Source organism: Rhodococcus sp. BH4 (genome assembly GCF_002079265.1).
In the GTDB taxonomy this organism is placed as follows: Bacteria; Actinomycetota; Actinomycetes; order Mycobacteriales; family Mycobacteriaceae; genus Rhodococcus_F; species Rhodococcus_F qingshengii.
Window position 1 is genome coordinate 57,192 of record NZ_CP014941.1, and the last position, 230,686, is coordinate 287,877.

205 protein-coding genes (2 of these 205 only partly in view) are annotated in these 230,686 nt (G+C 63.2%); 112 read left to right on the forward strand and 93 right to left on the reverse strand.

The genetic code is table 11. The features are described from left to right. The 4 genes from A0W34_RS00310 to A0W34_RS33045 form a co-directional block, all read left to right on the forward strand. Nucleotides 1-210, forward strand: the 3' portion of a protein-coding gene (locus A0W34_RS00310) for a hypothetical protein (protein WP_058036960.1). 177 nt of this gene lie to the left of the window's left edge; only the last 210 of its 387 coding nucleotides appear in the window; the start codon falls outside the window, past its left edge; the stop codon is at nt 208-210. A gap of 320 nt (nt 211-530) precedes the next feature. After that, nucleotides 531-794: a hypothetical protein gene (locus A0W34_RS00315; RefSeq protein ID WP_054781739.1), complete on the forward strand. Its 264-nt coding sequence runs from the start codon at nt 531-533 to the stop codon at nt 792-794. A gap of 60 nt (nt 795-854) precedes the next feature. Then, on the forward strand, nt 855-1,019 hold the full coding sequence (locus A0W34_RS32670) for a hypothetical protein (protein ID WP_156423042.1): 165 nt from the start codon (nt 855-857) through the stop codon (nt 1,017-1,019). Between the two features lie 263 nt (nt 1,020-1,282). Next, on the forward strand, nt 1,283-1,426 hold the full coding sequence (locus tag A0W34_RS33045; RefSeq protein WP_164490684.1) for a hypothetical protein: 144 nt from the start codon (nt 1,283-1,285) through the stop codon (nt 1,424-1,426). Nucleotides 1,427-1,494: 68 nt separating this feature from the next. Here the strand turns inward: A0W34_RS33045 and A0W34_RS33600 are convergent, their stop codons facing one another. Then, a complete protein-coding gene (locus A0W34_RS33600) occupies nt 1,495-1,620 on the reverse strand; it encodes a hypothetical protein (protein ID WP_256082775.1) in 126 nt (41 codons plus the stop codon). 538 nt (nt 1,621-2,158) lie between these two features. On the opposite strand from A0W34_RS33600, the gene A0W34_RS00325 reads away from it, so the two are divergent. Beyond that, on the forward strand, nt 2,159-2,398 hold the full coding sequence (locus A0W34_RS00325) for a hypothetical protein (protein WP_042445260.1): 240 nt from the start codon (nt 2,159-2,161) through the stop codon (nt 2,396-2,398). 508 nt (nt 2,399-2,906) lie between these two features. On the opposite strand, the gene A0W34_RS00330 is transcribed toward A0W34_RS00325, so the two are convergent. Beyond that, entirely contained in the window at nt 2,907-3,530 is a 624-nt protein-coding gene (locus A0W34_RS00330) for a DUF6328 family protein (protein ID WP_223304630.1), read from the reverse strand. A 415-nt stretch (nt 3,531-3,945) separates the two neighbouring features. Between A0W34_RS00330 and A0W34_RS32675 the strand changes: the two genes are divergently transcribed. The 5 genes from A0W34_RS32675 to A0W34_RS33060 all read left to right on the forward strand — a co-directional run bounded on the left by A0W34_RS32675 (nt 3,946) and on the right by A0W34_RS33060 (nt 9,462). Beyond that, complete coding sequence (locus A0W34_RS32675) at nt 3,946-4,113, forward strand: hypothetical protein (protein ID WP_156888899.1); 168 nt, start codon at nt 3,946-3,948, stop codon at nt 4,111-4,113. Between the two features lie 479 nt (nt 4,114-4,592). After that, on the forward strand, nt 4,593-4,835 hold the full coding sequence (locus tag A0W34_RS33050; protein WP_198035678.1) for a hypothetical protein: 243 nt from the start codon (nt 4,593-4,595) through the stop codon (nt 4,833-4,835). A gap of 847 nt (nt 4,836-5,682) precedes the next feature. After that, entirely contained in the window at nt 5,683-7,482 is a 1,800-nt protein-coding gene (locus A0W34_RS00345; RefSeq protein ID WP_063315320.1) for an alkyl/aryl-sulfatase, read from the forward strand. 787 nt (nt 7,483-8,269) lie between these two features. After that, entirely contained in the window at nt 8,270-8,662 is a 393-nt protein-coding gene (locus A0W34_RS33330) for a hypothetical protein (RefSeq protein WP_054781538.1), read from the forward strand. 422 nt (nt 8,663-9,084) lie between these two features. Then, on the forward strand, nt 9,085-9,462 hold the full coding sequence (locus A0W34_RS33060; protein ID WP_064688044.1) for a DUF4192 family protein: 378 nt from the start codon (nt 9,085-9,087) through the stop codon (nt 9,460-9,462). 154 nt (nt 9,463-9,616) lie between these two features. On the opposite strand, the gene A0W34_RS00365 is transcribed toward A0W34_RS33060, so the two are convergent. Further along, the gene (locus A0W34_RS00365) at nt 9,617-11,056 is read right to left on the reverse strand and encodes a phytoene desaturase family protein (protein ID WP_081557161.1); all 1,440 of its coding nucleotides are present in this window, start codon (nt 11,054-11,056) and stop codon (nt 9,617-9,619) included. 556 nt (nt 11,057-11,612) lie between these two features. Here A0W34_RS00365 and gltB point away from each other — a divergent pair. The 3 genes from gltB to A0W34_RS00380 all read left to right on the forward strand — a co-directional run bounded on the left by gltB (nt 11,613) and on the right by A0W34_RS00380 (nt 18,736). Continuing rightward, on the forward strand, nt 11,613-16,211 hold the full coding sequence (gene gltB, locus A0W34_RS00370) for a glutamate synthase large subunit (RefSeq protein WP_042453347.1): 4,599 nt from the start codon (nt 11,613-11,615) through the stop codon (nt 16,209-16,211). Further along, the gene (locus A0W34_RS00375) at nt 16,204-17,655 is read left to right on the forward strand and encodes a glutamate synthase subunit beta (protein WP_003943594.1); all 1,452 of its coding nucleotides are present in this window, start codon (nt 16,204-16,206) and stop codon (nt 17,653-17,655) included. Before gltB ends, A0W34_RS00375 begins: the two co-directional genes overlap by 8 nt. Before the next feature lie 184 nt (nt 17,656-17,839). Then, a complete protein-coding gene (locus tag A0W34_RS00380; protein WP_007735797.1) occupies nt 17,840-18,736 on the forward strand; it encodes a cutinase family protein in 897 nt (298 codons plus the stop codon). Here A0W34_RS00380 and A0W34_RS00385 read toward each other — a convergent pair whose 3' ends face one another. Next, nucleotides 18,737-19,288: a DUF732 domain-containing protein gene (locus A0W34_RS00385; protein ID WP_081557162.1), complete on the reverse strand. Its 552-nt coding sequence runs from the start codon at nt 19,286-19,288 to the stop codon at nt 18,737-18,739. A 213-nt stretch (nt 19,289-19,501) separates the two neighbouring features. On the opposite strand from A0W34_RS00385, the gene A0W34_RS00390 reads away from it, so the two are divergent. Continuing rightward, entirely contained in the window at nt 19,502-20,374 is an 873-nt protein-coding gene (locus A0W34_RS00390; RefSeq protein ID WP_003943530.1) for a hypothetical protein, read from the forward strand. A gap of 149 nt (nt 20,375-20,523) precedes the next feature. Continuing rightward, nucleotides 20,524-21,249 (forward strand): hypothetical protein, encoded by a 726-nt coding sequence (locus A0W34_RS00395; RefSeq protein WP_054781541.1) that lies wholly within the window; start codon nt 20,524-20,526, stop codon nt 21,247-21,249. A 1-nt stretch (nt 21,250) separates the two neighbouring features. Here A0W34_RS00395 and A0W34_RS00400 read toward each other — a convergent pair whose 3' ends face one another. Next, nucleotides 21,251-22,153: an SDR family NAD(P)-dependent oxidoreductase gene (locus A0W34_RS00400; RefSeq protein ID WP_003943614.1), complete on the reverse strand. Its 903-nt coding sequence runs from the start codon at nt 22,151-22,153 to the stop codon at nt 21,251-21,253. Between the two features lie 71 nt (nt 22,154-22,224). On the opposite strand from A0W34_RS00400, the gene A0W34_RS00405 reads away from it, so the two are divergent. Both A0W34_RS00405 and A0W34_RS00410 read left to right on the forward strand, forming a co-directional pair. Beyond that, nucleotides 22,225-22,515: a putative quinol monooxygenase gene (locus A0W34_RS00405; RefSeq protein ID WP_003943546.1), complete on the forward strand. Its 291-nt coding sequence runs from the start codon at nt 22,225-22,227 to the stop codon at nt 22,513-22,515. 174 nt (nt 22,516-22,689) lie between these two features. Continuing rightward, entirely contained in the window at nt 22,690-24,309 is a 1,620-nt protein-coding gene (locus tag A0W34_RS00410; RefSeq protein ID WP_042453342.1) for an ABC transporter substrate-binding protein, read from the forward strand. Between the two features lie 73 nt (nt 24,310-24,382). On the opposite strand, the gene A0W34_RS00415 is transcribed toward A0W34_RS00410, so the two are convergent. Next, nucleotides 24,383-26,695 (reverse strand): transketolase-like TK C-terminal-containing protein, encoded by a 2,313-nt coding sequence (locus A0W34_RS00415; RefSeq protein ID WP_081557163.1) that lies wholly within the window; start codon nt 26,693-26,695, stop codon nt 24,383-24,385. A gap of 292 nt (nt 26,696-26,987) precedes the next feature. Beyond that, on the reverse strand, nt 26,988-27,308 hold the full coding sequence (locus tag A0W34_RS00420) for a UBP-type zinc finger domain-containing protein (protein ID WP_081557164.1): 321 nt from the start codon (nt 27,306-27,308) through the stop codon (nt 26,988-26,990). A gap of 26 nt (nt 27,309-27,334) precedes the next feature. On the opposite strand from A0W34_RS00420, the gene A0W34_RS00425 reads away from it, so the two are divergent. The 6 genes from A0W34_RS00425 to A0W34_RS00450 all read left to right on the forward strand — a co-directional run bounded on the left by A0W34_RS00425 (nt 27,335) and on the right by A0W34_RS00450 (nt 34,986). Further along, entirely contained in the window at nt 27,335-28,930 is a 1,596-nt protein-coding gene (locus tag A0W34_RS00425; RefSeq protein WP_030536674.1) for a Na+/H+ antiporter, read from the forward strand. A gap of 182 nt (nt 28,931-29,112) precedes the next feature. Beyond that, nucleotides 29,113-30,732 (forward strand): ABC transporter substrate-binding protein, encoded by a 1,620-nt coding sequence (locus tag A0W34_RS00430; RefSeq protein ID WP_003943605.1) that lies wholly within the window; start codon nt 29,113-29,115, stop codon nt 30,730-30,732. Nucleotides 30,733-30,859: 127 nt separating this feature from the next. Beyond that, entirely contained in the window at nt 30,860-31,816 is a 957-nt protein-coding gene (locus A0W34_RS00435) for an ABC transporter permease (protein ID WP_003943571.1), read from the forward strand. Beyond that, nucleotides 31,809-32,903 carry an ABC transporter permease gene (locus tag A0W34_RS00440; RefSeq protein ID WP_007735813.1) on the forward strand — a complete coding sequence of 365 codons (1,095 nt, stop codon included), beginning with the start codon at nt 31,809-31,811 and terminating at the stop codon, nt 32,901-32,903. The genes A0W34_RS00435 and A0W34_RS00440 overlap by 8 nt, the downstream gene beginning before the upstream one ends. After that, a complete protein-coding gene (locus tag A0W34_RS00445; RefSeq protein ID WP_021342346.1) occupies nt 32,900-33,997 on the forward strand; it encodes an ABC transporter ATP-binding protein in 1,098 nt (365 codons plus the stop codon). Before A0W34_RS00440 ends, A0W34_RS00445 begins: the two co-directional genes overlap by 4 nt. Then, nucleotides 33,997-34,986, forward strand: a complete 990-nt coding sequence (locus A0W34_RS00450) for an ABC transporter ATP-binding protein (protein ID WP_058227385.1) — start codon at nt 33,997-33,999, stop codon at nt 34,984-34,986. Before A0W34_RS00445 ends, A0W34_RS00450 begins: the two co-directional genes overlap by 1 nt. On the opposite strand, the gene A0W34_RS00455 is transcribed toward A0W34_RS00450, so the two are convergent. The 4 genes from A0W34_RS00455 to lysX all read right to left on the reverse strand — a co-directional run bounded on the left by A0W34_RS00455 (nt 34,987) and on the right by lysX (nt 41,340). Further along, nucleotides 34,987-35,586 carry a histidine phosphatase family protein gene (locus tag A0W34_RS00455; RefSeq protein WP_003943544.1) on the reverse strand — a complete coding sequence of 200 codons (600 nt, stop codon included), beginning with the start codon at nt 35,584-35,586 and terminating at the stop codon, nt 34,987-34,989. It abuts the gene before it with no gap. Nucleotides 35,587-35,591: 5 nt separating this feature from the next. Continuing rightward, nucleotides 35,592-37,001 (reverse strand): GGDEF domain-containing protein, encoded by a 1,410-nt coding sequence (locus A0W34_RS00460; protein WP_003943555.1) that lies wholly within the window; start codon nt 36,999-37,001, stop codon nt 35,592-35,594. A 78-nt stretch (nt 37,002-37,079) separates the two neighbouring features. After that, nucleotides 37,080-37,970: an alpha/beta fold hydrolase gene (locus tag A0W34_RS00465; protein WP_007735816.1), complete on the reverse strand. Its 891-nt coding sequence runs from the start codon at nt 37,968-37,970 to the stop codon at nt 37,080-37,082. A gap of 13 nt (nt 37,971-37,983) precedes the next feature. After that, nucleotides 37,984-41,340, reverse strand: a complete 3,357-nt coding sequence (gene lysX, locus A0W34_RS00470; protein WP_003943575.1) for a bifunctional lysylphosphatidylglycerol synthetase/lysine--tRNA ligase LysX — start codon at nt 41,338-41,340, stop codon at nt 37,984-37,986. Between the two features lie 88 nt (nt 41,341-41,428). Between lysX and A0W34_RS00475 the strand changes: the two genes are divergently transcribed. Further along, nucleotides 41,429-41,656: an RNA-binding S4 domain-containing protein gene (locus tag A0W34_RS00475; protein ID WP_003943569.1), complete on the forward strand. Its 228-nt coding sequence runs from the start codon at nt 41,429-41,431 to the stop codon at nt 41,654-41,656. A gap of 15 nt (nt 41,657-41,671) precedes the next feature. Here the strand turns inward: A0W34_RS00475 and rraA are convergent, their stop codons facing one another. Beyond that, on the reverse strand, nt 41,672-42,148 hold the full coding sequence (rraA, locus tag A0W34_RS00480) for a ribonuclease E activity regulator RraA (protein ID WP_003943552.1): 477 nt from the start codon (nt 42,146-42,148) through the stop codon (nt 41,672-41,674). A gap of 30 nt (nt 42,149-42,178) precedes the next feature. Then, entirely contained in the window at nt 42,179-42,802 is a 624-nt protein-coding gene (locus A0W34_RS00485) for a TetR/AcrR family transcriptional regulator (protein WP_003943532.1), read from the reverse strand. A 124-nt stretch (nt 42,803-42,926) separates the two neighbouring features. Between A0W34_RS00485 and A0W34_RS00490 the strand changes: the two genes are divergently transcribed. Genes A0W34_RS00490 through A0W34_RS00500 form a run of 3 tightly spaced genes read left to right on the forward strand, consistent with a single transcriptional unit; the run spans nt 42,927 to nt 46,291 of the window. After that, entirely contained in the window at nt 42,927-44,135 is a 1,209-nt protein-coding gene (locus A0W34_RS00490) for a phosphotransferase family protein (RefSeq protein WP_081558731.1), read from the forward strand. Beyond that, entirely contained in the window at nt 44,132-45,295 is a 1,164-nt protein-coding gene (locus tag A0W34_RS00495; protein ID WP_047272689.1) for a hypothetical protein, read from the forward strand. Before A0W34_RS00490 ends, A0W34_RS00495 begins: the two co-directional genes overlap by 4 nt. A 51-nt stretch (nt 45,296-45,346) precedes the next feature. Beyond that, the gene (locus A0W34_RS00500; protein WP_047272690.1) at nt 45,347-46,291 is read left to right on the forward strand and encodes a tyrosine-protein phosphatase; all 945 of its coding nucleotides are present in this window, start codon (nt 45,347-45,349) and stop codon (nt 46,289-46,291) included. A gap of 10 nt (nt 46,292-46,301) precedes the next feature. On the opposite strand, the gene A0W34_RS00505 is transcribed toward A0W34_RS00500, so the two are convergent. After that, nucleotides 46,302-46,877 (reverse strand): hypothetical protein, encoded by a 576-nt coding sequence (locus A0W34_RS00505; protein WP_232329960.1) that lies wholly within the window; start codon nt 46,875-46,877, stop codon nt 46,302-46,304. 148 nt (nt 46,878-47,025) lie between these two features. On the opposite strand from A0W34_RS00505, the gene A0W34_RS00510 reads away from it, so the two are divergent. Next, entirely contained in the window at nt 47,026-47,484 is a 459-nt protein-coding gene (locus A0W34_RS00510; protein ID WP_042920782.1) for a GNAT family N-acetyltransferase, read from the forward strand. 62 nt (nt 47,485-47,546) lie between these two features. On the opposite strand, the gene A0W34_RS00515 is transcribed toward A0W34_RS00510, so the two are convergent. Continuing rightward, nucleotides 47,547-48,443 carry an oxygenase MpaB family protein gene (locus tag A0W34_RS00515; RefSeq protein ID WP_054780980.1) on the reverse strand — a complete coding sequence of 299 codons (897 nt, stop codon included), beginning with the start codon at nt 48,441-48,443 and terminating at the stop codon, nt 47,547-47,549. A gap of 171 nt (nt 48,444-48,614) precedes the next feature. Here A0W34_RS00515 and A0W34_RS00520 point away from each other — a divergent pair, with 171 nt between their 5' ends. Together A0W34_RS00520 and A0W34_RS00525 are read left to right on the forward strand one after the other, a co-directional pair. Continuing rightward, nucleotides 48,615-49,073: a hypothetical protein gene (locus A0W34_RS00520; protein WP_003943607.1), complete on the forward strand. Its 459-nt coding sequence runs from the start codon at nt 48,615-48,617 to the stop codon at nt 49,071-49,073. Nucleotides 49,074-49,225: 152 nt separating this feature from the next. Continuing rightward, the gene (locus A0W34_RS00525) at nt 49,226-49,609 is read left to right on the forward strand and encodes a helix-turn-helix domain-containing protein (RefSeq protein WP_058227381.1); all 384 of its coding nucleotides are present in this window, start codon (nt 49,226-49,228) and stop codon (nt 49,607-49,609) included. Here A0W34_RS00525 and A0W34_RS00530 read toward each other — a convergent pair. The 3 genes from A0W34_RS00530 to A0W34_RS00540 form a co-directional block, all read right to left on the reverse strand. Further along, a complete protein-coding gene (locus tag A0W34_RS00530; RefSeq protein WP_047272693.1) occupies nt 49,555-51,003 on the reverse strand; it encodes a histidine-type phosphatase in 1,449 nt (482 codons plus the stop codon). The two genes, A0W34_RS00525 and A0W34_RS00530, sit on opposite strands and share 55 nt — an antisense overlap. A 378-nt stretch (nt 51,004-51,381) precedes the next feature. Next, on the reverse strand, nt 51,382-53,031 hold the full coding sequence (locus tag A0W34_RS00535; RefSeq protein ID WP_081557165.1) for a class I adenylate-forming enzyme family protein: 1,650 nt from the start codon (nt 53,029-53,031) through the stop codon (nt 51,382-51,384). Further along, nucleotides 53,028-53,981 carry a cyclase family protein gene (locus A0W34_RS00540; protein ID WP_003943547.1) on the reverse strand — a complete coding sequence of 318 codons (954 nt, stop codon included), beginning with the start codon at nt 53,979-53,981 and terminating at the stop codon, nt 53,028-53,030. Before A0W34_RS00540 ends, A0W34_RS00535 begins: the two co-directional genes overlap by 4 nt. A gap of 163 nt (nt 53,982-54,144) precedes the next feature. Here A0W34_RS00540 and A0W34_RS00545 point away from each other — a divergent pair, with 163 nt between their 5' ends. Both A0W34_RS00545 and A0W34_RS00550 read left to right on the forward strand, forming a co-directional pair. Then, nucleotides 54,145-55,023, forward strand: coding sequence for a TetR family transcriptional regulator (locus A0W34_RS00545; RefSeq protein ID WP_231782780.1), 879 nt, complete (start codon nt 54,145-54,147; stop codon nt 55,021-55,023). Between the two features lie 46 nt (nt 55,024-55,069). Next, nucleotides 55,070-56,797, forward strand: coding sequence for an oleate hydratase (locus A0W34_RS00550; protein WP_081557166.1), 1,728 nt, complete (start codon nt 55,070-55,072; stop codon nt 56,795-56,797). Nucleotides 56,798-56,804: 7 nt separating this feature from the next. Here A0W34_RS00550 and A0W34_RS00555 read toward each other — a convergent pair whose 3' ends face one another. Together A0W34_RS00555 and A0W34_RS00560 are read right to left on the reverse strand one after the other, a co-directional pair. Next, a complete protein-coding gene (locus A0W34_RS00555; protein WP_003943558.1) occupies nt 56,805-57,182 on the reverse strand; it encodes a DUF5313 family protein in 378 nt (125 codons plus the stop codon). A 30-nt stretch (nt 57,183-57,212) separates the two neighbouring features. After that, nucleotides 57,213-58,184, reverse strand: coding sequence for a GlxA family transcriptional regulator (locus A0W34_RS00560; protein ID WP_054827480.1), 972 nt, complete (start codon nt 58,182-58,184; stop codon nt 57,213-57,215). A gap of 71 nt (nt 58,185-58,255) precedes the next feature. On the opposite strand from A0W34_RS00560, the gene A0W34_RS00565 reads away from it, so the two are divergent. The 3 genes from A0W34_RS00565 to A0W34_RS00575 all read left to right on the forward strand — a co-directional run bounded on the left by A0W34_RS00565 (nt 58,256) and on the right by A0W34_RS00575 (nt 61,651). Further along, nucleotides 58,256-59,572 (forward strand): MFS transporter, encoded by a 1,317-nt coding sequence (locus tag A0W34_RS00565; protein ID WP_030536659.1) that lies wholly within the window; start codon nt 58,256-58,258, stop codon nt 59,570-59,572. Between the two features lie 78 nt (nt 59,573-59,650). After that, the gene (locus tag A0W34_RS00570) at nt 59,651-61,204 is read left to right on the forward strand and encodes a succinic semialdehyde dehydrogenase (protein WP_063315301.1); all 1,554 of its coding nucleotides are present in this window, start codon (nt 59,651-59,653) and stop codon (nt 61,202-61,204) included. Between the two features lie 3 nt (nt 61,205-61,207). Further along, nucleotides 61,208-61,651 carry an SRPBCC family protein gene (locus tag A0W34_RS00575; RefSeq protein ID WP_003943564.1) on the forward strand — a complete coding sequence of 148 codons (444 nt, stop codon included), beginning with the start codon at nt 61,208-61,210 and terminating at the stop codon, nt 61,649-61,651. 61 nt (nt 61,652-61,712) lie between these two features. Here the strand turns inward: A0W34_RS00575 and A0W34_RS00580 are convergent, their stop codons facing one another. Further along, entirely contained in the window at nt 61,713-62,669 is a 957-nt protein-coding gene (locus tag A0W34_RS00580) for a proline dehydrogenase family protein (protein WP_054827482.1), read from the reverse strand. Between the two features lie 115 nt (nt 62,670-62,784). Between A0W34_RS00580 and A0W34_RS33335 the strand changes: the two genes are divergently transcribed. Then, complete coding sequence (locus A0W34_RS33335) at nt 62,785-63,189, forward strand: hypothetical protein (RefSeq protein ID WP_232329962.1); 405 nt, start codon at nt 62,785-62,787, stop codon at nt 63,187-63,189. Between the two features lie 9 nt (nt 63,190-63,198). Here the strand turns inward: A0W34_RS33335 and A0W34_RS00595 are convergent, their stop codons facing one another. The 4 genes from A0W34_RS00595 to A0W34_RS00610 form a co-directional block, all read right to left on the reverse strand. Beyond that, nucleotides 63,199-64,014: a siderophore-interacting protein gene (locus A0W34_RS00595; protein WP_064113849.1), complete on the reverse strand. Its 816-nt coding sequence runs from the start codon at nt 64,012-64,014 to the stop codon at nt 63,199-63,201. Nucleotides 64,015-64,158: 144 nt separating this feature from the next. Continuing rightward, complete coding sequence (locus A0W34_RS00600) at nt 64,159-65,397, reverse strand: HNH endonuclease signature motif containing protein (protein WP_081557168.1); 1,239 nt, start codon at nt 65,395-65,397, stop codon at nt 64,159-64,161. Nucleotides 65,398-65,489: 92 nt separating this feature from the next. Further along, entirely contained in the window at nt 65,490-66,107 is a 618-nt protein-coding gene (locus A0W34_RS00605; protein WP_081557169.1) for a LuxR C-terminal-related transcriptional regulator, read from the reverse strand. Next, on the reverse strand, nt 66,104-67,306 hold the full coding sequence (locus A0W34_RS00610; RefSeq protein ID WP_081557170.1) for a sensor histidine kinase: 1,203 nt from the start codon (nt 67,304-67,306) through the stop codon (nt 66,104-66,106). The genes A0W34_RS00605 and A0W34_RS00610 overlap by 4 nt, the downstream gene beginning before the upstream one ends. A gap of 114 nt (nt 67,307-67,420) precedes the next feature. On the opposite strand from A0W34_RS00610, the gene A0W34_RS00615 reads away from it, so the two are divergent. From A0W34_RS00615 to A0W34_RS00625, 3 genes are all read left to right on the forward strand, one after another. Next, nucleotides 67,421-68,467, forward strand: a complete 1,047-nt coding sequence (locus A0W34_RS00615; protein ID WP_039973533.1) for an ABC transporter permease — start codon at nt 67,421-67,423, stop codon at nt 68,465-68,467. Next, entirely contained in the window at nt 68,464-69,204 is a 741-nt protein-coding gene (locus tag A0W34_RS00620; RefSeq protein ID WP_003943539.1) for an ABC transporter ATP-binding protein, read from the forward strand. Before A0W34_RS00615 ends, A0W34_RS00620 begins: the two co-directional genes overlap by 4 nt. A gap of 111 nt (nt 69,205-69,315) precedes the next feature. Beyond that, nucleotides 69,316-69,756: a PAS domain S-box protein gene (locus A0W34_RS00625; RefSeq protein WP_003943598.1), complete on the forward strand. Its 441-nt coding sequence runs from the start codon at nt 69,316-69,318 to the stop codon at nt 69,754-69,756. Between the two features lie 6 nt (nt 69,757-69,762). Here the strand turns inward: A0W34_RS00625 and A0W34_RS00630 are convergent, their stop codons facing one another. After that, the gene (locus A0W34_RS00630) at nt 69,763-70,389 is read right to left on the reverse strand and encodes a TetR/AcrR family transcriptional regulator (protein ID WP_003943606.1); all 627 of its coding nucleotides are present in this window, start codon (nt 70,387-70,389) and stop codon (nt 69,763-69,765) included. A 51-nt stretch (nt 70,390-70,440) separates the two neighbouring features. Here A0W34_RS00630 and A0W34_RS00635 point away from each other — a divergent pair, with 51 nt between their 5' ends. Beyond that, nucleotides 70,441-71,412: a hypothetical protein gene (locus A0W34_RS00635; protein WP_042453287.1), complete on the forward strand. Its 972-nt coding sequence runs from the start codon at nt 70,441-70,443 to the stop codon at nt 71,410-71,412. Here the strand turns inward: A0W34_RS00635 and A0W34_RS00640 are convergent. The 6 genes from A0W34_RS00640 to A0W34_RS00660 all read right to left on the reverse strand — a co-directional run bounded on the left by A0W34_RS00640 (nt 71,359) and on the right by A0W34_RS00660 (nt 76,504). Then, nucleotides 71,359-72,651: a YcaO-like family protein gene (locus A0W34_RS00640; RefSeq protein WP_081557171.1), complete on the reverse strand. Its 1,293-nt coding sequence runs from the start codon at nt 72,649-72,651 to the stop codon at nt 71,359-71,361. The two genes, A0W34_RS00635 and A0W34_RS00640, sit on opposite strands and share 54 nt — an antisense overlap. Beyond that, nucleotides 72,648-73,331, reverse strand: a complete 684-nt coding sequence (locus A0W34_RS33340) for a YcaO-like family protein (protein WP_232330068.1) — start codon at nt 73,329-73,331, stop codon at nt 72,648-72,650. Before A0W34_RS33340 ends, A0W34_RS00640 begins: the two co-directional genes overlap by 4 nt. Beyond that, nucleotides 73,222-73,989, reverse strand: coding sequence for a YcaO-like family protein (locus tag A0W34_RS33345; protein WP_232329963.1), 768 nt, complete (start codon nt 73,987-73,989; stop codon nt 73,222-73,224). Before A0W34_RS33345 ends, A0W34_RS33340 begins: the two co-directional genes overlap by 110 nt. Beyond that, nucleotides 73,982-75,412: a CocE/NonD family hydrolase gene (locus tag A0W34_RS00650; protein WP_081557172.1), complete on the reverse strand. Its 1,431-nt coding sequence runs from the start codon at nt 75,410-75,412 to the stop codon at nt 73,982-73,984. The genes A0W34_RS33345 and A0W34_RS00650 overlap by 8 nt, the downstream gene beginning before the upstream one ends. Further along, entirely contained in the window at nt 75,409-76,221 is an 813-nt protein-coding gene (locus tag A0W34_RS00655) for a hypothetical protein (RefSeq protein WP_081557173.1), read from the reverse strand. Before A0W34_RS00655 ends, A0W34_RS00650 begins: the two co-directional genes overlap by 4 nt. 94 nt (nt 76,222-76,315) lie before the next feature. Continuing rightward, on the reverse strand, nt 76,316-76,504 hold the full coding sequence (locus tag A0W34_RS00660) for a streptamidine-related RiPP repeat protein (protein ID WP_003943543.1): 189 nt from the start codon (nt 76,502-76,504) through the stop codon (nt 76,316-76,318). A 92-nt stretch (nt 76,505-76,596) separates the two neighbouring features. Here A0W34_RS00660 and A0W34_RS00665 point away from each other — a divergent pair, with 92 nt between their 5' ends. The 5 genes from A0W34_RS00665 (at nt 76,597) to A0W34_RS00685 (ending at nt 81,456) form a co-directional block, all read left to right on the forward strand. Continuing rightward, nucleotides 76,597-77,856, forward strand: coding sequence for an MFS transporter (locus A0W34_RS00665; RefSeq protein WP_054827487.1), 1,260 nt, complete (start codon nt 76,597-76,599; stop codon nt 77,854-77,856). 84 nt (nt 77,857-77,940) lie between these two features. Then, on the forward strand, nt 77,941-79,008 hold the full coding sequence (locus A0W34_RS00670) for a FecCD family ABC transporter permease (RefSeq protein ID WP_047272720.1): 1,068 nt from the start codon (nt 77,941-77,943) through the stop codon (nt 79,006-79,008). Continuing rightward, complete coding sequence (locus A0W34_RS00675; RefSeq protein WP_064688022.1) at nt 79,005-79,799, forward strand: ABC transporter ATP-binding protein; 795 nt, start codon at nt 79,005-79,007, stop codon at nt 79,797-79,799. The genes A0W34_RS00670 and A0W34_RS00675 overlap by 4 nt, the downstream gene beginning before the upstream one ends. Then, nucleotides 79,796-80,776 carry an ABC transporter substrate-binding protein gene (locus A0W34_RS00680; RefSeq protein ID WP_081557174.1) on the forward strand — a complete coding sequence of 327 codons (981 nt, stop codon included), beginning with the start codon at nt 79,796-79,798 and terminating at the stop codon, nt 80,774-80,776. The genes A0W34_RS00675 and A0W34_RS00680 overlap by 4 nt, the downstream gene beginning before the upstream one ends. Beyond that, entirely contained in the window at nt 80,773-81,456 is a 684-nt protein-coding gene (locus tag A0W34_RS00685; protein ID WP_081557175.1) for a SagB family peptide dehydrogenase, read from the forward strand. Before A0W34_RS00680 ends, A0W34_RS00685 begins: the two co-directional genes overlap by 4 nt. Before the next feature lies 1 nt (nt 81,457). Here A0W34_RS00685 and A0W34_RS00690 read toward each other — a convergent pair whose 3' ends face one another. The 4 genes from A0W34_RS00690 to A0W34_RS00705 form a co-directional block, all read right to left on the reverse strand. Further along, complete coding sequence (locus A0W34_RS00690; protein WP_007735909.1) at nt 81,458-81,742, reverse strand: SHOCT domain-containing protein; 285 nt, start codon at nt 81,740-81,742, stop codon at nt 81,458-81,460. Next, a complete protein-coding gene (locus A0W34_RS00695; protein ID WP_007735911.1) occupies nt 81,739-82,191 on the reverse strand; it encodes a DUF6325 family protein in 453 nt (150 codons plus the stop codon). Before A0W34_RS00695 ends, A0W34_RS00690 begins: the two co-directional genes overlap by 4 nt. 3 nt (nt 82,192-82,194) lie before the next feature. Beyond that, a complete protein-coding gene (locus tag A0W34_RS00700; protein WP_050657053.1) occupies nt 82,195-83,841 on the reverse strand; it encodes an MFS transporter in 1,647 nt (548 codons plus the stop codon). Between the two features lie 68 nt (nt 83,842-83,909). Next, nucleotides 83,910-85,157, reverse strand: a complete 1,248-nt coding sequence (locus tag A0W34_RS00705) for a hypothetical protein (RefSeq protein WP_042453265.1) — start codon at nt 85,155-85,157, stop codon at nt 83,910-83,912. An 18-nt stretch (nt 85,158-85,175) separates the two neighbouring features. Between A0W34_RS00705 and A0W34_RS00710 the strand changes: the two genes are divergently transcribed. Continuing rightward, nucleotides 85,176-85,763 carry a DinB family protein gene (locus tag A0W34_RS00710; protein WP_003944177.1) on the forward strand — a complete coding sequence of 196 codons (588 nt, stop codon included), beginning with the start codon at nt 85,176-85,178 and terminating at the stop codon, nt 85,761-85,763. A gap of 1 nt (nt 85,764) precedes the next feature. On the opposite strand, the gene A0W34_RS00715 is transcribed toward A0W34_RS00710, so the two are convergent. After that, nucleotides 85,765-87,327, reverse strand: coding sequence for a YfcC family protein (locus A0W34_RS00715; RefSeq protein ID WP_064688019.1), 1,563 nt, complete (start codon nt 87,325-87,327; stop codon nt 85,765-85,767). After that, complete coding sequence (locus A0W34_RS00720; RefSeq protein ID WP_080726737.1) at nt 87,324-88,700, reverse strand: M20/M25/M40 family metallo-hydrolase; 1,377 nt, start codon at nt 88,698-88,700, stop codon at nt 87,324-87,326. Before A0W34_RS00720 ends, A0W34_RS00715 begins: the two co-directional genes overlap by 4 nt. Before the next feature lie 150 nt (nt 88,701-88,850). On the opposite strand from A0W34_RS00720, the gene A0W34_RS00725 reads away from it, so the two are divergent. From A0W34_RS00725 to A0W34_RS00740, 4 genes are read left to right on the forward strand one after another with little or no spacing between them, the layout of a single operon-like run. Further along, nucleotides 88,851-89,486 carry a TetR/AcrR family transcriptional regulator gene (locus A0W34_RS00725; protein WP_054828442.1) on the forward strand — a complete coding sequence of 212 codons (636 nt, stop codon included), beginning with the start codon at nt 88,851-88,853 and terminating at the stop codon, nt 89,484-89,486. A 25-nt stretch (nt 89,487-89,511) separates the two neighbouring features. After that, entirely contained in the window at nt 89,512-91,209 is a 1,698-nt protein-coding gene (locus tag A0W34_RS00730; protein ID WP_081557176.1) for an AMP-binding protein, read from the forward strand. After that, a complete protein-coding gene (locus tag A0W34_RS00735) occupies nt 91,206-94,403 on the forward strand; it encodes a carboxyl transferase domain-containing protein (protein ID WP_081557177.1) in 3,198 nt (1,065 codons plus the stop codon). The genes A0W34_RS00730 and A0W34_RS00735 overlap by 4 nt, the downstream gene beginning before the upstream one ends. A 56-nt stretch (nt 94,404-94,459) precedes the next feature. Beyond that, entirely contained in the window at nt 94,460-95,830 is a 1,371-nt protein-coding gene (locus A0W34_RS00740) for a sulfatase family protein (protein WP_003944134.1), read from the forward strand. Here A0W34_RS00740 and cysC read toward each other — a convergent pair. The 8 genes from cysC to A0W34_RS00780 form a co-directional block, all read right to left on the reverse strand. Continuing rightward, a complete protein-coding gene (cysC, locus tag A0W34_RS00745) occupies nt 95,827-97,707 on the reverse strand; it encodes an adenylyl-sulfate kinase (RefSeq protein WP_073513186.1) in 1,881 nt (626 codons plus the stop codon). The genes A0W34_RS00740 and cysC overlap by 4 nt on opposite strands. After that, nucleotides 97,707-98,621: a sulfate adenylyltransferase subunit CysD gene (cysD, locus tag A0W34_RS00750; protein WP_081557178.1), complete on the reverse strand. Its 915-nt coding sequence runs from the start codon at nt 98,619-98,621 to the stop codon at nt 97,707-97,709. Before cysD ends, cysC begins: the two co-directional genes overlap by 1 nt. Continuing rightward, nucleotides 98,618-99,427: a trehalose 2-sulfotransferase gene (gene stf0, locus A0W34_RS00755; protein ID WP_007735934.1), complete on the reverse strand. Its 810-nt coding sequence runs from the start codon at nt 99,425-99,427 to the stop codon at nt 98,618-98,620. Before stf0 ends, cysD begins: the two co-directional genes overlap by 4 nt. Before the next feature lie 122 nt (nt 99,428-99,549). Next, nucleotides 99,550-100,491: a copper resistance D family protein gene (locus tag A0W34_RS00760; protein ID WP_003944164.1), complete on the reverse strand. Its 942-nt coding sequence runs from the start codon at nt 100,489-100,491 to the stop codon at nt 99,550-99,552. 4 nt (nt 100,492-100,495) lie between these two features. Beyond that, nucleotides 100,496-101,014 (reverse strand): copper resistance CopC family protein, encoded by a 519-nt coding sequence (locus A0W34_RS00765; protein WP_064073620.1) that lies wholly within the window; start codon nt 101,012-101,014, stop codon nt 100,496-100,498. Further along, nucleotides 101,014-101,688 (reverse strand): YcnI family copper-binding membrane protein, encoded by a 675-nt coding sequence (locus tag A0W34_RS00770; protein WP_003944147.1) that lies wholly within the window; start codon nt 101,686-101,688, stop codon nt 101,014-101,016. Before A0W34_RS00770 ends, A0W34_RS00765 begins: the two co-directional genes overlap by 1 nt. Nucleotides 101,689-101,737: 49 nt before the next feature. After that, entirely contained in the window at nt 101,738-102,253 is a 516-nt protein-coding gene (locus A0W34_RS00775; protein WP_030535865.1) for a hypothetical protein, read from the reverse strand. A 14-nt stretch (nt 102,254-102,267) separates the two neighbouring features. Beyond that, nucleotides 102,268-102,921 carry a DUF6474 family protein gene (locus tag A0W34_RS00780; RefSeq protein ID WP_003944178.1) on the reverse strand — a complete coding sequence of 218 codons (654 nt, stop codon included), beginning with the start codon at nt 102,919-102,921 and terminating at the stop codon, nt 102,268-102,270. 124 nt (nt 102,922-103,045) lie between these two features. Between A0W34_RS00780 and A0W34_RS00785 the strand changes: the two genes are divergently transcribed. Together A0W34_RS00785 and A0W34_RS00790 are read left to right on the forward strand one after the other, a co-directional pair. Beyond that, nucleotides 103,046-104,602, forward strand: coding sequence for a TM0106 family RecB-like putative nuclease (locus A0W34_RS00785; RefSeq protein ID WP_081558732.1), 1,557 nt, complete (start codon nt 103,046-103,048; stop codon nt 104,600-104,602). A gap of 138 nt (nt 104,603-104,740) precedes the next feature. Next, a complete protein-coding gene (locus A0W34_RS00790) occupies nt 104,741-107,068 on the forward strand; it encodes a putative bifunctional diguanylate cyclase/phosphodiesterase (protein WP_081557179.1) in 2,328 nt (775 codons plus the stop codon). A 55-nt stretch (nt 107,069-107,123) separates the two neighbouring features. On the opposite strand, the gene A0W34_RS00795 is transcribed toward A0W34_RS00790, so the two are convergent. After that, nucleotides 107,124-107,891 (reverse strand): SDR family NAD(P)-dependent oxidoreductase, encoded by a 768-nt coding sequence (locus A0W34_RS00795; protein ID WP_003944195.1) that lies wholly within the window; start codon nt 107,889-107,891, stop codon nt 107,124-107,126. 158 nt (nt 107,892-108,049) lie between these two features. Here A0W34_RS00795 and A0W34_RS00800 point away from each other — a divergent pair, with 158 nt between their 5' ends. Genes A0W34_RS00800 through A0W34_RS00810 form a run of 3 tightly spaced genes read left to right on the forward strand, consistent with a single transcriptional unit; the run spans nt 108,050 to nt 110,776 of the window. Next, nucleotides 108,050-108,640 (forward strand): hypothetical protein, encoded by a 591-nt coding sequence (locus A0W34_RS00800; RefSeq protein ID WP_054188683.1) that lies wholly within the window; start codon nt 108,050-108,052, stop codon nt 108,638-108,640. Continuing rightward, entirely contained in the window at nt 108,633-109,283 is a 651-nt protein-coding gene (locus A0W34_RS00805; protein WP_054188682.1) for a DUF6308 family protein, read from the forward strand. Before A0W34_RS00800 ends, A0W34_RS00805 begins: the two co-directional genes overlap by 8 nt. A gap of 35 nt (nt 109,284-109,318) precedes the next feature. Beyond that, the gene (locus A0W34_RS00810; protein WP_081557180.1) at nt 109,319-110,776 is read left to right on the forward strand and encodes an HNH endonuclease signature motif containing protein; all 1,458 of its coding nucleotides are present in this window, start codon (nt 109,319-109,321) and stop codon (nt 110,774-110,776) included. Here A0W34_RS00810 and A0W34_RS00815 read toward each other — a convergent pair. Beyond that, nucleotides 110,754-111,305 carry a GNAT family N-acetyltransferase gene (locus A0W34_RS00815; protein WP_081557181.1) on the reverse strand — a complete coding sequence of 184 codons (552 nt, stop codon included), beginning with the start codon at nt 111,303-111,305 and terminating at the stop codon, nt 110,754-110,756. The genes A0W34_RS00810 and A0W34_RS00815 overlap by 23 nt on opposite strands. After that, nucleotides 111,302-111,985, reverse strand: coding sequence for a TetR/AcrR family transcriptional regulator (locus tag A0W34_RS00820; protein WP_081557182.1), 684 nt, complete (start codon nt 111,983-111,985; stop codon nt 111,302-111,304). Before A0W34_RS00820 ends, A0W34_RS00815 begins: the two co-directional genes overlap by 4 nt. A gap of 102 nt (nt 111,986-112,087) precedes the next feature. On the opposite strand from A0W34_RS00820, the gene A0W34_RS00825 reads away from it, so the two are divergent. Genes A0W34_RS00825 through A0W34_RS00845 form a run of 5 tightly spaced genes read left to right on the forward strand, consistent with a single transcriptional unit; the run spans nt 112,088 to nt 117,746 of the window. Further along, on the forward strand, nt 112,088-113,278 hold the full coding sequence (locus A0W34_RS00825; protein ID WP_054825852.1) for a lipid-transfer protein: 1,191 nt from the start codon (nt 112,088-112,090) through the stop codon (nt 113,276-113,278). 42 nt (nt 113,279-113,320) lie between these two features. Continuing rightward, nucleotides 113,321-113,752: a type II toxin-antitoxin system Rv0910 family toxin gene (locus A0W34_RS00830; protein ID WP_030535858.1), complete on the forward strand. Its 432-nt coding sequence runs from the start codon at nt 113,321-113,323 to the stop codon at nt 113,750-113,752. A 7-nt stretch (nt 113,753-113,759) separates the two neighbouring features. Beyond that, on the forward strand, nt 113,760-114,635 hold the full coding sequence (locus A0W34_RS00835; RefSeq protein ID WP_058038075.1) for a MaoC/PaaZ C-terminal domain-containing protein: 876 nt from the start codon (nt 113,760-113,762) through the stop codon (nt 114,633-114,635). A 41-nt stretch (nt 114,636-114,676) separates the two neighbouring features. Next, nucleotides 114,677-115,543 (forward strand): SDR family oxidoreductase, encoded by an 867-nt coding sequence (locus tag A0W34_RS00840; RefSeq protein WP_007735961.1) that lies wholly within the window; start codon nt 114,677-114,679, stop codon nt 115,541-115,543. 4 nt (nt 115,544-115,547) lie between these two features. After that, complete coding sequence (locus A0W34_RS00845) at nt 115,548-117,746, forward strand: acyl-CoA dehydrogenase (protein WP_054781282.1); 2,199 nt, start codon at nt 115,548-115,550, stop codon at nt 117,744-117,746. 19 nt (nt 117,747-117,765) lie between these two features. Here the strand turns inward: A0W34_RS00845 and A0W34_RS00850 are convergent, their stop codons facing one another. The 4 genes from A0W34_RS00850 to A0W34_RS00860 form a co-directional block, all read right to left on the reverse strand. Continuing rightward, the gene (locus A0W34_RS00850) at nt 117,766-119,178 is read right to left on the reverse strand and encodes an amidase (protein WP_042453230.1); all 1,413 of its coding nucleotides are present in this window, start codon (nt 119,176-119,178) and stop codon (nt 117,766-117,768) included. Nucleotides 119,179-119,268: 90 nt separating this feature from the next. Next, nucleotides 119,269-119,427, reverse strand: coding sequence for a hypothetical protein (locus A0W34_RS33065; RefSeq protein WP_003944172.1), 159 nt, complete (start codon nt 119,425-119,427; stop codon nt 119,269-119,271). 144 nt (nt 119,428-119,571) lie between these two features. Continuing rightward, nucleotides 119,572-120,222: a sterol desaturase family protein gene (locus A0W34_RS00855; protein WP_081557183.1), complete on the reverse strand. Its 651-nt coding sequence runs from the start codon at nt 120,220-120,222 to the stop codon at nt 119,572-119,574. Then, nucleotides 120,219-120,941, reverse strand: a complete 723-nt coding sequence (locus tag A0W34_RS00860; protein WP_007735969.1) for a FadR/GntR family transcriptional regulator — start codon at nt 120,939-120,941, stop codon at nt 120,219-120,221. The genes A0W34_RS00855 and A0W34_RS00860 overlap by 4 nt, the downstream gene beginning before the upstream one ends. Before the next feature lie 156 nt (nt 120,942-121,097). Between A0W34_RS00860 and A0W34_RS00865 the strand changes: the two genes are divergently transcribed. Together A0W34_RS00865 and A0W34_RS00870 are read left to right on the forward strand one after the other, a co-directional pair. Beyond that, entirely contained in the window at nt 121,098-122,120 is a 1,023-nt protein-coding gene (locus A0W34_RS00865) for an ABC transporter substrate-binding protein (protein ID WP_081557184.1), read from the forward strand. Further along, nucleotides 122,117-123,130 carry an ABC transporter substrate-binding protein gene (locus A0W34_RS00870; protein WP_081557185.1) on the forward strand — a complete coding sequence of 338 codons (1,014 nt, stop codon included), beginning with the start codon at nt 122,117-122,119 and terminating at the stop codon, nt 123,128-123,130. Before A0W34_RS00865 ends, A0W34_RS00870 begins: the two co-directional genes overlap by 4 nt. Nucleotides 123,131-123,142: 12 nt before the next feature. Here A0W34_RS00870 and A0W34_RS00875 read toward each other — a convergent pair whose 3' ends face one another. Genes A0W34_RS00875 through A0W34_RS00885 form a run of 3 tightly spaced genes read right to left on the reverse strand, consistent with a single transcriptional unit; the run spans nt 123,143 to nt 127,112 of the window. Continuing rightward, complete coding sequence (locus tag A0W34_RS00875) at nt 123,143-124,594, reverse strand: amidase (protein ID WP_081557186.1); 1,452 nt, start codon at nt 124,592-124,594, stop codon at nt 123,143-123,145. A gap of 33 nt (nt 124,595-124,627) precedes the next feature. Next, the gene (locus A0W34_RS00880) at nt 124,628-125,890 is read right to left on the reverse strand and encodes an amidohydrolase (RefSeq protein WP_081557187.1); all 1,263 of its coding nucleotides are present in this window, start codon (nt 125,888-125,890) and stop codon (nt 124,628-124,630) included. Between the two features lie 13 nt (nt 125,891-125,903). After that, on the reverse strand, nt 125,904-127,112 hold the full coding sequence (locus A0W34_RS00885; RefSeq protein WP_081557188.1) for an MFS transporter: 1,209 nt from the start codon (nt 127,110-127,112) through the stop codon (nt 125,904-125,906). A gap of 99 nt (nt 127,113-127,211) precedes the next feature. On the opposite strand from A0W34_RS00885, the gene A0W34_RS00890 reads away from it, so the two are divergent. Further along, entirely contained in the window at nt 127,212-128,246 is a 1,035-nt protein-coding gene (locus A0W34_RS00890; RefSeq protein WP_081557189.1) for an Lrp/AsnC family transcriptional regulator, read from the forward strand. A 3-nt stretch (nt 128,247-128,249) separates the two neighbouring features. Here the strand turns inward: A0W34_RS00890 and A0W34_RS00895 are convergent, their stop codons facing one another. Then, nucleotides 128,250-128,963, reverse strand: coding sequence for a TMEM165/GDT1 family protein (locus tag A0W34_RS00895; protein ID WP_019746358.1), 714 nt, complete (start codon nt 128,961-128,963; stop codon nt 128,250-128,252). Nucleotides 128,964-129,257: 294 nt separating this feature from the next. Next, a complete protein-coding gene (locus A0W34_RS00900) occupies nt 129,258-129,785 on the reverse strand; it encodes a hypothetical protein (protein ID WP_003944138.1) in 528 nt (175 codons plus the stop codon). A gap of 165 nt (nt 129,786-129,950) precedes the next feature. Between A0W34_RS00900 and A0W34_RS00905 the strand changes: the two genes are divergently transcribed. From A0W34_RS00905 to A0W34_RS00920, 4 genes are all read left to right on the forward strand, one after another. Continuing rightward, on the forward strand, nt 129,951-131,300 hold the full coding sequence (locus tag A0W34_RS00905) for a DUF1254 domain-containing protein (protein ID WP_073513201.1): 1,350 nt from the start codon (nt 129,951-129,953) through the stop codon (nt 131,298-131,300). A gap of 156 nt (nt 131,301-131,456) precedes the next feature. Beyond that, complete coding sequence (locus A0W34_RS00910; RefSeq protein WP_081557190.1) at nt 131,457-132,029, forward strand: HdeD family acid-resistance protein; 573 nt, start codon at nt 131,457-131,459, stop codon at nt 132,027-132,029. Further along, nucleotides 132,019-133,167, forward strand: a complete 1,149-nt coding sequence (locus tag A0W34_RS00915; protein WP_081557191.1) for an AI-2E family transporter — start codon at nt 132,019-132,021, stop codon at nt 133,165-133,167. The genes A0W34_RS00910 and A0W34_RS00915 overlap by 11 nt, the downstream gene beginning before the upstream one ends. 43 nt (nt 133,168-133,210) lie before the next feature. Beyond that, nucleotides 133,211-134,560 (forward strand): hypothetical protein, encoded by a 1,350-nt coding sequence (locus A0W34_RS00920; protein WP_081557192.1) that lies wholly within the window; start codon nt 133,211-133,213, stop codon nt 134,558-134,560. Here the strand turns inward: A0W34_RS00920 and A0W34_RS00925 are convergent. Continuing rightward, nucleotides 134,557-135,180, reverse strand: coding sequence for a superoxide dismutase (locus tag A0W34_RS00925; protein WP_003944189.1), 624 nt, complete (start codon nt 135,178-135,180; stop codon nt 134,557-134,559). The genes A0W34_RS00920 and A0W34_RS00925 overlap by 4 nt on opposite strands. Before the next feature lie 260 nt (nt 135,181-135,440). Between A0W34_RS00925 and A0W34_RS00930 the strand changes: the two genes are divergently transcribed. The 3 genes from A0W34_RS00930 to A0W34_RS00940 all read left to right on the forward strand — a co-directional run bounded on the left by A0W34_RS00930 (nt 135,441) and on the right by A0W34_RS00940 (nt 137,979). Then, nucleotides 135,441-136,619, forward strand: a complete 1,179-nt coding sequence (locus A0W34_RS00930; RefSeq protein ID WP_165638703.1) for an acyltransferase family protein — start codon at nt 135,441-135,443, stop codon at nt 136,617-136,619. Beyond that, entirely contained in the window at nt 136,558-137,271 is a 714-nt protein-coding gene (gene msrA / locus A0W34_RS00935; protein ID WP_020905733.1) for a peptide-methionine (S)-S-oxide reductase MsrA, read from the forward strand. Before A0W34_RS00930 ends, msrA begins: the two co-directional genes overlap by 62 nt. Nucleotides 137,272-137,382: 111 nt before the next feature. Then, nucleotides 137,383-137,979 (forward strand): Rv1733c family protein, encoded by a 597-nt coding sequence (locus A0W34_RS00940; RefSeq protein ID WP_442971941.1) that lies wholly within the window; start codon nt 137,383-137,385, stop codon nt 137,977-137,979. Between the two features lie 15 nt (nt 137,980-137,994). Here the strand turns inward: A0W34_RS00940 and A0W34_RS00945 are convergent, their stop codons facing one another. Both A0W34_RS00945 and A0W34_RS00950 read right to left on the reverse strand, forming a co-directional pair. After that, nucleotides 137,995-138,924 carry an LLM class F420-dependent oxidoreductase gene (locus A0W34_RS00945; RefSeq protein WP_081557194.1) on the reverse strand — a complete coding sequence of 310 codons (930 nt, stop codon included), beginning with the start codon at nt 138,922-138,924 and terminating at the stop codon, nt 137,995-137,997. A 21-nt stretch (nt 138,925-138,945) separates the two neighbouring features. Continuing rightward, nucleotides 138,946-140,721 (reverse strand): hypothetical protein, encoded by a 1,776-nt coding sequence (locus A0W34_RS00950; RefSeq protein ID WP_081557195.1) that lies wholly within the window; start codon nt 140,719-140,721, stop codon nt 138,946-138,948. Between the two features lie 415 nt (nt 140,722-141,136). Between A0W34_RS00950 and A0W34_RS00955 the strand changes: the two genes are divergently transcribed. The 4 genes from A0W34_RS00955 to A0W34_RS00970 are packed head-to-tail and all read left to right on the forward strand — an operon-like array spanning nt 141,137 to nt 144,673. Continuing rightward, nucleotides 141,137-142,114: a DUF4328 domain-containing protein gene (locus tag A0W34_RS00955; protein WP_081557196.1), complete on the forward strand. Its 978-nt coding sequence runs from the start codon at nt 141,137-141,139 to the stop codon at nt 142,112-142,114. Beyond that, complete coding sequence (locus A0W34_RS00960; protein ID WP_042920594.1) at nt 142,111-142,875, forward strand: glycerophosphodiester phosphodiesterase; 765 nt, start codon at nt 142,111-142,113, stop codon at nt 142,873-142,875. The genes A0W34_RS00955 and A0W34_RS00960 overlap by 4 nt, the downstream gene beginning before the upstream one ends. Before the next feature lie 11 nt (nt 142,876-142,886). Continuing rightward, a complete protein-coding gene (locus A0W34_RS00965) occupies nt 142,887-143,801 on the forward strand; it encodes a DUF5926 family protein (RefSeq protein ID WP_003944127.1) in 915 nt (304 codons plus the stop codon). A gap of 53 nt (nt 143,802-143,854) precedes the next feature. After that, on the forward strand, nt 143,855-144,673 hold the full coding sequence (locus A0W34_RS00970) for an alpha/beta fold hydrolase (protein ID WP_003944129.1): 819 nt from the start codon (nt 143,855-143,857) through the stop codon (nt 144,671-144,673). Here A0W34_RS00970 and A0W34_RS00975 read toward each other — a convergent pair. Together A0W34_RS00975 and A0W34_RS00980 are read right to left on the reverse strand one after the other, a co-directional pair. Continuing rightward, nucleotides 144,670-145,215, reverse strand: coding sequence for a ferritin (locus tag A0W34_RS00975; RefSeq protein ID WP_030535839.1), 546 nt, complete (start codon nt 145,213-145,215; stop codon nt 144,670-144,672). The genes A0W34_RS00970 and A0W34_RS00975 overlap by 4 nt on opposite strands. Nucleotides 145,216-145,369: 154 nt before the next feature. Then, nucleotides 145,370-146,296: a cation diffusion facilitator family transporter gene (locus A0W34_RS00980; protein ID WP_081557197.1), complete on the reverse strand. Its 927-nt coding sequence runs from the start codon at nt 146,294-146,296 to the stop codon at nt 145,370-145,372. Nucleotides 146,297-146,475: 179 nt separating this feature from the next. Between A0W34_RS00980 and A0W34_RS00985 the strand changes: the two genes are divergently transcribed. From A0W34_RS00985 to A0W34_RS00995, 3 genes are read left to right on the forward strand one after another with little or no spacing between them, the layout of a single operon-like run. After that, nucleotides 146,476-147,105, forward strand: a complete 630-nt coding sequence (locus A0W34_RS00985) for a M23 family metallopeptidase (RefSeq protein WP_063315269.1) — start codon at nt 146,476-146,478, stop codon at nt 147,103-147,105. A gap of 28 nt (nt 147,106-147,133) precedes the next feature. Further along, nucleotides 147,134-147,493: a BlaI/MecI/CopY family transcriptional regulator gene (locus tag A0W34_RS00990; protein ID WP_063315268.1), complete on the forward strand. Its 360-nt coding sequence runs from the start codon at nt 147,134-147,136 to the stop codon at nt 147,491-147,493. Continuing rightward, nucleotides 147,490-148,437 carry a M56 family metallopeptidase gene (locus A0W34_RS00995; RefSeq protein WP_003944128.1) on the forward strand — a complete coding sequence of 316 codons (948 nt, stop codon included), beginning with the start codon at nt 147,490-147,492 and terminating at the stop codon, nt 148,435-148,437. The genes A0W34_RS00990 and A0W34_RS00995 overlap by 4 nt, the downstream gene beginning before the upstream one ends. Here the strand turns inward: A0W34_RS00995 and A0W34_RS01000 are convergent, their stop codons facing one another. Then, complete coding sequence (locus tag A0W34_RS01000; protein WP_054188666.1) at nt 148,438-149,082, reverse strand: DsbA family protein; 645 nt, start codon at nt 149,080-149,082, stop codon at nt 148,438-148,440. It lies immediately after the preceding gene. Between the two features lie 126 nt (nt 149,083-149,208). Between A0W34_RS01000 and A0W34_RS01005 the strand changes: the two genes are divergently transcribed. Continuing rightward, nucleotides 149,209-150,150 (forward strand): cytochrome c oxidase assembly protein, encoded by a 942-nt coding sequence (locus A0W34_RS01005; protein ID WP_063315267.1) that lies wholly within the window; start codon nt 149,209-149,211, stop codon nt 150,148-150,150. A gap of 11 nt (nt 150,151-150,161) precedes the next feature. Here A0W34_RS01005 and A0W34_RS01010 read toward each other — a convergent pair whose 3' ends face one another. The 5 genes from A0W34_RS01010 to A0W34_RS01035 form a co-directional block, all read right to left on the reverse strand. Further along, nucleotides 150,162-150,707, reverse strand: a complete 546-nt coding sequence (locus A0W34_RS01010; RefSeq protein WP_050657084.1) for a ferritin — start codon at nt 150,705-150,707, stop codon at nt 150,162-150,164. A gap of 37 nt (nt 150,708-150,744) precedes the next feature. Next, nucleotides 150,745-151,215 (reverse strand): hypothetical protein, encoded by a 471-nt coding sequence (locus A0W34_RS01015; RefSeq protein ID WP_042453189.1) that lies wholly within the window; start codon nt 151,213-151,215, stop codon nt 150,745-150,747. 98 nt (nt 151,216-151,313) lie between these two features. Further along, nucleotides 151,314-152,549, reverse strand: a complete 1,236-nt coding sequence (locus A0W34_RS01020) for an LCP family protein (RefSeq protein ID WP_007736010.1) — start codon at nt 152,547-152,549, stop codon at nt 151,314-151,316. A gap of 160 nt (nt 152,550-152,709) precedes the next feature. Beyond that, nucleotides 152,710-153,531, reverse strand: coding sequence for a CPBP family intramembrane glutamic endopeptidase (locus tag A0W34_RS01030; RefSeq protein WP_003945405.1), 822 nt, complete (start codon nt 153,529-153,531; stop codon nt 152,710-152,712). Between the two features lie 10 nt (nt 153,532-153,541). Then, the gene (locus tag A0W34_RS01035; RefSeq protein ID WP_058227345.1) at nt 153,542-154,321 is read right to left on the reverse strand and encodes a DUF2470 domain-containing protein; all 780 of its coding nucleotides are present in this window, start codon (nt 154,319-154,321) and stop codon (nt 153,542-153,544) included. Between the two features lie 139 nt (nt 154,322-154,460). On the opposite strand from A0W34_RS01035, the gene A0W34_RS01040 reads away from it, so the two are divergent. The 3 genes from A0W34_RS01040 to A0W34_RS01050 are packed head-to-tail and all read left to right on the forward strand — an operon-like array spanning nt 154,461 to nt 156,710. Then, the gene (locus A0W34_RS01040; protein WP_003945395.1) at nt 154,461-155,099 is read left to right on the forward strand and encodes a hypothetical protein; all 639 of its coding nucleotides are present in this window, start codon (nt 154,461-154,463) and stop codon (nt 155,097-155,099) included. A 31-nt stretch (nt 155,100-155,130) separates the two neighbouring features. Further along, nucleotides 155,131-156,045 (forward strand): prephenate dehydratase, encoded by a 915-nt coding sequence (pheA, locus tag A0W34_RS01045; RefSeq protein WP_007736017.1) that lies wholly within the window; start codon nt 155,131-155,133, stop codon nt 156,043-156,045. Beyond that, nucleotides 156,042-156,710, forward strand: a complete 669-nt coding sequence (locus tag A0W34_RS01050; protein ID WP_007736019.1) for a histidine phosphatase family protein — start codon at nt 156,042-156,044, stop codon at nt 156,708-156,710. Before pheA ends, A0W34_RS01050 begins: the two co-directional genes overlap by 4 nt. A gap of 9 nt (nt 156,711-156,719) precedes the next feature. Here the strand turns inward: A0W34_RS01050 and A0W34_RS01055 are convergent, their stop codons facing one another. The 6 genes from A0W34_RS01055 to A0W34_RS01080 all read right to left on the reverse strand — a co-directional run bounded on the left by A0W34_RS01055 (nt 156,720) and on the right by A0W34_RS01080 (nt 162,891). Then, nucleotides 156,720-158,822, reverse strand: coding sequence for an acyltransferase family protein (locus A0W34_RS01055; RefSeq protein ID WP_063315266.1), 2,103 nt, complete (start codon nt 158,820-158,822; stop codon nt 156,720-156,722). A gap of 40 nt (nt 158,823-158,862) precedes the next feature. Continuing rightward, nucleotides 158,863-159,681, reverse strand: coding sequence for an ESX secretion-associated protein EspG (locus A0W34_RS01060; protein ID WP_081557199.1), 819 nt, complete (start codon nt 159,679-159,681; stop codon nt 158,863-158,865). Then, nucleotides 159,681-160,934, reverse strand: a complete 1,254-nt coding sequence (locus A0W34_RS01065; protein ID WP_063315264.1) for a PPE domain-containing protein — start codon at nt 160,932-160,934, stop codon at nt 159,681-159,683. The genes A0W34_RS01060 and A0W34_RS01065 overlap by 1 nt, the downstream gene beginning before the upstream one ends. Before the next feature lie 60 nt (nt 160,935-160,994). Further along, nucleotides 160,995-161,294, reverse strand: coding sequence for a PE domain-containing protein (locus A0W34_RS01070; protein ID WP_063315263.1), 300 nt, complete (start codon nt 161,292-161,294; stop codon nt 160,995-160,997). A 136-nt stretch (nt 161,295-161,430) separates the two neighbouring features. Next, on the reverse strand, nt 161,431-161,781 hold the full coding sequence (locus tag A0W34_RS01075; protein WP_007736028.1) for a metallopeptidase family protein: 351 nt from the start codon (nt 161,779-161,781) through the stop codon (nt 161,431-161,433). A gap of 3 nt (nt 161,782-161,784) precedes the next feature. After that, nucleotides 161,785-162,891 (reverse strand): septum formation family protein, encoded by a 1,107-nt coding sequence (locus A0W34_RS01080; protein WP_081557200.1) that lies wholly within the window; start codon nt 162,889-162,891, stop codon nt 161,785-161,787. 70 nt (nt 162,892-162,961) lie between these two features. Between A0W34_RS01080 and A0W34_RS01085 the strand changes: the two genes are divergently transcribed. From A0W34_RS01085 to A0W34_RS01100, 4 genes are all read left to right on the forward strand, one after another. Then, complete coding sequence (locus A0W34_RS01085) at nt 162,962-163,357, forward strand: ankyrin repeat domain-containing protein (RefSeq protein ID WP_003945404.1); 396 nt, start codon at nt 162,962-162,964, stop codon at nt 163,355-163,357. Between the two features lie 65 nt (nt 163,358-163,422). Beyond that, nucleotides 163,423-164,676 carry a serine--tRNA ligase gene (serS, locus tag A0W34_RS01090; protein WP_007736032.1) on the forward strand — a complete coding sequence of 418 codons (1,254 nt, stop codon included), beginning with the start codon at nt 163,423-163,425 and terminating at the stop codon, nt 164,674-164,676. Between the two features lie 363 nt (nt 164,677-165,039). Next, complete coding sequence (locus A0W34_RS01095; RefSeq protein ID WP_198035679.1) at nt 165,040-167,964, forward strand: beta strand repeat-containing protein; 2,925 nt, start codon at nt 165,040-165,042, stop codon at nt 167,962-167,964. Between the two features lie 252 nt (nt 167,965-168,216). After that, a complete protein-coding gene (locus A0W34_RS01100; protein WP_081558733.1) occupies nt 168,217-171,408 on the forward strand; it encodes a beta strand repeat-containing protein in 3,192 nt (1,063 codons plus the stop codon). Nucleotides 171,409-171,418: 10 nt separating this feature from the next. On the opposite strand, the gene A0W34_RS01105 is transcribed toward A0W34_RS01100, so the two are convergent. Beyond that, entirely contained in the window at nt 171,419-172,258 is an 840-nt protein-coding gene (locus A0W34_RS01105) for a hypothetical protein (protein ID WP_075831794.1), read from the reverse strand. A 93-nt stretch (nt 172,259-172,351) separates the two neighbouring features. On the opposite strand from A0W34_RS01105, the gene A0W34_RS01110 reads away from it, so the two are divergent. From A0W34_RS01110 to A0W34_RS01120, 3 genes are read left to right on the forward strand one after another with little or no spacing between them, the layout of a single operon-like run. Beyond that, complete coding sequence (locus A0W34_RS01110; RefSeq protein WP_003943903.1) at nt 172,352-173,107, forward strand: lysophospholipid acyltransferase family protein; 756 nt, start codon at nt 172,352-172,354, stop codon at nt 173,105-173,107. A 3-nt stretch (nt 173,108-173,110) separates the two neighbouring features. After that, complete coding sequence (locus A0W34_RS01115) at nt 173,111-173,845, forward strand: lysophospholipid acyltransferase family protein (RefSeq protein ID WP_058038054.1); 735 nt, start codon at nt 173,111-173,113, stop codon at nt 173,843-173,845. Nucleotides 173,846-173,898: 53 nt separating this feature from the next. After that, entirely contained in the window at nt 173,899-174,720 is an 822-nt protein-coding gene (locus A0W34_RS01120; RefSeq protein WP_037131235.1) for a Cof-type HAD-IIB family hydrolase, read from the forward strand. Between the two features lie 37 nt (nt 174,721-174,757). On the opposite strand, the gene A0W34_RS01125 is transcribed toward A0W34_RS01120, so the two are convergent. Then, nucleotides 174,758-176,731, reverse strand: coding sequence for an N-acetylmuramoyl-L-alanine amidase (locus A0W34_RS01125; protein WP_081557202.1), 1,974 nt, complete (start codon nt 176,729-176,731; stop codon nt 174,758-174,760). A 331-nt stretch (nt 176,732-177,062) separates the two neighbouring features. Here A0W34_RS01125 and A0W34_RS01130 point away from each other — a divergent pair, with 331 nt between their 5' ends. Further along, on the forward strand, nt 177,063-178,625 hold the full coding sequence (locus A0W34_RS01130; protein ID WP_030535824.1) for a SpoIID/LytB domain-containing protein: 1,563 nt from the start codon (nt 177,063-177,065) through the stop codon (nt 178,623-178,625). Between the two features lie 102 nt (nt 178,626-178,727). Here A0W34_RS01130 and A0W34_RS01135 read toward each other — a convergent pair whose 3' ends face one another. Beyond that, the gene (locus A0W34_RS01135; RefSeq protein WP_003943944.1) at nt 178,728-180,221 is read right to left on the reverse strand and encodes a PucR family transcriptional regulator; all 1,494 of its coding nucleotides are present in this window, start codon (nt 180,219-180,221) and stop codon (nt 178,728-178,730) included. A gap of 171 nt (nt 180,222-180,392) precedes the next feature. Between A0W34_RS01135 and A0W34_RS01140 the strand changes: the two genes are divergently transcribed. From A0W34_RS01140 to A0W34_RS01220, 17 genes are all read left to right on the forward strand, one after another. After that, nucleotides 180,393-181,796, forward strand: a complete 1,404-nt coding sequence (locus tag A0W34_RS01140; RefSeq protein WP_007731826.1) for an amino acid permease — start codon at nt 180,393-180,395, stop codon at nt 181,794-181,796. A 90-nt stretch (nt 181,797-181,886) separates the two neighbouring features. Beyond that, the gene (locus A0W34_RS01145) at nt 181,887-183,068 is read left to right on the forward strand and encodes a thiolase family protein (protein ID WP_081558734.1); all 1,182 of its coding nucleotides are present in this window, start codon (nt 181,887-181,889) and stop codon (nt 183,066-183,068) included. 2 nt (nt 183,069-183,070) lie between these two features. Next, nucleotides 183,071-184,222 (forward strand): acyl-CoA dehydrogenase family protein, encoded by a 1,152-nt coding sequence (locus A0W34_RS01150; protein ID WP_081557203.1) that lies wholly within the window; start codon nt 183,071-183,073, stop codon nt 184,220-184,222. 110 nt (nt 184,223-184,332) lie between these two features. Continuing rightward, a complete protein-coding gene (locus A0W34_RS01155; protein WP_064687987.1) occupies nt 184,333-185,256 on the forward strand; it encodes an MBL fold metallo-hydrolase in 924 nt (307 codons plus the stop codon). Between the two features lie 69 nt (nt 185,257-185,325). Then, nucleotides 185,326-186,540: a UDP-galactopyranose mutase gene (gene glf / locus A0W34_RS01160; protein ID WP_063315967.1), complete on the forward strand. Its 1,215-nt coding sequence runs from the start codon at nt 185,326-185,328 to the stop codon at nt 186,538-186,540. After that, nucleotides 186,537-188,450, forward strand: coding sequence for a glycosyltransferase (locus tag A0W34_RS01165; protein ID WP_007731821.1), 1,914 nt, complete (start codon nt 186,537-186,539; stop codon nt 188,448-188,450). Before glf ends, A0W34_RS01165 begins: the two co-directional genes overlap by 4 nt. Continuing rightward, the gene (locus tag A0W34_RS01170) at nt 188,431-188,964 is read left to right on the forward strand and encodes a phosphatase PAP2 family protein (protein WP_003943893.1); all 534 of its coding nucleotides are present in this window, start codon (nt 188,431-188,433) and stop codon (nt 188,962-188,964) included. Before A0W34_RS01165 ends, A0W34_RS01170 begins: the two co-directional genes overlap by 20 nt. Continuing rightward, complete coding sequence (locus tag A0W34_RS01175; RefSeq protein ID WP_003943808.1) at nt 188,961-189,866, forward strand: decaprenyl-phosphate phosphoribosyltransferase; 906 nt, start codon at nt 188,961-188,963, stop codon at nt 189,864-189,866. The genes A0W34_RS01170 and A0W34_RS01175 overlap by 4 nt, the downstream gene beginning before the upstream one ends. Beyond that, nucleotides 189,844-191,763: a flagellar motor control protein ZomB gene (gene zomB, locus A0W34_RS01180; RefSeq protein WP_081557204.1), complete on the forward strand. Its 1,920-nt coding sequence runs from the start codon at nt 189,844-189,846 to the stop codon at nt 191,761-191,763. Before A0W34_RS01175 ends, zomB begins: the two co-directional genes overlap by 23 nt. Nucleotides 191,764-192,094: 331 nt before the next feature. Beyond that, nucleotides 192,095-193,105 (forward strand): alpha/beta hydrolase, encoded by a 1,011-nt coding sequence (locus A0W34_RS01185; RefSeq protein ID WP_007731818.1) that lies wholly within the window; start codon nt 192,095-192,097, stop codon nt 193,103-193,105. Between the two features lie 252 nt (nt 193,106-193,357). Further along, nucleotides 193,358-195,241: an alpha/beta hydrolase-fold protein gene (locus tag A0W34_RS01190; protein WP_003943922.1), complete on the forward strand. Its 1,884-nt coding sequence runs from the start codon at nt 193,358-193,360 to the stop codon at nt 195,239-195,241. A 106-nt stretch (nt 195,242-195,347) separates the two neighbouring features. After that, entirely contained in the window at nt 195,348-195,899 is a 552-nt protein-coding gene (locus A0W34_RS01195; RefSeq protein ID WP_003943980.1) for a DUF732 domain-containing protein, read from the forward strand. Between the two features lie 9 nt (nt 195,900-195,908). After that, nucleotides 195,909-196,862: a cutinase family protein gene (locus A0W34_RS01200; RefSeq protein ID WP_081557205.1), complete on the forward strand. Its 954-nt coding sequence runs from the start codon at nt 195,909-195,911 to the stop codon at nt 196,860-196,862. Nucleotides 196,863-197,067: 205 nt separating this feature from the next. After that, nucleotides 197,068-198,063 (forward strand): LLM class F420-dependent oxidoreductase, encoded by a 996-nt coding sequence (locus tag A0W34_RS01205; protein WP_007731815.1) that lies wholly within the window; start codon nt 197,068-197,070, stop codon nt 198,061-198,063. Between the two features lie 182 nt (nt 198,064-198,245). After that, a complete protein-coding gene (gene fadD32, locus A0W34_RS01210) occupies nt 198,246-200,135 on the forward strand; it encodes a long-chain-fatty-acid--AMP ligase FadD32 (RefSeq protein ID WP_003943899.1) in 1,890 nt (629 codons plus the stop codon). Between the two features lie 37 nt (nt 200,136-200,172). Beyond that, complete coding sequence (pks13, locus tag A0W34_RS01215; protein ID WP_081557206.1) at nt 200,173-205,098, forward strand: polyketide synthase Pks13; 4,926 nt, start codon at nt 200,173-200,175, stop codon at nt 205,096-205,098. Then, the gene (locus tag A0W34_RS01220; protein ID WP_003943957.1) at nt 205,095-206,636 is read left to right on the forward strand and encodes an acyl-CoA carboxylase subunit beta; all 1,542 of its coding nucleotides are present in this window, start codon (nt 205,095-205,097) and stop codon (nt 206,634-206,636) included. The genes pks13 and A0W34_RS01220 overlap by 4 nt, the downstream gene beginning before the upstream one ends. On the opposite strand, the gene A0W34_RS01225 is transcribed toward A0W34_RS01220, so the two are convergent. After that, entirely contained in the window at nt 206,633-207,544 is a 912-nt protein-coding gene (locus A0W34_RS01225) for a LysR family transcriptional regulator (RefSeq protein WP_030535818.1), read from the reverse strand. The two genes, A0W34_RS01220 and A0W34_RS01225, sit on opposite strands and share 4 nt — an antisense overlap. Before the next feature lie 73 nt (nt 207,545-207,617). Here A0W34_RS01225 and A0W34_RS01230 point away from each other — a divergent pair, with 73 nt between their 5' ends. Next, the gene (locus tag A0W34_RS01230; RefSeq protein WP_081557207.1) at nt 207,618-208,568 is read left to right on the forward strand and encodes a DMT family transporter; all 951 of its coding nucleotides are present in this window, start codon (nt 207,618-207,620) and stop codon (nt 208,566-208,568) included. Here the strand turns inward: A0W34_RS01230 and A0W34_RS01235 are convergent. The 3 genes from A0W34_RS01235 to A0W34_RS01245 all read right to left on the reverse strand — a co-directional run bounded on the left by A0W34_RS01235 (nt 208,565) and on the right by A0W34_RS01245 (nt 215,547). Further along, complete coding sequence (locus A0W34_RS01235; protein ID WP_030535817.1) at nt 208,565-211,867, reverse strand: arabinosyltransferase domain-containing protein; 3,303 nt, start codon at nt 211,865-211,867, stop codon at nt 208,565-208,567. The two genes, A0W34_RS01230 and A0W34_RS01235, sit on opposite strands and share 4 nt — an antisense overlap. A gap of 73 nt (nt 211,868-211,940) precedes the next feature. Beyond that, nucleotides 211,941-215,195: an arabinosyltransferase domain-containing protein gene (locus A0W34_RS01240; protein WP_081557208.1), complete on the reverse strand. Its 3,255-nt coding sequence runs from the start codon at nt 215,193-215,195 to the stop codon at nt 211,941-211,943. 82 nt (nt 215,196-215,277) lie between these two features. Further along, on the reverse strand, nt 215,278-215,547 hold the full coding sequence (locus tag A0W34_RS01245; protein WP_003943854.1) for a helix-turn-helix domain-containing protein: 270 nt from the start codon (nt 215,545-215,547) through the stop codon (nt 215,278-215,280). Between the two features lie 49 nt (nt 215,548-215,596). Between A0W34_RS01245 and map the strand changes: the two genes are divergently transcribed. After that, nucleotides 215,597-216,361 carry a type I methionyl aminopeptidase gene (map, locus tag A0W34_RS01250; protein ID WP_054831533.1) on the forward strand — a complete coding sequence of 255 codons (765 nt, stop codon included), beginning with the start codon at nt 215,597-215,599 and terminating at the stop codon, nt 216,359-216,361. Nucleotides 216,362-216,370: 9 nt separating this feature from the next. Here map and A0W34_RS01255 read toward each other — a convergent pair whose 3' ends face one another. Further along, nucleotides 216,371-218,203: a glycosyl transferase gene (locus A0W34_RS01255; protein ID WP_081557209.1), complete on the reverse strand. Its 1,833-nt coding sequence runs from the start codon at nt 218,201-218,203 to the stop codon at nt 216,371-216,373. Nucleotides 218,204-218,537: 334 nt separating this feature from the next. On the opposite strand from A0W34_RS01255, the gene A0W34_RS01260 reads away from it, so the two are divergent. After that, nucleotides 218,538-219,209: an MspA family porin gene (locus A0W34_RS01260; protein ID WP_003943954.1), complete on the forward strand. Its 672-nt coding sequence runs from the start codon at nt 218,538-218,540 to the stop codon at nt 219,207-219,209. A 21-nt stretch (nt 219,210-219,230) separates the two neighbouring features. On the opposite strand, the gene A0W34_RS01265 is transcribed toward A0W34_RS01260, so the two are convergent. The 5 genes from A0W34_RS01265 to A0W34_RS01285 form a co-directional block, all read right to left on the reverse strand. Beyond that, complete coding sequence (locus A0W34_RS01265; protein WP_232329965.1) at nt 219,231-219,863, reverse strand: hypothetical protein; 633 nt, start codon at nt 219,861-219,863, stop codon at nt 219,231-219,233. A 99-nt stretch (nt 219,864-219,962) separates the two neighbouring features. After that, the gene (locus A0W34_RS01270) at nt 219,963-220,571 is read right to left on the reverse strand and encodes a TetR/AcrR family transcriptional regulator (RefSeq protein ID WP_232329966.1); all 609 of its coding nucleotides are present in this window, start codon (nt 220,569-220,571) and stop codon (nt 219,963-219,965) included. A 73-nt stretch (nt 220,572-220,644) separates the two neighbouring features. Beyond that, the gene (locus A0W34_RS01275; RefSeq protein WP_081558736.1) at nt 220,645-222,498 is read right to left on the reverse strand and encodes a galactan 5-O-arabinofuranosyltransferase; all 1,854 of its coding nucleotides are present in this window, start codon (nt 222,496-222,498) and stop codon (nt 220,645-220,647) included. Nucleotides 222,499-222,588: 90 nt separating this feature from the next. Then, nucleotides 222,589-223,350 carry a decaprenylphospho-beta-D-erythro-pentofuranosid-2-ulose 2-reductase gene (locus A0W34_RS01280; RefSeq protein WP_007731800.1) on the reverse strand — a complete coding sequence of 254 codons (762 nt, stop codon included), beginning with the start codon at nt 223,348-223,350 and terminating at the stop codon, nt 222,589-222,591. Further along, nucleotides 223,347-224,780 carry an FAD-binding oxidoreductase gene (locus A0W34_RS01285; protein WP_003943934.1) on the reverse strand — a complete coding sequence of 478 codons (1,434 nt, stop codon included), beginning with the start codon at nt 224,778-224,780 and terminating at the stop codon, nt 223,347-223,349. Before A0W34_RS01285 ends, A0W34_RS01280 begins: the two co-directional genes overlap by 4 nt. A 63-nt stretch (nt 224,781-224,843) precedes the next feature. Here A0W34_RS01285 and A0W34_RS01290 point away from each other — a divergent pair, with 63 nt between their 5' ends. The 3 genes from A0W34_RS01290 to A0W34_RS01300 are packed head-to-tail and all read left to right on the forward strand — an operon-like array spanning nt 224,844 to nt 227,274. After that, complete coding sequence (locus A0W34_RS01290) at nt 224,844-225,320, forward strand: GtrA family protein (RefSeq protein ID WP_073513418.1); 477 nt, start codon at nt 224,844-224,846, stop codon at nt 225,318-225,320. Between the two features lie 54 nt (nt 225,321-225,374). Beyond that, nucleotides 225,375-226,283, forward strand: a complete 909-nt coding sequence (locus A0W34_RS01295) for a PIN domain-containing protein (RefSeq protein WP_081557211.1) — start codon at nt 225,375-225,377, stop codon at nt 226,281-226,283. Between the two features lie 19 nt (nt 226,284-226,302). After that, nucleotides 226,303-227,274 carry an alpha/beta hydrolase gene (locus A0W34_RS01300; protein ID WP_050655618.1) on the forward strand — a complete coding sequence of 324 codons (972 nt, stop codon included), beginning with the start codon at nt 226,303-226,305 and terminating at the stop codon, nt 227,272-227,274. On the opposite strand, the gene A0W34_RS01305 is transcribed toward A0W34_RS01300, so the two are convergent. The 5 genes from A0W34_RS01305 to A0W34_RS01325 all read right to left on the reverse strand — a co-directional run. Beyond that, nucleotides 227,260-228,120 carry an ATP-grasp domain-containing protein gene (locus A0W34_RS01305; protein WP_081557212.1) on the reverse strand — a complete coding sequence of 287 codons (861 nt, stop codon included), beginning with the start codon at nt 228,118-228,120 and terminating at the stop codon, nt 227,260-227,262. The two genes, A0W34_RS01300 and A0W34_RS01305, sit on opposite strands and share 15 nt — an antisense overlap. Nucleotides 228,121-228,154: 34 nt before the next feature. Then, nucleotides 228,155-229,246: a S1C family serine protease gene (locus A0W34_RS01310; RefSeq protein WP_081557213.1), complete on the reverse strand. Its 1,092-nt coding sequence runs from the start codon at nt 229,244-229,246 to the stop codon at nt 228,155-228,157. Between the two features lie 69 nt (nt 229,247-229,315). Further along, nucleotides 229,316-230,146 carry a glycosyltransferase family 2 protein gene (locus tag A0W34_RS01315; protein WP_050655616.1) on the reverse strand — a complete coding sequence of 277 codons (831 nt, stop codon included), beginning with the start codon at nt 230,144-230,146 and terminating at the stop codon, nt 229,316-229,318. Beyond that, nucleotides 230,143-230,613, reverse strand: coding sequence for a GtrA family protein (locus A0W34_RS01320; protein ID WP_020905791.1), 471 nt, complete (start codon nt 230,611-230,613; stop codon nt 230,143-230,145). Before A0W34_RS01320 ends, A0W34_RS01315 begins: the two co-directional genes overlap by 4 nt. After that, nucleotides 230,613-230,686 carry the 3' end of a dTDP-4-dehydrorhamnose 3,5-epimerase family protein gene (locus A0W34_RS01325; RefSeq protein ID WP_223257871.1) on the reverse strand. The gene runs 538 nt beyond the window's last position, so 74 of the gene's 612 nt are visible here — the last part of the coding sequence; its start codon lies beyond the right edge, outside the window — the gene reads right to left on this strand; its stop codon occupies nt 230,613-230,615. Before A0W34_RS01325 ends, A0W34_RS01320 begins: the two co-directional genes overlap by 1 nt.

Sequence of the window (230,686 nt, forward strand, 5' to 3'; positions counted from 1 at the left end):
CACGAACTGGAATATGCTGCCGTGGTGGAGGATTCGGATCGGATTCTCGCCGATGCGCTCACTCCGGCGGCGTGGGTGTTGCTCACCCGGATTGCCGGCTGCACCCTCGACCCCGGCTTGGTGGCCCCGCCGATCATGATGTCCCGGTATACGTATCGGGTTCCGGTGATGCGGCCTCGGGCGACCCAACGCTCCCCTCCACAGGGTTAGGGGCGTGGGCGGGTTTCTCGTTGCCCGGCCCTCGACGGCGCAGCGGGGGACCCTCGGGTGTGAGGACTTGCGGGCAGGGTCCGTGGGTTCTTGCGCGGTGGTTGCCGAGACGCTCACACACTGTGACGTCTTTTGCGAGTACCGAGCAGCAGCGGGTACAGGCCTTGGACGGTAGAAAGTGCGAGAGGTGTGACCGGCTCGGCAATCATCTTTTCCGGCGCGCAGCGTGAACGCATACCGTGCAGAGTTTCGTCCGAACACAATGTCTACGAGTTATTTTCGGTCTACCAGCTTCTTTCGACAGACGGCGAGGTTGCGTGATGGAACGGTACAGGTTCACGTTCGCGGACGGATCGACCGCCGAGGAGTTCTTCGATTCGGACAACGAGGCGATCGTGGCGGCGACGGCGGCCAACGGCGGTAGTAGTGGGGGATTGCATGTCCAGCGCTACGACCACCTCGGGGCGTTGTTGCCCACGAAACTGCCTCCCGGCGGGCACCGCGGCACATGGTGCCCGAAGATCGGCATGCCGAGCCCGGCGCTGGTGGCGGAGTCGACGGTCGATCCGACGTCGAAGCTGTGAAGGGTTTACAGGACCGTAGGCGGGGTAACAGGTGGTCAGAGGACATGAAGGAGTACTCGCATGGATGTCGATGACCTCGATGTGGTGGTGTGGCCGGAATCCGAGGAACGTGAAGCGTGGTGGCGTCAGGTCGTCACAGGGGGCAGCGCGGGTGCCGCGACGTCGACGATGACACCGAATCGGAGTATCGAGGACGCCTCTTCTCGGATTCTGCACGCTGCGTAGATTCGTCGAGAGCGCAATCCCACCCGCCATGGGCGGTGGCGTGTGTCCGCCGGTGGGGGTCGATAGTTCCCCGTCTGGAATCTATCGACGCCGTTGGCGGAGTGCAGTTGTGCGTCCTTCCCGTCGGCAAGGGCGTGCAGGGTCCGTCTGGTCGTTACTGACGAACGATCAGACGGACCTACCCGGCTCATGTCGTGTGGTCTGACGCCGTTCGGCCGAACCGCTTCTAATCTTCAATCCTCAATGTGTGAAGGACCTTTCAGATGAACGTTCAGACTTCGAGATCGAACTCGTGGCCGGCTGTGCACAGCGGTTCGATGAGTACTGCCGAGATCAAGGCTCGTATCGAGTCGATGTACGCCGACCGAGGCGCTCTCGTTCCGAAAGGCACCGGAACAAAGTCCTGAGTATCGGCTGGGACCGAGTTGGGAGCGGCAGTAGGTCGATCCGTGGCCGAGCCCCGGGAGTTCGCGGGTCAGGGTGCGGTGGGGAAACCGTAGCGGCGGCGCATGTGGGCGACGTCGTCGTCGGTGCACGCGGTGGCGGCGATCCATCGGCAGGCCTGCTGAGAGTCGGCGTGCGTCCCGGGCTCGGCTCTCACCGGCGATGCCGAGGTAGGGGCAGTGTTCTGCGGGTGCTGCGTACGAGGATGTTATCCAATCGCAGCTGCTGATTATCCGCGAGGCGAATTTTGTCGTAGAGCACAGTGTGCGGAGTTCCGGTCAGCGAGGTGTGACCGGTTGCGGGCGACCTTTTCGGGGGTTTCGCTGGGTGTGGGCGATTCGCCGGCTGCTGGTGACGGCAGCCGACGAATCGGGCGTATCCCGTTGGCTCGCGTCGTGTGGGATGCGCGCGGGCCGTTACCGGTTGGTGCTTGCCGGGAAGGGCCCTGTTCGGCGACTCGTTGCCTGGGCAGCGTTCCGCCGTCAGGGCGGATTACCCGGCAAGGCGGATGGTGAAACCGGTGCAGCGTCAGGACTGATGCGCGTACACGTCAGTTCTGTCGGCGGCCGCGGATTCTCCCGGGAGTGGGGGGCGGTGTTCGTTGACGATTGCCGATGCGCCGCGTGGACGTCGTCTGTGCGGGGTATGGCCATGGACAGGGGAAAGTCGGCGGGAATAGAGAAGGAGAGAGGGCCATGAGTGGGCTGGAATCCGGTGCGGCGACGGGTACACGGGACAAGGACTACAACTTGATCTGGTTCGTCGAAGCGTCGTTGAGTAATGCGTTGCGTATGCAGACCTACATCGACGATGCCGAGCGTGACGGGGACGGCGAAGTGGCCGATCTGTTCCGTAAAGCCCAGAGCGAGAGCCCCAAGGGTGCGGAGATCGGGAAGAAGTTGCTTCTCGACAGGCTCGCCCAGACTGCCGTATGAGTCTGGTTCACCGTGCGTTGGGACTGACTGACCCCACACGGTTGCCAGAGGGGAGATCGTGATGATCAATGTTGCAGTGCTGGTGATCGTGTTGTGTATAGGGTTGGCTGTCGTTGCGCGCCTGGACTTCCGGGAGCGCTGATCGGCTGGGTGTGGCGGATCCGAACTTCCGGTATGCGGTGGTGACGGTCGGGTCTTCGGGGGATGCAGCATCGCACTCGACTCGCAGCCGAACAACCTTTCGCCGGTTGAGGGATGCCTGTCGCAGCGTTCGGGGATAGGAGGCGCGGCGGTGCGTCGCCCGTTTCGGTGCGGTTGGCGACACCAAAAAGTGTTGGAGTGCGGTTTGTTCGGGTCAGGTGTCCACCGTCGTGAGTGACAGAGTGCGGGTGAGGGCCTGTGTGCGACTCACCGAACCGTTCGCCGCGTGGGGTAGTTACCGAGGGGCCGGCGGGCTGAAACATCGGCGGTGGTGTATTCGGATGCGTGATGCGTCAGCATCCGCGGTCTAATGGTGGTTGCGTGGGTGCTGTGGTTCGTCGGGTTGTTTCTCGGGGCGGCCGAGATGCAGTTGGTGTGCGAAGAGAAGTGGGTAGCAGCACCACAATGTGATTGCCAGAAGTACGGCGCAGCCGCCGGCGATCAGGCCTGTGCTTTTGTTGACGACTACATCGAAAGTCAGGGTGAGAACGCCAGTCAGTGCGCCGCCGAGTAGGAGAAGGCCGGTGACGGCGAATCGTTGACCCTGCTCGACGAGGACGGGGAGGGCGTGACGCCTGAAGAGTAGGCGGTGCATGGCGACAGGTGATACGAGCACGATCGTCGCTGCCGTAGACATTGCCAGCGTGATCAGATACAAGTCCTTCTCGAAAGCTTGTAGATCCGAGAAGCGTTGTTGGAAGGGCAATGTCAGGAGGAAGCCGGTGAGGATCTGCATGCCGGTCTGGACTACCCGGAGCTCTTGGAGGATGTGGGACCAGTTGCGGTCGAGACGTTGGGTGGGTGTCTCGTGGCGGACGCGATAGTTCCATTCTGAATCGGCGCGTGGCGGTGCAGTGGCCTCGGGACGCGGTTCGGGGCGTGGGCGTTGCGGCCGGGCTCCGTCGCCGGTTGGTGCGTGTCCGGTGCTCATCTGGGTGAGCTACCCGCTCAGTGCGTGCGGAAAACAGGCTTCCCCGTGCCACGCGCAGGGCTGGGCACCTGCCACGTGAAGGGTAGGCAGTGATTCCTGTGGTGAGTTGTTCGTTGGGATCGTCGTGTGGTTGAGGTAGCGGGTTTTCGCAAGCTGCCCGTATGGGGGCGTTGCTCTGGTAGTCCTATGGGAGAGCCCCCAGGTGATGGGTGTGCGCAGAGCCGAAGGAAGTCATCATGACGCTGCCTTCGCAGGACCCAATTCGTATGGTCCAGACCCGCATCAGCCTTACGGGCAATCGCCTCAACAGCCCTACGGTTCAGCAGCCAATGTGCCCGACTCCCTGACTTGATTACGGGATCACCGACCTGGGGTACGCCGATACGAAACAACGAGTTCGGGAGGCGCTCAACGGATGAAGGATGTCAGAAAGGCGATGACGGAGACAGAGTTGGTCGAGGAGCTGCATCGACTCGAGAATCTCACGAAACGAAACCGATGTGAGCAGATCCGGCTAGAGATCGTGCACGACGAATTGGTCGGTCGCCAGACCGACTATCGCCGAATGGCCAACAACCATTAGTACGGAGTTCGATAATCCGAAAGTACTAGCGCACAGACTATTTCATTTGTCGGCGGCGTACAGCTTTGCCTGATTACCCGAAAGGATTCAGGCAATGCATACCGATTGTGCGGTTTGTAATGGAAGGTGCGGGGCGGATAACTGGCCGCGCATCGAAAGAGGGTCATCTGAGTTGTGTGCTCAACGCAGATGGCGTTTCACTGCCCCGGCTCTGATGTGCAGAGCCGGGGTTACGGTTGCGGCACTGTCGAGCCGCCACAGCTGACCGTCCCTGCCGAGTGGTCCGTTCGGGGGCAGATCTGTTGCAGCTCGACAGAATCCCAGCCGTATCGTTCACCGATAACTTATATTATGTCATTCTATATATGAAAGTCGATGCACTGCAATGAAATACATCCACGGTGAACGTAAATCGTCAGTATCGAGTGTTGGCGCTACCAGAGTGAGAGCGGACGTCCCGCAGCCTCGGCCGCAGCGATATGCTCTTCGATGACATCGCTTCTTACGTGCTGTTCGATCCCGGTACGGATCGCGGTGGCGATGGCGCGAGTGCGACCCGCGGGTCCTCGAACGTCGGCGAGTGGGCTCGCGATGTTGCGTCGTCCTCGCCGACCCCAGGGAAGAAACGGCAGGCGACCAAAATGAAGGGCGACGGCGTATCCATGACCGAGATCGCCGAAGTGCTGAACACCGCCCGCAGTACTCTGTGCCGAAACCTGTAGTGGGAAACAACAGTCACGTTGCAATCGATCGGGCTACGACAATCGCCACCGCGATCCGCTCGGTGCCATCCCAAACCTGATACAAGCCAAACCCGGATATCGGACTTTCAAGCGCGAAGTCGCGTGAGCAATCAGTCGCTGCTCCTCTTCCGCATCCATACCCAAATCCTTCTCCGTCCAGGACAGAACCTCAATGGATCAGCGGTCACGAGCTACTGAGGCGGGGTTTGCGTAACGACGGAATTGGCTATCATTTCTTTGCTGCGGCGATTCTGAGTGGTCAGTTCAGTCGCGCACGGCCTGCCTTCCGGCTGTCGACTCGCCGGGGGTGGGCCCTTCCTCTGTACATCGAAATCGGACCCTGATCTCACCCTGAGGGCGGGGTCACCTTCGTTCGTTTGGTGGATTTCTGTCCAATTTGCGAGTTTGCCTGATGCTTGCCGAATACGTTCGATGAGTCGGATTCGATCGAGGGGTCGGAACCGACATGTAGTTGGTCATTCGTGTTGTGTGCTCAGCACGGGTGGCGTTCGATGGGAACCGGTCACAACTTGGCCAGGCCGGGTCCCCAACCTAGCGCCGGTCTGACCTGATCCCAGCCGTTGTATGGGGCACTGAGGATCCAGCCCTCGGTGGCGTACGGGTTCATCCACTTCGGGTGATGTCCGCTGGCGGTGTTGTCGCGACGATGGGGCGAAGAGTTCGCATTCTGAAGGTAAGGGATGGAGTCGGCCTGTGATTCATTCGTGCACATTGCCAATCTTGAACTCCGACCTGCGTTCTTGAATTCCGGCCTACGTTTTGTGTTCTCGATTCGGAACCGCCGACCGTCTCTTGAGGAGTCCTGATGCCCGCTGATTTCGCCGACCGCACCGATTTCGACAATGCCGGCCGTGGACTGGTTGCAACCCTCGAGCCCGCGCAGGTTCGCGCCGGCGACGGTCGGATTGTGTACGACGCAGCAGGATTCGCCCAGGCGACATCAGGAGATTGTCCTGACACAGTGAACCCCAGCTTGTGGCGTCAAGCGCAGCTGACTGCGATCCACGGATTATTCGAGGTCACCGGCGGCATTTACCAGATCCGCGGTTACGACCTGTCCAACATGACTCTCGTGGAGGGCGACACCGGCGTGATCGTGATCGATCCGCTCGTCTCCGCCGAATGCGCATCGGCCGGTCTGGCACTGTATCGAGAGCACCGTGGCGACCGCCCGGTCACCGCAGTCATCTATACCCATTCACACATAGACCACTTCGGTGGGGTGCTCGGCGTTGTCGATGCTGACACGACGGTGCCGATCATCGCTCCTGAACATTTCCTCGAACACGCGGTCTCCGAGAACGTCTATGCGGGCGGAGCGATGTTGCGGCGCGGGATGTTCCACACCGGCATCGTGCTTCCGGTAGGGGCGGACGGAACACTGGGCGCGGGCCTGGGGCCCAGTACGTCGACTGGAACCGTCGGACTCCTTGCACCGACGTTGGACATCACGCACACCGGCCAGGAAGAAACATTCGACGGCGTGCGCATGATTTTCCAAGTCACTCCCGGTACCGAGGCTCCCTCGGAAATGAACTTCTTTTTCCCCGACCACCGTGCATTGTGCCTGGCGGAGAACGCAACTCACAATTTGCATAACCTCCTGACGTTGCGTGGTGCGGAGGTGCGCGACGCCCGTAACTGGTCGCGCTACCTTGCCGAGGCAATCGAGATGTTCGGCTACGATTCAGACGTCGCCTTCGCCTCGCATCATTGGCCTACCTGGGGCACCGACAATCTGATCGGATACTTGACCGAGCAGCGTGATCTCTACGCCTACCTCCACGATCAGACGTTGCGCCAGCTCAATCAAGGTCTCGTCGGCAGCGAGATCGCCGAAGACTTCGAAATGCCGCCGGCCCTCGACGCGGCGTGGCACACCCATGGGTACTACGGATCAGTCAGCCACAATGTGAAAGCGATCTACCAGCGCTACCTCGGGTGGTACGACGGCAACCCCGCGCACCTCTGGCAGCACCCGCCGGAAGGAGCCGGTGCACGCTACGTCCGCGCGATCGGAGGCATCGAGGCGGCCGTCGCGCGGGCCCGCGAGTTCGCCGATGAAGGGGACTTACGCTTTGCCGCTGAGCTGGCAAGCCACGCGGTGTTCGCCGATCCGGGCCATGCCGGCGCGAAAGCGGTTCTGGCCGAAGCGTTGACACGTCTTGGTTACGGTTCCGAGTGCGCAACGTGGCGAAACAACTATCTCGTCGGGGCCAGCGAAGTCGATGGTCCGCCGCACCCCGCTGAAGTCAGCGCCGCCGGGATGGCGTCCGCGCTCACCATCACCCAAGTCTTCGACAGTGTTGCCATCCGGATCAACGGTCCGAAGGCGTGGGACACGACAGCGACGATCCGCTGGCACTTCACCGACGTCGACCAGTCGTATCGAATGGAGCTTTCGAATGGCGTACTGATCCATTACCCCACGGGGCGGTCCGATCCGGCTGATCTCGTAGTGACACTGACGAAGTCGCAGCTGCTCGGTCTGCTGTCCGGCTCTGGTAGCGACGGTATCGCGATGGACGGGGACGCTACGACGATCAGCAGAATTGTTGCCCTGACCGACCGACCAGATCCTGCATTCCCGATCGTCACGCCATAACGCACGAACATTACGAGCCGGATTTCTTTTGGCGAATACGCCAACCACCCCGCTTACTATCTCGCCTACCGAACTGCTTTGGGCGCGCCGCGAAGTACGGGCCCCGAATCGGCGTGGCTCGCGAGAGCTATCGCAGGAACGTGGTGCTAGCGGCGTGCATCAGCCATGCCCTCGCCACCGAAATCACAGCGACACCTGCTGGCGGCGGTCAGCGCATCCGTGGGCGTCGATTCTGCGGGTCGCTCGATGTCCACAACAGTTCCGATTGCGGGCAACGGCTTAGCCGAAGTAACTTTCGGTGACTAGACGGCTCCCGAATGGGTAGACATCAGTACGGGGATAACGCAACACCATGTCCAGCTCGGCGCTAGTGCGGCATTCGAGGCCCAAAGGAAGGCAAAATAGCCACTCCAGCCGTCGAATTAGCATTCGAAAACCCGGCGTAGATGACGCTCTGGCGCCAAATGAGCAGGGGCATAGCGACTGTCGATCACGGTCTTCATCCGCGCCGTCGCGAGGATTTCTATTTTGAGGTGAGAGTTGACGGCATGCATCAAAATCGTCCGGCGCGTTTCGACGGCGTGTTTGCGCTGTCAGCGGGAAGCCTCTCCGGTGTGGTTGTCGGCGCCATGAGTAGCAGCCTTTGGGAGGGGATCTCCACCGGTTCCGCGATTGCCGCAGCCTTTGTACTGGCACGCCTGCTCATACGGAGTTTACCCTGGCCATCGTTGACAGCGGGGGCGTAATCTTCGACCGTTCATCGGTACCGTTTGTCGGATTGGGAGGGATGCAAGCCGAAATCGGGTGGCTCACCCTCGCGCACGAAGTGACCGCCCGCGAAGCTGTCGCCCATGCTCGCCGTCGCGACCCGCCGCGCCTAGGACGCCGGACAGATCGCACCCTCACGGGTGAATCGGGTTTACGGCCGAGTCGAGCGCGCCGCCGCACTGCACGGAATCCGATTCCGATGGTGAACGCGCCGAGGGCAGAGACGATGGTGGATCCGCAGATGTTCACCGGATGCGTTCTCGCGGGATGCCCGAATATCGTGGCCGAGGACGGAGAAATCTGCTCGCAGTGCCGCCGCATCTTCGGCGACATGATCAGGCCCGTATCCGAGCGAGAGTGCACCGAGACCACCGAACCCCACGGCCCGCCGCGACCGGAGCGCAGTTGTTGACCCGACGCAATCAACGGTGCTGGTTGTGCGAGCAACGCCGCACCTGTACCCGGGTCGGTGGGCAGTGGGAGTGCTGCGACTGCACGCGGCCGGTGGAAAGGTGACGCCTGCCCGGCGGCCGGCCACCTTCGGTGTCCCCCGACATGAACTCCGCTGCGCTCCGTTCTGTGAAAAAGCATTGATTTGTTTCTCCTTCTGGCCTTCCGATTCTCGTCGGCGGTGACCTGCGCGCAACCCCTGGCGGCGCAAGCGCCGGCCGATGGCTCCGAGAAATTTTCGCCACTCGCAAGCTCCCGTCAAAATTTTCTCGGCCCAGGGGTGGCACTCCAGCCCCCTCATGCCGACGCGATTCTCCTTTGCCAGAAGGCGAAAAAAATTGGCGGGGCACGAGGCCCGGTCACTTTCACAGCAAGGGGAACGACATGCAGAACATCCGTTTGAGGACCGCCACCGACGTCTTGGCCGCAATCCCGGCGTTGCTCGGATTCGTCCCCGTCAGTTCCGTCGTGATGATCGCTCTCACCGGATCACCGGCCATGCTCGCGTTCGCTGCGCGCACCGATGTCATCGGTGCCGATGCGGCAGCCGACTACAGCACCGCACTCGAGCAAGCCGCAGCCACGTCGGTTATCTGGGTTGTCGTCGGCGCCGGTCCGGTGGCAGCCGCCGGACTCGATCAGATCGAGGCAGCTCAGCGCGAGCTCGACAGCAGGGGAATCCGCAGCGTCCGCACCCTTTTCTCGGAGTCTCTTGAGGTCGGAGCGGGGTGGTTCGACACCAACGGCGAGGTGCCTGATTAGCACTGCATGTCCTGCGTCTCATGCCATTAGTTGCCCTTTCGTGGGTTCGCTTCGGCCATGGGCCGGGCATCTTCGTTTCGTCCGTGTTGGCTGACTGGGTTAGGTGACCATTCAGAAGTCGTTTGTCCGAAATGTCGTCCCCATCGGGGACGCCTCAACCCCGAGACTTCAGCGCCGCCCGCGCGGCATTGAACCCACCCATCCCGTGAACCCCGCCGCCCGGCGGAGTTGCGGACGAGCAGAGGTAGACGCCCGGGGCGCCGGTGGCATAGGGGTCCAGTCCGAACCGGGGGCGCGCGATGATCTGCCGCGCAGTGTTCGCCCCCGCGGAGATGTCGCCGCCCACATAGTTGGGGTTGTACGCCTGCATCTGCGGCACATTGCGCACGTGGACGCCCACGATCCGCTCCCGGAACCCCGGCGCAAAACGCTCGATCTGACTCGTGATCGCATCGGTGGCGTCACCCGGATAGCCATGCGGCACATGCGCATACGCCCAGACCGGGTGGATGTCTCCCACAGATCGGGAGGGGTCGGCCAAGAACTGCTGGCCCAACAGAATGAAGGGCTTGTCCGGCATCTGACCCCGCACGGTCTGACATTCGACAGCAGCAGTTTGCGAAATCGTCCCGGACAGGTGCAGGGTGCCGGCCTTGCGGGCATGCGGATTCGTCCACGGCACGACGCTTCCGTCGGAATCACCACGCACGGCGTAGTCGACCTTGTAGGCGGCGGTGCCGTAGCGGAATTTGCGGTAGGCCCGGGCGATGCGGTCGGGCTGCCGGCCGTCGAGCAGGCGCCCGGCCGCATCGGGGGCGATGTCGAGCATGACGATGTCGTAACCGGCGATCTGGGAGTAGTTGGTCACCCAGTTCCCGGTTTCGATGGTGCCACCGAGGCTGCGCAGGATCGAGGCGAGCGCCTCCGCAATTGATCCTGAACCCCCTTGCGCCACAGGCCAACCGTGAGCATGGGCTCCAGCAGTGAGCATCGAGCCGACAGCGCTGGCCAGGGGAAGGGTGAGCGTCCCGAACATGTGCGCCGCGACGCCACCGAACAGTGCCCGGGCTTGTGGGGTCTTGAACATCCGAGCGAAACCCGTCGCGGGAAGCAGAGCGCCCGTCCCGAAACGGGCGAGCATCAGCGGGTGCTTCGGGACGTGGACGATCGGCTGGAAGACGTCCTGCACCAACTCGTCGAAGTTCTCGGAGAGGTATCCGAAGACGTCGAGCCACCTCTTACCGTCGACACCCAGTCCCTCAGCGGTCCGGTTGATATCGCGCCACAGAACCCCGGCGGTGCCGTCGTCGAGTGGATGGACCAGTTGGATCTCGGGCCACAGCCACGTCAGGCCGTGCTTGGCGAGCCCGAATTCGCGGTCGAGGGCCTTGAAGTAGGGAGACGCCAAAGCTGTGGGATGGAAGGCGGAGCAATCGTCGTGGACGAGTCCGTCGACTATGTATTCGCTGCTGCGGGTACCGCCACCGATCTTGTCCGCACCCTCGATGACATGGACGTCGATTCCGGCGCGGGCGAGTTCGATCGCCGCCGCGAGACCGTTGGGGCCACTGCCCACCACTACTGCTGTTGTCATTTGCGCTTCGCCACCCGTCTTCTCAAGGGTGAGCCTACGGAAATTACAGCGATGGCATTCTGCGAGCGAACAATTCAGGCCTAGACCTTGGTTGATCGATCAACTTTTGTTACAGTTCGAGGCGCACTGGCCGCAGCTGATTCTTATCGCTGCGGCCAGTTGTTGCATTCATCGCCCATCGCGCCTGTTTCCTGCGGATTCGGTATCCTGTGAATCGGAACTTCTCTGCACAGACGCAGCTCCGAAATCTGTCGAGGGGCCTTCTGGCTCCCTGCATCGCCGCAGTTCAGAGCAATTATAGGGCTACCTTAGTTGCGCCCGTGCCGGGGTTCTGAATTATCGTTTTCGTTACACGGTTGACTCACAAAAGTTTCAACCGACCGAAGACTCACGTCGCCGGGTGCCAGAACGCACACCATCGCGTCTGCGCAGGGCGGCTACTTCGGTGGTACCGAACACATCGTCGTGTCGGTGCTTTGAAGGACTTGCATTGCAAGTTGATGGCCATCAGCGCTGCTGGTCGTCGGTGCATCTTTATGGCATACGAAGGCTGGGTATGAAGCAACTTCCAGGCCCCCAGGGCCTCTATCACCCGTCCAATGAGCACGACTCCTGTGGAGTCGCATTTGTTGTCGACATGCATGGTCGCCGCAGCAGGGACATCGTCGAAAAGGCGATCACCGCTCTGGTCAACCTCGAGCATCGCGGCGCTGCCGGATCCGAACCCAACACGGGTGACGGTGCGGGCATTCTGCTGCAGGTTCCCGACAAGTTCTTCCGAGCTGTCGTGGACTTCGCGCTGCCCGCCGAAGGCGCGTACGCAACCGGTATCGCATTCCTCCCGCAGGGCGATGCCGATGCACACGAGGCTGCTGCTGCAGTCGAGAAGATCGTCGTCGAAGAGGGCCTGAAGGTTCTCGGCTGGCGCGAGGTCGGAACCGACGACTCCTCGCTGGGCGCACTGGCGCGCGACGCGATGCCGACGTTCCGTCAGATCTTCATCGGCTCCGAGGGTGACAAGTACACCGGCATGGATCTCGAGCGTCGTGCATACGTGGTGCGTAAGCGCACCGAGCACGAACTCGGCTCCGAAGGCGCCGGCAAGGGTGGCCCGGGTAGCGAGACCGTGTACTTCCCCAGCCTGTCCGGCCAGACGTTCGTCTACAAGGGCATGCTCACCACCCCGCAGCTCAAGGGTTTCTACCTCGACCTGCAGGACGATCGTGTCGAGAGCGCACTGGGCTTGGTCCACTCGCGCTTCTCCACCAACACGTTCCCGTCGTGGCCGCTGGCGCACCCGTTCCGCCGGGTCGCTCACAACGGTGAGATCAACACCGTCACCGGCAACGAGAACTGGATGCGCGCTCGCGAGTCCCTGATCGACAGCGACGTCTTCGGTGGCCGCGAGAACCTGGACAAGATCTTCCCGATCTGCACCCAGGGCGCCAGTGACACCGCTCGTTTCGACGAGGTGCTCGAGATGCTGCACCTCGCCGGCCGCAGCCTGCCGCACGCAGTTCTCATGATGATCCCGGAAGCCTGGGAGAAGCACGAGAGCATGGACCCCGCTCGTCGGGCGTTCTACGAGTACCACTCGGCTCTCATGGAGCCCTGGGACGGACCGGCGTCGGTGTGCTTCACCGACGGCACCGTCATCGGCGCCGTGCTGGACCGCAACGGTCTGCGTCCGTCGCGTCTGTGGATCACCGAAGACGGCCTCGTCGTCATGGCGTCGGAGGTCGGCGTTCTGCCGATCGATCCGTCCACCGTTGTCCGCAAGGTCCGCCTCCAGCCCGGCCGCATGTTCCTCGTGGACACCGCGCAGGGCCGGGTCATCAGCGACGAGGAACTGAAGAACGAACTCGCTGCCGAGCACCCGTACCAGCAGTGGATCGACGAAGGTCTGATCCACATGGACGACCTGCCGGACCGTCCGTACACGTACATGTCGCACGAGCGCGTCGTGCTGCGTCAGCAGCTCTTCGGTTTCACCAACGAAGAGGTCAACCTGCTGGTCAAGCCGATGGCACTCTCCGGTGCCGAGGCACTGGGCTCGATGGGTACCGACACTCCGATCGCCGTGCTCTCGTCACGTCCGCGGATGCTGTTCGACTACTTCTCGCAACTCTTCGCCCAGGTCACCAACCCGCCTCTCGACGCGATCCGTGAAGAGGTCGTCACCAGCCTCGGCGCGACCATCGGACCCGAGGGCGACCTGCTGCACCCGAATGCGGACTCCTGCAAGCAGATTGCGCTCCCGCAGCCGATCCTGCACAACGACGATCTGTCGAAGCTCGTTCACGTCAACGACGACGGCGAATTCCCGGGCTTCCGCAGTGTCGTGATCCGCGGCCTGTACCCGGTCAAGGAAGGCGGCGACGGTATCCGTCGTGCGCTCGAGGGCATCAAGTACCAGGTCTCGCAGGCAATCGAGGGCGGCGCACGCATCGTCGTGCTCTCGGACCGTGAGTCCACCGAGGACTACGCACCGATCCCGTCGCTGCTCCTCACCTCGGCTGTGCACCACCACCTGGTTCGTGAGAAGTCGCGCACCAAGGTCGGCCTCATCGTCGAGGCCGGCGACGCCCGCGAGGTGCACCACATGGCGCTCCTCATCGGCTTCGGTGCCGCAGCGGTCAACCCGTACATGGCTTTCGAGACCATCGACGAGTTCCTGCAGAATGGCGAGCTCGAGGGTCTGACCCTCGAGAAGGGCATCGCGAACTACATCAAGGCCGCCGGCAAGGGTGTCCTGAAGGTGATGTCCAAGATGGGCATCTCGACGCTCGCGTCGTACACCGGTGCTCAGCTGTTCCAGGTCATCGGCCTCTCGCAGGAGCTGACGGACGAGTACTTCACCGGTCTGCAGTCGCAGCTCGGTGGCATCGGCCTCGACCAGATCGCAGCCGACGTCCAGGCACGTCACGCCGTCGCATACCTCGATCGCCCCGAAGAGCGCGCTCACCGCGAGCTCGAGGTCGGCGGCGAGTACCAGTGGCGTCGTGAAGGCGAGTACCACCTGTTCAACCCGGACACCGTCTTCAAGCTCCAGCACGCAACTCGCACAGGTCAGTACGAGGTGTTCAAGGAGTACACGACCATGGTCAACGACCAGTCGGAGCGCCTTGCCGCTCTGCGTGGTCTGTTCGACTTCAACATCGGCAAGCGGCCGTCGATCTCGATCGACGAGGTCGAGCCGGCCAGCGAGATCGTCAAGCGTTTCTCGACGGGCGCGATGAGCTACGGCTCCATCTCCGCCGAGGCTCACGAGACTCTCGCCATCGCGATGAACCGTCTGGGCGCCCGCTCCAATTCCGGTGAGGGCGGCGAACATCCGTCGCGCTTCACGCCGGACGAGAACGGCGATCTGCGTCGCAGTGCCATCAAGCAGGTCGCGTCGGGACGCTTCGGTGTCACCTCGCACTACCTGAGCAACTGCACCGACATCCAGATCAAGATGGCGCAGGGAGCCAAGCCCGGTGAGGGCGGCCAGCTTCCGGCTCACAAGGTGTACCCGTGGGTGGCCGAGGTTCGGCACTCCACGCCTGGCGTCGGCCTGATTTCGCCGCCGCCGCACCACGACATCTACTCGATCGAGGATCTCGCTCAGCTGATCCACGACCTGAAGAACGCCAACCCGCAGGCCCGCATCCACGTGAAGCTGGTCTCCGAGGTCGGCGTCGGAACGGTCGCGGCCGGTGTCTCCAAGGCACATGCCGACGTCGTTCTGATCTCCGGTCACGACGGTGGCACCGGTGCCACCCCGCTGACCTCCGTCAAGCATGCGGGCGCACCGTGGGAACTCGGCCTCGCCGAGACCCAGCAGACGTTGCTGCTCAACGGTCTCCGTGACCGCATCGTCGTGCAGGTCGACGGCCAGCTCAAGACGGGTCGCGACGTCGTCGTCGCTGCCCTGCTCGGCGGCGAGGAGTTCGGTTTCGCCACCGCACCGCTGGTTGTCTCGGGCTGCATCATGATGCGCGTCTGCCACCTCGACACCTGCCCCGTCGGTGTCGCGACGCAGAACCCGTTGCTGCGTCAGCGTTTCAGTGGCAAGCCGGAATTCGTCGAGAACTTCTTCATGTTCATCGCCGAAGAGGTTCGCGAGCTTCTCGCGGAACTCGGCTTCCGCACGCTGCTCGAAGCCGTCGGCCAGGTCGACATGCTGGACACCACGCGCGCTCTCGATCACTGGAAGGGAAGCAAGGCAGGCAATCTCGATCTGTCGCCGATCCTCACCCAGGTCGAGTCCGCGTTCATGGACCAGGACGTCCACTGCACCGGCACGCAGGATCACGGTCTCGACAAGGCACTCGATCAGCAGTTGATCGTCTCGGCCCGCAACGCACTCGACAAGGGTGAGGCGGTCTCCTTCGAGTCCGCGATCACCAACGTCAACCGCACGGTCGGCACCATGCTCGGCCACGAGGTCACCAAGGCGTTCGGTGGAGAGGGCTTGCCCGAGGGCACCATCGACATCACGTTCACCGGTTCCGCCGGTAACAGCTTCGGTGCTTTCGTGCCCAGCGGTATGACCCTGCGCCTGCACGGCGACGCCAACGACTTCGTCGGCAAGGGCCTTTCGGGTGGACGCATCGTCGTACGCCCGCCGCTGGATGCAGCGGAAGGCTTTGTCGCCGAGGACAACATCATCGGTGGCAACGTCATCCTGTTCGGCGCCACCAGCGGCGAGGCTCTGCTTCGCGGTGTCGTCGGCGAACGCTTCGCAGTCCGTAACTCCGGCGCCACTGCCGTCGTCGAGGGTGTGGGCGATCATGGTTGCGAGTACATGACGGGTGGAAAGGTGGTCATCCTCGGAGCCACCGGACGTAACTTCGGCGCCGGCATGTCCGGTGGCGTCGCGTACATCTACAACCCCGACAAGGCATTCGAGAAGAACCTCAACACCGAACTGGTGGACCTCGAGGATCTTTCGGGCGACGACTTCACCTGGTTGAAGGGCGCCATCGAACGTCATCGCGACGAAACCGGCTCCGAGGTTGCCACGCGCATCCTCGCTGACTGGTCGCAGCAGGTGGGTCACTTCGCAAAGGTGATGCCCCGCGACTACAAGAAGGTTCTTTTGGCCATCGCGGCCGCAGAGAAGGATGGCAAGAACGTGGACGAGGCAGTTATGGAGGCAGCTCGTGGGTGATCCAAGCGGCTTCCTGAAGCACACGTCGCGCGAACTTCCGGTTCGCCGGCCGGTGCCGTTGCGCCTGCTCGACTGGAAAGAGGTCTACGAGGAGTTCCCGAAGGAAACCCTCAAGACCCAGGCCAGCCGTTGCATGGACTGCGGAATTCCTTTCTGCCACAACGGTTGCCCTCTCGGAAACTTGATTCCCGAGTGGAACGACCTGGTCTACAAGGACCACTGGCACGACGCCATCGAGCGTCTGCACGCGACCAACAACTTCCCGGAGTTCACCGGTCGTCTGTGCCCCGCACCCTGTGAGGCGTCCTGTGTCCTGGGCATCAACCAGGATCCGGTCACCATCAAGCAGGTCGAGGTCGAGATCATCGACAAGGCCTTCGACGAAGGGTGGGTCAAGCCGGTTCGCGCCGCGCACGCCACCAACAAGAAGGTTGCGGTTGTCGGCAGTGGTCCGGCCGGTCTGGCTGCAGCGCAGCAGCTGACCCGCGCCGGTCACGCAGTGACGGTCTTCGAGCGGGCAGACCGCATCGGCGGCCTGCTGCGCTACGGCATCCCCGAGTTCAAGATGGAGAAGCGGCACATCGACCGCCGTCTCGAGCAGATGGAAGCCGAAGGCACCGTCTTCAAGACCAACGTCAATGTCGGTGTGGACATCACCGCGGACGAGCTGCGTGAGCAGTTCGACGCAGTGGTTCTGGCCGGCGGCGCCACGGCAGCTCGCGATCTTCCGATCCCGGGCCGCGAACTGGACGGCATCCACCAGGCGATGGAGTTCCTGCCGATCGCCAACCGCGTGCAGTTGGGTGACCTCGACGCTCCCACCATCACCGCTGAGGGCAAGAAGGTTGTCATCATCGGCGGCGGCGACACCGGAGCGGACTGCCTCGGCACCTCGCACCGTCAGGGTGCGGCCAGCGTCCACCAGTTCGAGATCATGCCGCGTCCGCCGGAGACTCGCGCCGAGCAGACTCCGTGGCCGACGTACCCGCTCATGTTCCGCGTGGCTTCGGCTCACGAGGAGGGCGGCGAGCGTCTGTTCTCCGTCAACACCGAGAACTTCGTCGGTGAAAACGGCAAGGTCACCGGACTCAAGGCTCACGAGGTCGAGATGAAGTCGGGTCGCTTCGAGAAGGTCGAGGGCTCGGACTTCGAGCTCGAAGCCGATCTCGTGCTCCTGGCCATGGGCTTCGTCGGTCCCGAGAAGCCGGGTCTGCTCACCGATCTCGGTGTCGACTTGAACGAGCGTGGCAACGTCGCCCGCACGTCGAAGTGGAACACCAACGTCGACGGCGTGTTCGTGGCCGGCGACATGGGCCGCGGTCAGTCCCTGATCGTCTGGGCCATCGCCGAGGGACGTTCCGCAGCAGCCGCTGTGGACACCTACCTCGAGGGTGTCACGGCCCTTCCGTCACCGATCCACCCGACAGCGGCTCCGCAGCGCTAGAGGCTCTCACCAAGCCGCACCCCACCGCATTCGGTGGGGTGCGGCTTTGTTTCTGCAAGCAATTCGCACGATCTGTAACAAACCTTCATCAATCGTGCATCGGACAGACACAACGCCCAGACAGTATGATTCCGGAGCACCGATAGTGGTGTATGGGTTGCTGAAGGTAAAACAGGGGAGTTTCATGCGTGCGAGGCGTCTCGTTGCGGTGTTGTCGGCACTTGCTGCGGCAGTAGTGGTACCGGTTGTCAGTGCTCCCGTGGCGTCGGCTGATCCCTGCCCCAGCCTGTACGTCGTGGCCATCCCGGGAACCTGGGAGCCCTCGGGCACCAGGCCCGGCGCCGGCATGCTCGCCCCGGTGACCAACGGGCTTCCGGGCTCCGTACGCACCGATTACGTCACCTACTCGGCGACGGCCTTTCCTTGGGAATCCAACGTCTACGCCAAGTCGAAGCAGCAGGCTGTCGACAATGCCCGCGGCATGATCGGCGCCATGGCCGCCTCGTGCGGTGACACTCGCTTCGCCATCGTCGGATACAGCCAGGGCGCCGACGCGGCAGGCGATCTCGCTGCAGAGATCGGAACCGGCATCGGCGTTGTCCCCCCGACTCGCGTCGAGGGCGTCGGCTTGCTGTCCGATCCCCGTCGTTCCGAGTCCGACGTCCTGATCGGCCCCGCTGTCGGAGGCAACGGTGCCAGCGGCCCTCGCATCGGTGGATTCGGTTGGCTGTCAGGCAAAACGGTGACGCTGTGCGCGGTCGGTGACCTGTACTGCTCGACGCCGAAGGACGATTTCGTGATGCGTCTGGCCGGATTCATGGCTCAGGCGTCCGATCCCACTCCGGCCAGTGCGCTCGCGCTGCGCGACGAGGCCGCCGTGATCGTCAATGATCTGATCACCGCAGGCGGTCTCCCCGCTTTGATGGCCCAGCTCGATCCGGGCGCGAACTCGCGGCGCATCGATCAACTGGTCGACTTCTACGGCTCGCAGGTCCACACCGACTACACGCGTTACGTCGTTGACGGCGCAGGCAATTCGGCTACATCCTGGCTGCACGGCTGGTTGGCCGGCAAGGCCTGATCAGCAGTACGTCTGCTCCGCCGTGTCGACGTAGATCTCGGCAACGCGCTGCGAGGACATCGGCGTGATCTGTGAGTACACCTCGCCGACGGAGTTGAACTCCGCCAGCACTTCGGACCGAGGCATACCGTCAGCGAGAGCCTTGCAGGTGCCGTCGGCGTAGAGGATCTCTGCGGAATCCATTCCGGCGGGCGGGATCCCGGCCAGACGCAGCGCGGCGATATACCGCTGTCCCTTCTCGCCTGCGTTCGCGACGATCTCTTCCGGTGAGCGTGCATCGATTGGTGCGTTCGCCGGTGGCGCTACCGGTAGTGATACCGCCGGTGGCGTCGATTCGACGACGCTCGGCGCGGCTTCCGGTGTTGTTGCGGCGAGCGGGCTGGTCGGCAGCTCGGAAAGCGTACTGGGGGCAGTCGAACTCGACGTCGCCGCGACCGACGTGCTGGTGGCAGCAGAAGTGGATTCCGATGCGTCGCTGTCGGATTGGCTGCTGCAGCCGCTGAGGAGTAGGCCCGCTGCCGCGACGCAGAGGACCAGTCTGTTCGTGTTCATCACCCGTGAGTGTTACACACCGTACCGCTTATTTTGTCCGTTTTAAGGAAACTCCCTTTTGCCCTGTTTTTAAGTCGAAGTCCTGTGATATACATCTGTTCAGTTGTTACTTGTGAGTAGGAGCACACCGCAAAGACCTTGTCGGCGGCGGTCGAAACACAAGCAATGACTGCGAGTTTCGTCCCCCATCACATAAACGGCAGGGAGAAATCAGTGCAGAAATCTCACAAGAACGGCAACAGACGTCTCGGCACGCGCGTGGCCGTCATTGCAGGTACCGCAGGTGCGGTCCTCGCGTTCGCGGCGCCGATGGCCTCGGCTCAGGATCCGGTCGACAATTCGATACCCGGTGCCGCAGTGTGTCCGGCTACTGCCGAATCCTGTGTGTCGGTTGTGGTTCAGAGCGGAACCTTCGACAACAACGGCTTCAACCTCCCGATCGGAAAAGGCGACATGATCATCGCCGCCGAGGCCGGCTCCGGTGAAGGTGAGTCCACCGTTCTTCTCCCGCGCGACGACGGACACCACGGTGTCTACTCCAAGCCGTTGACCGTTCCGGGTGGAGTCCTCGGAATCGACCTGCCGTTCGGCAATCTGTTCGGCCTCGCCGCAGTCACCGCCGAGGTGGAGGCGACCGCTGCCCCGACCCTCAACGGCATCATCACCGACATGGATCTGAGCATCCCGGTGCGGATGAAGATCAACAACGCGTTCCTCGGCGACAACTGCTACCTGGGCTCCGCGGCTGCGCCGGTGAATCTTCGTCTCGCGCCTGACCCGTCGGTGGTACCGACCTACACGGTGCTCCCGGACAATGCACTGAAGGTGAGCCCGGTCGGGAACCAGGCCACCGGCTTCGCGCTGCCCGCCGCCAGTGGTTGCGGACCGTTCGGAGTGCTGAACCCGATCGTCAACTGGCGAGCAAAGGTACCGGCCACGTCGGGAACCTCGCTCAGCACGATCTCCGACGCCTACCTGTACCCGGGCGGCCTCACCGGTAGCGATCCTCTCGACGATCTCGGTGGCGGAACAGGATCCAGCGGTTCCAGTGGCTCGAGCGGTTCGTCCGGAAGCTCCGGTTCCTGAAAACTCGGATGCCTTGAAGCAGCGGTGGTGGCGGAATGTCACCACCGCTGCGGCGTCCGACCTGTAATAACCTGTGCCTCAGGGTGGGCGAAGGCGGACTCCATCAGGAGCACCTGCGCGGCCACGAAATCACAGGGGAGTCCTCAAACATGTTTCGAGACAGCGTTCTTGCGAGTCCGGTCCTGCGCCGGGGTGTGACGGCACTGGCAGTTGCGGCTGCAGCCACCATGTTTGTCGGTACTGCAGCGACGGCGGAGCCGGCAGCAGTTGTCGGTGAGGTGTCCGCGGACTCCATCGCGGCAGCCCGTGCGCAGGCCATCGGAACGACGGTCACCGTCGTGGGAACCGCGACTACGCCGTCTGGAGTGTTCGAATCCAGCTTCTACGACAAGGGCTTTGGTCTCCAGAGCGGCAATTCGGGCATTTACATCAGCGATCCGAACAATTCCGGGGTTGTTCTCGGCGATCGGGTTCAGGTCACCGGAGTCCTCGCGGATCAGGAAGGCCTGCTCGTCGTCCGCCCGACTGCCGTCGAGGTAATCGGCACGACTACCCAGATCAGCCCGGCGCGACTGCCCCTCAATGCAATCGGTGAGGGCAGTGAAGGTCGTCTCGTGACGGTGTCCGGAATCGTGAGCGGACCCGTCGTCGACGATCTGCCGTACGGCCACAAGATCCTGGTCTCGGGCGCCGAGGGAAACACCGTCATCTTCGTCAACACACAGACCGGAATCGACCTCGATGCCGTCGCCGTCGGACGCCCGATCACCGTCACCGGTTTCAGTGGCCAGTACGCCAGCACCTACGAGGTTCTTCCCCGCTCGGAAGCCGATGTGCAGCAGGGTTTCACGGGCAGCCTGAGTTTCGGAAGCTGACCTAGATCTCGAACCGAGCTCCGACGCGCATCGACCCGGGAGACAACCGGCTGATCGTGCGTCCGAGCTTGGCTTCGACGGTCACGGGTACGACGGCCTTGTTCGTGCGAACCGCTTTCACGATGGCACTGGCGACTCGGTCAGGCGTGAAGTTGCGCTTGCGGTAGAAGTTGTCGACCTTGGTCTGGTTCTCGAGCTGCTCCTCGGCGGTGGTCCCGGCGAACTCGGTGGTCTTGAGGATGTTCGTGTGAACGAGGCCGGGGCAGATGGTGCTGACGCCGATGCCGTGTGGAAGCAGCTCTGCCCGTAGGCAATCCGAGAGCATGAATACCGCTGCTTTGCTTGTCGAATACGCGGTGAGGGCCTTCTGTGGTGTGTACGCGGCGGCCGAGGACAGATTGACGACGTGCCCTCCTGTTCCCCGGTCGATCATCATCGGGGTAAATGCCCGGCAGCCGTAGACAACTCCCCAGAAGTTGATGTCCATGACGCGCTCGAACTGGCGCTGCTCGGTGTCGGCGAATGTCCCGGAGAACCCGATTCCAGCGTTGTTGACGACGATGTCCGGTACGCCGTGATGTGCCGCGACGGTCTCCGCGAACCGAATCACGGCCTGTTCGTCGGACACGTCCACCTGATAGGCGTGGGCACCGCCACCGAACACTGCTTCGGCGCCGCCCGCTTGCGAAGGGATGTTTACAAGTGCCGCAGTGTCCTGCGCGCTTTCAAGATTGATGTCGGAGACCACGACGATAGCTCCCTGGGCGGCGAAGGCGAGGGCCGTTTCACGCCCGATGCCGCTGCCCGCACCGGTGATCACCACCAGCGTGCCGGTGAGATCGCGCAGTCGACGCTGCAACTTCGTTCCGCGTCGCCAGCCGGTGACGTCCTTCAGTAGCCCCATTGGTTGCCCTTTTCGTGTGTACGTTTGTGGCGTGTGTCTCTAGCTGACTTCCCCTCTGCGAAAGGTATCCGATGAGCGAGCTTCGTGTAGTTGCAACCATCCCGGCCAAGTCCGGTTCCGAGGACGACGTCCGATCGGCTCTGACAACTCTCGCGGAGGCGAGTCGGTCCGAGGACGGCTGTGTGTCGTACGAGTTGTTCGAGTCAGCGGCTGCGCCCGGCACGTTCGTCACGATCGAAACTTGGCGCGGGCAGGAGGAGTTGGACGCTCACATGCAGTCCCCGCATCTACAGGCCGCGCTGGCCGCTGCCGGACCACTTCTCGACGGCGCTCCGGCGATTCATCCGTTGAAAGGCGCCTGAATCAGAATGAATTCCTGACCTTCGCTAAGGGTCTGACCTGCGAATGTCGCTCGAAAACTGACCAATCGTCGCGCTTCATTCCACTGAGCGGGACCTGCGACTAATACCTGTGCCTTAAGTCACAAACTGTCTCGACAATGCTTCACATCACAGTTTCTGACCTGGAGGTTTTGAATGAGTCGCAGTTCTCGGCGCGGTCACCGCAAGGTTGCCGCCGTCGCGCTGGCAGTCTCCGCCGGCCTGTTCGTCTCGTCGTGCGCTGACAGCGGGAACGGGGGTGGGAGCGGCGACGCACCGGACTCCGGTTCGGGATTGTCCATCGGCCCGGTCAACGAGCAGTCCGGCGAGGGCGATCCGGTCAAGGGCGGCACCCTCACGTTCAGCGGGTACTCCGCCGTCACCAATCTCGATCCGGCGAAGACTCAGATCGCCGGTTCGGTCGCCGGTTCGGAGTTGGGCGCGATCTACGACACGCTCCTGCGGTACGACCCGGCGTCCAAGGAATTCGTTCCGAAGCTCGCAGAGTCGATGGAGCCGAGTTCCGACTTCAAGACGTGGACCCTCGAACTGCGTGACGGTGTGAAGTTCAGCGACGGGACGCCGGTGGATTCGGCGGCCGTCTCGGCGAGCCTCAATCGCTACGTCACCAACAAGGGACCGCAGTCGAGTCTGTACGCGTCGAAGGTCGCGTCGGTAGACACTCCGGATCCGTCGACGGTCGTCTTCAATCTCGTCGACCCGTGGACCGGTATCGAGTCACTGCTCTCGACGGGCCCCGGCATGATCGTCGCGCCGAGCGCCCAGCAAGGTGATCAGTTCACCCCGATCGGCGCGGGTGCCTTCACCCTCGAGAAGTTCGCTCCCAACGAGGAATTGATCCTCGACGCTCGGGAGGACTACTTCGACGGTGCCCCGAACGTGGACAAGCTGCGGTTGATCAGCATTGTCGGTTCGCAGTCCACCACCGAATCGCTCAAGAGCGGCGGCACGGACGTCGCATACATGCGTTCGCTACCGAACGTGCTGGATCTGATCGACTCCGGCTACCCGGGCTTCGTCGACATTCCGTCGCTGTCGTACCTCTCGCTCGTCAACACGGCACCCGGTCGTCCCGGTGCCGACGTGCGCATCCGTCAGGCATTGGCGCTCGCAACCGATCCCGTCGCACTCGACAACCGACTCAACGAGGGCAAGGGTCTGCCCGGACAGGTCATCTTCCAGGACACCTCCCGCTGGCATAACGACGTCGCTCCGATCGGCGTCGACACCGCCAAGGCGAAGCAGCTTCTCGACGAGGCCAAGGCTGACGGTTACGACGGCAAGATCACATACCTGACGCTGCAGGAGAATTCGGCGCAGGCGATGGCTCTCGCACTGCAGTCGATGGCCAACGCCGTCGGATTCGATTTCCAGATCGAGTACGTCAACTCGGTTGCCGACGTCGTCAAGCGTTTGTACGCCGACCGCGACTTCGACATGGCAACAGGTTCCGCCAGCCTCGCGGAAGCCGATCCTTTCGAGCGTCTGTACTCCAATCTCAAGTCGGGTGGACGAAACAACGCCACGAGCTTCTCCGACCCCGAGATGGATACGCTGCTCGATCAATTGGGTGTCGCGACGTCGACCGACTCGAAGATCGAGGTGCTCGCCAAGATCCAGGAGCGCGCCAATGAGGTTGTGCCGTGGCAGGTTTACGGCAACACCCCGTGGCTCGGTGTGTGGGGACAGAACGTCCACGGCATTCAGCAGAGCCTGGACGGAATCATGTTCTTCGACAAGGCCTGGAAGAACTAGACACCTGAATGACTGAATGGACCCGAGAAGCGTCCCTGCGGGGACGCTTCTCGGCATCAGAGAGTGGGATAGATCAAGAAGTGAGATCGAGGGCAGCGCGGACGATGCTGTCGGAGTCGAGGCCGTGGTTTCGGTAGACGTCCTCGAGCGAACCGACCTGACCGAACCGGCTCACTCCGAGCGCAGCACCCGGAACGTTGTTGATTCCCGTCAGGAACGCGAGGGTGTGCGGGTGCCCGTCGAGAACGGTCACCATCGGCGCGGACCGGCTACTCGGAAAGACCTGATCCAGGATCCACGACGGACCGTCCGCGAGACCGCGCCGAGACTGGAGTGCTTCGAAGAGCAAGCCGGGGCTGGTCACGCAGACGACGTCGGCGGAAATGCCCTGCTCGCCCAGTCTTTCGGCTGCGACCAGTGTTTCGGTGACAGTGGCACCCATGCCGACCAGGGTGACGGCCGGATCAGGGTTGTGCCGCAGTGTGTACGCGCCGGCCACCACCTGACGTCGACGGCGTTCTCGCGCAGCCGGATCGGTCGGTACCGCGGCCAGGGCCTGATCGACCGGACGGGTCGACAGGCGCAGGTACGACGAGCTGCCGTCTGGTCGGCCCAGGCGTCCGATGCTGTCGAGGAGCGTCCACTCCACGTCGACGGCGAATGCCGGTTCGAAACTGGTGCAACCCGGCTGTTCCAGTCCGATGGACGGGGTCTTGATCGACTGGTGCGCACCACCTTCGGCGGCCAAGGTGACGCCCGACGGAGTGCCGACCATGATCGACTGTCCACCGGCGTAGATGCCGTACGACCACGGTTCGAGAGCCCGCTCGATGAAGGGGTCGTACATCACGCCGATAGGGAAGAGTGGCTGGCCCCAACGACTCCAGGTTGCACCGAGTTCGCCCATCAGTCCGACCAGGTTGGTCTCGGCGATACCGAGTTCCATGTGCTGACCGGTGGGCTTCTCACGCCAGTGCATGATCGTTTCGGCGTCGTCGGCAAACCAGTTGTGCCGCTCGTCGGGGGACCAGACCCCGACCTTGTTCAGCCAGCCTGCGAGGTTGGTGGTGGAACTGACGTCCGGGCTCAGTGTGACAACACGTTTCGCGGCGTCCGGCGCTTCGCGGCTCAGGTCGAGTAGTACCCGGCCGAGAGCTGCCTGAGTGGTGGACGTGCCGGAGGGCGTACGGCCGATGTCTTTCGGAACTGCCGGGGGCACCAGATGCTCCACCTTCGGGCGAGTCAGGCGCCCAGCGGTTTCGGCGCAGATGCGGCCGGACGGGCTGTCGGTCTCGAACTGTTCCCAGGGCTTCGACGGATCCATGCCGAGTTCCGCCGCCAGGTGCTCGAACTGCTCGGCGGTGAGCAGCGACGAGTGGTTCTGCGGATGACCCTGCGTCGGCAGACCCCGACCCTTGATCGTGTACGCGATGATCACGGTGGGACGGGTGTCGTCGATCTGTGCGTACGCCTCTCGCAGAGCGTCGAGGTCGTGGCCACCGAGATTGCGGATGGCCTCGAGCACCGTGGCGTCGTCGAGGTCGTCGATCAGCGCCGTGATCGCGTCGGCGTCCGCCGCGTCGCCGGGCAGTCTCAGACGTACCTCGTCGGCCGTGCATCGCAGCAGGCGCTGGTACTCCGGATTCGGCATGTCCAGGATTCGTTCGCGCAACGCGGTGCCGCCCGGCCGGGTGAACAGTGATTCCAGCAGCGCACCGAACTTCACGGTGATGACCTGCCAGCCGGCACCCGAGAACATGCGCTCCAGGCGGGTTGCCGCGATGTTCGGCACCACCCGGTCGAGTGATTGGCGGTTGAGGTCGACTATCCACACGATCTCACCCAGTTCGGCAACCGAATGATCGAGAACTGCTTCCCACACCGCGCCCTCGTCGAGTTCGGCGTCACCGACCAGGGAGTACTGACGCCCGGTTCCGGCGCCGCCGAGGGAGGCGTCGACGTATCGGCGAGCGATGGCGCCCCAGATGGGAGCCGTCGCGCCGATGCCCACCGAACCGGTCGAATAATCCACCGGATCAGGATCTTTCGATCGACTCGGGTAGCTCTGCAGGCCCCCGAATTCGCGCAGAGTCGTCAGGTAGGACTCGTCGAGTTCACCGAGGAGATAGTTGATGCCGTGGAGCACCGGCGCCGCATGCGGCTTGACGGAAACCCGGTCGCCGGAACGAAGTTGGCCGAACCACAGGGACGTCATGATCGAGACCATCGACGCGCACGAGGCCTGATGGCCGCCGACCTTGAGCCCGCTGGGATTCGGACGGACACGGTTGGCGTGATGGATCATCGCGGTCGACAACCACAGAACGCGCTTCTCGATCTCCGCCAGTGACTCGGGAGCGTTCTGGTCGATGTTGGGGCTGTTCACGGCCGGTCCTGCCTTCAGTAGTGGACATCGATCACCGCACCGCCTGTACCCCAGATCGTGGGGCCGACGATGTGGTTGTGATGTTTGGCAGGACTTCCTGAGGCCGAACCGTTCGGTGCGGCAAAGTCCAGCCGCACCTGTCGATCTGTTGTGCAGATTCTGCGTCAAAGTCCATCATCGGCATACAGATTGAGCAATAGCTACCCGGTGGATTGAGCAATGTGCGCAACACCGAGGGCTGTGCGCCGTGACAGGTGGGCACTATGCGCAGTGCACCGCCAGTCGCGCGCGGTCAGTCCATCAGGTCGTGGACGTAGCACCAGCGCCAGGATTCGCCGGGCTCGTGTGAGCGCATGACCGGGTGCCCGGTTTCGCGGTAGTGGTTGGTGGCGTGCTGATGAGGGCTGGAATCGCAGCATCCGACGTGGCCGCAGGACAGGCACATGCGCAGGTGAGACCAGTTATCCTCGCCCAACTCGGCGCACTCCTGGCAGACGCCGGGCGTCAGCGCCGCCGGGTCTGTTTCGGGCGCATTGGTTAGTTCCTCGCAACCGGTGGGAGCGGGTGCGGGCCGCTGTGTGCGAGCTGCTGCTCGCTTCAGGATTTTCTTCATCGCCTTCCATACTGCATGCTGCCAGGGTGAACGGCATATTACTGGGGGTTGTAGTAGCGGCGTTGCTGGTGGCGGCGGTCGCGCGAAGGTTCGGGCTGTCTTCGCCGCTGATCCTCGTCCTGGTCGGTTTGATCGCCTGTCAGATACCGGGTGTTCCGGAATTGGAACTCGATCCCGACCTCGTCCTGTTCGTCGTGTTGCCTCCACTTCTGTACTCGGCAGCACTGGACAGTTCATACCTGGCTTTGCGCTCGAATCTGCGTCCGATCGGATTTCTCGCGGTGGGGCTTCCCCTGGCGACGACGGCTGCGGTGGGCTTTGTCGCCTACCTGATCGTGCCGGAGTTCTCGATAGCGGCTGCTCTGGTTCTCGGCGCCATCGTGGCGCCGCCGGACGCGGTGTCCGCGAGCGCAATCGGACGCAAGCTCGGCCTGCCGCGCCGAATCATGACCCTGCTGGGCGGGGAGAGCCTGCTCAACGACGCCACCGCTCTGACGGCGTACAAGGTCGCTCTCGCGGCTGCCGTCGGTACGGGTGCGACGCTGATCGGCGGCTTCGAGACCTTCCTCGTCGCGGCGGTCGGTGGAACGGTGATCGGCCTCGCGGTGGGGTTCGTCATCTCGAAGGTTCGCGGCAAGCTCCAGGATCCGGTGATGGAGAGCGGAATCGGATTGGTGGTGCCGTTCTTCACCTACCTGGCTGCGGAAGAGGTCCACGCGTCGGGCGTCATCGCGGTCGTCGTAGCCGGATTGTTCCTCGGCCAGCGCTCCACCCGTGCGAGTTATGCGACGCGTTTGCAGGACACGGCAGTGTGGAGGGCCGTCGACCTGATCCTGGAGTCGTTCGTCTTCCTGTTGATCGGTCTCCAATTGCCCAGTGTCGTCAACGGATTGCAGGGGTACAGCACTTCGATCGTCGTCTGGGCGTCGGTTGCCGTTCTCGTGACCGTCGTGGTGGTGCGGATCGCCTGGGTGTTCCCGTTCACGTACGTACCGCGCTGGCTGTCGCCGCGTATTCGAGCGAGGGAGCCGGAGATTTCGGCGCGGGCGGTGTTCGTCGTGTCGTGGGCCGGTATGCGAGGGGTCGTGTCGCTGGCAGCTGCCTTCGCCATTCCGCTGACGGTCAACAGTGGGGAGGACTTCCCGGGGCGGTCGCTGATCCTGTTCCTGACGTTTGTCGTCGTGGTCGGCACGCTGTTGCTGCACGGCCTGACGTTGCCGTGGGTGATCCGTGTCCTCGGCGTGCAGGGGGACGAAGAGCAGTCCGACGCCCGCGCCGAGGCGGCCGCTCAGGACAAGGCTGCACGGGCCGCTGCGGCGCGGCTGGACGAGTTGGTCGGAGCCGACGCCGACGACGTCCCTCAGGTCCGCAATCGTGCCGCGGACATCTTGCGAAGCTGGAACACCCACCGCGCGAACTCGGCGTGGGAGCGACTGGGACGCAGCGACGAGGATCTGGGGGAGAGCCCGTCGAACGCCTTCCGCTCGCTGCGCCTCGAGATGATCGATGCCGAGCGAGGCGTCTTCATCGCCGAACGCGATGCCGGCCGGATCGACGACGAGGTCCTCCGGAAGGTACTTCGCGAGCTCGATCTCGAGGAAGCGACGCTCGACCGGGACTAGACCGGCTGGTCTGCTGTCCACGAAGGTAACCGCTGGCCAGGGTCGGTTTACCTGACTGTTGAGGCCTGCAACTTAACCGATTCCACTGAGCGAGACTCGATCCAATTTTCTGTGCCTCCCATCACAGACTGTTTCGTGTTCAACATCACGTCACGGTCTTACCCCGCCTTGGAGGCATTCGAATGAGTCGTAGTTCCCGCCGCGGAAGTCGCAGATTGGCTGCGGCTGCGCTGGCGATCACCGCAAGTATGTTCCTGGCGTCGTGCGCCGACAACGGCTCGAGCAATGGCGGCGGCGAATCCGCTGATTCCGGTTCCTCGCTGAAGATCGGCATGGTCAACGAGCAGGCTGATCCCGGCACTCCCACCAAGGGCGGCACGCTGACGTTCAGCGGTTACTCGGCGGTCACGACTCTCGATCCCGCGAAGGCTCAGGTTGCCGGCGCCACCGGTGGCAGCGAGCTCAGCGCCATCTACGACGTGCTCATGCGTTACGACCCCATCGGGCAGAAGTTCGAGCCCAAGCTCGCTCAGTCGCTCGAAGCGAGTTCGGACAGCAAGACCTGGACGCTGAAGCTCCGCGACGGTGTGAAGTTCAGCGATGGTACAGCTCTCGACTCGAAGGCCGTCGCCGACAGCATCAACCGCTACGTCACCAACAAGGGACCTCAGTCGAGCCTGTGGGCTTCCAAGGTTGCCTCGATCGACACCCCAGACGCGACGACCGTAGTCTTCAACCTCGTTGATCCGTGGACAGGCATCCAGTCGATGCTCGCCACCGGACCCGGCATGATCGTCGCCCCGAGCGCCCAGCAGGGTGACCAGTTCACCCCGATCGGCGCCGGCGCCTTCACCCTCGAGAAGTTCGCTCCCAACGAGGAACTGCTGTTGGCTGCTCGCCCCGACTACTACGACGGCGCACCGAACATCGACAAGCTCAAGCTGATCAGCATCGTCGGCGCTCAGCCCACCGCCGAAGCACTCAAGACGGGCGGCATCGACGCCGCGTACATGCGTACGCTCACCCCGATCCTGGATCTGATCGAGTCGGGTTACCCCGGCTTCGTCGACATCCCGTCGCTCGGTTACATCGCCAACGTGAACATGGCCCCGGGCCGCCCGGGCTCGGATGTCCGTGTCCGCCAGGCGATGGCGCTGGCCGTCGATCCGGAGACGCTCAACACCCGCGTCAACAACGGCAAGGGACTGCCCGGCCAGGAGATCTTCCAGGACACCTCGCGCTGGCACAACGACGTCGCACCGATCGGCGTCGATCCCGCCAAGGCGAAGGAACTGCTCGATCAGGCCAAGGCCGACGGCTACGACGGAAAGATCACCTTCCTCTCCATCCAGGAACCGTCCGCACAGGCGACGGCTCTGGCCATCCAGGCGATGCTCAACGCAGTCGGCTTCGACGCTCAGATCGAATACGTCACCGGTGCAGGTGATCTGGTCAAGCGGATGTACGCCGATCACGACTACGACATGAGCACCGCAGCACTGAGCCTCGCCGAGGCCGATCCCTACGAGCGTCTGTACACGGGCATCAAGTCCGGTGGCCGTAACAACGCGACCGGCTACTCCGACGCCGAAATGGATGCTCTCCTGGACAAGTTGGGCGTCGCAACCACCGACGAGGACAAGAAGGCAGTCCTGGCCCAGATCCAGGAACGCGCCAACGAGACCGTCCCGTGGCAGGTGTGGGGCAACGTCGCCGCACTCGACGTGTGGAACCAGAACGTTCACGGACTCGAGCAGAGCCTCGACGGAATCGTGCTCTTCGACGGAGCTTGGAAGTCCTAGAGAGCCTGAAGTTCACAGCCGGCCCCGCGCCCGTATTGCAGCGGATCGGGGCCGGCTGCGAACGAAGAAATGAAATCAGAGGAACTGCTGTGTATTGCGAGCTCGCTGTCCGAAGGAGACGAAATCGATGAACATCGGCGCAATAGGTAAGAAATTGGGCCAGCTCGTCATTGTGATCCTGATCGTCAGCTTCGGAACCTTCGTGCTGGCATCACTGATCCCCGGCGATCCCGCTGTCTCCGTTCTCGGTGAAGGCCGAACGCCTGCCGAGTACGAGGAAGTTCGGCAGCAGCTCGGACTCAACGATCCACTCCTGGTTCGCTATTGGGACTGGCTGACCAGCGCTCTCCAGGGCGACCTCGGCAACTCGCTCGTTCCCCCGCAGCAGGACGTCCTCACCGCGATCAGTTCCGCTCTCCCCGTCAGCGTTCAGTTGGCAGTGATGGGTCTGGTCATCGCACTCGTCGTCGCAGTTCCGCTCGCACTCTGGTCGGCGCACCACGAAGGCGGCGTCATCGACCGCGTCATCAGCGCCGCGACATTCGGTGTTCTTTCCGTCCCGAGCTTCCTCGCCGGTCTGTTGCTGATCATGGTCACCGTCAACTGGCTCGGCTGGTTCCCGCGATCACAGTGGGTGCGCATCGGCGACAGCCTCTCCGGAAACCTCTCACACGCAATACTTCCCGCGATCACCATCAGCCTCCTCGAGATGGCGATGTTCACTCGCGTTCTCCGATCCGACCTGGTGACGACGCTCCGTGAGGATTACATCCTCGCGTCGAAGGCCAAGGGAATGCCCACGCTGCGAGTGCTTTTCAGTGACGCGCTCCGCCCGTCGTCGTTCTCGCTCATCACGATGATGGGTCTGGCTCTCGGCGGCATGATCGGCAGCACCGTGATCGTCGAGACGCTGTTCTCGCTGCCCGGAATGGGCACGCTCATCGTCCGCGCAGCGCAGCAGGGTGATTCGCCGATGCTGCTCGGCGCGGTGGTCGTGATCGCGGTCATCTACGTCCTCGTCAACAGTGCGATCGATGTTCTGTACACCTATCTTGACCCGAGGAGTCGTCGTGTCCATGTCTGAAGTGACGCCAGACGGAGCGGCCCCGTCGCCGGCCCCGTCCGAGGTGATGACATACCGGCAGCAGACAGTCCTGCTGGCTCCCGGTCCCGTCGAAACGCTGGAACAGCCCAAGAATCTGGTCCTGATCGGATCGATTCTCACAGTGGTCGGCGTTGCGCTGCTCGGCACCGCACTCTTCGGTTCAGCGATCATGATGACCGTCCGCATCGTGCTCGCGCTCGTTGCCCTGGTTTTCCTCTTCAAGGGTCTCGGCAAACTCGGTACGTCCAAGTGGGGCAGTCAGTTCGATCTCTCGTACTGGTTGGCGTGCATCTGGCTGGTCGCGCTGATCCTGGCCGCGATCTTCGCGCCGCTGCTGCCGCTCGGTGAGTACAAGGACACGGTCAAGACCTTGGCCGAGCCGGGCTTCGCCTCGCCGAGCCTGCTCTCCGATCATCCGTTGGGTACCAACAACTTCGGTCTCGACCTCCTCGCCCGCGCCCTGTTCGGTGCGCGCGCTTCCTTGACTGTCGCCATCTGCGCCGTGCTGATCGGCATGATCATCGGTGGCACCATCGGCGTCATGGCCGGTTACTTCCGCGGCAAGGTCGACGCAGTCGTCGGAATCCTGACCAACTCGCTGCTGGCCATTCCTTCTCTGGTGCTGCTCATCGCACTGGCCGCGGTGCTCACGTCGAACCTGCGCAACATCACCCTCGCACTGTCGATTCTCTGCATTCCCAGCATGGTTCGAATCGCCAGGGCAAACACCATCGTCGTCGCCCAACGCGAGTTCGTGCTTGCCGCGAGAGCCATGGGCGCCACCAAATGGCGCGTCATCTGGCGCGAGCTGGTTCCCAACGTCCTCGTTCCCGTCGCCGCGCTCGGACTGGTGGCCGTCTCCGGCCTGATCGTCGCGGAAGCATCACTGAGCTTCCTCGGACTCGGTATCGCACAACCTGATCCGACCTGGGGCAACATGATTGCGGAAGGTCAGGGCGGGATCGTGGAGAAGCATCCGTTCATCGTCCTGGTACCAGGCGTCTTCCTCTTCCTGACGGTGTTCTCCTTCAACCTCATCGGCGAGAAGTATCGGAGTAAGCTGTGACCACTTCAGCTCAGCACGGCGTTCCGCTGCTGCAGGCGGACAACATCAGAACCGTATTCGCCACTCCCCGTGGCCAGTTGCGAGCAGTCGACGGTGTCTCGATCCACGTCTCCGCCGGCGAAACTCTCGGCATCGTGGGTGAATCCGGTTCCGGCAAGTCGGTTCTCGGGCGCACCATCATGGGACTGCTCCAGAAGGGTCCGGCTCTCGACATCAGCGGGACGGTGACGTTTGCCGGCCGCGACATGTCGACGATGAAGAAGTCGGAGATGAAGCACTTCTGGGGACCCGAGATCGCCATGGTCTTCCAGGATCCGATGACCTCGCTCAATCCGTTCAAGCGCATCGGTACCCACATCACCGAATCCTTGAAGTTCCACCTGGGTCTGAAGAAGGACGCGGCCCGCGATCGCGCAGCGGAACTCTTGTCGATGGTGGGTATCCCCGAGCCCAAGCGTCGGCTCGACCAGTACCCCCACGAACTTTCGGGCGGTATGCGACAGCGCGTGGTCATCGCGATGGCCCTGGCCTGCGAGCCGAAACTGCTGATCGCGGACGAGCCGACCACCGCTCTCGACGTGACGGTGCAGAAGCAGATTCTCGATCTGCTCGCCTCACTCAACGACAAGCTCAACATGGCCGTCATCCTGATCAGCCACGACCTCGGTGTGGTCTCGGGTCGATCGGATCGCGTCGCTGTCATGTACGCCGGTTCCGTCGTGGAAACGTCGGCGACCGAAGAGTTGTTCACTCGTCCTCGCCACCCGTACACCGAAGCGTTGATGGCTGCGATTCCGCGACTCGAATCACCGACGCACACAGTGCTGCAAACAATTCCGGGTGGGCTCCCGGACATGACGAAGCCGATCACCGGTTGCCGCTTCGCCGCTCGCTGCCGGTACGCCCAGGACGACTGCCTGACCGGCGACCCGGCCCTGGCTCCCGGCGGCCCGGGGGACAACACAACCGAAAGCCACACGTTCGCGTGCCACTACCCGGTCGACACCCCTGAAGGCACAACGGCATTGGTCGCCAACGAGAAGGCCGGCACTACCGCAGCGGGCCTGACGCTCGCGGTGAAGGAGATGGTCTGATGACTGCATCAGTGGATACCAGGAAGTCCGAGACGGTGGACGCGGCCCTGACGGTCGAGGACTTGGTCGTCGAATTCAACGTCGGCAAGGGCCAGACCGTTCACGCCGTGTCCGGGATCAGCTTCACCGTCGCTCCGGGCGAAACCTTGGGCGTGGTTGGTGAATCCGGCTGTGGCAAGTCCACGGCGGGCCGGGCGATCATGCAGTTGCCCTCACCGACGTCGGGCTCGATCCGCCTCGGAGAGACGGAAATGACGGCACTGGGCGCGGAAGAATTGCGTCGCAGCCGCACTCAGTTGCAGATGATCTTCCAGGACCCGATCTCCTCCCTGAATCCCCGTCGCAAGGTCAAGGCTCTCATCACCGAGGGTCCGTCGATCTGGGGTGGAAAAGACAAGGCTGCCATCGAAGCTCGGGCGCGCGAGGTTCTTGCCGAGGTCGGGCTGGACCCGGACATGGTGTGGGACCGAACCCCACGCGAACTCTCGGGTGGTCAGTGCCAGCGCGTGTGCATCGCCCGCGCATTGATGCTCGACCCCAAGGTCCTGATCTGTGACGAGCCGGTCTCGAGTCTCGACGTCTCCGTGCAGGCGCAGATTCTGAACCTGCTCGAGGACGCGAAGAAGCGTCACGGGCTGTCGCTGCTGTTCATTGCGCACAACATGGCCGTCGTGAAGAACATCAGTGACCGCGTGATGATCATGTACTTGGGCCGCGTCTGCGAAATCGTTCCCGCAGAAGACATGCAGAACCGCGCGCTGCACCCGTATACGCAGCTACTGCTGGCGTCGATTCCCGATCCCGACGCCACCGTCACTGCGGCGCAGAACGTCGAGCAGAAGGTCATCGAACTGCCCTCGCCGCTCAATCCGCCCAGTGGCTGCCGCTTCCGCACGCGGTGCCCGCTGGCTACTGATCTCTGCGCCGAGGTAGTTCCCGAGCTGCGTCTCGTCGAGGGCGGCCATCAGGTGGCGTGCCACAACGTGTGACTACACGCGAAGCATGTTGCGTACGTGACCGGTTTCGTTGATCGACCCGACCCTGCGGCTTCCGTTTCGCGACACGAGAATGCGCGTGACGGACACGTACTCGATCGGGAAGGTCAACGGGCGCTCCAGTCCGAGCAGTTCCTGCAGAACGATGTTGACGACGCCGCCGTGGCAGAAGATCGCCACGGTGGCGTCGTTGTCCGTTGCCGCGACTATCTCGTCGATCGCACCGAGGACTCGCGCACGAAAGGCGTCGCCGTCCACCGACTCGGGGAGCCAGCCGGCTTTGATGCGCGCATAGGTTTCCGGCGCCCGCTCCAGGACCTCGTGCATCGGGATGTAGTGCGGCTGCTCGTAGTCGTATTCCGCCAGACCCTCGCGCTGGGTGACCGGAAGGCCCAATATCTGCGCTACCGGGGCTGCGGTCTCGAGTGCGCGCTTTTGCGGGCTGCTGAAGAGTCCGGTGATCCGGTACGGCGCCAGTGCTGCGGGCAGCCGTAGTGCCTGGGCACGACCTTCGTCGGTCAGCGAGGGATCTGCGCGGCCTTCGGTGACCTCGGCCAGTTCGGGGAGCGCGTGTCGGATCAGGAGTAGTTGCACCTACGTCACCTTGCCATGTACAGATCGAACGCCACCACGAGGTTTCGGCCGTCGCGTTTTGCCTGGTACATCGCGTTGTCGGCGATATCGAGCAGAGTCTCCATGCCCGGCATCGCGCGATCGGCCCAGGCGACGCCGATACTGACCGTTCCCGCGAAACCGCGAATGGATCGCGCGTGGGCCTCTTGCGCCTCTCTGATGCGCTCCGCGAGCTGGATGGCTTCCTCGAAGGTGCAGTCGGCGGCGGCGACGGCAAATTCTTCACCACCCAGTCGGCCGGAGAGTCCCAGCCCTTCGGTAGCGGCGAGGAGGGTGTTTCCGAACTGTTCGAGGACCGAATCGCCGGTGAGGTGGCCGAGGTTGTCGTTGATCGATTTGAAGTGGTCGAGATCGAGCATCATGACGGCGATTGGTCGTTGCGCCGCGTGCTGGGCGTCGAGGAGTTCCTGCGATTGGGTCCAGAACGCGTGGCGACTCAGCGTTCCGGTGAGGGCGTCGCATTCGGCGATGCGTTGGAGTTCTCGCTCAGCGCGCCGCTGTGCGCCAGTGGCGACGGCTACGGCGATGGGGGAGAGTGCCATCAAGATGACGGAGATCCGGGTGGTCACCCCCTCACTGAGTAGGTGCACCGGATCTGCCAGTGCCAGACGTCCCTTACCCGCCATGACCAGTGCCCACGCGCTCCATCCGGCTGCCAGGAGCGAGGTGCTGAACAGTGAGACACGCATTGCGCACCACAGGAGCGCCGGCATCGGCAGCAGCAGCGCAAGGGCTCCCTGGACCTCCAGGGCGAGTGGCAGACAGGCCAGGAGAGCGGCCAGAGGTGCCAGGATCTGTGCGAGCCGCCTCAAGCGCAGACTCTGCCGCACGGACGGCCCGCAGGTTCTTCGAATGTGTTCGAGCGTCGGTGCCGACAGAACGATCGGCAGCACGATCAGATACGTACACAGATCGGCGAAGAACCACCCCACCAATTCCGTTGCCGCACCGCTTCCTTCGTGGAGTTGAGTGCGTAGTGCGCTGGCGGACCCGGCCGTGAACGACGCCAGAACCGAGATGAGGAAGATTCTGGCCGTGTACTTCGTCTCGGAGATTCGCCGTGGAAAGCAGCCGAGCAAGTTCGCGGCGATCAATCCTGTCGTGACGCCGACCAGATTGATCGCATTCAGTTCGAAGGCCCTCTGCACGGGGCTTCCGGTCGCAAGATCCGCCGTCAGCAGCGCGGCGCCGCCGACAGCGAGTCCGATCGGCGCAAACGAGCGCGGGTTACGGAGGAGAATGCCCAGAAGGATCGCGTTGGCGGGCCAGAAGGTCGACAGAAAACCGGGCGGACGGGCGGCGATGCCCGCCAGGGCGACAACGAGGATCGCCACGAAAATCAGGCACGAGCGCACCCGACGTGTCGAACGGTCCATGGTCAGCCTGTCGTAGAAAGCAGAAGCTGTCCGAGACTAGCAATGATCCGGCTACTGTCCGAGTTGTAACTTTAAGTGTCATCCCCGACGGTTCGGCTGCGTGAGGCGCCGAATCAAGTTCGCCAACTCCTCGGGCTGATCGATCATCGCGTGGTGATGTGCCGGGCGCAGGACGTGAAAACTCCCGCCGAGGTAGGTGGCGAGTTTCTGCTGCTTTGCCATCCAGGCGATGGACCAGGGAGTGGTGTGGCCAGTGTGTGCGGCGACGACGCTGAGGTCGATGTCGGGCAGTGGATGCTTGCTCGAGCGTCGTAAAGCGGTGAGCTCCAGCGCCATATCGGTGTACGCGACGTATTCGATCATCGCCGCTTCCAGATAATGAGGCTCGCGGTAGATCTTCCGGACCCATTCGAGAGTGGCTTCGGACGACCCACTCGGCGGCACGGACTGGTTGAGGATCTTGCGCGTCGTCGTACCGAGGAGTCGTTGGAGCCCGGTGGTGCTGAACGAAGCCGCGGCGGCTCGGGAGGCGATCAGCAGCAGGTCGCGGGGGAAAAGACGTTTCGGCTCCTTCTCGGCACTGGAATCGAGGAGGAGCATCCCCGCCGCCCGATCGGGGAACAGGCGCGCGAAGCCTTCGACGTAGAAGCCGGCGATGGAGTGGCCGACCACCACGGCCGGACCACTCAGTCCCAGAGTGTCGAGCACGTCGCGGATCCGCTGAGCTTCGCCGCGGACGGTCGGAACTTCGGAAGTAGGCTCGCTGAGCCCGAAGCCCGGGCGATCGAAGCGGACGACGGTGTGATCCGACTGAAGATGACGCGCGCAGTCATCCCAGTCGAACCAATTGCCCGCCAGCCCACCGCACAGGACGACGACGGGGCCGTCGCCCTCGGCAAGAACATGCAGTCGGCTCTCGCCGACCTGCAAGATCTCGCCCGGTGGTTTCACGTGGAACAATTCCGGCACGCGAGAATCCGGACTACTGACGCGGTTTCGCGAGGGGGAAGGCCAGCGTCTCGCGGATGCTGCCACCCGTGATCAGCATGACGATTCGGTCGACGCCCATCCCGAGACCACCCGTCGGCGGCATCGCGTGTTCGAGGGCTTGGAGGAAGTCTTCGTCCAATTCCATCGCTTCCGGGTCGCCGCCGGCCGCGAGCATCGACTGCTCGGTGAGCCGGTTGCGCTGATCCACAGGGTCGGTCAGCTCGCTGTATGCGGTTCCGAGTTCGACGCCCCACGCCACCAGGTCCCACTTCTCGGCGACGCCGGGGATGCTGCGGTGCGGCCGGGTGAGCGGCGACATCGAGGTGGGGAAGTTGGTGTAGAACGTCGGGAACTCCGTGTAGTCCTCGACCAGATGCTCGTACATTTCCTGCGCGATGGCGCCGGTATCCCAGCTGGACTGGTACGGGATCTCGTTGGCGTCGCACAACTTCTGCAGGTCTTCGAGACTTGTCTCGGGGGAGACGTCGACACCAAGTTTTTCGGCGACGGCGCCGTGCATCGTCTTCACCGGCCACTCACCGGAGATGTCGACCTCGACCAGTTCGCCGTCCGGGCCGGGACGCATGATGATCTCGCGACCGAATGCTGCGACGGCCGCCGCCTGGATCAGCTCGCGGCACATCCGCATCATGCCCTCGTAGTCGCTGTGGGCTTCGTATGCCTCGAGGATCGTGAACTCGGGATTGTGTTTGAAGTCGACGCCCTCGTTGCGGAACACGCGGCCGATCTCGAACACCTTCTCCATACCGGCGACGCACAACCGCTTCAGGTACAGCTCGGGTGCGATGCGGAGATAGAGGTCGAGGTTGTACGCGTTGATGTGTGTCAGGAACGGAGCGGCATTCGCGCCGCCGTGCACCTGCTGCAGAATCGGGGTCTCGACTTCGAGGTATCCGCGACCACCGAGTGAATCGCGCAGCGACTTCACGACGGCGCTTCTAGCCTCGAGAAGTTCGCGGGCCTTCGGGTTGAGGGCGATGTCGAGGTACCGCTGGCGGACGCGGGTCTCGGGATCCGAGAGGCCCTTCCACTTGTCCGGCAGCGGGTGCAGGCACTTGCCGTTCATGCGCCACTCGACGGCGATGAGCGACAGCTCGCCCTTGCGGCTGCGCCCGATGGTTCCGCTGACTTCGATCAGGTCACCGAGATCGAACTCGGCAGCGAACTCCGCCAACTTCTCGCGGCCGACGTTGTCCTGGTCGACCAGAACCTGGATGTCGCCGGACCAGTCGCGCACGTCCGTGAACACCACTCCGCCGTAGTCGCGGACCCTCAGCAGGCGTCCCGCGATTCGCACGCGGGTGCCCTCCGGTGACTTCGCTGCGGCCGCGATCGTGTGCGTCGGTGGATAGGCGACGGGGTAGGCGGCGATCCCTTCGTCGGCCAGTTGCGCGAGCTTGTTCATGCGCACGCGGACCTGCTCGGGTCGACGCGGACCGTTGGTCGTGAACGTCGGCGCCGAGTCCGGCGGGCTGCCGTCGGCGTGCAGTCCTTCGGACGTCACCAGAGCTGCGGGCACTGCCGCATGCGTACCGGTGTGCTTGACGACCTGGCTGGACTTGCGCCCGAAACTGGGCAGCACCACAAAGCCTTCGGCGATGGCCGACGCGAATCCGACGCGCGGCAGTTCGCGGTTGTCCTCGAAGCAGAGGAAGCGCGGCGCCCAATCCGGCTGGTATTTCACGTTCGAGCGGTACAGCGCTTCGAGCTGCCACCAGCGGGAGAAGAAGACGAGCACCGAGCGCCAGATGCGGAGGATCGGGCCCGCGCCGATGCGCGAACCTTCCTCGAACACCGAGCGGAACACGGCGAAGTTGAGCGAAACTCGCACGACGCCGATCTCGTCCGAACGTGTGGCCAACTCCGAGACCATCAATTCGACGACACCGTTGGGCGCCGTCGGCTTACGGCGCATCAGGTCGAGCGAAACACCGTTCGGTCCCCACGGCACGAGCGAGAGCATGCCGACGACGCTTTCGTCCTCGGTGCCTTCACCCATGACGGCTTCGACGAGGAGGCAATCGCCGTCGAGGTGATCGCCCAGTCGGCCGAGCGCCATGGAGAAGCCGCGCTCGGTGTCGGTGTCGCGCCAGTCGTCGGCGCGGATGATGACGGCCGCCATGTCCTCTGGCGGGATGTCGCGATGGCGTCGCATCCGCACGGTGACGCCGTGACGCCTGACGCGGGTGACCGCCTGGCGCACCGGGCGCATGTCGCGTCCGTTGAGATTGAACTCGCGGGTGCGCAGGATCGCTTCGTCGCCGAGCTGCAGGACGCTCAGGCCCGCCTTCTTGTATGCCGTCGCCCCGGTTTCGCTGGCGCCCATGACGGCCGTCGCCCAGCCGTACTGCGACGCGAGCCCCTGCCACGCTTCGATGGCGTGCGGCCACGCTTCGGGATCACCGATGGGATCACCACTGGCGAGGCAGACGCCGATCTCGACGCGGTACGTGATCGCGGCCTTGCCGCTCGGCGCGAAGATGACCGCCTTGTCGCGGCGGGTGGCGAAGTAAGCGAGAGAGTCGTCGGCACCGAAGTTCTGGATCAACCCGCGGATCGCGGACTCGTCGTTTCCGGTGAGGGCGTTGTTGGAGCGTTGCGCGCGGAAGAGCGTCATGACGGCGGCGAGGAGCGCGATGGCACCGAGGAGACCGAGGACCGTGTTGACGAAGACACGCGGGTGGCCGTCGAACACCTCGTTGTCGACCGAAGCCGCCGCGGTGACGCGGTTCAAGGCCCACAGGAATCGCTGGTTCTGCGGTAGGTCGCCCGGGAAGAGTTCGACAAGGCCCCAACCGATCACGGTCGCGACAGCCATGCCGCCGATCAGCACGCCGAGTGCTTTCCAGCCGGCGCCGCGTCGTACGCGTGTGTAGAACTCGGGCCTCGCCGCGATGAGGATTCCGATCACGACAAGCAAAACGACAACGGCCACGGCGTTGTTCGGGTTCTTGTCGACGATCGCGGAGGCGATGTTGGTGAGGGTGATCAGTGACAGGTAGATCGTCAGCAGCCACCAGGCGATGCGCTTGCGGCTCGCGAGGGCGGCGGCGAGCAGGGCGACGACGAGCGCCCACGACAGGCTCGTATCCGGTGCGTCGAAGTAGTAGCTGTCGATGTATTCGCGTGGGACGCGGAGGATGTGCCGCAGTACCGGCGAGATGCTCCACAGGAACACCAGTACGGAGAAGACTCCGAGGATCAGTCCCGAGATATGGGGAACCTGGCTGAACCGCCCTTTGCGGAATCGACGCGCCTGGCGCGGATTTTCGGGTGGCGATTCCACCAACTCTGCAGTGGTGTCCGATACCTCGGTCAATGGTGCCATCGAGCTTCCTCTCCTACCGGTCGATCAGATCCTCACGCTAAGTGTGGTCTGTCGTGTCCAGTTTTGTGGGAGGAGGAAGATGATTGACATGACCGACAACATTCCAGCAGTACCCATCCGCGACGAAATGATTCGGCTCGGTCAGTTTCTCAAGCTCGCGAACCTCATCGAATCGGGCGCGGAGGCGAAGGAAGTGATCGCCGACGGCATGGTTTCGGTCAACGGTGAGGTCGAAGATCGTCGGGGCCGCCAGCTTCGTGACGGCGATGTCGTCGAGATCGGCGGGATGGCCGCCAAAGTGGAAGCCCCCGCCTGATCCCGCGACTTCTGACTAGCTCTCGCGAACGACGACGCCGTCCTGGTCGCTGTAGACGATCTCGCCGGGGTTGAAGGTGACTCCGCCGATTTCGATCGGCACGTTCTTCTCGCCCGAACCGGTTTGCGTGCTCTTGCGCGGGTTGGTGCCCAAAGCCTTGACGCCGATGTCGAGGGTGCGCAGGATCGCGGAGTCGCGGACGGCTCCGTTGACGATGACGCCGGCCCAGCCGTTGTCGACGCCGCGGCCGGCAATGATGTCGCCGACCAGAGCGGTGTGGATGCTCGCGTCACCGTCGACGACGAGGACTCCGCCGTTGCCCGGTTCACTGAGGGTCTGCTTCACGAGCAGGTTGTCCTGGAAGCACTTGATGGTCGTGATGGGGCCGGCAAACACTTCACGTCCACCGAACTGGGTGAACTGCGTGTCGCAGCTACGGATGTCGGGTCCGATCTCGTCGGCAAGGTCAGCGGTCGCTACAGGCTCGGTCATGCCCCACAGGATAGTCGGCGAGGTTGGCGCCTAGTTGTCGTCGGGGAGTATGCCGTTCAGCACTATGTCGGCAAGAGAATCGGCAAACGGTCCCGGGTCCGAGACGTCACGAACCGACAGCGCGAAGATGGCCGCGCCCGCCATGATGTCGAGAAGAGCGTCGGCGTCGACGCCGCTTCGGATGTCGCCGCGCTCTCTCGCCGCCTCGAGTCGACGGTTCAGCTCGACGCGGACTCCGGCCAGTTGCCGCACCACGAGAACGTCGCGTAATTCCGCGTTTGTTCGCACTTCGCTCATCAATCCGGGAGCAGCGGCTCGTGTGGCGGGAGCTGCGAACAGAGCAACCGCGCCGTGCACCAGCGCGCGGATCTGATCCGTGATCGTGCCCTCGGTGCCGAGTTCGGTGTCGATGTCCGCGCCCTGTTCGACGTCGAGTACGGGATAGATCGCGTCGTTGACGATGTGTGCCTTCGACGGCCACCGACGGTAGATGGCTGGACGTCCTACTCCCGCACGCGTGGCTATGGCGTCGATGGACGTGCCCGCGTACCCCTTTTCTTCCAACAGTTGCCTGGTCGCGTCCAGTACTGCGTCGTCGATTGCAGGGTTTCGCTGCGGGCCCAGGCGGTGCTGAGTTTCGGAATCTTTGGACATTTTGGGCAAATCCCTTGCGGTATCGCTGTGATGGCCGTTACATTCTGTCACGGCTTTAGTCGATACATATTGTATCGACAATCGGCACGTGCGCATCGGCGCCACCGAACCACGAGGAGTGGTGATGAACCTTCGAACCGAAACAGAAACCTCCGGCGAAGATCCCGACTACGCCGAATTTGCCAGGCCCGGCGAATCCCGCAACGACCCGGCGGAGATGCGGCGCAGCCTCGAAGGCTGGCTCGCGACCGTGCTGTGGCGAGGTTCGAAACCTTCCGTGACCTCGGTCGAAGTGCCGGCCGCGAACGGCATGTCCAACGAAACTGTGCTTTTCGATGCGACGTGGATCGAGGACGGGATTCGAGCCGAGCATCGCTTGGTCGCCCGTATCGCCCCGCGGGACAGTGCGGTACCGATCTTTCCGTCTTACAACCTGGACCAGCAGTTTCGGGTCATGAGCGCCGTCGCCGCTCACACGTCGGTGCCGATCCCGCGGGTGTACTGGTCCGAGAGCAACCCGGACGCGCTCGGCGGCGAGTTCTTCGTGATGGAACGGCGTGAGGGCGAAATCCCGCCCGATGTCATGCCGTACACGTTCGGATCCTGGCTCTCGGAAGCTTCGGCCGACGACTGTTCTCGACTCCAGCAGTCATCGGTCCGGGTGCTCGCCGAGCTACACGCTATGGCCGATCCGCACCTCGCACTCCCCGAGTTGTGCCGCGATGGTGCCGAACCGACTGGGGCAGAAGCACTTCGCGCGCACCTCGAGGACCAGCGGCGCTATTACGAGTGGGCAACAGCCGACGGACCAGGATCTCCTTTGATCGAGCGCGGTTTCGACTGGATCGAAGCGAACTTTCCCGTCGATGCCGGTTCCGCAGTGCTCTGCTGGGGTGACTCGCGGATCGGAAATGTCATCTACCGCGACTTCGAGCCGGCGGCGGTCCTCGATTGGGAGATGGCCACACTGGGGCCGCGTGAGCTGGACCTCGGCTGGATGATCTTTCAGCACAGGTTCTTCGAGGATCTCGCTGCCATGGCCGGACTCCCCGGAATGCCGGACTTCCTTCGTCGCGAGGACGTGGCAGAGGCCTACGGCTCGCTTTCCGGCCACCCGGTTGCGGATCTAGATTTCTACATCCTTTACGCCGCGCTGCGGCACGCGGTGATCATGTTCCGAGTCCAAAGCCGCGCAGTGGCTTTCGGTCAGGCCGAATTCCCCGACAACCCGGACGAGATGATCCTGCACCACAAAACACTCGAAGCCATGCTCGACGGCACCTATTGGGAGTCGCTCGCAACATCCCCGCTCACAACAGGAGATGCACGATGACACTGTCCCCGCTCGACGACTACCCGGTACATCAGATCGCCGAGACCATCCGCCACGTGGGCACCTCGGATCGAAACTTCTACGACCGTTACTACTTCAACTGCCATGCAGGCGTCGACGGCGACACCGAGCCACTGTTTCTCATCATCGGTCTCGGTCAGTACCCCAATCTTGGTGTATGCGACGGCTTTGCGGTTCTTCGGCGCGGCGATGACCACATAGTCTTCCGGGCATCCCGAGCCTTGGGTGACGATCGTATGGACCTGTCAGTAGGCCCGCTGCGAATCGAAATCATCGAGGGTCTGCACCGCCTACGTGTGGTGTTGGACCCGAGTCCCGAAGCGCCGGACCTGAGCTTCGACCTCACCTTCGAATCCGACGGTCCGGCTAATCTCGAGGCCAGACATTTCCATCGCCAGCTCGAACGAGTCACCTTCGACACGCAACGATTCGTGCAGACCGGAACATGGTCCGGATCCTTGACCGTCGACGGCGACGTCATCCCGGTCACCCCGGAGACGTGGCGGGGTAATCGCGATCGGTCCTGGGGTGTGCGACCGGTCGGCGAAGCGGAACCGCCTGGACGCAAGGCAGATCCGGCGATAGCCGGCAGTCAGAACTTCTTCTGGATTTACTCGATCATGCAATTCGGCGACTTCACCATCGTCACGATCGTCCAAGAAGATCAGCAGGGACGCCGAATCCTCGAAGATGCGACTCGCGTCTGGGCGGACCGCTCGCGCGAGCCGGAGTGGTTGGGTCGACCGGACCACCAGCTCACGTTCATTTCCGGTACTCGCGAGGTGAAGAGCGGAACTCTGTACTTCCGGCGCCCCGGTGCACCAGGCGAATCCGACCACATCCTGGAGATCACCTGCGAACCGATACTGCCCAACTACATCGGTGTCGGCACGGGCTACGGACTCGAGCAGGATTGGCGCCACGGGATGTGGCAGGGCGAACTGGTGGTTCAGGGCCTGCGAGAGAAGGTTTCGGACATCGAACCGTGGAAGAAGATGCTGTGCCCGGTCGACAACTTGGCTCGGTTCACCCTCGTCGAGGACGGCGTAACCCGCACCGGGACAGGCCTGTTCGAGGTAGCAGTGATCGGACCTCACCAGCGGTACGGATTTACCGGCATCGGTGACGTCGCTCCGTAACTCCAGATCACCACACCACAAATCCCAAACTACAGAGAAAGGCACTGCCACATGTCCACACGCACACGAATGTTGTTCGCTCGCACTGCGAAGGCTGCCACACTTGTTGTCGCCGGAGGCCTGTTGTTTGCCGCTCCCGCCACGGCCATCCCGCTCGACCTGGGCTCTCTCAACACAGGCTCGCTTGGAGCGGTCGATCTCGGCTCGCTCGATCCTGTCCTCGCGCCGACACCGAACTTGGCCTCCGTGGCCAACTTTCGCGACGTCGCCGGCAACGACGGTAGGGGATACGCCACCGTCGACGGCTCACACCTCAAGCGCGGCGTCATCTACCGGTCCAATGCGCTGACCGCGACCACCGACGCAGACAAGACGACACTCACCGGCCTCGGACTTGCCGACGCCTATGACCTGCGCGGCGCAACCGAGATCTCCAACCCGTTCATCGGTGGCGCGGACAAACTCCCGGACGGTGTGACGTACACGAACATCCCCATCGAGTTCAAGGATCTCACTCAGCTCGCCACAACTATCAAGTCGCCGGAAGAGGCCAAGCAGTTCTTGGTCGACACCAACCGCAGTTTTGTCACCGATCCCGTTCGCCGTGCCGGCTTCAAGCAGGTCCTCTCGGACATCGCTGCGAGTGACGGGGTGCAGTTGTTCCATTGCACCTCAGGCAAGGACCGCACGGGTTGGACCGCGATGTTGCTGCAGTCCATCGCCGGTGTCCCCGCCCAGACGATCATGGACGACTATCTGTTGAGCAACACCTACCTTCAGGCGACCAACGAGAAGATCCTTGCGCAGATCTCTCAGGCCCTGAGCCCGCAGGTGGCGACCAATCTCGAGCCGGCCCTCGGTGTCGACGCTTCGTACCTGGAAGCTGGACTCGCGCAGGTAGCCAGCGATTACGGAACCGTTGACGGTTATCTCACCGAAGGTCTCGGACTCACTCCGGACACGATCGCGCTTCTGAAGGCCAAGCTGGTCGGCTAGTTTCTCGCTGCTAAAACGCTTGAACGAACGAGTACCAGTCGCCGTCGAACTCCTGGTATCCGATCTCGCCGTCGCGGCGGGGCTTGCCGAGATATGGTGCGCCGTCAGGTAAGTACGCCAATCCGATCGAATCGATTAGACCACCCTCGATGTGGAAGCGGCACCCGTTGCCGACGGGCCAGACCTGCAGGACCCGGTAGACGCCAATTGTTTGGTTGTCCATCGACTTCTGGCAATCCGCGGCCACTGCTTCGAGCGAATCTTTCGACAATGCAAACGCAGCACGCGAAGGGACGGACAAGGTCACGAGCGCACCGGTGACGAGCACGATCACCGGCGCGATCGTGCTCAAACGCAGAGTTTTGTACTTCATCCAGCCAATCAGGCTGAGTATCAACCACACTCCGCCCAAACCGAGCAGTACTGAGGCTGCGAGCGCAAAGAACGGAAAGTACACAACCGGCGGCATGAAGGACCACACGATGACGCCGCATGTGAGAGTGACAAGCACTGCGGTGACAATCGCTGTCACCTTCCACCAGGATGCCGGACCTCCACGCTCAGTTGTCGGATCACCGTCAGTCATCGGACAACCCTTGCACAACGCGGTAACTGCGGAGCGGCAACGAATGGAATTGTTCCACTGATTTACGTCGTGGTCGTCCTGCGTGGATCCGAAAATTGAACACTTTCGGCCCGGTCAGTGCGCTGACGCCTGAGGGTATGGTCGGATTGTGAACCAGGATCTGATCATTCGCCGCTACGTATCCTCGGATGAGGATGTGGTCGTCGACCTGTGGTCGCGCGCTGCCCGTGAAGCCCATCCGTTCCTTGCGGGTGAGGGGACGGGCGAACGCGAGCAGAAGATGCGAGAGGTTTATCTGATTCAGGCCGACAATTGGGTCGCTGAGCACAACTCCGCTGTCGTTGGACTGTTGGGAATGATCGGCTCCGAAATCGGGGGACTGTTCGTCGCGCCGGCGTCACAAGGGTTGGGCGTCGGGCGGGCGTTGGTCGAACACGCCACAACCATGCACGGCGAGGTGACACTCGAGGTCTACACCCTCAACGATCGCGCCCGCAGGTTCTATGCGCTGATGGAGTTCGAAGAAGAGGGGCGTCGACACGACGCCGAGACGAACCATGAATTGATCACCCTTCGTCGTACTGGTCGCGACTCCTCCCTCATCTAGGCATGAGAAACGCGAATCAGCCCGGGTGCCAGGAGTTCCACCACTCCACGATGGGAACCTGCTTACGCTTGGGCCTGCTGGTCTGCCTGCAGGTGCTTGACCGGGCATCCCGTGGGGAAGGTGCCGAGGTCTTCGACCTTGTAACCGCTCGGGTAGCTGCGGATGTTGGGCAGTTCGCGGGCGAATTTCCGCTTCGTACGCACGGGGAAGAACCGCAGCAGGCGCGCGCGGACCTTCAGCGCACCGCGTGAGACGACGCGCATCGCAGTGCTCGGGTGCCTGTAGTGGAAGGCGTCGAGTAGGTGATCGTCCATGAGAGCGAAGGCGAATCCCTTGACCAGAGCCTTCGGTGCCAGGTTGTTGGGCGGGAAGGTGCACATCAGGTCGAGGGTGGAATCAGCGACGGCTCGGGCGCCGGGATCGAATGAAAAGTGTTCGCGCTCATAGTCGTCGAGAAGTTTGACGAAGCCCTCGTAGGTGTCAGGAGTGTCTTTGATGTTCATGTACCGACCCAGGTGGCGGTAATAATTCGTCGACCCGACGATCTCGTTGTCGGTCATCTTCCGCCAGCCGTACTCGTCGAGCCATCTGACCGGCGTGACGACGAAGGTGGCCAGGACATAGAGCATGTCGTCGTTGGAGATGTCGTACGAGCCGTGCATCTGATTCATTCGACGCACGCTCTTGCGGCCTTCGGTGCTGCTGAGGCCGTGCTCGAGGATGGCGTCGAGGATCAGGCTGGTGTCGTCGTAGCGCTTCTGAACCTTGTCGGTGAACTCGCCTGTGGAGAAGAGGAGCTTGCCGATCGAGGGGACAGCGTATGTGCGGAACAGTGCGAAGCTGAGCGCCTGATTGATGTCCCAGGGAAACTCTTGCGCCGCGAGAATGCGCGACATCTCTTCGTAATCGGTTTCGGGATCGAGTTGATCCGTGCGACTGCGGAGGTCGTAGCGCTTCATCTGAACACTCCCTGGGACTGGTCTGCGCGCGGCAGAGATAGGTGTGAGCTGCACCACCGACTGTAGTTCTGACAACACGCGTTGTCTAGGGGGTGTGAATAGTCGTCTTTCCTTCGTTTCGGGCGTTGTACCAGGGGTATCCGGAAAGTGTTGTCGACCCGAGGAGCAGCTATGAGCGTCACACGCACGGCCGGGGTTTTTGCGGCCATCGGACTACCGATTGCCGCGAGCGTCATGTTCGCCGGAGTCGCCTCGGCTGATCCGCCCCACCCTTTCGGCGGCGCCGCCGTCACTATCGGGTGTCCGAATCAGGGGTCGCTGGCCTCGTTGACCGGGCTCACCGGCCAGTCCGGGCCAGAATCCAATCCGCCCATCGCCAAGGGTGACATTCGCTTCGATTCGTTCCCGGCCGCTGCACCCATCCCGGCGGCGGGTCAGGTGACTGTTGCGTGGGTCAACACCGACACGGGCAAGTCCGGAATCGTCGACCTGGTCGGTACTTATCCGTACCTGTCCGCGACGGTGAACACCGGCGTCGGCAATGTCGTTGCGACGGCGTTCGGTTCGATCAACTGGGGCAGTAGTCCCATCTGCCAGTCGAATCCGACGATCGGCAGGTTCATAGCCTGATCTTGAGCCTCATCGTCGCGGCCTGGACGGGCACAGGGTTGGCGGTATCGCGTGATTATCTGTCATCTCGGAGATACCGCCGGGTCCGTCCCATCCCATATTCTGAAACATGTTAGGTGAAAGCATATTTCAGGGATGGAAAAGGTGGCGACGTGAACGGGTCGAGCGCGCGTCAGTTGATGAGCCAGATGCTCGTCGAAAAACGAAACAGTCTTGCGCCCGAAAAGGTCGGCATGCGCTGCGAGGGTGCTCGCCGAATGCACGGCCTCAGTCGGCGCGATGTCGCGCAGATTGCCGACATCAGCTTCAATCACTATCAGCGGCTGGAACAGGGTACGTCCGTTGGTGTTTCGGCTCCGGTCATCGTGAGGATCTGCGACGCCTTGTTGATGGAAGACGACGAGAAGGCGCGCATGCTGGCATTGCACCAGGTATGGGCGCGCCCTCGTCGACCGCTGGCTGGATCCCGAGTTGCCGGATCTCAGGCTGCCGGTGAAATCTCCGGCAGGCAGCGGGCCAGTTCGTCCGGCGTGTAGAAGAAACTTCCGGCGCTCACCGGAGCGCACGGGGCAGCAAATGCTGTCTCGCGCTCGTTGTAGAGCATTCGGACCAGACGCTTACCCTCCGGTCCGGCGTACACGTCCCACTGCACGTTGGCGGCCATCGGGCTGACCTGCGATCCGCGCCAGGGGTTGTTCGCATAGGTGTAGAGGTCGCCCTCCGCCTGCGAGACGGTGCTTCCCGGCAGTTTCAAGAGTGCCGCGAAGGGGATGATCGTTTCTGCGTGTGCAAATCGGAAATCCGCTCCCGGGACGGCGTCGTCGCCGGTATGTTTCTGCAGGCCGCGCAGGAACTCGTCGCGCAGGACAGTTGCCATCCGGTAGGTGACGTCTTCACCGGTGAAGCCCGGGCCCTTGGCGTAGAAGTCCTCGGCATCGTTCGTGTATGCGAGCCACTGCGCGTCAGCAGGTTCGATGAACCGCTCGAAATTCCACTTGCCTTCTTCGGCCATGCCCGGAGTGATGATGTACGTGTTGTACAGCATGTACGCGGCGTCGACTTCGTTGTCGATCGTGCTGGAACCCTTGCCACGGTCGACGAGTGAGAACTCGCCCGCGCTCAGGCGGTTGACGAAGTCCTCCGAGTAGAGCCTGAGCATCATGTGCCGTGAGACCTCGAGGGTGCGCGGCAGATCGGCGATCTGGTCGTCGACGGCTTTCAGTCGAGGATCGGACTCTTCGTAGTCCTTGTAGTCGGCATTCGCATCCGAGTCGTGGAAGTAGAGGAGATCGGCATCATTCGTCACCGGTGCAACATCATCGGCGACGGCTGGAAACGCACCGGTCAGCCCTTGCGCGAAGTTCTCGGCGCTGTCCACGGCACGGTCCACACCCGACGAGGTCAAGGTGATGGTGCCCTGTTGCGCTGCGATGGCGTCGAACAGTTGGGGGAGGCGTTCAGTGACCCGCGCGCCGAGCTGTCTGTGTTCGGTGATCCCGCGTCCGCTGAGGTTGCCGTACCCCAGCTTCTTGTTGGCGGCCATGAGATCACGGAGGGCCGGGCCGAATTCCTTGCCGACGGGAGTCAATGCGTTCTCGGCTTCGGCGATTTCCCACAGCTGCAGGCTCAGGTCGTCGTACTTCAGGCTCGACAGTGCTCTGGAACCATGGCGCGCAACACTTTCCGTGTACACGGGGGAGTATCCCGTCGGCGGCGCCTGATAGTCGGCGATGCGCTGGCCGGGAGTGTAGGGCGTCTTGGACGTGAAGCCGCCGTCGCTGACGGTTGGTATCTCTGTCGAACCGGAGCTCGAACCGGCGTCGAGCGAACCGAACGGTGACGCCGTGGCGATGGACTGGACGCTGCTGGTGACAAGCACTAGTCCGACAGCGCCGGCAGCGGCCAGCACGCCGAAGCGTGAGCTTCGCATGGTGAGTTGATCCTCTCCGTCGGTGCCGAGGTGACACGACGGAAGGAAAGTTAGAACAGCTAAGCGTCCGAATTGCACCTATTTGCCCATGTGCAGATGGACGCGGGGTTACAAGTTTCGGATTCGCAGAGCTCAGGAGGGTTTGGCGGCAATCCCGATCGACACGGAGAGCGACAAAGCGATGAGGGTCATGGCCAGCCACTGGTAGCTCTTGGGCGTGGGCTGCTTCTTACGTCCGAACTTGCTCACTGATGTCTCCCGTTTGTCCGTGGGTACTCAGCACATATTACTGTTCCATTACCCCAATGGCGCGGTCGACCGGAAACTGTGCGCGATCAGACAGCAGGCGGACCGCGAAGTCCGCCCGCTGCCCCGCGATCAAGAGATCGTGCGCAGTTCCCGTCGCAGTATCTTGCCGGTGACGGTCTTGGGCAGTTCCTCCACCAGCACCACGGAGCGTGGGTACTTGTACGCCGCCATCCGCTGCTTGCAGTGATCGATCAGATCTTCCGGGGTGACGGACGCCCCCGCGACGAGGCTGACAAACGCCTTCACCGTCTCACCGCGGTATTCGTCGGCGATCCCGACGACTGCCGCCTCACGGACTGCGGGATGCTCGGCAAGAACGTCCTCGACTTCGCGTGGCCACACCTTGTAGCCGGACGCGATGATCATGTCCTTCTTACGGTCGACGACGTAGAACCAGCCGGCTTCGTCCATGAACCCCACGTCGCCGGTGTGGAACCACCCGTCGCGAATGGCCGACGCACTCTCCTCCGGCTTGTTCCAGTAACCGCGCACCACCTGTGGACCTCGGACGACCAGTTCGCCGATCTCTCCGATCGGCAGGACCGCACCGCCCTCGTCTTCGATGCGGACCACGGTGTTGGGTACGGGAACGCCGACAGACAGTGCTCCGGATGTTGGGTCGACCGGCGTATCCGCACCAACGGGAACGGCATGGGTCGGCGACGTGGTCTCGGTCAGCCCGTAGATGTTGTGCAGCGCAGCACCGGTCATGGCGCGGACGGCCTCGGCGGCAGTCGGCGAGATGGGTGCGCCGCCGGAATACAGCAACCGCATGGAGGAGAAGTCTTCCGGCGCGCAACCCGGAGTGTTGAGCAGTGCCGTAAAAGCAGTGATGGCGCCGACTGTGAATGTCGGTTGGTGCTCACGAATCGCGTCGAGCATCACCTCGGGCTGGAAGCGATAGGCAAGCACCAGCGGCATTCTCGCCAGGACGGACACCGCGATGTGACCGATCAACCCCGTGATGTGGAAGAGCGGTGCAACTCCGAGAACCGTGTCTTTCGGGGTGAGCCCCAACCAGTCCCGGTACACCTGGGCGTTGAAGGTCATGTTCGCGTGAGAGGTCATCGCTCCCTTCGGCGGACCTGTGGTTCCCGACGTATAGGTCAGTACCGCAATGTCTTCCGGTGCAGCGTCGGTAGTGATCGGATCGCCGAGACGATGCTGGTCGATCAGCGTCGCGAGATCGTCGGTACCGAGGTCCTTCTTCACGATTCCGTCGAAAATCCTCGGATCGTTGCGGCTTTGGTACTCGAGTTCCGAGGTGGTGATGACTCGCCTGACCGGCGAGTCGGAGACGACGTTGCGGCCGACGGACTCGTAGAGCCCCTCGAGAGCGATCAGAACCGCTGCTCCGGAATCTTCGAGTTGGTATCCCAGTTCTCGTTCACGGCTCATCGGATTGATCGAGACTGCGACGCCGCCGGCTTTCCAGATTCCGGCGAGGGCGAGCACGAATTGCGGAACGTTCTGCAGGAAGAGTGCGACACGGTCTCCCTTCGCCAGACCACCTGCTCGTAGTGCGCGGGCCAGGGCGTCACTCTGCTGATCCACTTCAGCGAAACTGAGTTGACCGTCGAAGTACTTCACAGCCGTGGCGTCCGGATCAGAGCGGACCGCCGCTGCCAACATTTCGAGCATTGTGGGCTGTTCGACGTCGATGTCGGGGGGAACGTCGTTGCGGTACAACGCCAACCAAGGGCGATCTTCGTATGTCATTTGATGGCAACCGGATTCACGGGAGAGCCGCTGGCCTTGGCAACCTTGAGCGGTGCGGCGACGTACAAGAACGTGTACTGGCCGTCGGACGCGCAGTCCGCGGCCAGCTTCTCCAGATCGCAGATCTCGGTGAATACCACTCCGAGGTTGCGCATCAATGCGTTGTGGAGAACCAGTGCCACACCGTTTTCGGGGTCGGTGGTGACCTCGTTGGCAATGGTGTCGGTGACGAGGTTCGGAATCTCCATGTCCTGGAACCACTGGACGAGTTCGGGGCTGTAGATCAGGCCGGGCTCGCAGAAGCCCTCGTAGAAGGCTTCGCCCTGGTCGAAGAACAGCTTGAGGAAGTTGGTGCGGATGACGAGAATGTCACGCTTCTCGATGGTGACGCCCTGCGCTTCGGCACAGGCCAAAAGATCATGGTGCGTGAAGGTTTCGGCCTTGTCGAGGTTTTCCTTGCCGCGGAACTTCGCCATGTCGAGAAGTACTGCGCGTCCGACGACGCCGCGGTCGGCAATCGGTTCGACGCTGGCCTTCTCCAGGCCGCCGACAGTGGTATCAGCGGAGTATCCGTTCCACAGGGCGCCGTCGTACCAGACGTGGCCGAGTGCGTCGTACTGCGTCGAGCCCTGCAGGAACGCGTCGATCTTGTCGTCCGCGTAATGCAGGCCGCCGGGGAAGTTGGGGGCGTCGTCGCCGTCCCAGCTGCTCTCGTCGAAGATCTGTGTGCGCTCGGCAGGGCTGCGTCCCGGCCACACCGGATCACCCTTGGGGTCGCCGATGAGCCGTTGAAGCGTGAACACGGAACCCTGCTTGATGGTTCCGACGCCACGAAGCACCTGTCCGGCGTCGAGGTAGTTCAGTGAACCGACCTCGTCGGACTCTCCCCACTTGCCCCAGTTGCTGGGTGCGTCGCGCAGGAGTTCTCCAAGATATGGCGCCTCGGTCATGGTGATTCGATCCTCTCGCTACCGACACCGAACGATCGCTCGGGCGGACCTGGGTCTTTGTGATCCACATCATGTTCAGGCCGATAATCAGTAGTCAACAGGTTCACCGATTGCCGTGGTCATCGCATTGTTGGAAATCCAATGTTCGGGAATACTGAACACTGTGACCGAATTCGAGAATGCCGTCCTGATCGGAGCGTCGATCCGGCAAGCGCGGCGTCACAGCGGGCTCTCGCTGCGTGAATTGGCCAGGCGTCTCGATGTCAGCCCGGCTACCCTCAGCGCTGTCGAGACCGGAAAGACCAGAGTCAGCGTCGACCGGTTGGCGGCAATCGGCGGGATTCTCGGAGTGCGTTTCGACGCTCTGCTCCCGGCTGCGATAGTGCGTCCGCCGGAACAGCCGCGATGGGGAGGCGACGACGCCGACCCGGACGCACATTTTCGCCCGAACGAGTGGCGAAGGTTCGGTCCGAGTTCGTTCGATCCGGTGTTGGCTGCAGCGCTCGCGGAGATGGTGAAGACCGGATATCACGGCGCTGCGATGCGTGAGATCGCCAAACGTGCGCAGATGAGTGTTCCGGGTCTGTATCACCACTATTCCAGCAAGCAACAGATGTTGGCCGAAATTCTCGACCTCACCATGGCTGAACTGAACACGAGATCGTTGGCGGCTATCGACGAGGGCGAAAGTCCCTCCGAAAGGCTGGCTTTCCTCGTCGAATGTGTGACCTTGTTCCATATCTATCGGCGTGATCAAGGATTCCTCGGCGCCAGCGAAATGCGCAGTCTCACAGCCGAGAACAGGTTGCGCATCACGGAATCACGCAACTACCAGCAATGGTTGATGACGAAGCAGGTGGACGACGGAATCGCCGCCGGTGTGTTCGGGACGGATCGGCCGCGACAGGCCGCGCGTGCAATAGTCGTGATGTGTGTCTCTGTCGCGCAATGGTATCGGCCGAGCGGACCACAAACGCCCGAGGAAATTGCACGCGACTACGCGCGTTTTGCACTGGATCTGGTGCGCCTTCAGCGACCGTGACGGACGTCATCCGGTTCGGGTGATGCGCCAGCGGGCAAAGGGGTCCATGCTTGGAAGGTATCCGTACCGCGACTCGAGTAAGGAACGAAACCCAATGTCTTCCAAGCTGTCTCACAAGGCCTACATGATCGGTGCCGGCATCGGAAACCTCTCGGCTGCCGTCTATTTGATTCGAGACGGTGAGTGGAGCGGTGAGGACATCACCATCATGGGGCTGGACATGCATGGAGCGAACGACGGCGAATCTGCCGCTACCTTCCAGCACCAGTACGGTCATCGCGAGCTGGGCAACGACGCGGGCTTCATCAATCGTGGCGGTCGCATGCTCAACGAGGAGACCTATGAGAACCTCTGGGACGTGCTGAGTGTGGTTCCGTCGCTGGACAACCCGGGAAAATCGGTGACGGATGACATTCTCGATTTCGACCACGCGCATCCAACGCACGACGTCGCACGATTGATCGATCGCGACGGCATTCGCAACAAGGGTGAAAACGACTACAAGCACATGCAATTCGACAACAAGGATCGGTACTTGTTGACGAAGCTGATGACGATGCCGGAGTCGGACGAGGCAAAACTCGACGACATCAGTATCGAGCAGTGGTTCGAGGACACTCCGCACTTCTTCACCACCAACTTCTGGTACATGTGGGAGACCACATTTGCTTTCAAGCGGGTGAGTTCGGCGATGGAGCTGCGCCGGTACATGAACCGAATGATTCTCGAGTTCAGTCGCATTCAAACTCTTGCCGGTGTCACCAGATCCCCGTACAACCAGTACGAGAGCATCATCTTGCCGATGCGGGCCTTCCTCGAAGGCAAGGGCGTGAAGTTCGTCAACGAACTGAAGATCACGGAGTTCGTGTTCAAGGACACCCCGCTACGAGACGAGATCATCGTGACGGGACTCGATTACGAAAACGTCCGCACCGGTGAGAAGGGCCGAATCGACGTGGCGGAGGGCGATTTCGTCTTCGACACCAACGGCAGCATCACCGACAGTTCTTCGATCGGCGATCTCGACACCCCGATCGTCGAAGACATGGGATACGCACCGAGTGCGCTGCTGTGGAAGCAGGCCACCGAGCATTTCTACGATCTCGGGAATCCCGACAAGTTCTTCGGGGACCGGGCGCAGAGTGAGTGGACCAGCTTCACCGTCACCACTTCGTCACACGAGCTCATCAACGAGATTTCCCGAATCACCAAGCAACTCCCCGGAAATGCGCTCAACACATTCGTGGACTCGAACGTGCTTCTCTCGATCGTGGTCCACCATCAGCCGCACTACCACGCGCAGAAGGAGAACGAAGGAGTCTTCTGGGGTTACTGTCTGTTCCCGCGCAAGGACGGCGACTACGTGAAGAAGCCGTTCATCGAGATGACCGGGCGGGAAATGCTGGAAGAGACGCTCGGACACCTCGAGGCGCTCGACGAGAGCGGTGCGCTCGCCGCGCGTCGACAAGAGATTATGGACAGCGTCGTGAATTCGATTCCCAGCCATATGCCTTACGCCAGTGCGCTGTTCAATCGGCGCGCCGTCGGCGACCGGCCGCTGGTGGTGCCGAAGCACTCCAAGAACCTGGCGTTCATCAGTCAGTTCGCGGAGCTGCCGTTCGACATGGTGTTCACCGAGCAGTACTCGGTGCGCTGCGCTCAGGTAGCCGTCTACAAGTTCCTGGGGATTCCAGAAGACAAGCTCACCAAGATGCATCACTACGAGAAGGATCCGAAGGTCCTCGCCAAGGCCGCAGTGACGATGTTCCGCTGAGGGGTGCTCAGCGACCGTGCCGCTTCTCGTAGTCCTCGCGAGTGCGATCGGCACGGCGCTGGGCCTTCTCGTCGAGCAGTTCGGGATCGAGTCCGTGGCTCAGCAGGCGGTGACGGCGGTAGATGGTCCCGAGCGCCACGACGAAGTACGCGAGCGGGATGAGCAACAAGGCCATCATGGCCAAGGGAATCCAGATCGGTCCCGGGATCAAGAGGAACAGCAGAAGAATCAGCGTCGCCGGCACGGTGAAGCGGATGATGTAGCGGGCCTGGGCACCCGGTCCGACCAGATCGTTCCGCACCCAGTCCTGGTACCGGTCGGGGAGCGTCTTCCCCAGGAGGTATCCGCAGTACTGAGGAAAGTTCGGGCGAGTCTGTTCGGCCATGGCATCCAGGATAGTGCCTGGTACTGCCGCTTACACCGGTGCCTTGAACGTGCGTCGGTAGGCGCTCGGTGAAACGCCGAGCGCCTCGTTCATGTGTTGACGCATGGATGTCGCAGTCCCGAAGCCGGTTCGAGCAGCAATCGCATCGATCGACAGATCGGATTCCTCCAGTAGTTCCCGCGCCCGATCGACACGTCTGCTGGTCAACCAGCGGTTCGGTGTGGTTCCGACTTCGTCGCGGAATCGACGGCTGAACGTGCGGACGCTCATGTTGGCGCGCGTCGCCAGGTCCGCCAGGGTGATCGGGTCGTCGAGATGTTCGAGGGCCCAGTGCCGAGCGTCGGCAGTCGATTCCGAAGGCTTGTCGGCCAGGGGGCGTCGGATGTACTGAGCTTGGCCACCGTCGCGCCACGGCGGTACGACGCAACGCCTCGCGACGGTGTTCGCCACTTCCATGCCGTGGTCACGCCTGACGATATGCAGGCAGAGGTCGACTCCCGACGCCACCCCGGCCGAGGTCAGGATGTGGCCTTCGTCGACGAACAGCACGTCCGGATCCACGTTCACCTTGGGATAGACACGCTGGAAATGGTCGGTGTTGCGCCAGTGCGTCGTGGCGCGGAGTCCGTCGAGCAGACCCGCCGCGGCGAGGATGTACGAACCGGTGCAGATCGAGACCAGCCGAGTGCCCGGCTGGATGTGTTGGAAAGCTGCGGCCAACTCGGGGGAGAGGTAGCCGTCTTCGTAGGCCGGACCCAACTCGTACGACGCGGGGATGACGACGGTGTCGGCGGTGGCGAGCAACTCGCTCCCGTGGTCGACCGAGATGCTGAAGTCTGCGTCGGTCTGCACGGGATTGCCGTCGACGGTGCACGTCAGGATCTCGTACAGCGGCCGATCCTCGACGTCGAGGGCACGTCCGAAGATGCGCGCCGGGATGCCGAGTTCGAAGGGGATGACTCCATTCAGAGCCAGTACGACGACGCGATGCGGACCAGACATGGCTTGATTCTTTCATATATTGGCAATCTGGCCACTGTTCTCGATCGAATCCGAACTGCAGAATTCTCTCTGTGACTTCTGAGACCGCTCTCCCCGAATCAGGCCAACAGCAGGTGAGCCCGCCGCGCTTTCACCGCGCCTGGTCCGTCGCGATCGTGGCATTCCTGGCGTTGGTCGGTGCGGCGAGCTTCCGCGCTGCCCCATCGGTGCTGATCGATCCGCTGCACGAAGATTTCGGGTGGTCGCGCGCCAGCATCTCGGCGGCCGTCTCGGTCAACCTGATTCTGTACGGGTTGACCTCGCCGTTCGCTGCTGCCCTGATGGAAAGGTTCGGCATCCGGGCGGTTGTCACTTCGGCGTTGGCGCTCATCTCGCTCGGCAGTGGTCTCACCATCTTCATGACCTCGAGTTGGCAGCTCATTCTGCTGTGGGGTGTCTTCGTCGGTCTCGGTACCGGTTCGATGGCGCTGGCGTTTGTCGCCACCGTCGTCGATCGCTGGTTCGTCGAGAAGCGTGGTCTCGTGACCGGCATCCTGACGGCCGGTGGTGCTGCCGGTCAGCTGGTGTTCCTTCCGGTCCTGGCGAAGATCGCCGAAACGTACGACTGGAAGAGCGTCGCCTTCACAGTTTCGTTTGCCGCACTGGCCGTTGTGCCGTTCGTTCTGCTGTTCCTGCGTAACTATCCGTCAGACGTGGGTACGACGCCTTACGGCGCGCCCGCCGATTACGCCCCACCAGCCAAGCCTGTCTACCAGCGCGGCGGTGCCGGAGGCCGGGCGATCTCGGTGCTGGTGATGGCGTCGAAGACCAAGGTGTTCTGGCTTCTCGCCGGTACCTTCGCGATCTGCGGCGCGAGCACCAACGGCCTGATCGGCACGCACTTCGTCCCGGCGTCGCACGACCACGGAATGCCGATCACGACGGCCGCGTCCCTCTTGGCGTTGATCGGAATCCTCGACATGGTCGGCACCATTGCTTCGGGTTGGTTCACCGACCGGATGGACTCGCGAAAACTTCTCGGCATCTATTACCTGTTCCGCGGAATCTCGCTGCTCTTCCTGCCGCTGCTGCTCGCGAACACTGTGAATCCACCGATGATCGCGTTTGTCATCTTCTACGGGCTCGACTGGGTGGCGACGGTTCCGCCGACCGTCGCGCTGTGCCGTCAACACTTCGGCGCCGACGCCCCCATCGTGTTCGGTTGGGTGCTGGCATCGCACCAGATCGGTGCGGGTCTGGTGGCCTTCTTGGCCGGTCTCGTTCGTGATCAGATCGGCTCATACGACGCTGCCTTCTTGGTGGCCGGCGCGCTCTGCGCGATCGCCGCAGTCATGTCGTTGTTGATCGCAAAACGTCCGAAAGAGGCAGTATTGGTTGACTCTGTCTGATTCGGCACTGTGATCGGTACCACCGACGGGGTAAGTTGTGTGTAACTCCAAGAACTACTCACCAGTAGGGGTACTGAAATGCCTGCTCCGTCCGCTGCGACCTTCTCGCGGCTCGCCGAACTGATCGCCATCGACAATGTTGCCGATCGCCCGACGAAGTCCATCACCGAGGTGTTCACCGGCAAGGAGCTGGCGACCATCCCCGTCGGCACCGCCGACGACGCACTTGCGGCCATCGCCCGTGCCCGCGTCGCCCAGAAGGAATGGGCCAAGCGCTCCGTCCTCGATCGCGCCGCCGTCTTCCACCGCTACCGCGATCTCATCCTCGAGAACCGCGACGCCCTCATGGACATGGCTCAGGCCGAGACCGGAAAGTCGCGTACCGCAGCTCAGGAAGAAGTCCTCGACATCTCGATGACGTCGCGTCACTACGCACGTGTGGCGCCGAAGCTGCTGCGCCCGCGTCGCGTCTCCGGCATGCTCCCGGGTCTGACGAAGACCGTCGTCCGCTACCAGCCCAAGGGCGTAGTCGGCGTCATCTCGCCGTGGAACTACCCGATGACGCTGGCCGTGTCCGACGCCATCGCCGCGCTGCTCGCCGGTAACGCCGTTGTCCTCAAGCCGGACAGCCAGACGCCGTACTGCGCGCTCGCCTGCGTCGAACTGCTCTACAAGGCGGGTCTGCCTCGCGACCTCTTCGCCGTGGTTCCCGGGCCGGGCTCCGTCGTCGGCACCGCCCTGGTTGAGAACACCGACTACCTCATGTTCACCGGTTCCACCGCGACCGGTCAGCTCCTCGCCGAGCAGGCCGGCCGTCGACTGATCGGCTTCTCCGCCGAACTCGGTGGCAAGAACCCGATGATCGTTGCCGCCGGCGCAGACCTGCGCGAGGTCACCGACGCCGCTGTGCGTGCGTGCTTCTCCAACTCCGGTCAGCTGTGCATCTCCATCGAGCGCATCTACGTCGAAGAGTCCATCGCACCCGAGTTCATCCGCATGTTCGGTGACCGCGTCAAGAAGATGAACCTCGCCGCCGGATACGAATTCGGAATCGAGATGGGCAGCCTCGTCTCCGAGGCGCAGGTCAAGGCAATCTCCGCTCATGTCGATGACGCAGTGGTCAAGGGCGCCACCGTCATTGCCGGTGGCAAGGCTCGGCCGGACATCGGACCGCTGTTCTACGAGCCCACCCTGCTCACCGGGGTTCCCGAAGACGCCGAGTGCTACCGCGACGAGACCTTCGGGCCGCTCGTCTCGATCTACCCCGTCAAGGACGTCGAAGAGGCCATCGCTGCGGCCAACGACACCGAGTACGGCCTCAACGCCAGTGTGTGGGCGGGAAGCAAGGCTGCCGGCGAAGCCATCGCAGCGCGCATCCACGCCGGCACCGTCAACGTCGACGAGGGTTACGCACCCACCTGGGGCAGCACCGCAGCACCGATGGGTGGCATGGGTGTCTCGGGCGTCGGTCGTCGTCACGGCGCGGAGGGTCTGATCAAGTACACCGAACCGCAGACCGTTGCCACCACTCGCGTCATGAATCTCGGTGGACCGCGCGGACTTCCGGCCAAGGTGTGGGCAAAGCTCATGCCTCACGCCATCAAGATCATGTCCTGGGTTCCGGGCCGGTAACGGGTGGAAACCGCCAGCGCGTACATCGAGGCAACGCCGGTATCGGTGTGGAAGGTTGTCAGCGACATCGAAGGTATGGGTCGCTTCAGTCCTGAAAATACCGGTGGAACATGGACTTCCGGAACTCCGGGCACTGTGGGTGCAAAGTTCAAGGGCACCAACAAGCATGGTCTGATTCGGTGGAGCACGCACTGCACGGTGGTCGACGTGGTCGACTGCCGGAGGTTCTCCTTCGAATCGGACGAGCCGAAAGCGCGGTGGACCTTTGTGCTCGAGCCTTCGGGAACGGGCACTGTGCTTACCGAGACTCGTGAGATCTATGCGACGCCTGCGCTTTACGTGCGCATGATGTCGGGTAGCGGCCTACTCGGTCGGGGTCGAGATCAGCTGATGCAGACCGGAATGGAAACCACCCTGGCGCGCATCAAGGCGTTTCTGGAGAGCTAGAAACTGACACAAGTGGGGCTGCACTCGATTCGAGTGCGGTCCCACTTCTGTTGTTGGAGATCTAGTTTGCAGTGCTGATGAGCGCAGCGTCGATGAGCGCGGTGTAGACACGCTCCGGTTCTTCGGCGATGCGATTGAGTACGTACAGCCACCACTGTGTTCCGAAGATGACGTATTCGCGTGTGGTGAAGCCCGCTCCTCGGAGTGCGTCCAGTTGCTCGGTGCCGAGGCCGAGCAGCATCTCGAACTCGACGTGCTCGCCTCTGAGCTTCGAATCATGTTCGGCACGTAGTGCTTCGAGGATGTCGCGGTCATGTGTCGCGATGGAGACCTGGTGACCCGAGTCGACGATTCGGGCTGCGTAGTCGAGATACGCGCTGCGCAGTTCGGCACTACCGCGTGGGTAGGCGACGGACTCGGCTTCGAGGAAGGCGCCCTTCACGAGACGGATGCGGCCGGGTCGGTCCAGCAGAGCGGCGAGATCCTTTGCCGTGCGGTGCAGTCGGGCCTGAACGGTGATCCCCACATGAGTGAAGCGCTCGGCCAGTCGCGCGTGCATGTCGAGGACCAGGTCGGTGCGGTCGGACGCTTCGGCAGAGATGATCAGCTCGGCACCGGCGCGTTCCGTGGTCTCGGCCAGGCGCACGACATTGCGAAAGCACTGCTCCGGATCGATGACCAAGCCGATGTGCGAGAGGTCGAACGACACGGTGCTGTCGACGCCCGACGTTCCGATCCGTTCCGCCAATTCCACGAACACATCGGTTTCGGCGTTCGCGAGTTCGGGATCCCGGACGCTTTCTCCGGTGTATTCGATGCTCGCCTTGTGTCCTCGCGCGAAGATCGAGGGGAGTCGGTCGAAAGCGTCGTCGATGGTTTCGCCGCCGATGTAGCGAGCGGCGACTTTCCGTGCGAGTGCTGCCGTCGCGGCGTCCGCCATGGTGCGTTCTTTCAGGGATTCGTCGAGTGCGAGGCGGCGTAGGACGTCCGCGGCCTGGGCTTGTAGATCCGTGTTCACGGCTTCAGCGTATCCGGACGAGGGTGCGGGAATTATTCTACGAACCCTTGCGTTCGATCTATTGTCGATATATCGTCGATACGTCAAACAAACACAGACAGTCCAGGAGGACAACATGTACGCCCCACACAACAACCCAGAAATGCAAGAACGTCGCGAGCATGGCCGCCGAGGCCCGCATCGTGGACACGGTTTCCGTCGAGGATTCGAGGGCGAGCGACCCGAGGGTCGCTTCGAAGACCGAGCAGAAGGACGCCCCGAAGGCCGGCGCGGTCGACTTGACCAGCGCGGACACGGTCGGCCTCACTTCGGTGAAGCCGGCGCAGCGCTCCGTCCCGCGATGGGCCTACTCCGAGGTGCCGCTGTCGCGGTAGCCGCAGGTGGGACCGCTGAGCAGGTCGCCAAGGCAGAGGCAATTCTTGCCGAGGCGCGCCGTGCACTGTTCGAGATGCTGGCGGAAAATCCGGCTGACGTGCAGCAGGCTCACGCAGAATCTACCGACACACTGCCGGCAGAGTGATCACGGCGCTCAGGCGCCGACGGTGACTTCCTCGCTGTTCATGCCGGAAACGTGGCCGTCGGCGCCCTCTCGCCAGTACCCGACAACATTGTGCTTGTCGCGAGCAATTCCTCGAACTTCCCTCAGATGCTTACGAATACGACGGCTGGTTGCGCTTTCGCACGCCACCCACGCGTAGACGTCGGCCGATTCGGATTCGGGAAACTCGACCTTCTCCACAGCTTCGAACAGCGCGCTCGGCGCCTTTCCGAGGCCACTCCCCACGAGCCACGTGTACGTGACGTCGCCGCGAGTGACAAATTCCTGTCGATCCTCTTCGGTTTCGACCTCGATGATCGCCTGTGCGACATCGCCCTCTCGAAGTTCTTCGACAATCCTGCCCAGTCCGGGGAGACCCGTGGCGTCTGCGACCAGCAGCTGCCAGCGAGGACCCGCCGGTGCTTGGTAGTGGGACCGCGAACTGTCCGACCAGAAGACGCCTAGTAGGTGACCTGGTTCGGCCCGCAGGGCCCAATCCGCTGCAATACCGCCAGGGTGCACGACGAAGTCGATGTCCAGACGTCGGCCGCCGTCGTGCACCTTGCGCACGGTGTAGTGCCGCCACGGTGGCTCGGTTCCGAGATCGGCCTTGCCGTAGTCGGGATTGTTGAAGTAGTCGTATTCTGCTTCTGTTTCACCGGGTTTCGGGAATGCGAGGTCGATGCGCTCGTCGCCTTGTCCGCCGGTCGGCCAGTGCCAGTCGCCTTCTGCCTCGATGCTGATTCGCCGCATGTGCGGGGTCAGGGACGTGACGGTGACAACGCGGGCGGGTTCGCAGAAAGACATGCCTCGACCCTATGGGTCCGGCGTGTCGAAGTGGAGACAGATGCTGTCGCAAGACGGACATCGAGCGCAGCCGAAAAGGCCAGCGTATGCCCCGGGGCATGATTCTTCCCCGGTGCACACGCTGGCCTTTTCAGTTATGTCGGTTCACGCCGCTGTCGGTGGGCTGTTCCCACCGATCGGCTGTTGATACGGATCGATCGACATCGGTGGATAGAACACTGTTTTCCGATCCGGCCCGATCTCCACCCGCCATTCGGTGTGGTGCATCGTCCGGTGGTGATGACCGCACAACAAGATCAGGTTGTCGAGATCTGTTGGGCCACCATCGTTCCAGTGAACAATATGATGGGCATCGCACCACCCCGATGGTGTCCCGCATCCCGGAAACGCACACCCACCATCACGAACCGCCAACGCCCGCCGCTGGGGTACCGTCGCGGTCCTTGCTTCTTTGCCGCAGTCGAGCGGAACACCGTTCTCGTCCAGGAGGATCCGGGTGACGGTGCAGTCGCACGCCAGCATCCGGGCAGTATCGATACTGATCGGGCCCACCCAATCCGCCCACGCGAACCCCAGTTCCTGAGTCGACGGCAAGAGGTCCTTCAACGCCTTGAGGTCGGTCATGTCTTTCGCCGACGCGGTAACGGTGATGTGTGGTTTCACTCCGCCCTCGATCGGACCCAACCCCGCCCGCTCGTACCGCCGCAGTAGTTCGCAAAACCCGTCCGCGCGCCGTAGCGCCGGCGTGCGGGTGTCCTTGACGCCGTCCTTCTCCGGCGTCGGCGCCGACAGGCTCGACAGCAACGTGATCAGACGGGCCCCGTTGATCGCATCCAAATCACCCTTCACCGACACTCGCCCGTACAAGCCTTTCGAGGCGTAGAACTCGTTACGCTCCGAATCCTCACCCACCGGAACGCCGTCCTCACGCTTGCCGTACTGCTTCTCGATCCGCCGAATCGCCGCCCGCACCGCATCACAATCGGCAATGTTCTGCGACGCCAACCCCAACAGAATCCCGCGAGCCTTGTCCACATCCGCCGGCGTCATGTTCTTGGGTGGATGCTGACAAAACGACGCCACCTGCCGCGCCTTCAACGCATCCACGTCACCACGATGAAACGCATCCGCCACAACAGGCTCGAGCAGAAGCAACCGCGCCAACCCGACCAGCAGACTGCACTCACCGATCTCCAGATTCGTCGAACCATGCAACCACTGCGCGATCGCCCGAAAACCCTTCCCGCCGAGAACGTCCCGGGAAAACATCTCCACGATCAACAACACCATCCGCGACTGCAACTCGTGCCGGGCGCGCACCAGATCCAGAACCTCACTCTTGAGGTCCTCGCCACCCAGTTGCCACGCTTCTCGACTGTCCATGCTCAAAGTTTAATCGAACAAAGTTTCGAACACAAGAGAATCGCAGGCGAAAATTGCTGCTGTCCAGCTACTTTCGACAATTCGGGCAAATGTCAGATTGAACCCAACTCGCGCGCACGAGCTACCGCCGACGTCCGCGACTTCACTCCCAACTTGCCGAAGATGTGAACCAGGTGCGACTTGACCGTGGTCTCACTCAGGAACAGTTCTTTGCCGATCTCTCGGTTGGAGCGACCCGCCGCCACCAACTTCAGAACTTCGATTTCCCTTGGGCTGAGGCTGGTTTCGGGTTTGCGTACCCGAGTCATGAGCTTCGACGCGATGGCGGGGGAGAGAACGCTGTCCCCGCTCGCAGCGGCGCGGACGGCTGACAGCAACTCGATCGGTGGTGTGTCCTTGAGTAGGTACCCGCTGGCCCCGGCCTCGACAGCGCTCAAGATATCTGCATCCGTGTCGTAGTTGGTCACAACGAGTACGTGCGGCGGATTCGGAAGCGCGCACACCGCGCGGGTGGCGTCGACGCCCGTCTTCCCGGGGCCGAATCGCAGGTCCATGAGCACGAGGTCGACCGGTGTGGTGGCGCAGAAGGCTATGGCTTCCTCGGCGGTGCCCGCTTCGCCGACTACCTCGATGTCGGCTTCGCTTTCGAGCAGCGCTCGTAACCCGGCGCGCACGATCGCGTGATCGTCGGCGAGCAGCAGGCGGATCACGGTTCGCCGACTTCGAGAGGAAACGTCACTGCGACGGCCGTGTGTCCCGGCTCGGACTCGATGGAGAAAGTCCCGCCCTGCAGTTCGACGCGCCGGCGAATTGCATTGAGGCCGAAAGATTCCGCCGGGCCACGTTCGAGAACTGCCACGTCGAAACCGCGACCGTTGTCGACCACGTCGAGGCTGACGGTGTCATCGGAATAGGTCAGTGTCACAGCCATTCTGGTTGCATCGGCATGGCGGAGAACATTGGACACCGCGCCCTGAGCGATGCGTACCAATGTTGCTTCGAGGGGCATCGGCAGCCGCACTGCCTCGCCTTCGACCACGGAGCGCGCTTCCAGTTCAGGACTGCTCGCGCGTTCGCAGATTCGACGAAGCGCGTCGGCGAGCGACTGACCGTCCAAGGCCGCGGGCGTCAATTCGGCTATGAGTTGGCGGGTTTCGGCAAGACTGTCCGCGGCAGTTTCCCGTGCGAGGCTGATCTGACGGATGGCCGGGCTGTCCGGATCGGCGCGTTCGGCAGCGTGAAGGAGCATCTGGATGCTCGAAAGTCCCTGGGCCACGGTGTCGTGAATTTCGGCGGCGAGTCTTTCACGTTCCGCGAATTTTCCGGCATCGCGGGACGTCGACGCCAATTCTTCACGAGTATTCATCAACTCGTCGATGAGACGACCGCGCTCGGCTGCCTCGCGGTACAGCGCTTGATATCCGAGGCCGATTGCAACCGCTACGGCAGCGCCGATGATCGGGCCGACGGCGCCGGCAATCGTCCATCCACGATGCAGGCCGGTGCCGACCACGGCGACAGCCGTTGCCGCGGTGACGGCGAGAAGACTCCAGGGGCGTCGCAGAATATGGAGATAGAGGAAGAAGAGTCCGAACGCGAGGTAGGCGGCGTCGGCGGATACCGCCATCGTCGCGATCCAGACGAGGGTCAGCACGGCCAGCCACCAGCGGGCAGCGTTGCCGCGCAGCCTTTTGGCGACCCCGAAAAGATAGACGGCAATAAAGATCACGGCCAACGCGATGATTGTTGCGGTCAGGTCGGATTCGTCGATCAGCGCTCGAAGAAACACCACACCGGCCAGCGCCATGACAAGGACATGCAGGCCCAGTTGTAGGCCGGCGAAGACAGGCGTGAGCGGAGATCGGTGCATCTCGCCCAGCTTAGCGAGGTTCGGGCCTGGTTCATCCATCAAAAGTTGTAAACCGGGATGGTTCTTTCGAGCGCTGGAATGTCGATCCGAGGTGCGATGGAAAGAGTCTGCATCCGCGAGAGCGTAGAGGCAAGCACAGGAAAGGAATTCACAGTGTTTGTCGCAATGAGGGACTTACGGGCAGCGCGAGGTCGTTTCGCGCTGATCTCCGTCGTGGTTCTGTTGGTTGCACTTCTGGTCAGTTTTCTCAGCGGGTTGACTGCAGGACTTCGCCATCAGAACGTGTCAGCCATCGAGGCCATGAATGCCGACACGGTGGTGTTCGCCGACACCGGAGCCGGGGCGTCGTTCGACGAGTCGGCGCTCACGCAGGACCAGGTCAACGCTTGGACCTCCACGTCGAAGGACGTCGATCCCATCGGAATCGGTCGCGGGAAAGCGGGATTGGCCGACGGAAATCAGAAGTCGGTGGCCCTGTTCGGCGCTGATGGCGGTTTCGGTGACGTGACGCCGTCGGCGTCAGGCACGGTGGTGTTGAGCGAAGGTGCCGCCCGCGATCTGGGGGCGGGCGCCGGCGATCAGGTGAGTGTCGGTACGCAGCAGTTCACCGTCAGCGCCGTTCGCGGTGACGACTGGTACAGCCATTCGCCCGTCGTCTGGATGACGCTCGACGACTGGCAGGCGGCCAATCCACGCGGCGGAGTTGCGACAGTACTGGCTGTCACCGGAGCCTCCGACGCTTCCGCAACGGACAAGGCGGCTGCGACGACGTCGACGACGGTCAGCGGTTCGCTCGACGCGATCGGTTCGTACAAGTCGGAGAACGGGTCGTTGACGTTGATGACGCTCATGTTGTTCGCGATCTCAGCCCTGGTGATCGGTGCGTTCTTCACGGTGTGGACGATCCAGCGAACTCCGGACATCGCGACGCTGAAAGCGCTCGGTGCGACTACCGGTTCGCTGGTGCGCGACGCACTGGGTCAGGCGCTCATCGTTCTGATCGCCGGCGTCACCGTCGGAATCGGGCTGACGGCCGTGGCCGGATCGCTGATCGGTGACGCCATGCCGTTCGTCCTGGACGCATCCACCACCGTCGTACCTGCCGTGGCATTGATCGGGCTCGGTCTGCTCGGCGCGGCCTTTGCACTTCGATTCCTCTCGACCACCGATCCACTCACAGCATTGGGGAGCGCACGATGACCATGACAACCGGCACCACAGTTCTCGACATCCAGAACGTCGATCTGACGTTTCCCGATGGGCAATCGCGGGTGACGGCGCTGGACGACGTGTCTCTGCGACTGCACCGCGGCGAGATCGCCGCGATCACCGGGCCCTCGGGTTCGGGCAAGTCCAGCCTGTTGGCGGTGGCGTCGACGCTGATCCGTCCGGATTCCGGGCACGTCTATCTCCGGACGCCGGAAGGCAGCACCGACATCGCTGCGCTGAGTCGGCGGGCGGCGTCGGAGCTGCGACGCTCGTCGATCGGCATCGTCTTCCAACAGTCGAACCTCGTGTCTTCGCTGACTGCACTGGAGCAGCTCGAGGTGATGGCGCATCTGGGGCAGTCCGTGTTCACGTCGCGGGCCCGTCGCAAGGCCGTGAAATCAAAAGCGATGGATTTGCTGGACGCTGTCGGGCTCGCGGATCAGAGCGGAAAACGGCCGTCCCAGCTGTCGGGAGGGCAGCGACAGCGCGTCAATCTCGCGCGAGCATTGATGAACGATCCGCAGCTTCTCGTGGTCGACGAGCCCACGAGTGCGCTCGATCAGGAGCGCGGTGCCGCTGTCATGGATCTGATCATCGGGGTGGTGCGGGAACGCGAGGCGGCAACCCTTCTCGTGACACACGACCGAAGTCACCTGTCTCGGATGGATACTGTCTATCGTGTTGTTGACGGTTCCTTGGCGGAGGATCAGGAGGCGCTCGCGGCGTGACTCAGGCGGGCACGATTCGGGCATTCGTCACTGCATCCGGGCGGGAAGTCAACCCGCGATTTGCTGGGCAGTTAGACTGTTGTCGACTCGGGCAACTTGAGAGGACGTGTTATGGAACGCCGCCGCAACGTTGCGCAGCCGCCACAATCGCCGATTGCGGATCTGGAGCAGATGCCTGCCCTGATTCTCCTCGACAGGCTTCCGGTGCCGGTCATGGCCGTTCACCGCGATGGCAGCATCGTTTTTGCCAACCCGTCTTTCGCTGACATGCTGGGATATCCCAAGAAGGCCGTCTCGGCGTTGCGTTTGCAGGACATCCTCTACGACAAGGATGCCGACGACGTCAGTGCAGAGCAGGCCCATCGTGAACTGAGTTCCGAGCCGGGCTCGGTCAAGGAGTTCGTGCACTCCGACTCCACGTTGGTGCGCGCGACGGTCAGCCAGTCTCTGCTCCGACGGGACGACGACACGATCACCCTTGCCGTCCTCCACGATCTGACGGAGCGCCTGTGGAACAACCCACGGCACATCGACGACAAGCCCACCAAGTAATCCCAGCTACTTCCGGGATTTGACGGTTCGGTCCAGGCCGAGGGTGGCGGCAAGGGTGTTGACCACCCATTCTTCGTACTGTTGGCCGGTCCAACCCGCGCCGACCACGAGGTCTGTGTAGGTCTCGGGACTGAGCAGCGTGAGTGCGACGTTCACAGCTGTTTCGAGGTCGACGGTTGGCGCTTTTTCGACGATCCCGACCATCAGATGTTCCTGCACCGTGCGTCTCTGAGTGCGGTTGATTTGCCACAGACGGGCGGCGTCCTCGTCGGCGGAAGCTGCGGCCCGCAGTGCCAGCAGGATGTCTGCGGTGCGTTCCAGAATGAGCCGTCCGTGGTGAACCTGAATCCGGAGTTGTCCGAGTGGATGTGGGGCGCCGAGTGCTGCCGCCACCCACGGACGGTCGAGAGTTGCCGTCTTTTCCTCGTCGCCCGCAACGGCCACGTCGAGTAGTGCTGACAGCACGCTCGGCTTGTTGCCGAACACAAAATAGACACTCTGCACCGACACGCCCGCCGCCGCGGCAAGCTGCTTGATCGTGGCGGCCGCGTAGCCGGGATCGACAAAAACCTCACGCGCTGCCTCGATGATCTTGCGCCGCGCCGACGTGTCTTCCCGAAGAACCTCAGTCATGATTAGAGTTTAACTCTAGAGTCGAACTCTAGCGACTCGGGAGGCGAAGTAATGACGAAGGTTCTTGTACTCGGTGGCTACGGTGCCGTCGGGATTCCCCTGATGAAACAACTCGCGAAGGTCCCCGAAATCTCCGCGTACTCCGCCGGCCGTGACCCTGCCCGCGCGGACGTCGTCGTTGATCTTAAAGAACCAGGCGCGTATTCGACTGTGGTTCGAGACTTCGATGTCGTGGTGAATGCGTCGGGTTTCGAGGATGTTCGCCTGGCCGACGAAGCGGTACGCGGTGGGGCGGCATTCGTCGACATCACGGCGACCTCGAGCTACTGCGAAGAATTGGAAGCGGTCGACGGACCCGTTCTGATGGGCGTCGGGTTGGCGCCGGGATTGACCAGTGTCCTTGCAACCGAGGCGCATCGACTCGGCGACGGACCCGTGGACATCCTGATCGGCCTCGGCGGTGGAGAACTACACGGGCCGGCCGCAACGGCGTGGACGTACGGGATGTTGGGCACGAGGTTTCCTGATCCCGACGGACGATCGATTCGCAACTACACCGGGATGAAGACGTTTCGAATACCGGCCGATGCGACCGGCTACCGCACCGGTCCTGCTGTGCGGGCCGACTTTTCGGACCAGCATGCGTTGACGCGAGACCTCGGTGTTCCGGTCAGGACGTACCTGCGATTGGACACGTCCACCGCGACGCTCGGACTTGCGGCCATGACGTGGGCACCCGCGCTACAGAAGGTCGTGCCGAAGAAGCTGTGGGGCTCGGATCGTTGGGTAGCGATGGCCCGAGCGGATACCGGCCCGGCGCTGTGGGTTTCGGGGCGTAGCCAGTCGGTCGCGACGGCAGCTATCGCCGCGCGCGCCGTGCAGGTGATTCGGGATGCCGCGATCTCGAAGCCGACGTGGTTCCACGCGGTGGAAACCACCGAGTCGTTGCAAGCGGCGGTTCCCGAACTGTCAGTGCGGCAATGGGATGGTGCGAGCCGATCGTCCGGCAAGACTGTCCACTAGTCGGGGCGAGCCGAGAAACGGCAATCCGGCGGCCGCATTGGTGAGACAACCGAGTACGACGACGCGGACGACGTGCAGGCCGGCGTGGAGAACATCAGTTGTGGTGAGATCGACCCATGCCGGCCGGAAACCGGCTGCCGTCAGAGCGCTTTCGGTGCCGGCGGCTGATGTCAGAGAGTCGAGTCCCACCTCGCCGACGACGGCACCGACCAGCTCACTCTCGAATCGTGCTTGGATCTCCGGGGCCAGGTGAAGTTGCAGGTGGCATCCGTAGTCCATCACGTCGGCAAAATCCGATCGGTAGGCGCCTGCATAGCTTCGGTCAGCTCGCCAAGGCGCAAGCGGACTGGTCGGGGAGGCCGCGGCTCGACCGATGCCGCTCTCCGGGTTGTCGTAGTCGGCGGAAAGCAGCTGCAGCTGAAGCGCTTCGCCGAGTGACTTGAACGCAGCCGTCTGCGCTTCTTCGTGGCAGGCGGTACCGATGGTCGAGTATCCGGTGAGTCCGTCGTGGACGAGGGCGCCGAGCACCGGGATCCCGAAATCGCTGTCGAATGACAACCACCTGGTCGAGAGGGTGCCGTGATTCCCCAGTCGCCGAAGCACCTCGGGAATGCCGGTGACGATCCGAACGCCGCGTCTTCCGTTCCAGGACAACGTCATCGCGTCTCGTTCGACTATCTCGCGCAAGGCATTGTCGATTGCGAACTTCACCGAGGGTCCGGCGGCGAGACCCGCCTGAGCCACCGGAGAGATCGCCGGACCCGTCCGGGCGACGAAATGAGGATACGAACCCCAGACGAGTTCGGCCGGTACCCAGATATCCGAACCCGTGATCAGGTCGGCTCCGCGAGTCCAGTCCATCTCCAGATCGTCGGTTGGTTCGACGAACGGGAACTGTGGCCGCGCGTACTGGGCAGTGTCGAAACGCGCGAGTTGTGACAGGTCGATGCTTGCTCCGATCAACGCTTCGGCGGACTCGCGGACGATCGGTTTGGCGACGATGTTGCCGCAATACCGTTCCACCGCTTCGCCTATCGCAGCTGCGGTAGGCCGCGCACGGTCACCCAGATCGAAGCAATATCCGGCGCCGGCCGAGTCACTGGACCAGGGTGAAAAGCGTGCTGAATCACTGACATACGAGTGAATCAGCTTGAACTCGGGCGGAAAGTGCTGGGGAACAACGGCGTCGACCAACTCTCGAATGATCCCAGTTCGGCGGTCGACGAGCGAAGATGTCATGCGAGGGGGACCGGCAGATGCAGATGGGTGGTCGATGCGCTGGTCAATCTGCTACCTCCAAGAAGGGGAAAAGCTGCTGGGGCGTTGTTGTACAGGCCCGGAGTCAGGATGCGGACGACGTGCAACCCGGCAATCGAGATGTCGCCGGTGGTGAGATCGACGGAAATCGGCTGGTGTCCCCGTGACATCAGAAGCGCTACGAGAGAAGCCAGATCCAACGGCGCTTCGTCGGGAATCTCTGATACCGAGAGTGTTTCGGTGTAGTCGAAGAGATGTTCCTCTGCGGCCAGGGCCATCACGGGATCGAGATAGAGTTGGGCGACGGTCGGCAGATCGACGATGTCTTTCCATTGCGGATCGAACTCGTCCCGGTAACGACGGTCGGCCCGAAAGGGTTTGTACAGGTGCGCCGGCAGCGTTCCGTCCGCCACGCTGCGCCAGGTCGGCCCGTCGGGGTCGGCGAGGTCGATCGTGATGGCAAGTACGGCATACGCCTCGACAAGCGCCTTCGAGACTGCCGCCTCCACCGTCGGTCGACAAGCTGTGCCCAGCGCGACCAGTCCACGTCGGTCATCGCGGATCCACGCTGCGGCGACGGGAATGCCGAAGCGGGGAGGGAAGCAGCAGCACTCGAACGCTCCGGGTCTGGCTCTCCAGATCCCCGAGTTGGCGGTGCGCAGGCAACCGCTCCCAGTCGGAAAGCTCGATCGCCGGCTGTGACCGGTCCCCGCACCACCACAGCGCGGTGGCATCGCGTTCGAGAAGTTCCAGCAGAGCTGACATCTCGGCCTCGTCGCGTGAGCGTCCCGCTGCGATTCCGGCGTACTGCAACGACGCGATCGGTGGCTCGCAGCGACGGGTGCCTGTGTAGTACCCGAGATAAGTCAGGGCCGCAGGCACGTAGGTGGGCACCTTTTCGTCCATGGTGTGACCCAATGCCCAGCGAATGTTCAGATCAGAGGTGAAGGGAACAAAGGGGAATCCGGGAAGGCGGTACTGATCCTCGCTGTACAACGCAAATTTCGCCGGATCGACGACCCGTGAGCCGGCCAGTTCCAGCGCTGATGCACTGCTGCGGACCAGATCTTCGGGGACCACGTTGCCGCAATATCTTTCGACGGCCTCACCGGTTGCCGCCCCGCGGGCCGCTGCATCGTTGCGTATCGAAGCCCCGAATCCGTAAGGGTCCGCGCGAAACAGTGAACCGCTGCCGCCGAAGTTTCTGGTGTCGGCCACCCTCGCGGCCCAACCGACCCAGCCCGTCGGCATGTCCGAGCGAATGTGTGGTTCCAGTGAGGTCAGCACGCCGCTCCGGGCGTCGACCAGCAAGTCATCCACCGTCAGTTCCTCCGAGTATCGGCAGGGTCAACGACCCGGAAAATGATTGGTGCAGTGCGGTACTGCGTGTTCCTCGATAGCGATCACCGTCTCCGAGATTGCGTGCGAGGCGGGGGAAGTCCGATCCGGCGATCCGCAGCGACAAGACATCACCCGCGCGCACTGTGTGCAACACGGGATCCAGATCGATTGTCACCATCGTCGGCTGCAGGCTGACACCCGCGCCACGTGCGATCGATCTGGTGACTCCAGCGGGATCGACGACGCTCAGTTCGGCGATCCAATCGGCTTCGCCCTCGGGCGAGTGCACTTTCAGCTCCACCGATGGTGTTCCGGAGAGTGCGGAGTCGTGCTTGATATCGAAAGTCAAGACAACACAGTTGTTTCGGTCCCGTGAGGCGTCATACAGGAAGCTGTAGGCCGCATCCTTGCGATCTGGTTCGAGATGAACGCGATTCGCACCCGTGACATACGGTTCGGTCGACCATTCGCCGACACCCCGGTCGAATACCCGATTGATGGTCAGGGGCCGCGCAGCGAATACCGATTCCATCCACTCGACCTGAAGGCGGCCGAAACTTGTCTCGCCGACCATTCCAGGGCGGAGGTCGTGCGCCCAGGGGCCCACGATCAAACTCTGCGGCCCGCGCCCCACGGACGTGAAGTGCCGCAGTGTCTCCCGAATCATCGCATCGTCCCAACCGCCGATGTGCAGCCCGGCGATGTCGAGTTCGGAGAGTTCGTCCGCGGACACCAGATCATCGCCACCGAAGTCTTCGCGTTTACGAGCGCGAAGGATCGGCGTCAACCAGCCCGGTGAATCGGAGGTCAGGCCGACCTCCTCGATCATCGACTGCACCGGGAGATGTTCCAGCAAAGACGAATCCGAACGCATCAGTTCAGGGATGAAACCCTCACGAGAGGAAGACGAATCTCCGTGCTCGCCCCACCACGCCAGATGCTCGGCGAGGAGAAGTATCCCCGAGGGATCACGTTTGACGCGGTCGCTTCCGATGGTCGGCACCTTGGAGACGACGCCGTCTACACGAAATGACCGATCGGCGCTGTTGGTCTCGGCAGCAAATGCCCAGGCGGTTCCGGCCGCATACGAAGCCCCGCTTGCGATGACGCACTCCGGTGTCCACGGCTGATCCTGCAGCCACTCGGCAAGGGCGGCGCTGTCCTCGCGCTCGTGGACGTACGGTACCCAAGATCCGGTGGAATCGTGCCGTCCACGTACGTCCTGACAGATGAAGGCAATTCCTCGTGATCGCCATTCGAGCCCCTCCGCCAGATGCCATCCACGCCCGTACGGGGTGCGGATCACGATCAGTCCCCGCGGTGAAGAATCCGGTGGGAGAAGCACATCCGTAGCCAACGAAGAACCGTCTGCCGCCGGGATCTTCATTCCGAGTGAGATCACCGGAGCGTCGGCGCGGGTTCGAGAACGCCGCCGGGCAGTGGTAGCACGGGATGGCGAGTCATCATGAGGGTTCGCGGATTCATCCGGATCTGGTGGTGAAGGTGTGATGGCGGTGCGCCATGTACACCAGCCACGACGTCCGAACATGCAAGCGCACTGGCCATTGCGGCTGCGGTGGGTTCAAGTTCGAGCGGGCGAGGTTCGCTGCCGGCGAGGTGATTCCACAGTGCCTGCAGATGATTCGGGACGCGCGACGCGGCAAGCCGTCGACCGCAGACGTCCCGGTAGCTTGCGCTGCCGATACCGTCGAAGAAGGGTCCGATGCAGATCTCACCCAGCTCCGCGTGGACGGTTTGCCACGGTGTTTGGTTTCGGCGGCACCAGGTATCGAGTTCCGACCACTCGTCGTGAGGAGGAGCCCCGGCAACCGACAGTACGAGGTCCGACGACGCAACGTCGTCTTCGATTGGCGCAGTGGTGGATACGACCTCGAGATGCGGAAGAGCCTTGGAGAGCAGGGCGATGCAAGCATCGGCAACAGGTCCGATCCCGTCCATCAGCACACGCTGTGGACCCGGAATCTCCGGCGCTTGACCCGGAACAACCAGCACGCCGCGAGAGACGAGGGCGTCGGCGATCTCGATAGCTCCCGGGCCGAGCACCGAACCAGAGCGCCTGAGAAAGTTGTCGAGTTCCGCGAGGTCTTCGGCCGGCGCGCCGATCGTGACCGCGTTCTCGTCCGGTGTCAGGTAATGCCAAGCACCATCCGTGGTCGGATACAGCTGGTGTCCGTCGGCGAGGGCGTACACGGATCTCCTTGTCGGTGCCCGCACCCGACGAGTCGGATGCGGGCGGGGTCATCGGCAGATCAGACTGTCGAAACAGTCTGGATCAGGGGAGGTTTCAGCTCTGGAAGCTGAACGGGTTGTCGACGAGGGCGTTGGTGCCCACACCCTGCAGAGCGTGTGCGGACGTTGCCTCGGCAACCGGCTCGAAGGTGAACGGGTTGTCGACGAGAGCGTTGGTGCCGACGCCCTGGAGTGCATTGGCCGGAGCCGAGTTGGAGACGCTGTCGAACGAAATGTTGCTCATTGTCATCCCTTCCGTAATGGAAACCATTTCCATTACGATGCCACCGTACGAAAGATCGCGACGGAGAGCAACAGGTACAAGAGAGTGCATACATGAGCGAGACCCCGACGACGGGATCCGTCGAAGCGCAACCACATGTCTTTCGGGACAGATCGTTTCGATTGTTCTTCACGGCTCGTACGATTGCCGTAGCCGGTGCGGCGGTCACCGGAGTGGCCATGCCGATCCTGGTGTTCGACATCAGCCGGTCTCCGTTTCTCACCTCGCTCGCGGCTGCGGGGACGGTTCTGCCGTATCTCGTGTTCGGCTTGTTCGCCGGCGCCGTGGCAGACCGAGTCAACCGGCGGACGGTCATCCTGTGTGCGCAGGCCCTAGCTGCACTTGCTTTGGCGAGTATTCCGGCAGCGCAGGCACTCGGCGTATTGACGGCGTGGCATGCCGTCGGCGTATCGATGTGCATTGGAACGTGTTTCGTGTGGTTCGACGCCGCTGCTTTCGGAGCGCTGCCTGCTCTGGTCGGTCGGCAGAGGATACCGGCGGCCAACAGCGCGCTGTGGACGTCCAGCACGCTGATCGATGTTGTCTTTCCGGCGATAGCCGGCGTGCTTGTGGCCTCGATCGGCCCGGCCTACGCATTGGGTGCTGATGCACTGGCTTACGTACTGGCCGGGCTGGCCATGGCCTCGATAGGAGCCTCGTTTTCGATGACTCCTGCGGCGCCGAAGAAGTCGGGAACCGGAATTGCGCGTGACATACGCGAAGGCCTCAACTTCCTCTGGCAGTCGCCGCTTCTGCGGGCCTTGACCGGCGTCGGCTTCGTCAATTCGCTGACGCAGGGTGCGGTTACGGCGCTCCTGGTGGTGTACGCATCCGAGAGGCTTGGGATTTCGACGTCGAGTCCGATGATCGGCGCCGTGTGGACGGCCGTCTCCGTGGGTGGAGTGGTCGGGGCAGTCTTGCTCCCACGCCTACCGGCGCAGTGGCCGGTCGGGGCGATCACGGTCGGGGCGCTGACCATCGGCCCGGTGGTGCTGTTCGTCGTTGCGACAACCGGCAATACCGGCGCCGCGATCACGGCGCTCGTCGTCTACTCCGGCTGTGCGACCGTCACCATCCTCAATGGCATCGGTGCACGTCAGCGCCTGACTCCAGATCGTCTGCAGGGGCGCGTGAACACCACGGCGAGGATGGTCGCCTGGGGTGGTTCGCCGGTCGGCGCCTTGATTGCCGGGGCAATCGCAGGACGCTGGGACATCGGCACCGCCTACCTCGTTGCGTGCATCTTTGCGCTGGTCGGGGCGCTCTTCGCGTGGGCGAGCGCGCTGCGGACCGACCCTTATCCGCACAAATGAGCATGTGACTATTAATGAAAACGACTGTCGTTATGGTTAGATCCACCTGTTCATGACTGCGAACCCCACCGACTCAGGAGTGCGATGACGCTGACCAGCGAGGCAGCACCACGAGTGCCGTCGTGTCCACATCCCGTCGGTGAGCGCGGGTACGTCCCGTTTCTGTTGGCCACGGCGGTTGTGCTTGTCGCGGTCTCCACCGTCGCGGTGTGGTCGGGTGCCGCGTCGGTGTCCTTTGCCGACGTGTTCGCGGTGTTGTACGCACACGTCGGCGGTCCGCCGGTCGACCCGCTGCTCGATCGGATCGTGTGGGGATTGCGGGTACCGCGCATTCTGATTGCGGCATTGGCGGGCGCCGGATTGTCGTTGGCCGGCGCCGTGCTGCAAGCGTTGGTGCGCAACCCGATTGCCGATCCGTACATTCTGGGCGTGGGTTCCGGAGCATCCTTCGGTGCAGTACTGATCATGACGACCGGCATCGGCACCGGCCTGTCGATCGGTGTCCCGGTGGCAGCCTTCCTGGGGGCCATGATCTCCCTGATCGCGGTTCTCGTACTGGGTCGGCGAGAGGGAATGCTCGTCCCGCTGCGCATGGTCCTGGCCGGAGTTGCCATCGGCTATCTGCTCTCGGCTGCAACAAGTTTTGTGCAGTTGCGCGCCGATCCGAGTCAGCTTTCGGGAGTGCTCTTCTGGTTGCTGGGCTCGGTGAGCGGGGCCAGTTGGTCGGATCTCGGTGTGCCCGCCGCGGTGATCACCGTCTGTGCGGCAATTCTGTTGACACAATCGCGCCAACTCAACGCGTTGGCCATGGGAGACGAGAGCGCGCAATCGGTCGGCGTGGACGTGCGCCGTACCAGGTTGCTACTACTGGTGATCGCGTCGTTGCTGACCGCGGTTGTCGTATCCGTCGCCGGGGGAATCGGTTTCGTGGGGCTGCTCGTGCCGCACGCCGTACGACTTCTGGTCGGTTCCGATCACGGCAAGCTGCTCCCCGCGACCGCGTTGGTTGGTGCCACCTTCCTGGTGATCGTCGATCTTGCGGCTCGGATGTTGGATGCGCCCAACGAATTACCACTCGGGATCATCACCGCCGGATTGGGTGCACCGTTCTTCCTCTGGTTGCTTCGACGGGACGGCGGTGCGCAGTCATGAGATTGTCGGCCAGCGGAATTCACGTCGTTCGGGGCGGACGCCTCGTGGTTTCGGGTGTAGACCTCGAAGCGCCCGAGGGAAGCGTGGTCGGACTCGTCGGACCGAACGGCAGTGGAAAGTCCTCCCTCCTGCGCGCGTTGTATCGCTCGATGAAGCCTCGAAGCGGAATCGTGAAGGTGGACGAGGTGAATGTTTGGGACGATCTCTCGCCTCGATCGGCGGCATGCATCATCGGTGTTGTGGGGCAGGAGCATTCATCCGATTTCTCGTTCAGTGTCCGCGAGGTGGTTGCAACGGGTCGGACGCCGCATCACAGCGCGTTCTCTCGACTCGGCGAGATCGACCGAGACATCGTCAGCGCCGCACTGGTGCGAACCGGCATGCAGGGCTTTGGATCACGTCTCTTCGCCGAACTGTCCGGCGGAGAAAAACAGCGTGTGATGTTGGCCCGGGCGATCGCTCAACAACCGTCGGTGCTGGTCCTGGACGAGCCCACCAACCACCTCGACATCCGTGCTCAACTCGAATTGATGGAATTGGTCGCCGAACTCGGTACCACGACGATTGTCGCGATCCATGAACTCGCTTTGGCCGCAGCGTATTGCGACTACGTCTGTCTGCTCTCCGGCGGGGTAGTTGTCGCGACAGGACCAACGGCCGAGGTCCTCACCGAGGACCTGCTGTCCGAAGTATTCGGGGTTCAGGTGCATCTCGGCACTCATCCGTTGACCGGGCGCCCCCTGCTCTCGTTCGCACCTCCGCTCCTACACACGAAAGAAGCAGTGTCTTGAAATCCTCGATACGTACTGCCGCGCTGATGTGCTCGGCCGTTACCGCCACTGCAGTACTGACCGCATGCGGAAACTCCATGGCGGATTCGGCGGCGTCGGCGTCCGAGAAGATCACCGTCACCAATTGTGATCGCGAGGTCACGGTGCCCAAGACGGCGGAGCGGATTGTCTCGCTGTATCCGTCGATGACGGAACTTCTCATTCAGCTCGGCGCCGCCGACCGCATTGTCGGACAATCGAATACCGACCTCTCTCCTCCCAGCCCCGAACTCGCTGATCAGTTCGCGGCCGTGCCGGTACTGAGCACCGGAGTTCCCGCGAAAGAAGCATTGCTCGACGCCCGTCCGGATCTGATCGTCTCCGACGGGGAATACTGGTTCGACGGTGACCGATTGCAGACCATGGACGAATTGCGTGACCTCGGCATCCCGATCTTCGTGAACAGCGGCTACTGCCACAAGGCCGTCACCGAAGGGCGGATCGACGACGTCTGGTCCGACCTCGACGGTCTCGGCGCCTTGACCGGAACAAGTGACGCGGCAGCAACCCTCCTGACCGACGGCAAGAAGTCCCTCGCAGCAACCGAGGCATCTGTCGCCGGGCAGGAGCCGGTTCCCACTGTGATGGTTCAGGTTTCGGAGGGACAGTCCTATGCTCTGGCCAGGGGCCTCTACAGCAGTGTGCTCGAGGCCGCCGGGGGAAGCAATCTTTTCGAGAACGACCTTCCCGACGGAAAGTACTTCGGCCAGGTAGCCACGGAATCGGTGCTCGCGAAGTCGCCGAAGGCTGTCCTCGTCGTCTACTCCACCGAGTCGGCTCGGGAATCCACCCTGGATGCTGCGCGGACGGCATTTGCCGGAACCCCCGCCGCGGCGTCGAATGCGATCTTTGCCGTTCCGGAGGCGTGGTTCGCCGGCGAGTTGGTCTCGATCGACGGGGCCGGCGAGGTGTCTCGCCTGCTGCACCCGGGTTCGTGACCGCACTCGAGCGAATCGAGGCCGTCGTATCGCTGCATGCAGTGTTGGACCGGACGGTGAGTCCGTCGGAGCTACCGTTCGACGAGCATGCACTGCCGCCGGTGACGTGTGAATCCGTGGAACTGCCGGCCGCGACGCCACTGCCGGCCTGCGGGTTCGCGGACGTCTTGCAGGCACGGCGGAGCCGCTACGACCCCGCACAGACGGCACTCCGAGCAGGCGAGCTGTCAAACGTGTTGCACCACAGTGTTGTCAGCAGCCCGACGGCGGGCGGGATGCGCGAACTGACGCTGTCGTTTGTTCTCAGCCGACCCGGAGACGAGCTCGGAGCCGGGGTATACCGATATGCCCGAGGCCGTGCCGAAGCTGTCCGGCCACGCGACGTGCGAGAGCACCTTCGAGCGAGCCTTCTCCAACCCGAGTTCGTCGACGTGTTCCCGGTTCTTCTGTTTGTGGTCGCCGACGTCGAAGCTCCGCTCGAGAAGTACGCGATGCGGCACTACCGCACGATGCACGTGGATGCCGGTGTGCTGGTTCAGAATCTGTACCTCGTGACCGAGGCGATGGGACTTGCGGGCTGCGCCATCGCAGGATTCACGGATGCGCGAGTGGCATCTCTGTTGAATCTCGCGACGACGCAGCTTCCCGTCATGGCTTTTGCACTCGGGAGGCGCAGCTAGGTCAGGCGAGAATACGTGCCTTCTGGGTCTCGAACTCGGCCTCGGTCAATACTCCCGCATTCTTGAGTTCGCCCAGCTTGGTGAGCTGTTCGAGCTTCAAGTCCATCGATGCTGCCGGAGCTGCCTGCGGTGGCAGGGGTGGTAGATCGGGAATCGGCGGCACCGGCTGGGCCTGCGCTGCGCGAGCCTGATCTTCGGCGGCCCAACGGGTCCGCTGACGGCGCTGAACATTGCCGTGAATGGAGCTTGCGACGGCTACCCGGCCGGCTCGCCTCAAGAAACTCATGCGTCCTTCTCCGTATTGCCTGGTGCGGTGTTGTCGAGTGCGGTGGCAAGTTCGTCCAAGCTCAGGTGACCTTCGGTGACAATCTTTGCGCCGCTGCGTGTCCACGCGTCGATCACCGGCAGTATGGCCAGTTCCTCGTAAACGAGCACGGCGGCAACACTACCGGTGGCCAACTCGTCACCAACGGCGGCGATGTCGCCGGCGTCGAGCAGTCCGGAGGCTGCGCCGTCGAACTGCGCCAGATCGAAATCTGCGAGTTCGAAGGTCGATGCCGGTACGACGGCCACTGATCCATCGGCGGCTTTGGTGACGAACTCGAGGTCGAGGATGCGGATCACGCCGGAGTCGACGAGAGTGAGCAGCTGCTCGAATCCTGCGGAGGTCGGTGCACCGCCGGGAAACTCGACGGCAACGTATTCGATCGGACCGAATTGGTCTTGGTTGGACATCGGTTACTTCTTGCCCTTCGTGGGTTGCGGTTCTTCCAGAGCAGGTACTTCGTCGGGCATGCGGCCGGCCGGAATGATGGCGAGCAGGGAGAGTCCGGCGAGGACGAGTAGCGAGGTTCGCAGGGCGCGCAAGCGCGCTTCGGTGTTGATCCGGATGGCTTCGTCGATCTGTGCTTGTGTCGCCGAGGTGTTTTCGAGCGTCACGACGAGTTGATCGTTGGGGACGAAGTTGACCTGGTCGAGATTGATCCCGGACTCGACCTTGAGTGATGCCGGGATGGTGGGGTTGTCGATCAGCTGCGAGCTGACGAGGGAACCGAGGATTCCGACGGCGAAGACGCTGGCCACCGCGATGCCGACGCTGCCGGACATGTTGTGTACCAGTCCCCGCCAGGCACCGACGTCGCCGGCCAGTTCCTTGGGAGCTGCGGTGAGGAGGGTGTTGAACACCAGCGCAACGATGGCGCCCTGCCCGAGGCCGAGGGTGATCAGTCCGATGACGACAAAGATCTGATGCCAGTCGCCACGAATGGTGAAGGCCAACAAGATGAGTCCAGCGGCAACGACGACGAACCCGGCTCGTGCGATCAGACGCGGGGAGTACGTCTTGTACAGACGCGCGACGACGGTGCTCGCGATGAAGATCGAAAGTGTGTACGGGATGATCGAGAACGACGTCTGCAAGCTGCTGCGGCCCTGGATGATCTGCATGTACAGCGGAATGAGGAAGTTGGCCGCGGTTCCCACGAACATCATCGTCGCCATGCAAATCGTGGTGGCGCGCTCGGCGCCGGTCTTGAGGACGTCGAGGTTGAAGAGCTGAGGCTTGTTTTGCGCCTTGCGGCTTCGCGTCCACTGGAAGAATCCCTGCGCGCAGATGGTGCCGAGGACGATCAGGATGGCCGCGGGTGAAACACCGATGACCGAGAACGGCGCAGCGTCGGTGGCCAGGATGACGCCCCACGAGTTCAGGCCGCTGAAACCGAAGCTGAGCAGGATGACGGCAACGGCAGCAATGGCGGCGCCGGCCCAGTCGATGGTGATGTCCTTCTGCGGGGGAACAGGTTTGACCCGGAAGCTCAGGATCAGGTTGACCACCGCGAGAGCCACGACGAGGGCGAACGAGTATCGCCACCCGATCGTCGTCGCGAAGGAACCGGCGATGAGCAGCGCCAGCACACCGGCCGCCGGGATTGCTGCTGCCAGGTAACCGATGGCCTTTGCCTGCTGATCGCCACTGAAGTTCGTGGCGATGAAGACCGTCAACGCAGGAGCGATGAGGGCGATCACGGCGCCGGATGCAGCTTGGGCCACGAACAGCATTGCCGGGCTCTGACTCAGGGCGACCGCGGCCATTGCGAGGCCGTGAATCGCGACGGCAATCTGGAAGACCAGACGCGTTCCGTAACGGGCGCCGATCTTGGCCCCCAACAGAATGAAGGCAGCCATGGCGAAGGTGCCCGCGGTGATCGCGGTGCCGACACTTGTTGCGGGCGTGTCGAGATCGGTGGTGATGCCGGCCATCGAGACGGTCAGGGCGTTGACGGCGAACGACGCCTGAATCTGGGTGAGGACCACCACGATGAGTGGTAGCCAGGAGGCGGTGCTCACGGCGGCCGTTGTGGCGGCCGCGCCAGGCTTTACGGACATGATGGGTCACGCCTTCCTCGACACTGCGTGTACTCGCGACGTGCCCGGATCAGCCACGCACGGCTACATTAGCCGGAATTGTGCTGAATGGTCGCCTGCAAGTGGTTGGTTTCTTCGCGGTAGACCACCATCTCCCGGTGCAAGGCGCGCCGGAAGCGCGGTTGCTCGGCCAGCAGTACCGCCAGCACGGTCAGCAACAGCCACGTCGCGGCCGCGCTCGCGAGGAGCAGCAGGACCGGAATCCACGGACCGCCCATCTGCTCGAGCAGCGTCGTCTTTGCCCAGACGCGCCAGTAGAGCATCAGATTGACGATCAGTCCGACACCGTACGAGATGACGAAGGACAGCAGGAACTGCTTCCACGTGCCGTCGTGGCGCCGCGCCGTCATCGGTTCTGCCCGCAGCGGCAAGCTCACCGACATCACGTTCGCGACCCCCAACCAGAGCAGGATCATGGTCAGCACCTGGCCGCACGCCTTCACCAGGTCGGCACTGCTTCCGGAGCGCCACGCGAGGACGGCGCTGAGCAGGAACCCGGCGCTGCCGACGAGGAGCAGCATCACCGCGTTTTTCGCGACGAGCACGTGCCAGAGCCTCGTTCCACCGGACAACGCAGCGCGCACGCGGCCGGCGTCGAAGCTGAGCGCATTGGTGCACACGACGCTTCCGACCACACCCGAGAGTGCGTACAGCGCAAGATAAGGCAGTCGATCTTCCTTGGCGTCCCACTGGAAGAGGCGAATGAATGCCAGGTACGCCAAGCCCATTCCGAGGCTCAGCCCCAGCCGAAATGCGATCGACCGAGGCTTACCACTCACCACGTGCCGTGCTTCCTCACGGATCCGGGAGCCGAGATCCTGCACGTGCCGGACGACGGGGTTGCCCGAGTTCAGCGGGACGTAACCGCGGATCGCGGCGGCGACGGTATCGGTGTCACCGGCATCGAGCGCGGCGACGCGTGCTTCGAGAACCGCAAGGTGGGCGGCGCGCAAGGCTATCCGTGCGGTGGTCACCGCGGCGACGGCGTCGGCCTCGGCCTGCGCGGCGGTGCCGATGCCGGCGTCGGCGGGCAGTGGCGGCTGCAACGTCGTGATCAGTTCGAGTTGACGCGCCATGTGCGGCGACGGTGACAACCCGCTGTACGACGGTCGGCTCAGCGCTGATCGTTCGTCGTCGAGCGAATCACGGACGGCCGCGGCAGCCTTGCGGACGGCTGCCGGGTTGTGCCAGCGCACCGACCGGGCGTCACGCTCGGCGGCGACGGCCCGGGAGGCAACCTCGGTCAGATCCTCGACCGCTGTCAATGTCTGCTCCACTCGGTTTAGGTTGGTTTCATGACCACCAACTCGGAAAAGGAAGATCTCCAGCGGTACCTGCAGGCAGCACGTGATGCGCTCGTCTGGAAGCTCGACGGGCTGTCGGAGTATGACATTCGGCGCCCGATGACCCGGACAGGGACCAACTTGTTGGGTCTGGTCAAACACATGATCGGCGTCGAGCTCGGGTATTTCGGTCCTACGTTCGGCCGTCGGGTTCCCGATCTCCCCGCGTGGTTGCGTTCGGAGGAACTCAACGTCGACATGTGGGCCCGCGCCGACGAGTCCACTGCCGACATCGTCGAAACCTATCGCCGCACCTGGGCTTTCGCCGACGCCACGATCGAGGAGCACGATCTGGACGCCCCCGGCTTCGTGAAGCACTGGCCGGAGGATCGTCGCGACGTCACACTGCACCGGATACTCGTTCACGTTGTCACCGAGATCCATCGGCACGCCGGCCACGCGGACATCGTGCGGGAGCTGATCGACGGCGCCGCTGGGATGAAGGCGGGCGACAACAATCTGGCTCCCGGCGATGAGGCGTGGTGGGCCGAGTACACCGACCGTCTGGAGACGGCGGCACGCGAGGCCCACCACGCCTGAACTACTCGAATACCGCTGCTGCGCCGATCACCACGACAACGATCACGAAGTTGATCAGTAGCAGTGGCCAGACGAAGCGCAGGAACTTGTCGTAGCCGACCTTCGCCATGGCCAACCCGCCGACAACGACGACGTTGGTCGGGGCAACCATCAGCATCAGGCCGTGGCCCATCTGGAAGGCGGTGATGACGAGTGCTCGGCTGACTCCGGCAAAGTCGCCCAGCGGTGCGAGCAGCGGCATCGCCAGGGTGGCGTGACCGGAACTGGACGGGATCAGGAACGCCAGCGGGATGTTGACGAGCATCACCAGGATCGCGAAGACCCCCGCCGAAGCGCCGCTGACCAATTGCTCCATCGCGTTGAGGATGGTGTCGAGGGTTTCGGTGTTGGTCATGATCACCGAGACGCCGCGAGCGAGCAGGATGACGATCGCCGGTCCGACCATGTCGCCGGCTCCACGCGTGATCAGGGAGACGATCTTCTTCTCACCCATCTTCGCGACTATGCCGACGAGAACGGCGGCGAGGATGAACAGCATCGCCAATTGCGGGAACCACCAGTTCAACTCGAACCAGTAGGGCTCGGTTGCCGTGACGTGGTACGCGTCGTACTCGGCCGGACCGGTGGTGGCGCCGAAGATGCTCGACCACGGGATGACGGAGAAGATCATCAGTCCGAAGGTGAGTCCGGTGATGAGCAGTACCAGCTTCTGAGTTCCGGTGAGCTTGCCGTCGATGTCCACCGGCTCGGCCGGCTCTTCGTCTTCGTCGTCCGCGATGTCGAAACCGACAAGCGACTTGGACGGATCCTTCTTCACCTTTGCGGCGTAGCGGAGAACGAATACCACTGCCACAGCGGTCAATATGATCCACAGGATCACGCGCAGCACGATGCCGTCACCGATGGAGACGCCTGCCTCACCGGAGGCGACGCCGATCGAGAACGGATTGACGGTCGACGCCATGTTTCCGACCAGAGCGCCGAGGATGATCATGGTGGCCGCGACCATGCGGTCGTAGCCCAGTGCCGTCATCAGCGGTATGAGCAGGGCGTAGAAGCCGAACGTCTCGACCGAGAAGCCCATTGTCGAACCGAGCAGTGAGAACAGCACCATGATGACGGTGATGAGCAACCAGCCCTTGTCGCTGAGCTTGGTAGCCAGCTGGGAGACAGCGGTTTCGAGACTGCGGGTGGCAAAGCTGACCGAGATGAACGCACCGAGCGCCATGATGAAGAGGACTACGCCGACGGAACCGAAGAGCCGTCCGATGTTGTCGGTGTCGACGAACCCGGTGATCGAATCCTGTACGCCGTAGAGGCCGTTGACGGGGGAGAGGATCAGTTGCTGGATTCGTTCCCAGAACGACAGCGGAGACGTGACGGTTTCGAAGCTGCCGGGAACGGGTGAGCCGTCCACGTCGACGCCGAAGCGTCCGGCCGGAATGAACAGTGCCGCAATCCATACCAGGACGGTGACGATCGCGAGCATCGTGACCGCGCCGGGGAACTCGAATTTCTTCTTGGCCGGAGTAGGTGCGGACCCCGTGTCGGTTTCGGTGCTCATTTCTTCCCCTCGAAGGTGTCGGCGTACTCCTGGAAGAACAGTGCTTTGGCGACGACGGCCTTCTCGAGCTCGTCGAGCAGGACGCGTTCGTTGGGGCCGTGGATGTTCGCGTAACCGTCGGTGGCGCCGAACAACAGCTTCTCGGCGGTGGGCACTGCTGTATCCAAGGCCATCACGAGGGGGATCGAGCCGCCGCCTGCCATCAGCCCGGCCGGCTCACCCCACGACTGCGATAGTGCAGACAATGCCGCGTCGAAGGCCGGTCCACCTTCGGCTGCCGCAAACCCGTCGCCGGTTTCTCCCGCGGTGACGGTCAGTTGCAAACCGAAGGGGCGCAGGGCTTCCAGGTGCCGGACCAGAGCAGCCTGCGCCTCGGTGGCAGGTTGGCGCGGGTGTACGCGCAGATTGATCACGGCGCGGGCCGTGCTTGCGACGGCGTTGACCGCACCGTCCACAGGGGGAGCGTCGATTCCCGTCACGGTGATGGCCGGGCCCGACCAGATGCGTTCGCCGATGCCGCCGGTTCCGAGCAGCGGAAGCCCGTCACGGATCTCGGCGAGGGTGCGGAACTCGTCCTCGGTGTATGAACTGCCGGTCCACGGTTCGCGCATGAGGCCGTCGACCGCCACGTCACCGTTGTCGTCGTGCAGCGACGCCAGTGCGCGGATGAGCGCGAGGCGGGCGTCCGGTGCGGCGCCGCCGTAGAGGCCGTTGTGCTTGTCGGCTCCGAGAGTGGTGAGTTCGACGATCACCTGGGCCGATCCGCGCAGTGCGACGGTCAGGGTCGGTGATCCGGGTCGAACGCTCCCGACGTCGGCGATGACCATTGCGTCGGCCGCAAACAATTCGGGGGCTTCCGGCGGATAGTTGTCGAAGGGGCTGCCGAATTCTTCCTGGCCTTCGATGACGAGCTTGACCGTCACTGGCGGCTTTCCGTCGAAGACGCGAAGCGCGCCGATCATGCCGATGACGTTTGCCTTCGAATCTGCCGTACCGCGGCCGTAAATCGCGCCGTCACGCTTGCTCGGTTCGAAAGGCGGTGAATCCCAGAGTTCGACGTCGTCGGCGGGAACGACGTCGTAATGCGAATACATCAATACGGTCGGGGCTCCCTCTGGACCGGGAACTGTTGCAATGATGACCGGCGCAGTTTTACCTGTTATTTCGAGTTTCTCTATCTTCGTGACTCCGGACTTCTCCAATAGAGAAACGATCAGGTCGTGAGCCTCGAACAGGGGCTCGCTGGGGAAACCTTCTGTTGCTATCGACGGAATACGAACAAGTTCGACGAGTTCCGACTCCAGTGCCGGCATCAAAGCTGCAACTGTTTCCTTGATTGTGGAATAGGAGGGCGAGGCGGATTCTTCCGGCACGGAATTGACTCCTTCTGGGAAAGGCGAAAAACATTAGAGGCAGAGTCTTACACCCGATATGCGGGGTGTGAAAGGGTGACCCGAACAAAAAGCCGAAGTGGGGCGCCGGGCTCGCGATTCTTGACATTGACGTCAACGTCAACACACACTGTGACGGTGACCACCAGTGAAACGCAGGAGCGAGCGCGGACAGCCCGCAAACTCGGCGACGGTCCACGCCGTGCCGGACTGCTCGACACCGCTGCCCTCTGCTTCGGCGAACTCGGATACGACGCCGTGACGGTCGAGACGATCACGACCAGGGCTGATGTGTCCCGGGCGACCTTCTACGCGTACTTCTCGTCGAAGGACGAGGTCTTCCGCGCCGTCGCCGAAATGATGTGCCGACGCTTCCTCGACGCTCAGCACATGGAGGGCCCGGCGGCCGAGGATCTACGCGAAGTTCTCCGAACGACCACGTCGGCGTTCATCACGGCCGTGTACACCTACGGTGACCTGCTCGCGGTGATCGAGCATCGGGCGCGGGTGGATTCCGAGGTCGAGCGCAGTTGGTCGGCGGTTCGCGAAAAGCTCGTGAGCCGCTACGTCCGGTTTGTCGAACGGATTCGACGGGTTCACGACGTAGATCCCTGTGTTTCGCCCCCGGTGCTCGTTCAGATGATCTCGGACGCACAGATGGCCGGTGGAGCACGACTGAGTAAGGCGAGTGTCGAAGAGCAGAACCAGTTCATTGCAGATATGACGACGATGTCCGAGCGGTTGATCGGGTTCGAAGAGTCGAAATAGATTTCTTTTACGAATGGAGTGATCGGTGGCAGAACAAGACGTGCTCGAAGCGGCTCTGGCGGAGATCTCTGCGCTGCAACACGCGCATTGGCCCGCCGGCATTCCCCGCGCCGTCGAGTATCCGCTCGAAGGTGGGGGACTTGTCGATTACTTGCGGCATTGGGCGATCGAGCGGCCGGATACTCCTGCCATCGTCTTCTACGGCCGGGTCATCACGTATTCCGAATACGACGAGCTTTCGGATCGTTTTGCCGGATGGCTGCTGTCACTCGGAGTCGAACGCGGCGATCGCGTCGGCGTTCACCTGGTCAATTGCCCTCAGTTCCATATCGCGATGCTCGGCATTCTCAAGGTCGGTGCGGTTCACGTGCCGATCAATCCACTCTTCCGTGAACATGAATTGATTCACGAACTCAACGATGCCGGCGTCAAGGTCCTACTGACGCAGAACACCTTCTCGAAGTTGGTGAAGAAGGTTCGCTCACAGACTCCACTCGAACACGTCGCGAAGACTGCAGTGTCGGACATGCTGACGGCGATCCCGACCGTCGAACTGCCCTTCGAGGTCGACGATCCGCGCCTGAGCGACTGGCAGTCGATCATCACCAGTGAGCGGGCGACTCCTGTCGCCACCGAACTCGATTCCCTCGCCGCCCTGAACTACACGGGCGGAACGACGGGAATGCCCAAGGGCTGTGAGCACACTCAGCGCCACATGGTTTACACCGCGGCCACCGCGACGCTTGCGGGCGGTGACCAGGTGGGTGCCAATCCGCCGGTGTCCCTGGTGTTTCTGCCGATCTTCTGGATCGCAGGTGAGGACTTCGGCATCCTGGTTCCGCTCGTCAACGGCGGAACCGTGGTCCTGCTGAATCGTTGGGATGCGGAGACCACGCTCGACGCTGTCGAGGCTTACGGCGTGACCTCGCTGGTCGGAACTGTCGACAATTACGTCGAACTGATGGACACGCCAGGATTCGCGGAGCGAAATCTCTCGACACTCCAGAACGTCATGGCAGTTTCGTTCGTTCTCAAACTCGATCCGGCCACGCGCCAGCGGTGGCGCGAGGCTACCGGCGGCGTTCTGCGCGAAGCGAGCTACGGCATGACCGAAACCCACACCGCGGACACGATCACCCTCGGCTTCCAGGACGGCGACTACGACCTGAAAAGCGAGCCGGTGTTCTGCGGAATTCCGGTGCCCGGCACCGACGTTCTGATCGTCGATCACGACGGCAGGCCGGTTCCCGTCGGCGAGCACGGGCAGATCATCGTGCGCAGCCCATCCATCCTTTCCGCGTACTACCGCAACGAGGGGGCCACCGCCGACGCCATCCGTGACGGCTGGCTGCAGACCGGTGACGTCGGAAAGTTCAGTGAGCGTGGCGGTTTGCACTATTTGGCGCGGAACAAGGAAATGATCAAGACCAACGGCATGAGTGTCTTTCCCTCCGAGGTGGAAGCGCTGCTCATGCTGCACCCGGCGATCGAAAAGGCTGCGGTGGTGCCGAAACCGGACCCGGACAAGGGGCAGGTGGCTTTTGCGTTTGTCCAACTGGTCGAGGGTTCCGACACTGTGGCCGACGAGATCGTCTCGTGGGCGAAGGAGAACATGGCCACGTACAAGGTGCCCGAAGTGGAAGTGCTCGAGGCGCTTCCGATGACAGCGACAGGAAAGGTGCGCAAGGGCGATCTGTTCGAGCGCACTCAGGGGGACAAGTGAGACTGCTGATTGCGAACCGCGGCGAAATTGCGCTGCGGATCATTCGAACTGCCCGTGAACTCGGGATCGAGACGGTGTCGGTGTACGCCGAGGACGACGCGTCCAGTCCGCACGTCGCGGCGGCCACGGAGTCGGTGCCGCTCGGAGCGTCGGGCGCATCCGCGTATCTCGATCAGGGGGCTTTGCTGAAGATCGCGGCCGAAACAGGCGCCACGCACGTGCACCCAGGTTACGGGTTCCTCAGTGAGAACGCCGAATTCGCGCAGGCGTGTACCGAGGCGGGCATCGTCTTCGTCGGCCCGGACGCCCAGGTTCTCCGGACTTTCGGCGACAAGGCCAGTGCCCGCACCGCGGCTGTCGACTCAGGAGTGCCGGTCCTGCCGTCGACATCGGCGAACGCCGACCTCGACGAGGTGCGTGAATTCTTCGAGCGCAATTCCCGCGGGATCATGATCAAGGCGCTCAGCGGCGGCGGTGGCCGCGGCATGCGCGCGGTGCGTGACCCGAAAGCACTCGACGACGCGTACCGTGTGTGTGCGGCCGAAGCCCAGTCGGGATTCGGCAGTTCGGCACTGTTCGCCGAGGTACTCAGTGAGCACGCTCGGCACATCGAAGTGCAGATCGTGGCGGCACCGGGGCAAGGTGGAACCCACGCGCTCGCTCTGGGTGACCGCGATTGCAGCGTCCAACGTCGCCATCAGAAGTTGATCGAGGTTGCGCCCGCGCAGGGGCTGTCGGGGGCCCTGCGCGATCGTCTTCACGCTGCGGCGGCGAGGCTGTGCGCCGAGGTCGGCTACCGCGGCATCGCGACGGTCGAGTTCCTCGTCGAGGAACGCGGCTTCGTCTTCCTCGAGGTCAATCCCCGAATTCAGGTGGAGCACACGGTGACCGAGGAGGTCACCGGAGTCGACCTCGTCTCCGTGCAGCTCGCGATCGCGGACGGAGTTCCGTTCGAGAACTTGGACTTGCCAACAGGGATCATCGCTGTCGAGAAGGGCTCGGAGACAGTCGGATCCGTGGCAAACGCTTCGGGAATCGCGATCCAGACCCGCGTCAACATGGAAACCATGACGCCGGACGGCAATGCGTTGCCCTCGTCGGGCACGCTCGACAACTTCACTCCTCCGGGCGGGCCCGGCGTGCGAGTGGACACCTTCGGTACGGTCGGACTCTCGCCGAGTGCGCGTTACGATTCGCTCTTGGCAAAGGTGATCACCCACACGCGTCGATCGGATTTCCCTGCCGCGGTGCGCAAGTCGATTGCCGCTTTGAGTGAGTTCGCCATCGGCGGCGTAGCGACCAACATCGAGTTCCTGCAGGCAATACTGTCGGACAAGGACTTCCGCGACGGCCTGGTCGACGTCGACTGGTTGGGTTCTCGATTGGCGGACCTCGTCCCCGACGTTGGCCCACAAACGCCCTCCTCGTCTGTGGACGTGGCACCGGACGAGGATGTGGTCCGTGCACAGATGGCGGGCATCGTCGTCGAACTCGCGGCAGTCGGTGACGGCGTCCATGCGGGTGGCCAGGTTGCCGTCCTCGAGGCGATGAAGATGCAGCATGTTCTCTCGGCGCCCGGTGATCTCGAAGTGGTCCGGGTCCTGTCGTCACCGGGGAGGTCGGTGGGTGCGGGCGAACCGTTGCTCGTCGTCCGTAGTGCAAGCGCGGGATCGAAGCTCGCCGAGGTCGACGAGGTGGACCTCGACGACGTGCGTCCCGATCTCGCGGAGATCATCGCTCGCCACGAGGTGACCCTGGACCCGGCCCGGCCCGCAGCCGTGGCGAAGCGTCACAAGCTGGGACGCCGGACTGCTCGCGAGAACGTCTACGACCTGGTCGACGACGACAGCCTGGTCGAGTACGGCGCTCTCGCGCTGGCGGCGCAGCGGAGTCGGCGAAGCGAGGAAGACCTGATCGCCAACACTCCTGCCGACGGGTTGATCGGCGGAGTGGCGACCATCAGCGGCGGCGAGAGCGTCGTGATCTCGTACGACTACTCGGTGCTCGCCGGTACCCAGGGCATGCGCAATCACGCCAAGACCGACCGCCTGCTCGAGATCGCCGATCGCAAGCGAGTTCCGGTGGTGCTGTTCGCGGAAGGTGGCGGCGGTCGCCCCGGTGACACCGACGCCGGCGCCGGGGCGGGCCTCGAGCTGGGAACCTTCCGCGCCATGGCGGCGCTGAGCGGGCGGGTGCCCATGGTCGCCGTCGTGTCCGGGCGCTGTTTCGCAGGCAACGCGGCCCTGGCCGGCGCGTGCGACGTCCTGATCGCGACACCGGACGCCAACATCGGGATGGGTGGTCCTGCCATGGTCGAGGGCGGCGGGCTCGGAAACTTTCGCCCCGAGGACATCGGCCCCATCGACGTGCAGCGCCGCAACGGCGTCGTACACCTGGTCGCTGACGACGACGCTCATGCGGTGGCGCTGGCCAAGCAGTACCTCGGCTACTTCCAGGGTGCGAGCGGAGAGTGGACCGCTCCGGATCCGCGGCTCTCGCGGCATGTGGTGCCGGAGAATCGCCTGCGCTCGTACGACGTTCGTGGAGCGATCGACGCAATCGCGGACGTCGACAGCGTCCTGGAACTGCGTCGAGACTACGGACGCGGTGTAGTAACCGCACTCGTTCGTGTCGAAGGAGTTCCGTACGGTGTGCTGGCGAACAGCAGCGAGCATCTCGGCGGCGCGATCGACGCGGAAGCCTCGGACAAGGCTTCGGATTTCCTGGAACTGCTCGAAGCGCACCGCATCCCTCTGGTGACGCTGTGCGACACACCGGGATTCATGGTGGGCCCGGATTCGGAGGAGGAGGCGACGGTTCGAAGGTTCGGCAGGTTCTTCGTTGCCGGTGCTCGCCTCACCGTGCCGTTCGGAACGATCATCCTGCGCAAGGGTTACGGGTTGGGCGCCATGGCAATGGCCGGTGGTTCCTTCCACGCCCCCGAGTTCACGGTCGCGTGGCCGACGGGCGAGATCGGGCCGATGGGTCTGGAAGGTGCTGTGCGTCTCGGTTTCCGCAAGGAACTCGAGTCCGTCGAAGATCCGGTGGCTCGGGAAACGCTGTTCGGTCAGTTCGTGGAACTGGCCTACGCACAGGGCAAGGCGCTGATGGCGGCGACCACGTTCGAACTGGACGACGTCATCGATCCGGCCGATACCCGCGGATGGATCAGACAACTCTGCAGAAACAGTTGAGATCCTGCTGATTCGAGCTGTTGCCGCACGTGGGCGGGGCAACTAGCCTTGCCCACGTGTCGGCTGCGCGAGATAACGTCCTGATCATTCATTGGCACGACCTGGGGCGGCACCTCGCGAGTTACGGTGTCGCCGGGGTCAACAGCCCCCATCTCGACCGGCTGGCGGCAGAAGGCATCCGGTTCACCGACGCACACGCGACGGCGCCGCTGTGCTCGCCTTCGCGCGGATCGCTCTTCTCGGGCAGGTATCCGCACAACAACGGTCTGATCGGGTTGGCGCACCACGGCTGGGAGTACCACGCTGAGGTGCAGACGCTCCCGCAGATCCTCTCCGACAACGGTTGGTACACCTCGCTCTTCGGCATGCAGCACGAGACTGCGTATCCGAAGCGACTGGGCTACCACGAGTACGACGTCACCAACTCGTTCTGCGACTACGTGGTTCCGCGTGCCCAGAACTGGCTACGACGCTTCCCGCCCGAGCCGTTCCTGCTCACCACGGGATTCTTCGAAACGCATCGCCCGTACCCCGCCGATCGCTATACCCCGGCGGACACCGCAGCCCTGGAGGTCCCCGGATACCTTCCGGACGTGCCACAGGTGCGCGAGGATCTGGCCGAATTCCACGGCAGCGTAGAGGTGGCCGACGCCGCGGTGGGGGAACTGCTCGCGACCCTCGAGGAAGAGGGGCTCGACGAGAACACCTGGGTCTTCTTCCTCACTGATCACGGCGCGGCGTTCCCGCGTGCCAAGTCGACGCTCTACGCCCCGGGTACCGGTATTGCCTTGATCGCTCGGCCTCCCGCGCGGTATCGCAGTGGCGGAAAGGAATACGAGACACTGTTCAGCGGTGTGGACCTTGTTCCGACCATTCTCGATCTGCTTGGAATCGACGTCCCCACCGAGGTGGAAGGGCGCTCGCACGCCGATGCCCTCGTCGACCGCGGAACCGAACCGTCCGAGCCCGTTCGTACCTCCTTGTTCACGGAGAAGACCTTTCACGACAGCTTCGATCCCATTCGTGCGGTGCGCACCAAGGACTACAGCTACATCGAGAACTACGCCGTCCGCCCCGCTCTGGATCTACCGCTCGACATCGAGGACAGTCTTTCCGGAAAGGCGCTCGGCACCGAGCATCTTGCGGTACGCGCACCCCGGGAGCTGTACGACCTCCGTGCCGACCCGGACGAGAAGATCAATCTGATCGATCGACCGGAAGTCTCGGCAATTCAGGCGGAATTGTCCTCGCAGCTTCACACGTGGCGCGCCGAAACCGATGATCGTCTCCCGGACGAGGCATTGGGAAGCGCGATGGCGGTGCACCGCATGGCGGCGTACCTCGAGAAGATCGGTGTCCGACCCAACGTGCGGTCCGCCTACAGTGCGGACCGCGGTTACCTCGAGTCGGACACCGAAAACCCCTAGGGCCTTGCGGTCTCGCGCTCCTCCAACAATGCGATGACCCGCTCGACCAGTTCGTTGATGTCAGCGCCGGTTGTGTCGAATGCCAGGTCCGGGTCCTCCGGCGTCTCGTAAGGCGCGTCGATTCCGGTGAGCCCCTTCAGTTCACCCGCCCGCGCACGTGCGTACAGGCCCTTGGGATCTCGACGTTCGCATTCTTCGACGGGAGTGGTGACGGCAACTTCGAGGAAAGTGAGCCCGGCAGCTTCGTTGAGAGCGCGCGCAATCGCTCGATCCGAACGCAGCGGCGAAACCATCGACGCGATCGCCACCACGCCGGCGTCGGCGAACAGTCGAGTGAGATGCCCGACGCGTCGGATGTTCTCGGCTCGGTCTCCCGGCGAGAACCCGAGATCGTCGGAGATACCGTGGCGGACGTTGTCACCGTCCAGGAGATACGCGGTGCGTCCCGCGTCGACGAGCGCACGTTCGACAGCGACTGCGACGGTGGATTTTCCGGAGGCAGGCAGGCCGGTCAGCCAGATCGTCGCGCCCTTCTGGGTGGTAGACGCCCACCGCCGTTGACGTTCGAGTGAGGACGGATGCCACTTGATGTCGTTGCGGGTCTGCTCGCCGGGAACGACGACGCGTGGTTCGAGAATGGTGCCTGCGCCGACGGTGTCGTTGCTCTGCTCGTCGATCAGGATGAAGGCGCCAGAGTCCCGATTGTGGTCGTAGGTGTCGGCGACCACCACGGAACTGGTTCGGAGCGTGACCGTTCCGATATCGTTGAGTCCCAGTTCGACAGGGCTGTCCTGCTCGTCGAGCGTTTCAGGATCGAGACGGGTGTGCAGTTCTTGGACGGTCGCTCGCACGGTCCGGGACGTGTGTTTGAGCGCTATCCGATCGCCCGCGCGCAACGGTGTGTTGGACAACCAGCAGATCGTGGCTTCGAGTTCTCGGGCCAGAACCGGCAAATGAGCCTGCGCACCGCCGCTGACCAGAACGTCGCCACGTCCGACGTCGATGTCGTCGGCCAGTTCCACCGAAACCGACAGTGGTGCAACGGCAGTACTGCGGTTGTCGTCGAGAGTGTCCAGACTGATCACGGTGCTCTTCGATCCGGACGGCAGGACCACTACCTCGTCTCCGACGCTCAGTGTGCCTGCCGAGATCCGGCCGGTGTACCGGCGACGATTCTGCGGATCGGGGCGCGAAACCCATTGCACGGGAAGCCGAAGCTCCTCGATGTGCGTCGCGGGCGCATGGAGTTCGACGCCTTCGAGGTACTCGAGGAGCGTCGGCCCCTCGTACCACGCGGTGTTCTCGGACCGCGTCACGACATTGTCGCCGGCTTTCGCGGAGACCGGTATGGCGAGTACGTCCTCGCGTCCGACTTGCCGTGCCAAGGCCCGCAATTCTTCCTGCACCTGAGCGAATCTCGCTTCGTCGAAGTCCACCAGATCGATCTTGTTCACCACGGCTACAAGGTTCGGAACACCGAGCAGTGCGGCGATTCTGGCGTGCCGACGGGTCTGACGCAGCACGCCGGTCCTCGCGTCGACCAGCAGGACCGCTACGTGAGCATTGGATGCTCCGGTGAACATGTTGCGCGTGTAGCGTTCGTGCCCCGGGGTGTCGGCGAGTACGTAACTTCTGGTCGGAGTGGAGAAGAATCGGTACGCGACGTCGATCGTGATGCCCTGTTCACGCTCGGCACGTAGTCCGTCGGAGAGTGCAGCCAGGTCGGCGACACCGTGCTCGTCGGTCACGGAATCGAGGTGATCGGTTGGCAGACTGTCGGTGTCATGCAACAGTCGGCCGATCAGCGTGCTCTTGCCGTCGTCGACGCTACCCGCCGTGGCCAGTCGCAGGAGTTGGCGAGTGATGGTGGTCGTCATCAGAAGTAGCCCTCACGCTTTCGGTCTTCCATCGCGGCGACCGACGTTCGGTCGTCTGCGCGAGTCTCGCCTCGTTCGGAAACCGTCGCGGCCGAGATTTCGGTGACGACGTCGTCGATAGTGGTGGCGTGCGATCGAACGGCGCCGGTGATGGTCAGATCGCCGACGGTTCGATATCGCACCCACTCGGTCGTTGCCGCGGCGTTCTCGGCGTCGGTGCTGAATTCGGAAGCAGCGAGGAGCATTCCGTCGCGCTCGAATACCCTCCGCTGGTGCGCGAAATAGATGGACGGCAGTTCCAGTTCCTCCTGGGCTATGTAGCGCCAGATGTCGAGCTCGGTCCAGTTGCTCAGCGGGAAGACACGAACGGACTCGCCGCGTCTGATCCGACCGTTGTAGAGCGACCACGGTTCGGCCCGTTGCGCTCGCGGGTCCCACTGGCCGAACTCGTCACGGAAGCTGAGGACTCTTTCCTTGGCGCGCGCACGTTCCTCGTCCCGGCGGGCGCCACCGAACGCGGCGTCGAACCTTCCAGCTTCGAGAGCGTCGAGCAGGGTTCTGGTCTGCAGGCGGTTTCGCGATCCGCCGGTCTCGGTCGACTCCTGCACTCTGCCCTGGTCGATCGAATCCTGAACGGAAGCAACCAGAAGTGTGTGCCAGCCCTCCTTGATTCGACGGTCGCGAAATTCGATGACCTCCTCGAAATTGTGACCGGTGTCGACGTGCAGGACCGGGAAAGGGAGTGGGGAGGGCCGAAACGCCTTCTCGGCCAGCCGAAGCAGGACTATCGAGTCCTTGCCGGCCGAGAAGAGCAGTACCGGTCTCTCGAGTTCTGCCACCACCTCTCGAATGATGTGAACCGCTTCGGATTCGAGAACTCGGAGTTCGTCGACGACATCGGTGACGGTGCTCATGTGACGGGATATCCGTTCTGTTCGGCGTCGATGCGATAACGCTGCACCCATTCGCGGGATCGTCCGTCGCTCTGACGACGCAGCGGCGGTGGCGGGGCCAGTTGTCCGTCGAGGCCGAGGGAGATAAGGGTTTTTGCGACCACGGACTGCGGGTCTTCGGTGAGATCGCGGAACCCGACTTCGATGGGAGAGATGTCCTCTTCCTCGAACCAGCGCTTCCATTGGCGTTCCTGCTCACCGAGAATCGTCACCAGGTGCGCGATTCCGACTGCGTTGTACTGCGCACCGTCCGAGAGATTCGGTGGAGTCGCGTCGTCGCGCCAAACCTGTGTCTGCACGGCGCGCCACATCGACACAGCTTGAGCGACGACATCTTCTCGATAGACGTGGATGAATTGCAGGTCGTGATCGAGGGTGTCGTGGAGTGCGGAACGTAGGTCCGTCCCACTGCGCCAGGGCAATCCGGCCGCGCGATCGAGTAGGAGCGGCGTCTGGTTCCACATCAGCTTGCCGCCCCAGACTCCGTTGGGGGTTCGGCCGAGTTCGAGAAGTTGTGTGCGCCACTGTTCGGAGGTGCGAGTGTCCGGCGTGCCCGGGTGGAACGGGGCTAGCAGACCCAGGACGGACTCGTCCGTGACGTCTTCGAACCACTGCCTCGGTTGCGGCGATCGCGAGGTCTCGGGGAGGTACTGGAAGAACTCTTCCGGCTCACCCGCGACCCCGGTTGCTCGCAGGGATTCGACCAGCAAAGTACTGCCGCTGCGCTGCGAAGCGCAGACGAGAAACGAGCGTTGGGCCTCCGTCATGCGAGCAACGCTAAGGGGGGCCGGAAACCGCCGCAAGCTGGGAAAATAAACTCACGTAGAGGTTAAATCTCGACGTGAAACGTTAAATGTGCGGGTCACGAAATGTCGCGCTGAGGCACGTCTTACGCAGTTGTCGCAAGGGCCGCGGCAAGCCCGAATGCGATGGCCATGAAGACAACTTCACCGATGGCGCGACGCAGGGATCCGTCCGAACTCATGCGGTGTGCAGCGCTCGCGACCACCCATGTCCGGCGCCACCACCATCCCAGGGCGACGAGCAGTCCGATCGCCACGATCTTGGCGAGGATCACCCGGCCGTATGCGGTGTCGTAGAAGGCGGAGAGTGAGTCGAGTCGCACGACGGCGTTGACGATACCGGTGACGACCAGCGCGAGGACGCATCGCCAGGCGAGAGCGGAGTACTTGGGCAACCAGATCGCCCAGGCACCGCGCGACGGTACGGCAAGCGCGAGTGCGGCGAGCACGCCGAACCACAAGGCCGCAGCGAGGACGTGAACGGCGTCGAGGATCGATCCGAAGCTCTGCTGCGCCATGTGCCCGGTGATCGGGCGGGCAGCGAGCGCCAACGCGGAGACGACCAATGCCGGTGCGACGGGCACCGTCTCGGGATTGGTGAATCCGTAGATGCCGTAACAGACGACGGCAAACGCGCACGCGATGATCGCGACGCCGACGCGGCCGACGTTGACCTCGGAGACGAATGCGCCGAAGTGCCCGATGGTCAGCGAGGTGACCGGGGCGCCGTCGGCCGCTGCGGCATTGAGCACGAGGAGCGTGATCTCGGCGACGAGCCACACTGCTGCCACCGCGGTGAGCTGAGTCCACATGACGGCGGGGGTTGTTGCCGGGCGGCGTTCACTGCGGCCCATCCAGGCGAGCGTCGCGATGCCGAGCGTCAACGAACCACATCCGATCGCGAGAACGCGGACCGTGCTCGACGATTCGGGTCCCGACGGGCTGGCGAGGCCCCAGGCGATCAGGACTCCCAGCAGAGCTGTGGGTACGGCAAACAGCAACCACCACCTGTTTGCCGTACCCGTCACGCGATCAGCTCGACTTCGGCTTACGGAGCACGAAGAACAGCGCACCGCCGAACACGACGACGCCGGCGACGATGAAGATCCACACCGGCATGCTGCCGGACTCCGACTCACCCGTACTCGACGCGGCGGCAGCGCCGGGAGTGCCCGACCCCGCCTCGGTGAGGGTGAACGTCAGGGTTCCGTTGACGGGGTGACCGTCAGCGGAGGTGACGCGGTACGCGATGGTGTAGACGCCGGTCGGCCCGAGATCGCCGAGGTCTGCACTGACAGTGGGTCCTTCGACGGACGGATCGCTCTTGGTCCAGAGGTTGCCGTCCGGGCCGGTGACGGTCAGCGCCGCGAACTGTGCCTGCAGAGCCTCGTTGAACGTGACCGAAACCGTGTCAGGCGCAACTTGAATGGACGCACCGTTTTCCGGGTTGGAGCCGACCACCGCGGAGTGTGCACTGGCCGTGCCCATTCCGAGCATCGTGGCCAGCATCGCGAGCATGCCGACGGTGATGACCTTGATCCGGGTACTCATCAGCGCTTGCTCCTGACCAGTGCGCCGAGGCCGAGTGCAGCGCCCAACGCGCCGAGCACCAGGCCGACGCCGCCGAGCCAGCGGGCGGTGTTGTCCGACGAAGAGTCAGAGGCTTCGGATGCGGCGGACGTCTCGGCAGTGTTATCGGCAGAGGGGGCTCCGTGGGCATCGCCGGTGGACGCGGCGAGAGTCAGCGTCGGGGCGGGCTTGTCCGGCTCGCTGCCGTCGGCAAGCTCTTCCTGATCCCAGTTGACGACGTTGCCGTCGCTGTACGTCTGGACGGCCTTGAACTCGACCTCGTCCTGCTCCGGCAGCGGGCCGGCAGAAAGGACGAACTGCTGGAACTGGCCGGGGGCGATTCCGACGCCGGGGTCGGCGGTCCACGTCACGGACTTGGCGACCAACGAGGTGGGGTCCTTCTCCACGACGGCGGTCCAGCCGGGCATCGGTTCGGTGCGTGCCGACTTGAGGTCGGGGAGCGCCACCGTCAGTTTGGTGGTCGAAGCGGTGTCGGATTCGGTGGGCACGCGGAACGTGAGAACGGAGTATCCGCCCTGCGCAGCTCCTGGTGCGACGACGCTGACGTGTGCTGAAGCAATTCCGGCGGCCAGCAGCACGGCGCTGCCGGTAGCGACGGTCGTGACAACCGCGCGCGAAATCAGGGTGTTCTTCATGTCGGGAAGTGTCCTCTTGGTCTGGTGAAGGGGGGCATTCTACGAATCTTCAGACCAGGGCAGGAGGACCGCGCCGCGAGATGCTGGCGCGAAGTAGAGCGTCGACAGGTCCGTGATGGATTCCGGTCGAGACGGTGTGGCCGCGGGAAGTGACAGCGGCGGGAGCCAGAGACGCCAGGACGACGTGGAGAGCGTGGGTGACAACTCGGTAGAGGCGCTCGGCGGCCAGGACCGCCACCGCACAAGCGACGGTGGCACTGGCGTGAGCACCGAGCATCACCAATCCCGGAGCGGGCGAATGAGCGTGCTCGGAGAGCGTCATGGTGGTGTGCGCGGCCAACTGACCCAGACCCAGAGCAACGATCAAGGCAGCGGGCCCCCGTGAGAGGGCGGGAAGGGTGGCCGTCACGGCGCCGACGGTTGCGCAGACGGCGAGCAACAGGGTCAGCGACGACGACTGTGGCAGCTCGCCTCCGCCGATCCCGTGCGCGGCGACAGCGAGAGCAGCCGAAGCGGAACCGACAGCTGTCCCCCGGAGGGTCGCGGTCTGCTCGGCTGCTCTCACTGGAGTTCTCAGGTCTAGCGCACGCCGAGACGTGCGAGCAGATCTGCTTCGACGCCGTCGAGTTCGGAAGAAATCGCCTGGTGAGCTGCTTTACGGCGAGCCTGCGGCATCTGCTCGGCAGCGCGAACTGCCGTGCTGAGGTCGCCGAGGCGCTCACGGATGGCGGCGGCGAAACGCTGCGTCTCCGCGTCGTCGGGCTTGCGGCTGAGGATCTCGGTGACCGAGCTCTCGGCGCCGGCGATACGAGCGCTCAACTTCGCGCCGTGACCGGTGTAGTCACCGAGCTGGTCGACGGCGATGCCCATCTTCTGTGCACGCGTGGTGTCGAGCTGGGCGCGCACCGCCGTGGCTGCGCGGTAAGCGATCGGCAGGAGAACGGGGGCAAGCAGACGTGCCACTCCCAGGTACTTACGCACCTTGGCGACGGTCAGGCCCTGATTCGCAGCGGCCTTCTCCTGCGCCTTCAGGGTCGCGATCTGCGCCTTTTCGATCTTGTGCTGTGACTCGATCTCGGCTTTCTCCAGCTTCTTGAGCGACTTGGTCTCGACCTTGTCGCGCTTACGCTGGCTCTTGGCGTTGAGCTTCGCCTCGACCTCAGCCTTGTGCTTGAGAGCCTTTGCCTCCGCCTTGCGGGTGGCACGAGACTTTCGCTTCTTGAACAACCCCATCGAAAAGGACCCCGTTTCCAGGTGTTTGTGTGTTGCCAGGTACCTGCGCTTCGGCTTCAGCCTAGGGGAGCACATAATCTTCGTCATCGTGTGTTCCGTTAACAACCCCGCGCCCCAGCTCCCGATCATCGATTCGGGGGCGTTGACCCGATGCCGTCATCGGGTGCGTCTGGACGGGTTGTTTCCCGGGAAATCGGCTTCGGAACCCGTCGACACCGGCATCAAGCAGCGCCAGGATGCCGCGATCGCGAAGCGCGCGGAGATCGCCGAACTCGTGATCGGCGCTGCTCCCGAGCGTTGGGTGAAGATCAACCCTGATCAATCGGCGTCGGCTCAGGCTCGCGACACCTTGGCTGCCTGTGAGGCCGGCGCGGACCGGATCTGGGGCGCGGTCTTGCCGGTCGAGCGCGACACCGGACGCAAGGGCCGCTGCGAAATGCTCATCCGTGACGACGAGGGTGGTGGGTACATCCCCGTCATTGTCGTCAATCACAAGGTGACCGATCCGGGTCAGGGCGCGATCACCTCGGGGCTCTTCGAATGGGAGCCCGTGGTCGATCCCAAACGCAAGGTCCGCAGTCAGGTCCGCGATCAGATGCGCGTCGCGCAGGTCTATCGGATGCTCGAGCGTCGTGGGCTGGCGAGCCCGTCGCTCACGGCCGGGGCGATCGGATACAACGGAGACTGCATCCTCGTTCACGACCTCAGTGCCGTTCTCGACGATTACGACGAGCGTTTCGCCGACCGTATCGCTGTGGCCCGCGGTGAGGTGCTGACGTCTCCGTCACAGGTGAGCGAGTGCAAGTCGTGTCCGTGGTGGACCGAATGCAAGCAGGAGTTGGTCCGCAACCGCGACGTCAGCCTGGTGGCTGTCGGATCGCGGGCCGAGCTTCTGCGCGACGTGGGCTGCAACACGATCGATCAGCTGGCCGCCTGGGACGGTGAGCCGCTAGAGGATTGGCCGCACGGAAATTTCGACGACGCAGTAGTGATCGCCAAGGCGTGGTTGGTGGATGCTCCGTTGGTGCGGCGGTTCGAGAAAATCTCGGTGACTCGGGCGGACATCGAGATCGACGTCGACATGGAGAGCTATCAGGAGCACGGCGCCTACCTGTGGGGGACGTTGCTCAATGTCGGTGGCTTCTCGATGTATCGAGGATTTGCGACGTGGGACCCGTTGCCGACACGTGACGAGGCGCGGTCGTTCGCAGAGTTCTGGGGCTGGCTGATGGCGGAGCGTGCCGCAGCCGCCGCTTCGGGTAAAACCTTTGCCGCGTACTGCTATTCGCGTTCGGCCGAGGACAAATGGTTGTTGGACTCGGCGCGCAGGTTTGCCGGTGAACCCGGGATTCCGAGTAAGGACGAGATCCGCGAGTTCATCGACAGTCCGCAGTGGGTCGACATCTATCAAGCGGTGAGTGATCAGTTCATCTGCCCGAACGGCAAGGGACTCAAGAAGATTGCCCCCGTTGCCGGATTCAACTGGCGTGACGCCGAGGCCGGGGGTGAAGCGTCGATGGCGTGGTACCGCGAGGCGGTCGGCTACGACGGTGAGCCGGACGAGACGCAGCGGACACGCATCCTGCAGTACAACGAGGACGACGTCATTGCCACCAAGGTCCTCCGTGAGTGGATGACGGACCGCGCGGAGAAGGAAATTCCGCTGGCTTCCGAGTTGTAGCGCTGATCCGTTCTGTCGCGATTGTCTGAAACATCCTATTTAACAGTATGTTTCAACTCGTAGTTTCTCGTCATCGTGTGTCCGGAACCCGCATCCGCGCTACCTTCATCTGGTCGGCTCCACGATGGAGGGTGTTGCATGCTGAGCAGGCTGACTTCGAGTGCGAGCGACGCCGAACTGTCTGACGTCGAGCGGCGCGACCTCTTCGCACGCCAGATACTGCAGGTGACGACGGTCGCGCCACTGGCCAACATGGTCAATGTACTCAGCGTGTGCGCTTTGCTTGTGTATGTCGTACCCCCCGGTCACAACGAGTTTCGGGTGATCTGGGGTTCTGCGGCCTTCTTGGTCGTCCTCAATTCGGTGCGCGTCTGGATACCGCGAGTCGTCCTGAAGGGCCGGTACACGCCCAAACATACGACGAAGTACGACTACTGGGCGCTCATGCTCGAGGTGATCCTGCTCGGGCTTCTGCTTGTCGTTCTCGCCGCCGCGATGCTTCCCGTGACGGACAACTCGCGAAAGCTTGTGCTTCTAGCGACATTCGCCGGAGTCATGGGCGCCGGCGCCGTAGCATTGTCGACGGTTCGGTCGATAGCGGTAGCGTGGATTCTGGTGCACAGCATCGGATTGCTCGTCGTTATCCTGCCCAAGAGAACCACGGAATACGCTGTCCTCTCGTTCCAGTTGGTCGTGTACTCGGTGACACTGATTATCGGCGTCGTGTACCTCTGGGCGTCGTTCCGAAGTCGTTGTCTTGCCGAGTTCGAGGCTGCTGCCGAGCGCCAGACGGTCAGTTTGCTTCTCGACGATTTCGAGGGTGGGTCACGCGACTGGCTGTGGGAAGTCGACACCACCGGGACGTTGTCGCACACCTCCGCTCGGCTGTCGCAGATCTCGGGAGTTCCCGTCTCCGACTTGCGAACCCTGTCGCTGCGCGGATTGTTGGATCGGCTCGACGTGGGTTCGACGAAGAGTGGCCGAGCCGCGGTCCAGGTCATCGGAGATCACCTCGACCGCCTCATGCCGTTTCGAGAGGTCGTCATTCCCGTTCGTGTCGACGGCGTCGACCGATGGTGGTCTCTGTCGGGTCATCCCAGGCTATCCGAGGCCACGGAGTTCGTGGGTTGGCGAGGCGTGGGCTCGGACATCACCGAGAAGTACAACTACGAGCGGCGAATTCTGTGGCTTGCTGCAACCGACGGACTGACCGGGCTCCCGAATCGCCGGACGTTCGGCTCGGAGCTGTCCGACGCGCTCGGCACCGTCCGAACCGGCGAGGAAGTCCTTGTCGGAATCCTCGACCTGGACAATTTCAAGTCGGTGAACGACACGTTAGGGCACCCTGTCGGTGACAAATTGTTGATTTCCGTTGCTGCACGGCTCAATCGGGTGGTCGACGGCGCCATGTGTGCGCGAATCGGTGGTGACGAATTCGGCGTCGTCTTGCGGGGAACAGGGGACGGCGGAGAGGTGTTCGCTCGCTATCTGGATACATTGCGCGAGCCGTTTTACGTGCGGGGGAATCGCATCGAGGTTCGTGCATCGATCGGCTATGCCGGCGCACCCGCAGATTCCGAAGACGCGGACACGCTTGTCATGTCCGCCGACCTGGCGCTGTATGCGGCAAAATCCGCCGGCAAGAACCGGGTAGGAAGATACTCACCGGTGCTGCGGGCGCGGGCCAGGGAGCGAGCATCGGCCCTGCAAGAACTTGGGCTTGCGATCGAGTCTCGGCAGTTCGAGCTGTACTACCAACCGCAGGTTCGTGCGGACACCGGCCGCGTCGAGGGTTTCGAGGCACTGCTTCGCTGGAATCACCCGGTGCGGGGCGTGCTTGCACCGCACATTTTCATCGATGTCGCGGAGGAGACCGGCCTGATAGTCCCTCTGGGGCTTCAGGTACTGAACATGGCGTGCGCCGAAGCCGCGACGTGGCCCGACGACACTTACGTGACGGTGAACGTCTCTCCGGTGCAACTGATGTCGTCCGGGTTCGGATCGGCCGTGAACGATGCGCTGGAGGCAAGCGGTCTGTCCGGCAAACGGCTTCAGCTGGAAATCACAGAGACGGGAGCAGTGGAGGAGCTTGCCGTCGCCGAGTTGGATCGCCTGCGTGCCACCGGAATTGCGATTGCCCTGGACGACTTCGGAACCGGCTATTCGTCTTTCGAGAGTTTGAAGAAACTGCCGTTGGACATCCTCAAGATCGACCGGTCGTTCATCACCGAACTGAGCGAGGGTGATTCGGCAGTTGTCACTTCGGTGGTCGAGGTGGCGAAGGCGCTCGGTATGCAGTCATTGGCGGAAGGCGTGGAGACGGCCGACCAGCTGAGGCTCTTGCTTACCGCCGGTTGCGAATTGGTTCAGGGTTACTACATCAGCCGACCGATGCCGGCGAAGGAAGTGGCCGAGTACCTCAGCGCAACTGCCCACTCTAACGGTGGGTATTTTCATTCGTTCTGACAACTGTGCGCCTTTATTAACCGCGGGCGGTTAATAAAGGCGCACAGCAGGGAGGTTAGCGCGGCGCCATGCGCAGTGCGCCGTCCATGCGGATGGTCTCGCCGTTGAGGTAGTCGTGCTCGACGATCATCTGCGCGAGCTGCGCGTACTCGGACGGCTGGCCCAGGCGCGACGGGAACGGAACGCCGGCCTCGAGGCCCTTGCGGTACTCGTCGGTGACGCCTGCGAGCATCGGGGTGTCGATGATGCCGGGAGCGATCGTGTTGACGCGGATGCCGAACTGCGCAAGGTCACGGGCAGCCGGAACCGTCATGCCGTGCACGCCGCCCTTGGAGGCGGAGTACGCGATCTGGCCGATCTGGCCTTCGAAGGCAGCAACGGAAGCGGTGTTGATGACGACGCCGCGCTGACCCGACTCGTCGACGGCCTCGGTCTTGGCGATGGCGTCGGCGGCCAGGCGCATGACGTTGAAGGTGCCGAGCAGATTGACGGTGATGACCGTGCGGAACAGCTCGAGGTCGTGCGGACCCTTCTTGGACAGGATGCGTCCGGCCCAGCCGACACCGGCACAGTTGACGACGATGCGCAGCGGGGAGCCCGACTCGACGATCTGGTTGATCGCTGCTTCGACCTCTTCGCCGCTGGTCACGTCGGTGGGGATGAGGGTGACGCCGGCGGGGACGTTGTCGCCTGCGCGCTCGATCGACGCGGGCAGATCCAGGCCGAAGACGGTAGCGCCGGCGTCGGCGAGGCGCTTGGCTGTTGCGGCGCCGAGGCCTGATGCCGCTCCGGTGACCAGTGCTGCGGTTCCCTTGATTTCCACTTCGTGTGCTCCTCGAGTTAGCGATCGGTAAGGCGGTGGTACGTGTCGAGAACCATAACGCGAGGGTGTATGTGAGGGCGAACGCGCGAGACCCACGTAGGGCTGGGTACCTTGGACGCGAGGTCTGAGAGCAAAGCACCGGACGAGAGGGGACCTGCGTGAGCAAGGCGCCTGTGCGTCCCGCCGCTTCTGTCGAGAATTTCGAGCGGTTGCAGCGCGACCCTCTCTTCGAAGATCTCGCCGAACTGATTGCCGAGGTTCTCTCCTACGCGTTCGACGCTCCGGCCGCCGTCGAGATCGAACAGTGGACGATCAGTTGCCTGCCGTCGACCAACCGATCGGCGGAGCGCCATCGCTTGTTCACGCTCAATATCGGTCCGATGGAGATTCTGAGCGTCGAGTGCCATCTGGTCGGCGGTAAGCCGATCGAGCACGTCATGTCCGTCTACGTATCCAGTTCGGCACTGGAATCGCGAACCGGCTGCAGCATCGAAGAACTCGACGCCAAGCACGATCTGGTCGCCATCAGACGCACCGAGTTGGCGTCCGCCGACGGCGACGGGACCGTGATCGACTGCAGTCTCGAGGACTCGGATGCGTTGGAACAGTTTGCTCAACTGCCCGTCGACATGACGACGGTTCGTCCGCTCGCGGAGCATCTTGTTGCCAAGGGCAAGGGCCCATTTCGGCAGTATCACAACGCCGGGTTCGCCAAATATGTACTGGAAAGGTCGCTCGACCATGCTTGATCAGTTGCCCATCCGACTCCCGCGTGTGCTGCGAGACGGGGACGATGACGGCGCGGTCGACGTGCTGCAGGAATATTTCACGAGGCCGCTCCGAAAGACCGGTTATCTCCGAACCGGTGCGTTGTGGGATTCCTGGGATCCCAGTGGCAATCGCGATCGTGATGCGAACATCTTCACCGCGGAAGATCTTGTTGCGGTGACTCTTCTGTCGGTTCAGGTTCCGGCGCAAGGAGCCTTCTTCCTGCTCGGGGAGAACAATGCCGAACTGAACCGACTCCTGGCGGACGTGGGCCCGGATCGCGATCTGTCGAACGAACCCGATCCCTTCACTCCGGAATCCCCGGTGTGGCGGTTGGAGACGGCGCTTCGAGAGATTCACGGCGTCGGGCGAACCATGGCGTCCAAACTGATCGCGCGCAAGCGTCCGCGACTCTTCCCGATCTACGACGACGTCGTCGGGCGGGAGTTGGGAACGAAGTCGGCCCACCTGGAACCCGTTCGCGTAGCCATGCGGGAAGACGAGTTGCAGAGTCGACTCCTCGATCTACGTGCACGAGCAGGTCTCGACGAATCCGTTCCGGTCATCAGGGTGTTGGACGTGCTGGCGTGGATGCAGGGTAAGGGATACAAACCGGCACTCTAGCTTTCTTGTCGGTGGGCAGGTCTATTGTCGAATGTATGTTCGATAAGGGATTGACGAGCGGTGTGGGGACATCCGTCGATGACGGCTGTCCTGTCGTCGACCCACTCATGTTGCCGGACATGCTCTTTGCGACGGCGCAGAGCGAGAACATGCTTGCCGCGCAAAAGGTGCTCGGTGCATCCATGTTGTCGGAGTCGAGATTCAACGCCGAACTCGACGTGTCCGGTGATGTCGACAAGGCGTGGCGGATCGCATGCAACGAGATCGCGGTCATGCTCACGTGCTCGCGTCGTACTGCCGAAGTCCACATCGAGATCGGTGATGCCCTGCGGGAGTTCCTTCCGTTCACAAAGGCCGCCTTCGCTGCCGGCGAGCTGGACTATGCGCGTGTGCGCAAGATTGTCGACGGACTCACCGGGGTCGACCCCGAGGCGATCGCAGCACTCGAGCGCCGGGTACTTGCCTCGGCGCACCGTCTTCCGCCCGGGCAACTGGAGCGCGACATCGAGCGCCAGCTCTTTGCCTACGATCCGGATGCTGCCGCCGAACGTCGCCGGAAGATGCTGGAACACCGCGATGTTCGCACGCGAGCAGACCGTCACGGACTCGCCCAGTTGCAGGCAACACTCAGCGCGACCGAGGCCGTCGAAGCGCTTGGCCTGATCAACGAGGCCGCCGGAAGCGTCTGCAACCACGATCCACGAAATGTCTCGACCCGTAGGGCCGACGCACTGGTCGCTCTGCTGCACGGCGAACAGGGGCTGACTTGTCAGTGTGGCAGCGAAACGTGCGAGGCAGCATCCACAGCAGCTCGATCGACTGCATCATCACGTCGGAAGCCGTTGTTGCACATCGTGTGTGATCTGGCGACGCTCCTCGGATTGATGTCAGATCCCGCGAGCATCGACGGATACGGGCCGATCGATCCTGATTTTGCTCGCGAGCTCGCCGCTGATTCCACCTGGCAGGCCTTGTTCGTTGATTTCCGCGCCCAGGCCGCGGGGAACCGACCGCGTCGGCAGCATGCTCCGACTGTCCTGCCGCTTGTCACCCGACGTGATCGCCCAAGTCGCGAACCGAACGGCTGCGGGGATCGGATTCGGGCGATGCAACGGTTGGTCGCGCGATCCCCGGACATCGTTCGAAGATCGGATGGGCATGGCACCCAACCCGATCCGCCTCCCGGCGCGCTGACCTATGCTCCGGGAGCGGCTCTGGCCGCATTGGTGCGGGCCGTCGACGGTCACTGCCGGTTCCCTGGTTGTTCGGTGCCCGCGAACAGGTGCCAACTCGACCACATCACCGAGTTCGATCCTTCCGATCCGAGACGCGGTGGGTGGACCATTGCGAGCAACCTCCAATGCCTGTGTCGTCATCACCATCAGGTGAAGACATACAGGTTGTGGACGCCGGTGATGCTGGAGGACCGTGCCATTCACTGGACCGATAAAACCAGCGGGTTGACGGCTGTCACGGTTCCGGAGAGGATCTGACTTCGAAGATGGTTTCCAGACCGTCTTCTTCGTCCCACTGCTCACCGACTTCGCAAAAATTGTACTGGCTGATCAGATTTCGTGATGCGATGTTGTCCGGACTGATGGTCGCTCGAACGGTGTGTACTTCGGATTCGCGACTCGCGACGTCGAGAAGTATCTCGAGGGCGGCCCGTGCGTAGCCCTGGCGCCGGAACGCCGGGTCGATGCGATATCCGACCTCCACCATCCCGCGCGCATCGGGACGACCATGGAATCCGGCCAACCCCACCGGCGTCGAGGTGCGGGCATCGACGGCGATGCGGGTGATCCACGCGCTGTCGAGGGGATTCTCTGCTATCTGCTTGCTCCGGTAGCGCCACAAGCCCTGGCATTCTTCGCCGAGGAGATACGGGGTCAGGAGGTCGGGTGCGAGTTCCATTGCAAGAGTGGCGTTGTCTTCACCCAGTGCGTGCAGGGCGAGTGATGGAACCTGGACCAGTTGAAGTCCCCGTCCGTCGAGTGTCCAGGGTAGTTCGGTGACTGTCACAGGTCGGCGATCGGAGTCGACAGCGTTATGTCGACGCCGATGCTCCGGAGATTGCCGTCGAGAACCTGCCAGATGGAGCGCCCCAGGAACTCGGCCAATTCCGCACTGGACACATCGGAACCCGGCTGGCTGAGCCAACGGTTGACGCTGACGTCGACCAATCCGATGACGCCGAAAGCCAAGGGCTCCGCCATCTTCGACGGTTTGCCACGGCTGGTGAGGATCGTGCCCAACAAATTTCCCAATTGGACGGCGATGGCCGTCTTGGTTCCGGTCACCACTTTCGAACCGGTGGCCCGCGTACTCGGCGAGCCCTTGCCTAAAAAGTGGTGCAGTCGTGGATATTTCACAATCCACTGAAGGTAGGTCTCGACGGCCCGTGAGATGGCCTCGCCGACGGTGCCCTTCGGCGTGAGAGTGGGGGCCAGGTCGGTCATCATCATCTCGAGGATGCGGACTCGCAGCTGCTCGTCGAGGTCGGCTCGATCCTTGAAAATCCGGTAGACAACAGAGCGGGGGACGTCGGCGCGCTCGGCGATCTGCTGGACGCCGACGTCGGCGCCACCTTCGTTGACTGCATCGAGTGCTGCGTCGAGGATTCGCGCTTTGCGCTGCTCCTTGTGATCGTTCCAGCGAGTGCTGCGCCCGTCGGGCTGCGCCGACTCGGCTGTTTTTGTCATAAATCGAACGATACTCACCCCGCCATTGACTGGACAAGATGTCTCACATACTTTGGTGGGACAGCGTGTCACACACAGATACCGTTCTCTTCAGGAGTGGCAATGAGTAACAGGGTTTTTGTCGTCGGCGTCGGCATGACGAAGTTCGAGAAGCCGGGAGCCCGCGAGTGGGACTACCCCGACATGGCACGCGAGTCGGGTACCAAGGCGCTCGAAGACGCGGGTATCGACTACACCGAGGTCGAGCAGGCATACGTCGGCTACGTCTACGGCGAGTCCACCGCAGGTCAGCGCGCTGTCTACGAGCTCGGTCTGACAGGTATCCCCATCGTCAACGTGAACAACAACTGTTCGACGGGATCGACCGCGCTCTACCTCGCCACGCAGGCAGTCAAGAGTGGCCAGGCCGACTGCGCACTGGCGCTGGGCTTCGAGAAGATGCAGTCCGGGTCCCTCGGATCCACCTACGACGACCGTGAACAGCCACTCATGCGCCACCTCCTCGCTCTCGCCGAACTGCAGGAGTTCGCGATGCCGCCCGCTCCGTACATGTTCGGCGCGGCCGGCGTCGAGCACATGGAACGCTTCGGAACCACTGCCGAGCAGTTCGCGAAGATCGCCGTCAAGAACCACAAGCACTCGCTGAACAACCCGTATGCCCAGTTCCAGGACGAGTACACCCTCGAGCAGATCCTCGAAGCACGCCAGATCCACGGGCCGCTCACCAAGCTCCAGTGCTCGCCTACCTCGGACGGATCCGGCGCGGCGATCATCGCCAGCGAAGCATTCGTCGAGAAGCACGGCCTCGCTTCTCAGGCGATCGAGATCGTCGGGCAGGCCATGGTCACCGACATGAACAGCACTTTCGAGGACAAGAGCGCCATCAGCCTCGTCGGCGCAGACATGACCCGCAAGGCCGCCGAGAAGGTATACGCCCAGGCCGGGATCACCGCCGACGACGTCGACGTCATCGAACTCCACGACTGCTTCTCCACTAACGAGTTGCTGACCTACGAGGCACTTGGACTGTGCGCCGAAGGTGACGGCGGCAAGCTCGTCGACGCCGACGACACCACCTACGGCGGACGCTGGGTGGTCAACCCGTCCGGCGGCCTCATCTCGAAGGGCCACCCCCTCGGAGCAACAGGCCTCGCGCAGTGCGCCGAACTCACCTGGCAGCTCCGCGGAACCGCGGACAAGCGTCAGGTCGACGGCGCGAAGGTCGCCCTCCAGCACAACATCGGACTCGGCGGTGCAGTTGTCGTGACCGCATACAAGCCCTACGCACGCTGAATCACACCCTCAACCCGCTAGCTACCCACTAGGAGTTTCATCATGGCTTCCGTTTCCGTCTCCGCCGTACTGCCCGCATCCCCCGAGAAGACCTGGGATGCGCTCTCCGATCTGTCTCGCTGGGAAGAGTGGCTCACCATTCACCAGGGCTGGAAGAGTGAACTCCCCACCGAGGTGGCTTTGGGCGCCAAGTTCACCGAGGTCGTCTCGGTGATGGGTATGGCCAACAAGATCGAGTGGACCGTCGAAGAGGTCGAGGTTCCGAAGATGGTCAAGATCGCCGGAACCGGAATGGCCGGCGTCACCGTCGAATTCATCCTCTCGGTCGAGGCCGACGGTGCGGGCTCGAAGGCAACCGTCGACGCCAGCTTCAAGGGCACCATGATCGTCGGGCCGATCGGCAAGGCAGTTGCCAAGAACGCCAAGGCTGATCTCGAGGCCTCGCTGGCCAAGTTCGCCGAGCTGGTCGGGTAACGGCTCGATGACGACACCGAAGACCAACGCGGTCGAATTCGATACGTCCGGGCTGGACGTATGGACCGATCCGGAGCACTTCGAGGTGACAGCCGAGCGCATCGCCGAATATGCCGCTGCCACCAACGACCCCATCGAGCGACACCTGAAAGGCGAGATCGCTCCGCCGGTCTTCGCGGTGGTACCCGTCTTCATGTCGATGGCACCCGCTGCGCTGTCGGTGGCGCCGGTCGAACTGCTGATGAAGCTCGTTCACGGTGAGCAGGACTTCCTGTTCCACCGTCCGATCTACCCTGGCGACCATCTGGTCGCTCGCGCCAAGCCCATCGGATTCGAGGGCCGGGACAACGGGTCCACCGTCGTCATCTACGTCGAAACCAAAACCGACAAGGGTGAATTGGTCAACGAGCAATGGATGACAGCGTTCTTCCGCAAGGTCGACGCGGGCCCCGGACTGGGCGAGAAGGCTCCCGAACACCGATTCGACGACGCTCTTCGCGCTGGTAGACCCGCAGCGGTGGTGAACCAGCATATCGACGAGGACCAGACGTTCCGGTACTCACCGGCTTCCGGCGATCCGATGCCGATCCACCTTGACGAGGAGATCGCTAGGATGTCCGGGCTCCCCGGAATCATCAACCACGGACTGTGCACGATGGCGTTCACGTCGTGGGGAGCCCTGACCGAACTGGCAGGCGGCGAGACCGAGCGGTTGCGTCGTCTCGCAGTGCGATTCGCGAAACCCGTACTCCCGACCCAGGACATCGAGACGGTGTTCTACAAGTCGAGTTCGGCAGACGGAGCCACGTCGTACTCGTACGAAACCAGTGCGGTCGGCGACCTCGTGATCAAGGACGGCCTCGCGGTCATCGCCGACAAATGAGTCTTCATGTCCGACAACTGAACTGATGGGAATCTGAACTGATGGGAAGTCTCGACGGTCGCGTAGCGATCATCACCGGAGCAGGACGCGGCATCGGCCGTGAGCATGCGCTGCTCTTCGCTCGTGAGGGTGCGAGCGTCGTGGTCAACGACCTCGGCGGCGCAAACGACGGTTCCGGTGCAGATGCCGGCCCCGCGCAGCAGGTAGTCGACGAGATCGTTGCCGCAGGCGGCAAGGCCGTTGCCAACACCGACAACATCGCCACCTGGGACGGTGCCGAGGGCCTCGTCAAGCAGGCCGTCAGTGAGTTCGGCCGACTCGACGTCCTGGTCAACAACGCCGGCATTCTTCGTGACGCCTTCATCGCGGGTATGGACGAGAGCCAGTGGGACGCAGTCATTGCCGTGCACCTCAAAGGGCACGCCGCGACACTGCACCACGCTGCCGCATACTGGAAGGACCAGAGCAAGGCAGGCGAGACCGTCAACGCTTCGGTCATCAACACTGCTTCGGCTTCGGGTACTTTCATGCCCAATGCGGGCCAGGGCAACTACGGTGCCGCCAAGGCGGGCATCGCAGCTCTGACTTTGGTGGCCGCTGACGAGCTCGATCGATACGGCGTGCGCGTCAACGCAATTGCGCCGATCGCGCGTACTCGACTGACGCTGGCGACACCCGGTATGGGTGCGCTCTTCGCGGCCGAGGTCCCCGAGGGTGAGTTCGATGCGTTTGCGCCGTCAAACATCTCGCCGCTCGTGGCTTATCTCGCGGCGGCGGACTGCAAGCTCACCGGCAAGGTGTATGCCGTTCAGGGTGGGGCCATCACGGAACTCGCCGGCTGGCACGGTGTGAACACCATCGAGAGCGAGGGTCCCTGGACCACCGCCGACCTCGCAGAACGACTGTAAGCGTATGGCACGCAACGCATACGAACTCGGTCTCGGGCTGAGTGAGGAGCACACCGCGCTTGCAGATTCGGTGCGCTCCTTCGCCGAGCGCACCATCACCACCGAGCAGGTGCGCGCGGCCGTGGAGTCGCGGACCGAGGACAAGTTCCCCCAGTTCTGGACGGCACTCGTCGGGCAGGACCTTCTCGGGCTCGCGGTTCCGGAAGAGCAAGGTGGTCACGGCGCCGGCCTGCTGACCTTGGCGGTGGCACTGGAAGCATTGGGCCGCACAGTCTCTCCCGGCCCGTTCGTTCCGACGGTATTGGCAAGTGCCGTTCTCGGTGTCGCCGATTCCAAGGCGGGACCCGAGTTCCTGCCCGGTCTGATCGACGGAAGTCGTACGGCAGCAGTCGCCTTGGGTGCACCGTTGGCGGCCGAGTCGTCGGACGGTGGGTACAAGATCACGGGCGCACTCGACGGTGTGCTCGGTGGTGAGCACGCCGACGTACTGCTGGTTCCGATCCAGTTGCCCGAGGGCGTTCGCTACGCGGTGCTCGAGAGCAGCGCAGTCGCGATCACCGTTCAGGACAGCATCGACGTGCTGCGCGGTAGTGCGCGGATCGAAGCTGACAATGCTCAGATCAGCGCCGAACGGATACTCGACGGTCTCACCGAGGCGCGGGTACGGTCCATTGCCGCAGTCGTTCTCGGCGCCGAAGACGTCGGCGTCATGTCCTGGTGCGTTTCCACTGCGTCGGAGTACGCCAAGACACGCGTGCAGTTCGGGCGACCCATCGGCCAGTTCCAGGGCGTCAAGCACAAGTGTGCGCAGATGGGCATTGCGCTCGAGCAGGCACGCGCCGTTGTGTGGGATGCGGCAAGCGCATTGGACAAGGGCGACGACACGGCAGATTTTGCCGCCGATATCGCAGCAGTCATCGTGCCGGACGCCGCAGTGCAGGTAGCGCAGGATTGTGTGCAGGTCCACGGCGGCATCGGCTTCACGTGGGAGCACGACGCCCACCTGTACTACCGGCGCGCGCTCTCGATCCGCGGCATTCTCGGTACCCGCGAGGATCGTGCCAACCGTGTTGCGCAGCAGGCACTTGACGGTGTCAGCCGGGCTTCGGTTCTCGAACTGCCGCCGGAGGCAGAGGAGATCCGCGGCGGCATCGCGGCCGAGCTTGCCAAGTTGGTCGAGCTCGACGAGGACGACCAGCTGATCGCGCTCGGCGACGGCGGCTGGGTTCAGCCTCACCTGCCGAAGCCGTACGGGCGCGGCGCCGCTCCGCTCGAGCAGATCGTCATCTCCCAGGAAATCAAGGCTGCCGGTATCTCGATGCCGCAGCTTCTGATGGGAACGTGGGCAGTGCAGGCCGTCGTGGCACATGGTTCGGACAAGCAGAAGCAAGAGCTGGCCGTGCCTACCCTGCAGGGTGAGCTGGTGTGGTGCCAGCTCTTCAGCGAGCCCGGTGCTGGTTCCGACCTTGCGTCATTGTCCACGAAGGCCGAAAAGGTCGACGGCGGTTGGAAGATCACCGGTCAGAAGATCTGGACCACGGTTGCGCAGTTCTCCGACTGGGCAATGCTGATCGCCCGCACGGACGCCACCAAGCCGAAGCATCAGGGCATCACCTACTTCGTGCTCGATATGTCGACACCGGGCATCACCGTCCGCCCGCTGCGTGAGATGACGGGCTCGGCGTTGTTCAACGAGGTGTTCCTCGACGACGTGTTCATCCCCGACGAGAACGTGGTCGGTGAGGTCAACGACGGGTGGAACGTCGCCCGGACGACGCTGGCCGGCGAGCGCGTCGCGCTCAGCCAGAAGATGGAGGCGTACGCCTCGGACTCCGATCTGCTGAAGTTCGCGAAGTCGGCAGACCTGAGCCCGATCGGACGCTACCGTGTCGGCGAGCTGGTTGCGGAGAGTCAGGCGATCGATCTCATCGGTTCCCGCGTTGTGCTCAAGCAACTTTCGGGAATCGACGTGAGTACGACGTCGAGCGTCGGCAAGCTGTTGGCGATGAAGATCAGCCAGTCGATCGCCGAGTTCGTCGTCGCCGAACTGGGTGCTGCCGGAGCGGTCAGCATCCCAGGTCAGCCAAGCGACAAGGCGATGGAGCAACTCATTTCGGGCCGTGCCACCACGATCTACGGTGGCACAACCGAGGTGCAACTCAACGTGATCGGTGAGCGCATGCTCGGATTGCCGCGAGACTGAGGGTATTTACCGGCGAGGCTCAGTCCTGGATTCTTCTCCAGGGCTGAGCCTCTTCCAGTTCGAAGGCCAATTCGAGGAGCGTGCGCTCGTCGCCGAGATCGGCGGAGAAATGCGCAGCCAACGGCAAACCGTTGCTGGTCTGATGCATCGGTAGCGAAATCGCGGGACCTCCGGAGATGTTGTTCAGTGGCGTGAACGATGTGTACGCGATCAGCTTGTCGAAGAGTTCCTCGAAAGGCTGAGCGGGAGAGAGGTATCCCAGCTCGGGGGTGGTGTGCCCCAGGGCCGGCGAGAGCACGACGTCGTACTTCAAGAACATGGCGCTGTATTGCTGCTGGAGCCGTCGCAGACGGTAGAGCACGCGCGGCGTCTTCACCAGGTTCTTCCGGTACAGCGTGTAGAGGCCCTTGGTGAGATTGTCGGTGCCGGACTTGTCGAAGTCGGGTCCGAGCATTTGTTTGCCACCGGTGGAGATGGCAAACGACAGAAAGCCCCAGTAAATGCTGAAGTCGTCGATGAATTCGGGGCCGACGGGCAGTGCTGCGTCCTCGACATGATGGCCAAGGCTTGCAAGGAGTTCGGCCGTAGCTTCGACGGACTTGCGCGTCTCGTCGTCCGTCTTGGTGACGGTGACGGAATCGGCGATCACGCCGACGCGCAGGCGGGTTGAGCTGGGTCCTTCGATCAAGCGAACCGGTGCGAGTCGCGGATTGCGGTAGTAGTTCTCAGCCGCAGACATCCATCGTGCAGTGTCGCGAACAGTGCGAGTAACGGCGCCCTGGGCGATCAACCGGATCGGCATCGACTTGTCGGCCGGATCGGCGATGGTGCGTCCGCGAGTGGGTTTGAGTCCGACGAGTCCGCAGGCAGCGGCGGGAATGCGAATCGATCCACCGCCGTCGTTGGCGTGCGCGATCGGGAGTACGCCGGCAGCAACAAGCGCGGCTGCGCCTCCCGAGGAAGCGCCCGACGAGTACGCCGGATTCCACGGGTTGTGCACGGGTTCTTCCGTCATGTATTCGGTGGACGCACTGAATCCGAACTCGGGCAGTCGGGTCTTGCCGATCGAAATGGCCCCGGTGGAGAGGAACTGCTTCGCGAAATCGCTGTCGGCTTTGGCGGGGATCGCGGTGAAGGCGGTACTGCCCTGCTGGGTGGGAAGGCCGGCGCTGTCGGTGTTGTCCTTGATCGCGGTGGGGACACCGGCAAAGACGCCCTTGGCGGGCCGGTTGCTCCTGGCGAGGGCACGATCGAAATCAGTGCAGGCCAGACCGTTCAATTGCCCCTGCACTGCCTCGGCGCGGGCGATCGATGCCTCCATGACTTCCCGTGCGGTCACCTCACCCGATTCGATCCGGGCGGCGACGCCGGTGGCGTCGAGGTCGCCCAGGGCGTCGTCGGTGAAAGCGTGGATGGGGGTGTTCGCGGTCATGGGGATCCTTGTCAGGCGGAGGCACTCAGGTCGTCCGTCCAGCATATTGGACGGACGACCCCTGAGTGGCGCTATCTGTGGATTGCGGTATCAGCTACCGAAGATCGTCACTGCCTGCTCGGCCGCCTGCGGCGCCTGCTGGAACACTCCCTGGGGGATGAACTGCTGCGGAATGAACTGCTGGGGGCCCAACTGCTGGAAGTTCGTGACCATCGGGTGGATCACGTTGTTGAATACATCGTTGAACATGTGTTGTGTCCTTCGGTTACAGCGTTTTTCGAACTTCTGACTCCATCGACACTAAGCACGGTTCTGACGAGTTTCAACGAAAATTGCTGATACACAGTCAAGTTCAAGTTCATTGCCAGCTGGGGGCCAGGAACCGGTCTTCCTTCACAGCTTGGACGCTGCGCCGTGCAGGTTCTTGGCTGTCGGGGAGGTCTCGACGGATTTGGGATCGGGGTACGTGCCCAGTACGCGATCGGCAGTTCCCGCGGTGGTGACGGTGAACCAGTAGTGCTCGTTCTTGAAGTGGTGGTTGCGGTGATTGCGCCAAACCGACCGGTAGAGAGCAGTTTTCGGCTTGTAGTCACTGTGGATGAGGAAATGTGTCCACTCGTAACCGAGGCCGAGCAGGGAAATGCAGGTCAGGAACGTCAGACCGAGTTCGACGCGGGGAAATGCCAGGAGGGCGACGGCTGTCAGAACGGGAATCACGATCAGGAGCGTCTGCCACGGGATGAAGATGAGTGAGACGGTTCGCGGCGCAAAGTGGTGTTCCCGATGGCTGCGCGCCAGCCGTGAATCGAGTGTGACGCCGGCAATGTTTCGCGGCTTCCAATGGAGAACGAAGACGTGAATGATCCACTCCACGAAGGGGAATGCGGCAAGCATCACGAGCGGAACGAGGGCGTCGGTGATCTGCCAGTTGCCCACTGCGATGCGCGCCGCCGCGGCGGCCAGCAGCATGGTGCCGATCATCCACGGCGTCGGTGACTTGCGGAACGTCCGTGCCGCATCGGCGAGAGTAAGAGGCTTGCTCATGGTTTCAGTCCTTCCAGGAAGGTGAGAGCGTCGCCGATTGCCGTCGTGCCGGTGTGAAGGAGCTGTGCGGCTGACGCCTCGGCAGTTGGCTCGTCGTGTGAAGTGATGGCGGAGGCCAGTTTTCGATACAGGTCGGTCTGGCCGACTTCGGCGACCATGACGGATGCAAGTGCAGTCATAGCCGGCTCGTATGCAGCCCGAAGGCTGTTGAAGATTAAACGGAAGGCAATGGAATCTGCGCTGTCGACGACGACGTCCCAGAACGCCAGAGCGCGGTCTTGCAACTCCACTGGATCTTCGGTGGCGCCTAGTTGATCAACGGCCGTGTCGAGTTCTCGGGCGGATTCCGCGGAGATGCGACGGGCGGCCAGCACAGCGATCTGCGGTCCCATCAACTCGCGAGTTTCCAGCACGCTGCGCACCACGCTCAGGTCGGGGACGCCGTCGCGCACCAGCAGCTGGGGGAGAAGTTCGGGTCCGGCCTGGCGTCGAAAATCGCGCACCGACGTGGACTCGCCCTGGCGGACCTCGACGAGTCCGGCCTGGGCGAGCTTCTGAATTGCCTCGCGGACTGCGGGCCGCGAGACGCCGAATGCCTCGGCGAGCTTGCGCTCGCTGGGTAGTGCCTCACCCGCAGCCAGCTCTCCGGCCAGCACTTTCACCGATATCTGATCGAAGACTGCGCCGGAGGCCGAGGTACGTGCAACGGGTTGGAACATGTACCGACCTTAAGCGCTTGCTGGTGAGAGGTCAAGTGGTATTACCAGTTGCGCACTGGCGTGAAAGAGATACCCCTTGGCCAACAAGCTTCACCGTAACGGCGCAGGTGAGAGTAATTTTAGGCGACCCTAATTCGGAATACCGTCAGGAAGCCCATGACACCTCTCCTGTTACCGACGCTAGACACCGACGCAGAGTTCGCTCGCATCACCGCGGCCTTGACCCGACGCGGCTTTCTGGGCGGAAGTGCCGCCGCACTGTCCATGCTCGCCCTTGCCGGATGCAGCAGTGAGGACGGCGGTGGCGGTGCGGAAGGCGAAACTCGGACGGTGCAGACGCATTACGGACCCGTGGATGTTCCCGTTGATCCGCAGCGCATCGTCGCCGTCTCCTACAACACCCCGTGGCAGTTGCAAGCCGTCGGCGCCCGACCCGTCGCGACGCTCGACTACAGCGCGTACATCGACCAGTTCACCCCAACACAGCAGAAGTTCATCGACGGCTTGTCCACGGTGGGGGTTTTCCTCGAGGTCAACCGCGAAGCCGTCGTGGCTGCCGCGCCTGATCTCATTGTCGGCGATGCGTACGAGATCGACGAGGACATGTTCCGCGAGCTCTCGAAAATTGCTCCGACAGCGGTGTATTCGGGCACGAACCGATCGGATTGGCGCGCTGTCGCCGAGGGTGTCGCAGACGCGGTCAACAAGGGTTCGGCACTGACGTCGAATCGTGAGAAGTATCAGGCGATGCAAGAGCGAATCCGCACCGAATACGCCGCGCAGCTTGGCGAGAATCGGTGGGCCCAGGTTGCTATCGGTGGTTCGGAAGGGCACTTCTCCATCTTGTATCCAACCGGAGTGACCGGCGCGATGCTCGCCGACCTGAACGTGACCCGCGGCGAATTCATCCCGGACCTGCGCCCAGCCACCGGCTTCGAAGCCTTCCCGCTCGAACAACTCGAAATGCTGCGGGACGTCACCGTCGTCATCTACCCGAAGCAGCCGAACGGAACTGATTCTGCAGGAATGAAATCCGTCTTCGCCAGCCCGCTGTGGAGCCGCATTCCGGCAGCAGCTTCGGGCCGGGTATTCGGAATCAGCACTCAGGTCACCGACTACGGCACTGCAATCAATTGGCTCAACGAACTCGAAACCGGCGCTTTGGAGGCACTTTCATGACATCATTTCTATTGCCCAGCGCTGACACCGATGCCGAATTCGCTCGCATCACCGCAGCACTTACCCGACGCGGTTTCCTCGGAGCCGGTGCCTTGGCGGGGATCGGATTGCTCACGGCCTGTGGAACCAGCTCCGGTGAATCGGCCGAGGGTTCGATGCGCACCATCAACACGGCTCTGGGGCAGGTGGAAGTGCCCACCAACCCGCAACGGGTGGTCAGCGCCGATTACTACACGGGCCCCGCGATGTTCGACGCCGGGTTCACACCGGTCGGATTGCCGGTCGACTACGAGAACGCCGACGGCGTCCCGGAACCCTATGCGTCCGCTCTGCGGTCTCTCCCGAAGGTGGGACGCTGGTACGAGCCCAACGCCGAGGCGATAGCGGCTTTGTCTCCCGACCTGATCGTGATGACCAACCTGCTGTCGGAGAACAACCCGGATCTTTACGAGCAGATCCGGTCGATCGCACCGACCGCGGTTTTTGCCGAAGACGGGCAGTACGCATGGAAGGAGCGCGCCTTCGGAGTCGCGGACGCGCTGAACCAGAGCGCGAAGGTTCAAGAGTTGGCAGATCGGTACGAGGCGCGGATCGCCAAGTTCCGCAGCGACAACGCTGATGTGCTGAGCAAGGTGAAGGTCGTCTACACCACGTACTTCGAGGAGAGTGGTTTCTCGCTGTACTCGCCGACCAAGTATCAGACGACGGTCATCAGCGAGGCCGGGTTCCAGTTCAACGACCGTTCGCTCGCAATTCCCGCCGGCAGCAACGAGTGGTTCCCGAAGGAGCAGTTGGAGCTACTCGACGAGGCCGACGTCATCATCACCAACAGTGGCAAGGGCCCCATCAACGAGAAGTTGGCGAACGACACCATCTTCCAGCGTCTGCGCGCCGTCAAGAATGATCAGGTGTACTCGTTCGACTACGAGGGCGTCGCGTCCTTCGGTTGGGCCCTGACATTCCTCGAGCAGTTCCAGCCGATCGCTGAGGAGATCAGAGCCAAGCTCTGATCTCCTCAGCAATCAAGAGGACGCCGGCGTCACCACATTCAGCTTCGGTTGATGCTGGTCGGTGTATGCCCACGGGCGGATCTTCTCCAGTGCTTTGCCGATCCGGAACACGGTCGGTTCGTCGTACGTATGGCCGACGATCTGGACGCCCGTGGGAACGCCGTTGTGTGCGTGTCCACTCGGCACCGCCAATACGGGGCACCGATTGGCGACGTTGAACGGCAATGTGAGAAGTGCTTCGGCGGTGTTATTCACGTGCTGACCCGCCACAGTGAGGCCGTCGAGCAAAGACTCGCCTGCCGGGAAGGCGATGGTGCCCGAAGTCGGGCAGATCAGCGCATCGAAGGGAGCCATCGCCTCGGCGAGCTCTCGTTGCATTTGGGTTTCCTTGCGAAGGCCGTCCAGAAATGACATTTCCGCAGCGCCCTTCGACGTGATCGCGACGTTGTCGAGCGTGTAGTCGGCAAGAAGATCACCGTGGACGCGAGCAACTTCCGCGACGGATGCACCCATGATCGTTCCGAAATGGACTTTCACCGCTGCTGCCATCGAATCACGAGTCCACGGCAACTCGATCTCCTCGACGATCGCGCCGGCATCGACCAACGACTGTGCGAGAGCCCGGGTGTTCGCCTCGATGTCAGGTTCGATGGGGAAGTCACCGAGCCGCAGGCACAGGGCAATTCGCATTCCCTCGACCGACGGGTACTCGTGTGGCAGCGTGATCGCCGGCTTCAGCGAAGAATGGTCACGCGGATCCGGCCCGATCAGAACGTTGGCCAAAAGAATTGCGTCGTCAACAGTTCGGGCCATGGGACCGTCGCCACGGTAAGAATCCATGGACAGCGGGGCGACCCCGGCGATACGCCCGTACGAGGCCTTGAGACCGACGGTGCCGGTAAAGCCTGCCGGGCCTCTTGTCGACCCGCCGATGTCGGATGCTGTTGCCAGAGTAGTAGTTCCGGCGGCCAGTGCGGCGCCGGCTCCGCCGGATGAACCTCCGGGGCTGTAATCGAGGTTCCAGGGATTACGGGTCACGCCCCACAAAGGAGAGTGTGTGAACGCCGCGACGCAGAATTCCGGTGTCGTCGTGCGTGCGTGAATCAGGCCGCCTGCTGCCAGAACTCGGTCGATCACCGGTGCGTTCTCGCGGGCGATGTTGCCGCGCCCTGCCAGAGAGCCTTCGGTCAGCGACTTTCCGGCAATAGCGTGTTTTTCCTTGGCAGCTACCGGAATTCCCTCCAGTGGCCGCGGGTCGGGTCCTTGGCCGCGATACCGGCTCTCGGCATCCCGGGCGCCTGCGAGTGCCTCGTCGAACATCTCTTCGGTGAAGGCATTGATGTGAGGTTCGAACTTCTGAGTTCGGTCGATGATTGCCTGTAGCAGTTCGACCGGAGACAATTCCCGCGCGCGAAAGTGAGCAATGGCTTCGGTGGCGCTGAGGTAGTGCAGTTCGTCTGACATGACGTTATCTCCCTGGGACAGTATGTGTGGGAATCACGCGCTCCGCGCAAGGGCTCCCAGCGCGGCCGCGGTCATGGCTGTGACACCTTCGGGTAGGGCCGCGGCGGGATCTGGGGCGAAGCGCGGCGAATGATTCGACGGCGTGCCGGGTGGTATCCGTCCCTCGGCGAGCGCGGCAAGGGCGGTTCCGTCGAAACTTTGAAGTGCCGTTCCGCCGAAATGCCAGAATACGGAGGGGCATTGGGCGGCAGTGCCGAAGATGCCGAAGTCCTCGCTACCCGAAAGTGGTTGTGACAGAGTATGCATTCCCAAGCCGGCCTGTCGCAGGTCGGACATCACCGTGGACGTGGCGTCCGGAGTGTTGACCGTGGCTGGAAAGCTGTTGTACGCATGAACGTCCGGCGCGTCGGTGGCGCCTGCCCCGTCAGCTTCTGCGCGAGCGATCCGGCCCACCGATTCGAGCATGTGATCTCGCGACGATGCACTGAAAGTTCGCAGGCTGAGTAGCAGTTCGGCGTCGTCGGCAATGATGTTCGCAGCTGTGCCGGCGTGCAAGGCTCCCACCGTGAGCACCGGTGCTGTCGGGGTTGCCGCTTCATGAGCCACCAGACTTTGAATGCGCAGCGCGAAAGACGCTGCCATCAACAAAGGGTCGATGCATGCGTACGGTGAGGACGCGTGTCCGCCACGGCCGTGAAAGACCACTCGTATCGTGTCGGATGCTGCCATCAAGATGTCGGGTTTGCTGACCAACATCCCCGCCGGAGTCGGGCCTACGTGCTGTCCCAGGCAGAGGTCCGGTCGCGGGAAGCGGTCGAAGATTCCGTCGTCGACCATCGCACGAGCGCCGGAGCCGGTCTCCTCAGCAGGCTGGAAGACCGCGACAACAGTCCCGGTGATCGATGTCGGATCCGCGGAAAGTGCTGCGCACGTGGCAAGTAGCGCGGTTACGTGGACATCGTGGCCACACGCATGCATGACTCCATCAGTTCTGGAGGCGTAGGACAGCCCGGTGTCTTCTGCCACCGGCAACGCGTCCATGTCGGCGCGTAGCAGGATCACCGGACCGCTGCTCCCTTCGAGAACACCGACGACACCCGTACCGCCGACTCCGACCGTGACGTCCCAGCCACCGATTCGCCGAACTTCCTCGGCAACAATTGCGGCGGTGCGAGTTTCGTCGCCGGACAACTCGGGGTGTGCGTGTAGGTCCCGGTAGAGCTCGAACCAGTGCGGCTCGACGGTTCGCAACCGCGACGGGTCTCCGAACTCGAGATTCGAAAGCAGTTGATTCATGGTTGATCTTCTTTCAGTTGGCGGTTTTCAGTTGCACCAGGTTCAGCATCTTTTCCCGGGTTTGTGGTGCTGCCATGACCGCGACGATCGCCACGACGGGCCCGAGTGCGAGCGATACGAACGCCGCTGACCAGGAGAGATGGTCCACGATGAATCCGAATACAAGCGGTGCGACTATTCCGGCGACCATGCCGCCGAAAATGATCATCGACGACGCGGCCCCGACCACCGAAGAAGGCAGAGCCCGCAGGGGCAGTGCAAAACACGGCATGAAAGCGAAAGAGGCAGCGGCAGATCCGAGGGTGACGAGAACGACGAACAAGGCCGTGTTGGAGACGAAAGGAATCGAAACGAGCATCACGATGCACGCGAGCATGGACGGCACCACGACGACACGACTGTTGCCAGCCAGCCGATCGGAGATTCGCCCGCCGAAGACGGTGGTCACGGCGGCCACCACGGTAGCCGGGATGAGAAGGAGGCTTGCACTCGAGAGGGCGATTCCACGTTCGTCATGGAGGTACGACGGCACCCACGACGACATCCCCCAGATCACGAAGTCGTATCCGAAGAACATCAAGGCGAAGAGCCACATCGCGCGGGAGCGAAGTACGGTGCGCATGTTGTCCCAGGAGGAATCCGGACCGTGGTCGTTCTCCGCCGGAAGTGCCGGCGGGAGCCACAACTTGATGCTGACGAGCGAGAGTACACCGAGCGCCGCGACGGCCAGAAACATCCCACGCCAGCCGATCAACGGGAGAAGAGCTGCCGCAACAACGATGGCGAGAAGCGTACCGACGGCGTTGGAACTGTTCATCCATCCTGTGGCAGTGGCACGTTGCTCCGGGACGCTCCGCTCGGCAACGAGCTTTACTGCAGCGGCCGGAAACACGCCCTGCGCGAGACCGAAGAGAAAGCGAACAATCAGAAGCGTCCCGAACGACCAGGCAAGGGCAGTGAGGCCGGTGAAGACACTCCACGCCACCAACCCGATCAGAGCCATCCGGACTGCGCCGTATCGATCGGCGAGCAGTCCACCAGGCAGTTGGGCCAGCGTGTATGCAATGAAGAACGTGGAGATGATCAATCCACGCTGGGAGTAGTCGAGATCGAACTCCTCACCGAGCAAGGGGAGAGCGAGGTTGATCGCCAGCCGATCTATGTAGTCGATCGCGTACGCGACGAACAGCAACGCGACCGTGACTTTGGTGGAGCGAAGCACTGGGCCTCCAAGTGGTGAACCTGTGAAGTGATTCACACATCTTTGGCAAACAGGCAGGGATCACCGACCAGAATGCAGTAATCCGGCAATACTGGCCCAATGAAGCCGGAATCCGACACATTCGTGATCGCGGAATCTGATCTGGAGATCATCAATGCACTTCAGCTCAACCCCCGCGCGTCGTGGACGCAGTTGTCGTCAGTGCTCGACAGGGATTCGACGACGATCGCCCGCCGGTGGCGTCGCCTCGTCTCGAACGGTCATTCGTGGGTCAACGCGGTCGCAATCGGTCGAACCCACATATTCGGCTATCTCCTGATCAGGACCACACAGGATTCCGTTGCCGACGTGGGGGAGCTGTTACGTCAACTCTCCTGTGCCTATCTGTTGGCCAGGACGGAAGGCGAGTACGAGTATTTCGTCGGAGTCGTGGCCGCCGACCACAAGAGTCTGGACGCCCTGGTGTGTGAGCACCTTGCCGCCGATCCTGGAATTCTGTCGATCAGAAGCCGGGTCGGGGTGAAGGTGTACCGGGACGGGTTCAGCTGGGAGCCGGGCGCTCTGGGGCAAGCGGGTCGGGCTCAGCTGGCAACGGCATCGACAAAGGGCGCTGCGGTGCCGGCAGATCCGACAGAGTTCCGCGAGTCCGACGGTGCCCTGTTGGAGGCGCTCGGCCGTGACGGACGTGCCAGCTATGCGCGTCTCGCCGCGATTTGTGGAACGAACGAGACTGCGATTCGACGGCGCTTGGCCCAGCTGACTGCATCGCGACAGTTGATTTTCCGCTGCGATGTCTCGCAACAGGCTGTCGGTTCACCGTTCGAAGTGATCTTCGATGTCGCTGTGGACGGTTCCACCGACGAACTCGGCAATCTTGTGTCGAGTTGGCCGGAGATCAGATTGTTGGTGGCGACTACCGGAACAGCGAACATGTTGATCAGCGTGTGGCTGAGCAGCCTCGCGCAGAGTCTTGTCGTCGAGGATCGACTCCGCCGAATCGGTAGTGTGCGGATCCTCGATCGACGTGTCTCGCTGTACCCGATGAAGCGGTTCGGGCAGCTACTCGGACCGAGCGGAGTGGCGGAAGGTCATGTCCCGGTCGCAATTTGGGGCGCCGGCGACGTTATTCGTTGAGCGTCAGTCGATCGGCGTCCGATTGTCGTCGACGAGGTGTGTATCGGAGTCGGTCGCACGGGAGCGCTTCCAGATCATCCGTGCCAGCGCACCCAGTACGGACACTGCCAGGACAACGCCACCGCCGATGATGCCGGCCGACGAGTCGGGGAAGATGCCCTCGAGCAGCAGCCAGACACCGAAGACGAAGAACAGCACCGCGGCGCCGATCTTGATGAATCCGTCCGGAAGGTGCTTGCCCAGCACCGAGCCGACGATGATGGCGAGAGCGTCGGCCGCCACCATGCCTACCGTCGACCCGATCCAGACGCCGATCCAGTCGTTGTCAGTCGCAAGGGTGATGGTGGCGAGCATGGTCTTGTCGCCGAGTTCTGCCAGGAAGAAGGCCGAGGCGACGGCGATGAAGGCGGATCGCGTGACGCGACCGGCCTTGTTCTGCTCGTCGTCGGTGAGATCGTCACCGCGCAAGGTCCAGAGGCCGAAGATCAGGAAAGCGATACCGCCGACGATGGAAATCGCCGCGGTGGGGAGGGCGACGCCCAGGTAGTGGCCGACGGCGACCGAGACGAGGTGAACAAGGGTGGTGGCGACGGTGATTCCGCCGAGGACGACCCACCAGCGATAGCGCAAGGCAAACGTCATTGCCATCAGTTGGGACTTGTCACCGAGTTCTGCGACAAAAATGACGCCGAAACTCAAAAGTATTGCGGCAAGCAAGATTTACTCCTCCGGTCGGTGTAGGTCGGAGGAAAAATGCGAGCCTCCGGCCTGGGCAGGCGCAGTGGGTGCGCTTGTCCGGCCGAAGGTCTCGCCCACCGAGGCCACAGGACCTTCGGTTCGCCAGGCCGGGTGCTTCGCGATCCGCACCAGGCGGAGCGCGTCGAACCAGTATGTCGACACGGGCGATTGGGGGCTACTCCCCTTCGTTGCTGCCCACGTTAGCGCGCCTGAAACGAATTGGCAAAGCGCACAGCAAGTTTGGGAGTCCGAACTTATCGCTTACCGGGGCCGTCACGAGGCGAGGAGCATGGCCAAAACAGCGGTGTCGGGATCGCTGATCGGATCGATGCCGACACGACTGATCATGGAGACGACTGTGCCGTCCGGCTCAGCCTCGACCCACGCCGCACGATGCTCCAAACCCAGATAGGGAAGGCCTGGCAGCAGTACGCACCCCGACGCGCTGCCCTCGCATTCCGGCAGGCTGGGCGTGGTTTCCGACGGTGGGTGCAGCATGATCAGCGCCGGTGGCTGATGGTCGGAGAAACGGCCGGGTGTCAAGGCGAAATCGCCGAGTACCGGACCTTCGGCGACCACCAGACCGACGGTGCCCGGCTGCGGATCTTCGGGAACGTCTTCACGGACCCCGAAGACCGTCGTGGTCGGCAACAAACCTGGCATCGAGGCCACGCGGACAGCCAATGCGAGAAGCTGCGCCCACTCCTGGGTGGTGTCCGGCCAACGACCGGAAATGACGAACCCCTGCAAAGACCCAGCGGCTTGGAACGGAGAAATGCCTATTGCTTCGTTTCTGTTCATTTCTGTTCCTCCCTCGGTGCTGGGGCAAATCTCGGGCAGACGCGCATGCGTCGGTCCGGCACACCTCGTTGGGTAATCGAAATATGCACCCATTCGGTACTGGCACACAAGAGAGGGAGAGTGCCAGCCAGGTTTGCGCTGGTGAGGGCGGTGGTATGCGCAGGCATGACTCTGTCGAAGAACCGTTCTCGGCTGGAAGACCTGGCAACGCAGGCGTGGATCTTCGGATATCCCCTGTTGATTGCTGCGGTATCGCGGGACGTCATGACGGCGGTGCCTTCGCCGGTGGCGATGAAAGCCCCGCTCAACCAGTTCGCCTACGCGCGTACGACGCCCGATGCGACCTTCACCGATGTCGTCTCGCCCAACGCGGACACTCTCTACTCGTCGGGGTGGCTGGACGTGTCGACGGAACCGCAGGTGCTCTCACTGCCGGACTTCGGCACCCGGTACTGGCTGGTCCCCATCCTCGACGCGTGGAGCGACGTGTTCACGGTTCCGGGATCTCGGACAGTCGGGCGGACCGGGGGACCGTACCTGGTGGCCGGGCCGAATTGGAAAGGCAACGTGCCCAAGGGTTTGACGCTGCTGCGGTCTCCGACGGCGATGAACTGGATAGTCGCCCGCTACGCGACGTCGGGGGGAACGGACCTGGCAGAAGTGCACAGCCTGCAGGACCGGACGCGACTCACTCCTCTGTCGGAGTGGACGGGTGACCCGCAGGACTACACGCCCGGTGAAATGCCGGTGAACCCTGCCGTCGACACGCGGACGCCGCCGGTGGACCAGGTGGCCGCCATGGACGGCGAGGCATTCTTCACCAGACTCGACGCACTTCTCGACGACAATCCTCCGCGTCCGGAGGACACCGAGATGATGAAACAACTGTCCGACATAGGAATCGGCTCCTCCTTGCCCTGGAAGTCGCGTCCGCAGGAGGTACGTGATGCCCTCGATAGAGCTGCGCGAACCGGTATGGACGTGCTGAGCGAGATCGCCGAAGAGGCCGAGGGCAGTCCGAAGAACGGCTGGACGATGCACCGCGGCTTGGGGCACTACGGAACCCATTACGCTCAGCGGGCTCTGATCGTCTGGCTCGGTTTCGGGGCCAATCTCGACGCTGATGCCGTGTACCCGCATGCCACGACGGACGTCGACGGGAAGCCGCTGACCGGGGCGAAGAAGTACGTCCTGCACTTCGAGAAGGACGAGCTGCCACCGGTCGAGGGCTTCTGGTCGCTCACGATGATGAACGAGCGGCAGTTCTTCGTGGACAACCCGATCGACCGATACGCGATTGGCGATCGAAGCGATCTGGTGTTTGCCGACGACGGTTCCCTCGACATCTATCTCCAGCACGAATCCCCTGGTGGTGAGAAGGAGCGGAACTGGCTGCCGGCTCCGTCCGGCGACTTCAACGTCTTTCTGCGCCTGTACTGGCCGAAGGCGGCAGTGCTGTCGGGATCGTGGACTGCGCCCGGTATTCGAGAAGCAAGTATTCGAGAAGCAGGCTGAAAGTCCCCTCGCTTCGTACCCGAAGAGCACAACTCGGTATCAGCCGCGCGTTTCGATGGGCGGAAAGGTCACAAGAGTCATACGATCTGTCGGTACTGCCCTGTTTGAAGAGCTGTTGAATCGGTCAGAGACACCCGCTTGTTTCGGAGGCTACTGATGGTCACGCAGAATCCGTTCGTGCAGTACGGCAAAGAGATCTGGTGGATGATCCTGATCCGCGGAATCTTCGGCGTGATCTTCGGAATCATCGCGCTCGTGTGGCCGGGAATTACCGTGGTGGCCTTGGTTTTCCTGTTCGGTATCTACTCCATCGCCGACGGTTTGATCACGATAGTTCGCGCCATCCGGGACCGCGAGCATCTGAGCTCGTGGGGTTGGTGGGTGTTCACGGGCGTCGTCTCGGTCGGAGCCGGCATCGTCGCGCTGGTCTGGCCGGGCATCACTGCGCTGGTGCTGCTGTACATAATTGCCTTCTACGCCATCATGTTCGGAATCTTCGGAATTGCCGGCGCCTTCAAGATGAAGGCGCTGCCCGGATCCAGTTGGGGATGGTTGCTCGCCGCATCGGTGCTTGCTGTCATCTTCGGCATCATTCTTCTCATCGCGCCCGGCGAAGGCATCATCAGCCTCATCTGGTTGTTGGGTTGGTACGCAATCCTGTTCGGCCTCTTCATGATCGTGGGAGCATTCCAGATCAGGAGCCGGGCAAAGGAAGCCGGTGTTCTCTAAGAAGGGAAAGCCGGCCGTCGAGGCTCCCACTCCGATCCCCACGCTGTCCGGTAGCGAGAACTGGTCGATCCCGCGCGGTTTGATCGTCCTGCTCGGTATTGCCGCCACCGTGGTCGCCGTCGGCGGAATGAAGGTGTTCGGCGGCATCCTCGGACCGGTATTCCTGGCCCTGGTGCTGACGATTGCCGTTCAGCCCATTCAGGATTGGTCACAGCGCCGAGGGTGGCCCAAGTGGGTCGGGATGCTCGGCTCACTGGTCACCGTGTACTTGATCCTGCTCGGGTTGGCGGCGTCGTTGGTCGTGTCGACGGCCCAGTTGGCGACGATCCTGCCGCAGTACTCCGAGGAGATGACCAACCTCCTCAACGAGGGCCGCGACAAGTTGGCCGACTTCGGAGTGAGCACCGAACAGATCCAAAGCACGCTCAGCAGTGTCGATCTCACGAAGGTTGTGGGCGTACTCGAAAGCGGGCTGGAGGGCCTGCTCGGCATCCTGTCGGATCTGGTGTTCATTCTCGCGTTGTTGCTGTTCATGGCCTTCGACGGCATGAGCATCCGCTCGCGGTTGCATGTGTTGTCCGAGCAACGTCCCGAAATCTCCTACGCGCTCTCCACCTTTGCCGCCGGAACTCGCAAATACCTGGTGGTCTCGACGGTCTTCGGTCTCATCGTGGCGGTACTCGACGGTGGCGCGCTGTGGCTCATGGGCATTCAGCTGCCCGTCCTGTGGGCGTTGCTGTCCTTCATCACCAACTACATCCCCAACATCGGGTTCGTCATCGGCGTGATTCCACCGGCGCTCCTGGGACTGTTGCAGGGCGGGCCGTGGCTGATGCTGTGGGTGATCGTCGTCTACTCCGTCATCAACTTCGTGATCCAGTCCATCATCCAACCCAAGTTCGTCGGCGACGCCGTCGGACTGTCGGTGACGATGACGTTCCTCTCACTTGTCTTCTGGTCGTGGGTTCTCGGGGCGCTCGGAGCGCTGTTGGCGATCCCGCTCTCGTTGTTGGTGAAGGCCGTCCTGCTCGATATCGACCCAGCCACGCGCTGGGCCGACATCCTGATCAGTGGCCCTCGGGACATGCCGAAGGAGGAACCAGAGGAGTCTGAGAAGCCGGCCACGCCCGCAGGCTAGGGCTCTCAGTGTTTCTACAAGTTGTTGCTTTATCGTCTCGCCCATGAGCGCCGAGAACACCACAGAAAACTCCCATCGCCGGCCGTCACGACTCGGTCGACGGCTGGCAGTCGGTGGTGTGGCCGCGATCGTCGCGGCTGCGGTGGCGGGGATCGGGTTCGTGATCTTCGCGGGCGGTGCCGACACCTCGAACACCGTCGCGATCGTGAACGCCGACGCGGGAACCACGCTCGACGGCAAGGAACTTCGGGCCGGCGACACGCTGGTGGACACGTTGGGCAAGAACGAAGACTTCGACTTCCAAGTGGTCGACAACCCCGGCGGGAACTACTTCGCGACGTTGACCGTGCCGGAGGACTTCAGCGAAACCGTCGCGTCGATGTTCGGCATGGATCCACGGCAGGCGAGCGTCGACCTCGAGGTGAAGGGCTCGGATTCGGAGAAGGCGGCCGAGTTGACTCGGGCCGTGTCGGCGCAGGTCGGCGCGGACGGCATCAAGGGCCTGCTGGCTCAGACGTCGGCCGCCAGACGCTCGATCGATCAAAACCTCACCACCGCGCAGATTCTGGTCGCCGGAACCAACGAGGCCGGAAAGTCCATCGATCAGGTGAAAGCAGGCGCAGGCACTCTGCTGCCGTACCTCGAGACCGCACGGTCCGGGGCGTTGGAGCTGATGAGCGTCGCGGATCAGGTGTCCGGTGTTGTCGATCAGGCGTCGGGGTCGACGGAAGAGCTGGCCACGCGCGCGGACTCACTGGGCCTGACGCTTGGGGAGGCGTCGTCCTCGACCGCGGAACTGAAGACACGAATCGACACGCTGCAGACTGCGCTGAACGGCCTTCCTATCCCGCCTGACGTGACAGCGCAACTGGCCGGTGTGAGTTCGGATCTCGGTGCGCTGAATGCGCAATTGGGCACCGTTCCGGCGCTGTTGGGTGGCTCGGTCGGGCCCGATACGGAGCTCGGTGATCTAGTCCGCACCGCTGTCGGGCAGCTGCAAGGCGCGAGCGATCAACTGAGCAGTGCTGCCGGACAATTGAACGACGGCCTCATTCCCATCGCTGATCAGGCGCCGCAGATGCTCGGTGACGTGACCGATCAGATCACCCAGGGATTCACGACGCTGCAAGGAATCGCCAAGTCACTGGTCACGGGCCTCGACGGCGCAAAATCCGGTATTCCCGCGATGACCACCCCGCAGCAGGTTCAGCTGACCTCGGTGCTGTCGGATCCGGTGGCCGTGAATCAGACCACCGCGAGCAGCGGTGACTCCGGAACTCGCACACTGGCATTGGTCTTCGGAGCCACGACGGTCCTGCTCGGTGGTGCTCTGCTGACACGAACGGCGGCGCCCCTGGTGAGGCGCCGCCGTTCGAAAGAAGAGCGTGACTAGACGATCAGACCTGCGGTCTGGGTACGTGCACGGTCGAAGCGAGCCGAAACGTCGTTCCAGTTGACGATGTTCCAGAATGCCTTGACGTAGTCGCCCTTGACGTTCTGGTAGTCGAGGTAGAAAGCGTGCTCCCACATGTCGAGGAGCAGCAGCGGCGTGAGGCCGATGGAGATGTTGCCCTGCTGATCGTAGAGCTGGACGATGATCAGACGCTGTCCGATCGAGTCCCACGCGAGGATGGACCAGCCGGAGCCCTGGATGGCGTTGGCGTTCGCGGAGAAGTGAGCGCGGAAGAGATCGAACGAACCGAAGTTGTCGTCGATCGCTGCGGCGAGTTCACCTTCGGGCTTGTCGCCACCGTCAGCGCTGAGGTTGTTCCAGAAAACGGTGTGGTTGGTGTGGCCACCGAGGTGGAACGCCAGGTTCTTCTCGAGCAGGTTGGCCTGCGCTGCGATGGTGTCGTTCTCACGAGCCTCGGCCAGCTTCTCGAGTGCAGCGTTGGCACCGGCAACGTAAGCCGCGTGGTGCTTGTCGTGATGCAGCTCCATGATCTTGCCCGAGATGTGCGGCTCGAGGGCTGCGTAGTCGTAGGGGAGTTCCGGCAGCGTGTAAACAGACACGAGGGTCCCTTCTTTGCGGGCTGGTGAGCCCTGGTGCTTTAGAGTGCGTCGATCACCGGTCACGGCGTGACGTCACTCGCGTATGTGCAAATCATTCTTCGGGTTTCCACCCAATAACATTCGTACACCGTCCGCAACAGTCCGGCTCAGGTAGTAATCACCAAAGAATAAAGTTTGGGAAACCGAACTTGCCCCGACCTAAGGGTAAGCTAATATGCGCAAATTCGTCGTAAAGGTGAACGGAACCTTAAACTTGCGCGATGCCCGCACCAGTTTTCCTCCCGGAATCACCAGAGGCGGCCGCGCCTCGGGTGAATCTTCCGGGCGCTGACCTGCTGCGAGCCCTGGCGGTTGCCGCCGTGATCTACTCCCACATCTCTTTCTACGTCATCGACGATCTCGGCTCGGGTTGGTGGGTGATCGACGTCGTCTACGGCGTTTTGATCGAGCCTGCCGAACTCAACCAGCACCTCTCTTTTGTCGGCGTCGCAGTATTCATGATGCTTACCGGTGCTCTGGTGACGCGATCCGCGATTCGCGACGGCCCCGGAAAGTTCTTGACCAACCGATTCAGTCGACTGCTGCCCGCATTCTGGGTGGCGACCGCGATTGCCATTCTTCTGGTCCGCCTCGGAATCAACGGAATGTTCAGCGGTCAGGAAGGTATTTCCGATACCGAAGCGTTGATGAGCTTTTTTCTCGGCGGATTCTTTCTCAAGCCCGAGGTAGCAGTTCTGGGAGTGACCTGGACACTCACCGTTCAATTCCTCTTTTATCTCGCATGTGTAGCGGCTCGCCCGATACTGCGGCTGCGACCGATCGTCATGCCGCTCGCCGGTGGTGCGCTGTGCTCGCTGGTGCTGCTCTACAACGTCTACGCGCCGCTGCCGTACACCGTGCCGATGCTGTCCAAGATCGCCGCGACGCTGCCGGCCGTCTTCCTCGGCCAGATCATGTACCTCGCGTGGGCGAAGCTCGCTCCCGGCCGCTGGCTGATCGCGGCCGTCCTCGTCCAGATGCACGTCATCATCGTGGCGACCCAGTTCCGCGTCTACTGGGCCGGTGAGCACTATCTGTGGACCATTTCGGTAGTCGCCGCAGCGGTAGTTCTCATCGGCCGCTACGACGGCGTCCCGACGCGCTGGCCGGTCGTGAAGTGGCTCTCGACGCGTAGTTACGTCATCTATCTCGTGCACACCCTGATCCTGTACCGCGTCGTCGAGAACACTGTTTTGTACGTCGGACCGACGCTGGCGTTTGCGCTCTTCCTTCTGGCCACGGCCGCGGTAGCAGAAATCGGCTACCGGTGGGTGGAGTTGCCCGGCGCCCGGGCGATCACGGCGTGGCGAAACAGTCGCTCGCGCGTAGCATCGAAGCATGAGCTGGTACGACGATATTCTGGGACGAGCGTCCGCAAAATCCACGCTGATCGCGCCTGAGGACGCACTCCCGGGCCGAGAGCAGAAAATGCCGGTTCCGACCGCGCACTACGTCAACGGGCATCCGTTGACGCCGCCGTTTCCGGCCGAACTGCAGACCGTCGTCGTAGGAATGGGTTGTTTCTGGGGCGCCGAGAAGGAGTTCTGGCAGCTTCCCGGCGTGTACACGACCGCTGCGGGTTATGCGGGCGGCTTCACGCCCAACCCGACGTACGAAGAGACGTGCTCCGGACGTACGGGTCACACCGAAGTCGTGCTGGTGGTCTTCGATCCCGCAGTGATCTCCTACGAGCAGATCCTGGCGCACTTCTGGGAGAACCACGATCCGACGCAGGGGATGCGTCAGGGTAACGACCAGGGCTCGCAGTACCGTTCGGCGATCTTCACGACGTCCGCGGAGCAGGAAGAAATCGCTCATGCGTCGGCCGTCGCTTTCGGTGAACGGCTTGCCGAAGCCGGATATGGAGCGATCACCACCGAAATCGGTCCGCTGCGCGACTTCTTCTACGCGGAGGATTACCACCAGCAGTATCTGGCGAAGAATCCCGGCGGTTACTGCCCGGTGCATGCCACGGGCGTCAGTTGCCCGGTCGGATTGCTCCGTCAGGATCAGGTTCCGGCGCAGACGGACATCCTTCCGCCGAGCGAATAACTGGACAGGTGTTGGAGGACACATGTGATTCAGCTCGTTAACACTTGCAACTAGATGGAAACAAAGGGAATCTCGATGTAAGAGTGTGTCGTCGAGAGAACTGAGCTCACAATGTCAGGTAGTACGCGAGGAACTGCGTCGCTGCTCCGACGCACAATTCATGTAGGCCACGATCCGATGGTTCGCCGCAGTGATCGGATCGAAGGGTTCATGTCCTTCGGTCTGATCATTTTCGCGATTCTTCTCCTGCCTCTCGCGGTATGGGCAGGGGCTGCGACTGCTTCGAGCCAGAACGCACTGATCGCCAAACAATCCGCCGAATTACACAGTATTTCGGCGACGACGACAGCAGATTCGACGCAGACCACCGCCTCGACAGCCGATTACATTGCGCCGACCACCGAAATGGCCAGCGCGCAGTGGAACTGGAACGGCCAGGTTCGCACGGGTGATGTCACTGTCGACTCGGCGACGCCCGCCGGCACCGAGGTCCCCATCTACGTCAATGATCAGGGCGACAAGACCGTAGCTCCGATCACTCAGAGCGCTGCCGACGTCGCAGCCGTGGTGACCGGGGTTTTCACCTGGTTCAGCGTGATGTCGCTGCTGGTCATCGCTTTCATGCTGGTGCGCGTCTTTCTCGACCGTTCCCGCTCGGCCCAGTGGGACCGAGACCTACGCGCGTTCCTCGACGCGAACGCGCTGTAGATCCCGGCCCATTCCTTACTGCAGTTGGGGCATGACCTCGCTTGCGACGAGTTCGAGATGATCCAGATCGGCGAGATCGAGAGTCTGCAGATACACGCGCTGTGAACCGGCCTCGGCGAAAGTGCCGATCTTGTCGACCAGCTCCGAAGGTGTTCCGGCCAGACCGTTCTCACGTAGCTCGTCGACGTCGCGTCCGATAGCCTCGGCGCGCTTCCTGATCTCCGCCTCGTCGCGGCCGCAGCACAGGACGAGAGCGTTGGAGTACACCAATTCGTTCGGATCGCGCTCGTGCTCGACGCAAGCCTGACGAACCCGCGCAAAGATGTCCTTCGTTTCCTCGAGGGACTTGAACGGGATGTTGAACTCGTTTGCGAACCGAGCGGCGAGCGCCGGAGTCTTCTTCTTGCCTGTGCCACCGATCAGGATCGGCGGACCGTCGACCTGGTGCGGTTTGGGAAGCGCGGGAGAGTTCTTGATCTGCACGTGCTTACCGTCGTAGTCGAACGTGTCGCCGACCGTCGTACGCCACAGACCGGTCACGACGTCGAGAGTTTCCTCGAGCAGTTCGAAGCGATCCTTGAGCGCCGGGAACGGGATGCCGTACGCCTGGTGCTCTTCCTCGTACCAGCCGGCACCGATGCCGAGGTCTACGCGGCCACCACTCATCTGATCGACCTGTGCGACCGAGATGGCCAGCGGTCCGGCGTGACGGAACGTAGCCGACGTCACCAGAGTGCCGAGGCGGATGGTGGATGTTTCGCGGGCGATTCCGGCGAGCGTGATCCACGCGTCGGTGGGCCCGGGAAGGCCGTCGGAATTCATGGCGAGATAGTGGTCCGAGCGGAAAAATGCGCCGTAGCCGAGTTTTTCGGCGGTCTGGGCAACAGTCAGTAGTTGTTCGTAGGTAGCGCCCTGCTGGGGTTCGGTGAATATACGCAGCTCCATGAGTTCTACTCTGCCACTATTTCACTTGGTCGGGACGACGGCACCGACTTGTCCGGCGCCGAAACACAGGGTCGGTCCCGGCGCTGTCGGCGTGATCTTCACGCTGTTTCCGTGGCCGACCAGGCGCACGAACACCGAGTGCAAACCTTGGGTGACGGGTACGGATACTGCGTCGCCGGACTCCAACGCAACATCGATCGTTCCGTCGGCGCTGGCGAGGTAATTGAGCTGAACCGTCCATTCCCAGCCGGCCAGGGGGCCGTCGAGGGGGAGCTCGGTCGGGCCTTCGGCACGGGTGCCGCAGTTCGGCGCCGTTCCTTCGGGAATCCTTCTCGTCCAGGTCACTTCGGCATCGACGATCTGACCGCTGTCGTCGATGGCGCGCAGAATCGGAGTGCTGGAAGAGAATTCGGGGCGATCAGGCAGCGGCGCGAGAACGTTGCTTGCCAAATTGTTCGGAAAGGCGACGGGAAGGAGCACTTCGATCGCGACGGGTTGCTCGAGCAGTGGAGCATCCTGATTCTGTGACAACGACATTCGCGCGTTCGCGAGGTAGTCGCGGGTCGGGTTCTCGCGCCAGATGTCGACGAACGTGACGGTCGAGACGAGCGAACTGATCACGAAGAGCACTGACAGGCCGGCGGCGACTGCGACGGGTATACGGGCCGGACGTCGCCGAGGCGCAGCGAGAATCAAAGCGGCGGCGAGGGCGAACACCGTCGCCGAATCCGTGAAGTAACGCAAGGTCTGCGCCAACTCGTAAGTGGTGTCGGCGTCGGATCGGGTAGCGGTCATCGCCACCACTGAGGCCAGGAAGTACAGCGCCGCGGCAGCCCAGATCCAGGCAGCGCCGCGTCGGGCACGCACTGTCATCACGGCCGTCGTCAGCAGCGCGGCCCAGGCTGCGACCACCAAGAGCGTCGGCGGATCGGCCCAGGCGGGGCTGGGGATCCACCGCTCCCAGCGCCAGGGGCCGCCGAGAAGAGTGGGAAGCATCCCCAAAGACGTTCCGTGATGCAGCAGTTCGGTGGACATCGAACGGCCGTATCCGGTGATCGGAGATTCGACAGTTGTCAGATACACCGGAATCCAGATCGCGAGCACGGCGGCGCAGGCCGTCCACAGGAGTCGGCACTTCGTGACCGCACTTCGTATCGGCGTTCCTTCACCCTGTGTGCGCAAGTACAGCACCAGAAAAGCGAGTGCGACGAACGGAACGAGTACTGCTTTCTCGAAGAACAGCAAGGAGACGACAAAAACCGCGGTGCCCGAGAACACGTAGCGCACCTGCCCGGTGCGGTACAGCTTGATCGCGTCGCCGCATGCCCAGGCCAGCGCGATCTGGAGCGGCAATGCATTGAGCGCGGCTGCCCACCACGAGAACGCCGGAAGTGTCAGCGGGACGAACAGATACAGGAGCAGCGGAATCAACAGTGCCGGTCGCCGGCCGAGGACCAACCGAAGAGTGCGCAGAAGCGCCAACGACGCGGCGGCCTGACCGATGACGAGCAGCGTTGCCGACAGCGCCCAGTTGTACGGCGCGATACGGGCGATCAACCCGGTGAAGAAGAAGGCCGCGGGCATGAAGTGACCGTCGTGGTCGTAGAGCAGGAGTTCGCTCGAGAAGAGCGGGAAGCGTCCTCCGCGGCCCATCAGGATGAGGTCGTCCCAGTAGAAGTAATTGCTCGCGGCAACCCAGACGCGAATGACGAGCTGACATCCGATCAACACGAACGCGAGCTGCGTGACCCGTCTCGGGGTGAACGTCAGAGTTGGCTCGGGCTGTGGAGAAGTCATCGACGGTCATGCTTCCAGGTGTGTCAAAAACCGACTTCTCATAAAAAGGGGATACCGGTCTTTTCTGTCTTTTCGGGAGCAATTTCTGAATGGATTGTGAACTTTGCCGGGATAAATGACGTCGACGCCCGAAAGTTCACTGACCTGCGGTGTCAAATTCATCCTCGAGCCTGTGCATCGTTCGCTAACACCTGTCAGCAAATTCTCAGGGTCTTGCCCGTGACCTGTGGATAAAGCCCGATTCATTCATCCAGAACTGTGGATGAACCTGTGGAAACTGTGGATAACTCGAGTTTTTAAGTGGCGGAGGTCACATTATTCGAACAATGCAGGTGAACGCGGTGGAGGTTCGATCACAAATCGGGAGTGAATCCATTTGCTGCCGTTACCGATACGGCGTGACAGAATCGAAGTTGTGAGTGTCGTTCAGGTCTGCGCCCGGTGCGCCGCACGCTGGCCTGTCGTCGGCGGCCCGACGCAGTGGTGTCCGCGCTGCAGCGGCGTCCTGCTGATCCCCACCCGCACCGAGATCTACCAACCGCCCAACCGCCGTGGCTTCCGCTGGATCGCGCGCTCCCCGTCCGACCCCCGCGGCGTGGGGGACGCACCAGTGCGTCGTAGCTTCTCCACTCCGCGCTACGACGCTGTCCCGCAGTGGGGACTCCAGGACGTCGTCGACACCTCACCGGTGCCGCCCTCGCGAGCGGACCGGATGGCCGACCGAGTCGGGCCGTTGCTGACGCTCGCAACGATCCTCTACGGACTGGCGGTGTTCGCCGAACTGGGCAGATACGCGATCCTGGTCCGCAACCGCACCAGGCTGATCCCGCAGCCGCTGCTCACGGTCTCCGACGCCGCCGTGTACTTCACTCAGTTGGGTGGACTGCTGATCTCGGTCTTCGCGGCAATCGCCGCTGTGTGCTGGCTGCTTCGTCGGCGTCGTGAACACTTCGCAGGTGTCCGGGAATCCGATCCACGCACAGCGTCGGAAGTTGTCGTCGGCTGCGCTGTGCCGATCCTCAACCTGGTGATGCCGGCCGTTTATCTCTTCGAGTTGGTCCGCCGCGATCCGCGCGGAACCCTGCTGGTCAAGATCTGGTGGGGCTTCTGGGGATTCAGCGCTCTGCTGCTGGTGGTCAACGCGTACTGGCGATCACGCCCGGGGATTCAGGCAATGGCCGACGGGGTTCTGCTGAACGCTTTCATCGCACTGATCGCTGCCGTCACCGCGGCGTTGACACTCGTCGTGATCCGCCGGATCGAGCGCAAGAGCTGGCGCGGTGAACCGGAATCGGAAACCCGGTGGGTGCCAGTGCCGCGCTCGGTGCTGGAAGAGAAGACGGTGCTGGACGAGAAGACGGTGCTGGACGAGAAGGAGACCGCTGCCCTGTGAGCCCAGATCGTCGAGGTCCACTCGTCGTTGCGCACCGAGGTGCGTCGGCTGCGCGGCCGGAGCACACCCTCGCCGCCTACGAACTGGCCCTCGAGGAGGGTGCCGACGGGCTCGAATGCGACGTCCGGCTCACCCGCGACGGACACCTGGTCTGCGTTCACGACCGCAAGGTCGACCGCACCTCCAGCGGGACGGGGATCGTCAGCGAGATGACGCTCGATTCGCTGACCGCTCTGGACTACGGGTCGACGAGCGAACCGGCCGAACTGCTGACTCTCTCCGATCTCATCACCCTCGCTCTGGATTTTGCGCGCCCGGTGAAGCTGTTCATCGAGACCAAGCACCCCGTGAGGTTCGGCGGATTGGTCGAAGCCAAACTCCTGGCGGAACTGCACCGCTTCGGGATCGCGTCACCGCCGTCGGCCGATCACTCGCGCGCTGTCGTCATGTCTTTCTCGGCGAGTGCGGTGTGGCGAGTGCGTCGTTCGGCACCGCTGCTGCCGACGGTCCTGCTCGGTGACGCGTCGCGGTACCTCGGCGGCGGTGCGTCGACGGCTGTGGGCGCTACGGCGATCGGGCCGTCGATCAAGGCACTGCGCGAACATCCCGATCTGGTCGATCGGGCCGCTGCTGCGGGTCGCGCGACGTACTGCTGGACCGTCGACGACAAGGCGGATGTGGACCTGTGTCGTGAGCTCGGGGTCAGTTGGGTTGCCACCAACCATCCCGGGCGCACGAAGCAATGGCTGGGCAGCGTGTAGATTTTGCCCTCGTGGCCAAGAAGAGCAAAAGAAACAGTGGACCGAAGCAGGGCAGCGCACGCGCAGAGAAGCTGGCGGCACGCCAAGCAGAGCGTGAAGCCGCTGCCGGCGTAGTCAGCCGCCCGTTCGAGGGCCTTGCCGCCGAGTGCGATCTGGTCGCGCTGCGTGAATTCGTTCCGTCCGCCACGGCTCCGTTGCCGGTCATCGGCTCCGACCGTCCCGTCACGTTGGCAACGGTCCTCCCCGGCGCTGTTGCCGCACTCGTCCGCGACGAGGGCGAGACGGCCACCGGATTTGTCGGTGTCCAGGTTCAGGCGCACTCGGCCGACCTCGGCGCAGACCTCGCCGCTTCGGTGAACTGGATCAAGGACGCGGCCCCCGGCGACGCGCTTTCTGCCGCGAACCCCGATTCCGAGACCCCCGCAGTCACCGCTGTCGTCGATCCCTCGGCCCTGCTCGACATCACCGTGCACCAGAACTTCAACTGGTGGATCCCCGAGGGCGTCGAAACCGATCCCGAGGTTGCCGCCACCGTGCAGCACGCCAACTCGGCGATCATGCCCTCTGCACGCCTCGAAGGCGACGGCCTGGTTGCCGCGTGGTGGGTCGACGCCGGCGAGAAGGCGCACCTGCGTTGGGTTCGTCCCGAGAGCGAAGACGACTTGATGCTCGCGCTGGCGCGCGTGCACGCGACCGGTGGACTGCATCTGGGTGAGGGCTCGCGCTACGCAGGCTCGTTCCGCACCCACGGCCTGTTGGTTCCCGTCTTCGACCTCGACCGCGAAAAGCATGCAAACGAGTGGGTAGCGGCAACCGTCGAGCTCGGTGAGCGTCTTGCCGAGGCTCTGGCCGTCGATGCTCCGCTGACCTCGGCCGAGCTTCGCTCGCGCGACGGACTTCGTGGTCGTCAGGTCACGCTGCGCTGATTTTTTCGCCCGAACTATAGGCGTTACGCGAAGTTACGGTTAATGTTGGTGACATGACCTTGTCGCATGACATCTCCGGTAGTGGTCCCACGCTTGTGCTCGTCCATGGCATCGTCCATCGACGGCAGGCGTGGGATTCGCTTTTGGACCAGCTGACGCCGTACCGCCGCGTCGTCACCGTCGACCTGCCGGGTCACGGAGAGTCGCTGCTGCCCGAACTCGGTCCGGACGTCATGGGACAGCTGATCGACGATGTCAGTGAGTTCGTCAAGGAAGTGACGCCGGCGGGGGAGCGTGCCCACGTCGCGGGAAACTCCCTCGGCGGCTGGATTGCCCTCTCGCTGGCAGCGCGCGGAGATGTCGCGTCGGCGACAGCTCTTTCGCCGGCCGGGTTCTTTGTCAATCACCTCGATCAGGTGCGAGCGATCAACACGTTCCGTGCACTGCGCGGCACGGCCAAGCTCATGGGTGACGGATTGCCACGCGCATTGCGGTACAAGCTGATTCGCTATCCGGCGCTCGCCGCGTTCTTCGCTCATCCGAGTCATGTCGGTTATGCGGCGGCGTTGGCCGACTGCCGTTCGCTCGTGTCGAACGAACTCGTCGATCTCGGTCTCGAGATGGACTTCGTGCTGCCGCCCATCGTGGATCCCACTGTGCCGGTGACGGTTGCGTGGGGTCGACGCGATCTCATCCTGCCCGTGTATCAGGCGCAGCGCGTGAAAAAGCCGTTCCCGCAGGCAAAGTTGATGGTTCTGCCCGGCCTTGGGCACGTACCGATGACAGATGCCCCCGAGCTGATCAGTTCGATCCTGCTGGCAGGAAGCGAACCGTTCGGCTCGAGGGCAAAATCCGTGAGTGCTGCAGGCTAGATGGTTCCGCCGGCTGCGCTCGGTGCACCGGTGGTGTCACCGACGGTGCTCATCTCGCGGGACACGAAGTCTTCGAGGTCGAACAGGTTGGCGCCTGCGCGGTCCGCGATGGTGAGAAGTGTTGTCATGCTTGCAACTTCCTCGACCTGCTCCTTGAGGAACCACTGCATGAACTGCTCGCCGAGGTAGTCGCCTTCTTCGCGGGCAGTGCTCGCGAGCTGGACGATTTGCTCGGTGACCGTCTTCTCCTGCGTCAGCGCGAGAGCGATGGGCTCGCGGGCATCCTTGAAGTCGGCCTTCGCGGCGTCGACGCCGGTGAGTTCGACATTGATGTCGCGATCGAGGAAATACTGAACGATCATCATGGCGTGGTTACGCTCTTCCACAGCCTGCTTGTAGAAGTGCTTTGCCAGCTGTGGCAGATCCGCATTGTCGAAGTAAACCGCTGTCGCGATGTACTGATGCGAAGCGTTGAACTCGTTGCGAATCTGGTCTCGGAGTAGTGCGTGGAATTTGGTCATGTGAGTCTCCCCAGAAGTCATGAATTCCAAGATAGTGCAGGTCAGAGGCCCTGTCATCCCAGTATGACCTTATTGTGGTAAGCGTTCCCAAACTAAAGAAGACCTAATTTTTCTTCGAATTCGGTGAGGTTATCGAGCCCGGTGAATTCGAATGTTTCATTTAGGAATGTCCATTTCACCAGGCGAGTTCCGCGCATTTACCGTCGCTTCCCTGTAGTTCCACCTGTACGGTGGCGTGCCCCAGTTCGAATTCCTCGGCAAGCAAGGTTCGGGTTGCTGCGAGCACCGTTGTGGGATCGGCGTCACTGACCGCGGTGACGTGAACGGAAGCAACTTCCATCCCCGAGGTGAGTGTCCAGACGTGCAGATCGTGCGCGTCGACGACTCCCAGCAGAGCGTTGATCTTCTCGATGATCGAGGTGACGTCGATGCGGTCGGGAGCCTGCTGGAGGAGGATGCGAACGGCGTGGCGGCCCAGGTTGAAGGCACGTGGCAAGACGAAGAGGCCGATCGCGACGCCGATGACGGGGTCGGCGTAGCGCCAACCGAACGCGAGCGTGACCAAGCCGCTGACCAGGACGCCGATGGACCCGACCATGTCCGCCATGACTTCGAGGTAGGCGCCGCGGATGTTGATGCTTTCCTTCGCGCCGCTGCGCAGCATGAGGAAGGCGATGACGTTCATCGCCAGACCGACGACGGCGACTGTCGCGACGGGAAGGCCGGGAACCTCGGGCGGATCCGTGAAGCGGCTGGCGGCCTCGTAAAGCACCCACCCGGCGACTGCGAAGAGCAGGATCGCATTGGCCAGTGCCGCAAACACTTCCGTGCGGTACATGCCGAAAGTACGGTCGGGGCGCCGGGCGGCACGCTGTGCGACGAGGATCGCGGCGAGCGCCATGAAGATGCCGAAGATGTCTGTGAACACGTGCGCCGAGTCCGAGAGCAGGGCCAGTGACGAGGTGAAGAGGCCGACCGTCACCTGCAGCACGAAGGTCACCAACCCGAGGCCGGCGGCGATCCACAGTTTGTTGACATGCTTGCCGCTGTTGCTGGTCGCAGCCTCGGCGGGGGAGATTCCGTGCCCGTGTCCGTGTGACATCGAAGGTCCTTTCGTCGACGCCAGCCTAGACACATATGCATATATGCGCAATAGTGCATGTCTTAAAAACTATGCAACATAGTTGTAAGGTGGCGGCGTAGACCTTCATTTGTCATCGACGCGAGGACCGAGAAGTGGGAAGACATCGAAAATCCGAGCCGATCAGACCCGGCGGGCGCATGGCCGCGGTTTCCGTGGCGACGGGTGCAATCCTCGCGTCCGGCACTTCCATCGGGCACGCGTCGCCGCCGTCGGTCGTAGTCGAGGATGTATCTGCGGTGTCGGCGCCGGAGATCCTCGACCTTGTCCGGTCGACGGATCTTGCCGGAATAGCCGAACAACTCGGCAAGACGCGACAACTCGAATCCGAGCGAGCGGCGCTGGTGTACGAGGCCGAAAAGCCACAGGTGATGGCCCCCGTCAGCGGGACGATGACGTCCAACTTCGGTCCACGGTGGGGAACCACCCACTACGGTCTCGACATCGCGAACGCGATCGGAACGCCCATCGTGTCGGCGACCGACGGTGTTGTGCTCGAATCCGGTCCCGCCGCGGGATTCGGGCTCTGGGTCCGCATCCAGCAGGACGACGGGACCGTCGGCGTCTACGGACACATCAACGAGGCGCTCGTGGTTGCGGGTCAGAAGGTGCGGGCGGGTGAGCTGATCGCGACCGTGGGCAATCGTGGACAATCGACAGGACCACACCTGCACTACGAGGTGTGGCAACCTGACGGACAGAAGACCGATCCGCTCGCGTACCTGAATTCCCGGGGCGTGTCGTTCGGGGAGAAGACCACGGGCGACTGAAGTTCTGTCACGACGCGATGGAGGAGCAATGCAGGGGCTGGGCGGACTCGAAGCCGAGGTCATGGATGTGCTCTGGCAGTCCGACGACGCGCTCTCGGTCAAGGATCTGGTCGAGATCCTGGGTGAGCGTCGACAACTTGCGTACACCACGATCCTGACCGTCGTGACGCATCTCTTTGACAAGGGCTGGGTGAGTCGTGAGAAGAAGAGTCGCGCCTACTTCTATCGGCCGAGTCGCAGCCGTGAAGAGGCCACATCCAGAGCGCTGCGCGAATTGTTGGACAGCAGTTCCGATTCCGCTGCCGTGCTGTTGCACTTCGCCAAGACCATGACAGATGCCGAGAACGAGGCCCTGCGCCGGGGTCTTTCCGGGGAAGGTGTGCAATGACATTGGCGTTGCCGATGTTTCTCGGTGCGATGCTCGTGGGATTCCTGGTTCCGAGAGTGTTGCGAGCCGTTTCCTCGGCGTTGTCACCGGCGGTGCTGCTCGCGGCGTGGCTCGGCAGCATGGCGTCGGCTTTGTATCTCGCTCTCTCCGCGGTCTTGGTTCTGGTGTGGCCGAGCCACGCGCCGGTCGAGGGGCTGGTCGACGGTATCGCTCGGTGTTTCAGCGCCTTCGCGCACGGCACGAGTTCATGGGTGGGTGAACTGATCACCGGCACAGCCGTTGCTGTGGTGGGTGTGATCGCCGTTCGGATCGTGCTGGCCGGCCGCAAGCAGGCACGTGAGCACGCGAGGGTCCGAGATTTCCATCGTGATGTTCTCTCGATCGTCGCGCGCCGCGACAACTCGGAGTCCGACGTGTTGTGGTTGGATCATCCGCTGCCTATGGCGTACAGCGTCGCCGGAAAGCCTGGATTTGTTGTTGCGACGCAAGGCTTGTCATCCGCTCTCAGTGGAGGCGAGCGTGATGCTGTCCTCGCGCACGAGCGTGCACACCTGAGCGGCGGTCATCACCGAATTGTCGGTGCGTGCGAAGTCTTGGCCGCTGTTCTTCCGCGAGTGCCGTTGTTCGCGGCGGCACCCGCTGCCGTCGGCGCGATCGTCGAACTGTCGGCGGACAGACACGCCGCTCGCGTCACCAGCCCGGCTGCGGTGCGTTCCGCCCTTGCCGTGGTGTCGAAATCGCCGCTTCCTCAGCCGGACTGGAGCTTGAGCGATCGCGGCAGCGCGACCGCGGTGCGATTGAGTTCCCTGGTCGACGGCGACGTGGCGTCGCCTCGGCGACTGACCTGCGCGGTGGCGGCCTGTGCGCCGGCCGCTGTCACGACGGCCGTTGCCGCAGCCGTGACGGTGGCCGTCTCCGCGGGGATCTGCGCTGTTCTGACCTGATCATTCTCCCAAGGCCGAATCGATCTGGGCTTTCAACTGCTCGTAGCTCGGCATCTGGTCCAGCTTCACGTCGTTGAGGAACAGCGTCGGAGTACCTTGGACGCCGAGGCGTCGGCCTTCTTCGAAGTCGCGCTCGACCCGCTCGCGGACGCCGCGGCTGCCGAGGTCGGATTCGAATCGGGCCATGTCAAGTCCGAGATCTTGTGCGTAGGAACGGAACAGCGCCTCCTGTGATTCGGCGGATTCACCCCATTGCGACTGCGTCTCGTACATTTGCTTGTACATCTCGACGAATTTGCCCTGGCGAGATGCGGATTCGACGACCTGCGCCGCGAGAGTGCTGTTGGTGTGACTCGGAATCGGAAAGTATCTGATGCCGAACGTGATTCGACCCTCGTACTCCGCTCTGATCCGCTCCATCGTCGGGTACAGCGCGAGGCAGGCTTCGCATTCGAAGTCGAGGAACTCGACCAGGTTCACCTTGCCGTCGGCGGCCGAGGTCAATCGGTACGCGTCGTCGGTGAGGACGGCGGTGGATTGTGCTGCCCGATCGGCGTTCTCGTTGTCTGCCCGAATCGGATCGACGGTGATGAACGTGATCAGTGCTACCGCGAACACCGCGATCAGGGCGGCGGATATCTTCATGCTTCTGGACACTGCTGTGCACCTGTACCTTCCGTCGAATTCCTAAATACTATCCAACATAGTAGTTAGGTGTAGAGTCGACGGTACCCGCATGGAGACGAAGGAGGACCCGCCGGTGAAGCGTTCGTGAATGACACGCCGCCGCCGTCGATCGGGCAGATGCTGGAGTGGGATACCTCATCCCTCCCGCTTCTTCCTGCCCTGGGAGTTGTTCTTGCACTCTGGTATTGGACTGGCGCTCAGCGAGTTCGCGCGAGTGGGCGACCGTGGCCGTGGCATCGGACAGCGTGTTTCCTCGGTGGGTGCCTGCTGCTGATCGCGGTGACCGGACTGAAGGTCGAGAGCTACGGCTACGAACTCTTCAGCGTCTGGATGTTCCAACACCTGACGCTCTCGATGGCGATCCCGCCGCTCTGGGTACTGGGCTCGCCGGGACTGCTGCTACTACGTTCGACGCCGCACCGAGGAATAGGAAAAGGCATTCTCGCGCTTGCCCTCTCGGCATTGCGCAGCCCGCCGGCGCGGTGGATGCTGCACCCCGGGTTCACGATCCCGGTATTTCTGTTCAGCTACTACGGGATCTACCTGTCGCCGATCTTCGACACCGTCTCGGCGTTACCGGCTGGACACGTCTTTCTCGAGATCTTCTTTCTCGCCAGCGGTCTGCTATTCTTCATGCCGGTGCTCGCCACCGGCCCACTGCCGGTGCGACAGAGCTACCTCGGCCGGTGTTTCGACCTGTTCGTGGAGATGCCGCTGCACGTGTTCATCGGCGTCGTACTCATGATGGCGACAAAGCCGCTGCTGACCACGTTCGTGGATCCGCCTCCCGAGTGGGGCGTGGACGTGATGCAGGATCAGCAGCTGGCGGGCGCCCTCGCGTGGTCGTACGGAGAGCCCGTCGCGCTGGTGGTGGTCGTGATCTTCGCGATGCGCTGGAACCGCGACGACAAACGGATGAATGCCGACCTGGACCGCCGCGCCGAGATCGACGGCGACAGTGATCTTGAGGCGTACAACAATTTCCTCAGATCACTGAACGCCGCCGAGCGGCCTGAGACTCGGTAGGCCGGTGGCCCTCAGACGCCGCCGCCGGCGGGCGTCGGCGCCATTGCATCGGCAGCGGCCGGGGTGTTCATCTCGCGTGCGACAAACGTTTCGAGGTGGAACAGGTTGTCGCCGGCGCGGTCGACGATGGTGAGAAGTGTTGTCATGCTTGCCACTTCCTCGACCTGCTCCTTGAGGAACCACTGCATGAACTGCTCGCCCAGGTAGTCGCCGGTATCGCGCGCGGTGCGTGCCAGCTGCGTGATCTGCTCCGTGACCTTCTTCTCCTGCTCGAGTGCCAACTCGACCGGAGCCCGGACACTGTCGAACTTCGTCACGACGTCGTCGATGCCCGGAACGTCCACGTCGAGGTCGTTGTCGAGCAGGTACTGGATCATCATCATCGCGTGACCGCGTTCCTCGGTGGCCTGGCTGTAGAAGCGCGCGGCCATCTGCGGAAGATCGTGTGCATCGAAGTACACCGCTACCGCGATGTACTGCTGCGATGCAGTGAACTCGTTACGGATCTGCTGACGCAGCAGAGTGGTGAATTCGCTCGAGTTCTTCGCCTGTGTCATCCCAACAGGTTACTGGGTCGTCGCCGCTGAGAGGGAGCTACTTCTTGTCGAGCTGATCGATGACGAAGCCCACAGTTTCCGGTCGGTACCCGTAGACGAACGAGTCCTTTTCGCCGACGTACCAATCGCCGCACTGAAAAGAACTGCCCTTCTCGACCCCCGTCGGCCACCACTGTGCGGACAACGATGCGGGACGAGTTTCGACGGTGGGTCGTGCGATGCAGCTGTTGTGATCTATCTCCGCGATGTTCGCAGTCATTCGCAGGATGCGTTCGTTGCCGGTGGTGCGGATGACCTCGTCGATACCCGTCGCGCCGGCGGGAACCCAACTCGGCAGTGTGTCGATTCCGTTGGATGCTTGTGCAAAAGAGAAGGTTTCGGTTTTCTTGTACGCCTTGGAGTCGTCGAACTTCTCGAAGGTTCCGGAGCAGGACGTCACGAGTGCAGCAGCTCCGACGGCGGCGGCAACGACGGCGAGAGTGCGGAATCGGCGGTGTGTTGTGTTCATACCTTCACGGTATTTTCGGCTGCCGATTCCGCGTCCTGCCGGAAAGCGATTTGTTCGCCGGGCTTGTCCTCCCGCGGTACTACCGGAACTCAGGGCGATTACCCCGTGGTGATCAGATCCTGTGGAATCTGCTGATCGTTGGCCAGGGCGTCGAAGAACTGCGAAGCGCGCGCCTTGTCCCACAACAACACGTTGCCCGAACCGTCCACGTCCTCGAAACCGGCGACCGGAACCGTCGTGGTGGTCATCCCGCCGCGAAGCGCCCAGGCGAGTGAGGCCAGATTCCAGATGTGATCGCCTTCGTCGACCTGTAGAGATTTGGCGGTATCGGAGACGAGTGGCCACAACCGGAACGGATTGAGGAACGTGGTCGGACTCGTCGCCTTCGACAGCAACGCCGACATGAACTGGCGCTGGTTGTTCATGCGGTCGAGGTCGGCGAGCGCCGTCGCGCGAGTTCGCACGAACCCGAGTGCGTCCGAACCCTTCAAGTCCTGGCATCCGGCGGGGAGGTTGATCCCGGCCAGCGGATCGTCGATCGGCTGTGCCAGGCACACGTTGACGCCACCGACGGCGTCGACGATGCCGGCGAACCCGCTGAATCCGATCTCGGCGTAGTGGTCGATGCGAAGCCCCGTTGCCTCTTCGACGGTCTGCACCAGCAATGGAGCGCCACCGAAGGCGAAGGCGGCGTTGATCTTGTCCGACCCGTAGCCGGGAATCGGAACGTACGAATCGCGAGGGATGCTGACCATGGTCGTCTTCCCACTTTTGGGGACGTGGACCAAGATGACCGTGTCAGTGCGCTTGGGGCCGGTGTCACCGCCCGTCGCAAGGGCTTGCTCCTGCTCTGGGGTGAGCCCCTCACGACTGTCGGACCCGACGATCAGCCAGTTCGTGCCCGGAGTATCGGCGACGCGTCCCGCGTAGTCGGGCAGCGCGTCGATTCGATTGAGCGAACTGTCGACGTAGTAGATCGCGCCGGCCAGCGCGAGCAGCAAGACCAACAACGTGATGCCGATACGTTTACCCCAGCTACGACGCTTGCGGGGGCGTCGCTGCTTCGGAGGTTCGGGAGGGCGCGGCGGGGCGTTCGGCGGGGTTCGGCGCGGCGGTGCGGGCGCATACTTCGCCTGGCGCTGCGGATCCTGACGCGGCGGGCCCTGCCTGCGCGGGTCGTCCTGAAACGGTTGCGGGCGCTGGGTCGGCGCCCAGTCCTCACGCCTGGGCTGCTGCGGCGCTTGTGGTGGGACCTGTGACCAGGCCTGATTGGCCGGATTCTGCTGCTGCGGGCGTCCGTCGCGGCGAATGACCGTCGGCCCTTCCGGCGGCATCGGTGGACGCCGCTGCGGGGGTGGGCCCTGACGGGGTGGATTCTGGCGTGGAGGGTTCTGCCTCGGAGGCATCGGTCCACGCGGAGGTGGCCCTGGCGGCTGGCGCCGCGGAGGGCGCTGAGGATATTCGGAGTCGCCGGTCACCAGTTCACGGTACCGGTCACGGCAGCCAGGAGACGTGATCGCGCAGGAGGGCGTAACCGATGAACGCCACCATGTCGATGAGAGCGTGGGCGATGACCAGCGGCCAGAGTTTCCCGGTGCGCTGCCAGTACCGGCCGAACACGAGCCCCATGATCACGTTTCCGACGCCGCCACCGAACCCCTGATAGAGGTGGTAACTGCCGCGCAGGAGTGACGAGGCGAGCAGTGATTTGTTCTCGCTCCAACCCAGCGTTCGGAGGCGAGTGATCAGGTAGGCGACGACCAGCACCTCTTCGGCACCGGAGTTCGCGATCGCGGACAGTACGAGGATCGGCACTCGCCACCAGTGATCGTCGAGCGCGCTGGCCTGGACGGTGAGGTTGATGCTCAGTGCCTGAGCCACGAGATAGAACAGCAGACCGGGGAGACCGATCACAGCGGCGAGGCCGAATCCCGGAGCGATGTCGCGCCCGAATCGAGGCTTGGGGGTCAGTCCCGCAGCACGTGGACCGATCCCCGAACGCCACAGTAGATAGAGTCCCAGCGCTGCCCACGCGAGAAGCTTTGCGACGCCCAGCAATTGGCGCGCCAGGTCGATCCAGTCGATGGCGGCCCGCGACGGGTTGAGTGCAACCGTCTGATCCGAGAGCGCAACCGGCGTCGCCAGGGATTCGGCGAGCGAGAGGATCCCGGACAATCCGCTGAGTCCGAACGTGACCAGCAGAACGATGGTGATCTCGATCCAGACTCCGCGTCTGGCGGCCGGATCGAGGGCCGGGCCGGCCGGGACGGGAGTCGGCGGCCGTAACCAGGTGCGGACGGTTTCGCGGGCATTCACCCGCGCAACGCTAGCCGTTTGATGCGCCGCCCGATCGGAGGCCGTTGAGGAAAGGGCACCCGACCAGCATGCGGATGGCGCGGCTCAGCGCGGGAGCGTCGTCGACGGGGTTGGCGAACGGCATCCACACGTCGCGGTCACCGGTGTGATCCTCGACCCGCAGGCGAAGTCCGTAGCGGTCGATGCCGAGTGGGCGAACGCGTCCGGTGCGCATGTACGGGGGAAGCTTGCGCACGAGCAGGTCCACGAGGTCGCGGTGGTCTTCGTCGAGATGCTGCAGCCATGCGGTCTCCATTTCCCAGAAGGGATCGGGGCTGGCGTTCAGCAGTTCGTCCACGGCGACGGGTTCTGCCCCCGTTGCATCAGCGACTACAGCCGAGGCCAGGCTCAAGCGAAGGAGGACCGAGGTGTGACCGATGTCGAGGAGCCCCGGGTGGGGATGTTCGGATGCGACGTCGTCGGCGAGAACGCGTGCCTCGTAGTCGGGCACGGCGTGTAACGAGCCGCGAAGCCACACGAGGGAGCGCACGGGCTCACGCAGACGCAGTGGTGCGTGATCGGTGATCTCGAGGACGGCAGGCAGGCCGCCGCCGCCGGAGTTCCAGGCCAGGGCCGCAGCTGCGGAGGCATGTGGGACTGCAACGACGACGTCACCGTTCGAACGCAGGTGATGCACCGACGTGACGGTGGGATCGCTGCCTTCGATGGCGAGAACTGCGTCTTGTGCGCGCACACAGGCGCTGCGGACGCGTTCGGCGGTGGACGGGCCGGTGCTGGTCTTCGTTGCCATGCTGCCCCCTTGGCGGGTGTTCTCTCGAACTCCATCGGATGATGAGGTAACCCTAACCTAAGGTGCTTCGGTGTGAATCGCAAGACTTTTGCGCAACTCGCGTGGAATCCGCCGCCTGCGCCGGGGTTACGGTTTGTCTGTGGCCATTCCTCTCTCACTCGGGCTGCCCGCCCCGAGAAACTCGCGCGGACTCCTCGAAGCACTCTTTCTCCCGGTTGTTCCGGCGTCGGCTCTGATCGGCGGCGAAGCAGCAGGCCGGGTTGTCGTCCGCCTCGATATCGATCCGGAAGAACTGCGTGCGGACACGGAAGCGTCGTACGAGGCCGTCCGTTTCGACGTCGACGTCACCACCGACCAGATCGACGACGCGATCGCGCTGCGCCTGCCCGCTCCGCTCGCTGTGTATGTCGACGGCGGCGAAGAGGATCTGACACCCGCCGAAGCGGCGCTGCGTCTGTGCGAAGGTGGCCGGATCCCCGGACTCGCCGCCGGTCTTACGCCCACCGAAGTGGCTGATTTCCTGGCGGTACTCGCGCACGAGTCCGTCGGTTTCGTAGCCCGCGCGGCCGACGGCGACGAGGTGATCGCCCTGCTGTGTGGCACCGTCGCTGCACTGCGCGGCGACGACGTGCGCGCCGCGATGGTCGATCCGAAGCCGGAAAAACTTGCCGCGCTGATCCCCGAAGCCGCGTCGGCCATGCGTGAGGTGCTGCTCACGATCGAGGTCGCGGATCTGCCTGCAGTGGAAACGGCTTTGCGTGCCGCGGGTTTGCAGTGACCGGCGTGGGTCGGTGCGTAATCTTTTAGGCGTGCCAAGAATCGCGTATTTCGGTCCGTCGGGAACCTTCACGGAGATAGCTCTCGCCCAGTTGGAGGCTGAGGGCGCGTTCGGCGAAACCGTCGAGCGAGTACCGGCCGGCAGTCCGCCGGCGACTCTCGACATGGTTCGCGACGGTTCCGTGGACGGAGCCGTGGTTCCCTTCGAGAACTCGGTGGAAGGCGGCGTAGCTCCGACGCTCGATTCACTCGCTCTCGGTTCGCCGCTGCAGATCGTCGCCGAAACCGATCTGGACGTGAGTTTCTCCATCCTGGTTCGGGCCGGGACCACCGCCGATCAGGTCCGAACGATCGGCGCGTACCCGCATGCGGGCGCGCAGGTCCGCGGATGGATCGCCGAGAACCTGCCCCAGGCCGAGGTGGTGTTGGCCTCGTCCAACGCCGGTGCGGCCCTGGATGTGCAGGCCGGAACCGTCGACGCCGGTGTGTCCACGGCTTTGGCCGGTCAGATGCTCGGACTCGAGAGCCTGGCGGACAACGTCGCCGATGTAGGCGGCGCCCGCACACGTTTCGTGTTGGTCACCAAGCCGGCCCCGGTTCCGGCGCGGACCGGTGCCGATCGCACCGCGCTGGTGCTTCACCTCGACAACGCTCCCGGCTCCCTGGTGCGTGCACTCTCCGAATTCGCCGCTCGCGGTATCGATCTGACTCGGATCGAATCACGGCCGATGCGAACGGAATTGGGCACGTACCGGTTCTTCGTGGACTGCGTCGGACACGTCGAGGACTCGCTGGTGGCCGAGGCGATGCGTGCGCTGCATCGTAAATCCGGAGTCCGCTTCCTGGGGTCGTGGGCGACAGCGAATTCGACCGGGCCACAACCTCCTTCGGACGAAGAAGCGATTCGGTGGATCGACGAACTCAAGCATGGAGGGGGAGAACGATGACCGGAAGGCTCATCCTCGTTCGGCACGGTCAGACGGAGGCGAATGTCGCCAAACGTCTCGACACCGCACTACCCGGAGCAAAGCTCACGCCGGAAGGGTTGGCACAGGCCGAGACTTTGGGCATCGGCCTGGCTTCGGCGCCGCCGCTGGCACTCGTATCGTCGTTGGCTTTGCGTGCCCGGCAGACAGCAGGTTTCGTGGAGCAGGCCGCCGGTGTCTCTCTGGACGTGCGGGACGGATTGCACGAGGTGCAGGCCGGTGACCTCGAAGATCGTACCGACGAGGCCGCGCACCGACTGTTCATGGAGACGTTCCATCACTGGCACACCGGCAACCTCGGCGCTCGCATCCCCGGTGGTGAAACGGGATACGACGTCCTGGAGCGGTACGTCCCCGTCGTCAATTCGTTGCGCGAAGAATTTCTCGAAGGCTCACGAGACGGCGGCGACATCGTCGTGGTCAGTCATGGTGCGGCGATCCGTCTTGTCGCAGCCCAGCTTGCCGGTGTCCCCGGTCTGTTCGCAGCCAACAACCACTTGGCCAACACCGAGACCGTCGAACTGTTGCCTTCGGTCGACGGCGGTTGGGAGTGCCTGCGCTGGGGAACCGTCAACCCGCCGTTCGAGCACCGACTCATCCCCGGTGCCGACGACGTGATGGGCTGACGGCCGGCTTCACCACCAACCGGTCTGGACGCTCAGTTGGCGCCCGAGTTCAGCGGACAGCGTGCTCACGTAGCTGGCTGTCAGGTGGTGGGAATCGTGATACACCAACACATTTCCCTCCACGACGCGGCACAACTCCGGTCCGCAGACGCCGTCGCTAAGGTCGAGTAGACGGACGTTGGTCAGATCGCCGATCGCCGACGGCGCCGGATTGACGTCGCTGAGCATTTCGGACCGTGGCATCGCGCAGTGATCGGGTGACGTGGTTGTCGCCAGACAGTCGATCGCGCGGTAGGCGACGCCGTCGTGGTGCAACCACGGGGTATCGCGGATGGCGAGCACGTCGATACCGTCGCGCCCCAGTTCCTCCCACACGTGTACGTAAGACTCGGGCGTCACGTCGCCAGGGCCGTCGGAGCTCGGCCTGGTTGCCGTCGTGAACACGAAATCGGGTGAGGCGTCGGCCAACTCGGTCAGCACTCCACGCGACCAGTCGACGCAATCCGGATAGTCGTTGTCCGACAACGTCTGCATGGAGTCGATGGTGAGCGGGCAGCCCATCTTCAGATACGTGTCGACGCGGAACCCGTGACTCTTGCCGAGTTCGTCGAGCGCAGTGAGCCAGTGCTCGGAGTGCGAACCACCCGCGAGCGCGATGGTTCTGTCTGCGTCGGCGTCGCCGTAGGTGCAGTGGACGACGTCCCGCTCGAGAAAATCGGCGATACAGCCGTCGAGCGTACTGGCCGGAAGGTCCAGTGGCGCATCGAAGATCGAGGGAACCATCGACGCCTTGGGTACTTCGGCACCGTCGGTGAGCGCGAGTGCGCCGGGATGGGTCGGGAGGTCGAGGGTGTCGACTGCCCGCTGGCCCGTCGTCTGGCTGCTCGCGTACGACTGCCAGGCGACCGAAGCGGCGAGGACCACGGCAGCGGTGACGACGCATGCCAGGACGGTGTACCGGCGCGAGCGGCCTCCACGTTCCACCGGAACCTCGATCAGGCGCCGGAGTGCAAGCGCCCCCGCGACGGAGAGGGCGATGATCAGTGCCCCGCCGAGCAGGCCGGCTTCGGGGCGTCCGGTGATGACGAGTGCAAACACCAGAATCGGCCAGTGAATCAGGTACAGCGCGAATGCGAACGAGCCGAGCCACGTCAGTGCCGGATGGGCAAGAGTCTTCGACGTCCAAGGCGTGTCGTCGCCGACTCCGGACAGGATCAGCGCAAGAGTGGCCAGCACCGGCACCAGCGCCCACGGGCCGGGGAACTGCTGGGCGCCGTCGAGCACTATGCCGCACAACAGGATCGACGAAAGCCCCGCCCAGCCGATCGTTGCTCTGACCGAGAACGGCAGGGATGCGATCTGCCGACTGCGTGTGCTGGTCATCAGAACGGCCAGCAGACCACCGAGGGCCAATTCCCACAACCGGGCGCCGGAGTCGTAGTACGCCCAGGCTTGGTGACGCGAAGATTTGGCGAGTGCGTAGAGAAAAGATCCTGCGGTCAGAACCAGAAGGGTGACCGCGAGTGACGGGCGGAAATAGTTGGGATTCACGCGTGAAGCGACATAAGCGATCACGGAGACCAGTGCGATGGCCAGGAGATAGAACTGACCTTGTACGGCCATCGACCACAGGTGCTGCAGGGGAGTGACCGAGCCGTCGGCGGCCAGGTAGTCGCTTGCGGTGCTGGCGAGCTGCCAGTTCTGGAAGAACCCGAGCACCGCGATCAGTTGATCGCCCAGATCGGCCCAGCGTGTGCGTGGCAGCAGCAACGCGGTCCCCAGTGCGGTCAAAATGCTGACCACCGCGATCAGGGGGAACAGCCGCAGAAACACCCGCCGCAGTGCCGGGACCGGGTTGAGTGAACCCCCGGCTTCGGCGCGTCGAACCAGTGAGCCGACGAAGAAGTATCCGGACAGAACCAGGAAGACGTCCACCCCGCCCGATACCCGTCCGAACCACACGTGGAACACGACCACCAAACCGATGGCGAGGCCACGCAGTCCGTTCAGGTCTTGTCGGTGCGGTGTTGTTGCCCGTTCATCGTTCGGCCGGTCGATCGTGGCGACCGAGCCTTGTTCGCCCGGTGACGACGGTTGACGCGAGAACTGCATGCTGAAGTAAGGCTCCGGGCGTTGAAGGGACGCCCCGAGGTTACCCGGAAGTCTCCGGCGCCGATTCCTCGAGTTCAGTTACCAGAGCGTTCACGGCTTGTCGGAGGCGATGGGATGTTCCGGAACTGATGGACGTCCATTCGGTGCCGTCGGCGGCCCGAGTGGTCGAACCGACCAGCCGACCCGACAAGGTGTCGTACACAGTCACTGCGCCGGTCATGAGCGTCGTCGCTCCCAAACTGTTTGGTATTCCGACCAATTCGGCGAAGGCGGTGCATGTGACGATTGCGCTACCCAGTTGGCGCGCGTCGTCTTCGGGTATCCCGGCGTTGATCAAGGCCGAGCTCACGCTGTCTGCATCCGGGCCGACGCCGAATGCCAGGCTGAGCATCTCGGTCGGTGCGTTGATCACGGCAATCGGCATTGCTTCGGCGCTGCCGAGCGCGGTGACAACGGGTGCAGTCGGTTCGGCGGTGACGCTGCGCAATGCGAACGAAGAACCGGTTGAAGTTGCTTCGACACAAAGGAACTCGCCCTGCGCGACGCAGAGGCGTGAAATCCCTCCACCGACATGCCGACGCAGCGCCAACTCCCACTTGGGGTGGGTCAGGACGCGCAGGCGGGCACTGAGGTCGTGATGGATCTCCCCGCCGGGGAGGAGATCGCGCTCGGAGAGTGAATCTGCCGCGGACTGCATCGCCGTACGGTGAGCGCTCGCACTGCCGTGAACCGTCGCGCCACCGAGAACCACGGGAAGCGCATCGAGTCCGAGTCGCTCACGTACATAGTCGATTTCGTCCTGTGACAGGGCGACGACAGGTAAATTCCACCCCTCAGGTGAGGTGCCGAGATCCACCATCAATGCTCTGCAGTTTCGAGTGCGCCACCGATCACGGACGGGATGACTGTTCGGCCGTCGGCGAAGTGCTCGAAGTGCTTCAGGTAATCGGGTGTGTCGTGCTCGGTCTCGTCTTCAGATTGGGCCGCATGACGGCCGCCGGCGATCGGCGCAGATCCGCCTGCGGTTCGGGCCGGATCCACCTTGACGGTATGCGCGGTGCCCTGAACCGGCGAGGTCACGGGGTTCTGGCGCGTGGCGCTCTGGCCGGTGGAGGGATCAGGAAGAGCGTGCCGACCGGTGTTGCTGCTCGACGACGAGCCCGCGATTGCTCCGGCTCCTGTAGTCGCGGATGCTGCGCTGACCTGTGCCGGTGCCCGGCTTGCCCACGGGGTGCCGAACAGTGATGGTGTGGAAGCGCCGAGTCTTGCGCCGCCGAGTCCCGCGCCGCCCAGTCCGGTGAGTCCTGCTCCTGCCGTCGCGAGAGCTGATGCGGCAGTGGTGGCGCCTGTGACTGCGGTGGTGGTGGCGCTGGCTGCGGTGGCAACTCCACCGGAGATGGCACCGGCCTGTGAGGCAGCGGCGGCAAATACCGGGTTGGAAACTACGGATGCGACAGCAGCGGTGGCGGCGCGCACGGGATCCGCGATTGCGTCAGCGAGCGTGGATGCCGCTTGCACGACGGACTGTCGTGCGGCGCTGCCTGGGCTTTCGGTCGAAGCGGATGCCCCAGCTGTGGGTTCCGCGATGGACGGTGGTGAGTCGAAGTTCTGCTGCACGGCCAGGTGGGCCGTTGCGGCGTCGTACGTTTCCATTGTCACCGCCGCTCGAATTTTGAGAGCTTCTTCGGCAGCCTCGGCGGCGGCGGCACCGCCGACCAGGGCACCGCCGATGGAGTACGCGGCTACCTTTGCCGCTTGAACTGCCGCGATCTCCGCCAGCGACGGCATGGCCAGGGTGGCGACGGTGTAGGAACCGGACTGTACTTGGGCCTTACCTGCGGTTTCTCCCGCGAGCAACGCGGCCGCTGCAGCCCATTCCTGGAACGGTGCGAATTTGCTCAATGCGGCATCCGCTGCTTCTCCGGACCACCCGGTGCGAAGATCCGCCATCACGCGAGAGATGGACGCAGCGGTGTCGGTGAGTCCGGACGACACGGTGGACCAGGCTCCGGCCGCCACGCCGAGAGGGACCGGCCCGGCTCCGGCGACCAGTGCTGCGGAGTTGGGTGCTGCGCCCCGTGGATACCAGATGACGCCGGTGATGCCGACCATTGTTCTTCCCCCCAGGAAGTGTGACTGTGTTGCCGAGTTACCGAGTTCGATTTCTGTCGATCAGATCGGTGCGGCTGCCAGGCTGGACTTGGTGAGCTGGTCTTCGAGCTCGTAGGCAGCTGCATTCTTGCGCAGAGCTGCCGCAGCCGCGGTGAGCTCCTCGATTGCCCGATCGGTGGACGAGGCAAGGCTGCCCGAGATGGTGTTGAAGTAATTTGCCGCGCTACCGGACACTTCCTCGGATCCGGCTGGGAGAACGCGTAGCGTCGGCTGCGCAGTAGAGACGATTCCGCGCAATCGCGTCGCCGCAGACTCGAGTTCCAGTGCGGCGGCAACTAGGGCTTGAGGGTCGACGTGCATAGTGCCGAACTCCTTCCTGACCAGGGCGGATAAGTGGTCGGGAGGCCGTGCGCACAGCCGGTCGATATTCCCCCCGCACATACTTTGATGCATACCGCCCGCTTTTGGTTCCCCCCGAAATCGGACGACTTTGTCCTCAGCCCCAGCCGAGTTCGTGCAACCTGTCTTCTTCGATGCCGAAGTAATGCGCGATCTCGTGGATGACGGTCACTGCAACCTCGTGAACTACCTCGTCCTCGGATGCACAGATATCGAGGATCGAATCGCGGAAAATTGTGACCGTGTCCGGCAGGTACCCGCCGTAATGAGAATCCCGCTCGGTCAGAGCGACGCCCTGGTACAAACCGAGCAGCCCCGGTTCTTCCTCGTCACGTGCTTCGACCAGCACCACGACATTGTCGATGGCCTTCGCAAGTTCCGGCGGAATCAGATCTAGTGCCTCGCCGACCAGTTCCTCGAATCGGTCGGGCGTCATAGTCACTGTCATGGCTTACGACGGCGGAGCTGCGCCGGGCAACGGCGTCGGCAACGACCGACCTTCCGGTGCAGCGGGTGGCGGAACCGGAGCGGCACCGTTGATCAGGATCTCGCCCTTGGCGCTTCCGGTGATCGCGGCAAACCCGCCGGTTTCGACCTCTTTGCCGATCGAACAATTGACTCGGCGGCTACCGGCCAACCAGCTTTCCAGTGAAATGTTGTCCCAGAACAGCGTCAGCGTCTTGTCGCGAAGTGCGTCTGCGGAACCCAGGTACTCGTTGGATGCCTGAGTACAGACGCCTTCGAGATAGCGGTCCTGATCTTCCACCGACGGCATCGCGCCGGGGAACTGAGTGCCGAGGTCGATCACCGAAATAACTTCGTATGCATGCGGTTTCGCACAGTCGACCGGATCGGTCGGGAGGTTCTGGTTGATGCCGATGCACGTGCCGACGTCCCACACGTTCGACTGGTCCTGATCCGCCACGCGGCCCGCGAACGGTTGAAGTTCGCCGGTCGTCGTCGAGAACTGCAAGCCGCAACGCAGTGCGCGCTCGCCCGAGGCCCAACCGGATTCGCTCGGGAACATCAGGCCGACGCTGAACTTGCCCTTGGGATCGAATTTCGAACCGAGGTAGGACATGACGATGGGTGTGCAGTGCTCGTCGCGGAGTTCGGCGAATCGAAGGGCGCCCGGGTACCGGGAACCGGGGCCGAACTCGGCGCCGGGGAACACCGACAGGTCGAGTGGACCGGCGACCTCGAAGCGATGCTCACTTCCGCACTGAACCTTCGACATGTCCGTGCGGTCCCCGCCCGACTCGGTCGCAGGCGTCCAGTTGAGGCAGTCTCCGGCCGCAGCCGCGGTGAAAGCGTCGTCGCGAGCAGAGCCCGTCGCTGCTGGACCGCCGCCACTGACACTGACCGAGGACGAGTCGTCCTTGTTCAATCCACCGGAAATCGCGATCGTTGCGATCGCGGCGACCACCGCACCCACCGCGACGGCGGCCAGGACCCGACGGGTGCGACTCGCGGAGACAGTTTTCTTCGCCGGCGCCCCCTGGGGATCTGCCGGATCTGGCGACTTCTCGATCTTGTCTTCGGACATCGATTCCATCATGCCTGTTGCCGTGGCGATATCGAACCTTCACTACAAAACTCACAATCGCGTCTGTGAGTATTTTGTAGTCATGAGCGAAAACACCCCACTCGATCCCGAGGCTGTCGAGCTGGCGGGCCGGCTCTTCGACATGGCACGAACCGGTGATGCAGCCGGGCTGGCGTCGTACGTCGATGCCGGAGTTCCCGTCAATCTGACCAACGAGAGTGGCGACACGCTCGTCATGTTGGCGGCGTACCACGGTCACGCTGACGCCGTCGTTGCCCTGATCGAGCGCGGCGCCGACGTCAACCGGCCCAACGACAAGAACCAGACGCCCCTTGCCGGGGCGGTCTTCAAGGGCGAGGATGCGGTGGTGAAAGCGCTGGTGAGCGGGGGAGCCGACCCGAAAGGTGGACACCCGACGGCGGTCGACGCGGCTCGGATGTTCGGACGCGAGGACTACCTGAGTCTGCTCGAATCGTGATCTCTCCCTCTCCGACGTGGACGTGACCGTCGGAGAGCTGCAGTGAGTGGGTAAAGTTCGAAGTCGTGATTGACCTCAAGTTTCTCCGTGAGAACCCCGAAATCGTCCGCGAGTCGCAGCGCACCCGTGGAGAAGATCCAGGACTGGTCGACGCTCTGCTCGAAGCCGACGCGTCCCGACGCGCTGCCGTTCTGACCGGAGACAACCTCCGTGCAGAGCAGAAGGCCTTCGGCAAGAAGGTCGGACAGGCATCTCCGGAGGAGCGTCCCGCACTGCTCGAAGGTTCCAAGGAACTGGCGGCAAAGGTCAAGGAAGCCGAGGCCGCGCAGCACGAGGCGCAGGCCGCGCTCGACGCCGCACACCGCGCGATTTCCAACGTCGTACAAGAAGGTGCGCCGGCGGGCGGCGAGGACGATTACATCGTTCTCGAACACGTCGGTGAGATTCCGAAGTTCGACTTCGAGCCGAAGGATCACCTCGAGCTGGGCGAGTCGCTCGGCCTGATCGACATGGAACGCGGCGCCAAGGTTTCGGGTTCGCGCTTCTACTTCATGACCGGCTACGGGGCCATGCTCCAGCTCGGACTGCTGCAGTTGGCTGCGCAGAAGGCGATCGCCAACGGATTCACGATGATGATTCCGCCGGTGCTCGTACGCCCGGAAATCATGGCCGGTACCGGCTTCCTCGGTGCTCACTCGGACGAGATCTACCACTTGCAGGATGACGACCTGTACCTCGTCGGAACTTCCGAGGTACCCATGGCCGGCTACCACTCGGGCGAGATCCTCGAACTGAACGAAGGCCCGAAGCGCTACGCCGGTTGGTCCTCGTGCTTCCGCCGCGAGGCCGGAAGCTACGGCAAGGACACCCGCGGCATCATCCGTGTCCATCAGTTCGACAAGGTCGAGATGTTCACGTACTGCCGTCCCGAGGACGCCGACGCCGAACACCAGCGTCTCCTAGGGTGGGAGCGAGACATGTTGGCAGCCATCGACGTTCCGTACCGCGTGATCGACGTCGCCGGCGGAGACCTCGGTTCTTCGGCTGCGCGTAAGTTCGACTGCGAGGCATGGGTCCCGACGCAGGGCACTTACCGCGAGCTGACATCGACGTCCAACTGCACGACGTTCCAGGCCCGCCGCCTCGGAGTTCGGTACCGCGACGAGAACGGCAAGCCGCAGACGGCCGCCACTCTCAACGGCACCTTGGCTACGACGCGCTGGATCGTGTCGATTCTCGAGAACCATCAGCAGGCCGACGGCTCGGTGCGAGTGCCCGAGGCATTGGTGCCGTTTGTCGGCACGGATGTGCTTCGCTGACACGCTGAACCAACACAATCAGGGCCGCGACGGACTCCGTCGCGGCCCTTTTCGTACTTTCGTACTGGTAGGTTTGGAACTTTTTCTGAACTGACGAAATATCAACTTTTTCCCGCCGATTGGCGCGGTGACCACCAAAAGCGTTGTCGATGGGCCGCTTTGGCGATAGTTTTGCGTTCAATCGAGTTTCCATACCCTGCTTTTCCATCCCGCGTCTGGTGATACGAGGGTGAGTCCGGGGTGAATTGGACAAGTGTCTTGCCAAAAATAGTACACGTACTAGTTTTTTCGTTATGTTGTGACGGCGCGCACACGTTTTGTCCGAATCCACTGCTCATGTTTGCCCTTCCGAAGGAAGTGCCCATGCCCCAAATCTCTCAGTTGCGGCGATTCGCCGTGCCCATAACCGGAACCGCCATGGTCGCCGGAATGCTGCTGGTCGGCACGCCCGCGTCAGCTGCTATCTCGACCACCGGTTTCAAAACAGCGTGCGTTGCCGGATCGATTATCGGAGACGTCCACAAGGTCACCGACAACCTCATCACGGTCGACGCCCCGGCTTCTGTCCAGCCCGGCGAGACTTTCACCTACCGAATTCAGCCGAGCGGAACGTCATATCCGGACAAGGACTCCGGAGCGACTACTACGAACTTGTCACGTCTGAAAATCGACTATGCCATCCCGAGCAATGCGACGTACGTTTCCGCTACCGTCGTCGCAGGTACCTCCATCGGACTCGACAATGTCGCACCGAATGTTCTCAGAGTCAACGATTCTGGCAATGTCGACGGCAGCGGCGGGATCCTGCGGTTGTCAGGAAACAACCAGGTGATCGGCAACAGTCCGACGACGAGCACGAACTCGGAGGGTGGAATTCGAGTACCGAAGTCCAAGAAGAACCTCGATGGCTCGACAAACGGCAACGGAGACACGTGGTTCCGACTTCCCGCAGTCGACGTAACGATGGTCGCTGGTGCGACGGGAGTGATCCAGCCGAAGGTGAGGACCGCGGGTGCGGCCGGCAACCTCGGTGCCAGCGAAAACTTCAGCACTCAGCTCGCAAAGGCGAGTTTCCTTGGTACACAGTGGGCTCCGACCCGGTGCTCGCCTCGCGAGAACAGGGACACCACGCCTCTCAACGCTGGTGCAGGTCCACTCGCGACGATCAGCATTGCTTCGGCTCCGGTGGATGTCGAGACCACGACGTCACTCTCGGTTCCGGCGACGGCCATCACGGGTACGGCGGTTGATCTGACGGCGACGGTTGCTCCGAACACTGCTGTCGGTACGGTGCAGTTCAAGTCGAACGGCACTGCGATCGGTTCTCCGGTGACGGTGAGTGGCGGTGTTGCGACTCTCTCGCACGCGTTCGATGTTGCTGGTGCGCAGAGTGTTACGGCTGACTTCACCGCTGGTGCAGGGTTTGTGAGTTCGTCGGCGCCTGCTCAGACGGTGACCGTTTCTGATCCGGCTCCGGTGGATGTCGAGACGACGACGTCACTCTCGGTTCCGGCGACGGCCATCACGGGTGCGGCGGTTGACCTGACGGCGACGGTTGCTCCGAACAATGCTGTGGGTACGGTGCAGTTCAAGTCGAACGGCACTGCGATCGGTTCTCCGGTGACGGTGAGTGGCGGTGTTGCGACTCTGTCGCACGCGTTCGATGTTGCTGGTGCGCAGAGTGTTACGGCTGACTTCACCGCTGGTGCAGGGTTTGTGAGTTCGTCGGCGCCTGCTCAGACGGTGACCGTTTCTGATCCGGCTCCGGTGGATGTCGAGACGACGACGTCACTCTCGGTTCCGGCGACGGCCATCACGGGTACGGCGGTTGATCTGACGGCGACGGTTGCTCCGAATACTGCTGTGGGTACGGTGCAGTTCAAGTCGAACGGCACTGCGATCGGTTCTCCGGTGACGGTGAGTGGCGGTGTTGCGACTCTGTCGCACGCGTTCGATGTTGCTGGTGCGCAGAGTGTTACGGCTGACTTCACCGCTGGTGCAGGGTTTGTGAGTTCGTCGGCGCCTGCTCAGACGGTGACCGTGTCGGATCCGGCTCCGGTGGATGTGGAGACGACGACGTCGTTGTCGGTTCCGGCGACTGCCGTCACGGGTACGGCGGTTGATCTGACGGCGACGGTGGCTCCGAATACTGCTGTGGGTACGGTGCAGTTCAAGTCGAACGGCACGGCGATCGGCACTCCGGTGGCAGTCTCCGCGGGTGTTGCGACATTGACCCATTCGTTCGATGCTGCTGGCGCGCAGAGTGTTACGGCTGACTTCACCGCTGGTGCTGGCTTTGTGAGTTCGTCGGCGTCGGCTCAGACGGTGACCGTGTCGGATCCGGCTCCGGTGGATGTGGAGACGACGACGTCGTTGTCGGTTCCCCCGACGGCGGTCACGGGTACGGCGGTTGATCTGACGGCGACGGTTGCTCCGAATACTGCTGTCGGTACGGTGCAGTTCAAGTCGAACGGCACTTCGATCGGCACTCCGGTGACGGTGAGTGGCGGTGTTGCGACTCTCTCGCACGCGTTCGATGCTGCTGGCGCTCAAAGTGTTACGGCTGACTTCACCGCTGGTGCTGGCTTCGTGAGTTCGTCGGCGCCTGCTCAGACGGTGACGGTGTCTGATCCGGCTCCGGTCGACAAGGCGACAAAGACGGTGCTGAGTGTTCAGGGTGAAGCCAAGGTCGGACTGCCTGTTGATCTCTTCGCGACAGTGTCCGAAGATCCCTCGGACGCCCTGGTGCCTTCCGGCGGAACGGTCCAGTTCAAGATCGGTGGAGTCGATCTGGGCGCCCCGGTCGCGGTTGTTGACGGAGTTGCCAAGCTCCCGCACGTCTTCGGAGCAGAAGGCACCTTTGCAGTCTCGGCTGTATTCAGTGGATCCGGGGTGTTCACGTCGTCCACTGCGGAGTCTGTCGACGTCAATGTCACGGTTCCGACCCCGTCGGATGTCGAAAGCTCTACGTCGTTGACGGCTCCGTCCTCGGCAAAGGTCGGCACGGCGGTGCAGCTGAAGGCTGTGGTCAGTTCTTCCGGCGCGACGTCGGGAACCGTCCAGTTCTTCGACGGAACGACTCCGATCGGAACTGCCGTTGATGTTGTCGGTGGGCAGGCCGTGCTGAGCCACACCTTCACCACGACCGGCAACCATTCGATCACCGCGGTCTACAGCGGAGCCCAGGGCGTCACGGGTTCCACGTCGACTGCATCGGTTGTGAACGTCGGTAACGGGGGTGGTGGCTCCGGTTCGCTCGGTTCACTGTCGCTGCCGTTCGGTTCATGATTCTCCGATGATGTGATGCCCCCTTGCACCCATAGGTGCAAGGGGGCATTGCTCTTCGGGAATCGCTGATCGGTCGTTAGCTGAACTATTGGCAATTCGTGAATGTTTGTCTGAAATAACTGATACAAGTACTACTTTTGACGGGTACTGTACGAGCGTCCAGCTCCATTCCGATTTCCGCTCTGTTCGAGTGACCTCCTTCCGTGCGGTTCCCGATCCACGTCTGTTGCTAGCTGAGGAGAGTTCGTGTTGGTGAGAAGAAGTTCCGCGGTCGTGGTGGCGGCGTTGGTCGGTGGCGTGCTGGTGGCAGGTGGCGTTGCTTCGGCAGCTCCGACGTCATCTCCCGCGGTGGAGAACTCGATCGGGTTCAAACTGGGTTGCGATGGTTACGAGCACCCTGGCTTGGGCAGCATCTCCGACGAATTCCACTCCACGGGCGTGACCATCTCGGCTCCGGAGAAGGTCGCGGCGGGGTCGACGTTCACCTACCGAGTCCAGCCAGGTGCGATGACTGTTCCCACGAGTGGTCATGCGGGGCGTTCGGCGATCAGGTGGACACGGATGAAGTACGACTTCGACATTCCTACGGGGGTGTCGTTGGTCGATGCTCAGGTAGTGGCGGGTACGTCGTCGAATTTGTCGGGTGCGGCGCCCTCGGTAATTCGAATCAACGACGGTGGTTCGCCGGATGCTGCGGGCACTCACTTGCGTATTTCGGGGAACAATCAGACTGCTGACTCCAATGGCGGTGGTGGAAACGGTCCGAGTGCAAGTAAGAACGATGATGGCGGAATCGGCGCGGAGGCTGGAAAGACTTTCCGGTTGCCGGCGATCGATGTGACGGTGATTGCGGGTGGTGCGGGTAGCACTGTGCAGCCGAAGTTAAGGGTGACGGATGGCAATTCGGGATCCTTTGATTCTCCGAAAAATGCCTTCACCTTCTTGCAGCGCGAGAAGGACGTCTTCACCGTCGCATACTGGGAGAGGTACAACTGCTCTCCGCATGACTCACGCAGCGCGGGATTGAATGCGGGTGGTCAGGCATTGGCCACCGTCAACATCGTCTCGCAGGTGGCGACCACGACCGCAGTGACGTCCGGCGCGTCGGCAACGATCGGTCAATCGACGGATTTGATTGCGCAGGTCTCCCCGGCGCCGACAGGCGGCACCGTTCAGTTCAAGGATGGCGGGACTGACATCGGCGCCCCGGTGGCCGTCGTCAATGGCGTTGCCACACTGCCACATACATTCACCGCGGCGGGAGATCACTCCATCACCGCTGTGTACGACGGTGTTCTCGAGTTTCTGACATCCACGTCACCGGCACGCACAGTGAGCGTGGCCGCTGCCGTTGTACAGACGACTGCGTCGTTGACAGTGCCGAGTAGTGCCGTCGAGCAGACCTCGGTCGCGCTGACCGCAAACATCTCACCGGCAGCTAACGGCGGAACGGTCCAGTTCAAGGACGGTGGCATCGACATCGGCGGACCCATCGCGGTGACTGGCGGAGCGGCGACCCTGGATCACACGTTCACCACGACGGGATCACACTCGATCACTGCGGTCTACTCAGGTACTGCAGGTTTTGGTGGTTCGACCGCGCAAGCTCAGACCATCGAGATCTCGAGCTCAGCGCTGAGTACGACTACAACGCTTCAAGTTCCGGCTACGACGGTCACGGGTACGGTTGTTGATCTGACGGCGACGGTTGCTCCGAACAACGCTGTGGGTTCGGTGCAGTTCAAGTCGAATGGCACTGCGATCGGTTCGCCGGTGACGGTGACTGGCGGTGTTGCGACATTGAGCCATACGTTCGATACTGCTGGTGCTCAGAGTGTTACGGCTGACTTCACAGCTGGTGCAGGGTTTGTGAGTTCGTCGGCGCCTGCTCAGACGGTGACGGTGTCTGATCCGGCTCCGGTGGATGTGGAGACGACGACGTCGTTGTCGGTTCCCGCGACTGCCATCACGGGTACGGCTGTTGATCTGACCGCGACGGTTGCTCCGAACAATGCTGTGGGTTCGGTGCAGTTCAAGTCGAACGGTGCGGCGATCGGCTCGCCGGTGACAGTCTCCGCGGGTGTTGCGACACTGAGCCATTCGTTCGATGCTGCTGGTGCTCAGAGTGTTACGGCTGACTTCACAGCTGGTGCAGGGTTTGTGAGCTCGTCGGCGTCGGCTCAGACGGTGACGGTGTCGGATCCGGCTCCGGTGGATGTGGTGACCACGACGTCACTCTCGGTTCCCGCGACGGCGGTTACGGGTACTGCTGTTGATCTGACGGCGACGGTTGCTCCGAGCAACGCTGTCGGTTCGGTGCAGTTCAAGTCGAACGGCACGGCGATCGGTTCACCGGTGACGGTGACTGGCGGTGTTGCGACATTGAGCCATACGTTCGATACTGCTGGTGCTCAGAGTGTTACGGCTGACTTCACTGCTGGTGCAGGGTTTGTCAGCTCGTCGGCGTCGGCTCAGGCGGTGACGGTCTCTGATCCGGCTCCGGTGGATGTGGTGACGACGACGTCGCTCTCGGTTCCCGCGACGGCGGTTACGGGTACGGCGGTTGATCTCACCGCGACGGTTGCTCCGAACAACGCTGTGGGTTCGGTGCAGTTCAAGTCGAACGGCACGGCAATCGGTGCACCGGTGACGGTGTCCGGTGGTACCGCGACCCTCTCGCATTCCTTCGATGCCGCTGGCGCGCAGAGCATTACCGCGAATTTCACCGCTGGTGCCGGATTCAAAAACTCGGTTGCGAGTGCGAAGTCAGTTCAGGTCAGTGTTGCCGACCAGGAATCCGTCGTCGAACTGAATATTCCGACCGACGCCAAAACTGGTGTGGCGACCGACTTGTGGGCAACCGTCCGAACGTCGTCGGATGATGCTGTCGGCGTCGGAACCGTGCAGTTCTACGACGGTGGCGTCGCGATCGGCGGTCCTGAAGCGGTTACGGCCGGCGCTGCGGGCCTGACGCATTCGTTTACCTCTGCGGGTGCGCACAGCATCACTGCGGTCTATTCGGGAGGAGCCGGTGTAGTCGGATCCTCGGCCCAGGCGCGGACGGTGAATGTAACGGACCCTGCGCCTTCGGATGTCACCACGGAGACTGTGGTGACGGTGCCTGGTGATGCCGTGGTGAACAAGTCGGTGACCCTGTCGGCGACTGTCAGTTCGGTGCAGAACGGTGGAACGGTGCAGTTCATGGATGGGGATACTCCGATCGGTGACGCTGTTGCAGTGGTCAACGGGATCGCGGCGCTGAACCACACCTTCACCACAACCGGCACGCATTCGATTTCGGCAATCTACAGTGGCGCAGCCGGATTCACAGGCTCCACCTCGACGGCCCACGCAATTCAGGTCAAGGCTGCAACCGGTGGTGGCACGGGCAGCCTCGGTTCAGGCAGCGCTGGCTCGAGCGATTTCCTTCCCTTCGGTTCCTGACCGAAGCAGTTCAGGTCGCGGCCCCGAGGCAATATCCCTCGGGGCCGATCGACAGGGTGAACTGCATCGAGCGCGAGTTACCGGTTCCGTCGCTGACGGGCAGGGTGACACGGACGTAGTCGCCGCGAACCGGACTGACTGTTGCAGCGTCGGCGTCGAAAGACTTGATACCGGCCAGCTGATTCGGATCGAGCTTGAGAGGCGGCTGGCCGGTTGCGCCGGTGCCGTCCGGATCCCACGGGCTGTTGCCGGGGCAGATCAGTGGATAGAACGTCTCGACGTCGCGGGTATTGACCGGCCGTCCCGTGGCGCGTGAGAGAAACCTGACGACGGCGTGGGAAGCGTCGGCCGCGGTGTAGAAGTTTGATTGCCCCGCAGGGAAGACGAACGGGCACGCATAGCCGGAAGCGATCTCCGAGCGCTTGGCGGCGACGGAGAGTCCGCCGCCGCTCCAGGTGACCGCGTACTGGCCGTCGACGCCTGGTGCGGCGATGGCCGTCAAGATGGCGGGAACATCCGAGTATCGGTCGGCGATCGTTGTGGGCGGCATCGTCCAGCATGCGTTCGTGAGCGCGTCCACGTCCAAGGACACCAGGTCCGTTGCCCAAGCTGCCAAGGCCGGCGCAGCAGCCGGATTGCCGGGCACGTCACCAACCGGAGGTGGCGCGACCGGCGCAGCGGGCGCAATTGTCGTCGTGGGTGCGAGAGTGGTTGTCGTCGTGGTTTCAGTCGTCGGCGGAGACGGTTCGTCCGTCAGGATTCCCGTCCGTCCGTCGTCCTCACATGCGGTTATCGCCAACGTCATGGCGAGTGCGACTGCCCCCACTGCCGCTCGTCCTGCCGACTTCATTCGTTCGTACGCCCCTTTTGCGACATTCTGACCAACATCCACCCCAGAACTGCTGCGGGTCAGATCACGGATTCCCGTCTACGCTAGCGAACTGTGGATCCCGTTTACAGAACAGTCATCGGCATCGCCCGTACCGTCTTCGCTTTCGAGGGCCTGAAGTTCTCCGTCAAGGGAGAGCAGAACATCCCGGCGTCCGGTGGCGCCGTGATCGCGATCAACCACACCGGGTACATGGACTTCACGTATGCGGGACTGCCGGCACGGACCCCGAAGCGCTACATCCGGTTCATGGCCAAGAAAGAGGTCTTCGACAACAAGATCTCCGGACCGATCATGCGGGCCCTCAAGCACATCCCGGTCGACCGCGGCGCGGGCGCCGACTCCTACAAGGCGGCCGTAGATTTCCTGAAGCGCGGCGAATTGGTGGGCGTGTACCCCGAAGCCACGATCAGTCGGAGCTTCGAGATCAAGGAATTCAAGTCCGGCGCCGCTCGGATGGCGATCGAGGCGGGCGTCCCGATCGTTCCCGTCGTCATCTGGGGCGCTCAGCGCGTGTGGACGAAGGGTTATCCGAAGCGTTTGGGCCGCACCAACACTCCCATCTCCATTGCCGTCGGCGAGCCGATTGCACCTTTCGAGCCGGCGAGTGAGCTGACGGCGAAGCTGCGGTCGACGATGCAGGAGTTGCTGCTCGATCTGCAGAAGAACTACGACCATCCCGCCGGCGAGTACTGGGTGCCGGCTCGCCTCGGTGGCAGCGCGCCGACGCTCGAGCAGGCCGACAAGATGGATGCCGATGAGGCCGAGGCGAAAGCCAAGGCTCGCGAGGCGCGGAAGTCCGAAGGCTGACCGATGTCCTTCGAACCCGTTTACACCGCTGTCGAGGTAGTCGCGCGTGGTCTGAGCGGTTTCCAGGGCGTGAAAGTCACCCGCACCGGGACGGAGCACGTCCCGGTGTCCGGCGGTGCCGTCATCGCGATCAACCACACGAGCTACCTCGATTTCATACCGGCGGCCCTGGCGGTCGGTACCGCGAAACGCAAGCTCAGGGTGATGGCAAAGGCCGAGTTGGCGGACAACAAGGTCCTCGGCTTCCTCATGCGTGGATGCGGTGTCATCGAAGTCGATCGCTCTGCCGGAGCGCAGGCGTATCGAGCCGGAGTCGACGCCCTGAAACGGGGCGAACTGGTGGGCGTCTACCCGGAGGCGACGATCAGCCGGAGCTTCGAGATCAAGGAAATGAAATCCGGAGCAGCTCGGATGGCCATCGACGCCGGCGTTCCGATAATTCCGCTGATCGTCTGGGGCGCCCAGCGGATCGTCACCAAGGGCGGACCGAAAAATCTGGGCCGCAATCATTTCCCGATCTCGGTGGAGGTGGGTGCACCGATCGATCCGGTCGAGCCCGCCGAAGCGTTGAGCGAGATTCTGCGCATCGAGATGGATGCAATCCTGCGCCACGTGCAGGACGGGTTCGTGCACGAGCCCGGGGCGTACTGGGTGCCTCGCCGACTCGGCGGTGGCGCACCGACGCCGGAGGAAGCCGCGGCCATGGACGCACAGGAACGCGCGAAGCGGGCGCGCTGAGCGAGACCGTCGTACCGGGCAGGCACAATGGCGGTGTGAGCCCAGACCGTCGTATCAGCCCTGACCGCCCAACCTTGGTTGCGACCGATGTCGACGGCACCCTCATCGATCACGACGAGTTGGTCAGTGCCCGCACCCGCGCCGCCGTGCATGCCGTCGTCGAATCCGGCACGCCGTTCCTGCTGGCAACCGGGCGTCCTCCGCGATGGATTTCGCCCGTCGTCGAGGGCTTGGGATACGCGCCACTCGCCGTCTGCGCCAATGGAGCCGTTGTCTACGACAGCTACGCCGACCGCGTCCTCAGCGCCGCGACCTTGTCGGTCGACGCACTCACCGAACTCTCCGAGCTGGCACTGGTTGCACTCCCGGGCGCAGGTTTGGCCGCGGAACGAGTAGGGGAGAGCGCACATGACGCCGCCACCCCACAATTCGTCAGCTCACCGGACTACGAACATGCCTGGCTCAACCCGGACAACACCGAGATGTCCGAGGACGAAGTGCTTGCGGCGCCGGCCGTCAAACTCCTGATTCGCCGTCCAGGCATGACCAGCACGGCGATGTACGACACGCTCGCCCCGCACGTCGGTGCGCTCGCCGACATGACGTACTCCACCGAGAACGGACTGATCGAACTCTCGGCGCCGGGCATCACGAAGGCGTCGGGCCTGGTTGCTGCCGCGGAGAGGTTCGGCTTCGACCTGTCGGGTCTGGTGGCCTTCGGAGACATGCCCAACGACATCCCGATGCTGGGGATGGCTCGACTCGGCGTCGCCATGGGCAACGCTCACCCCGAAGCCAAAGCCGCAGCCGACGAGGTCACCGACACCAATTCGGCACACGGGGTCGCAAAAGTCCTCGAGCGCTGGTGGTCGTAGAACCCACCAGCGCCCGAGGACGTGTACTGCTCGAGTGTCAGCCGACAGGCGCGCTGTTGGCCATTTCCTGGGCAAAGGTCTCGTTGTAGGTCTTGAGGACCTTCGTGACCATGCCGGTGATCTGGTTGAAGATCAGCGAACCGTTCTCGAAGTCACTGCGCAGGCCGTCCGGGATCGAGTACTCGTCCGAGATCGGCAATCCCAGTTCACCCGCGTCGGAACCGAAACTCTGCCACGACTTGAAGATCTCGCCGAGCACGGTGAACACTCCGCCGTTCGGCGAGGTGTAGACAGCGCCGTTCTGGAACAGCGCACCCTGGTTGCCGAGCTTCGCCTGCAGAATTCCGGACAGTGCCTGGCCGAGGCGTCCGATCTCGCCACCTTCGGCGATCCACTTCTGCGCGAGCGGTGAATTGTCGGTGATCTGCAGAATCTGGGTGACCAGATCCGGGATCGACGAACCGGTGCCACCGGTGACCGTGTCGACCGGAGTGGTCGGCTTGGGCGCAGGCGTCGACGGATTGGAAGGGTTCGAGGGGTTCAACGTTCCCCCGATGTTCGCGGCCGCGATGTTCCGGATGTCGTTCATGTGTGCGTATGCGGCATCACCCGGGCACGCGGTGTTTCCGACGTCGCGGTGGGCGAAGATGATCGGCAGATCGACTGCTGCGCCCTGCGGGTACGGCGTGAACTCGGTGCCCTCGGAGTACATCGTCGTTCGGCCCTTGGGATCGAGTCCGGCCATGCCGAGCTTCCAACCGAGGAACTTGCCGACGGCGTTGAGCGTCGCCTGCGAAGGCTCGACGGTGGAGTAGTCGCCCATCATCGCGATACCGGTGGTGTTCTCGTTGAATCCACCCGCGTGTGCACCCTGAACTGCCTTGTCGAGTCCGCCTGCGCGGCCTTCGAAGGTCTGACCGTACTTGTCGACGAGGACGTTGTATCCGACGTCGCACCAGCCGAGCGTCTGTGCGTGGTAGGCATAGATCGAGCGGACGATGCCGGCCGATTCGGCCTTCGTGTAGTTGTTGCTACCTGCGGTGTGGTGAACGGTCGCGCCACCGATGAAGTCGTCGTAGGTGGGGGAGTCGCAGCGAAGTGACTCGTCTGCTCCCCACTGAGCACGGGTGATGACGGACGGTCCGCTGCCGCCGAGCGGCGCTGCGACGGCCTGCAGATTGCTGTCTGCCTCGCTGGCACCCGGGTCGATCAACACGGCGGTGACGGCATCTGCTGCCGTCGTCACCTGGCGAAGCGGCTTGGACACCGAAGCGGGTGTGTACCCGAGTTCGCCGGTGGCTGCGGGTGCTTCAGCGGGGGCAGCTTCCGGAGCGGGCGCGGGGGCAGCTTCCGGAGTCGGGGCCGGCACAACCTCGGCTGCGGGAGCAGCGGCACCCCGCGGCGTGAGGATCTGGATGGACTTGGTGGCGCCGACGAAGACCGGTTCGGTGGCGGTACCGGAGTTGGTGGCCTGATCCGAGCTGGCGGAGTCGATGGCGTCAGGGGTGAACCACGGGCCCCAGGTGCCGTCTTCGGCCAGGGCGCGGACCTTGGACTGCGCCGAGGCGATGGTGTCCGAGGTCAACGCGACCATGCTGAACGGAGTGTCGCGGGTGACTTCCTTGACCACGGCACCTGGCTCTTCCTCGGAAGGAACCGGAGCGGTTTCGGTCGGGGCGCCGGGAGCAGCGGGTGCCGGGAACAGCTCGGTCGGCAGCGTGATCCCGGGAGGTAGCGGGATTTCGGTCGGGAGCTTGAGGTTTCTCAGATCACCGAGGTTGATGTCGGGGAGATCGAGACCGGTCAGCTCCTTGACCGGAATGATGATGTCGGGCACCGACGCGAGGAGCACCTCTGCGATCTGGGTCGGCACTGCTACTGACGTCGTCTCGTTCGCGGAACGTACATCGGACGTAGTGCTCGTGAAGCCGTAGACCGCAAAAGGACTTGCGACAGCCACTGCGGCTACAGCCCCGAGTACGAGCGAGGGCTTCGGTCGACGGTGTGGCAAGGGATTACTCCTCGGTTGTAGTTACTTGCGAGCGAACTTCAGGGCCGATGACGGCCGTGAACGGAATCCTTCAAAACCGGATCCGAGCAGGTCGGATGCCATGTTCTGGGGTTGAACTCCAGTTTTCGGACGCGTACGTCTGCAACTCGTGATGCTGATGTGACTCGTGTGACTGGTGTTGCTAACTCCAAACACTCTTGCCACACTAGTCACAAAAGTCCATAACGCTCAACCTTAGGGTGAGACTTTAGTTAAATCGTTGTGGACTGGCCTGCGCGCGAAGTACCGACTTCGCGGACTCGTGAGGCCGGTAGCGATGAGGAGAGCATTGATGGCGAGAAGCGGAAGAAGCGGAACTGCAGGTAAGAAGCCTGTGTCCGGTCGCGCAGGTCGCTTTCTGGTGGGCGGACCCGGGAGGCGAACCTCGCTGATGCGGATCTCGGTCCTCGGTCTCGTTCCGGCTCTTGCGCTCGGCGTCGCGATCGGAGGTTTCACGCAAATCCGCGCTGACGAGCCGTCGATCCTGCACGCCGTCGCTGCCGACACGCAATTCACGCTCTCCGGGCACGGCAACGGACATGGCCGTGGAATGGGCCAGTGGGGCGCTTACGGCTACGCCAAGAACGACGGCTGGTCCGGCGAGCGAATCCTCAGTCACTACTACGGGGGAACCGTCCTGGACTCGATGCCGCCTGCCCAGATGAGTGTGCGGCTCACGGCCCAGGACAACTCGACGCTCGACGTCTACTCCGACGCCGGCCTCGTGGTCAACGGTCAGCGCACCGCGCCCGGCGAGGCTGCCCATCTCACTGCACTGCCTGGTGGCGGTGCGCAGGTAGTGGTCACCAGCGGGTGCGGTGGCGGGGTTGTCTGGGAAGCGGTCACCGACCATCCGTGGGTGGACCCGGTGGACCTCGGTCCTGATCGACCCGCCGACCAGTTCCTGAAGCTGTGCAACAACGACGCGCCCTATCGAGGCGCCCTCGGCGTAGTGCTCGACAACGGCTCGGCTCGGACAGTCAATCTCCTCGACATGGAGGACTACCTGCTCGGCGTGGTGCCGGTCGAAGCGAAGGCCGAATGGGCCGATTCCGGTGGGGCCGAAGCGCTACGGGCGCAAGCCGTGGCAGCACGCTCGTACGCTGCGACCGAGCATCGCAGCTCGTACGCCGACACCTGCGACACTCAGGACTGCCAGGTCTACGGCGGAGCGGGCAAGGAAGATCCCCGCACCACCGAAGCCGTCCGGTCCACCGCCGGCGCCGTTCTGTCGCGTGACGGCAAGATCGTTGCCACCGAATTCTCCTCGTCCACAGGAGGTTACAGCTCCGGCGGTGAATTCCCGGCCGTCGAGGATCTCGGTGACGCCCTTTCTCCGAATCATGACTGGACAGTGAATCTGACCGCAGGGCAGATTGCGGACGCCTTCGATGTGGGTGAGCTGCAATCGCTCAAGATTCTCTCGCGCAACGGATTCGGTACCGACGGCGGGCGAGTGACGGCAGTCGAGGTAGTCGGAACAGATGCAACTGTTGGCGCCACCGGAATTCAGTTCCGCCAGAAACTCGGCCTGAAATCCGACTGGTTCACCATCGGTGACGGTGCGGGTGTGGTAGTGGCACCGGATTCGGAATCGACAGTGCCGGAATCCAATTCGCCATCCGACGATCCATCGGGTACGGTTACGGAGACGCAGATCGAGAAGAAGTATCGGGAGCTCGGCGGTGAAAGCGGCTCTCTCGGTGCTCCTGCCGGCCCGGAGATGCAGTTGCCCTCCGAAGCAGGCACTTTCCGTGTCTACGAAAACGGAACCATCATCTGGACAAAGGTTTTGGGCGCGCAGGTAGTTGATGCCAACGTGCTCCGCGAGTGGATACCGACGGGCGGAAGCTAGGGGAAGGTCGGTCGGTAGCGACTCGCACGTATCGACTCTGAAGGGTCTCTGCCGTAACCCGGCGGAGGCCCTTCAGGTCGTTCAGGGTTCGTTGGTTGTCGGTCAGATGGTCGGGGCGTCGCCGAGCAGGCGGTACTCGAGCCACAACTCCGCACGTTCCGTGGGGGAGCCGAGGTCGAGCTGGAGAAGGCTCTCGATCCGAGCGAGTCTGCTGCGCAACGTATGCCGATGAATATTCAGCGCTGTGGCCGCGGCGTCGCCCACACCGTTGTGTGCCAGCCACATGGCCAAGGTCCGGTAGAGATCGCTACCGCCCTTCGCTTCCAGAAGCGGGCGCAAGTGTGCCGCCGCGAATGCCGTCGAGCGATCCTGGTCGAGAAATGCGGACAATCCGCTCTCCGAGAGTTCGGCGAACCGCATCGAAGGCAGGTTGCGGGCACCGGCCTCGGCTGCTGCCTGCGCGGCTTGGCGTCTGGCGCGCGAGAGATCGTCCCACCACAGCATGTCCGACACGCCGACGGTGACGTCGATTTCGTTGACACGGGCGAGGATTCGCCCGCTGTCGGTAGCCGAGACGACGGCAATCAGTGCACCGTCGGTGATGCCGAACGCCAGATCGCGGCTGAGACCATCGAGCAGTGAGACGGACACGCTCTCGAGCAGGCCACTCGGGCCCGCTACGTGGAAGACCTGGAAAGGCTCGACCGGAAATCCTCCCCACAGTTCCCCGGAGATGTTGCGGGCGAGCGCATTCTGTCCCTCGAACAGCTGATGCATCGCAACGGTACGAAGGTGGTTCATCGTCAGCTGTGCGTCTCGGGTTCGAGCCGTCATCAACGTGAGCAGAGACGCGGCTGCGATGACGATGCCCTGATTCAGTGAACCGACGGCGCCGGGGCAGCCGGCGACGAGGTACCCCATCAGCTTTCCCCTCGACGTCAGCAGCGGATGGGAGATGACGTCCTCGTTCTCACTCGTGAGGAAACTGACTTCCATCGGACGGGCGTCGCGCTCGGGGGCAGTTCGCTCGATTCCGGCGGCCGCGGCGGTGTGTGAGATCTCGACGGTATGTCCGGCCGAGTCCAGCAGAGCCGCCCATCCGCCGATCAATTCCGCCACCCGTCGTACGACTGCCCGGGTGCCGTTGACCGTCACCGCAGCTTGAAGCAGTCGCCGCAGGCTCTGGTAATTGCTGCGCAGCGCTTTCATGTCGTCGTCGGATTGCGCCTTCGACACCGCTTTGGTCAGGGCGATGAAAGGTGTTCGCAATGGGACGTCGAGAAGGGGCACACTGAAACGGGTGGCCGCATCCACCAGAGTCTGTGGCGCCTGCTCGTATCCGAGGCCGGTTCCGAAACCGATTCCGGCAATTCCGGCCGCCACCAGGGTCCGTACGAATCGGGTCGTTTCCGCGGCCGTCGTCGGTAGTGACACCCCGGTGATGAGTAGTAGTTCACCGCCGTCGAGGAAGGGCGTCGGGTCGGGAAGTTCGGAGACATGTGCCCAGGTCAGGGTGCGATCGAGCTGGTCGTGCCCAGCCAGGACGCGAAGGCCGAACTGTTCGGTCGCACAAAGCTGGCGGAGCGTGATGGGCATGAGTCCAGTCTGACACCTCGAACTCGCCACTTTGTAGTGCCTGCGGTCACGTTTGTACAAAGTGGAGCCTGACGCGAGCTTGCCGAAGGTCCGACACTGGCGCTATCGAAAATGCGCTCCGGATAGAGCGCCACCGAGATCCACGTTCCGAACAGCCCACAAGGAGTACTGATGTCCAGTACAGACCAGCCGGCACTTCAGCACACGCTGAAGAAGCGGCATCTGTCGATGATTGCGATCGCAGGCGTCATCGGCGCCGGACTGTTCGTCGGCTCCGGTGTGGCGATCCAGGAGACGGGACCCGGTGTCCTGATTTCCTACGCGCTTGCCGGCGTCGTCGTCATCCTCGTGATGCGCATGCTCGGTGAGATGTCGGCAGCGTCGCCGGAAACCGGCTCGTTCTCCTCGTACGCCGACAAGGCCATCGGCCGCTGGGCGGGCTTCTCGATCGGCTGGCTGTACGCCTGGTTCTGGATCATCGTGCTCGGCATCGAGGCCACCGCCGGTGCCCTCATCATGAATCGCTGGGTTCCGGGGGTTCCCCAGTGGACCTGGGCATTGATTCTGATGATCGTGCTGACGCTGACCAACATCATCTCGGTCAAGTCGTTCGGCGAGTTCGAGTTCTGGTTCGCCTCCATCAAGGTCGTCGCCATCATCGCGTTCCTCGGCATGGGCATCGTGGCGATCTGCGGATGGATGCCCGGCGTCGAAGCACCCGGAATGACAAACCTGACCGGTCACGGCGGCTTCCTGCCGAACGGCACAGGAGCGATGCTCGCCGCAGTCCTTGTGGTCGTGTTCTCGTTCTTCGGGGCCGAAATCGCCACCATCGCCGCCGGTGAATCGGCCAACCCGCTCGAAGCTGTTCGCGCAGCCGTCAAATCCGTCGTCTGGCGAATTCTCATCTTCTACATCGGCTCGATCGCGGTGGTCGTCACCCTGCTTCCCTGGGACAGCGCGTCGGTTGCACTCAGCCCGTACGTCGCCGTCATGGACTCCTACGGCATTCCGGCCGCGGGCAACATCATGGACGTCGTCGTCCTCACGTCGGTTCTGTCCTGCCTCAACTCGGGTCTCTACACCGCGAGCCGCATGATCTTCTCCCTCGCCGGCCGCGGCGACGCCCCCAAGTCGCTCTCACGTATCGAGAAGACCGGCGTCCCGATGCGCGCTGTCTTGGTCTCGACGATCGTCGGCTTCCTGACCGTCGGCATGAACTACCTCTCCCCGGACAAGGTCTTCCTGTTCCTGGTCAACTCCTCCGGTGCGATCGCGCTGTTCGTCTGGCTGGTCATCTCGGTGTCCCAGCTGCGCACCCGCCGCAAGCTCGAAGCTTCGGGCCAGGAGCTGGAACTCAAGATGTGGTTCTTCCCGTACCTGACCTACGCCACGATCGCCGCCATCATCGCGCTCTGCATCGGAATGCTCACCCTGGACTCGACGCGCAGCCAGATGATCGTGTCCCTGGGACTTGCAGCGATCCTCGTGGGTATCGGGCTCTACCGCTACCGGAACCACAAAGACACCGACGCCGAGGTCGTGCCCGTCGCCGAGAGCGCTCCCACACCCTGACACCAACGTCCCCATCTGCGAGATACTTCGATGTCCTAGTATCGGCCACGGACAGAGAAATCGACGTGAGCACAGCAGATGGGGACAATCATGACCACACCCGAACCGATCGTCATCGTCGACGGGGCCAGGACCCCCGTCGGTAGCTTCGGCGGCGTCTTCAAGGACGTACCCGCACACGAGCTGGGCGCCGCAGCAGCCAAGGCCGCGCTGAGCCGCGCCGGCGTTGCGCCCGAAGACATCGACGAGGTCGTCATGGGCTGCATCGGCCAGGTCGGCCCGGACGCCTACAACGCACGCCGCGTCGGCATCGCCGCCGGACTGCCCGAGAACGTCCCCGCCTACACCGTCAACCGCCTCTGTGGCAGCGGTCTGCAGGCTGTGTGGTCTGCGGCGATGCAGATGCGATGGGGCGCAGCTGCCATCACGCTCGCCGGCGGTGACGAGAGCATGTCTCGCATGCCCTTCTACGACTTCGCCGCCCGCTCGGGCTACAAGCTCGGCGATCGCAGCCTCGTCGACGGCACCGTCGCGATGCTCACCGACCCGTTCAGCAAGGCTCACATGGGCCGCACTGCCGAAGCCGTCGCCCGTAAGTACGGCGTCAGTCGCGAGCAGCAGGACGAGTTCGCCGTCGAATCTCAGCGCCGTGCCGCTACCGACGCAGCGAAGGCGGCATTCGCCGAGGAAATCACTCCCGTCGAGACCGGTGGTCGGCGCTCCGTCACCGTCACCGAGGACGAGCATCCCAAGCCCGGAACCACCGTCGAAACCCTCGCCAAGCTGCGCCCCGCATTCGAAGAGGGCGGATCCGTCACCGCCGGTAACGCGTCGGGCATCAACGACGGCGCCGGCGCACTCGTCCTCGCGACGGGCACCGAGGCAGCCAAGCGCGGTCTCACCGGACTGGTCACGCTCGAAACCGTCACGACGGCAGCCATGGAGCCCGGCCTGATGGGCTACGCTCCCGTGCTCGCTCTCGAAAAGCTCTTTGCACAAACAGGATTGAAGCCGTCCGACATCGGCACCGCCGAGGTCAACGAGGCGTTCGCTTCGCAGGCCATCGCCGTCATCCGTGACAGTGGCCTGGATCCGGAGAAGACCAACCCGTACGGCGGAGCGATCGCCCTCGGACACCCGCTCGGCGCCACCGGAGCCATCCTGACCCTGCGTGCCGCGCGCGACATGGTTCGCCGCGACCTCGAATTCGGCATCGTCACCATGTGCATCGGCGGCGGTCAGGCACTCGCTGCCCTGCTGAAGCGGGTCTGATCATGGCGGCCAAGCGCAAGCCGTCGTGGCACGACGACGAGATCACCGCAGTAGCCGAACTGGCCCGTGGTTTCTTCGATCGTGAACTGATCGCCAAGCGTGAGCAGTGGGACGCTCAGCATCGCGTCGACCGGTCCGTGTGGCTCGAAGCCGGCAAGCTCGGCCTGCTGTGCTGCTCGATTCCCGAGGAATACGGCGGGGGCGGTGGAACTTTCGCGCACGATCTCGCTGTCTTCGAGGCGCAGGGCTACTGCGGTGACTATGCGCTCGGTAACTCCGTGCACAGTGGCATCGTCGCCCACTACGTGCTCGAGTACGGAAGCGAAGAGCAGAAGAAGGCCTGGCTGCCAGGTATGGCAACGGGCGAAATCCTCGGCGCCATCGGAATGACCGAGCCAGGAACAGGTTCCGACCTCAAGGCAATCACCACGTCCGCGATCCGTGACGGTGACCACTACGTCGTGAACGGGTCGAAGACCTTCATCACCAATGGTGGCAGCGCAGACATGATCGTGCTTGCCGTCAAGACCGACCCCAAGGCGGGCGCCAAGGGTGTCTCGCTCCTGATCGTGGATCTTCGTGACTGCGAAGGCTTTGCGGTCGGCCGCGTGCTCGACAAGGTCGGTCAGCACGGCGCAGATACGTCGGAGCTGTCCTTCACCGACGTTCGCGTTCCCGTCTCGAACCTCCTCGGTGAGTCCGAGGGGCTCGGCTTCGGTCAGTTGATGGCGCAACTGGTGCAGGAACGCCTCATCATCGGCGCGCAGGCCATCGGCACCATCGAGCGTGCAGTCGAGGAGACCGTCGCATACACCAAGGCGCGTCAAGCGTTCGGGCACAGCCTCTTCGAGTTCCAGAACACCGCCTTCGAGCTGGCCGAGTGCCAGACGATCGCACGCACCTGCCGTGTCTTCCTCGACAACTGCATCGAGGATCACCTCAACGGCGAGCTGGACGGCGCAGACGCCGCGATGGTCAAGTACTGGCTCACCGAGCAGCAATGCGCCGTCGTCGACCGGTGCGTGCAGCTCTACGGCGGATACGGCTACATGCGTGAGTACCCGATCGCGCGCATGTACGAGGACTCCCGCGTCCAGAAGATCTACGCCGGCGCCAACGAAGTGATGAAGGGCATCATCGCGAAGAGTCTTTGATCACCGGCGTCGAAAACCATTGACACCGACCAGGCACCCACCGAGCATTTCGGTGGGTGCCTTTGTGTGTGCCCACAAGCGGTATCGAGCTGTTCGGAAGGCAAACACTGATGAGCTTCACCATCGACGTCGGGTCGGCACGCGTCACCCAACTGACAGAGCTGGCGCACTGGCCGTTTCCGCCGCGAGAGCTCTTTCCCCAGGCGAGTGAGGCCGAGATCAGTGAAGCGTCGGCGCGGCTGACACCGGAGTTCTTCGACGAGGGTAGTGGTGACCTCGTGCTTGCCATCCACACCTACCTGGTGGAGATCGGCGGCAAGGCCGTCGTCGTCGACACCGGCAACGGAAACAGCAAGCACCGGCCGAACCTCTTGCCGCATCACATGTTCGGCACCGACTACCTCTCACGCTTCGCAGCCACCGGTGTGTCCGTCGACGACGTCGATCTGGTGGTCAGCACACATCTGCACCCTGACCACTGTGGCTGGAACACCGCCCTCGACGCCGAAACCTGGCGGCCTACCTTCCCCCGCGCGACCTACATTTTCGATCGCACCGAACTGGCCGCGCTCCAACAACTCGCCGCCGACGGTCCACACGAAGGAGTGGTCTCGGATCTGGCGCAGACCTTCGAGGACAGCGTCCGTCCCGTTCTGGACGGGGCGAAGTGGGAGGCGGTCGACGACGGCCACGTCCTGGTCGAGTCCGAAGGCACACGCGTCGTCGTTCGCAGCGCGCCCGGCCACACGCCGGGCCATATCGTGATCGAGATTCGCACTGCCGACGGCGGCGCCGTCATCTCCGGCGATGTGATCCACCATCCGATCCAGTTTCTGTACCCGGACCTCAGCCAGGGCGGCGACGCGGATCCCGAGATCGCGAGGGTCACCCGCCGCGAACTTCTCGAACGCTGCGCGTCGGAGGGACTACTTCTACTTCCCGCACACTTCCCCGTCGACGAACCGATCGTGATCGAATTCGAGTCGAGCGGTGCACCGAGTGCTTCCGGTCTAATCGGTCTTGCAACGTCCTGACTTGCCGCATCGGCCCTGGTGACGCATCCAACCCTCGGCTTCCGAACAGGTCCGATACCCTGGTTCATCGTGACCGCTGCAAATTCAGAGACCGCCCGTGCCCAGTACGACCTGATCGTCGTCGGTTCGGGATTCTTCGGGCTGACCATCGCCGAGCGTGCCGCTACCCAGCTGGGTAAGCGCGTGCTGGTGCTGGATCGCCGTCACCACCTGGGGGGAAACGCATACTCGGAGGCAGAGCCGGAGACCGGCATCGAGGTCCACAAGTACGGTGCCCACCTGTTCCACACCTCCAACAAGAAGGTCTGGGACTACGTCACCCAGTTCACGGAGTTCACGAACTACCAGCACCGCGTCTTCGCGCTGCACAAGGGACAGGCGTATCAGTTCCCAATGGGACTCGGTCTCGTGTCGCAGTTCTTCGGTCGGTACTTCACTCCCGAAGAAGCACGCGCCCTCATCGCCGAACAGTCCAGCGAGATCGATTCGAAGGACGCCTCCAATCTCGAAGAGAAGGCGATCTCCCTGATCGGACGCCCGCTCTACGAAGCGTTCGTGCGTGACTACACAGCTAAGCAGTGGCAGACCGACCCCACCGAGTTGCCCGCCGCGAACATCAGCCGCCTGCCGGTCCGCTACAACTTCGACAACCGCTACTTCAACGACACGTACGAGGGCCTGCCTGTCGACGGCTACACGGCGTGGCTCGAGAACATGGCGAAGGATCCGAAGATCGAGGTCCGCCTCGACACCGATTACTTCGACGTCCGCGACGAACTGCGCACCGCCAGCCCCGACGCCCCTGTCATCTACACGGGCCCGCTCGACCGCTACTTCGACTACTCCGAAGGTGCACTGGGATGGCGCACCCTCGATTTCGAGACCGAGGTTCTGCCCACCGGAGACTTCCAGGGCACCCCGGTCATGAACTACAACGACGCCGACGTGCCGTTCACCCGTATCCACGAGTTCCGTCACTTCCATCCGGAGCGCGAGTACCCGACCGACAAGACCGTCATCATGCGTGAGTTCTCACGTGCCGCGGAGGCGAAGGACGAGCCGTACTACCCGATCAACACTCCCGAGGATCGCGAGAAGCTCTCCGCGTACCGCTCACGCGCCAAGAAGGAGACCGTGGAGAACAAGGTCCTCTTCGGTGGGCGTCTCGGCACCTACCAGTACCTGGACATGCACATGGCGATCGCCAGCGCGCTGACGATGTTCGAGAACACCCTGCGCCCGCATCTCGAAACGGGTGCGGAATTGGCAGGGGAGAGCGAATGAACGCACGTCATCTACTCGAAGGCGAAGATGCCGTCAGCGGCGACGAGGTGACCTACCTCGGCAAGTCCCTGCTTCAGCGGATCATCCTGCCCCGCGCCGGTGAGCCGCTCGACGTCCGCACGTTGTACTTGGAAGAGTCCTGGTCCAATAGTCGGCGGGCGCACTCGACCTCGCGCACGTCGGTAGCGCTCGGCGCCGAGACCGAGGTCTCGTTCGCCACGTACTTCAACGCGTTCCCTGCCAGCTACTGGCGTCGATGGTCCATCCTGAAATCGGTGGTCCTTCGTCTCGAGCTGTCCGGCCACGGCCGCGTCGACATCTACCGTTCCAAGGCGGATTCCTCGCGAATTCACGTGGAAGGTAAGGAATTTGCCGACGGCGATGCCGCGGTCGAGTTCGAGGTGGAACTGGCGCCGTTCGAGGACGGTGGCTGGATCTGGTTCGACATCACCACCGATACGGCAGTGGTCGTCGAGAGCGGCGGCTGGTACGCGCCCGTCGAGGCTCCAGGCGAAGCGACTGTCGCCGTTGGTATTCCGACGTTCAACCGTCCGACCGACGCGGTCAAGGCGCTTGCTGCACTGGCTTCGGATCCGCTGGTGTCGGACGTGATCAAGGCCGTCATCATGCCGGATCAGGGCACCCGCAAGGTGCGTGACGAACCCGGATTCGCCGAAGCTGCTGCAGCGCTCGGTGATCGGCTCGCCATTCACGATCAGGGCAACCTCGGCGGCTCGGGCGGATACAGCCGAATCATGTACGAGGCACTCAAGACGACGCAGTGCCAGCACATCCTGTTCATGGACGACGACATCGAGATCGAACCGGACTCGATTCTGCGTGCGCTTTCGTTCTCGCGTTTCGCGAAGTCGCCGATGCTGGTGGGTGGGCAGATGCTCAACCTGCAGGAACGAAGCCACCTCCACGTGATGGGTGAAGTGGTCGACCGCGGCATCTTCATGTGGACCGCGGCACCGAACGTCGAATACGACCACGATTTCTCGAAGAAGCCGCTGCGCGAATCGAAACTCCTGCACCGCCGCATCGACGTCGACTTCAACGGCTGGTGGATGTGCATGATCCCGCGCCAGGTCGCCGAAGAAATCAAGCAGCCGCTACCGCTTTTCATCAAGTGGGACGACTGCGAATACGGTTTGCGCGCAAAGAAAGCCGGATACCCGACCGTCACGCTGCCCGGTGCCGCGATCTGGCACATGGCGTGGAGCGACAAGGACGACGCCATCGACTGGCAGGCGTACTTCCACCTCCGTAACCGTCTGGTGGTGGCCGCGCTCCACATGCCGGGCAACGGCCGTGGCCTCGTGGTCAACACGGTGAAGGCAACGCTCAAGCACCTGCTGTGCCTCGAGTACTCCACCGTCGCGATCCAGAACAAGGCCATCGCGGACTTCCTCGCCGGACCCGAGCACGTCGCGAACATGCTGCCGACGGCACTCGGTGAGGTCCACGCCCAGCGCAAGGAATTCTCCGACGCCGTCGTACTGCCGTCGTCGACTGCGTTGCCGCTGCCCTCCGGTGCGGATGTCGGAGACGTGAGCCTGCCGCTGTCGACCGTCGCGAAGATCACCCGGGTCCTCAGGGCCGGAGTGCACAACGTGAAGCCGGCCAAGCCGGAACACCTCGAGCGCCCTCAGCTCAACGTTCCGACCATCGACGCCCGTTGGTTCCTGCTCTCGCAGGTCGACGGCGTCACCGTCACCACGGCCGACGGTCGCGGCGTCGTCTACCGCAAGCGAAACCCGAAACTCGCGCTCGAACTGCTCAAGGAAGCAACACGGTTGCGCCGCGAACTCGCCGCCCGTTTCCCCGAGCTCAAGAAGCAGTACCAGGACGCCGTTCCTTCACTGACCAGCACGGAAAGGTGGGAACGTGTCTTCGGCATCTCCTGAAGTACAGATTCTGGCCGGGATTCAGTCGACCGTCGGGCAGCTGCCGGGAGCCGTCAAGGTCGCCCGCGGTATGTCTCACTTCGGTGAGCACTCCCTCGGGTGGATCGCGATCGCTGCCGTCGGAGCTGCTGTGGACAAGCCGCGTCGACGGGAATGGGCCGGAGCAGCCGTCGGAGCATTCGGTGCACACGCCGCCTCCGTGGTGATCAAACGGGTGGTCAGGCGCAAGCGACCTTCCGATCCTTCGGTGCAGGTCAACGTCTCGACACCGAGCAAGCTCAGCTTCCCGTCATCACACGCGACGTCGACGACGGCGGCGGCTGTGCTGATCGGTCGGCTCACCGGGCTACCCTTACCGGCGTTGCTGGTGCCCCCGATGATGCTCTCGCGTCTGGTCCTGGGAGTTCACTACCCGACCGACGTACTCGCCGGAGCGGCACTGGGAGCCGCATCCGCGGCGGTAGTTCGCCGGGTCGAAGAAGCCAGAGCCGAACAGAAATGTGGAGATAAATGAGCGAGGAACCGGCTACGGTCAGCGGACCCCCGAAGTCCCTGCCCGCCGGCATCGTCAAGGCGCTTCGCCCACGTCAGTGGGTCAAGAACGTCCTTGTGCTGGCAGCGCCCATCGCGGCCGGAACCGCCACCGAAGCCGACGTGCTGTTGCCCGTCGCGCTGGCGTTCGTCGTGTTCTGTATGGCGGCATCAGGCATCTATCTCGTCAACGACGCGATGGATGTCGAAGCCGACCGTGCTCACCCCACGAAGCGATTCCGTCCCATCGCGGCCGGCGTTCTACCCGTCAACATCGCCTACGGCATGGCAGTCGTGCTGCTTGCCGGTGCGATCGGGCTGTCCTTCCTGGCCAACTGGCAACTCGCCGTGGTCATGGGCGTGTACATCGTCATCCAGCTCGCCTACTGCTTCGGTCTCAAGCATCAGGCCGTCATCGACATCTGCATCGTCTCGTCCGGCTTCCTGCTTCGAGCGATCGCCGGTGGCGTTGCCGCCGAGATCGATCTCTCGCAGTGGTTCCTGCTGATGATGGCGTTCGGCTCACTCTTCATGGCGGCAGGCAAGCGCTACGCCGAACTGCAGTTGGCCGAGAAGACCGGCGCCAAGATCCGTAAGTCCCTCGAGAGCTACACGATGACGTACCTGCGTTTCGTGTGGACGATGGCAGCGACGACGCTGGTCCTCTGCTACGGACTGTGGGCGTTCCAACAGGACGCCATCAAGGGCACCAACTGGTACGCCATCTCGATGGTGCCGTTCACCATCGCGGTGCTGCGATACGCGGTGGACGTCGACGGCGGCGAAGCCGGAGAGCCTGAGGAGATCGCGCTCGGTGACCGGGTGCTGCAACTCCTCGCGATTGCGTGGATCGGAGTAGTGGGTGTCGCTGTCTACCTCGTCTGAGCCACGCACCGAGGCCGACCCGCACGTCGACACTGCGGCGAATCGCACCACCCTCAGTCGAGGAGTTTTTCTCGGCGGGGTGGTGCTTGCTGCTGCCCTCATGTTCTGGGGTGCGTGGGAGCGTCGCTGGATCGCCGACGACGGACTCATCGTCTTGCGAACCGTCCGCAACCTGCTTGCGGGGAACGGCCCGGTCTTCAACGCGGGTGAGCGTGTCGAGGCGAACACGAGTACCGCGTGGACGTACATCGTCTACGCGTTCAGTTGGCTCACGCAGATCCGTCTCGAATACGTTGTTCTGACGATCGCGCTCGTACTCTCGACTGCTGCCGTCGTGTTGGCGATGCTCGGCACCGGTCGTCTGTACCGCGGCGTTCGGCCGTCGGCGGGCGGAACGATCCTGCTGGTACCGGCAGGTGTTCTCGTCTACATCGCGGTTCCGCCTGCGCGAGATTTCGCCACTTCCGGGCTCGAGACATGCTTGGTGATCTTCTGGATCGCGCTCCTGTGGGTACTGCTCGTTCGGTGGGCGCAGGCGTCGACGCCGTCCACGGCGTCGATCCTGACTCTCTCGTTCGTGGCCGGACTCGGACCACTGGTTCGACCCGAGATGGCGATTCCCGGTGCTGCCGCGTTGATGATGATCGTTCTCTCCGCAGGCCTGACCTGGAAGATTCGCACACTGATCGTCGTCGTCGCCGGACTTGTCCCGGTGGGCTATCAGATCTGGCGAATGGGCTATTACGCCTTGCCGTACCCGAACACCGCGGTGTCGAAGGACGCCGGTGGCGCGAAGTGGGCGCAGGGTTTTGCGTACCTGTGGAACCTGGTCGGGCCGTACCTGCTCTGGTTACCGTTGCTGTTCCTGCTCATCGGTGCGCTGCTGCTCGTGTGGCGAAGCCGAGCGGACACACCTACCGCTACCGCAGATCAACCCGCACGCCCGCTGTGGCAGCGCTTTCAGCAGTTTCTGCGCACGCCGCGGGCGATTGTCACCTTCATTCTCGGCAGTGGGCTGATCCTCGGGATCTACTCTCTGCGCGTCGGCGGCGACTTCATGCACGGCCGCGTCCTGTTGCCGGTGTTGTTCTGCCTGCTCATCCCGGTGGCGGTCATTCCGTTGCGGGTGCCGGCGCGGGCCGCGTTCGGAAGTAATCGCGACACCGCGATCTTCGGAGTCTCGGCGGTGCTGTGGATCGGCACGATCATCTGGGCCTTCTTCGCCGCGAACACGACGGGTATGCCCGAAGGATCCGTGGTGGGTCGCTCGGGAATCGTCGACGAGCGAGCGTTCTACGCACTCAACACCGGTCACAAGCATCCGATCCTGGCCGAGGACTACCTCGACTATCCGCGAATGCGTGCCATGGTCGAGACCATCGCGCGGACTCCGGAGGGTGGGCTGCTGCTGCCGTCCGCGAGCTACGACTCCTGGTTCGTCGTCCCACCACCCGGACCGATCGACGAGCCGGCCGAGCACGTCGTCTTCTTCCTCAACCTCGGAATGACGAGCATGAACGTCGGCCTCGACGTTCGGGTGCTCGATCAGATGGGGCTGGCGTATCCCCTGGCAGCTCACACCGAGCGACTCGAGGACGGCCGGATCGGGCACGACAAGAATCTCTATCCGGACTGGGTGGTCGCGGACACGGGAATGATCGACGTTCGACCGTGGCTGCCGTTCTTCCTCGACGAAGACTGGGTTGCGGACGCAAAGCTGGCCATCACCTGCCCGGAAACTCAGGAGCTACTCACGTCGTACCGCTCCGAGCTGACCTGGGCCAGATTCAAACAGAACTTCCAGCAGGCATTCGACTTCGCGAAGTACCGATTCGACCGGGTTCCGGCCTACGAATTGGAACGCTGCGGTCTCGTTCCACCGGAGTCACCCAGGTGATGTGATCAGCATCACCGACTGTTGAGGGTTTGAATATTTCGATTCAGTAACACCGAATTGATTGGCCACGATGTACTCGAAGACGATTCACCTAACCTGAATCACCCCCGAGGGGTGATGACGGTGTTGCTCGCGGATTGGGACGTAACGGTCCACCTATTTGTCACAGCTGAACCTGTGACATAAAGTCCAGCGAGCGCAGTGTGACTTGGAAGAGGTCCGCTGCCGACCCGAACTCGTTCGGGCTGGCAGAAAAGCCTGTTCCCCGACGGAATCCGCCGGAACCACTCCACCGAGTGGGTTCCGCAGACGAAGAGAGAGAGCAGTATCCATGCGTTTTGCCAGAAAGAGGCTGACCCAGCGCCTCAAGCACCGAGCGTTGGCCATCGGTGCCGCAGCACTTGTGCTCCCCCTTGCTGCAGGAGTTGCCGGTAGTGCTGTCGCCTCTGCTGCGCCTGCGCACACTGCTCCCAGCCACACCGCCCCCTCCGGCGGATACGACGAGCTGTGGGTGCCCTCCTCGATGGGCAACATCAAGGTCCAGGTCCAGTGGGCCGCTCGCGGCGGAAACGCTGCCCTTTACCTCCTCGACGGCCTGCGTGCGCGTAACGACGCCAACGCGTGGAGCTTCGAGACCAATGCGATGGACCAGTACCGCAACGACAACATCACTCTCGTGATGCCCGTCGGCGGCGAGTCCAGCTTCTACAGCGACTGGTATGCACCGTCGAACTTCAACGGCCAGCAGATCACGTACAAGTGGGAAACCTTCCTCACCGAAGAACTGCCCAACTTCCTCGCGAACTACGGCGTCTCGCCCACCAACAACGCGGTCCTCGGCCTCTCGATGGGTGGCAGCGCTGCTCTGACGCTGGCTGCTTACCACCGTGACCAGTTCAAGTTCGCCGGCTCGCTGTCGGGCTACCTGAACATCTCGGCTCCGGGCATGCGCGAGGCAATCCGCGTCGCAATGCTCGATGCCGGTCGCTTCAACGTCGACTCCATGTGGGGACCGCCGTGGAGCCCGTCCTGGCTGCGCAACGACCCGTTCGTCTTCGCACCGCGTCTGCAGGGCCTGTCGATGTACATCTCGTCGGCAAGCGGCCTGCCCGGTGAATACGACCACCCGCGCGCACCGATCGACTACTACAACACGGCTAACGGCATGGGCCTCGAGGCTCTCGCCCTGGTCAACACCCGTGCATTCCAGATCCGCATGAACTCGCTGGGTATCCCGGCCACCTACAGCTTCCCGTCCAACGGCACGCACTCGTGGCCGTACTGGTCGGCAGAGCTGTGGAAGGCTCGCGGCCAGATCCTCGACACCATGAACGCTTGGTGATCGTGCGCGATCCCGTGACCTAGTCACTTCACCAGTGCCGTTCCGGACTCCTCGAAGGAGAACCGGGACGGCACTTGTGTATTCAGGTGCTGCACAAGCGCCCGATGTCAGTAACAATTGCACCACCAGTAACAGCGCGGCTACCCCAAGCGGGGATCGTTTGCGTGTAGAAATAGTTTCAACGGGGGTCTGGCTGCTCAGGCGGCCACACGATCGACGCGCGGACCGAACGTAAGGAAAGAGAGTGAGCTCATGCGAGTAGGCCTTGCCACGGAGGACCGTCGCCGGTCCCGGGCAACCTTCCGGACAAAGGTCGTCGGCGCACTGGCAGCGATGCTGGTTCTGCCGATCGCCGCGGGCTTGACGACGGCCGGAACCGCGGCAGCCGCGCCGGCACCTGCTCAGGCCGCACCGGCCGCCACCCAGAACCCCACCGGAGCAGCGGTCACGAAGGTCGACTGGCTCAGCGAGCGTCGCGTCGCGCTGTGGGTGAACTCTCCCGCGATGGGCACCCCGATTCAGGTGCAGATCCTCTTGGCCCGCGATTGGAACGTCAATCCGTCGGCCAGCTTCCCCTCGGTCTGGATGCTCGACGGTCTTCGCGCGACCGACAACGAGAACGCCTGGACCTACGAGACCGACGCCGAGTCCTTCTACGCGGACAAGAACGTCAACGTCATCCTCCCGGTCGGCGGTCAGTCCAGCTTCTACTCCGACTGGCTCCAGCCCGACAACGGCAAGAACTACCAGTGGGAGACGTTCCTGACCAAGGAACTGCCCCCCATCCTCGAAAAGGACTGGCGGACCACGCAGACACGCGGTGTCGTCGGTCTGTCGATGGGCGGTACGTCCGCCATGTTCCTCACGGCGCGCAACCCCGGCTTCTTCAAGTTCGCCGCTTCGCTCTCCGGCATCCTCACCACCACCTCGCTCGGCATGCCTCAGGCAATCCAGTTCGCGATGACCGACGCCGGTGGATACAACTCCGCCGCGATGTGGGGACCGCCGTCCAACCCGCAGTGGGCTGCACACGATCCGTACGCGCTCGCCGAGAAGCTCAAGGGCGTCAGCCTGTACGTCTCGAGTGGTAGCGGTACGACCGGCCCGTACGACCAGCCGTCGGGAATTCCCGGCGTGAGCACCAACTACGCAGGCATGGGCCTCGAGATCCTCGCTCGCCTGACCTCGCAGACCTTCGCGACCAAGCTCAACCAGCTCGGCATCCCCGCGCAGGTCAACTACCGCCCGTCCGGAACCCACTCGTGGCCGTACTGGCAGTTCGAGCTTCATCAGCTGTGGCCGCAGTTGGCCAACGCCATCGGCGTCGAGGTCGAGAAGCCGGCTTGCGGCACTTCGGGTGAGATCGGTGCGACGGCCGCAGCCAACGGCTGGATCGGTGACTGCATCACCCCCGAGTACAGCGTCGCGGGTGGCCTGGCACAGGACTTCCGCAACGGTCGCATCTACTTCACCAGTGGAACGGGCGCCCAGCCCGTCGCCGGTCGTATCGCCGGCGCGTACATGAACACCGGAGCAGCGGCCGGCCCGCTCGGCTTCCCGCGTACCCCCGAACTCGGTACCCCCGACGGACGCGGACGCTTCAACCACTTCCAGAACGGCTCCATCTACTGGACCCCGCAGACCGGCGCTCACCCCGTCAGCGGTGACATCCTCGCCGAGTGGTCCGCACAGGGTTGGGAAGGTGGCCCGCTCGGCTACCCGACTGCCGACGAGATCGCGACCCCCGGCAAGCCGGGCAAGGTCCAGGGATTCGAGATCGGCGCAATGTACAGCAGCGCCAATGGAACTCACGCGGTTCTCGGAATGATCATGGGCAAGTACGGCGAACTCGGCTGGGAAAACGGCTGGCTCGGATTCCCGAAGTCGAACGAGGTTCCGATCAAGGACAACGGACGCTTCACCGAGTTCGAGGGCGGCAACATCTACTGGAGCCCCGGCACCGGTGCATGGTCCGTCGAGAACGGTCCGCTGTTCGACGGTTGGAAGAGCGTCGGATACGAAGGTGGACGACTCGGATTCCCGATCAGTGACAAGTTCGACATTCCCGGTGGTGTCCAGCAGAACTTCCAGTTCGGCTACATCACGGTGATCGGTGACAAGACAGAAGTTCACTAACTCACAGTGGTGCACGACGGGCGGGCCCGATCACGGATCGGTGCCCGCCCGCGTGCGTTGCGTAACCTGTTGATGGACTTTCGACTGAAGGCAAGGACGGACATTGATGTCGCTTTTCTCGGGTAACCGAAACACTTGTGCACGCGCGATCGCGGTCGGCGCCCTGGCGCTCGCCACCGGTGGCGCGCTTGTCGCGTGCGGTAGTGACGACTCCACTGCAACCTCCAATCCGGTCACCACGACGTCCGCGGCGGCTTCGTCCTCGAGCGGTTCGGCATCTGCGTCCGCCTCTGCGACCACGACGGCGTCGGCTGCGCCCACCAGTCCGGGAGCCGCGGCCACCGCGCCGCCGGAGCAGCCGCAGAGCATCGAGGGCTTCCCGGGTCCCACAGTCGTCGAGGTCAGTCCCGAGGCACAGAAGTTCCTCGACGGACTGAAGGCGAAGGGCATCACCCCAGCCGGTGACGGAAGCATCGCCGTCAACACGGCCAATTACATCTGCGCTGCCGGTCCTCAGACCGACGACGAGGTCCTGACCTTCGTGACCGCCTTCGTCGGCCAGGAAGCGTCGGCGGAAGGCAAGCAGATCACTCCCGAGCAGGCAGGTGCGAACGCTCAGATCTACATCGACGTCGCCAACGCCACCTACTGCAAGTAGGCGTGGGTCATGGCGAGGTCTGGAAAGCGTCGTGGGTGCCTGATCCCGCTGCTGATCATTCTTGTGGTCGCAGCGGTCGTGATCGGCGGTTGGTACATCCTGGCCGGGCGGGTGCCTTCGCCGACTCCGATCCCGCCGAGCCCGGAGCCTCCGGTGTCTCAGCCGGCCAGTTGCCCCGATGTCCAGGTAGTAGCCATACCGGGTACGTGGGAGTCGAGCGCTAACGACGACCCGTACAACCCGACGGCCAATCCGGCGTCGTTGATGCTGAACGTGACCCGTCCTCTGCAGGAGAAGTTCGATACTTCACGGGCCGACGTCTACACAGTTCCGTATGTCGCACAGTTTTCGAATCCGGTGGCGATCCCGCCGGACGGACAGCAGTCCTACAACAACAGTCGGGCCGCGGGAACTGCTGCCACTAACGACTTTCTGATGAAGCGGCACGCCGAGTGCCCGCTCACGAGTTACGTCCTGACCGGATTTTCCCAGGGCGCCGTGATCGCGGGTGACGTCGCCGCGAGTATCGGCGACGGTACCGGCGCGGTGCCTGCCGATCTGGTTCTGGGCGTCGGCTTGATCGCCGACGGTCGGCGCGATCCGGCGTTCGGGAACACCGTTGGCCCGAGCGTTGCCGGTGTCGGCGCCGAGCTGTCGCTGAACGGGCTGAAGCTGCCCGGTCTCACGATGACCGGCCCGAGGCCCGGCGGGTTCGGTGACCTCAACGATCGGACCTATCAGATCTGCGCGCCGAGCGACGGTATCTGCGACGCGCCGGCAGCCGCTCTCAACCCGACCAACTGGCTGAGTTCGGCGCCGCGACTGCTCGAGTACTACAACAACCCTGTGCATGCGATGTACAACTCCTTCCAAGTCGATCCGAACGGCACGACGGCCACCCAATGGATGGCACAGTGGGCTGCGGAGAAGATCGACGCTGCACCGACGCCGCCCCACAGTTGAGTCACCGCCGCACTGTTGATTCGTCACAATCGGGCGTCTCGGGAGTTCGCTCGCGGGTAATCTGCTCGTTTGGTCCCGGTAGAGTGCTGCACGGTCCGGGGGCTTCCTCTACAGTGCTGTCACGTAAGTGACTGGCGAGTAGGTTCGATTTGTCCGAGTTTGTAGTTCGAGTACGACGTACGTGTCCATCACAGGAGATCGATATATGAGTTCCACCCACGGCAGCGATGCCCTACGCAAATTTCGGTTTGCGGCCGGTGGCGAGGGCAACGCCGAAGAGGGTGGTGCGCGACGCTTCGTCAAGCTCGCGCAGAAGGCCGAGGAACTCGGCTACGACTCGTTCATGATTCCGGATCACCTGGGTAATCAGGTCGGCCCGATCGCCGCTCTCGGAGCGCTCGCGGTGGCCACCGACAAGATTCGTCTCGGCACCGCCGTGTTGGCCAACGGCTTCCGTCATCCCGCTGTGCTCGCGAAGGACGCGGCGACAATCGACGTGCTGTCCGGTGGTCGACTCGAACTCGGTATCGGTGCGGGCTGGATGAAGGAAGAGTTCGACAAGGGCGGCATCGCCTACGAGAGCCCGGGCGTTCGCATCGAGAAGCTCGAGGAGTCTCTGCAGATTCTCGACGTTCTTCTGCGCGGGCAGGAATGCACTTTCGAAGGCAAGCACTATCAGGTGCGCGGCCTCAAGGGCAGCCCGCGACCGCGGCAGGGCCCGCGGCCACCGATCATCGTGGGCGGCGGAGGCCCGAAGATGCTTGCTCTCGCGGCGAAGTACGCGGACATCATCTCGGTCGCCACACCGACCAACCGTGACGGGCGGCTTCTGCTATCCGGAATCACGATGGAAAAGACCATCGAACGTGTCGAGCGGATCCGCGAAGCTGCCGGCGAGCGTTTCGATGAGATCGAACTCAACTGGACCATCACCATGATCATGATCACCGACGATCGAGAGCAGGCTGCCGAAATGGCAATCGCCGCTCTGGACCAAGGTTTTCCGCCGAACATCGAAGTGGATCGTAAGCTGAGCGTGGAGGAGCTGTTGAACTCTCCATACCTGGCTGTGGGCACTTTCGAGGAAATCGCAGACCAGATTCGACTGGTCCGCGAGAAGACGTCGATGTCGTACGTCGGGGTCTTCCCGACGCAGATGGAAGCGTTCGCCCCGATCATCCCGTTACTGGCGGGCGAGTAGGCCGGAGAATACGGACGATGCGAATCTGTAACATATCGATGGTTTGGGATCGATGAAGTGATTCAGGTGAGTTGCGCACAAAGTGCGATTCGATTGATCGAAGATGGACCCGAGAGAGCGAAGGAAGTCTGGGGCGCAGGCATGAAAGACAGTGCTTGTGTGATCGCTTCGGAGGAGATGGAATGAACGCGCTGTTCGATGGCTTTCTCGACGAGAAGGGCCAGATCCGCCTGCAACCAGGCTTCACGCTGGTCGACTACGTCGAGCAACACTCGCGTGTCAACGCGGACGAGCTCGCGTATCGGTACATCGACTACTCACGCGAGCGTGACGGTGAAGCCCTGGAGCTGACCTGGGAGCAGTTCGGTGTGCGTCTGCGCGCTGTTGCAGCCCGTCTGCAGCAGGTCACCAAGCGTGGCGACCGTGTCGCGATTCTTGCTCCGCAGGGACTCGACTACGTCATTTCGTTCTTCGCGGCCATTCAGGCCGGTTCCATCGCGGTGCCGCTCTTCGATCCGGACGAGCCCGGTCACACCGACCGTCTTCACGCTGTTCTCGGTGACTGCAAGCCGACTGCGATTCTGACTGCCGCATCGTCGGCAGCCGGTGTTCGACAGTTGTTCCGCTCGCTTCCCGCTGCCGAGCGTCCGCGCATCATCGCCGTCGACGCGATTCCCGACACCGTCGGTGAAACGTGGGTTCGCCCCGACATCGAACTCGACGACATCGCGTACCTGCAGTACACCTCGGGTTCGACCCGAGTTCCCGCCGGTGTGGAGATCACCCATCGTGCTGTCGGAACGAACGCGCTCCAGATGGTCGACTCCATCGAACTCAACGAGGACTCACGCGGCGTCACATGGCTGCCGCTGTTCCACGACATGGGCCTGCTGACGGTCATCCTGCCTGCTCTGGGCGGCAAGTACATCACCATCATGAGCCCGCGCGCTTTCGTGCAGCGGCCGTACCGGTGGATCAAGGAACTTGCTGCGGTTTCCGACGGCGCCGGCACCTTTGCCGCCGCTCCCAACTTCGCTTTCGAGCACGCTGCCGCGCGTGGCCTGCCGAAGGACGGCGAGACCCTGGACCTGAGCAACGTCATCGGACTGATCAACGGCAGTGAGCCGGTCACGACGTCGTCGATGCGCAAGTTCAACGACGCTTTTGCTCAGTACGGTCTGCCCAAGACTGCGATCAAGCCGTCGTACGGCATGGCCGAGGCGACGCTCTTCGTCTCCTCGACCAAGCATTCCGACGAGGCCAAGGTCATCTACGTCGACCGCACGGAACTCAACAAGGGACGCATGGTCATCGTCGACCAGTACTCCGAGAACGCCATCGCACAGGTCTCCTGTGGGTACGTCTCGCGCAGTCAGTGGGCGGCGATCGTCGATCCCGAAACTCTGACCGAGGTCCCCGACAATCACGTCGGCGAGATCTGGTTGCACGGCGAGAACATCGGCATCGGCTACTGGGGTCGCCCCGACGAGACGGCGGAGACCTTCCACAACAAGCTGGACAATCGGTTGAGCGAAGACAGCCACACCGAGGGCACGCCGGCGGATGCCAACTGGATGCGTACCGGCGACTTCGGCGTCTACGTCGACGGCGAGCTGTACATCACCGGGCGCGTCAAGGACCTCGTGATCGTCGACGGTCGCAATCATTACCCGCAGGACCTCGAGGCTTCGGCTCAGGAAGCCAGCCCGGCTCTGCGCCCCGGCTTCATCGCTGCGTTTGCCGTACCGGCCAACCAGCTGCCGTCCGTCGTGTTCTCCAACACGCACTCGGGTCTGAAGTTCGACGACGACGATTCCTCGGAGCAGTTGGTCATCGTGGCCGAGCGTGCTCCCGGCGCAGGCAAGGCCGATCCGCAGCCGATCGCGGACACCGTGCGTGCGGCGATTTCTTCCCGTCACGGCGTCACGGCCCGAGACATCCTGCTCGTCCCCGCGGGCTCGATTCCGCGTACGTCCAGCGGCAAGATCGCTCGCCGCGCGTGTAAGGCGAGCTATATCGAGGGAACGTTGCGAGGCGGCTATCAGCAGACCGCATTCCCCGATAGCGTTTGAGGAGCAGTCCCTTCATGATCGGTGGCTTGGTGAGTTGATGGTTGAACAAGATGGTGCGCAGAGCAAAGACGTTGTGAGCGAGATGAGTGTCGCGCAGCTGCGTGAGTGGCTTCGCAATTGGATCGCCAACGCGACCGGTCAGCCGGCGGGTTCGATCACGGACGATCGCCCGATGGAAGAGTTCGGGCTCGCCTCGCGGGACGCAGTCGCTCTGAGCGGAGACATCGAGGATCTGCTCGGCGTCACGCTGACCGCCACGGTTGCCTATCAACACCCCACCATCGCTTCGCTGGCTACTCGGATCATCGAAGGTGAGCCCGAGGCGCCGCAGGAGACCGTCGACGCCTCGTACTACGTCTCAGGCGGCACGACGGACGCTCACGACATCGCCATCGTCGGACTGTCCACACGATTCCCCGGTGCCGGGCACACGCCTTCGGACATGTGGGAAATGCTGGCGGACGGACGCGACGGCATCAGCGACCTCCCCGAGGACCGCTGGGCCGAGTTCATGTCGGATCCCGCCATCAAGGCCGCGGTCGAGAACGCGAACACCAAGGGCGGGTACCTCGACGACGTCAAGGGCTTCGACGCCGAGTTCTTCGCGATGTCTCCGCTCGAGGTCGTCAACGTCGATCCGCAGCAGCGCCTCGCACTCGAACTCGCGTGGGAAGCACTCGAGCACGCTCGCATTCCGGCCAGTGGGCTCAAGGGCAAGCAGGTCGGTGTTTTCATCGGCAGTTCCGCCAACGACTACCAGTTGCTCGCGGTCAGTGATCCGACGACGGCGCATCCGTACGCGTTGACCGGAACGTCGACGGCGATCGTCGCGAACCGGGTCTCGTACTTCTTCGACTTCCGTGGACCGTCCATCGCTCTGGACACCGCGTGTTCGTCTTCGCTGGTTGCCGTTCACGAGGCTGTGCGCTCGCTGCGCAGCGGTGACTCCAACATCGCGCTGGCCGGTGGCGTCAACATGCTGCTGGCCCCTCCCGGAACCCTCGGTTTCGATCAGACCGGGATGCTCGCTCCCGACGGAAAACTGCGTGCCTTCTCCGCTCAGGCTCAGGGCATCGTTCGCAGTGAGGGCGGCGGACTCGTCGTGCTCAAGCGTCTCGAAGACGCCGAGCGTGACGGAGATTCCATCCTCGCGGTGATCGCCGGATCCGCGGTCAACCAGGACGGCCGTTCCAACGGTCTGCTCGCACCCAATCCCGATGCCCAGGCCGACGTGTTGCGTTTCGCGTACCGCGACGCCGGAATCTTGCCGACCACCGTCGACTACATCGAGGCGCACGGAACGGGTACCGATCTCGGTGATCCCATCGAGGCCGACGCGCTCAGTCGTGTCGTCGGTCGTGGTCGTGTCGACGACAAGCCGGCACTGCTCGGTAGCGCGAAGACCAACTTCGGGCACCTGGAAGCAGCTGCAGGTGCCGCCGGCCTGATCAAGGTCGTTCTGGCGATGCAGGAAAACAAGATTCCCGCGACGATCAACTACCTGGGCCCGAACCCGCACATCGACTTCGAGAAGTCGCACCTGCAGGTGACGCCCGAGGCCACCGACTGGCCGCGTTACACCGGCAAGGCTGTCGCCGGTGTCTCCGGTTTCGGTTTCGGTGGAACCAACGCGCACGTCGTGGTCAAGGAGTACGTGCCTGCCGAGACGGTAGTGGATGCCCCTGTCGCCGATGCACCTGTGGAAGACGAGAGCACCGTTGTGCTGGCTGTGTCCGGCGCGCTGCCGTCGCGTCGTCGCCGCGCAGCCGCTGATCTGGCCGACTGGCTCGAAACCGAAGAGGGAAGCAAGACGCCCCTCGCCGACGTCGCCCGCACACTCGCGCGTCGCAACCACGGACGCTCGCGCGCCGCTGTTCTGGCGAAGACGCGCTCCGAGGCCATCAGCTCGCTGCGCGCCGTCGCCGCAGGCAAGCCTGCTCAAGGAGTCTTCTCCGCCGACTCGCCGTCGCCCAAGGGCGCGGTGTGGGTGTTCTCGGGCTTCGGCTCGCAGCACCGCAAGATGGCCAAGCAGCTCTACACGGAGAACTCGGCCTTCAAGGCGGCCGTCGACGAGGTCGACGCGCTGATCCAGGACGAGGCCGGTTACTCGATGGTCGAGATGTTCCTCGACGATTCGATCGAGTACAACGTCGAGACCGCGCAGGTGGGAATCTTCACCATCCAGGTCGGTCTGGCCGCGTTGCTGCGTCACCACGGCGCCGAGGCCGAAGCCGTGGTTCCGCACTCGATGGGTGAGGCCGCTGCCGCATACGTGTCCGGTGGTCTGAACCTGGAAGACGCTGTGCGCGTGATCTGTTCACGTTCACGGCTGATGGGTGAGGCCGAGGGCGCACTCGTCGGTGACGACATCCGTCTGATGGCTCTGCTCGAGTACAGCGCATCCGAGATCGAGGCGCTACTGCCCACGTACCCCAAGCTCGAGGTCTGTGTTTACGCAGCTCCGACGCACACGGTGATCGGTGGACCACAGCCGGACATCGAGGCGATCGTCGCGGCCGCCGAGGCCGACGGCAAGATGGCGCGTGTCCTGCAGACCAAGGGTGCCAGCCACACCTCACAGGTCGATCCGTTGCTCGGCGAGCTTGCCGCGGAGTTGGCCGGTATCGAGCCGACCACGTTGAAGCTCGGCGTCTACTCGTCCGTCGACAAGGACACTTTCTACCGTCCCGGTCACGAGCCGATCCATCAAGAGGCGTACTGGGTCAAGGGTCTTCGCCACAGCGTGTACTTCACCAATGCGGTACGCGGTGCAGTTGCCCACGGCCACACCACTTTTGTCGAGCTTGCACCCAACCCGGTGACGCTGATGTCGGTGGCGGCTACCGCTTTCGATTCGGGCCTGCACGACATGGAGCTCATCCAGACGCTCAAGCGTAAGGAAGACGAGTCCGCGGGTGTTCTTGCCGCTCTCGCGCAGCTGTACGTGCACGGCCATGCCGTGAACCTCGAGTCTCTGCTTCCCGCAGGCGATTTCGCTTCGGTTCCGCGTACCGCATTCCTGCGTAAGCCGTATTGGCTCGACATTCGCGTCAGTGCCGGCGGTTCGGCTCGCGTACCCGGTTCGCACGTCGCTCTGCCCGACGGCCGCCACGTGTGGGAGGTCGACGCATCCGCCGTCACCGATCTGGCTGTGCTCGTGAGCGCCGCTGCCGGACAGGTGCTCTCGGATGTCGCTCTCACCGCTGCCGTTCCCCATGGTGAGCTGGCCGGCGCTGCGACCCTGACCACGACACTCAATCCGCATCCGGGTGGAGCGTCGGTGCAGGTGCACGCTCGTGAGGGTGCTACGTTCCGTCTGCTCTTCGACGCCGTCGTCACGTCGGGTGAGCCGCTGCCCGAGCTGGTCGTCAGCGCGCCGGTCAAGACCAGTGCGCCGATGGAATCCCTGGCCGAGGTCGTCGAAGACGCCGGAGACAAGTGGGATCCGAACGGTTCGCAGAGCCTCGACGACCGCCTCAAGATCGTGGTAGCCGAGTCGATGGGGTACTCGCCGGAGGACCTGCCGGCCGAGGTTCCGCTCATCGAACTGGGTCTCGACTCGCTCATGGCGATGCGTATCAAGAACCGCGTCGAGTACGAGTTCGACATTCCGCAGCTCCAGCTCCAGGCAGTCAAGGATGCGAGCCTCAACGAGGTCAACAAGTACCTGCGCTACGCGATCGACAATCGCGAAGAGGTTCAGGCGATGGCCGACAAGCAGGCCGCGGAGAAGTTGGCGGCCGACGCTGCTGACGAGGACGTTGCTCCCGCAGAGGTGGCAGTGGAACTACCTACCACTGCTCCGGTTGCTGCTGCGCCTTCCGATCCTTCTCGAGCCGGAACTGCCGACGACGCAGGCTCGGACGTTCCGCCGCGAGATGCGGCCGAGCGCTTGACGTTTGCGACGTGGGCGGTTGTCACCGGGAAGTCGGCCAAGGGCATCTTCAACGATCTGCCGATCGTCGGTGACGAGGTCGCCGAGAAGCTTGCTGCTCGGCTTTCCGAGCGTGCCGGCGGCGAGATCACTCTCGACGACGTTCTCGACTCCACCACCATCGAAGAGCTTGCGGACGTCGTTCGCCAGTACCTCGAGGACGACGGCAAGATCGACGGACTCGTACGTACTCTGCGTGCCCGTCCCGAAGGTTCCACTGCCGTACCGGTATTCGTCTTCCATGCTGCCGGTGGTTCGACGGTGACGTACGAGCCTCTGCTCAAGCGCCTGCCCGCCGGCACGCCGATGTACGGATTCGAGCGGGTCGAGGGCTCGATCGAAACCCGCGCTGCTGCTTACGTTCCGCTGCTGCGTGAGATCCAGGGCGACGGGCCGTACGTGCTGTGTGGCTGGTCGTTCGGTGGCGTGATGTCGTATGCGGTCGCGAAGTTGCTGCGCGAGCAGGGCGCCGACGTGCGTGTGGTCGGGCTGCTCGACACCGTCATGGCCGGCGAGGTCGTGCCGGACACCGAGGCGGAACGACGCAAGCGTTGGGAGCGCTACGGCAAGTTCGCCAAGCGCACCTACAACCTGGATGTGCCGCTGCCGCTTGACGTTCTGGCTTCCACCGAAGCCGACGAGGATCAGATCCAGATCTTGATGGACATGATCAAGATGAGCGGCGCCAAGATTCCCGGCGGCATCATCGAGCATCAGCGGACGTCGTGGTTGGACAATCGCGCCATCCAGACGGCCGAGTTCAGCAGTTACGACGGCGACGTCGTGCTCTACACGGCTGACAAGTACCACGACGAGCTGATGACGCTCGAGCCTGCATTCAAGACCCGCAAGGCGGATGGTGGCTGGGGTGACTACGTGAAGAACCTCGAGGTCGTCTACATCGGCGGGGACCACCTGCAGATCGTCGACGAGCCGTACATCGCGAAGGTTGCGGCAGACCTCACCACCAAGCTGGCCCAGATTGAGACAGCTCAGACCAAAGCAGCGGAAACCGGAGTTCAGAAGTGACGACAACCACCGCGGAGAAGCTCGCTGAACTCCGCGAAAAGTTGGAGAAGGCAAAGGAACCCGGCTCGGCTCGGGCCATTGCCAAGCGCGATGCAGCAGGGCACAGCACGCCGCGCCAGCGCATCGACATGTTGCTCGACCCCGGTAGCTTCATCGAGATCGGTGCCCTGGTGAAGATGGCGGGCGAGGGCAACCCGTACAGCGACGGCGTCATGACCGGTCACGGAACCGTCGACGGGCGTCCGGTAGCCGTGTTCGCGCACGATCAGACGGTGTTCGGCGGTGCCGCCGGAGAGATGTTCGGCCGTAAGGTCGCAGCTGTCAACGATTTTGCGCTGAAGGTGGGCTGCCCGGTCGTCGGTATCAACGATTCCGGTGGAGCTCGCATCCAGGACGCCGTTTCCTCGTTGGCCTGGTACGCCAACATGGGTTCACGTCAGGAGCCGTTGTCCGGCCTGTGCCCGCAGATCTCGGTCATCCTCGGTAAATGCGCCGGCGGTGCCGTGTACGCCCCGATCAACACGGACGTCGTGGTCGCGACCGAAGAGTCGTACATGTTCGTCACCGGACCCGACGTCATCAAGTCGGTCACCGGCGAAGAGGTCAGCCTCGAGGACTTGGGTGGAGCCCGCAAGCAGGCGGAGTACGGAAACATCCATCACGTCGCTCCCGACGAGAAGGCTGCCTTCGACTGGGTGCGTGAGTACCTGAGCTTCATGCCGTCGTCGTGCCAGGAGAAGGCGCCGCTGATCAACCCGGGCCTCGAACCCGAGATCACCGAGTCGGATCTCGAACTCAATGCGTTCATGCCGGATGCCGACAATGCCGGCTACGACATGCACGACATCATTCTGCGGATCTTCGACGACGGCACTTTCCACGAAATCGGAGCCCAGGTCGCGCACAACGTGATCACCGGATTCTCCCGCGTCGACGGCCTGCCCGTCGGTGTCGTGGCCAACCAGCCCACGTACCTCAGTGGCGCCCTCGACGCGGACAGCTCCGACAAGGCAGCCCACTTCGTGCGCCTGTGCGACGCCTTCAACATCCCGCTCGTCTTCGTCGTCGACACACCGGGCTTCCTTCCCGGCGTCGATCAGGAAAAGGTCGGCGTCATCAAGCGCGGCGGGCGTTTCCTGTTCTCGTACATCGAAGCCACTGTGCCGAAGGTGACCGTGGTGGTTCGTAAGGCGTACGGCGGCGGTTATGCCGTCATGGGCTGCAAGCAGCTCGGTGCCGACATCAACCTCGCGTGGCCGACCGCTCGTATCGCCGTGATGGGCGCCGAGGGTGCCGTCAACATCATGGGGCGGCGTCAGCTCGCCGAGGCCGGCGAGAATGCACCCGCGGTGCGTGCTCAGCTGATCAACTTCTACAACGAGTTCGTCGCGACGCCGTACATCGCGGCCGAGCGCGGATACATCGACGCGGTGATCGAGCCTTCGCAGACGCGTCTCGAGATCCGTAAGGCTCTGAAGTTGCTCGCGGACAAGACGATCTTCAAGAACCCGCGCAAGCACAACTTGATGCCGCTCTAGTTCTTTTTGTCACCGAGGGCGTCGAACTGGCGGCGTAGCGCTTCTATCGCCGCCAGGACGGCCGGCCTTTCGCTGTCGGTCCGCCAGGCGAGGTAAATGTCTCGGCCGAGCGGCGGAAGGGTGTCGAGCATTCGAACACCTTCCGGCGGTACAACTCTCGCCAGACGTGGAATCAATGCGACGGCGAGGCCCTGAGCGACGAATTCGACCTGGGTGGGAAACTCGGCGACCTCGTACTCGATTCGTGGGTCGAACCCCTGCGCGCGCAATGTCCGGACGGTGAAGGTGTGAAAGTCCGTTCCCCGGGTCCACGTCGCCCAGGCATGCTCGGACAGCTCGCTGAGCGCGACGACCTTGTTCTCCGCCAGCGGATGTGACGCCGGGAGAGCGAGCAGCGCCACGTCGTCGTACACGGGCGTGAAGGAGAGTCCGTCGGGAAGTTCGACGGGCAGAGTGCTCCAACTGTCGACCACCACGACGTCGAGGTCGCGGCGAATCAGTGCGGGGAGCAGTTCTTCGGATTCGCCTTCGTTGAAGGTGATTTCGAGCTGCGGGTGCGCATGCCTGATTTCGGCGATGGCTCGCGGCAGCACCGTCCTGCTGGGGGAGACCAGGGCGCCGATACGTACGCGGCCCGTCACCTCGCTCTGCAGCGACGCGATTTCCGCCTCGGCCTGGGCGAGCGTCGAGAGAACCTCTGCGGTTCGGCGCGCGAGGATTCGGCCCGCTTCTGTGAGTCGCACACCGCGGCCCTGCGGTTCGAGGAGCGGAACACCGACCTCTCGCTCGAGCTTGTTCAACTGCTGCGAAATCCCGGAGGGTGTGACATGCAAGGTGCGGGCGGCAGCCGCCACTGATCCGTTCTCGGCGACGGCGTGCAGGGCGCGAAGTCTTTCGAGATTCAACACAGTAGTAATGCTACCGAATATACGGTCTGAACATTTGCTTGTGCTGAATAGTTAGCGGCAGGAACATTGTCGAGTGACCACACTGACCTCCGCGACCGCGCAGACATCGACACCCACCCGAACTCCTCGGGGGCGCATCGACCCTCGACTGCTGGTCGTCGGAGGCGCAGCTGCGATCTCGATCAGTTCGCTCCTCATCAAGCTGGCCGATGTGGGGCCCTCGACCGCCGTCTTCTTCCGTTGCTTCCTGGCCTTGCCGCCGCTGTTGTGGTTGGCGTGGCGGGAGTACCGCCGGGTGGGCAAGCCGAGCCGGCGGGCAGTCGTTCTGCAGGTGCTCGGCGGTCTGCTGCTCGGGCTGGATTTCGCGTTGTGGTCACAGTCGATTCTGATGATCGGCGCGGGGATGGCGAGCGTCGTCGTGAACGTGCAGGTGGTCGTGGTGCCCGCACTGTCCTGGTTGGTGTTCGGCAATCGGGTGCCGATGCGGTTCGTCTTCGCCCTGCCGTTCATGTTCACGGGAATCGCCTTGGCGGGCGGCGTGTTCGGGGGTGGGGGAACCGGCGACGACTTGCTGTGGGGAACGGCGCTCTCGCTCGTCTCCGGAATCGCCTACGGCGGCTACATCTTCGTGGTCGGCCGGACGGGCGAGGCGGATCGGGCAGCGAGCCAGGTGTTGATCTCGACGACGTCCGCGGGCATCGCCGGGTCCGTCATCGGATCACTGTGGGGCCGGATCGATTTCGTCCCGGGCTGGGAAGCCTTCGGCTGGCTCGCGGCACTGGCACTGGTCGGCCAGGTGTTCGGCTGGATGCTGATGGGGCACTCGCTCCCTCGGCTTCCCGCCGAGGTGGGCGCGACGCTCCTGCTCATGCAACCGGTCCTCGCCGTACTGCTGGCGGTCGTGCTGCTCGGCGAACGGCCAGGCGTTGGGCAACTACTCGGGTGCGTCGTCGTTGTCGGAGCGGTCTCTGCCGTCTCCGTACGTCGCACCCGAGCAGTCACCCGAGTAGGTAGCGCAGGCTAGTGCACCCGCATCTCGCCGGGCATCCACATGCCCGAGCGGGTTGCGGTGCCCGTCTCCACCTCTGCCGGAACAGCATTCGGGAAGTACCGGTCGTACCGCTCGAGTGATCCCCAGTCCCGCGCCCAGTCGTCCTTCAGGTACGTCGGAACCGTCGTCGCACCGGCAAGAACCTCGGTGAATCCGAGCGGGCCACCGTTGTCCGCGGACTGCCAGGTGTCGGTGGAACTGACCGCAAGAGGACGGTCCGGGAGGATGCGGAAGTTCGGCATCTCGGCCACGCCGTTCTGATGTGTGAACGGACGTTGGCACGGGAACTGAAGGCCGACAGCCCAGTCCAGAAGCACCGGCTGCTCGTTGCCGATGTACGAGTTCAGGGACTCGAGCTTGGGCACGCGCGGCGGCGTGAATGCCATCCACTGATCGCCCGTGAGATTGGGATCGAACGCGACCACCCGAACGGCGTCGGCGTCCGGCGCGAGTTCGTCGATCGGGATACGGACGTTGCGCCACGACGGCGCGGGTCCGATGTCTCGCGGCATGTACGAACCCTGAACCTGCACGGTTCCGTCGGGCTGAGTCTTGCCGTACTCGACCAGCAGTGACTGGCCGTACGTGATCGCACCCGTGTTGTCGACAGACCACACACGCCCGGCGACGGACATGACCACCAGCGGTGATTCTTCACTGCGAGTGGGCAATCCGTACCAACTCGAGATGAGGGAAGCAGGTTCCTGCACGCCGGGCTGGTAGCTGCCCATGACCGGTGTCTTCGACGGATCGAGGCCGAAGGGGAGCTTGGCCGTGCTGCCGTTGACGCCGACGTTGCCGGTGCCGCCGCTGGTTCCGGCACCGGAACCGGTGGCGAAGGTGGGACCGACACTCTGGCTGTCGGTATTGCCCATGCCCTGCTTGACTTCGATGTAATCCGCAGTCAGATCGCTGGGAACCCCATTGGGGGAGAAGCCCTTCGAATCAACTCCCGACAACGGATCCTCGGCGTTGAATCCGGGAGCGGTCAGAGGCCGCAGATTCCCGGAATTGACGTCGGTCTCGACCAGAACGTCCTCGGCCATGCCGCAGGTCTTGCCCGCGAGTGCCTCGATGTTGCTTCGGCCCAGCGAGTACGCCGGGTACTGCGACACCGCGCCCTTGAGCAGCGAGAGCACCTCGAACAGGACCATCAGACCGGCAATCACGGTGAGGGGAGCGGCCGCGAACTTGCGAATTCGTCTGCCCTTGGCCGTGTTCGGCTTCTCGGGCGGGGCGGCAAATCCCTCACGCAGGTACTGCCAGGCGGCAAAGGCCAAGGCGAGAGCAAAGAGCGCGAGGAACAGGGTGTTGGATTCACGGCCGTCGTAGGAGATGGTCTTGTCGAACCACGGCACGCCGTAACTCGAGACGTACCAGTAGCCGTTGATGCCGGCGAACGTCAACGCGAGCATCAGGAGCAGTCCGGCCACGAACACCGATCGGTTACGACGCGAGCGCAGGGCGGACGCGGACACGGCCACGGCGGTCAGCGCGGCGAGAGAACCGGCGATGCCCGCGTACGCACCGAAGTGGTGAGTCCACTTGGTGGGGTTGAACATCATCAGGAACATCGTGCCGAAGACGACGCCGACCAGGCGCCACGACGGACCGGTTGCCGCGCCGGGGACGCGGCCGCGGCGCAACAACACGAAGAGCGTCGTGAAGAGGCACAGGATCATCGTCAAGAACGCGAAGCGTCGGGCAACCGAGCCGTCGACCGTCTGGACGAAGAGGTAGTAGTAGCGCAGGAAGTCCTGGTACCACTCGAGATTGGGGCCGATGATCGTTCGGACGCGCGTGGCTTCCATGACACCGGCAAAGGTCTGGTCGGCGAAGATGACGACCAGCACGATGGTTCCGGCAGCGGCGATCGGAGCGAGAAGCGGCAGTGTGCCGACCAGTCGGTGACGTTTGACGACGATGCGCACCAACGGGCGCACACCGGCGAGAAGGGCTGCGATACACATCAATCCGGTGGGTGCGGCGGCAAGAGTGAAGGCGCCGATCAAGATTGCCGTGGCCGCGGGCAGCAGACGTCCGGTGGCGATGGCGCGCTCGATGGAGCACCAGGTGAGCAGTGCGCCGAGAGCCACGATGGGCTCGGGGCGAAGACCGTTGTTGTACGCCAGCCAGAAGGACAGGAACACCAGCCCGCCGGTCCAGAGGGCGACGTTGCTCCGGCGAACCGCCCGGCCGAGACGCGGGACGACCTCGCGGCTGATGACCATCCAGCAGAGGATTCCGGCGAGCAGAGCGGGCAGACGCATGAACGGGCTCGCGGTCGAGATCTTCGCCATCACGGCCAGGACTTCGTAGTACCAGCCGAACGGGGCCTCGGGAACGCCGAACCAACGGAAGTAGTTGGCCATGTATCCCGCGTCCGGCGAGACTCGGGCCATGGTCAGGAGATAGCCGTCGTCGGCGGTGTTCGCGCCGATGAAGTGCCACACGACGAGCGTGCCGACCACCACTCCGTCGATACCGGAGAACTTCCACCAGCGTGCGGGCAGGAAGCGTCGGTGCTTGCGGCCGTCGGTGCCGTCGAGGCGAGCCAGGGCGACCAGCGCGACGATGGTCGAGAGGACTGCCACGATCATCGCGACCAGCTTCAAGACGCTGGGGCTCGACGAGAAACGTGAGTCGATCGTCATCGAGAAGCCGAGGCCCTCGGGGGCAGCGCCGTCGGGCAGGTCGCTGAAGACGCCGACCACCTGCGGGCGGAAGTCGCCGTCGAGCTGGCCACGAATCGGGTTGCCGTCGGGATAGGTCAGTCCGACGAACTCTGCCGTGGTTCGGTTGACGTCAGAGCTGAACGCGATGGCGCCACAGCGACTGGACTCGACGTCCTCGCGTGCCGCCGAAGCGACGACGACGTTGCGATCGAGCACGTCGACGCTCGTCGCGGACACCCGGACGAACATCGACGACAGTGCCGCGCCGTCGCCCTGTGCAGGTGCCGTCGACAGCAAGATGCCGCCGCCCTCCGGCAGCGAGCTGACCGCGGTACAGGGGATCGACGCGTTGACGTCGATGGGAACCTGCGCCATCAGCGGTGCCTCGACGTCGCCGATCACGCCGTTCTGCGGCCAGTTGACCGAAGCCGTCGTCTGCACGACGGGAAGCAGCGGAGTTGCCAGTGCGAGCACGAAGCCGAGCAAGCCGGCGATGATCGCGACCCATCGCGTGCGATGGAAACGCTCGCGGGCATCCTGACCAGCAGGAGGCGGCGAACTCGAAGTCTGAGGTGAAGCTGTCACGGCGTCGGGCACGGCTACCGATGGTATGTCAGGGCTGAGCGTGGACCTACCGTGCCTGGGTGGTTGGTAGGTCCACGCGTAACAGTTACGACTGGTAACGAATCGGGCCCGGTGTCCAGGTGCCCGATCGGGTCTCGGTGGTGACGTTCATTTGCGCGGGAACCGCGTCCGAATCGAGCGGTGTGTACTGCTCGAGCGATCCCCAGTCACGATCCCAGTCGTTGTCCAGATAGGTCGGCAATGCCCTGGCCGAGAGCAGTTCGGTGGTCCAGCCGAGCGGTCCGCCGCCGTAGTGGTCCTGCCAGGCGTTGGTGGACTCCGCGCCGATGCGGTCGGGCAGGATGCGCCAGTCGGGGATCTCGGCGACGCCGTACAGGTGATCCACCGGACGTTGGCACGGGAAGGCCAGACCGACAGCCCAGTCCATCAGCACGGGATCGGTGGATCCGACGACGTCCTGCAGCGTGCGCATGGTCGGCACTCGTGGCGGTGTGACCGCCAGCCACTGGTCGGCGCTGATGTCGGTGTCACTGGCCACCAGACGCACGGTGTCGGCGTCGGCGGGCAGCTGATCCATCGGAACGCGCAGGTTGCGCCACGACGGCGACGGGCCGATGTCGATCGGATCGACTCGTCCCAGCGCGTCGACGCTTCCGTCGGCCTGCTTCTTGCCGTACTCGACCTGCAGCACTGCGCCGGGGGTGACGATGCCGTCGGAGTTGACGTAGCGGATGCGTCCGGCGGCCGCGACGGTCAGGAGCGGTGCGGCGTCGTTGCGCTCGGGTAGTGAGTACCAACCGGTGGTCAGCGACGCGTTCTGGGGTGCTCCGTAACTACCGAGCACCGGGGTTTTTGCGGGGTCGAGCCCGAACGGGAGCGCGACGTTGCTGCCGTTGACGCCGGCCGTCGACTGCGAGCCACCGGCGGTGCCGGATCCGGTTCCCGGCGTGGTGGTGCCGGACTGCGAGGTCGAGGTGTCGAGGCTGTTTGCACTGCCTGCTGTCGAGTCCTCGGCGTCGGCCGTGAGGTCGCCTGCAACCCCGTCCGGCGAGAACCCGGTTGATTCGCTCGCACCGAATGCACCCGCGCCGGCGAGATCGGTGGGCCGATCCGTCAATTGCAGAACGCCGGCGTTCGGATCGGACTCGACGAGTACCTCACCCGCGAGACCGCAGCTTCCGCCGAAGACGGATTCGATGTTGGACTTGCCGATCGAATACGCGGGGTACTGCGCGACCGCGCCCTTGAGCAGGGACAGCACCTCGAACAGCACGACCGCTCCGGCCGCGATGGTCAACGGTGACGGGGCGAGAAGGCGAAGTCGCCTGGTCTTCTTGACGCTGTCCTCTGTGCCGTTTCGCCGGCGCGGCTCCATGACGTGGTACCACGCGGCCAGCAGCAGCGCGAGAATCGTGAGGCCGAGGAAGGCCGTCGAGAATCCCTTGCCGGCGATTGACGGCGGCTTGTCCCACCACGGGACGCCGTAACTCGAGACGTACCACCAGCCGTTGGAGCTCGTGAACGCCACAGCGAGGATGAACAGGATGCCCGCGGCGAACAGCGCGCGGTTTCGTTTGGAACGCATGCTCGACGCACTCACACCGACGGCGGCAAGGACGGCCACCGTGGCGGCCAGACCGGCGTACACACCGAAGTGGTGAGTCCACTTGGTGGGGGTGAACTGCATCAGGAGCAGCGACGCGAACACGATGCCGAGGATTCGGCGCGAGGGCCCGATAGCGGTGCCCGGGATCCGGCCCTTGCGCAGGATCATCATGACGCAGAAGACGAGTCCGACGATCATGACGAACATGCCGAAGCGGCGGGCCAGTGAGCCGTCGGGGGAGATGGTCATCAGTGCGTCCCAACGCAACCGTTCCTCGAACCACGGAACGTTCGGCCCGACGGCCGTTCGCACTCTGGTCGATTCGAGAACTGTCGCGAGGGTTTGATCTGCGAAGACCGCGACGAGCACCACGGTTCCGGCGGCGAGAATTGGCATGATCTGGGACAGGAAGCCGACGCGTTTGCCGCGGGCGATCAGGATCTGCAGGATCGGCCTGGCTCCGGCGATCAGCGCGCCGATGGCGATCAGCCCGGAAGGCCCGGCGGCCAGCGAGAATGCGGCGATCAGCACGGCCATCGCGGCGGGCAACAGACGTCCGGTGGCGATGGCGCGTTCGATGGAGCACCACGTGAGCAGGGCGCCGAGGGCGATGATGGGCTCGGGACGCAGGCCGTTGTTGTACGGCAACCAGAAGGCGAGGAACACGAGCCCGCCGGTCCAGATGGCAACCTTGTTGCGGCGCACCGCAACACCGAGTCGCGGGATCACCTCGCGGCTGATCACCATCCAACACAGAATGCCGGCGATCAGCGCGGGCAGGCGCATCCACATGCTCGCGGTGCTGACCTTAGCGAACAGTGCCAGCACGTCGTAGTACCAACCGAACGGCGCTTCGGGGACTCCGAACCAGCGGAAGTAATTGGCCATGTACCCGGAGTGCTCCGAGACTCGGGCCATGCCGAGCAGGTAACCGTCGTCGGAAGTGTTGGCGCCGAACACATGCCACAGCGCCAGCGTGCCGATAACCAGGGCGTCGATGCCGGTGAACTTCCACCATCGCGCCGGCAGGAACCGCCGCGCACGACGGCCGTCGACGCCGTCGATCCGGTGCAGTGCGTACAGCGAGACGATGGTCGAGAGTGCCGCCACGATCATCGCGAACAGTTTGAGAAGTGTGGGGCTGGACGAGAACCGGGAGTCGACGTCCATGTGGGCGGACAGTCCGGCGGGCGCTGCGCCCTGCAGGTCGGTGAAGATGCCGACAACCTGTGGGCGGTAGTCACCGGTCAGGGTGGTGCCGACGCCGTCGATTCCGGTGACCGCCGCGACGGTCTGCTCGGAGTTGGTCGTGATGGTGATCGCCGTGCACCCGCTCAGTTGATCGAGCGGGGTCGAGATCAATACCGAATCGCGGGTGAGTGCTTCGAGGCGGTCGGCAGTGGTGCGGACGGTGAGGCCGCGGGCGTTTCGGTCCGGCGCCCCGTTCGGCATGGTCGAGAGCAGTGTGCCGCCGCTGCCGCCCAACTGGCCGAGAGTGGAACAGGGGATGCTGATGTCGAGCGATGTGGGCGAGTAGGAGATAAGCGGCGACGAAACGCTGTTGACGGTCCCACCCTGCGGCCAGTCGATGCTCGCGGCTTCCTGCTTGACGGGCAGGAAGGGCGTCGCGAATGCAAGAAGCAGGCCAAGAAGGCCGGTGACTATCGCGATGAGTCGTGCCGTCCGGACTCGCTGGGAATCCGATTCTCGGGGAGCTTCGGGGCCAGTGGGCACGGGTTTCGGGGGCACTACTACTTCAGACGGCACAAGGAACGATGTTAGGCGAGTGTGGGCCCGCACATCCTGAGAGAACTACTCAGGATGCAACTTCCTGTTCGGATTGTGGTGTTTCAAGTGTTCGGGCAATGGTGTCGAGTGAAATACCCAACACTTCCGCGACCGCGCTGATGGTGAAGAAGGCGGGTGTCGCGATGCGTCCGGTTTCGATCTTGCGCAGCGTTTCGACCGAGATGCCGGCATCGAGCGCTACCTGAACCATGCTTCGGTCTCCCCGTGCAGATCGCAGGAGTTCACCCAGTCGTAGTCCTCGTTCGAGTTCTTCCGCCGTCAGCGGTACGCGCACCATGTGCTTATAGTAATACCGGTATAGTTATTCGACAAGGAAGGTGTTCGAAATGGTCGAAATCAAGACCGCAGGGGAAATCGACGCGATGGCGGCGGCTGGGAGAATCACGGCGCAGGCTCTGGCTGCGGCGCGTGAGGCGGCAAGCGTCGGGGTGACGTTGCTCGAATTGGACGCCGTTGCCGCGGAGGTTATTTCGGCGGCCGGCGCCTCGGCGCTGTTCTTGAACTACCGGCCGGCAACGGCACCGACGCCGTTCCCAGGCGCCATCTGTGCGAGTGTGAACGATGCTGTGGTGCACGGTATCCCGAATGAGTACCGGCTTCGCGACGGTGACCTGGTCAGCATCGACTGCGGCGCGAGACTCGACGGCTGGTGCGGCGACTCCGCCATCAGCTTCACTGTCGGGCGGGGGAGTAGTGAGGATCAGGCACTGATCGACGCGACCGATGAGGCACTTGCCCGTGGCATTGCCGCTGCCCAGCCCGGAAACCGATTGGGCGACATCGGTGCCGCGATCGGACAGTACGCGCGTGGCCGCGGGTACGGCATGCTGGCCGATCACGGTGGGCACGGCATCGGCCGCGAGATGCACGAAGGCCCGGACGTGCCCAACGAAGGTCGAGCAGGCAAAGGCTTCCGGCTGCGTCCCGGCCTGGTCATCGCCATCGAACCGATGCTCATCGCCGACGGAACCGACGACTACCGGCACGACGCCGACGGGTGGACCCTTCGCACCGTTTCGGGCGCCCGGGCTGCGCACAGTGAGCACACGGTCGCGATCACCGAAGACGGTCCGGTGATCATGACCCGCTGATCAACCCGCTCAGCTCTGGTTGGAGGTCTTGCCGCTCACGAGGTCTCGTACGTCCCACACCCACACGTCGTCGACGCGCTTGGCGTCGAAGCCGACCAGTTCGTCGACCGTGTGGCGCAGGGCGTCGTCGCCGGAGAATCGGGGAAGCACCAGTACGTCGGCGTGCCAGTACCGCAGGTCGGTCAGTGCGTTCGCTCTGGTGCCCACGTCGATCAACGGGACCTTGCCGGTTTGTTTGGCATTGACCAGCAGGGTCGAGGTGGGCCGGGACTCGGCGCCGTAGATTCCGGCGCGGGTCTTCGAATCCGGGCCGACGAAGTACCCGCCGGCGATGGGGAAGCCGAAGTCGGCGTCGACCTGCCAGCTCAGTGCGCGGGCGTCTTCGGCGCTCGCGACGGGAACCGTCACCAGGGTGCCGTCGCTGACGTAGTTCTCCCACGAGCCGCTGGTGATGAATTCGGGCGTCGCAGATCGCTGATCGGCGTCGATGGGGGTCGGGATCAGGGGAATCATCGCGACGGCGAGAGCCACCAGCCAGACACCGGCTGCCGTGCGGCGCGGTCCACGAAGTTCGACAAACGCGCGGTAGGTGCCGAGGGTGAGCAGCAGCCCGATCGCCGGAATCGCGCCCATCGCGAATCGGGATTCGAGCACCGATTCGAACAACGGCAGGTCGGCGAGGAGTTTCCACGGCAGAGTGATGCCGGTCTTGTCACCGTCGATGGTCAGTTCGGAACCGAGTGAGAGCACACCCATGACCACGATCACGGCGGCAGCCGCGCGGGTCAGGCGGATGCGCCACAGCCACACCGTTGCACCGAGAAGCAGGAGCACCAGCGGCCATCCGAAGTACGCGTTCTCCTCGGTCGGGTTCATTCGGAACTCCGCGCCCTCGGGGTCGCCCGCAACCGATTCGGTCGGGAACGTGGTGAGTGCAGCGGTGTCGTTGCCGGCCTGACCGTGTGAGACGCCGTCGTAGCTCGCTGGGCCGAAGAACTGCGACCACAGCGGCACCGCGGTGATCAGGAGTGTGACCGCGCCGCCGATCACGAGGCCGGGCATCGCGCGCTTGATCGCCTGGCGCGACTTGGCCAGGTCGGGCAGTGCATAGGCGGCGCCGAACACCATGGCTGACATCGTGAAGATGAGGAGCGGTTCTTCGCCGAGGAAGATCTGCCAGGCGACGAGTAGGCCGAGGACGATTCCGTCGCGAACCGGATGCTTGCCGTTCGAAATGCGCACTACCTGCAAGAATATGAACGGAAGTACGAAGAACGCGACGAAGTTCGGGTGGCCGTTGGCATGCGAGATCATGGCGGGCGCAAATCCGCAGAACCCCGCTCCGACGGCGGCGGCGACCTTGGAGCGGACGGAGACTCCGGTCAGTACGTGCCGCGAGAATGCCCAGTACCAAGCGATGGCGGTGCCGCCGAGGCCGGCGGTCAGCCCGATCGCATACGTGGCGGTCGGTCCGAAGATCAGCGTGATCGGGGCCAACGGGATGCTGATGCCGAACATCGCGGTATTGGCCATCAGGTTCACGCCGAGTGGATAATTCTGCAGGTCACTGAACAGTGGGCTGCGGAACTGGGCGAGGGCGTGAGCGGTATCGGCGAAGAACCATTCCCACATGGCCTGGTCGCGGCCCGCGTTGAACAGATAGCCGGACTGCAGATCGCTCCACAGGTTGGACATTACGTAGATCGCCGCGACGGTGAACGTCGCCATGATCGCGAGGTCGACCAGACGACCGCGCTGGACGACCGAGCGCCGCACTGCTGAACGGACTCGCCCTGGACGTGCTTCTTCGAGCAGTTGGACGTCGGGCAAGGTCTCGGTCATGCAGTCGGTGCCTTTCGGTTCTGGCGCCCATCCCTGAAGTGGCGATCTCAGAAGTTCGGGGTGGCCTACTTAGGTCTCGATTCGATAACTTCCACTGTCAGAGTAACGAACAAAACGGTTCGCGTCCGCGAGCGGGCGCAGTCAGCGGGACAAACCGGTCCGCCCGACTTGTCCGGAAAGTAATGTTTTCGCGCACCGTTTGACGGGTTCGTGACCGGGGTATCGCAACAAGGATCTTGCTCGCGTTTGTTCAGGCAGCCCCGACGAATCCCATCCTCGACGAAGAGTTGGAACCTACGTCCGGGGCCTATACCGGATGGGATGGTGCTTGTGCATGTCGAAGACAGCAGTTCGTAGTAGCGCAGTAGGAGCAGTGGCCTTGTTGGCCGTTGTCCTGGGGGGTGGGACGGCGTCGGCAGGCGTTGACAACACCAGTTCGATCACCGACGTCAAAGGAAATCGGATAGAAGTCTTCCAGGCTGATACCGCTATCCACGTCTTTCCGCCTCTCGACAGCTCACCGCTGAGTGTCGAGTTCTTCCACGACGGGGTTGCCGGCGTGAAGATCGACGGGCCGGACGCGGCAAGCTTCACCGGAACGAAGCTGACGATCGGTTATCAGATCGGTTACCCGATCGCGCTGACCGGCGCGACGGTCGTTCTCAACAGTCCTGGTCTCGACTGGGCTGTCGAGAGTGGAACCAACCTCGGGATCGGCCTGGTTCCGGACTTCGAACTGGGACTGGACATATCGAACGGGTTCGTCATCGGTGGTGACATCATTCCGTCGCAGGAACTGGACGTCGACCTGGCGCCGGGCGGTATCACCGACGTCGCGCTGCTCGAAGATCAGGAGTTCGACGGTCCCGAAGCCGCTGTCCGTCTGTCCGGAGTTCACGGTTACGTACAGGGAGCAATCGGTCCGGTGACCATCAGGCCGTACGCGAAGGCTGTCACGTCGAATGGCGATACCGTCGTCACTTACGGTGTACCGCAGAGGCTTTAGCGAAAGCGGATGCTCCCGCCGTCACGCTGCAACAGCGTGATGGTGGGAGTTTTTCGCGTTCCGTGTGGTCGAATCGGCGCCACGAATCGGCGAAGCGTCTGCCCAGTGGGCACTACGGGAAACACTGACGAGTTTCGCGACCAACCGTGCCGCGATCCACACGAGGTACACGGCGGTGATCAGAAGCAGAAGTGCCCAGTCGTGCGCGAAGAATCCGACTATCCCGCCGATCGTGAACGCGAGGGCGACGAAGACGACCCGTCCGCCCACGTCGGTCTCGACCAGATACTCGGGTTCGATCGGATCGTCGGTTTCACTCGATTCATCGACGTCCTCGGATGACTCGGCCCTGGACTTCTGGTGGTGTTCGGTGGGGATCTCGAGTAGCTCGCCCCATTCGAGCACCGCAACGGTGTGCGCGGTGTCGGTCGGGATCGCGCGGTAGTCGCGGGACTCGGACACGTCGATGAGAGCCCTTGCCAGAGTGAGTACTTCGATGCGATTGCGAATCGCGACGCTCAACACTTCATGGAAAGCCTGTTCGCGCCCGAACGGTTTGCCGCGCGCAATGACCAGAACATGCTCTGCGGAATCGAGAACTGCACGATGCGGTACAAGCTCGCGGCTTTGCGCAACGAGTTCGCTCACTGTCATCACCTACCCCGCCGGTGGTTGATGCGGCCGTTTGCTCGACTGCGCTTGGAGGGGCTGAGTACCCCGGCAGTTTCGGAAACAAACTCGCCGGACAGCGTGTCAGATTTGCGCAGCCGGGGCCGAGAGTGCTCCGAGGCAACTTTCGATCAGGTCGGCAACGATCACGTGAGCACGTTCGCGGCTGTCGACGCGGCCTTCCCACGTGGCAAAAGTGACGACGGTGAGCACGGTCAGAGTTCCCGCCCGAAGTTCGGCGATCTCTGCCGGTAACGAGGACGCAGCGACTATCCGCCGCTGAACTTCGCGGAAACTCTCGGCCTGCATGTGGTCACGGATAGTCGACGACATCGCCGGGTCGAAGATCGACTGCACCAGGAACCGCGCGTACAACGTGCCCTCGCGGTAGATGGTCTGTTCCGCCAACGGCAGGACGAGAGCCTCGACGAGGGCACGCATCGTCCGTGGATTCGCGTCGAGATCGATCGTGTCGAGCAACTCACGACGACGCTCACCGGCAGGTCGCATTCTGGACTCGACGACGGCCGCCAGCAAACCTTCACGTGACCCGAAGTGATACTGCGCAGCCGATTTGTTGGCCTGCCCGGCTTCGGTCTGAACATCACGAAGAGTCAGAGCGGCCAGACCTCGCTCGGCAACCAGACGCTCGGCTGCATCGATCATCGCCGCTCGGGCATCGGTTCGGGGCACGGTATGAAGTTAGGGGTGCGTCGGGGTCGCGTCAACGACCCCGACGGTAAGCCTTTTGTGACGTATCTCCTGGTTAGATTGCGTCAGAGCGGGTAACGACCACAAACGGCCCCTGCTCGGTCACGGTGAAACGAGGATCGTCGAACAGTTCCTTGGGGAACGTGACCGTGTAGCGGCGGACGTTCGGGTCGTTGGGGTAGACGTCCTCTGCCAAGCGCAGCGTGTACCCGTCTGCGCCCTGGCGGAAGACGAAGGCGTCGGGGCTGCGCCACGGCGCCGAGTCCAGCGCAGCTACCAGTTCGTCAGGCGTCTTCAGCTCCGACCACTGCTCGATCAGCGCAGCGCGCGCACGGAAATCGGCGAGCGGGTTCGCGTAGTGCGACGTCAGTCCTTGAAAGCCGAAGTACGGGTAGAAGCTCAGGAAGCCGATGTCGGCAGTGAGGACCACCGTGTCATGGGGTTCGCGTCCCAACTGCTCGCGAATGATCCGGTCGATGTCGGCGTAATTGGCTTCGGCACCCGGGGGCCGCTTGTCGCCGCGCTCGCCGTTACCGTCGGTATCGCTGTATGCCACAGCGATATCCGGCGCCAGCACCTGCGGGATGTTCTGCGCGAAAGCGATGGCTCCGATGACGCCGAGTGCAACCAGTACCGCTTTGACGCGAGGATTTTCGCTGGTGGCCAGCACGATCCAACCGGCGAACTCGAAGAAACCGAACACACCGGCGGCGGCAAGGAGTCCGATCAGGACCGGCTCCAGTCGGAAGCCGAGGAGCGTACTGCCGGCAACGGTGAACGTCATGGACAGCAGTGCCCACAGGTACACGGCAATGACACCGATACCGAGTGCTCGGGCGCGGCGGGAGAACAGGAACCGCGAAATCAGCCAGATCGTGCCGAGTAGGCACAGTCCACCGACAAGGGTGAAGCTCAGCATCGGGAAGGGCAGTACCGCACCGGAATCGGGGAGGTAGTGCATTGCGGTGCCGGACTCTGCGGTGGCACCGGAGAGTGCCTTCAGCAGGTACGGCGTCCAGACGGTCAGAGCCACCAGGCCGGAGATCACCGCGATCACGGCGAGCCTGACGAGGGGTCCCAGTGCGGCTTTCCACGTGTTCTGGGCGCGTGCGGCAAGTACTGCGGCAACCAAGGCCATCAGAGTCACTGCGAACGCGGCGAATCCGAGATAGAGCGTGTAGACCGTTGCGGCGAGACCGAGGAACAGGCCCGTCCCGAGTATTGCGCCGGCTCCGGCAAATCGAGATGCCCCCGGCCGGTCCAATGCGCCCCACGCGAGGATCAGCACCGGCGGGATCAGGAGGTTGATGACGGCGCCGTACGCCTCGGGGGAGTTGTACGCCAACACGACGGCAGTGACGGCCAATGCCGCGACGACGGCCCAATCGCGTCGAATCAGCTTGGTCCACAACACGAGTGCAACGACGGCGACGACAGCCAACGAGCCGATCGCGTAGGGCTTGAAGGCTTCCCAGCCGTCCATTCCCAGCAGGTTCGCGACGCGTCCACCGATCCAGAACCAGCCGGCCGGGTAGAACGGCGGCAGATCCACGTACGTCATGTCCTGCAGCGCAGCAGAATCCGTCAGCCGGGTCAGGTACTCGGTCCGGAACTGCTGATCGACCGAGACGCCGTGCAGATACAGACTCGTCGCGGCCAGGGGAAGTCCGAGCGTCGTGGTGACGAAGCCGGAGAGCCCGGCCCACGAGAGGAGTTTTGCGACCCGCTCGGCCTTGCGGGCGCGGAACATCAGAACCGCAACACCGACCACTGCGATGCAGAGCACCTGCAGCACCGTCGTGACTGCCTGCGTGACATTGGAAGAGGTGAACGCCGGCCACTGCACTCGGCCGAAAGCAAAGAGCCCGACAGCGGCTACAACAGCGGCGACCAGCGCTCCGAGGGCCATTTCCACCACCGTCGCCGCGGCATTACGCCACGGCGACGGGGTCGAAAGGTCTGTACTCGGAGCAGTTGTTGTTTCTGGCACGGGAGGAGCTTAAACCGGCAACTTCCGGAAGATCGGGCGCGGCACGTGGCGAAGACCCATCATGACGAAGCGCCACGGGCCGGGAGTCCAGACGATTTCCTTGCCCTTGTCCGAGGCGGCAACAGCGAGCTTCGCGACGATGTCCTTGTTGACCGTCAGCGGAGCTTCCTTGACGTGGGCACTGAACTGCGTGCGCACCATGCCGGGGCGAACGACGGTGACCTGCGGTCCGAATTCCGCGAGAGCCTCGCCGAGTCCGAGGTAGAAACCGTCGAGGCCCGCCTTGGTGGAGCCGTAGACGAAGTTGGCACGCTTGACGCGCTCGCCGGCAACCGACGACATCGCGATGATCTTGCCGAAGCCCTGAGCCTTCATCTTCTCGCCGAGAAGAACACCGACCGAGACGGAAGCGGTGTAGTTGACGTTTGCCACCAGAACGGCCTTGCGCTGGTTCTGCCACAGCTCTTCGGAGTCACCGTCCAGTGCGAAGGCGACGATGGCGACATCGACGTCACCGTTCGAGAACGCCTGGTCGATCACCTTCGGATGCGACTCGAAATCAACGGCGTCGAAGTCGATGAGCTCCACCGAGGTGGCACCCTTCGCTTCGAGCTGCTTGACCGCAGCTTCGCGTCCCGGATCGCCGGGGAGTGCCGCCAGAACGACGCGGAGCGGCGCCTTCTTCAGGTACTCCTCACAGATGGCGAGGCCGATCTCGGAGGTTCCACCGAGAAGCAAAACGGTTTGCGGGTTACCTACAGCGTTGATCACAGTTCCAGCCTTCTGGACATATCGGAGGCGAAAACGCCTGTGGGGTCGTACTTGCGGCGCGTCGCGATCCACTCGTCGATACGCGGGTACATGGCGTGGAAGGTTTCTGCGGACGTCCGCGAGTCCTTGGCCGTGTACAGGCGTCCGCCGAATTCGAGGACACGCTTGTCGAGTTCGGTGACGAACTCGTTCAGGCCCGGCTTGATGCGGAAGTCGACGCAGATGTTCCAGCCCGGGATCGGGAAGCTCAGCGGCGCCTGATTGCCTTCGCCGAAGAGCTTGAACACGTTGAGGAACGAGTAGTGCCCGCTGCGCTGGATGTCGACGATGATCTTCTTGAATTCGTCGACGGCCTCCGGCGGAACCACGAACTGGTACTGCAGGAATCCGTTGGATCCGTACGCCCGGTTCCACTCACCGAACATGTCGAGCGGGTGGTAGAACTGCGTCAGATTTTGGACCTTGCCGCGGTACTTGCCGGACTTGCGGAACCAGACCTCACCGATCGCGGTGAAGTTGAACTTGTTGGCCAGCCCGTTGGGGAAGACGTCGGGGAACGTCAACAACTGCGGTGCGTCGAAGGCGAGCGGGTTCTTCTGCAGCTTGGCCGGAAGCTGGTCGAGCTTCGCCAGAGATCCGCGCGAGACTGCCGCACGGCCGAGCTTCGGGGGCGCGGAAATCGCGTCGAACCACGCGCTCGAATACTCGTAGTTGGCCTCACTGCCGTCACTGTGCAGCGCAATGGTCTCGTCGAGGCTGTTGGTGACGTCGCCGTCGGCGATGAAGTACGCCGTCTCGGTCGGTGTCATCTTGATGGTTGCCCGCAAGATGATGCCCGTCAGGCCCATGCCGCCGATCGTGGCCCAGAACAGTGCGGCCTTCGGGTCGTTGCGCCCGCCCTTGGGGGTGAGCGTGCGAACCTTGCCGTCGGCCGTCAGCAGATCCAACGACACGACGTGGTTGCCGAAGCTGCCCGCGCTGTGGTGGTTCTTGCCGTGGATATCCGAGCCGATGGCGCCGCCGATCGTGACCTGACGAGTACCCGGCAGGACCGGAACCCACAGGCCGAACGGCAGAGCAGCCTTCATCAGCTGATCCAGATTCACGCCGGCGTCGACGTCCACCAGAGCGGTGTCGCGATCGATGCGGTGAATGCGGCTGAGTGCATTCATGTCGATGACCAGCCCGCCGGCGTTCTGCGCCGGGTCACCGTACGAGCGGCCGAGGCCACGCGCGATGACACCGCGTCGCAGATGCGAGGGCTTGGAATCGTTCTGTTCCGCAACCTGGGCGACCGCGTTGGCGATCACTTCCACGTCGGGGGTGGACAGCACCTGTGCAGTGGTGGCGGCGGTGCGTCCCCAACCGGTGAGGGTGCGGGCTTGGGTGTGGAGAGCCGGCTGCGGCGTCTCTTCTGCTGTCGTGGACATCAAGGTAGAGGTTACCTGGGAGTAGTGCCGACGGCTCCGACTCGAGTGGTTACTCTCGTCGTCGTGCCCGAAACACCTGCAAGTCACCAGCACGAACCCCACGTCCCGCTGCCCGTCGAGATTCCTGTCACGACGGACATCGCCGACGACGCGTTGGACCTGAAAACGCAGATCGTCCGGTTCGTCGCGACGGGTGGGCTGTCGGCGGTCGTGGACTACGGGCTGTACGCATTCCTGTTCAAGGTCGTCGGCCTCGATCTGAGCGTGGCCAAGTCGATCAGCTTTATCGCCGGCACTACGACGGCGTATCTGATCAACCGGCGGTGGACGTTCAAGGCCGAGCCTTCTCGCGCCCGCTTCATCGCTGTTGTCGTGCTGTACGCGGTCACTTTTGCGGTTCAGGTCGGGCTCAACGCGCTGATGGTGCATGTGCTCGCCGACGAGTGGTGGCGCATGCCGCTGGCCTTCGTCATCGCGCAGGGCACCGCGACGGTCATCAACTTCATCGTTCAGCGGGCAGTGATCTTCAAGATCAAGTAACGGTTCGGGGTGGATTAGCGCATTCGTCCGGTTTCTCGAGAGAGAATCGAGCGCATGATCATCGTTCTCGATTCTTCGGCCCTGACCAGGGGTGTACGGTTCGACACTGCCATCGCCGACGCTCGCGCACTCGGACACCGCGTCGTCGTGCCGCGATTGGTCGTCCTCGAGGTTGCGAGTCGCTACCGCGAGGAATCGGCGGAGATGATCGCGGCCCTGAGCGTCCAGGCGCGCATGTACGACCGACTGGGATTGCGGCGCGACCTTACGAGGTTCGTCGACGCTGCTCACGACAAGGCCGACGGCTACGTCGACGACGTGATCGAAGACCTCGTGGCGATCGGCGTCGAAGTGGTCGATCCAGTCGACGTGTCGCATGTCGAGGTGGCCGAGAGGGCGATCTCGCTGCGTCGGCCCTATACCGACAAGAAGAAGCGAGACGGATATCCGGCGACGCTGAACTGGCTGACCGTGCTCGATCTCGCCGACCGCAACCCGGGCGTCGACGTCATCTGGGTGAGCTCCGACGCACGGGCATACGGCGACGGCGAAGACGGGGTCTGGCACGGCGATCTCGCGCGTGAACTGGCGTCGCGCGGTCTGGAGTATCGGGTCCGCTGGGCGTCGGACATCCCGGTGATCGACGGACCGGTGCAGGCGGAGCAGGTGGCGGAGGTCGAGGAAGCCGCTGAGGTCGCGCCCGAGGCCCCGGTTGCTCAGGGCTTCGTGGAGCCGGAAGCGGTGGTTCCAGCCGAGGTTCCCGAACCCGCGGCACCTGCAGCAGCCCCCGCCCCCAAGCCTGTTCAGCGCGCAGCGCGGACGAGAGTTGCGCCGCAGCGCATCGAACCCGCCCCGAAAGCTCAGTCCGGTGGACTGCGCGGTCTGGGCAAGGTCATCGGCGGGCGGAAACGAAAGGTCACGATCGTCGACGATCTCGACGAAGTCGACCTCTTCGGTGCCTGATCGCTTCTAATCTGGACAGATGTCTCTGTTGCCGACAGTCAGTCGAAGGACCGGAACTCGATACGGCAGGCCGAGTATCGAATCGCAGGTCCTCTACAACGCGTGTCGATGGATGCTTCGGCCCGTGGTCGGGATCGCGCCGCTGACGCCTGGCGCCATGCGTCGCGCCGCAGTGCTGGACTCGGCCGCGGGTGTACGCATTCCGTCCGGGATCGATCGGGAAGCGATTCGCTTTCCAGGTTTCGACGGTGAACTCGTGCGGACGGCAGGCTCGACGGCTGATCTGCGCGACGGTGTTGTTCTCTACCTGCACGGCGGCGGGTTCATGTGCTGCGGGCTCAACACGCATCGGCCGGTCGTTGCAAGCATCGCCAAGCGAACCGGCCTTCCGGTCCTGCACATCGCATATCGACAGTTGCCGAGCACGAGCATCAGCGGGTCCGTCGACGACTGTCTCGATGCATACCGGTGGCTCCTCGAACAGGGAGCCTTGCCGGAAAAGGTTGTCTTCGTTGGCGATTCGGCCGGAGGCTTCCTGGTTTTCGCGACGGCACTTGCAGCTGTTTCCGCGGGGCTCGAGGTTCCGGCCGGTCTGGTCGGGCTCTCACCGCTCCTCGATCTCGATTGCACCACCAAATCGGTCCATGCCAACGCTCGACGCGACGTGATCGCCCCGGTGTCGGCATTGATGGCGATCGGAAAGCTTGGCGGACAGACGAACTCACCCGTCGACGGCGATCTGGCCGCGCTGCCGCCGTCGTTGCTGATCGCCGCCGAATCCGAGGTGCTCAGAGTCGATTCGGAGGTGATGGCGCAACGGCTCGCCGCCGCGGGGGTGCCGTGCTCGCTGCAGATCTGGAACGGCCAGGTTCACGCGTTTCCCGCCGTCTGGCCTGGCCTGCCGGAGAGCCGGGCAGCGCTACGTGACGTTGCCAGGTTCATTCGCACCAGGCTGGATGCGGTCCCGCCCCAGGCGTCACGTGCGCAGTGACGCGACAACTGCCCGTGCGAGGGCGTCGGCAGATCCAGGGGCGAATGGCAGAAAGAGTTCGGGCTCGATCAGTTCCACTTCCATGAGCAGTGGCTGATCCACCGGACCCACGACGTCCACACGCGCATAAAGCAATTCGCCGGGGCCGCAGGGGGTCGCGGCCAGTGCTGCGTCGGCCACCGCGAGTTCGGCGGCGGACGGTTCGTGAAGGTGGTTGGTTCCGCCGTGGAATTCCTGCACGCGGAAGTCGTTGGCGGCCGGGATCTTCCGGACAGCGTGCGAGTAGCGTCCGCCGATGTGGATGATCGAGCGCTCACCGTCGACGACGTCCGAGACGAATGGCTGGACCAACGCGTCGTTACCGCCGTCGAGGATCGAGCTGAGGTGAGCGTGGGCCTGCGCGGACCCCGAGGCAAACTTTCCCACTCCGACAGCGCCGGCGGACACTGCCGGCTTGACGATGACGTCGGCACCCTCGAACGAAGGGAGGGTGAGTGTTTCGCTCTGTCCGGCAGCGATCACAGCGGTTGGGACGATAGGTACGCCGGCCGCGGCAAGTTCGGTGAGGTATCCCTTGTGTGCGTTCCACTTCACGATCGAGAGTGGATTGGCGATCGGAGCGGTCAGCTGATCGAGAACGGCAAGAAATTCGTCGAGGCGCTGGGTGTAGTCCCAGGTCGACCGGATCAGAACCAGGTCGGCGTCGATATCGAGGAGGGACGGGCTCGACCACGGCGCCATCGTCGACGCGATGCCGTAGGAGGTGAGAGCTTCCATGACGAGTTTGCTTTCGACATCCGCCTCGCGGGCGGCGCCGTCACAGGTGAGCAGGAGAACCGTGGTCATGCCACGATGCTTTCACGGCTGGCGCCCTGTACGACTAGCGAGGTGGCCCCTCGTCGAGGACCAGGGAACCGGTCCCGGGTTGCCCCGTTGCGTCCACCCACGTCACCGCGACGGTGTCGCCGGGGCGGCGCGAGCTCATCGCCGCGTTGAGATCAGCGGACGACGCGATCCGGCTGCCACCGAACTCGGTGATGACCGCACCTTTGGTCAGCCCCACCCGCTCGGCCGGCGAATCGAAGCTCACGGCAACAACTTCGGCGCCGGCCGGCATGTCCGCGTGATCCTTCACCGCGACACCGAGTACGGGTGTCGGTCCCACACGCACGGTCTCGGAGGAGCGGCCACCGAGTACCTGCTCGACGATCGGTAGTGCGGTGTCGATCGGTATCGCGTAGGACTGAGGCGCCGGTGAGGTTTCGGTGCGGTCGGTGACGGCGTTGCCCGCGCTGCTGACGCCGATCAGCTCGCCAACGGCGTTGACCAGGGGACCACCGGAATCGCCAGGCCGGATGTCCGCGTCGACCTCGATGAGGCCCTTCAACTGGTTTCGCGATCCGTCGGACACGTTGCGGGTGTTGACGGTGACACCGAGGTTGGTGATGACGCCGGGAGCCGGGACGGGTACTCCGCCGCCTTCCGCATTTCCGATTGCGGTGACGGAGTCCCCGCGAGCGGCTTCTGCTGATTTGCCGACCACAGCCACCGGCAGATCGTCAGCGCCCGCGAGTCGAAGGACGGCAAGATCGCTGACGCTGTCGTACCCGAGGATCTCGGCGTCGTAGATCAGCCCGTTGGACATGCTGACGGCGGTGACGTCCGAGGCTCCGCTGATGACGTGGTGATTCGTGAGCACCACTCCGTCAGGGGAGAGCACGATCCCGGTCCCAGCAGTGGTGGTGAATCCGGCCGGCGCCGTGATGGTGACGATGGTGGGGACCACTCGGGCCGAGAGCTCCTCCGGGGTGAGCGGAACAACCGGCGATGGTGGGGTGGTCGTGATGACGGTGACCGGTGCGGACTCGATCGTTCCCGGAGTCAGGGGCGGTGCGACCAGCGCGAGACCACCGAGGCCGGCTGCGAGAACGACGGCCGTCCACAGGCCGCGTCTGCTCGCACGTTTGGTCATCCAGCCGTCCGTCCCGCCGGTGTCATGCCATCGAGTCGTGAAAGGTGAAGATTACCCAACCGGCAACGATCAAGACATGCGATGGCGCAACAGCATGTAGACGCCGCGACGCATGAACGAAGTGGCGAGTGCGCGTGCGTCGCCGATTCGGACGTCCATTGCGGAGACGAGAGTCGGATCCGATTCCCGGAGATCTTTGTGGAATGCCGCTGCCTGGCGTGCCTGATCCTTGGCCAGACGCACACTCCACTGTCCGGCGTTGACGCGGAAGGACGCGAGGGGTTTGGCGATCGCATAGACGTCCCCTTGGAGTGCGACGGCGGTGTACGTGGCTTCGTCGATGACGTACGGGTTGGTGTCGTCCCACCATCCGATGGCCTTCAAGGCGGATCGCTTCATGAGTACACATCCGGGCTCGCCGAAGATGTTCGCTCCCGCCGTTACCGTCTTTCGGGCCGCGTCGCGCCCGGTGACCAGTCCCTTCAGCCCTGCAAGTCCGCGCGCGGAGAGGATGGTCTTTCCGTTTGCATCGACCAGTTTGCGTTGCGAGGCCACGAGTACCACCGAGGGGTGCTCGTCGAAAGCCGCGACCTGTTCCGCCAGGCACTCGGGGTAGATGGTGTCGTCACCGCACACCAGTTTCAGGAGCTCTCCGTTCGCAGCTTCGCTGACCCGGTCCCAGTTTCGCTTCGCTCCGCCGCCGGCCTCGGTCGACAGGATCTCGATCCGCGGATCGTCGGCGTATCGCGCCAGGACCTTGACGGTGTCGTCGGTCGACGAATGATCCGAGATGATCAGTTCGAAGTCCTGGTAGCTCTGATTCAGGATCGAGTCGATCGTCTCGGCAATGTAGTCGGCATTGTTGTAAGCCGGGACGACGACGGAAACACGCGGAGTCATGAGTTGCCTGTTCTCTTGTTTCGACTGAACGAGAAATCGCGGTAACCGAAGAAGCTTGCTGTTGCGGTTACCGCAGTGATGACGAGTTGTGACGGGATGGGAGGAAAGTGCAGGACCGAGACCGCGACGGTCATCAGCGCGAGGTTGATCACGAAGGCGCCGAAATTGACGACGACGAATCGCCAGAAGTCACGGAGGAAGTGGCCGCGAACTTCGAAGACCAGGTAGCGGTACATCGCAAAAGCGCACAGCAGGTTGCAGACGTACCCGGCAACGATCGCGAAGTGGTAGCCGAATTGATCGCCGAGCGCGATCTGCCAGGCAATGAACCAGGCGGTTCCGAGCGCCGTGTTGACGCCACCGACGAGCAGAAAGGCAAGGGCCTGATTCTTGACGACGCGCATCAACGGACCCGGCCTGCCGGTCATTCCGGCGGGGGGTGTTGCAGTCGAATCCGGTGAAGCCATCAGCCTTCGCCGAACGTGGGCAGCAGCCCTGCCGACACGGCATCTTGAAGCGACGGTGCCGCTGTGTCCTTCG

Bases quoted from the DNA above. Each gene is read 5' to 3' on its own strand.
- A0W34_RS32675 (WP_156888899.1), top strand. From the start codon at position 3,946: ATGAAGGATGTCAGAAAGGCGATGACGGAGACAGAGTTGGTCGAGGAG.
- A0W34_RS00670 (WP_047272720.1), top strand. From the start codon at position 77,941: ATGACGCTGACCAGCGAGGCAGCACCACGAGTGCCGTCGTGTCCACAT.
- A0W34_RS01310 (WP_081557213.1), bottom strand. From the start codon at position 229,246: ATGACCAAACGTGCGAGCAGACGCGGCCTGTGGACGGCCGTCGTTCTC.
- A0W34_RS00485 (WP_003943532.1), bottom strand. From the start codon at position 42,802: ATGTCCAAAGATTCCGAAACTCAGCACCGCCTGGGCCCGCAGCGAAAC.
- A0W34_RS01320 (WP_020905791.1), bottom strand. From the start codon at position 230,613: ATGGCTTCACCGGATTCGACTGCAACACCCCCCGCCGGAATGACCGGC.
- A0W34_RS00420 (WP_081557164.1), bottom strand. From the start codon at position 27,308: ATGAAGAAAATCCTGAAGCGAGCAGCAGCTCGCACACAGCGGCCCGCA.
- A0W34_RS01060 (WP_081557199.1), bottom strand. From the start codon at position 159,681: ATGGTGGATCTCGGCACCTCACCTGAGGGGTGGAATTTACCTGTCGTC.
- A0W34_RS00770 (WP_003944147.1), bottom strand. From the start codon at position 101,688: ATGAAGAACACCCTGATTTCGCGCGCGGTTGTCACGACCGTCGCTACC.
- A0W34_RS01245 (WP_003943854.1), bottom strand. From the start codon at position 215,547: ATGGTGCGCGTACCGCTGACGGCGGAAGAACTCGAACGAGGACTACGA.
- A0W34_RS00880 (WP_081557187.1), bottom strand. From the start codon at position 125,890: ATGAATCAACTGCTTTCGAATCTCGAGTTCGGAGACCCGTCGCGGTTG.
- A0W34_RS00490 (WP_081558731.1), top strand. From the start codon at position 42,927: ATGAACCTTCGAACCGAAACAGAAACCTCCGGCGAAGATCCCGACTAC.
- A0W34_RS00865 (WP_081557184.1), top strand. From the start codon at position 121,098: ATGACACCTCTCCTGTTACCGACGCTAGACACCGACGCAGAGTTCGCT.
- A0W34_RS01140 (WP_007731826.1), top strand. From the start codon at position 180,393: ATGTCCAGTACAGACCAGCCGGCACTTCAGCACACGCTGAAGAAGCGG.
- cysC (WP_073513186.1), bottom strand. From the start codon at position 97,707: ATGACGACCACCATCACTCGCCAACTCCTGCGACTGGCCACGGCGGGT.
- A0W34_RS00475 (WP_003943569.1), top strand. From the start codon at position 41,429: ATGACCGACAACATTCCAGCAGTACCCATCCGCGACGAAATGATTCGG.
- A0W34_RS00900 (WP_003944138.1), bottom strand. From the start codon at position 129,785: ATGAACAGAAACGAAGCAATAGGCATTTCTCCGTTCCAAGCCGCTGGG.
- A0W34_RS00620 (WP_003943539.1), top strand. From the start codon at position 68,464: ATGACCATGACAACCGGCACCACAGTTCTCGACATCCAGAACGTCGAT.
- gltB (WP_042453347.1), top strand. From the start codon at position 11,613: ATGAAGCAACTTCCAGGCCCCCAGGGCCTCTATCACCCGTCCAATGAG.
- A0W34_RS00635 (WP_042453287.1), top strand. From the start codon at position 70,441: ATGACGAAGGTTCTTGTACTCGGTGGCTACGGTGCCGTCGGGATTCCC.
- A0W34_RS01095 (WP_198035679.1), top strand. From the start codon at position 165,040: ATGCCCCAAATCTCTCAGTTGCGGCGATTCGCCGTGCCCATAACCGGA.
- A0W34_RS00855 (WP_081557183.1), bottom strand. From the start codon at position 120,222: ATGAGCAAGCCTCTTACTCTCGCCGATGCGGCACGGACGTTCCGCAAG.
- lysX (WP_003943575.1), bottom strand. From the start codon at position 41,340: ATGGCACCATTGACCGAGGTATCGGACACCACTGCAGAGTTGGTGGAA.
- A0W34_RS00440 (WP_007735813.1), top strand. From the start codon at position 31,809: ATGTCTGAAGTGACGCCAGACGGAGCGGCCCCGTCGCCGGCCCCGTCC.
- A0W34_RS00530 (WP_047272693.1), bottom strand. From the start codon at position 51,003: ATGCGAAGCTCACGCTTCGGCGTGCTGGCCGCTGCCGGCGCTGTCGGA.
- A0W34_RS00765 (WP_064073620.1), bottom strand. From the start codon at position 101,014: ATGAGTACCCGGATCAAGGTCATCACCGTCGGCATGCTCGCGATGCTG.
- A0W34_RS00690 (WP_007735909.1), bottom strand. From the start codon at position 81,742: ATGAGTTTCTTGAGGCGAGCCGGCCGGGTAGCCGTCGCAAGCTCCATT.
- A0W34_RS00665 (WP_054827487.1), top strand. From the start codon at position 76,597: ATGAGCGAGACCCCGACGACGGGATCCGTCGAAGCGCAACCACATGTC.
- A0W34_RS00930 (WP_165638703.1), top strand. From the start codon at position 135,441: ATGCCCGCACCAGTTTTCCTCCCGGAATCACCAGAGGCGGCCGCGCCT.
- A0W34_RS01190 (WP_003943922.1), top strand. From the start codon at position 193,358: ATGCGAGTAGGCCTTGCCACGGAGGACCGTCGCCGGTCCCGGGCAACC.
- A0W34_RS01130 (WP_030535824.1), top strand. From the start codon at position 177,063: ATGGCGAGAAGCGGAAGAAGCGGAACTGCAGGTAAGAAGCCTGTGTCC.
- A0W34_RS00780 (WP_003944178.1), bottom strand. From the start codon at position 102,921: ATGGGGTTGTTCAAGAAGCGAAAGTCTCGTGCCACCCGCAAGGCGGAG.
- A0W34_RS00410 (WP_042453342.1), top strand. From the start codon at position 22,690: ATGAGTCGCAGTTCTCGGCGCGGTCACCGCAAGGTTGCCGCCGTCGCG.
- A0W34_RS00345 (WP_063315320.1), top strand. From the start codon at position 5,683: ATGCCCGCTGATTTCGCCGACCGCACCGATTTCGACAATGCCGGCCGT.
- rraA (WP_003943552.1), bottom strand. From the start codon at position 42,148: ATGACCGAGCCTGTAGCGACCGCTGACCTTGCCGACGAGATCGGACCC.
- A0W34_RS00515 (WP_054780980.1), bottom strand. From the start codon at position 48,443: ATGAAGCGCTACGACCTCCGCAGTCGCACGGATCAACTCGATCCCGAA.
- A0W34_RS01115 (WP_058038054.1), top strand. From the start codon at position 173,111: ATGTCCTTCGAACCCGTTTACACCGCTGTCGAGGTAGTCGCGCGTGGT.
- A0W34_RS00365 (WP_081557161.1), bottom strand. From the start codon at position 11,056: ATGACAACAGCAGTAGTGGTGGGCAGTGGCCCCAACGGTCTCGCGGCG.
- A0W34_RS00675 (WP_064688022.1), top strand. From the start codon at position 79,005: ATGAGATTGTCGGCCAGCGGAATTCACGTCGTTCGGGGCGGACGCCTC.
- A0W34_RS00435 (WP_003943571.1), top strand. From the start codon at position 30,860: ATGAACATCGGCGCAATAGGTAAGAAATTGGGCCAGCTCGTCATTGTG.
- A0W34_RS01205 (WP_007731815.1), top strand. From the start codon at position 197,068: ATGAGTTCCACCCACGGCAGCGATGCCCTACGCAAATTTCGGTTTGCG.
- A0W34_RS00505 (WP_232329960.1), bottom strand. From the start codon at position 46,877: ATGACTGACGGTGATCCGACAACTGAGCGTGGAGGTCCGGCATCCTGG.
- A0W34_RS33045 (WP_164490684.1), top strand. From the start codon at position 1,283: ATGAACGTTCAGACTTCGAGATCGAACTCGTGGCCGGCTGTGCACAGC.
- A0W34_RS00600 (WP_081557168.1), bottom strand. From the start codon at position 65,397: ATGGACAGTCGAGAAGCGTGGCAACTGGGTGGCGAGGACCTCAAGAGT.
- A0W34_RS00630 (WP_003943606.1), bottom strand. From the start codon at position 70,389: ATGACTGAGGTTCTTCGGGAAGACACGTCGGCGCGGCGCAAGATCATC.
- A0W34_RS00460 (WP_003943555.1), bottom strand. From the start codon at position 37,001: ATGGACCGTTCGACACGTCGGGTGCGCTCGTGCCTGATTTTCGTGGCG.
- A0W34_RS01085 (WP_003945404.1), top strand. From the start codon at position 162,962: ATGAGCGAAAACACCCCACTCGATCCCGAGGCTGTCGAGCTGGCGGGC.
- A0W34_RS00555 (WP_003943558.1), bottom strand. From the start codon at position 57,182: ATGGCCGAACAGACTCGCCCGAACTTTCCTCAGTACTGCGGATACCTC.
- A0W34_RS01155 (WP_064687987.1), top strand. From the start codon at position 184,333: ATGAGCTTCACCATCGACGTCGGGTCGGCACGCGTCACCCAACTGACA.
- A0W34_RS00500 (WP_047272690.1), top strand. From the start codon at position 45,347: ATGTCCACACGCACACGAATGTTGTTCGCTCGCACTGCGAAGGCTGCC.
- A0W34_RS01070 (WP_063315263.1), bottom strand. From the start codon at position 161,294: ATGCACGTCGACCCTCAAGCCCTAGTTGCCGCCGCACTGGAACTCGAG.
- A0W34_RS00540 (WP_003943547.1), bottom strand. From the start codon at position 53,981: ATGACCGAGGCGCCATATCTTGGAGAACTCCTGCGCGACGCACCCAGC.
- A0W34_RS00790 (WP_081557179.1), top strand. From the start codon at position 104,741: ATGCTGAGCAGGCTGACTTCGAGTGCGAGCGACGCCGAACTGTCTGAC.
- A0W34_RS00890 (WP_081557189.1), top strand. From the start codon at position 127,212: ATGAAGCCGGAATCCGACACATTCGTGATCGCGGAATCTGATCTGGAG.
- A0W34_RS01265 (WP_232329965.1), bottom strand. From the start codon at position 219,863: ATGACAGTGAGCGAACTCGTTGCGCAAAGCCGCGAGCTTGTACCGCAT.
- A0W34_RS33060 (WP_064688044.1), top strand. From the start codon at position 9,085: ATGCAGAACATCCGTTTGAGGACCGCCACCGACGTCTTGGCCGCAATC.
- A0W34_RS00810 (WP_081557180.1), top strand. From the start codon at position 109,319: ATGTTCGATAAGGGATTGACGAGCGGTGTGGGGACATCCGTCGATGAC.
- A0W34_RS00625 (WP_003943598.1), top strand. From the start codon at position 69,316: ATGGAACGCCGCCGCAACGTTGCGCAGCCGCCACAATCGCCGATTGCG.
- A0W34_RS00520 (WP_003943607.1), top strand. From the start codon at position 48,615: ATGAGCGTCACACGCACGGCCGGGGTTTTTGCGGCCATCGGACTACCG.
- A0W34_RS00700 (WP_050657053.1), bottom strand. From the start codon at position 83,841: ATGTCCGTAAAGCCTGGCGCGGCCGCCACAACGGCCGCCGTGAGCACC.
- A0W34_RS01020 (WP_007736010.1), bottom strand. From the start codon at position 152,549: ATGCCGCCGGAAGGGCCGACGGTCATTCGCCGCGACGGACGCCCGCAG.
- A0W34_RS01305 (WP_081557212.1), bottom strand. From the start codon at position 228,120: ATGACCACGGTTCTCCTGCTCACCTGTGACGGCGCCGCCCGCGAGGCG.
- A0W34_RS00710 (WP_003944177.1), top strand. From the start codon at position 85,176: ATGACCACCAACTCGGAAAAGGAAGATCTCCAGCGGTACCTGCAGGCA.
- A0W34_RS00560 (WP_054827480.1), bottom strand. From the start codon at position 58,184: ATGTCTGGTCCGCATCGCGTCGTCGTACTGGCTCTGAATGGAGTCATC.
- A0W34_RS00820 (WP_081557182.1), bottom strand. From the start codon at position 111,985: ATGACAAAAACAGCCGAGTCGGCGCAGCCCGACGGGCGCAGCACTCGC.
- A0W34_RS00450 (WP_058227385.1), top strand. From the start codon at position 33,997: ATGACTGCATCAGTGGATACCAGGAAGTCCGAGACGGTGGACGCGGCC.
- cysD (WP_081557178.1), bottom strand. From the start codon at position 98,621: ATGAGCACCGTCACCGATGTCGTCGACGAACTCCGAGTTCTCGAATCC.
- A0W34_RS00325 (WP_042445260.1), top strand. From the start codon at position 2,159: ATGAGTGGGCTGGAATCCGGTGCGGCGACGGGTACACGGGACAAGGAC.
- A0W34_RS00840 (WP_007735961.1), top strand. From the start codon at position 114,677: ATGGGAAGTCTCGACGGTCGCGTAGCGATCATCACCGGAGCAGGACGC.
- A0W34_RS01285 (WP_003943934.1), bottom strand. From the start codon at position 224,780: ATGTCCACGACAGCAGAAGAGACGCCGCAGCCGGCTCTCCACACCCAA.
- A0W34_RS01080 (WP_081557200.1), bottom strand. From the start codon at position 162,891: ATGATGGAATCGATGTCCGAAGACAAGATCGAGAAGTCGCCAGATCCG.
- A0W34_RS00850 (WP_042453230.1), bottom strand. From the start codon at position 119,178: ATGACCGCGAACACCCCCATCCACGCTTTCACCGACGACGCCCTGGGC.
- A0W34_RS01165 (WP_007731821.1), top strand. From the start codon at position 186,537: ATGAACGCACGTCATCTACTCGAAGGCGAAGATGCCGTCAGCGGCGAC.
- A0W34_RS00905 (WP_073513201.1), top strand. From the start codon at position 129,951: ATGACTCTGTCGAAGAACCGTTCTCGGCTGGAAGACCTGGCAACGCAG.
- A0W34_RS01300 (WP_050655618.1), top strand. From the start codon at position 226,303: ATGTCTCTGTTGCCGACAGTCAGTCGAAGGACCGGAACTCGATACGGC.
- A0W34_RS01255 (WP_081557209.1), bottom strand. From the start codon at position 218,203: ATGACCGAGACCTTGCCCGACGTCCAACTGCTCGAAGAAGCACGTCCA.
- A0W34_RS00430 (WP_003943605.1), top strand. From the start codon at position 29,113: ATGAGTCGTAGTTCCCGCCGCGGAAGTCGCAGATTGGCTGCGGCTGCG.
- A0W34_RS00660 (WP_003943543.1), bottom strand. From the start codon at position 76,504: ATGAGCAACATTTCGTTCGACAGCGTCTCCAACTCGGCTCCGGCCAAT.
- A0W34_RS01275 (WP_081558736.1), bottom strand. From the start codon at position 222,498: ATGGCCCTCGGAGCGCTGGTCGCCGCTGTTGTAGCCGCTGTCGGGCTC.
- A0W34_RS00970 (WP_003944129.1), top strand. From the start codon at position 143,855: ATGACCTTGTCGCATGACATCTCCGGTAGTGGTCCCACGCTTGTGCTC.
- A0W34_RS00825 (WP_054825852.1), top strand. From the start codon at position 112,088: ATGAGTAACAGGGTTTTTGTCGTCGGCGTCGGCATGACGAAGTTCGAG.
- A0W34_RS00940 (WP_442971941.1), top strand. From the start codon at position 137,383: ATGTCAGGTAGTACGCGAGGAACTGCGTCGCTGCTCCGACGCACAATT.
- A0W34_RS01135 (WP_003943944.1), bottom strand. From the start codon at position 180,221: ATGCCCATCACGCTCCGCCAGCTTTGTGCGACCGAACAGTTCGGCCTT.
- A0W34_RS00640 (WP_081557171.1), bottom strand. From the start codon at position 72,651: ATGACATCTTCGCTCGTCGACCGCCGAACTGGGATCATTCGAGAGTTG.
- A0W34_RS00870 (WP_081557185.1), top strand. From the start codon at position 122,117: ATGACATCATTTCTATTGCCCAGCGCTGACACCGATGCCGAATTCGCT.
- A0W34_RS01260 (WP_003943954.1), top strand. From the start codon at position 218,538: ATGTCGAAGACAGCAGTTCGTAGTAGCGCAGTAGGAGCAGTGGCCTTG.
- A0W34_RS00695 (WP_007735911.1), bottom strand. From the start codon at position 82,191: ATGTCCAACCAAGACCAATTCGGTCCGATCGAATACGTTGCCGTCGAG.
- A0W34_RS00845 (WP_054781282.1), top strand. From the start codon at position 115,548: ATGGCACGCAACGCATACGAACTCGGTCTCGGGCTGAGTGAGGAGCAC.
- A0W34_RS01035 (WP_058227345.1), bottom strand. From the start codon at position 154,321: ATGGCAACGAAGACCAGCACCGGCCCGTCCACCGCCGAACGCGTCCGC.
- A0W34_RS00875 (WP_081557186.1), bottom strand. From the start codon at position 124,594: ATGTCAGACGAACTGCACTACCTCAGCGCCACCGAAGCCATTGCTCAC.
- msrA (WP_020905733.1), top strand. From the start codon at position 136,558: ATGAGCTGGTACGACGATATTCTGGGACGAGCGTCCGCAAAATCCACG.
- fadD32 (WP_003943899.1), top strand. From the start codon at position 198,246: ATGAACGCGCTGTTCGATGGCTTTCTCGACGAGAAGGGCCAGATCCGC.
- A0W34_RS01055 (WP_063315266.1), bottom strand. From the start codon at position 158,822: ATGCAGTTCTCGCGTCAACCGTCGTCACCGGGCGAACAAGGCTCGGTC.
- A0W34_RS00990 (WP_063315268.1), top strand. From the start codon at position 147,134: ATGCAGGGGCTGGGCGGACTCGAAGCCGAGGTCATGGATGTGCTCTGG.
- A0W34_RS00985 (WP_063315269.1), top strand. From the start codon at position 146,476: ATGGCCGCGGTTTCCGTGGCGACGGGTGCAATCCTCGCGTCCGGCACT.
- A0W34_RS00495 (WP_047272689.1), top strand. From the start codon at position 44,132: ATGACACTGTCCCCGCTCGACGACTACCCGGTACATCAGATCGCCGAG.
- A0W34_RS00910 (WP_081557190.1), top strand. From the start codon at position 131,457: ATGGTCACGCAGAATCCGTTCGTGCAGTACGGCAAAGAGATCTGGTGG.
- A0W34_RS01050 (WP_007736019.1), top strand. From the start codon at position 156,042: ATGACCGGAAGGCTCATCCTCGTTCGGCACGGTCAGACGGAGGCGAAT.
- A0W34_RS00830 (WP_030535858.1), top strand. From the start codon at position 113,321: ATGGCTTCCGTTTCCGTCTCCGCCGTACTGCCCGCATCCCCCGAGAAG.
- A0W34_RS01010 (WP_050657084.1), bottom strand. From the start codon at position 150,707: ATGACACAGGCGAAGAACTCGAGCGAATTCACCACTCTGCTGCGTCAG.
- A0W34_RS01185 (WP_007731818.1), top strand. From the start codon at position 192,095: ATGCGTTTTGCCAGAAAGAGGCTGACCCAGCGCCTCAAGCACCGAGCG.
- A0W34_RS01200 (WP_081557205.1), top strand. From the start codon at position 195,909: ATGGCGAGGTCTGGAAAGCGTCGTGGGTGCCTGATCCCGCTGCTGATC.
- A0W34_RS32670 (WP_156423042.1), top strand. From the start codon at position 855: ATGGATGTCGATGACCTCGATGTGGTGGTGTGGCCGGAATCCGAGGAA.
- A0W34_RS00715 (WP_064688019.1), bottom strand. From the start codon at position 87,327: ATGAGCACCGAAACCGACACGGGGTCCGCACCTACTCCGGCCAAGAAG.
- A0W34_RS01015 (WP_042453189.1), bottom strand. From the start codon at position 151,215: ATGAACACAACACACCGCCGATTCCGCACTCTCGCCGTCGTTGCCGCC.
- A0W34_RS00550 (WP_081557166.1), top strand. From the start codon at position 55,070: ATGCTTGGAAGGTATCCGTACCGCGACTCGAGTAAGGAACGAAACCCA.
- A0W34_RS00595 (WP_064113849.1), bottom strand. From the start codon at position 64,014: ATGTCTTTCTGCGAACCCGCCCGCGTTGTCACCGTCACGTCCCTGACC.
- A0W34_RS00945 (WP_081557194.1), bottom strand. From the start codon at position 138,924: ATGGAGCTGCGTATATTCACCGAACCCCAGCAGGGCGCTACCTACGAA.
- A0W34_RS00995 (WP_003944128.1), top strand. From the start codon at position 147,490: ATGACATTGGCGTTGCCGATGTTTCTCGGTGCGATGCTCGTGGGATTC.
- A0W34_RS01315 (WP_050655616.1), bottom strand. From the start codon at position 230,146: ATGACTCCGCGTGTTTCCGTCGTCGTCCCGGCTTACAACAATGCCGAC.
- A0W34_RS01105 (WP_075831794.1), bottom strand. From the start codon at position 172,258: ATGAAGTCGGCAGGACGAGCGGCAGTGGGGGCAGTCGCACTCGCCATG.
- A0W34_RS01175 (WP_003943808.1), top strand. From the start codon at position 188,961: ATGAGCGAGGAACCGGCTACGGTCAGCGGACCCCCGAAGTCCCTGCCC.
- A0W34_RS01150 (WP_081557203.1), top strand. From the start codon at position 183,071: ATGGCGGCCAAGCGCAAGCCGTCGTGGCACGACGACGAGATCACCGCA.
- A0W34_RS00835 (WP_058038075.1), top strand. From the start codon at position 113,760: ATGACGACACCGAAGACCAACGCGGTCGAATTCGATACGTCCGGGCTG.
- A0W34_RS00330 (WP_223304630.1), bottom strand. From the start codon at position 3,530: ATGAGCACCGGACACGCACCAACCGGCGACGGAGCCCGGCCGCAACGC.
- A0W34_RS00860 (WP_007735969.1), bottom strand. From the start codon at position 120,941: ATGTTCCAACCCGTTGCACGTACCTCGGCCTCCGGCGCAGTCTTCGAT.
- A0W34_RS00405 (WP_003943546.1), top strand. From the start codon at position 22,225: ATGAGCGAGCTTCGTGTAGTTGCAACCATCCCGGCCAAGTCCGGTTCC.
- A0W34_RS01000 (WP_054188666.1), bottom strand. From the start codon at position 149,082: ATGAAGATATCCGCCGCCCTGATCGCGGTGTTCGCGGTAGCACTGATC.
- A0W34_RS00610 (WP_081557170.1), bottom strand. From the start codon at position 67,306: ATGGATGAACCAGGCCCGAACCTCGCTAAGCTGGGCGAGATGCACCGA.
- A0W34_RS00395 (WP_054781541.1), top strand. From the start codon at position 20,524: ATGTTTCGAGACAGCGTTCTTGCGAGTCCGGTCCTGCGCCGGGGTGTG.
- A0W34_RS00920 (WP_081557192.1), top strand. From the start codon at position 133,211: ATGAGCGCCGAGAACACCACAGAAAACTCCCATCGCCGGCCGTCACGA.
- A0W34_RS00380 (WP_007735797.1), top strand. From the start codon at position 17,840: ATGCGTGCGAGGCGTCTCGTTGCGGTGTTGTCGGCACTTGCTGCGGCA.
- A0W34_RS00980 (WP_081557197.1), bottom strand. From the start codon at position 146,296: ATGTCACACGGACACGGGCACGGAATCTCCCCCGCCGAGGCTGCGACC.
- pks13 (WP_081557206.1), top strand. From the start codon at position 200,173: ATGGTTGAACAAGATGGTGCGCAGAGCAAAGACGTTGTGAGCGAGATG.
- A0W34_RS00950 (WP_081557195.1), bottom strand. From the start codon at position 140,721: ATGACTTCTCCACAGCCCGAGCCAACTCTGACGTTCACCCCGAGACGG.
- A0W34_RS33065 (WP_003944172.1), bottom strand. From the start codon at position 119,427: ATGTTCAACGATGTATTCAACAACGTGATCCACCCGATGGTCACGAAC.
- A0W34_RS00385 (WP_081557162.1), bottom strand. From the start codon at position 19,288: ATGAACACGAACAGACTGGTCCTCTGCGTCGCGGCAGCGGGCCTACTC.
- A0W34_RS00315 (WP_054781739.1), top strand. From the start codon at position 531: ATGGAACGGTACAGGTTCACGTTCGCGGACGGATCGACCGCCGAGGAG.
- A0W34_RS00400 (WP_003943614.1), bottom strand. From the start codon at position 22,153: ATGGGGCTACTGAAGGACGTCACCGGCTGGCGACGCGGAACGAAGTTG.
- A0W34_RS00805 (WP_054188682.1), top strand. From the start codon at position 108,633: ATGCTTGATCAGTTGCCCATCCGACTCCCGCGTGTGCTGCGAGACGGG.
- A0W34_RS01195 (WP_003943980.1), top strand. From the start codon at position 195,348: ATGTCGCTTTTCTCGGGTAACCGAAACACTTGTGCACGCGCGATCGCG.
- map (WP_054831533.1), top strand. From the start codon at position 215,597: ATGGTCGAAATCAAGACCGCAGGGGAAATCGACGCGATGGCGGCGGCT.
- A0W34_RS01065 (WP_063315264.1), bottom strand. From the start codon at position 160,934: ATGGTCGGCATCACCGGCGTCATCTGGTATCCACGGGGCGCAGCACCC.
- A0W34_RS33335 (WP_232329962.1), top strand. From the start codon at position 62,785: ATGTACGCCCCACACAACAACCCAGAAATGCAAGAACGTCGCGAGCAT.
- A0W34_RS00535 (WP_081557165.1), bottom strand. From the start codon at position 53,031: ATGACATACGAAGATCGCCCTTGGTTGGCGTTGTACCGCAACGACGTT.
- A0W34_RS33050 (WP_198035678.1), top strand. From the start codon at position 4,593: ATGCTCTTCGATGACATCGCTTCTTACGTGCTGTTCGATCCCGGTACG.
- A0W34_RS01145 (WP_081558734.1), top strand. From the start codon at position 181,887: ATGACCACACCCGAACCGATCGTCATCGTCGACGGGGCCAGGACCCCC.
- A0W34_RS00570 (WP_063315301.1), top strand. From the start codon at position 59,651: ATGCCTGCTCCGTCCGCTGCGACCTTCTCGCGGCTCGCCGAACTGATC.
- A0W34_RS01075 (WP_007736028.1), bottom strand. From the start codon at position 161,781: ATGACAGTGACTATGACGCCCGACCGATTCGAGGAACTGGTCGGCGAG.
- stf0 (WP_007735934.1), bottom strand. From the start codon at position 99,427: ATGACGGAGGCCCAACGCTCGTTTCTCGTCTGCGCTTCGCAGCGCAGC.
- A0W34_RS01295 (WP_081557211.1), top strand. From the start codon at position 225,375: ATGATCATCGTTCTCGATTCTTCGGCCCTGACCAGGGGTGTACGGTTC.
- A0W34_RS33330 (WP_054781538.1), top strand. From the start codon at position 8,270: ATGCAAGCCGAAATCGGGTGGCTCACCCTCGCGCACGAAGTGACCGCC.
- A0W34_RS00975 (WP_030535839.1), bottom strand. From the start codon at position 145,215: ATGACTTCTGGGGAGACTCACATGACCAAATTCCACGCACTACTCCGA.